The organism is Nostoc edaphicum CCNP1411 (assembly GCF_014023275.1).
GTDB classification, from domain to species: Bacteria; Cyanobacteriota; Cyanobacteriia; order Cyanobacteriales; family Nostocaceae; genus Nostoc; species Nostoc edaphicum_A.
Genome location: NZ_CP054698.1, coordinates 7294193 through 7524878, shown reverse-complemented (window position 1 = coordinate 7524878; position 230686 = coordinate 7294193). Strand labels below are relative to the sequence as shown.

General features: G+C 42.0%; 159 protein-coding genes, 1 tRNA gene, 6 pseudogenes and 1 riboswitch (2 of these 167 cut by a window edge). Of the genes and pseudogenes, 81 read left to right on the top strand and 85 right to left on the bottom strand.

Annotated features, from left to right (window positions below):
* The 3 genes from argZ to HUN01_RS33975 all read right to left on the bottom strand — a co-directional run.
* Nucleotides 1-581, bottom strand: the start of a protein-coding gene (argZ, locus tag HUN01_RS33985; protein ID WP_181929850.1) for a bifunctional arginine dihydrolase/ornithine cyclodeaminase. It extends 1531 nt beyond the left edge of the window; 581 of the gene's 2112 nt are visible here — the first part of the coding sequence; the start codon lies at nucleotides 579-581; its stop codon lies off the left edge, out of view.
* 582 nt (nucleotides 582-1163) lie between these two features.
* On the bottom strand, nucleotides 1164-2711 hold the full coding sequence (locus HUN01_RS33980; protein WP_181929849.1) for a DUF1565 domain-containing protein: 1548 nt from the start codon (nucleotides 2709-2711) through the stop codon (nucleotides 1164-1166).
* 288 nt (nucleotides 2712-2999) lie between these two features.
* Complete coding sequence (locus HUN01_RS33975; RefSeq protein WP_181929848.1) at nucleotides 3000-5381, bottom strand: phosphoketolase family protein; 2382 nt, start codon at nucleotides 5379-5381, stop codon at nucleotides 3000-3002.
* 585 nt (nucleotides 5382-5966) lie between these two features.
* Here HUN01_RS33975 and HUN01_RS33970 point away from each other — a divergent pair.
* Entirely contained in the window at nucleotides 5967-6398 is a 432-nt protein-coding gene (locus tag HUN01_RS33970) for a DoxX family protein (protein ID WP_181929847.1), read from the top strand.
* 28 nt (nucleotides 6399-6426) lie between these two features.
* Entirely contained in the window at nucleotides 6427-6993 is a 567-nt protein-coding gene (locus HUN01_RS33965; RefSeq protein ID WP_181929846.1) for a DUF2808 domain-containing protein, read from the top strand.
* 142 nt (nucleotides 6994-7135) lie between these two features.
* Here HUN01_RS33965 and HUN01_RS33960 read toward each other — a convergent pair whose 3' ends face one another.
* From HUN01_RS33960 to HUN01_RS33945, 4 genes are all read right to left on the bottom strand, one after another.
* Complete coding sequence (locus HUN01_RS33960) at nucleotides 7136-7579, bottom strand: type II toxin-antitoxin system VapC family toxin (protein ID WP_181929845.1); 444 nt, start codon at nucleotides 7577-7579, stop codon at nucleotides 7136-7138.
* A 2-nt stretch (nucleotides 7580-7581) separates the two neighbouring features.
* Entirely contained in the window at nucleotides 7582-7854 is a 273-nt protein-coding gene (locus HUN01_RS33955; protein WP_181929844.1) for a DUF2281 domain-containing protein, read from the bottom strand.
* Nucleotides 7855-8060: 206 nt separating this feature from the next.
* Entirely contained in the window at nucleotides 8061-9416 is a 1356-nt protein-coding gene (locus HUN01_RS33950) for a serine/threonine-protein kinase (protein WP_203219517.1), read from the bottom strand.
* 556 nt (nucleotides 9417-9972) lie between these two features.
* Nucleotides 9973-11019: a protein kinase domain-containing protein gene (locus tag HUN01_RS33945; protein WP_181929843.1), complete on the bottom strand. Its 1047-nt coding sequence runs from the start codon at nucleotides 11017-11019 to the stop codon at nucleotides 9973-9975.
* 322 nt (nucleotides 11020-11341) lie between these two features.
* Between HUN01_RS33945 and HUN01_RS33940 the strand changes: the two genes are divergently transcribed.
* A complete protein-coding gene (locus tag HUN01_RS33940) occupies nucleotides 11342-12661 on the top strand; it encodes an acetyl ornithine aminotransferase family protein (RefSeq protein ID WP_181929842.1) in 1320 nt (439 codons plus the stop codon).
* A 101-nt stretch (nucleotides 12662-12762) separates the two neighbouring features.
* Nucleotides 12763-13671: a DUF1338 domain-containing protein gene (locus HUN01_RS33935; protein ID WP_181929841.1), complete on the top strand. Its 909-nt coding sequence runs from the start codon at nucleotides 12763-12765 to the stop codon at nucleotides 13669-13671.
* A gap of 302 nt (nucleotides 13672-13973) precedes the next feature.
* Here HUN01_RS33935 and HUN01_RS33930 read toward each other — a convergent pair whose 3' ends face one another.
* On the bottom strand, nucleotides 13974-14237 hold the full coding sequence (locus HUN01_RS33930; protein WP_181929840.1) for a hypothetical protein: 264 nt from the start codon (nucleotides 14235-14237) through the stop codon (nucleotides 13974-13976).
* A gap of 24 nt (nucleotides 14238-14261) precedes the next feature.
* Here HUN01_RS33930 and HUN01_RS33925 point away from each other — a divergent pair, with 24 nt between their 5' ends.
* The 3 genes from HUN01_RS33925 (at nucleotide 14262) to HUN01_RS33915 (ending at nucleotide 15257) form a co-directional block, all read left to right on the top strand.
* Nucleotides 14262-14561 carry a hypothetical protein gene (locus HUN01_RS33925; protein ID WP_181929839.1) on the top strand — a complete coding sequence of 100 codons (300 nt, stop codon included), beginning with the start codon at nucleotides 14262-14264 and terminating at the stop codon, nucleotides 14559-14561.
* Nucleotides 14561-15049: a DUF1499 domain-containing protein gene (locus tag HUN01_RS33920; protein ID WP_181932937.1), complete on the top strand. Its 489-nt coding sequence runs from the start codon at nucleotides 14561-14563 to the stop codon at nucleotides 15047-15049. Before HUN01_RS33925 ends, HUN01_RS33920 begins: the two co-directional genes overlap by 1 nt.
* A gap of 136 nt (nucleotides 15050-15185) precedes the next feature.
* Nucleotides 15186-15257: transfer RNA gene (locus HUN01_RS33915), tRNA-Val, on the top strand.
* 159 nt (nucleotides 15258-15416) lie between these two features.
* On the opposite strand, the gene HUN01_RS33910 is transcribed toward HUN01_RS33915, so the two are convergent.
* From HUN01_RS33910 to HUN01_RS33865, 10 genes are all read right to left on the bottom strand, one after another.
* Nucleotides 15417-16811 (bottom strand): TniQ family protein, encoded by a 1395-nt coding sequence (locus HUN01_RS33910; protein ID WP_181929838.1) that lies wholly within the window; start codon nucleotides 16809-16811, stop codon nucleotides 15417-15419.
* A 301-nt stretch (nucleotides 16812-17112) separates the two neighbouring features.
* A complete protein-coding gene (locus HUN01_RS33905) occupies nucleotides 17113-18684 on the bottom strand; it encodes a TniQ family protein (RefSeq protein ID WP_181929837.1) in 1572 nt (523 codons plus the stop codon).
* Between the two features lies 1 nt (nucleotide 18685).
* Complete coding sequence (locus tag HUN01_RS33900) at nucleotides 18686-19792, bottom strand: ATP-binding protein (protein ID WP_238845899.1); 1107 nt, start codon at nucleotides 19790-19792, stop codon at nucleotides 18686-18688.
* Nucleotides 19792-22467 carry a DDE-type integrase/transposase/recombinase gene (locus HUN01_RS33895; protein ID WP_181929835.1) on the bottom strand — a complete coding sequence of 892 codons (2676 nt, stop codon included), beginning with the start codon at nucleotides 22465-22467 and terminating at the stop codon, nucleotides 19792-19794. Before HUN01_RS33895 ends, HUN01_RS33900 begins: the two co-directional genes overlap by 1 nt.
* A gap of 21 nt (nucleotides 22468-22488) precedes the next feature.
* A complete protein-coding gene (locus HUN01_RS33890) occupies nucleotides 22489-22671 on the bottom strand; it encodes a hypothetical protein (protein ID WP_181929834.1) in 183 nt (60 codons plus the stop codon).
* A gap of 23 nt (nucleotides 22672-22694) precedes the next feature.
* Nucleotides 22695-23354 carry a hypothetical protein gene (locus tag HUN01_RS33885; RefSeq protein ID WP_181929833.1) on the bottom strand — a complete coding sequence of 220 codons (660 nt, stop codon included), beginning with the start codon at nucleotides 23352-23354 and terminating at the stop codon, nucleotides 22695-22697.
* A 907-nt stretch (nucleotides 23355-24261) separates the two neighbouring features.
* On the bottom strand, nucleotides 24262-25563 hold the full coding sequence (locus tag HUN01_RS33880; protein WP_181929832.1) for a hypothetical protein: 1302 nt from the start codon (nucleotides 25561-25563) through the stop codon (nucleotides 24262-24264).
* A gap of 105 nt (nucleotides 25564-25668) precedes the next feature.
* The gene (locus HUN01_RS33875; protein ID WP_181929831.1) at nucleotides 25669-25953 is read right to left on the bottom strand and encodes a helix-turn-helix domain-containing protein; all 285 of its coding nucleotides are present in this window, start codon (nucleotides 25951-25953) and stop codon (nucleotides 25669-25671) included.
* Nucleotides 25946-26257: a hypothetical protein gene (locus HUN01_RS33870; RefSeq protein ID WP_181929830.1), complete on the bottom strand. Its 312-nt coding sequence runs from the start codon at nucleotides 26255-26257 to the stop codon at nucleotides 25946-25948. The genes HUN01_RS33875 and HUN01_RS33870 overlap by 8 nt, the downstream gene beginning before the upstream one ends.
* A 119-nt stretch (nucleotides 26258-26376) precedes the next feature.
* Nucleotides 26377-26709, bottom strand: coding sequence for a hypothetical protein (locus HUN01_RS33865; RefSeq protein WP_203219516.1), 333 nt, complete (start codon nucleotides 26707-26709; stop codon nucleotides 26377-26379).
* A gap of 232 nt (nucleotides 26710-26941) precedes the next feature.
* Between HUN01_RS33865 and HUN01_RS33860 the strand changes: the two genes are divergently transcribed.
* The 8 genes from HUN01_RS33860 to HUN01_RS33825 all read left to right on the top strand — a co-directional run bounded on the left by HUN01_RS33860 (nucleotide 26942) and on the right by HUN01_RS33825 (nucleotide 38609).
* Entirely contained in the window at nucleotides 26942-29980 is a 3039-nt protein-coding gene (locus tag HUN01_RS33860) for a DEAD/DEAH box helicase (RefSeq protein ID WP_181929829.1), read from the top strand.
* 111 nt (nucleotides 29981-30091) lie between these two features.
* On the top strand, nucleotides 30092-30556 hold the full coding sequence (locus tag HUN01_RS33855; protein ID WP_181929828.1) for a protein NO VEIN domain-containing protein: 465 nt from the start codon (nucleotides 30092-30094) through the stop codon (nucleotides 30554-30556).
* 72 nt (nucleotides 30557-30628) lie between these two features.
* Nucleotides 30629-30835: a DUF1156 domain-containing protein gene (locus tag HUN01_RS33850; RefSeq protein WP_181929827.1), complete on the top strand. Its 207-nt coding sequence runs from the start codon at nucleotides 30629-30631 to the stop codon at nucleotides 30833-30835.
* Between the two features lie 24 nt (nucleotides 30836-30859).
* Nucleotides 30860-33493, top strand: a complete 2634-nt coding sequence (locus HUN01_RS33845) for a DUF1156 domain-containing protein (protein ID WP_181929826.1) — start codon at nucleotides 30860-30862, stop codon at nucleotides 33491-33493.
* Between the two features lie 80 nt (nucleotides 33494-33573).
* Nucleotides 33574-36474: an ATP-binding protein gene (locus tag HUN01_RS33840; protein WP_181929825.1), complete on the top strand. Its 2901-nt coding sequence runs from the start codon at nucleotides 33574-33576 to the stop codon at nucleotides 36472-36474.
* Between the two features lie 598 nt (nucleotides 36475-37072).
* A complete protein-coding gene (locus HUN01_RS33835; protein WP_181929824.1) occupies nucleotides 37073-37660 on the top strand; it encodes a TetR/AcrR family transcriptional regulator in 588 nt (195 codons plus the stop codon).
* Between the two features lie 4 nt (nucleotides 37661-37664).
* The gene (locus tag HUN01_RS33830; RefSeq protein ID WP_181929823.1) at nucleotides 37665-38054 is read left to right on the top strand and encodes a tautomerase family protein; all 390 of its coding nucleotides are present in this window, start codon (nucleotides 37665-37667) and stop codon (nucleotides 38052-38054) included.
* A gap of 111 nt (nucleotides 38055-38165) precedes the next feature.
* Nucleotides 38166-38609 carry an acyl-CoA thioesterase gene (locus HUN01_RS33825; protein WP_181929822.1) on the top strand — a complete coding sequence of 148 codons (444 nt, stop codon included), beginning with the start codon at nucleotides 38166-38168 and terminating at the stop codon, nucleotides 38607-38609.
* A gap of 398 nt (nucleotides 38610-39007) precedes the next feature.
* Here HUN01_RS33825 and HUN01_RS33820 read toward each other — a convergent pair whose 3' ends face one another.
* Nucleotides 39008-39787 carry a DsbA family protein gene (locus HUN01_RS33820; RefSeq protein ID WP_238845897.1) on the bottom strand — a complete coding sequence of 260 codons (780 nt, stop codon included), beginning with the start codon at nucleotides 39785-39787 and terminating at the stop codon, nucleotides 39008-39010.
* A gap of 35 nt (nucleotides 39788-39822) precedes the next feature.
* Nucleotides 39823-40704: a 4-hydroxybenzoate solanesyltransferase gene (locus HUN01_RS33815; RefSeq protein WP_181932934.1), complete on the bottom strand. Its 882-nt coding sequence runs from the start codon at nucleotides 40702-40704 to the stop codon at nucleotides 39823-39825.
* Between the two features lie 409 nt (nucleotides 40705-41113).
* On the opposite strand from HUN01_RS33815, the gene HUN01_RS33810 reads away from it, so the two are divergent.
* Nucleotides 41114-42766, top strand: a complete 1653-nt coding sequence (locus tag HUN01_RS33810; protein WP_181929821.1) for a Ppx/GppA phosphatase family protein — start codon at nucleotides 41114-41116, stop codon at nucleotides 42764-42766.
* A gap of 650 nt (nucleotides 42767-43416) precedes the next feature.
* Here the strand turns inward: HUN01_RS33810 and HUN01_RS33805 are convergent.
* From HUN01_RS33805 to HUN01_RS33785, 5 genes are all read right to left on the bottom strand, one after another.
* Nucleotides 43417-44925 (bottom strand): TrkH family potassium uptake protein, encoded by a 1509-nt coding sequence (locus HUN01_RS33805; RefSeq protein WP_238845894.1) that lies wholly within the window; start codon nucleotides 44923-44925, stop codon nucleotides 43417-43419.
* 41 nt (nucleotides 44926-44966) lie between these two features.
* A complete protein-coding gene (locus HUN01_RS33800; RefSeq protein ID WP_181929820.1) occupies nucleotides 44967-46334 on the bottom strand; it encodes a glycoside hydrolase 100 family protein in 1368 nt (455 codons plus the stop codon).
* An 86-nt stretch (nucleotides 46335-46420) separates the two neighbouring features.
* Complete coding sequence (locus HUN01_RS33795) at nucleotides 46421-47008, bottom strand: DUF2459 domain-containing protein (RefSeq protein WP_181929819.1); 588 nt, start codon at nucleotides 47006-47008, stop codon at nucleotides 46421-46423.
* Nucleotides 47009-47153: 145 nt separating this feature from the next.
* Nucleotides 47154-47966 (bottom strand): superoxide dismutase, encoded by an 813-nt coding sequence (locus HUN01_RS33790; protein WP_181929818.1) that lies wholly within the window; start codon nucleotides 47964-47966, stop codon nucleotides 47154-47156.
* 617 nt (nucleotides 47967-48583) lie between these two features.
* Nucleotides 48584-49792, bottom strand: coding sequence for a PQQ-dependent sugar dehydrogenase (locus HUN01_RS33785; protein ID WP_181929817.1), 1209 nt, complete (start codon nucleotides 49790-49792; stop codon nucleotides 48584-48586).
* 331 nt (nucleotides 49793-50123) lie between these two features.
* Here HUN01_RS33785 and HUN01_RS33780 point away from each other — a divergent pair, with 331 nt between their 5' ends.
* A complete protein-coding gene (locus HUN01_RS33780; protein WP_181929816.1) occupies nucleotides 50124-51599 on the top strand; it encodes an iron uptake porin in 1476 nt (491 codons plus the stop codon).
* 124 nt (nucleotides 51600-51723) lie between these two features.
* Here HUN01_RS33780 and HUN01_RS33775 read toward each other — a convergent pair whose 3' ends face one another.
* Nucleotides 51724-52875: a baeRF7 domain-containing protein gene (locus HUN01_RS33775; RefSeq protein ID WP_181929815.1), complete on the bottom strand. Its 1152-nt coding sequence runs from the start codon at nucleotides 52873-52875 to the stop codon at nucleotides 51724-51726.
* Between the two features lie 248 nt (nucleotides 52876-53123).
* Here HUN01_RS33775 and HUN01_RS33770 point away from each other — a divergent pair, with 248 nt between their 5' ends.
* Complete coding sequence (locus tag HUN01_RS33770) at nucleotides 53124-54185, top strand: DMT family transporter (protein WP_181929814.1); 1062 nt, start codon at nucleotides 53124-53126, stop codon at nucleotides 54183-54185.
* Between the two features lie 226 nt (nucleotides 54186-54411).
* Nucleotides 54412-55569, top strand: a complete 1158-nt coding sequence (locus HUN01_RS33765; RefSeq protein ID WP_181929813.1) for a peptidoglycan-binding protein — start codon at nucleotides 54412-54414, stop codon at nucleotides 55567-55569.
* A gap of 102 nt (nucleotides 55570-55671) precedes the next feature.
* Here the strand turns inward: HUN01_RS33765 and HUN01_RS33760 are convergent, their stop codons facing one another.
* From HUN01_RS33760 to HUN01_RS33745, 4 genes are all read right to left on the bottom strand, one after another.
* The gene (locus HUN01_RS33760; protein WP_435026664.1) at nucleotides 55672-56103 is read right to left on the bottom strand and encodes a DUF2141 domain-containing protein; all 432 of its coding nucleotides are present in this window, start codon (nucleotides 56101-56103) and stop codon (nucleotides 55672-55674) included.
* Between the two features lie 454 nt (nucleotides 56104-56557).
* Complete coding sequence (locus HUN01_RS33755; protein ID WP_181929811.1) at nucleotides 56558-58114, bottom strand: ammonium transporter; 1557 nt, start codon at nucleotides 58112-58114, stop codon at nucleotides 56558-56560.
* Nucleotides 58115-58562: 448 nt separating this feature from the next.
* Nucleotides 58563-60035 carry an ammonium transporter gene (locus tag HUN01_RS33750; RefSeq protein ID WP_181929810.1) on the bottom strand — a complete coding sequence of 491 codons (1473 nt, stop codon included), beginning with the start codon at nucleotides 60033-60035 and terminating at the stop codon, nucleotides 58563-58565.
* Between the two features lie 495 nt (nucleotides 60036-60530).
* On the bottom strand, nucleotides 60531-60704 hold the full coding sequence (locus tag HUN01_RS33745; RefSeq protein WP_181929809.1) for a hypothetical protein: 174 nt from the start codon (nucleotides 60702-60704) through the stop codon (nucleotides 60531-60533).
* Nucleotides 60705-60888: 184 nt separating this feature from the next.
* Between HUN01_RS33745 and HUN01_RS33740 the strand changes: the two genes are divergently transcribed.
* From HUN01_RS33740 to HUN01_RS33715, 6 genes are all read left to right on the top strand, one after another.
* Nucleotides 60889-61374, top strand: a complete 486-nt coding sequence (locus HUN01_RS33740; protein WP_181929808.1) for a glutathione peroxidase — start codon at nucleotides 60889-60891, stop codon at nucleotides 61372-61374.
* Between the two features lie 146 nt (nucleotides 61375-61520).
* Nucleotides 61521-62345: an SDR family oxidoreductase gene (locus tag HUN01_RS33735; RefSeq protein ID WP_181929807.1), complete on the top strand. Its 825-nt coding sequence runs from the start codon at nucleotides 61521-61523 to the stop codon at nucleotides 62343-62345.
* Between the two features lie 22 nt (nucleotides 62346-62367).
* Nucleotides 62368-63297, top strand: coding sequence for an alpha/beta fold hydrolase (locus HUN01_RS33730; protein ID WP_181929806.1), 930 nt, complete (start codon nucleotides 62368-62370; stop codon nucleotides 63295-63297).
* A 77-nt stretch (nucleotides 63298-63374) separates the two neighbouring features.
* Complete coding sequence (locus tag HUN01_RS33725) at nucleotides 63375-64109, top strand: glutathione peroxidase (protein WP_181929805.1); 735 nt, start codon at nucleotides 63375-63377, stop codon at nucleotides 64107-64109.
* A gap of 243 nt (nucleotides 64110-64352) precedes the next feature.
* A complete protein-coding gene (locus tag HUN01_RS33720) occupies nucleotides 64353-65594 on the top strand; it encodes a hypothetical protein (RefSeq protein WP_181929804.1) in 1242 nt (413 codons plus the stop codon).
* A gap of 35 nt (nucleotides 65595-65629) precedes the next feature.
* Entirely contained in the window at nucleotides 65630-66397 is a 768-nt protein-coding gene (locus HUN01_RS33715; RefSeq protein ID WP_181929803.1) for a phosphatase PAP2 family protein, read from the top strand.
* A 28-nt stretch (nucleotides 66398-66425) separates the two neighbouring features.
* Here HUN01_RS33715 and HUN01_RS33710 read toward each other — a convergent pair whose 3' ends face one another.
* Nucleotides 66426-66632 carry an IS1096 element passenger TnpR family protein gene (locus tag HUN01_RS33710; RefSeq protein ID WP_181929802.1) on the bottom strand — a complete coding sequence of 69 codons (207 nt, stop codon included), beginning with the start codon at nucleotides 66630-66632 and terminating at the stop codon, nucleotides 66426-66428.
* Between the two features lie 103 nt (nucleotides 66633-66735).
* Here HUN01_RS33710 and HUN01_RS35845 point away from each other — a divergent pair, with 103 nt between their 5' ends.
* From HUN01_RS35845 to HUN01_RS33675, 8 genes and pseudogenes are all read left to right on the top strand, one after another.
* A complete protein-coding gene (locus HUN01_RS35845; RefSeq protein ID WP_338044557.1) occupies nucleotides 66736-66945 on the top strand; it encodes a universal stress protein in 210 nt (69 codons plus the stop codon).
* A gap of 353 nt (nucleotides 66946-67298) precedes the next feature.
* Nucleotides 67299-67430: a hypothetical protein gene (locus tag HUN01_RS36310; RefSeq protein ID WP_257798097.1), complete on the top strand. Its 132-nt coding sequence runs from the start codon at nucleotides 67299-67301 to the stop codon at nucleotides 67428-67430.
* Between the two features lie 495 nt (nucleotides 67431-67925).
* Nucleotides 67926-68952 (top strand): annotated as a pseudogene (locus tag HUN01_RS33700) (IS4 family transposase).
* 294 nt (nucleotides 68953-69246) lie between these two features.
* A complete protein-coding gene (locus tag HUN01_RS33695; protein ID WP_181929801.1) occupies nucleotides 69247-69957 on the top strand; it encodes an acyltransferase in 711 nt (236 codons plus the stop codon).
* A 641-nt stretch (nucleotides 69958-70598) separates the two neighbouring features.
* Nucleotides 70599-71171 carry a hypothetical protein gene (locus HUN01_RS33690; RefSeq protein WP_181929800.1) on the top strand — a complete coding sequence of 191 codons (573 nt, stop codon included), beginning with the start codon at nucleotides 70599-70601 and terminating at the stop codon, nucleotides 71169-71171.
* 134 nt (nucleotides 71172-71305) lie between these two features.
* Nucleotides 71306-72617, top strand: a pseudogene (locus HUN01_RS33685) (IS701 family transposase).
* Nucleotides 72618-72687: 70 nt separating this feature from the next.
* On the top strand, nucleotides 72688-73500 hold the full coding sequence (locus tag HUN01_RS33680) for a hypothetical protein (RefSeq protein ID WP_181929799.1): 813 nt from the start codon (nucleotides 72688-72690) through the stop codon (nucleotides 73498-73500).
* 125 nt (nucleotides 73501-73625) lie between these two features.
* On the top strand, nucleotides 73626-75023 hold the full coding sequence (locus HUN01_RS33675; RefSeq protein ID WP_181929798.1) for an alpha/beta fold hydrolase: 1398 nt from the start codon (nucleotides 73626-73628) through the stop codon (nucleotides 75021-75023).
* A 257-nt stretch (nucleotides 75024-75280) separates the two neighbouring features.
* On the opposite strand, the gene HUN01_RS33670 is transcribed toward HUN01_RS33675, so the two are convergent.
* Both HUN01_RS33670 and HUN01_RS33665 read right to left on the bottom strand, forming a co-directional pair.
* Nucleotides 75281-76603, bottom strand: coding sequence for a HEAT repeat domain-containing protein (locus HUN01_RS33670; protein WP_181929797.1), 1323 nt, complete (start codon nucleotides 76601-76603; stop codon nucleotides 75281-75283).
* Between the two features lie 151 nt (nucleotides 76604-76754).
* The gene (locus HUN01_RS33665; RefSeq protein WP_181929796.1) at nucleotides 76755-77165 is read right to left on the bottom strand and encodes a QcrA and Rieske domain-containing protein; all 411 of its coding nucleotides are present in this window, start codon (nucleotides 77163-77165) and stop codon (nucleotides 76755-76757) included.
* 462 nt (nucleotides 77166-77627) lie between these two features.
* On the opposite strand from HUN01_RS33665, the gene HUN01_RS33660 reads away from it, so the two are divergent.
* The 9 genes from HUN01_RS33660 (at nucleotide 77628) to HUN01_RS33620 (ending at nucleotide 90281) form a co-directional block, all read left to right on the top strand.
* Nucleotides 77628-79232 carry a ferredoxin--nitrite reductase gene (locus HUN01_RS33660; RefSeq protein WP_181929795.1) on the top strand — a complete coding sequence of 535 codons (1605 nt, stop codon included), beginning with the start codon at nucleotides 77628-77630 and terminating at the stop codon, nucleotides 79230-79232.
* Nucleotides 79233-79388: 156 nt separating this feature from the next.
* Nucleotides 79389-80711 (top strand): CmpA/NrtA family ABC transporter substrate-binding protein, encoded by a 1323-nt coding sequence (locus HUN01_RS33655; protein WP_181929794.1) that lies wholly within the window; start codon nucleotides 79389-79391, stop codon nucleotides 80709-80711.
* A gap of 153 nt (nucleotides 80712-80864) precedes the next feature.
* On the top strand, nucleotides 80865-81698 hold the full coding sequence (ntrB, locus tag HUN01_RS33650) for a nitrate ABC transporter permease (RefSeq protein ID WP_181929793.1): 834 nt from the start codon (nucleotides 80865-80867) through the stop codon (nucleotides 81696-81698).
* Between the two features lie 57 nt (nucleotides 81699-81755).
* Nucleotides 81756-83744: an ABC transporter ATP-binding/substrate-binding protein gene (locus tag HUN01_RS33645; RefSeq protein WP_181929792.1), complete on the top strand. Its 1989-nt coding sequence runs from the start codon at nucleotides 81756-81758 to the stop codon at nucleotides 83742-83744.
* A gap of 213 nt (nucleotides 83745-83957) precedes the next feature.
* Nucleotides 83958-84797, top strand: coding sequence for a nitrate ABC transporter ATP-binding protein (locus HUN01_RS33640; RefSeq protein WP_181929791.1), 840 nt, complete (start codon nucleotides 83958-83960; stop codon nucleotides 84795-84797).
* 226 nt (nucleotides 84798-85023) lie between these two features.
* The gene (locus tag HUN01_RS33635; RefSeq protein WP_181929790.1) at nucleotides 85024-86526 is read left to right on the top strand and encodes a NarK family nitrate/nitrite MFS transporter; all 1503 of its coding nucleotides are present in this window, start codon (nucleotides 85024-85026) and stop codon (nucleotides 86524-86526) included.
* Between the two features lie 249 nt (nucleotides 86527-86775).
* Nucleotides 86776-88989 carry a molybdopterin oxidoreductase family protein gene (locus HUN01_RS33630; RefSeq protein WP_181929789.1) on the top strand — a complete coding sequence of 738 codons (2214 nt, stop codon included), beginning with the start codon at nucleotides 86776-86778 and terminating at the stop codon, nucleotides 88987-88989.
* Nucleotides 88990-89287: 298 nt separating this feature from the next.
* Nucleotides 89288-89746 (top strand): phosphate-starvation-inducible PsiE family protein, encoded by a 459-nt coding sequence (locus HUN01_RS33625; RefSeq protein WP_181929788.1) that lies wholly within the window; start codon nucleotides 89288-89290, stop codon nucleotides 89744-89746.
* A gap of 82 nt (nucleotides 89747-89828) precedes the next feature.
* On the top strand, nucleotides 89829-90281 hold the full coding sequence (locus HUN01_RS33620) for a nitrate reductase associated protein (protein WP_181929787.1): 453 nt from the start codon (nucleotides 89829-89831) through the stop codon (nucleotides 90279-90281).
* 76 nt (nucleotides 90282-90357) lie between these two features.
* Here HUN01_RS33620 and pgmB read toward each other — a convergent pair whose 3' ends face one another.
* Nucleotides 90358-93363: a beta-phosphoglucomutase gene (gene pgmB, locus HUN01_RS33615; protein WP_181929786.1), complete on the bottom strand. Its 3006-nt coding sequence runs from the start codon at nucleotides 93361-93363 to the stop codon at nucleotides 90358-90360.
* 51 nt (nucleotides 93364-93414) lie between these two features.
* Here pgmB and HUN01_RS33610 point away from each other — a divergent pair, with 51 nt between their 5' ends.
* Entirely contained in the window at nucleotides 93415-93663 is a 249-nt protein-coding gene (locus tag HUN01_RS33610; protein WP_181929785.1) for a hypothetical protein, read from the top strand.
* Here the strand turns inward: HUN01_RS33610 and HUN01_RS33605 are convergent.
* A complete protein-coding gene (locus tag HUN01_RS33605) occupies nucleotides 93615-96026 on the bottom strand; it encodes a sucrose synthase (RefSeq protein WP_181929784.1) in 2412 nt (803 codons plus the stop codon). The genes HUN01_RS33610 and HUN01_RS33605 overlap by 49 nt on opposite strands.
* 890 nt (nucleotides 96027-96916) lie before the next feature.
* Here HUN01_RS33605 and HUN01_RS33600 point away from each other — a divergent pair.
* Nucleotides 96917-97117 (top strand): annotated as a pseudogene (locus HUN01_RS33600) (HetP family heterocyst commitment protein); the annotation flags it as partial.
* A gap of 287 nt (nucleotides 97118-97404) precedes the next feature.
* Here the strand turns inward: HUN01_RS33600 and HUN01_RS33595 are convergent.
* Entirely contained in the window at nucleotides 97405-97788 is a 384-nt protein-coding gene (locus HUN01_RS33595) for a protein tyrosine phosphatase family protein (protein ID WP_181932932.1), read from the bottom strand.
* Nucleotides 97789-97990: 202 nt separating this feature from the next.
* A complete protein-coding gene (locus HUN01_RS33590; RefSeq protein WP_181929783.1) occupies nucleotides 97991-102283 on the bottom strand; it encodes a PAS domain S-box protein in 4293 nt (1430 codons plus the stop codon).
* 556 nt (nucleotides 102284-102839) lie between these two features.
* Between HUN01_RS33590 and HUN01_RS33585 the strand changes: the two genes are divergently transcribed.
* The gene (locus HUN01_RS33585; RefSeq protein ID WP_181932963.1) at nucleotides 102840-103091 is read left to right on the top strand and encodes a hypothetical protein; all 252 of its coding nucleotides are present in this window, start codon (nucleotides 102840-102842) and stop codon (nucleotides 103089-103091) included.
* 607 nt (nucleotides 103092-103698) lie between these two features.
* On the opposite strand, the gene HUN01_RS33580 is transcribed toward HUN01_RS33585, so the two are convergent.
* The gene (locus HUN01_RS33580) at nucleotides 103699-104556 is read right to left on the bottom strand and encodes an SDR family NAD(P)-dependent oxidoreductase (RefSeq protein WP_181929782.1); all 858 of its coding nucleotides are present in this window, start codon (nucleotides 104554-104556) and stop codon (nucleotides 103699-103701) included.
* Nucleotides 104557-104590: 34 nt separating this feature from the next.
* Nucleotides 104591-104821 carry a hypothetical protein gene (locus tag HUN01_RS33575; RefSeq protein ID WP_181929781.1) on the bottom strand — a complete coding sequence of 77 codons (231 nt, stop codon included), beginning with the start codon at nucleotides 104819-104821 and terminating at the stop codon, nucleotides 104591-104593.
* Nucleotides 104822-105522: 701 nt separating this feature from the next.
* Here HUN01_RS33575 and tatC point away from each other — a divergent pair.
* Nucleotides 105523-106317 carry a twin-arginine translocase subunit TatC gene (tatC, locus tag HUN01_RS33570; RefSeq protein WP_181929780.1) on the top strand — a complete coding sequence of 265 codons (795 nt, stop codon included), beginning with the start codon at nucleotides 105523-105525 and terminating at the stop codon, nucleotides 106315-106317.
* Between the two features lie 73 nt (nucleotides 106318-106390).
* On the top strand, nucleotides 106391-106723 hold the full coding sequence (locus HUN01_RS33565; protein ID WP_181929779.1) for a tRNA-binding protein: 333 nt from the start codon (nucleotides 106391-106393) through the stop codon (nucleotides 106721-106723).
* Between the two features lie 72 nt (nucleotides 106724-106795).
* On the opposite strand, the gene HUN01_RS33560 is transcribed toward HUN01_RS33565, so the two are convergent.
* Nucleotides 106796-107104 (bottom strand): DUF3067 family protein, encoded by a 309-nt coding sequence (locus HUN01_RS33560; RefSeq protein ID WP_181929778.1) that lies wholly within the window; start codon nucleotides 107102-107104, stop codon nucleotides 106796-106798.
* A gap of 230 nt (nucleotides 107105-107334) precedes the next feature.
* On the opposite strand from HUN01_RS33560, the gene petC reads away from it, so the two are divergent.
* The 5 genes from petC (at nucleotide 107335) to HUN01_RS33540 (ending at nucleotide 110799) form a co-directional block, all read left to right on the top strand.
* Nucleotides 107335-107874 carry a cytochrome b6-f complex iron-sulfur subunit gene (petC, locus tag HUN01_RS33555; protein ID WP_181929777.1) on the top strand — a complete coding sequence of 180 codons (540 nt, stop codon included), beginning with the start codon at nucleotides 107335-107337 and terminating at the stop codon, nucleotides 107872-107874.
* Nucleotides 107875-108055: 181 nt separating this feature from the next.
* A complete protein-coding gene (gene petA / locus HUN01_RS33550; RefSeq protein ID WP_181932931.1) occupies nucleotides 108056-109057 on the top strand; it encodes a cytochrome f in 1002 nt (333 codons plus the stop codon).
* Between the two features lie 135 nt (nucleotides 109058-109192).
* Nucleotides 109193-109315 (top strand): hypothetical protein, encoded by a 123-nt coding sequence (locus HUN01_RS36305; protein ID WP_257798096.1) that lies wholly within the window; start codon nucleotides 109193-109195, stop codon nucleotides 109313-109315.
* Nucleotides 109316-109394: 79 nt separating this feature from the next.
* Nucleotides 109395-109997: a hypothetical protein gene (locus tag HUN01_RS33545; protein WP_181929776.1), complete on the top strand. Its 603-nt coding sequence runs from the start codon at nucleotides 109395-109397 to the stop codon at nucleotides 109995-109997.
* A 94-nt stretch (nucleotides 109998-110091) separates the two neighbouring features.
* Nucleotides 110092-110799, top strand: a complete 708-nt coding sequence (locus HUN01_RS33540) for a Uma2 family endonuclease (RefSeq protein ID WP_181929775.1) — start codon at nucleotides 110092-110094, stop codon at nucleotides 110797-110799.
* Nucleotides 110800-110855: 56 nt separating this feature from the next.
* On the opposite strand, the gene HUN01_RS33535 is transcribed toward HUN01_RS33540, so the two are convergent.
* From HUN01_RS33535 to grpE, 7 genes and pseudogenes are all read right to left on the bottom strand, one after another.
* On the bottom strand, nucleotides 110856-112445 hold the full coding sequence (locus HUN01_RS33535) for a glycoside hydrolase family 57 protein (RefSeq protein WP_181929774.1): 1590 nt from the start codon (nucleotides 112443-112445) through the stop codon (nucleotides 110856-110858).
* 602 nt (nucleotides 112446-113047) lie between these two features.
* A pseudogene (locus tag HUN01_RS35840) lies at nucleotides 113048-113245 on the bottom strand (Uma2 family endonuclease); the annotation flags it as partial.
* 37 nt (nucleotides 113246-113282) lie between these two features.
* Entirely contained in the window at nucleotides 113283-114422 is a 1140-nt protein-coding gene (gene rsgA / locus HUN01_RS33530) for a small ribosomal subunit biogenesis GTPase RsgA (RefSeq protein WP_181929773.1), read from the bottom strand.
* Nucleotides 114419-114676, bottom strand: a complete 258-nt coding sequence (locus HUN01_RS33525) for a sulfurtransferase TusA family protein (RefSeq protein ID WP_069070283.1) — start codon at nucleotides 114674-114676, stop codon at nucleotides 114419-114421. Before HUN01_RS33525 ends, rsgA begins: the two co-directional genes overlap by 4 nt.
* Nucleotides 114676-115806, bottom strand: coding sequence for a molecular chaperone DnaJ (gene dnaJ / locus HUN01_RS33520; protein ID WP_069070215.1), 1131 nt, complete (start codon nucleotides 115804-115806; stop codon nucleotides 114676-114678). The genes HUN01_RS33525 and dnaJ overlap by 1 nt, the downstream gene beginning before the upstream one ends.
* Nucleotides 115807-116763: 957 nt before the next feature.
* On the bottom strand, nucleotides 116764-118722 hold the full coding sequence (gene dnaK / locus HUN01_RS33515) for a molecular chaperone DnaK (protein WP_181929772.1): 1959 nt from the start codon (nucleotides 118720-118722) through the stop codon (nucleotides 116764-116766).
* 227 nt (nucleotides 118723-118949) lie between these two features.
* Nucleotides 118950-119696, bottom strand: a complete 747-nt coding sequence (gene grpE / locus HUN01_RS33510) for a nucleotide exchange factor GrpE (protein WP_181929771.1) — start codon at nucleotides 119694-119696, stop codon at nucleotides 118950-118952.
* Between the two features lie 358 nt (nucleotides 119697-120054).
* Here grpE and HUN01_RS33505 point away from each other — a divergent pair, with 358 nt between their 5' ends.
* The 8 genes from HUN01_RS33505 to HUN01_RS33470 all read left to right on the top strand — a co-directional run bounded on the left by HUN01_RS33505 (nucleotide 120055) and on the right by HUN01_RS33470 (nucleotide 132004).
* Nucleotides 120055-122058 carry a GspE/PulE family protein gene (locus HUN01_RS33505; protein ID WP_181929770.1) on the top strand — a complete coding sequence of 668 codons (2004 nt, stop codon included), beginning with the start codon at nucleotides 120055-120057 and terminating at the stop codon, nucleotides 122056-122058.
* A gap of 145 nt (nucleotides 122059-122203) precedes the next feature.
* Nucleotides 122204-123334: a type IV pilus twitching motility protein PilT gene (locus tag HUN01_RS33500; RefSeq protein WP_181929769.1), complete on the top strand. Its 1131-nt coding sequence runs from the start codon at nucleotides 122204-122206 to the stop codon at nucleotides 123332-123334.
* Nucleotides 123335-123430: 96 nt separating this feature from the next.
* Nucleotides 123431-124654, top strand: a complete 1224-nt coding sequence (locus HUN01_RS33495; RefSeq protein WP_181929768.1) for a type II secretion system F family protein — start codon at nucleotides 123431-123433, stop codon at nucleotides 124652-124654.
* Nucleotides 124655-124795: 141 nt separating this feature from the next.
* A complete protein-coding gene (locus tag HUN01_RS33490) occupies nucleotides 124796-125356 on the top strand; it encodes a hypothetical protein (RefSeq protein WP_181929767.1) in 561 nt (186 codons plus the stop codon).
* 636 nt (nucleotides 125357-125992) lie between these two features.
* On the top strand, nucleotides 125993-127057 hold the full coding sequence (locus HUN01_RS33485; protein WP_181929766.1) for a serine/threonine-protein kinase: 1065 nt from the start codon (nucleotides 125993-125995) through the stop codon (nucleotides 127055-127057).
* Between the two features lie 437 nt (nucleotides 127058-127494).
* Complete coding sequence (locus HUN01_RS33480) at nucleotides 127495-129531, top strand: serine/threonine-protein kinase (protein ID WP_181929765.1); 2037 nt, start codon at nucleotides 127495-127497, stop codon at nucleotides 129529-129531.
* A 222-nt stretch (nucleotides 129532-129753) separates the two neighbouring features.
* Nucleotides 129754-131358 (top strand): sensor histidine kinase, encoded by a 1605-nt coding sequence (locus tag HUN01_RS33475; protein ID WP_181932930.1) that lies wholly within the window; start codon nucleotides 129754-129756, stop codon nucleotides 131356-131358.
* Nucleotides 131336-132004 carry a response regulator transcription factor gene (locus tag HUN01_RS33470; RefSeq protein WP_181929764.1) on the top strand — a complete coding sequence of 223 codons (669 nt, stop codon included), beginning with the start codon at nucleotides 131336-131338 and terminating at the stop codon, nucleotides 132002-132004. The genes HUN01_RS33475 and HUN01_RS33470 overlap by 23 nt, the downstream gene beginning before the upstream one ends.
* Nucleotides 132005-132546: 542 nt before the next feature.
* On the opposite strand, the gene dnaA is transcribed toward HUN01_RS33470, so the two are convergent.
* Nucleotides 132547-133938 (bottom strand): chromosomal replication initiator protein DnaA, encoded by a 1392-nt coding sequence (gene dnaA / locus HUN01_RS33465; RefSeq protein ID WP_181929763.1) that lies wholly within the window; start codon nucleotides 133936-133938, stop codon nucleotides 132547-132549.
* Between the two features lie 311 nt (nucleotides 133939-134249).
* Between dnaA and HUN01_RS33460 the strand changes: the two genes are divergently transcribed.
* From HUN01_RS33460 to HUN01_RS33445, 4 genes are all read left to right on the top strand, one after another.
* A complete protein-coding gene (locus HUN01_RS33460) occupies nucleotides 134250-135497 on the top strand; it encodes an HhoA/HhoB/HtrA family serine endopeptidase (RefSeq protein WP_181929762.1) in 1248 nt (415 codons plus the stop codon).
* A 129-nt stretch (nucleotides 135498-135626) separates the two neighbouring features.
* Nucleotides 135627-136154 (top strand): peptide deformylase, encoded by a 528-nt coding sequence (def, locus tag HUN01_RS33455; RefSeq protein ID WP_181929761.1) that lies wholly within the window; start codon nucleotides 135627-135629, stop codon nucleotides 136152-136154.
* Nucleotides 136155-136295: 141 nt separating this feature from the next.
* Nucleotides 136296-137396, top strand: a complete 1101-nt coding sequence (locus HUN01_RS33450) for a D-alanine--D-alanine ligase family protein (protein WP_181929760.1) — start codon at nucleotides 136296-136298, stop codon at nucleotides 137394-137396.
* Between the two features lie 358 nt (nucleotides 137397-137754).
* A complete protein-coding gene (locus HUN01_RS33445; protein WP_181929759.1) occupies nucleotides 137755-138249 on the top strand; it encodes a hypothetical protein in 495 nt (164 codons plus the stop codon).
* Nucleotides 138250-139338: 1089 nt separating this feature from the next.
* Here the strand turns inward: HUN01_RS33445 and HUN01_RS33440 are convergent.
* The 3 genes from HUN01_RS33440 to HUN01_RS33430 all read right to left on the bottom strand — a co-directional run bounded on the left by HUN01_RS33440 (nucleotide 139339) and on the right by HUN01_RS33430 (nucleotide 141929).
* Nucleotides 139339-140271: an alpha/beta fold hydrolase gene (locus HUN01_RS33440; RefSeq protein ID WP_181929758.1), complete on the bottom strand. Its 933-nt coding sequence runs from the start codon at nucleotides 140269-140271 to the stop codon at nucleotides 139339-139341.
* Between the two features lie 164 nt (nucleotides 140272-140435).
* On the bottom strand, nucleotides 140436-140942 hold the full coding sequence (locus HUN01_RS33435; protein WP_181929757.1) for a DUF4112 domain-containing protein: 507 nt from the start codon (nucleotides 140940-140942) through the stop codon (nucleotides 140436-140438).
* A gap of 87 nt (nucleotides 140943-141029) precedes the next feature.
* The gene (locus HUN01_RS33430) at nucleotides 141030-141929 is read right to left on the bottom strand and encodes a YihY/virulence factor BrkB family protein (RefSeq protein WP_181929756.1); all 900 of its coding nucleotides are present in this window, start codon (nucleotides 141927-141929) and stop codon (nucleotides 141030-141032) included.
* A 203-nt stretch (nucleotides 141930-142132) separates the two neighbouring features.
* On the opposite strand from HUN01_RS33430, the gene HUN01_RS33425 reads away from it, so the two are divergent.
* Complete coding sequence (locus tag HUN01_RS33425) at nucleotides 142133-142612, top strand: hypothetical protein (protein ID WP_181932929.1); 480 nt, start codon at nucleotides 142133-142135, stop codon at nucleotides 142610-142612.
* 24 nt (nucleotides 142613-142636) lie between these two features.
* Here HUN01_RS33425 and HUN01_RS33420 read toward each other — a convergent pair whose 3' ends face one another.
* The gene (locus HUN01_RS33420) at nucleotides 142637-143503 is read right to left on the bottom strand and encodes an SDR family NAD(P)-dependent oxidoreductase (protein WP_181929755.1); all 867 of its coding nucleotides are present in this window, start codon (nucleotides 143501-143503) and stop codon (nucleotides 142637-142639) included.
* 374 nt (nucleotides 143504-143877) lie between these two features.
* Nucleotides 143878-144969: a threonine synthase gene (gene thrC, locus HUN01_RS33415; protein ID WP_069070234.1), complete on the bottom strand. Its 1092-nt coding sequence runs from the start codon at nucleotides 144967-144969 to the stop codon at nucleotides 143878-143880.
* Nucleotides 144970-145719: 750 nt separating this feature from the next.
* Here thrC (HUN01_RS33415) and HUN01_RS33410 point away from each other — a divergent pair.
* Entirely contained in the window at nucleotides 145720-145911 is a 192-nt protein-coding gene (locus tag HUN01_RS33410) for a hypothetical protein (RefSeq protein ID WP_181929754.1), read from the top strand.
* A 102-nt stretch (nucleotides 145912-146013) separates the two neighbouring features.
* Here HUN01_RS33410 and HUN01_RS33405 read toward each other — a convergent pair whose 3' ends face one another.
* Complete coding sequence (locus HUN01_RS33405) at nucleotides 146014-148392, bottom strand: hypothetical protein (protein ID WP_181929753.1); 2379 nt, start codon at nucleotides 148390-148392, stop codon at nucleotides 146014-146016.
* A gap of 341 nt (nucleotides 148393-148733) precedes the next feature.
* On the opposite strand from HUN01_RS33405, the gene HUN01_RS33400 reads away from it, so the two are divergent.
* On the top strand, nucleotides 148734-150395 hold the full coding sequence (locus HUN01_RS33400; RefSeq protein ID WP_181929752.1) for an iron uptake porin: 1662 nt from the start codon (nucleotides 148734-148736) through the stop codon (nucleotides 150393-150395).
* Nucleotides 150396-151516: 1121 nt separating this feature from the next.
* On the opposite strand, the gene HUN01_RS33395 is transcribed toward HUN01_RS33400, so the two are convergent.
* Nucleotides 151517-151657, bottom strand: a complete 141-nt coding sequence (locus tag HUN01_RS33395) for a hypothetical protein (RefSeq protein WP_181929751.1) — start codon at nucleotides 151655-151657, stop codon at nucleotides 151517-151519.
* Between the two features lie 128 nt (nucleotides 151658-151785).
* Between HUN01_RS33395 and HUN01_RS33390 the strand changes: the two genes are divergently transcribed.
* The 3 genes from HUN01_RS33390 to HUN01_RS36760 are packed head-to-tail and all read left to right on the top strand — an operon-like array spanning nucleotide 151786 to nucleotide 155383.
* Nucleotides 151786-152280 carry a leucine-rich repeat domain-containing protein gene (locus HUN01_RS33390; protein WP_181929750.1) on the top strand — a complete coding sequence of 165 codons (495 nt, stop codon included), beginning with the start codon at nucleotides 151786-151788 and terminating at the stop codon, nucleotides 152278-152280.
* A gap of 16 nt (nucleotides 152281-152296) precedes the next feature.
* Nucleotides 152297-153973 carry a leucine-rich repeat domain-containing protein gene (locus HUN01_RS36765; RefSeq protein ID WP_203219515.1) on the top strand — a complete coding sequence of 559 codons (1677 nt, stop codon included), beginning with the start codon at nucleotides 152297-152299 and terminating at the stop codon, nucleotides 153971-153973.
* Between the two features lie 39 nt (nucleotides 153974-154012).
* Nucleotides 154013-155383: a COR domain-containing protein gene (locus tag HUN01_RS36760; RefSeq protein ID WP_203219514.1), complete on the top strand. Its 1371-nt coding sequence runs from the start codon at nucleotides 154013-154015 to the stop codon at nucleotides 155381-155383.
* A gap of 181 nt (nucleotides 155384-155564) precedes the next feature.
* On the opposite strand, the gene HUN01_RS33380 is transcribed toward HUN01_RS36760, so the two are convergent.
* Complete coding sequence (locus HUN01_RS33380; RefSeq protein ID WP_181929749.1) at nucleotides 155565-158372, bottom strand: bifunctional acetate--CoA ligase family protein/GNAT family N-acetyltransferase; 2808 nt, start codon at nucleotides 158370-158372, stop codon at nucleotides 155565-155567.
* A 31-nt stretch (nucleotides 158373-158403) separates the two neighbouring features.
* Nucleotides 158404-158877, bottom strand: a complete 474-nt coding sequence (locus tag HUN01_RS33375) for a hydrogenase maturation protease (protein ID WP_238845891.1) — start codon at nucleotides 158875-158877, stop codon at nucleotides 158404-158406.
* 256 nt (nucleotides 158878-159133) lie between these two features.
* On the opposite strand from HUN01_RS33375, the gene HUN01_RS33370 reads away from it, so the two are divergent.
* Entirely contained in the window at nucleotides 159134-160204 is a 1071-nt protein-coding gene (locus tag HUN01_RS33370) for a photosynthetic reaction center family protein (RefSeq protein WP_181929748.1), read from the top strand.
* A gap of 82 nt (nucleotides 160205-160286) precedes the next feature.
* On the opposite strand, the gene HUN01_RS33365 is transcribed toward HUN01_RS33370, so the two are convergent.
* From HUN01_RS33365 to hoxE, 9 genes are all read right to left on the bottom strand, one after another.
* A complete protein-coding gene (locus HUN01_RS33365) occupies nucleotides 160287-161141 on the bottom strand; it encodes a sulfurtransferase (protein WP_181929747.1) in 855 nt (284 codons plus the stop codon).
* A 147-nt stretch (nucleotides 161142-161288) separates the two neighbouring features.
* A complete protein-coding gene (locus HUN01_RS33360) occupies nucleotides 161289-162737 on the bottom strand; it encodes a Ni/Fe hydrogenase subunit alpha (protein ID WP_181929746.1) in 1449 nt (482 codons plus the stop codon).
* A gap of 128 nt (nucleotides 162738-162865) precedes the next feature.
* Nucleotides 162866-163486: a CP12 domain-containing protein gene (locus tag HUN01_RS33355; RefSeq protein WP_181929745.1), complete on the bottom strand. Its 621-nt coding sequence runs from the start codon at nucleotides 163484-163486 to the stop codon at nucleotides 162866-162868.
* 122 nt (nucleotides 163487-163608) lie between these two features.
* Entirely contained in the window at nucleotides 163609-164061 is a 453-nt protein-coding gene (locus HUN01_RS33350) for a hypothetical protein (protein WP_181929744.1), read from the bottom strand.
* Nucleotides 164062-164137: 76 nt separating this feature from the next.
* Nucleotides 164138-164683 carry an NADH-quinone oxidoreductase subunit B family protein gene (locus HUN01_RS33345; protein WP_181929743.1) on the bottom strand — a complete coding sequence of 182 codons (546 nt, stop codon included), beginning with the start codon at nucleotides 164681-164683 and terminating at the stop codon, nucleotides 164138-164140.
* Between the two features lie 49 nt (nucleotides 164684-164732).
* Nucleotides 164733-165257 (bottom strand): DUF3122 domain-containing protein, encoded by a 525-nt coding sequence (locus HUN01_RS33340; protein ID WP_181929742.1) that lies wholly within the window; start codon nucleotides 165255-165257, stop codon nucleotides 164733-164735.
* A 36-nt stretch (nucleotides 165258-165293) separates the two neighbouring features.
* On the bottom strand, nucleotides 165294-166010 hold the full coding sequence (gene hoxU, locus HUN01_RS33335) for a bidirectional hydrogenase complex protein HoxU (protein ID WP_181929741.1): 717 nt from the start codon (nucleotides 166008-166010) through the stop codon (nucleotides 165294-165296).
* A 57-nt stretch (nucleotides 166011-166067) separates the two neighbouring features.
* Nucleotides 166068-167729: a NuoF family protein gene (locus tag HUN01_RS33330; RefSeq protein ID WP_181929740.1), complete on the bottom strand. Its 1662-nt coding sequence runs from the start codon at nucleotides 167727-167729 to the stop codon at nucleotides 166068-166070.
* Entirely contained in the window at nucleotides 167716-168249 is a 534-nt protein-coding gene (hoxE, locus tag HUN01_RS33325; RefSeq protein ID WP_181929739.1) for a bidirectional hydrogenase complex protein HoxE, read from the bottom strand. Before hoxE ends, HUN01_RS33330 begins: the two co-directional genes overlap by 14 nt.
* A gap of 436 nt (nucleotides 168250-168685) precedes the next feature.
* On the opposite strand from hoxE, the pseudogene HUN01_RS33320 reads away from it, so the two are divergent.
* Both HUN01_RS33320 and HUN01_RS33315 read left to right on the top strand, forming a co-directional pair.
* Nucleotides 168686-169384 (top strand): annotated as a pseudogene (locus tag HUN01_RS33320) (ATP-dependent 6-phosphofructokinase); the annotation flags it as partial.
* Nucleotides 169382-169948: pseudogene (locus HUN01_RS33315) on the top strand (putative PEP-binding protein); the annotation flags it as partial. The pseudogenes HUN01_RS33320 and HUN01_RS33315, both read left to right, overlap by 3 nt.
* 140 nt (nucleotides 169949-170088) lie before the next feature.
* Here the strand turns inward: HUN01_RS33315 and HUN01_RS33310 are convergent.
* On the bottom strand, nucleotides 170089-170364 hold the full coding sequence (locus tag HUN01_RS33310; protein WP_181929738.1) for a ubiquitin-like small modifier protein 1: 276 nt from the start codon (nucleotides 170362-170364) through the stop codon (nucleotides 170089-170091).
* Nucleotides 170365-170465: 101 nt separating this feature from the next.
* Nucleotides 170466-171782 (bottom strand): threonine synthase, encoded by a 1317-nt coding sequence (gene thrC / locus HUN01_RS33305; protein ID WP_181929737.1) that lies wholly within the window; start codon nucleotides 171780-171782, stop codon nucleotides 170466-170468.
* A gap of 831 nt (nucleotides 171783-172613) precedes the next feature.
* Here thrC (HUN01_RS33305) and HUN01_RS33300 point away from each other — a divergent pair.
* The 4 genes from HUN01_RS33300 (at nucleotide 172614) to HUN01_RS33285 (ending at nucleotide 181419) form a co-directional block, all read left to right on the top strand.
* Nucleotides 172614-175172, top strand: a complete 2559-nt coding sequence (locus tag HUN01_RS33300; protein WP_181929736.1) for a beta strand repeat-containing protein — start codon at nucleotides 172614-172616, stop codon at nucleotides 175170-175172.
* A gap of 121 nt (nucleotides 175173-175293) precedes the next feature.
* Nucleotides 175294-175845: a DUF11 domain-containing protein gene (locus tag HUN01_RS33295; protein ID WP_181929735.1), complete on the top strand. Its 552-nt coding sequence runs from the start codon at nucleotides 175294-175296 to the stop codon at nucleotides 175843-175845.
* A gap of 151 nt (nucleotides 175846-175996) precedes the next feature.
* Nucleotides 175997-177538 carry a hypothetical protein gene (locus HUN01_RS33290; RefSeq protein WP_238845889.1) on the top strand — a complete coding sequence of 514 codons (1542 nt, stop codon included), beginning with the start codon at nucleotides 175997-175999 and terminating at the stop codon, nucleotides 177536-177538.
* Entirely contained in the window at nucleotides 177535-181419 is a 3885-nt protein-coding gene (locus tag HUN01_RS33285) for a TonB-dependent receptor (RefSeq protein ID WP_181929734.1), read from the top strand. Before HUN01_RS33290 ends, HUN01_RS33285 begins: the two co-directional genes overlap by 4 nt.
* 269 nt (nucleotides 181420-181688) lie before the next feature.
* Here HUN01_RS33285 and HUN01_RS33280 read toward each other — a convergent pair whose 3' ends face one another.
* Entirely contained in the window at nucleotides 181689-181886 is a 198-nt protein-coding gene (locus HUN01_RS33280; protein ID WP_069070258.1) for a hypothetical protein, read from the bottom strand.
* A gap of 101 nt (nucleotides 181887-181987) precedes the next feature.
* Entirely contained in the window at nucleotides 181988-183259 is a 1272-nt protein-coding gene (locus HUN01_RS33275) for a glycosyltransferase (RefSeq protein WP_181929733.1), read from the bottom strand.
* A 160-nt stretch (nucleotides 183260-183419) separates the two neighbouring features.
* Nucleotides 183420-183661: riboswitch (cyclic di-AMP (ydaO/yuaA leader) on the bottom strand.
* 464 nt (nucleotides 183662-184125) lie between these two features.
* Here HUN01_RS33275 and HUN01_RS33270 point away from each other — a divergent pair.
* Both HUN01_RS33270 and HUN01_RS33265 read left to right on the top strand, forming a co-directional pair.
* Entirely contained in the window at nucleotides 184126-185112 is a 987-nt protein-coding gene (locus tag HUN01_RS33270) for a DUF1350 family protein (protein WP_181929732.1), read from the top strand.
* Between the two features lie 11 nt (nucleotides 185113-185123).
* Entirely contained in the window at nucleotides 185124-185267 is a 144-nt protein-coding gene (locus HUN01_RS33265; protein WP_181929731.1) for a hypothetical protein, read from the top strand.
* A 77-nt stretch (nucleotides 185268-185344) separates the two neighbouring features.
* Here the strand turns inward: HUN01_RS33265 and argC are convergent, their stop codons facing one another.
* A complete protein-coding gene (gene argC, locus HUN01_RS33260) occupies nucleotides 185345-186334 on the bottom strand; it encodes an N-acetyl-gamma-glutamyl-phosphate reductase (protein ID WP_181932926.1) in 990 nt (329 codons plus the stop codon).
* Between the two features lie 339 nt (nucleotides 186335-186673).
* On the opposite strand from argC, the gene HUN01_RS33255 reads away from it, so the two are divergent.
* On the top strand, nucleotides 186674-187579 hold the full coding sequence (locus HUN01_RS33255; RefSeq protein WP_181929730.1) for an amino acid ABC transporter substrate-binding protein: 906 nt from the start codon (nucleotides 186674-186676) through the stop codon (nucleotides 187577-187579).
* On the opposite strand, the gene HUN01_RS33250 is transcribed toward HUN01_RS33255, so the two are convergent.
* Entirely contained in the window at nucleotides 187563-188018 is a 456-nt protein-coding gene (locus HUN01_RS33250) for a DUF3102 domain-containing protein (RefSeq protein WP_238845887.1), read from the bottom strand. The two genes, HUN01_RS33255 and HUN01_RS33250, sit on opposite strands and share 17 nt — an antisense overlap.
* A 1124-nt stretch (nucleotides 188019-189142) precedes the next feature.
* Between HUN01_RS33250 and HUN01_RS33245 the strand changes: the two genes are divergently transcribed.
* Complete coding sequence (locus HUN01_RS33245; RefSeq protein WP_181929729.1) at nucleotides 189143-189862, top strand: VOC family protein; 720 nt, start codon at nucleotides 189143-189145, stop codon at nucleotides 189860-189862.
* An 80-nt stretch (nucleotides 189863-189942) separates the two neighbouring features.
* On the opposite strand, the gene HUN01_RS33240 is transcribed toward HUN01_RS33245, so the two are convergent.
* The 13 genes from HUN01_RS33240 to HUN01_RS33170 all read right to left on the bottom strand — a co-directional run.
* A complete protein-coding gene (locus tag HUN01_RS33240) occupies nucleotides 189943-194766 on the bottom strand; it encodes a type I polyketide synthase (RefSeq protein WP_181929728.1) in 4824 nt (1607 codons plus the stop codon).
* Between the two features lie 54 nt (nucleotides 194767-194820).
* On the bottom strand, nucleotides 194821-195480 hold the full coding sequence (locus HUN01_RS33235; RefSeq protein ID WP_238845885.1) for a siderophore biosynthesis protein: 660 nt from the start codon (nucleotides 195478-195480) through the stop codon (nucleotides 194821-194823).
* A 2-nt stretch (nucleotides 195481-195482) separates the two neighbouring features.
* On the bottom strand, nucleotides 195483-195941 hold the full coding sequence (locus tag HUN01_RS33230) for a hypothetical protein (protein ID WP_181929727.1): 459 nt from the start codon (nucleotides 195939-195941) through the stop codon (nucleotides 195483-195485).
* Between the two features lie 330 nt (nucleotides 195942-196271).
* On the bottom strand, nucleotides 196272-196496 hold the full coding sequence (locus tag HUN01_RS33225; protein ID WP_181929726.1) for an MbtH family protein: 225 nt from the start codon (nucleotides 196494-196496) through the stop codon (nucleotides 196272-196274).
* Nucleotides 196497-196555: 59 nt separating this feature from the next.
* Nucleotides 196556-196834: a hypothetical protein gene (locus HUN01_RS33220; RefSeq protein ID WP_181929725.1), complete on the bottom strand. Its 279-nt coding sequence runs from the start codon at nucleotides 196832-196834 to the stop codon at nucleotides 196556-196558.
* A gap of 206 nt (nucleotides 196835-197040) precedes the next feature.
* Nucleotides 197041-198534, bottom strand: a complete 1494-nt coding sequence (locus HUN01_RS33215; protein ID WP_181929724.1) for an aspartate aminotransferase family protein — start codon at nucleotides 198532-198534, stop codon at nucleotides 197041-197043.
* 47 nt (nucleotides 198535-198581) lie between these two features.
* Nucleotides 198582-199466: a class I SAM-dependent methyltransferase gene (locus HUN01_RS33210; protein ID WP_238845883.1), complete on the bottom strand. Its 885-nt coding sequence runs from the start codon at nucleotides 199464-199466 to the stop codon at nucleotides 198582-198584.
* Between the two features lie 93 nt (nucleotides 199467-199559).
* The gene (locus tag HUN01_RS33205) at nucleotides 199560-202691 is read right to left on the bottom strand and encodes a thioester reductase domain-containing protein (RefSeq protein WP_181929723.1); all 3132 of its coding nucleotides are present in this window, start codon (nucleotides 202689-202691) and stop codon (nucleotides 199560-199562) included.
* A gap of 1 nt (nucleotide 202692) precedes the next feature.
* A complete protein-coding gene (locus tag HUN01_RS33200) occupies nucleotides 202693-206376 on the bottom strand; it encodes a non-ribosomal peptide synthetase (protein ID WP_238845881.1) in 3684 nt (1227 codons plus the stop codon).
* Nucleotides 206373-209825, bottom strand: a complete 3453-nt coding sequence (locus HUN01_RS33190; RefSeq protein ID WP_181929722.1) for an AMP-binding protein — start codon at nucleotides 209823-209825, stop codon at nucleotides 206373-206375. The genes HUN01_RS33200 and HUN01_RS33190 overlap by 4 nt, the downstream gene beginning before the upstream one ends.
* A 131-nt stretch (nucleotides 209826-209956) precedes the next feature.
* A complete protein-coding gene (locus HUN01_RS33185) occupies nucleotides 209957-217906 on the bottom strand; it encodes a non-ribosomal peptide synthetase (RefSeq protein WP_181929721.1) in 7950 nt (2649 codons plus the stop codon).
* Nucleotides 217907-218499: 593 nt separating this feature from the next.
* On the bottom strand, nucleotides 218500-226188 hold the full coding sequence (locus HUN01_RS33175) for a non-ribosomal peptide synthetase (RefSeq protein ID WP_238845879.1): 7689 nt from the start codon (nucleotides 226186-226188) through the stop codon (nucleotides 218500-218502).
* A gap of 146 nt (nucleotides 226189-226334) precedes the next feature.
* A protein-coding gene (locus tag HUN01_RS33170) for a type I polyketide synthase (RefSeq protein WP_181929720.1) crosses the window boundary here: on the bottom strand, nucleotides 226335-230686 show its 3' portion. The gene runs 334 nt beyond the window's last position; only the last 4352 of its 4686 coding nucleotides appear in the window; the start codon falls outside the window, past its right edge; the stop codon is at nucleotides 226335-226337.

Sequence of the window (230686 nt, the reverse complement as noted above, 5' to 3'; positions counted from 1 at the left end):
CGGTTGGAGTAAGAATCAAAAGCGCCTGGATAGTACAGCAAATAGCCATTTGCTAAGGGACAAAAACAGGTATCCAGATGATAGAAACGTTCGTCGATGAGTCGCAGGGAGAGCACCTCAATATCCAGCCATTTAGCTAGATAAGGGTGAGAATCTAATTCCGAGCGGAAACCGTATCCTGCCCATAACCAGCGTCCTTCCCGATCTAGCAGTGCATCTCCTGCTCCCTCAAAGGGCAAATCTTTAGGAAGTTCATTAACTGTATAACCATTATCCTCAAACCATTGTTTGAAGAAAGGCTCCTCTCCCTGACGTTCTTTATGTAAAAAGCGACTGAGGACGACAGTATCCCCTAGTACTAAGCCAGCGTTGGCGGTAAAAACCAAATCAGGCCAACCTTTTTCAGGTGGTACTAAGTCTACAATGGCGTGTTCTTTAAGAATCTGGTGTAGTCCCTGCCACTGTTCCACGGCGCGATCGCGCGATGATTTGTGAATATTCCCTTCCATCCAAGGATTAATCACATAGTCCACATCGTAGTGGTCAGGAGGACACATTAAAAAGCGAATCCGGGAAGTCATAAAAATCTTACAAGCGTTTTATATGCTACAAGCTTACTTTGAATACAGATTTTTGTTTTTCTACACTTGGTAAAATCTGCTACTAAAGCTTCTACCTTCTGATAGTCGAAGGCTTTACAAAGGCTTCGTTACTAATTCTATTACTCGAAGATGGTAATAAGTACAGAAGGTGGCAAAATGCCAATAATGTCAAAACTGCTCGGTTAAGGGGCAAGAAAAAACACCATGATAAGCAGCAAATAGCAAATATTGGTTGCGATCGCTCTCTTTCTCTATCTACTTTGCAACAAAATACGGGCGTCCGAAGTCATAGAAAATTTTTTCGCTTAACTTCGGGCCAGGTATGTACCAAAAAACTCGACCAATGACCAATGACCGAATGGCACTAAGAAAAGCCAAAAGACTTATTGTATCCTCGTTCCCAGCCTCCAGGCTCGGCCTCTTGTCAAGAAAGAGGAGGCGGAGCCTCCGAGAATGATTTCCCAGCCTGGAGGCTGGGAACCAGTTGGGGCAAGGGCTGTATCTTAACTTAGTGCCATTTGACAAATGACCAATGACAAATGACAAATGACAAATGACCAATCAAGCAGTCACTATATAAGGCGAGTTGATTGCTGCTACACTACCAGCATCTACCAAAGCTTGATACACGATCGCCGCTACTTCACCGCGTGTAGCATCGCGGGTAGGATTGAGTTGTTTCAGGTTCGGGTAATTGACGATAATTTCCTTGTCTATAGCTTTTATTACCTCATCTTTGGCATATTCAGGAATCTTGGCTTGGTCATCAAAAACTTTGATGTTTGCTGTACCATCAGCAGATAACTTAAGTCCATTCACCAGAGAGACAATGACTTGCACACGCTGAATATTTTTGTTAGGGCCAAAGGTATTGTCGGGAAAACCAGAGAGAAATGAACCTTGATATGCCTGCTCAATAACTTTAGATGCCCAGAAGTCTGCTGGTACATCTTTGAATTTGATCACTGCGCGGTTGGGCGATGGGTTGAAAGCTTTTACCAGTAATGCGGCGTATTGTGCCCGTGTCATGGTTGCATCGGGTTTAAATGTGCGATCGGGGAAACCATTAATTATTCCCAATTTGACTAATTCCCGAATAAACCCACCTGCCCAATGATTCGCAATATCGGTTAATTCGATAGTAGGAGTTGGAGTTGGAGTTGGAGTTGGCGTTGGCGTTGGAGTTGGAGTTGGCGTTGGCGTTGGAGTTGGAGTTGGCGTGGGTGTTGGAGTTGGAACCGAACTATCTGCAAACTCTACATTTCCAGTGACTTTAGACGCATCTATTTTATTTCCTAGAGAAATCAGCTTATTGGAAGTGGCATTTTGCAAATCAAATTTACCGTTATTGCGTAGAGTATTGCCTCCTGGATTATTAGTACTGCCGATATCTGGTAGGGCAGTTCCAATTACTGTGATGCCATCGTCAGTATTATTTTCACAGACATTATTACGTAATAGGGGACGAGAACTACCAGAGATGACAATTCCAGAACGGTTTTCGTAAATTCTGTTATCTCGAAGGATGGGTGATGCAGTATCACTAATAGCGATGCCAAAACCTGTTTTGAAGAAGGTATTATTTTCAATTTGGCCTTTGGAATTTTTTGCGATCGCAATTCCATTGGCTGCATTCTCACTGAACACATTACCTAGAATAACTGGATTAGCCTCGCCTGTAGCAAATACACCCTCCCGCTTACAGTTTTTGAAGGTGCTATTGGCAACAGTAGGGGCAGTTGATTCAATCCAGACACCACTACCACGACTAGCCAGATTTGTTACAGTCACTCCTCGTAGTTCAGCTTTATCCAGAAGCACAAATGTTACATTCTGACCAGCAAAAGTACGGCTTAGATAATTACCACTCCCTTCAATCAAAATGCGATCGCCTTTGTTGGTTTCATTACCCACCACTGTCACCCCAGATGCGATCGTTAACGGAAAGACTTCACCGCTAGCAGCATTGTAATTACCATCTGCTAGTTGAATCTTGGTATCAACAGTAGCTACCTTGAGGGCTTGGGTAATAGTTTTGAAGGGGGCTTGTTGGCTACCTGGGTTGGTATCGCTGCCTGATACTGAATTTACGTAAAAAGTTTGAGCCATATTTATACTTCAATAAAATACATAGCTATCCTAGCGCTAACCATGAAAGTAGGTAGCGGTTGATGCATTAAGTAACTTAAAGTATTTTTCACTGGAAATAAAAAATGACGCAAATGCTTTTCGGTTTCACTACTAATCTGTCCCATTAATTTTGAGGAGAGAATAAGTTTGTAGTCAGGACTTTAGTCCTGGATTTTTAAGCACTAAAGTGATTACTACGAACATCAACTAAAAAAGGGAGAAGCAGGGAGAAGAGTTTCCCCTCTGCCTCTCTATCGTTATCCCCTCTTAATAAGGCCACTTCCAATCGCGAATTTCCGGCATATCGTCGCCGTACTTCTCAATGTAGTGCTTGTGTTCGATCAGTCGATCTTGCATTTGCTGTTTGACATAAGCTGCTTTAGATCCTAACTTGGGTACGCGATTAATTACATCAATGACTAAATGGAAGCGATCTAGATCGTTAAGCACAACCATATCAAACGGAGTGGTGGTAGTTCCCTCTTCCTTGTAGCCACGCACATGGAGGTTTTTGTGATTAGTTTGGCGATAAGTTAGGCGATGAATCAGCCAAGGATAGCCATGAAAGGCAAAAAGAATCGGTTTATCGGTGGTGAAAATTGTGTCAAAGTCTTTTTCACTTAAACCGTGGGGATGTTCGCTTTTTGGCTGTAGTGTCATCAAATCCACTACATTCACTACCCGCACCTTTAAGTCGGGGAAGTGCTGGCGCAGAATGTCTACAGCCGCCAAGGTTTCTAAGGTGGGAATATCCCCAGCACAACCCAGCACTACATCTGGTTCGCCGCCTTTGTCGTTGCTTGCCCATTCCCAAATACCGATACCTTTGGTGCAGTGCTTGATAGCAGCATCCATGTTGAGATATTGCAATGCGGGTTGCTTACCAGCAACAATGACGTTGACATAGTTGCGGCTTCTCAAGCAGTGGTCAGTTACCGATAGCAAAGTGTTGGCATCGGGGGGCAAATAAACGCGGACGATCTCTGCTTTCTTATTGATTACATGGTCAATAAAACCAGGGTCTTGGTGGGAAAAGCCGTTATGGTCTTGTCGCCAAACATGGGATGTGAGTAAGTAATTGAGAGAAGCAATTGGTCTACGCCAGGGAATATCTCTGGTTGTTTTCAGCCATTTGGCGTGCTGATTGAACATTGAGTCAATGATGTGGATGAACGCCTCATAGCAAGAGAAAAATCCGTGGCGTCCTGTGAGGAGGTAGCCTTCTAACCATCCTTGACAATTAGTTTCGCTGAGAATTTCCATCACCCGACCATCGGGGGAAAGATGGTCATCTTCTGGGAGTTTCTCAGCTACCCAAGTCCGGTCTGTGACTTCTAACACACCACCTAAGCGATTCGATGCTGTTTCGTCGGGGCCGACGATGCGGAAGTTGCGGCTTTCTTGGTTAAGTCGCATGATATCCCGCAAGAATTTTCCGGCAACTTGGGTAGCTTCAGCGATCGCTTTCCCTGGTTCAGAAACATCTACAGCATAGTCTTGAAAATCGGGCATTTTCAGGTCATGCAGCAAAATACCGCCGTTAGCGTGGGGATTGTCACCCATGCGTCGATGCCCTTTGGGGGCTAATTCTGCTAGTTCTGGAATCAGTGTGCCGTTAGCGTCGAAGAGTTCTTCTGGTTGGTAACTCTTCATCCAATCTTCTAGGAGTCTTAGATGGTCTGGCTGTTTGGCGATATTGCCAAAGGGAACTTGGTGCGATCGCCAAGAACCTTCAGTTTTTTTACCATCTACTTCCTTTGGCCCTGTCCAACCTTTGGGGGTTCTCATGACAATCATCGGCCACTGAGGACGTTCGGTGAAACCATGTACGCGGGCTTCTCTTTGGATACTTTGAATTTCTGCGATCGCTATATCTAGAGTCGCCGCCATCTGCTGGTGGACATCTGCGGGATCGTCACCTTCGACAAAGTAGGGCTTGTAGCCGTAGCCTACAAATAAGCTTTCTAATTCCTCATGGCTGATGCGTGCCAATACTGTTGGGTTCGCAATTTTATACCCATTCAAGTGAAGGATCGGCAGTACAGCCCCATCATGCACAGGGTTAAGAAACTTGTTGGAATGCCAGCTAGTTGCTAAAGCACCTGTTTCAGCTTCGCCGTCACCCACAACAGCAGCAACGATCAAGTCAGGGTTATCAAAGGCAGCACCAAAAGCGTGGACGAGGGCATAACCTAGTTCCCCGCCTTCGTGAATGGAACCAGGGGTTTCCGGTGCAACGTGGCTGGGAATACCACCAGGGAAAGAAAATTGTTTGAAGAGTTTCTGGATTCCTTCTGCATCTTGGGAGATGTTGTGATAGTACTCGGTGTAAGTGCCTTCTAGATAGGTGTTGGCTACCAGTCCAGGGCCTCCATGACCAGGCCCAGCAATATAGATGGTGTTGAGGTCATATTTTTTGATGACCCGATTCAGGTGAACATAGATCAAGTTCAGCCCTGGTGTTGTTCCCCAATGCCCCAAGAGTCTGGGTTTGACGTGTTCCAGCTTTAGCGGTTCTCTCAGCAGCGGATTGTCAAGTAGATATATTTGCCCAACAGAAAGATAGTTAGCTGCACGCCAGTAGGCGTTTATCTTCCGTAATTCTTCATCTGTTAAAGGCTTTGTTTGTGGAGTCGTTGCTAATGTCATTTCGACACTCCATTCCAAAAGGTTTTTGATGGGTTCATCAGTAAGCAATTATACTTGTTTTCCAAATGATGGCCATCTACCCATGATGATTTTTCAGCCTTTGTGGCTAAATTGCTTGGTTTTGGGCACAGGATGGAAAGCGATGCCTACGAAGGGCTATGCCTACTAGTACCGCAAGGCGGAATTAAAAATTAAAAATTAAAAATGAAGACAGGGTAAGGGTTTTGTTGATTGGGAATGGGTGGTTTATTTCCGCCGTGCTGTACTAGTCTGTCAAATTCATTTTGACGGTTAGAGAGACGGCGATTTATCGCCGTCTCTACAAGGATCAATCTTTCGTCTTGAGGGCGATTTATCGCGTCTTTGGATCTAGAATTTTCATCAAAAACCTTAACCGAACCCTATTGTATTAATACCAATACGTTTCGGTTAAGGGTTATTGGTGTAGGTAATTGGTCTTTGAAGACGCGATTAATCGCGTCTCTAGATGACTGTAACAAGCGATTGGGCGTGTTAAGGGTTCCCTCTCTACACAATTAAGTTCTCCGAATCAAACCAGATTCCTAATACAATGAGGCAAAAGCTATGAAGAAGTATAAAGAAATCTTACGTGTTGTCCTTGCCATATCCATCATTGTGGTTGGAGTCACACATTTTGTGATTCCAGAACCATACGTCAAAATTATGCCACCGCAACTTCCTTATCCTTTAGGATTAGTTTATCTCAGTGGCTTTTATGAAATTTTGGGTGGTATTGGGTTATTAGTTCCGCCTGTAAGTCAAGCTGCTGCTTGGGGACTTATTGCTCTTTTTATTGCGGTTTTCCCAGCCAATATCAACATGGCGGTTAATCACATTCAGCTAGAACATATACCAAACTCACCTTGGGTACACGTAGTTAGACTTCCTTTTCAAGCCGTTTTAATTGCTTGGGCTTGGTGGTACACAAAACCTTCGTTTGGGGAAAAACAAGCTTCTATCATTCCTAAGTCACTGATTCCCAAGGAACTAGAATGAGAATAAGTGCGTTTTTTATATCTGAATCATGCGCCTTACAACTTTGTTTGGAATAACACTCTCGTTAGCAATTGGCATTGGAGGAGTTACGCTTTCGGTGACTGAAGCTGTGCAGCTTAGAGATGGCCTAGTCTATTTCGTCCAACCGCCAACACTTGTTAACGCGACAACTACTTACAAAGATGTGAATGTTTGGGGTGCAACTTACTATTTCACTATCAATGTGCCGGAAAATGCTGGAGAATCCCTTCAGAAAGTTACGATCGCACAAAAAGAGGGATCAGAAAATATCCGCTACAATCTTAATGATACCCGTGCATTTTTCGGCACACGCGATCGCAAAGAAACCCAACTGAAACTAGGCCCAGTCACAAACGAGCGCAAGACACGCACGGTTATTGTAAACTTTGACCCGCCTGTGATTCCGGGACAGACAATTACAATCGCCCTCCGCCCTGTGAATAATCCGAGCTTTTCTGGTGTCTACTTATTGGGTGTCACAGCATTTCCTGTAGGTGAAAAATCTCATGGTCAATTTCTTGGCTTTGGACGGTTTCAGTTCTACAACAATAGGAGAAACTGGTGGTTCCGATAGAGGGAATAGGAGTGGGGAATGGGGAATATTTTCTACAAGTACGGCGTTGGGAATGGGTGTGGAAATATTTGTGAGATGTGTGGAGAAGTTTTTGCATTAATTGAGTAGGTGTAAATTAGCTGTTTTTTTTACCCTGTTTAATTTACACCCAACTTTCCCAAGAAATTTCTCTTACTTGTCGCATTCGCTCAAAGTCGCTATCAGATGAAACAAGAGTCAATGAATGACGTAAAACTGTAGCAGCTATCCAGAGGTCATTTTCACTAATGCCTATGGTATTTAGTTTGGTTGTTTTACGTTTATTTTTTTCTTTTGGGCCGAATTGTTTGATAATTTCTGATTTAAAATCACTGTAGATTTCTGTTGTTTCTTTGTCGATCCCGTATAGGTTAATTCGTTTGAGAAATACATTAATCTTTATTAAATTAGCAGCTTTTTGATGTGAGTTTTGTGCCATAAAGTGTAACTCACCAGCAACAATAACACTGGTTGCTAATTGTACCTGACCAAGCGATCGCAAGTGATTTACAACGCTAGGCACACCTTCCATCAAGAAAGAACAGTGATTAGTATCCAGTGGATACATAATTAAAATTCTAGAGGTATCCGACTGTCATGAACTAGTTGCAGGCATTCTCTAATATCTGAACCTTCCCAACTGCCGACAAATTCTAATAAATCTTCAGCAGTAGAACCTGTTAAGGTATGCTCTGTTGTAAGCATCTGAGCAGATTGGCTATCTGAAGATATGCTGTTTGTTTGATGTTTGGCTTGCAAAAATTGCACAAAATCTAAAATTTCCTGTAATAAGGGTTCAGGTAATTTTTCTAGTTCTTGATTAATTTGTTCCTTAGTAGTCATTATTGTCCCTGTGTTTACAAGGTTTAAAAACTGGGTATTGATTTATATATTATCTAATATTGATTGTAGCTTTTTGTATTTGCGAAGCGTGCGCTTTAGTGTCTCGCCTATTTAAAAAGTGCAGGTATCTAAAAGCTAGAATCTGTAAGGCTTCGTGGAATATATTTTGTTTACAAACTTTTACAAATTTCTAAACCCTGTATAGATTAAAAGTTACAACTCTGCACGCGAGAGAAGAAGAGTGAAATATTCAACCAAATTAGGGAGTGGTGATTTTTTGTGGTGGGGAGATGTCCGTTAAGGGCATCAAGTGAATATTTGTATTCATCTTTCTCTAGCCACCTGCCTTTATTGCGCCAGCCAACGCGATCGCCCAAACAACACTCCGTTTCATAATCTACTTTACCGCCGCACTCTAGCCAAATACGTTTTTGTACGCTAAAGCCAAAATGACAATTGCTGTATTTGACCCACAATTGGTCAATTATGCATAAATCTGTGCAGGGAAAATTTTCAATGGATTCATAATCAAGCCAGCCACCCTGTTCTCTTTTGGCTACTTTCAGCATGACTCTGGTGGTTTCCTCATCTGCTGCTTTCCATTTTTCTGCTTTGAGTAAATTCTCTAGATATTGGTAATCTACTCCCACATCAGAAGCTAATATCAATTCTGTTAGATTAACTTGCGAGAAAGAGAGTAAATTCAACCATTCTTCCATTGTCTGGGGTCGGTCTTTTGCCTCTAATGCCATTCCTTTCAGAATTGCTTGATTTACCGTATAGCTAAGACTGGAGACAAGTTGCTTTGGTGGTACTAATTTCTCTTGTTCATACTTGCGGTCAAAGGAATTGGTGGGGCGTTGTCCAGTGATAGCATAGTACAAAGATCCAGCCAAGCAGTAGATATCAACTGTTGGGTGACGAATTCCTTTCCGTGTTAACTCATAAGGTGCGAATGCTTTGTTCCCAAAAGACCTAGACAGGGTACTCGGTGGGGACATATCGCCTGCAATACCAAAGTCTATCAACACGGCTTTGCCTGAGTTAGGAATCCCTGAATTAAAATTGAGCATAATATTGGGAGGAGTGACATCAAGATGAAAAACTCCTTTTTTATGTAGATCTACCAAAGCTAAACCCATTTGGTGGATGTATTTTACAGCTTCAGTTTCAGGTAATTTCCCTTGGCGTTGCACGTATTCCCATAAACTCTCACCTGCTATATATTGCATTTCTAAGCAGTAGCGACCATCTTCTTCAACAAAAAAGTCGAATACTTGCACAATATGCGGATGTGAGTCTCTACAACACATTGCTAGCATCTGTGCTTCTTTTTTGAAGCGTTCAACATACTTGGGATAGTCTGGATCTCGTTGAACGCTGATGTTAGGGGTTTTGATCACGACTCGGCGGTTTAGCTTGGTATGCATTGCTTGGTAGGTAAGTGCAAAACCACCACCACCCAAGTATTTTTCTATTTTGTATTTGCCGTTGTATATTAGCTGTCCGTCTTGCCAGAACATACGCCCAGATTTATTAATGGCTAATGTTGATTGTGACACGCTTTTTCTGAGTTCTCGTGGTTGGCGTTGCTGAATAAGCTCACGCAGAGTCGCAGAGAGGCTGACTTTTCACGGCATCCGGAAAACCTCTCTCTAAATCTCTCTCCTAAAAGGAGAGAGACTTTGAATTTCCCGCTTCCCGCATCGGGAAGGGGGTTGGGTTTTTCGTGGACTTTTCCACATAACGTGAAAAATCAGGCAGAGAGGAAAGTTGAGGTCTTCTGGTTACTGCTGAACTAGCTTTTGGAGTCGCAAAAGCTACTAATGTGACTTGAAAACTAGCTTTTGGAGTCACAAAAGCAGCTAATGTGACTTGAAAACTAACTATTGGAGTCGCAAAAGCAACTAATGTGACTCTAAAACTAACTTTTGCGTAAGTCTAGCCTAAACCTCTTCTACCTTGAGAACCGTAGTTTTGTAGGTTGGGTGCAGCGATCGCGTAACCCAACATAAAATTTGGTGGTAATGTTGGGTTGGGTTGCGTTTCACTCCACCCAACCTACATAAATATATCTATCTTTTAAAAAATTTTAGGTTTCAACATAGATGAGGTTTATTATCTATTTTGTGGTTTAGCAGAAGATGATGGCGCTTGTTGTGTTGGGGGATTGGTAGGTGCTGATTTGTCTGGGAACCAATCTTTGAATAAATCTGTGCCGTCTTTGACTCCTGAGATCAAGGCTGCAAATAATGCTAATACACCCATAATCTCTAATATCCACGCCCACAAGGGTTGTGTCCAAGGAAGTTTGGGAAGAGAAAAACCTGCTGTTTTGAAACCCAATTCCGTTAACCAGTCTTCTACTGTTTCGGGACGGTTATCTGGTTGTAGTTGCATTGCGTAGAGAATGGCATTATTGACACGATCGCTAATCTTATCATTCAATTCGTTAGGTGGAATTAAACGCTTATTGTTATCTTGGCGCTCAATAGCACTTTCTGGCTGTTTTCCTGTTAATAAAAAATATAAAGTTGCCGCAAGAGAATAAATATCAGTCCAAGGTTTACGCCGCGCCTGTTGTCTAGGAGAGTTGGAATACAGTTCAATTGGTGTAAATTTGTCAACCAAGTTACCGCGACTTGATACTGGGTTATCAACGAATCTTCGTGCTAAGTCGAAGTTTATCAAAACAACCTGATGCGTACCTGCCCGCAAAATGATATTTTCTGGTTTCACATCTCGATGTAAAAATCCTTGTTCATGCACTACTATGAGTGCTTTCCCAATTTGTTGAATATAATCTACAGCCTCTTTTGCTGGGAGAAATCCTCGCGGTTGGACAATCTTGGCTAAATTATCTCCTTGAATATACTCCATGACCATGCATTTTAAATCACCTTCCTCGAAGGTATCAATGACTTGGACAATATTCGGATGTTTGCATATTGCTAGTTTACGGGATTCATCTGCAAAACCTGATTTTAAGCGATCGCGGTCTTCGTTACTTAATTGATTGAGCAAATTGGAATCTAATGTTTTAATTACAACATTCTTGCCATCCCGATCCTCAGCAAGATAAGTAATAGCGAAGTTCCCCTGTCCTAACTGTTGCTTAATTTCATACCGATCGCGGTGTAACTTTTGTCCAGATGCCCAAGTCATTAGTTGATTATCTCAGAGACTTGTATTAATTTTTGCATATAGCAATTCTCCTGTGGATGTAATACAGCTTCTCTCAACAAATGTTCTGTAGCTTGCACCCTGATATCTAATAGTCAAGCTGTTATGCTTCAAAAAATATAATATGACGCGATCGCAAAAATTGTGTTATAAAAACGGGCAAAGTCTTACAAAATACGAAAATCTTTACTATGAAGCTTTTTCGGTAAATGCGTAATTTCTACATCAATGGCATCAAATGCTACTGTAACTAATCGAGCTTTAGCGTTTAATCATCAGTAATCTTTAAAAAATTGAAAAAATAATGTTAAGTATACCTATTAACTTAAATTTACCTCGTATACCCCATTTAATAACTTCTTTACCTGGGCCTCGCGCTCAAGCAATTGTACAACGCGATCGCGCCGTAACTTCTCCTTCTTATACCCGCGATTACCCGTTAGTTGTATCTCGCGGTCAGGGCTGTATGGTAGAAGATGTGGATGGCAATGTATTTCTGGATATGACCGCAGGTATTGCCGTTACCGCCACCGGACACGCCCACCCGGAAGTTGTCAAAGCAATTCAAGAACAATCCGAACGTCTACTGCACATGTCAGGGACAGATTTTTATTATGAGCCGATGGTGGAACTAGCGGAACAATTAGCAATTCGCGCTCCCTTTCCCCACCCACACAGTGATACTGGGTTTCCCGCAAGAATATTTTTCACCAATTCCGGGGCAGAATCCAACGAGGGAGCAATCAAATTAGCTCGATATTACACCAAGCGATCGCTAATTGTGGCATTCTTAGGCGCATTTCACGGACGCACTTATGGGGCAATGTCTCTGACTGGTTCTAAAGCAGTGCAGCGAGCGAATTTTGGGCTTTTAGTTCCTGGGGTAACTCATATTCCCTATGGCACTCACACCAGCTTAGATTACCTGGAACAACAGCTATTCACGACTATTTTACCACCGCAAGAAGTCGCGGCGATCGTAGTCGAACCGATTCAAGGAGAGGGTGGATATATCGTCCCCGAAGATGGTTTTTTGCAGCGAATTCGGGAGATTTGCGATCGCCACAGTATTCTGATGGTAGTAGATGAAGTGCAAGCAGGGATGGGGCGGACTGGTCGTCTATTTGCGATCGAGCATTGGGGTGTGATGCCTGATATCATTACCACTGCTAAAGGCATCGCCAGTGGTATGCCTTTAGGAGCGATACTTGCCAGACCAGAGTTAATGACTTGGCCTCCCGGTTCTCACGCCACCACATTTGGCGGTAATCCCGTAGCTTGTGCTGCTGGTATTGCCACACTGCGATTGCTAGAAAGTGGTTTGATGACTAACGCTACCCAGATGGGAGAATTATTACAAGCTAGTCTTACCGAGTTGCATCAAAAATTTCCCAGAGTATCGCCGCCACGAGGTAAAGGTTTGATGGTAGCGGTAGATTTATTGGATGAACAGGGTAATCTCGATCATAAATTGCGCGATCGCATTATCCAAGAAGCTTTTTTACGAGGTTTATTATTACTAGGCTGCGGTAAAGCAGCAATTCGTTTCTGTCCACCTCTAGTTATCGACAGCGACCAAATTAAAATCGCCCTTCAGATTATCAGCGAGATTTTAAGTTCTTAAAATATTAGGGAGAACAACGGAGAAATAACCAGTGCTTAATGACAAATGACAAATGACAAATGACAAATGACAAATGACAAATGACAAATGACAAATGACAAATGACAAATAAAATAGCCCTTCATTTATGGAAATTACTTTGGCAAGAATACAGCGCCAGAGTAAATCATGCCCGTACCTACCAGCAAATGATTACTGCTGCGGGTGGGACTGTCGCCAATGACCACATCGCCTTTCGGTCTTTGCGTTTACTAGTAGATAGTTCACAAGATCAAGTTAACTTGGGAATTGACTACCTTGGGCAACTTGCAGAAGCCTTGGGTTACGTGGTGGCTGGAGAATATACTTTTGCTCAAACCCATCTGTACGCCCGTCATTATCGTCATCCGCAGCAAGAGGAATTTAACTTGCCCAAACTGTTTATCAGCGAGTTGATTGTCGATGAATTACCTACTAATATTGCCCAACTCATCTCTAAAACAGTATCTTCAATCCCAAACGAATTCACCTCACCCCTTAATCTTCTCAAAAAAGATGGGAACATTGAAACTATCGCCAAACAACTTCAGGAAGTTTTCATCCGTCCTTGGCAACCTCCCCAACGTTCTGTTGTCGAAGAGGTGAATCAAGTTACTCAGTATGGGGCTTGGGTATTGCTGCACGGATATGCTGTCAACCACTTTACAGGCTACGTCAACGGACAGAATACTCCAGAATATCCAGACATAGATACTACTGCCAGTGCTTTAGCTAATCTGGGTGTACCAATGAAAGCAGAAATAGAGGGAAATGTTACTTGTGGTTTGAGGCAAACTGCAACTCAAGCAGTAAGGTCAATGGTGACAGTGTTAGATGATGATAGTGGTGCAGAAATTCAGATTCCTTGGACTTACGCCTATTATGAAATTGCCCAACGCTATTTAGTAGAAGTGGAATCTGGAAAGCAGGTACTTTTTGATGCTTTTTTAGGAAGTAATGCCCAGCAATTGTTTGAAATGACTCGTCTATAATTGTTCAAAACCTAACTAAAACTATCCAACCTGAGAGCCTATTTATAAAGTAAATATTAAGTAGGGTGTGTTACGGCTGTGTAGGGATTTGAGGGTTTGAGAAAGTCTAATTTCGCCGTAACGCACCATATTGCCAGGTGTCGTATTCTCATAACGCACCTGAAAATTTAAGGTTTACTTTTACCCATAACTGCCCATACAAATCGACTCAACATTTGAGGCAGGGACTATAGGCTTACTTTCAAGCATTAATACAAAAGGACTACAAAATTTACTCAAGGCAAACAATCTCCCTGGTTAACCTAAGATACTTTTGGTTGCTGCCATAGGATGAGTTTCAATTCAGAGCAGTAGCAAGTCTCATCACTGATTTGCTGTTCGTGGTCAGCTATCCAATCATAAATTTGTGTAGCTTTTGCTAATGCCACTTTTTCTGATCGATAAAGCTGAGGAGTAGGGCAGTAGGCTTGGCCATTGATGTGTATAGCTGCAATCTGCCAATAATCGCTCTCTGGTACAACTTCTAAAAACCCGTTACTGTAAGGCTGAATTATTCCTATGTTCATCTACAACCATCAAACTTTCTAACATTGGCCACAACGAAGCCGATACCAGCCAATTCTTCTGAGTCAAAGCTGGAATCACCAGGGAATGCAGTAGCAAGCCCTCCTAATGATTTTGGGTTCGTAGTCAATGGAAATCTGAATTATTGGTCACTTTTTAGCTTTATTCCTTTATTGGCAGCAATAATGGCAAAAGGGACTGTTCGGCGCGGGTGCATTCGGATTGCCCAAACTCAGAGTGTAACGGGATGGATGATAATGTGTAGAGCGAACCCGCAACTAGCAGCGCTCACCCGAAATGACCGAACAAAAGGAGTAAATTTATGATGTCCCGTCTGCTAACAGCTTTCCGGCAACGATTCTTGCGGAGTATCGCTTTTGCAATACTCTTAACTTTGATTAGTAGTTTAATACTTCCTGGGGCTACTTGGGCTTCTTCTAGCTTGGGAGTTGATAATGGTCATCTTAGTTCTTGTCCGGCTTCAGACAATTGTGTTGTCAGTCAAAACGCAGATTCTAAACACGCCATCGACCCGATTCCCTATCATGTAGACCGCAGTGCAGCCAGAGAAATCTTACTAAAAGTTATCGGCGTTGTTCCCCGTACAGAAATTGTAGAACAAACAGATAATTACATCCACGCTCTTTCTAAAAGCCGCATCTTCAAATTTGTTGATGATGTAGAGTTTTATTTACCTCCCCATGAGTCAGTAATTCATCTGCGCTCGGCATCTCGCGTGGGAGAGTCGGATCTCGGTGTCAACCGCAGACGATGCGAGCAAATTCGTCTGGCTCTACGTGATTTAAATATTTGATTTTTGTAAGCCGCACACTCGTGACTTCCAGTCATGAGTTAGGCACTCCATATTCTGTCTGAAACACTTTATTTAATTTGCATAATATTGAAAAATAACGGAAATGATAGTAATTTATGATAGTATAAGGAGTCTTGGGCGATTAGCACAGGGGTAGCGCACATCCTTCACACGGATGGGGTCACTGGTTCAAATCCAGTATCGCCCACTCATACACAGTAAAGCTTTCAGCTAAATTAATGTGACTTCAACCATAAGTTTGCCGCAACGGCAACATTATGCTTGAAAACTCCTGCGGCAAACTTATGGTTGAAAAAGTGGATATTGAATTAAACCATGTTTTCACCAGATTGAGTTCTAAATCTGACTATCTAGGAAAATTACCTTGTGCTTGCTGCAATGTAGCACGGACTTCTTTGTATCTTAAGTATCCAGGCTTAGTCATGGACTTAGATACAAGGTTTTCTGTAGGATATACTCCCTTGTCACACAGTATAACTGCAATATCTTGAACTTCCCTGCAAGACAGTTCTATATTTGTCAGACGTAATTCTTTGCTGTAATTAAGGTATTTGGCGGAAATATCGCGGCATAATTCCGGAAAATGTTGAAAAATGGTTCTTCTATCGTATCCAAGACGTTGAGCAGCTTCTTTCATTGTTAATGGTGGGATCTCGTCATTTGCAAGCACGGTTACTAAAGCATCTTGCACTTGCTCGTAGTCAAATGATTTCGGGGATATTCTTGTCCTACGCGATCGCTGTTGAGACTGGTTTAAGATTGTCTTAACCAAATTACCAATATCTTCTGATGTTAGAAAATCTAATAAGCTTACTCCGAGAAAGTGGCAGATTTTTAGAAGGAGATCAACTCGCGGTAAAGCTTTCCCTCTTTGCCACATCCATACTGTATTTTTTGGTAGTTCAACTAGGCTAGCAAAAGCAGCTATATTACCATCCGTTACTATCTCTATAGCTCTACCAAGAGATTTGGCAATGTTTTCTTTTGGTGGTGCAGATGCCAAATATGGAGTACTAGCAATTAATTCTCCAATGACCTGTGCTACCCAAGTTTCCCACTGCAACTCCTTTTTAGACAAATATTTGCTGTCATGAGATTCAATATATGAAGTGGTAGATGAATTTTTACCCAACCATCCACCACAATTTGAGCAGTACCCTGGTTGAGTTTTCCAAGTCAGGAGTGATATTTTTTGGTGACAGTTAGGACACCGCTCACAAAGGAATTTATTATGCTGAGGACAAAATTTAACTATACTTATTGTCCAAAGCAAAGGGTCATAAATTTCTTTTTGTGATAAATTCCATTCTTGATAACAAACTGGACACCAGCTTTTATTATCTCTAAACAACTCTTTTGGTAGAATAACATCTGCCCAAAAAAGCAAGGTAAGAAACTGTAAGTTTTTTTGCAAAGTTAGTTTTTCAAGTGCTTGCACAAAATCCTTAGCCATAATTCCTGTGCCGTTTAAAGCTGTAGCACGGTTAAACAAAGCACGTAAACCCATGCCAGCGCTGGTTTTGACATATACTTTTTCTATTAACGGCGCAAGTTCTCTGGAAATTAACACCCCCAGAAATACATTGTGAGATTTTGCCAGACGAGCAACATAGCTTGTTAAACTTTCCACCAATGGAGACCCAACACCTACTGGATTTAGATGATGAAGGCAACTACGTTCTGGAATTATTGGTTTCTCTAAATCCCACAATTCATGAATACTTGAGGAATCACTTAACATAGTTGATGCTCTTAATGGGACTTAAACAAAAAATATCCAAAAAATATTCTCAATCTTTGTACAAAAGGACTTTGACATCATTTTGCTTAGTTTATTGATATATCTAGGTTTCAGTTAGTTTTTAAGACTCGTGTATTATCCTTGTCCTGTATGGGTTTTAGCCTTGTTTATCCTTCAGAAACATTTAAGTTTCGTTAAACAAATTCTTATTTTGCATAAGCTAAATTTTACAGACAAAACAAATTATTTATAAATAATAACTGCTATTGTTGATTTTGTTTTATTAATCAACGTTACTATCTTACTCATATCCCAGTTCGCATCGTACTTCATGTAATGCAGCAATAGCATTTTTATCCCGCATTAATCCTGGCTTACTTAAAAGTTCGCTAACATATCTGGAATGAGGTTTTATCCCTTTATTGTGAAGTTTCAATACGGCTTGGCGCACCTCCTGTTTAATTTTTTCAATTCGTTCAAGCTGACGCAATTTAATATAACAAGAGTATTGCTCCGAAATTTTTTCACACAAATCTGGAAATTCCTTGTATAAAGTCTTGCTCCTAATTCCTATTCGTTTAGCAATAACTGCTACAGATGGCGGTGGATATTCACCATTATTCACTACGGATAAAAGTACTGGTCGTATTTTTTGGTGATTAGGTTTTCGAGAAGCGGCGTATCGCTCTGATATCTGGCAGCATAAATTAGGGAAATACCTGCTAATAGAACTGCGTGTTATATTTTTTAAATCTTTAACTACTTTGTATAGCGAGCGTGGTGGAGATTCTTCAAGGGCTGCAAGTAATACTTTTTCTACCTCTTCCAACAAAGAAGGATTACTGCGAAAGGTCTGTGTACTACGTTTTACAGGAGTTTGAGGCTGTATTGGTATGTCATTACTTGCAGCACTGACTTTAGTTGCCATGAGAAAGTCAACTAATGGCGTTTGTAAATAAAAGCATATCTCCAATAGTTTATTTAGTCCGGGTATTGCCTTTCCTCGATACCATTTATTTAAAGAATGTGGAGAAAGACCAAGTAATTTAGCGAATTCTGATAAATCTCCTTTAGTTAACTGATTTATATAAACAGAAATAACATTTTTGATATTATTTGAGGGTGGATAAAATAATATATCTGGCGCAATAGCAAGTAATTCTCCAACGTTGTCTAATACCTTTAATTGCAACTCAAGTTCTTCTTCTGAAAGAAACTGACTATTCTTAAATGTTTCAGGTTCTGGGAAAAGCCCTAGCCAACTTTGGCATTTTGAGCAGTAACCTGAACGATAATTGCCTGGCAATAAAGGAAGTTTCTTGTAACAATGAGGACATTGAGTGTGCAAACGACAATGGTGACGTGGACAAATCTGTACTACATGTAATGCCCAAATAAGTGGTTCGTATACTACCTGTTTTGCTTCAAACCACTCCTGGTAACAAAAGGGACACCAAGCCTTTTGAGGATGAAGCAAATACTTTTCAGAAATAACATCAGCCCATGAGAGCATTGTCAGAAAGTGTAGATCATTACGTTGTGTTAGCTTTTCAAGAACCTGAACTATAACAGCAGCTGTTGAACATTTTCCATTCAGCGATTTAGTAAATATAGAGTTGTATACTTTACTCATATCACTGTTTTTAGGATTGAAAACGTACCCTTCTTTTAGGCTAGGAGCAATTTCAGCACAAACTAAACGTCCTACCGTGATGCAGTGAGCTTGAGCAAGCCTAGCGATATAACTAGTTAAACTCTCAACGTTAGCTGTTCCCATACCAATTGGTTTCAAGTGAAATAAATGGCTACGTTCTGGAACAGAGGGCGGTTCCAAATCCCACAATTCATCAGTATTATTCTTATCAAGAACCATACTAATTTCCCCCTACTAAATCTCGCTTTGACTTTCGATTCCCTACACCTTGACTTTGTGATTTTGGATTAGTATTCTGCTGTTTTTGCAAGCTAGTAGGAGAATCTGACTCATCATCTTGTAAACGCTTTTCGCCTGCTTCTGCTTCCTGAAGGATTTGTTTTCGTCGTGAAGCAGAGAATTCAGCCTTTTTAAGATGCTTTAATGTCAGAGTTGTAGCATTTTCCTCAAGAGAAATACGTAAGGCACGAACTAACCAACTTTTAAGCATTCCCACACAGCCAATAGAGTACTGAAGAAGATACTCGCAGTGCGTTTCAAGCTGTGGCTCTTCTAGCAATGGTAAGTGACGCTGCAAAGTCTGTATTACCGTGCTATATTCGATAACGTCTTCCTGAAGAAGTTGGTGGTAACGAGCAATATGGATGTCCTGACTACGCCTGCCTATCTGTCCACTTATAGTAGAACAGTTTAGTAGTTCATAAGTGCCAACCAAAATGTGTATCGTTTTTGTAAAGTTAGCAATCGATTTAATCCAATTCATTTGATTAAGTAACTGGTGTCCGCCTGCCGTTGCAAATAAGTGTTGAGCTTCATCTACTATAAAAACTCTCAACTTGCGGTTGATAAATACCTTTTCCATAGCACGGCGTAAAGTAGAAGTGTTCTTAATTACAGCTGGAACAAGCGATTTTGAACCATCACTTTCAGTCTCAGAAATACCATAGTCAACTTTGTAGTTAATCAATACCTCATTTAGTGCTTCTAAAACTTGTATATAGTAATCTAAGTGGTTAAATTTCCCTTGTGATGATGAACTTGCCTCTACACGTGCAACACCAATTTGACCAGGATTGGATAGTAAATCTTCTAATAAATTCTCCAATAGTATTTTTTGAAGCCGCTTTATTAGAGTAGACTTACCAATACCTGTTACGCCAAACACAAAAAATATTGATGTGTCAGCAGGTTCAAGGATATTTGCCTTAAGTTCGTTCAAGACTTCCTTGAGGTTTCTATGAGGAACAGTTATACCTTTGAAGTATGCTAATTTTTCTAATGATGGTTTTTTTAAAAGTTCCAAATCAAAAAAACGTTGTTCTAGCATTACCATAAATCCTCATTAGCGTAAGGGGTAATCTTGTTTAATTCAACATCATTATTCAGGGATATTTCTGTATTATTAGAGCCTTCATCGAGTAAATTAGCTGGAATTTCTAATTTAGTTTTTTCAGGGGAAAAAGTTTGAGTACTTGACTTATTTTCAATTAGGTTACGAACATCTTTCGCTGCTAAATCTCGCTGGCTTTGAAGCTTTAGTTCCTCGTATTGGTCTGCATTTTTTAGAAGTTGGGCAATTTCTCCAGGTTTAGATGTAGCTTTTTGTTTAAAAAGGTGTTTTTTTTGTCTTAATATTTCAGTAGCAACCATTATTTCACGCTGTGAGTGACCCTGAAATTTATTGTAGTGGTTAGAAATACAGCGAACCCAATGCCCATGAACATAGGCATAGGCTGTCCCATAGTCAAATGGATCGTAGCGTACAGGTACTTGTTGACCCTCAATATCGGGTCTTAGAAATGAATCATCTATAGACCAGTAGTCTTGCTGATTAATTCTTACCCCTGTACTTGGTTGGACTTTTGCTGTCCCTTTAAGCGTTGAAGGTAGAGTTAAAATTCGGAACTGATCATCATAAATTATTTTTTGATGAGCGCGAGAGCCACTATGTGCAAGTCCAGCATGAAAGCTATCATACGGAGAAAAACCTTCTAATGCTGGATGTTCTTTTCGGTCGTAAGCACCATAACAATAGCCATTAATAAAATAGTCATATAACTCATCAAGAGTCCAAACAGCTAGGTTTTTAGGATTATTAGCTTTATTAACTAGACGGACATGCTTTGTAACTTGGGTATTACCTCTTAACTCGTTGATAAATTGTTTATTGCTAGAACCAAACCAACGCTCAACAATAGAACTAAACTTAGGCATATTTGGTGGTCGATGTTTTTTGGTACATTCAAACCTAGCCAAAAGGGTATCAAAATAAACGCTCTTAAATTCTTTGCCGTTATCAACTACAATGGTTTCCGGGAACCGTCCGAAGCGTTGAACACAAATTCGCAGCACCATCATACAAGAACGATAACTGGGGTGATCAAAAGTAAGGTAGGCTGCTAGAGTGCGTCGAGAGTAAGCATCTAACATCGCTGTTATCCAAGGTCTACCAAGATTAATACCTGTGTATAAACACACTGCTTCTATATCAAGTAGAGTGTGGTCAATATGCACAATTTCTAAGGGACGATCACCGTGACGCGGTGTAGAAGAATATAATAATAATGGAGCTAACTTCTGGTTAGCAGCACGAGAACCAAGCCGTTTCTTGGTTCGGTAGTAGCCTGATCCCTGTTTTACTCTTTCGTAAAAAGTTGTGTGGCTAGGAAGAGGTTCAATTATTCCCTTTTCTTTCCACTGATCTTTCAACTGCTCGTAAACCGCCCAGACGTTTTTCTGTTTGAAAGTTTCGTAGTTGTCTTCAATAATTTTGTCAATAAATTCCCATATCTGATCTGAGTATCTTGGAGTGCTGTTTCCCTTCCTTTGGTCAATAAGCCCAATCAAACCGCATCCATATTTATCCTTAGCTTTTTTAAAGTTAGCCTTCCAATATCGAATGGTTCGTTCAGATTTAGTTGCTTCTTCTGGATCTTCTCCATATAAGTGAGGCACTATTAGCTGGTAGCGTTCGTTAGCCTTTTCCAAAGCTGTAGGACTTGCTTTTAAAAAGTGTTGCCAACCTTCTGACGAAATACTAGGTTCTGGCAATGAAGGTAGTCCTTTAATTTCCTGTGCCTCAACTAGCTTGTGAAATTCAGTATGAGTTAGCCAAAGTAGACCATTTTCCCCCCTTAACCAAATTTTTGCTTCTCCAACTTCATGAATAGTGTAACTGTTACCATCCCAAATAATTGATATGCCTACTTGGAAATCAATTATCTGTAAGCTATCTGTAACTTTGTTAGAACGCGAACTAATTGCTATAGCATAAGATTCAGCCGTTACTTTATCTCTAAATATATAGACTCGCTCTTGCTCCATTAAAGGAGAAGAAGAAAGGTCTATATATATATTTTGTGTTGCAATTAATGCATTAATATCATCAATAGTTGCATTACTTGCTTTTTGACGTAGTTGAACAAAAGTTATGCCTGGATTTGAGGCGACAATTGTAATTACTGTATCAGCGATTTCTTGGTTAACTACATAGTTTTTATTCAGATAGCCTTTTAAATACTGAATGTTTCGGTATTTAATATTATCAATCTCGATATCTGAACGAAGCCGATAATACAAACCAAGTTTTTGTGCATATTCTTCAGCTGGCGGACTATGCCACTGTCCATTTTCTCCTCGGCAGTATCGATTGGGCTGTTTAACTACGAGTTTTTCTAAAGTTTTTTCTGGCTTCCACTCTTCAAAGCTAACTGAGTTTTGACGTATAACTAGAAAATCTGGAATATGTCTATAAGTGCCATTCTTCCCATTAGCAGATGCAAACTTTAAAGTAAATTGAAAAGCTTGATCCCAGTATTCTATAACATCGTCGTCATACTCGTAGAACAATTCAATAGCCCTAAGCTCAACAGTATGCGACTCGAATTGAATTGTCCTATAGGAATCATATTTGATTTCTGAAAATATTTGAGTAGGGTGTGTTATGCCGTAGGCTAACGCACCATCCGAAGATTTTGGTGCGTTACGGAAGCCGTAACACACCCTACATATACTTAGATTTTTTCATAAATCAAATACTAGTCCTATACCCATTTTTATGCTAGAGTAGTTTCCACTAACATTTCTTCCTCCACCACCGACTCTTCGTAAAGGCTCTGAAGTGCGAATCTGCTCTATTACTGTTTTAGTACTCTCTTCAAGTTTTAGACTTATAAACCACTGTTTAAGCTCATCTTCAGTAAACATTTTTCCTATCTATACAAATTGTGTCAGATTTCTAATTTATCTTTTTGAATGATTTGAGGAGCAGATTTTAAACCTGTTTGCCACTTGTCTTGCCGTGTTATGCCTGACAAAGAATTATTTATTTCCTGATTGTAGTTATCAACGATATAACGTACTAACAATTTTTCAACCATATCAAGGTTAAGGCAATTTCTATGTGCTTTATTTCCAATTGAATTAAAGTAGTCTTTTATAAAAACTAAAAAACTATTTTGATTTATCTCATACAAATTTAGTTGCCAAGAAGTAGGTTGATAGTGAATTAAAAAAATTTCTAACTTATGAATTTTTTCCTGAAAATAATACTGCATCATAATATTGCTGCGATCAGTATATAAAGCTTGAGGGATACCGTAAGTTATCCAATCATGAGATAAATTATATTGAAAATCATAATATTTCGGTAAGATTGCATGATGTAATGCTTGAAGTACTGTTCGAGCCTTTGGCGGCTTTAAACTTAAATGGAAGCCCATGTAGCATTCAGAGTAGATATCTATAACTGAAATTAAATAGGGACGGCCAATAAGTAAACCATTTGTATCAGTAAGCATTATATCTAGTAAATAACAATGGACAAGCCAACAAGAATTGCTATACTCTACAACTGGCAAATAATTTCTTTCATCAGTTTGAGAAAACATACCCACTTCCTTAAAATATATTTTGTCAGTTTTGATTAATAGTTAGAAGGTTTTAACTAGCCGATGGTAGGCTTAAAGGTCTTGACTCATTGTTATCAAGGCTGAAATTATGTAAATAAAATACACATTAGCTTGCTTCTTCTTTAGCCAATTTTTATTTTTCAAGTGGTTTTAAACTAATACGACACGACATAATACGGCGACAAACAGGATTTATCGCTACTGTGAGCCAAGGACGTACAAAATTACCATTATTATCAACTATACAAATATCCATACAACATCTGTCTACTATGTAAGAGTTTGTTTGAAAATATTTAGGCATCAAGATATTCCTCTATTTATTTAGATTAATAACAAATTAGAACAGCTATCCTTTATTTAAAATTAGAAATATTACTGAATTTAATTAAATTTTTTGGTAAAAATAATTCTATTCTACGGGTATCATTTGAGCGTGAAATAATACACCCAGTTTGTAATATACTTTCAATTAATACAATCAACACAATAGCCTATATTAGTTAATAGTTGACAAAGCTGTAACCATTGCTAGATAAGCTTTGCATAACTTATATTTATATAATTCATTATATTTTGATATCATTATTGATAATAATATAACATCATGAAGCATCCGAATGAAATTTTCTAAATTGTGCATTCTTCAACATTGAAAATATTTACCTCAATAAAATAATTTTTCTACCAAATATTAAATATAGAACGATTGACAAAAAACAATAGTTATGTGTTGCAAAAGGTAATAAATAATTTAAATTCACACTACTGACATCAGATACTTATTCAATAAGCATTTGAGCAATCTCAATTTGATGTACTATCAGAAAAGTTGCATTATTTTCCTGTCTTAAGTATTAGGATTGTTACAGTCTATTAACTTAGATTAATTTAATTTTATACTCAGTGTTTGTTCAATTGATTTTAATGCTGATTGTATATCTGCGTTCAAAGCATCTGCCTCAGTCTGAATAGTACTTACACTCTTACTGACTTCTGCTAGGGATTTTTTAATAGTTCTGATACGTCTCAAAGCTGTGCGAATCTGCTGAATCTGTTGTTCAACAGCAGTTACATCCAGTTGTGATTCAAAAGTACGCAATTTATTTAACCTTTGCTGGATCACCAAAAAGCGAATAGCAATGATTAAAAATGGATGAGTTGTGGCGATCCAATAACCTGACTCAGAAACTCCCTCTGCCCAATCGCCGATTTCCTGTGCTAATCCCTCACGCGAATAACTTAAAAATATTGCCGAATTTGCAGAACGCCGCACCATTGCTGACTGTAAATGTTGAGTGATTGCTTGGCGACCAAAAGGTTTTGAGGGCCGTTTTCTAGCTTCAATCACTATTGACAGTTCAATTACAGCTAACGATTTACTGGTGAACTTTAGGAGAATATCGCCAGTGTCTCCATCACGACCTATATGCTCCACCTCTACTCCACTCAACTTTGACCAATTTCGTAGTTCGACAACTACTAACTCTTCATAGTTGATGCCTTTTGCAGTTGTCTGTTCAAGTACTTGTTGTGTCACCTGTTGATCTCGAATTTCCCTGGTCAGTTTTTCCACTTGTTCGGTTAATGGTTTCACAGACTCAGAAACCACATCTTTAACTGCCGCAGCCAGAGTACCATTTTCCTTAGTGGCATTTATTAATGCTGCTTTAAATGCGCCTTGAATGGAATCAGAGCGTTTAGCATCTAATAGTTGACGTAATGAAGAGAGAAAGCGGCCAACAACAGAAGTTTCTCTGGCGGGGTCAATTTCTTGTGCGAGCAAAGTGCTGACGCTATTGAGTTTTTCAGTGAGAATGGCTGAAGTCAGATTAATTTGAGTTTGGAGTGGAGCTAATAATTGACCATTATCTGTCCCTACTTGATTAATTAATTCCTGCTGGAAAGACTCTGCAATTACCTTGACTGCCTGCTGAAACTCCACCAACAAGGATTCCATCTGCTGCTTAATTAATTCGTTGCCATGACGAGTTTGAGCAGTTTGCAAGCAAAGAAATCCTAACTCAAAAGCATCCCGGCAAATATCCTCGTATTCTGACTGGGGAAATTGCTGTAAGTAGCTGATGGCATTTTTGAGAGGGATTGCCATGCGATGAATCAGGACATGGCTTTGTGTCAATTCAATACTGGAGGGCAAGTAATAGGAATCATTGGTGGAGCGGTTCATGGAACAGTGGGTAGGCTGGTGACGATAAATTGCACCCTACTACCTATTTTTTATGTCAGTCAAGGTGATGAAGAAAAGTTTTGTCAATTTGCAAAAACTGAAGAATTAATTCGGGTGTTGAGGATTATGCCACTGCTCCAACAGAGGATTAATTACTTCGGCGTTGGTGAAAAGAAAATCAGCCACAGCCATAATTCTCTGATAAGGTAATCCAGCTTCTCGGCGGCTGGCTTGTCCACCCAACCAGTGATAAGCCGTAGATTTAGAGATGGCACAGATTTTTGCTAATTCTTCGTAACCCAATCCCCAACGATAGCTAAAATCTTGGGGGGACATGAACATTTGGTTGTGCAATTCTAGCAATTGCTGATGTTGTTGAGCTTTAGACATGATTGCCCTGAAGCCCTTCCAAGGATGCATTATCTAAAGGTTCGATATCATCCTCGAAAGCGAAGTCGCAGGTGCAAATTTTACGAGAGGGGCTGCGCTCATCTAAAAGAACCAAGTAATGTAAGCCAGTGGCAATGCAACTGGCTTGTTGGGTGTATATGACTCCGATAACGCGACCATAGTCACCGTTGGGTACTTGAAACCATCGCACCCATTCACCGAGATGAAATCTCTGCTGAGGCAATTCGCTGGGAATAACCTCTGGCATCGTTACTGGTGGAATTTGGGAAAACAGATCAGGCATAGTAATCTTTTTGGGTGCAAGTTGACCAACAACGGTAAAAATTAAGAAGAATTCTGATAAATAATATTAAAGTTTTCCCTTGCCACTGTGGCAATAAAAACTTGCCATTTGGCAAGTACCTATTTAGCAGGATTTCTGCGTCGCTTTTGGTAATACACATCCCGGAGCTTTTGTAAGTACTCTGGTTCAGTTTGGATTGCTGTCCAGATGTGGTGTGCCAATGCTAGGCGCTGTTTATGTTTCTCGCTTGGTATTCTCTGGTCAACACCTTGGGAAAACCAATGATTAACGGTTGTTAACGAACAGTCACAGATAAAAGCCAGTTCTTCTCGTGACACATCCCAATGTCTCAGAAACTCGTCGAGTTCCATTGGATAATCTTTTAAGGGTTGTAGATATGAATTCAATACATCCCAGTGTCTCTGAGTTGGAATTTTTGAAGCAATACCCATAGCCTTCCTAATTGCCAAATGGCAAGTGAATGAGGCAATCATATCTTGGCAAATGTTGGCTTTGTTTGAAAAATAAATCACAAACAGAACAGCATCTTATTTGTTTTGTCTTTCTAAGGTATAAAAATATAGTTGCTGCTTTGTGATAATAATCACTCTCTCTTAGCAAAATTGGCAGATAGTAGATCCAAGCAATAATGCCAAGAAAATCTACACTGGATGGAGATAGCTAATGGTAGAGCAACTGATTGGAAAACGGATTCAAATTCCAGGACAGTTTACTGGTGCTGTAACTGTCGAGCGGTTTGATGTTGTTGACGACACATTGTTGTTGACGGTTCGTACTCAGGAAGGGGAATTGCGTGAAGCTATTTTGAGTAATTTTGAGATTGAGGAAATACTCACCTCACAAGAGCAGAAATCAGTTGCCACCGTTGACGCTAATGCATTTTTTCTTTTTATTGAGTCAGTACGAATAAAAACCGCATTCGCTTACGATCCACACTTTGCTGTGAGTCTTAGCGGTGTCCGTCCTCTCCCCCATCAGCTAGAAGCAGTTTACGAACGTATTTTGCCCCAGGTAAGGTTACGGTTTCTCCTCGCTGATGATCCAGGAGCAGGTAAAACAATTATGGCGGGGTTGTTGTTAAAAGAACTCAAACTGCGAAATGCCATTGAGCGCATTTTAATTCTTGCACCAGCACCATTAACAATTCAATGGCAGGATGAATTACGCAGTAAATTTTCTGAAATTTTTGAGGTTATTAATTCGACACTGGCCAAAAATCAGTTAGCAGGTAATCCTTGGGAAAGATTTCGGCAGTGTATTGCTTCTATTGACTTTGCGAAACGCGATGATGTTGCCCCTGGTATATTGCAAGTAGATTGGGATTTAGTAATTATTGATGAGGCACATAAATGTTCTGCTCGTACCCAAGGCGATGATTTACGCCGGACTGGACGCTATAAATTAGCAGAAGAGTTATCCAAAATTACTGAAAGAATATTACTATTAACGGCTACTCCTCACCAAGGCGATGTTAGTCATTTTCATAACTTCTTACGTTTACTTGACCCAGAACAATTTATTTCTGATGAACTTAATCCGCAGTTACTAAGTTTAAATGATAGTCCTTGGTTTTTACGTCGCATTAAAGAAGAGTTGAAGGATTTTCAGGGGCGAAAATTATTTAAGGAGCGATTCGCAATTACAGTACCATTTACTTTATCTACTGCTGAACATCATCTGTATGAGGAAATCACAAAATATATTAACAAATATTTAGGTAAGACTAAAGGCAGAAAACAGGCCGCAGTAGCATTAGCTAGGACAGTCTTGCAGAGACGTTTGGCTAGTAGTTTAAATGCCATTTATAGTTCTTTGGACAGACGTAAGCGCCGCTTTGCAGATTTAGTAGAAGAATTAAATAAACTACCACATCAAGAGCAAAAACAGCGATTAATTAATTTAGGTAAAATAGTTGATCCAGAGTTGGAAAGTGATGATTGCGAAGAAGACCACTTAGAAGAACTAGCCATTGAGTCTACAGTAGCAGAGCAAGTAGACCAACTCCAAGAAGAGTTACGGGAGTTAGAAAGGTTAGTCAAGCTTACCCAGCAGGTGATTGATGTTGGTACTGAGACTAAGTTAAATCGTCTTAAGGAAAGTCTGGAAGAAGCAAGATTTAATGAAATCAAAGATGGTAGTGGTAGATTGTTAATCTTTACGGAACACAGGGATACGCTGGAATATCTGAAAAAGAATTTAACTGCATGGGGATATAGTACCTGTGAAATTCATGGGGGAATGAATATTTTAGCCAGAAAAGCTGCTCAAAGAGATTTTCAATTAAGTAAACAAATTTGTCTAGCAACAGAAGCCGCAGGTGAAGGAATAAATTTACAGTTCTGTCGATTAATGATTAATTATGATCTTCCCTGGAACCCCAATCGCTTAGAGCAACGCATGGGCAGAATTCACCGGATTGGTCAAACGCATGATGTTTATGTTTTTAACTTCGTGGCGGAAAATACGGTAGAAGGTAGAGTATTAGAAAAGTTGCTGGCTAAGTTAGAAGAAATCCGCAAGGCAATGGGGGACAGGGTTTTTGATGTTATTGGTCAATTACTGCAATTAAATGATATCCGGTTTGAGGAATTGGTTAGAGAAGCAACTTATACGAAAGCCAGTGAAGATGAAGTTTTAGAGCAAATTGAACGTCTCGACCCGAAAAAATTAGAATCTCTTGAACAAGCTACAGGTGTGGCTTTAGCAACTTCTCATGTAGATTTATCCCAAATTCGTCGCACCCAAACGCAAGATTACGTTTCTGAAGAACAGCGTTTAATGCCCCGCTATGTAGAGGAATTCTTTAAACGTGCCTGTGACTTTATGCGCGTGAATTTAGATAATCGGGCTGATGGTTTATGGCGAGTAAGTTATGTCAAAGAGGAATTTCGTTCTAATAATTTGGAGTCAGTACGCAAATATGGGATTGCAGATAAAGAATATCTCAAACTGACTTTTTATAAAGAGCATTTGGCACAACCAGTACATCAAGATGCAGATTTATTATCACCAGGACATTCTTTATTCGCTGCTATTGTTGAACGCTTAGATTCCCAATTATGGGAAAGAGTATCCCAACAGTCTGCCATATTTCTTGATGCTGATGCTCAACAACCCTACCGCATTCACTTTTTTGAAGTGCAGGTGGCGGGTATGGGACGAAAAGGTAAAGATACAGTTCTCAAAGCTCGGTTATGTGCTGTTGCTGAAAAATCTACAGGAGAACTGGTACTAATTTCACCAGACTGCCTCCATGATTTAGCTCCTACCCAGTTATCTCCAGATTTGGTGATTTATCCCCCCACCCCCCAGGAACAACAAAAGGTGGAAAGCTGGTTAAAAGTAAAAGTGCAGCGTTCTTTAATGGATTTAGAAAGGGCGCAACGTCAACGGGAGTTAGAAATCCGCCAAGATTATTTACAGAAAGCGATGGAAAGCACCATCGCAGAGGCTCAACGCACTCAAATGAAATTAGCAGCGAAGGTTGCAGGAGGGGATGAAACCTACCGCGTGACAAGGGATAATGCTCAGAATAAGGTACGAAATTTGCAAGAACGTTATAAGAATAAACAAGGTGAACTGGACTATTTAAAAATTATTCGTCCTGGACGTGTGGCATATTTGGGAAGCGCCTTAGTATATCCCTCTTCTGTCACTCTCCGAAAACATTTGCCTTTTCTAAAATCTAGAGCTTTTGTATAACAAGCGATTGCGCGATTATTTTCTAATAACAAATACAAGTCCTATTTTTTTCTAATAGTATAGCTTGTATTGATTGCCTCATGAGGCTTCTAGCGATCACTTTCCCGGAAAGTGACAGAAGAGGGATATCCTGCAACTGTGGAGGTGTCCAAATATCCGGGGATGCGGAATGACCCAGAAGTGGAAGCTTTTGCGATGCAGTATGTGATGGACTATGAACGACAACGCGGATGGGAACCAGAGGATGTAAGTCAAAAACATGATGGTAGTGGTTTTGATATTCGCAGTGTGGGGCCAGTTGATGAAGTGACGGGAATTGCATCTGTGCAGCGCATTGAGGTGAAGGGCAGGGCGCAGCACAATCAAGAAGTTGCGTTGACTGTGAATGAATGGCGGAAGGCACAGCAGTTAGGTGATTCGTATTGGCTGTATGTAGTCTGGGGATGTACAAGTGAAAATCCGCAATTGTTAACGATACAAAATCCGGCTAAGGTGTTCGCTGGTGATGCCAAGGAAATTAAGCAAGTAACCCGGTATGTCGTGGGGGCTGAGGCATTATACAGCAAAATTGTTTAACTTAATATTTAATTGTTGACATTAATCAACATCTGAGCCAAGGTATAAATCGCAATAAGCGATTATACATAAATGAACTCAGTCAAAATAATATCTCTAGATCGTCGCCTGATTGAAGACTTCATTCCCATCAAGGAAATATCTGTTGAATCTGCACGAGAAAAATCTATTAGAAAGGGTCATATTTCTACACTACATTTATGGTGGGCAAGAAGGCCATTGGTAGCAGCTAGGGCGGCGGTTTTTGCTTCGTTAATTGCTGCACCAGAAACTCCCTAAAAGCGCACAGCTTTAAGGAAGTCCATGATTGAATTGTGCAAATGGGAAGCTGGAGAAGCAACTATTGCTAAAGCTAAAAGGCAGATATTAGAAGCACAACGAGAACGGTTAAATTTACCAGCAGACACACCATTAAATCAAGTACCGCCACCAAAAGTTTTAGATATGTTTTCTGGTGGAGGGGCAATTCCTTTAGAAGCATTACGTTTGGGTTGTGAAACCTACGCTGTTGAACTTAATCCAGTGGCTCATATTATTGAGCTTTGTACGCTAGTTTATCCCCAGAAATACGGGAAACAATTAGCAGATGAAGTAGAGAAATGGGGAAATTGGGTAATTGAAAAAGTGCGGGAAGAAATTGGTGACTTATATCCTGCTATTAAAGTCGGAGAAGTTCTGCAAGAAGAACCTCAGCAATTAGAGTTACTGCAACATCCAAAAGTAAAGCAACTAAGTCTTGCACAAACTTTAACTCCAGTTGCATATTTATGGACGCGCACTGTGAAATGTCCTAATCCTGCTTGTGGTGCGGAGGTTCCTTTAGTGCGTCAGACTTGGTTGTGTAAGAAGGCGAAAAAGTATGTGGCGCTCAAAGTGATTCCAAATTATGAGACAAAGCGGGTTGAGTTTGAAGTGGTGGAAGCTGCGACGGAAAAAGGGTTAGGTTTTGACCCTGCGGCTGGTAGTTCTCGTGGTAATTCTACTTGTCGTCATTGTGGAACTACTATTCCAACTAAACCATATATTCAAGAGCAGGGGAAAGCAGGAAAGATCGGTCATCAATTAATGGCTATTGTTTGCACTACTTTAGGAGAGCAAGGTAAAACATATCTAAGCGGTACAGCTTATGAGAAGTATATTCCTGATGAAATAGTTATTAAAAATCGTCTACAAACATTAGTGGAAGAAATAGGAGTTAGCACCCCAGATGAACCTGTAAAAGTTTGGTCTGGTGTTTTTAATGCTCCATTATACGGTTTAGATAAATTTGAAAAATTATTTACGTTTCGTCAATTACTATCAATGATGACGTTTGTAAAGTGGGTGAAGTTAGCGCATTATGAGATTTTGCAGCAAGGTAATGAAGAAGAGTTAGCAAAAGCGATAAGCACTTATTTAAGCGTAATGTGTGATAGGTTAGCTGATTATAATAGTTCAATTACTCATTGGCATAATACTGGAGAGAAAATGAGTAATACATTTTCACGTCAAGCCTTACCAATGGTCTGGGATTTTGCAGAAATAAATCCATTAGGTAATGCTTCAGGCAATGCTAAAGGTGCGCTAGATTGGATTTTGCAATTTATCAGACGGGAATCACAAGAATATAGTAAACCTGGAATTTTGCAACGCAGTTCTGCAACATCAATCTCTGTTGAATCAGAATCATTAGACGCAGTAATTACCGACCCTCCATATTTTGATTCTGTCCCATACGCTGATTTATCTGACTTCTTTTATGTCTGGCTTAAACGTTCAATTGGACATCTTTATCCAGAACATTTTTCTAGTCAACTCACTCCCAAGAAAAACGAAGCTATTATGGAACCTTCTAGACATGGAGGGGATAAGAAAAAAGCAGCACAATTCTATGAAGAAATGATGCACAAAGCATTTTGTGAAGCAAATAGAGTGCTGAAACCAAACGGCATGATGGTTGTAGTTTATGCCCATAAAACTACATCAGGTTGGTCAACATTGATTGATTCTCTCAGACGGGCAAGATTTACTATTACAGAAGCATGGCCACTTGACACAGAAATGTCATCAAGATTACGTGGTCAAAATTCCGCAGCATTAGCATCTAGCATCTTCCTAGTTTCTCGCAAACGCACAGATACCAAAATTGGCGACTATGCAATGGATGTCCGTCCAGAATTATCAAAAATTGTCCAAAGCCGTGTAAAAACCCTGATGGCAGAAGGTGTTTCTGGTGCTGATTTAGTAATTGCTTGCATCGGTGCGGGACTACGCGCCTACACCCAATATGACCGGGTAGAACTGCCCAATGGCGACGAATTAGACGCTAATTCATTCCTAAACGAAGTACAAAAAGAAGTATTAGAAGAAATTCTCACCGAAGTCCTGAAGTGTGATAAAAAAGGAATTTCCGCCGTCGATAAACCCACCCAATATTACATACTGGGACGCTACGAATATGGGGAATCTATAGTGGAATTTGACGAAGCTAACACCTTAGCACGAGGAGTAGGTGTAGAACTTGACGGTGCTGCTGGGTTAACAGATGGCAAACTTTATCTGGTGAAGAAGACTAAAAATCAAGTGCAATTACGAGACTATACAGAACGTGGTGCAGATGCAGATTTAGGAATCCAAAAAACCGAAAAACAACAAGAATTTAATGTTAAACCCCAAGCTATTGGCATAGCACCAACATTAATTGATATTCTGCATCGTCTCCTGTGGTTGCAAGAAAATAAACCCCAAGAAATTAATAACTTTATAACTTTAGCCCAACCGGATGCTACCCAACTGCGACTCGTCGCCCAAGCTTTAGGAGGACGTGCGTTAACACCAGAAGCAGGTGCTACACAGTTTGTCAATGGACACCGGACAAAAGAACAACAGCAAATAGATACTTTATTGGCTTCTTGGAAACGAGTAGTTGAAGAGAATTTATTTACTCAAGCTAAGTAGATTTGTTGAGGGTTCAATAGGTGTACAAAGTTAGAATCAGAACAAGCTAATACTGACACGCCATCTAGTCACTAAAATTTATGAGCAGTGCTTACCAACTCAAACCTTGGACACAAGTTGTCACTCCCCACTCCGATATTCTCAGTGGGAACTTAGATAATGCTACTTATGCAGCTAGTTTGAGTTTGGTAGTACGCCAAGATCCTAATTGTCCCCCAGTCTACCGAAATGCTCGTGATTTTTTCAATGCTACTTACTTGACTACAGCCCTGAAAAAACTCCTAACAGATGTCCTTAAAAGTCTAAGGGGAGATGCAGGTGATAGAGTATTACAACTTCGCACACCTTTTGGTGGTGGTAAAACTCACTCCCTTATCAGTCTTTATCACATCACTAAAAATCGCAGCGACTTACAAAGTATCACCCAATTAGATGAATTACCAAATCCTGGTGATGTCCGTGTAGCCCATTTTATTGGCTTTGAAGCGGGTGCTATCAAAGGAATAGAAATTGATGATAGTCCACCTATTTTTACCCCTTGGGGATATTTGGCATGGCAATTAGGTGGACATCAGGCTTACTCTTTATTAGCCACAGAAGACCAACAAAAGGTTGCTCCCGGTAATGAGGTTTGGAGAAAGATACTTGGCGATACACCTAACCTCATCCTTATAGATGAATTACTGGTGTTTGTAGAAAGTGCAATGGCGGTACAAGTAGGAGATTCTAACTTTGGTCGCCAAGTTCTCATTTTTATCCAAAAACTCACTGAAATTGTGAGAGAATTACCCAAAACTGTTTTAGTATATTCTCTGCAAGCTAGTGTCGCTGAATCTTTTGGTAATGAAGGGTTACTCAGTGCCTTAGATAAATTGGTTAGTCGCATTGATGCTAAAAAAGAACCTGTCTCTGGCGATGAAGTGATGCAGGTAATCCAGAGACGGTTATTTAGCAATATTGGCGATACGGCAATTATTCAAGAAGTAGCTAGACAACAAGCAGAATTATTCCGCAGGTTGCGTGAAAGTTATGCTGATACTAATCGTGAAAAACAAGAAATTCAACAACAAGCTGATTTATTAGCAGACAGAATTTTAGTTAGTTATCCTTTCCATCCTGATTTAATTGATTTAATGTATTATCGCTGGGGAACTCTGCCCAGTTATCAACGGACTCGCGGTGCATTACAATTTCTTGCTGCCGCCACTTATGCTTTGTGGGAAGCAAAAGATAATTCTTGGCTAATTACTCCAGGAAGTATTCCGTTTGATAATGACATTGTGAAAAATGCTTTCTTTTCGCAAGTTGGGGCAAGAGATGCTTACAGTTCTGTATTAATTTCTGATTTAACTGGACGGAAGGCTAAGGTTAAAACAGTAGATAATCGCATTGCTGCTGATGCTCCGGCATTGTCCCATTTAAAGGTAGGTACTCGTCTATCTTCTGCCATTTTAATGTATTCGTTTGGTACAAGAGGAGGAGATAAAGGGGTTTTAGAACAAGAAATTACCTCTGCCTGCCTTGCACCAGGATTAGACAGGACGACAATTACTGCTGCTTTAAGTGATTTGCGGGAAGAATTACTTCATCTACACTATGTTGGTCAACGGTATCGCTTTGAAACCAAAGCAAATTTGAATAAGTTAATTGCTGATGAAGAAGGCAAGGTGAGTAGCGATGAAGTATTGCAGAAAATTCAGGAGGAACTAAATAAAACTTTGCCTAACATCCGAGGTAAAGTTGTCTGGCCTAAAGATGCTGCCGCTATTCCAGATAAAGTTAAGCAGTTTAGTATTGTTTACCTAGAGCCAAGTTGGGCAGATAAGAGTAAGGATTTAGTTTTGGTAGATGCCTTAAATTGGTTAGAGAATCGCGGTAATGATAAACGGGAATTTAAAAATGCACTTGCTTTTGTAGTTCCCAATAAAGCACAAATGGATAAGGCACGGGAAGGCGCAAGAACTGCTTTAGCGATATCTGAACTAATTGAAAAAAAGAATAAGAAAAAGGGTTCTTCGGAAGAATTAGAAGAATTGAATGAACTTACTAGCAAAGCTAAGGATGCTACAAGTGAGATTGTCGCTGCCGTGCGTCGTCTGTATGAATATATTTTACTGCCTCTCCCAGATACTAGCGGTGAAAAACCTGTGAGGTTGGAAAGTGTTGATTTACAATCTCAACTCAATACCAGTCAGAATTTGCAAGAACGGGTATTAGATGCTTTAAAGAATTATGTTTTTGAAACTACTACTGCTAGTAAGTTAGTTAGCTTATCTGGGTTAGAAAATCCAGATAAGGAATATATAGCTGGGGAGGAATTAGTGAGTTATTTTTTCCGCTTCCCTACTTTACCCAAAATGTTAGGGGTAGAAGGAATTAAAAAATCTATTCTCAAAGCCATTGAACAAGGTTTAATTGGTTATGTACCATCAATGACTATTAGTGGTGAAATCCCTGTAGTAGATAATTCCAATTTAATCAGTTTTGAGAAAGTCATACCCGCCGATGAGTTAGACCTAGCCGGTTATCTTTTATCCCCCAGCTTGGTTAATAAGTTGCGTACTGTGAAATCTCCAGAAATAGTGGAGACGATAATAAAGGATGCGGAAGAAGATAATACTGTTAAACTAATTTATGGTTCGGGTGACTCTGGTAGCACTACAAAGAGAAGAGTTGCTGAAGAAAAACAAACTGTAGAGTATAAATCAGACGCGAGTAGTATTGAGCGAACTGTGTTGCTTGATATTGTTAATGGGAAAAAACCTGCACGTTATTACAAGCTGACATCTTCTACTGATAAGGCAAAGATATTTCAATTGTTTGAAGTGTTACAAGCTTTATCTGATAAAGCTGAGGGGATGACTATCACAATTGAGGTACAAGCTCACACGCAGGATAGTTTTGACCTCAATTGGATACGTAATGCCATTGAGGAGCCATTAGATGAAATGGATATTCGAGCGTCTACACGTTTGGAGTAGGGTATTTAACGATCGCAGCTTTTTAACAATCCTGTCTTTTGGAGTCTTCCACTTGAATTTTTGAGCCATTTATATTATTTCCAGGGTGGCAAGTCCAACTTAGGTAGTATTCTTACTACTGCTATTTAGCTTGGTATAAATCAAATCAGAGCGTAATGTTAATTACAGGTTGCTTAATTACGTGAAGTGAGTTTTCAAAATACCTACTGGATTAATGATAAATTAGGAAATTACGGCAAGCTAAAACTTTAAAAATATAATTACGGCAAAGTTATGCTTTAAAAGTGGAATTTTATGTATGAACACGGTTACGCAAGAATCAGTGTTCTAATCATAGCCGTGGCAAAGTTATGCTTGAAACGGCGGCAAACTTATGGTTGAAGTCACAATTAATTAACATATCCTTCAGTAAAGTATGCCATTTTATGCCATCTTCTGAAAGGAGATTTTAGAATAATGCCTAGTTCATCACTCAGGGCAAAAAAAGATTGACTTACAAGCAAATATTATGCTAGTTTCAATCAGTCCATTCGGTCGGTAATATTTTATTTATAGCAATTTTCAATTAAATAAATTCTCCCCTCCAAAAATTGCTCTAATGTCCAAAGGCGAAGAAACAAAAAGCAGAATTCTCCACCAAGCAGCTGAATTGTTTAACCAACAGGGTTATGCAGGCTCATCGATGTCAGACATCATGCGTGTTACTGGATTGCAAAAAGGAGGAATTTACAATCACTTCCAAAGCAAAGATGATCTGGCACTACAGGCTTTTGATTTTGCGATCGCTCGCATCAAACAGCATACTAGATTTGCATTACGAAGCAAACGCCACGCAGTAGAACGCCTGCAAGCAATCATTGGGATATTTAGTAGCTTCGCAGAAAATCCACCTATCAAGGGAGGGTGTCCACTGCTGAATACTGCTGTGGAGAGTGATGATGCTTATCCAGCGTTGCGAGAACGTGCTCAACAAGCGATGAACTCTTGGCTGCATCTGATTCGTCGAATTATTGAAACTGGAATTGAAAAGGGTGAAATTCGCCCGCAAGTCAGTGCTGATGAAATCGCTACGATCATAATTGCAACACTAGAAGGAGCCATAATGATGAGCAAGCTTTATGGAGATTCTATTCACATGCACAGGGTAATTAATCACCTGAATCAGTACTTGGAAACTCACCTTTAAATTTATGGTACAAATCAAGGTATATGGTTTAGCAGATAAATTAAATCTTGTTAAAAGTGAACTATCAAATATAATCCATACCTCTATCATTGAAGTTTTACAGCTTACCCCTGAAAAAAGATTTCACCGTTTTTTTCCACTGGATAAATCAGATTTTTACTATCCATCTGATAGATCAGATAATTATCTGATTATCGAAATTAGCATGTTTGACGGGCGCTCGATGGAAACAAAAAAACAGTTGATTCGCCTGCTGATTAAAAATATTAATGAAAAGTTGAATATTCCTGTGTACGATATTGAAATCACAATTTTTGAAACGCCCAAACATAACTGGGGAATTAGAGGTTTACCCGGTGACGAGTTAAATTTAAACTACAAAATAGAAGTTTGAAACTATTATGGTCAATGGGTTATTAGATAATTAATATTTACCAACGCTTAAAGGATAGAATTATTTTACGCTTTTACAGACCGATCGGGCTTAAAAAAATTGGGAGAAATAATGCTAGTAAATAACAACTTACACAGACCATTAGAAGTAGTATTAGCAATTCCTGTAAAAACATACGACATTGATTTTATGGGAATCGTCAGTAATATTGTGTATATCAGATGGCTAGAGGATTTACGTTTAAAGTTTTTAGATGAACATTGGCAAATCAATCAACAAATTGAGCAAGGATATACACCGATTCTAGCTGGAACTGAAATTGAATATAAACGTCCGATAAAGATTATGGATCAAGTGATTGGACGTTTATGGCTGAGTAATTTAGGACGCTTGAAGTGGACTGTGCAAGCTGAAATTTTATCTAACAATGAGTTAGCAGCAGTGGCTAGTCAGAAGGGTGGTTTTGTCAGTTTGCAAAATAATCGTCTGATTCCTATTCCAGAAGAATTACAGAATAAATATTTACAGTGTAAACAAGGGTTTCAGAAAATTTAACAATTAGAAATACCTTTGATATTTTTTTGAGTTATTACAGACTGTTCGGTTTTTTTGTGGGTAAATGCTTTAATTTTCTTTTGAATAAAAATCAAAGAAAAAGAGTTTGTCGAGCGTCTTGCAAAAGTTGCCGAAAGCTATCTTTAAGAACATGAGGAGTAAGAAAAATTTCTCTTCGTTACTCCTCATATAGCTACTCCTTACACTTGCTTCAAGTACAACAGTTTACTGATGCACTAAACCTCTAACTAAAGATGCACATTATTGTTAAATAAGGAGGTATCTATCTAAACAGTTCTTATGGAGATACAATAGTCACACATTATAGGTTTATCAAGCTTATTGCTGGGTACTAGCTATCATCAAAGCAACGTAAATCCGTTTTTAGATACATCACCTTACTTAGCATCAGCCAATATATTTTTGATGTCTGCTAGCTGCACCACTCCTGAAAAAGTTGGACTATTAATTACAAAGAAAGGTGTGCCAGAAACAGCCAATTTTTCAGCTAGCTGGATATCTTTATCAATTGCGGGAGTGGCAAGAGTCAAGTCACGTTTAAATTTACCCAAATCCAGATTTAGGTTTTTAGCAATATCTAAATATAACGCTTCACCCAGTTGTTTTTGATTAGTAAATAGGGCATCATAATATTCCCAAAACTTACCCTGTTGATGTGCAGCCCAAGCCGCTGTCGCAGCGGGCAATGCTTCAGCATGAATTGAAGTCAGCGGTAAATTCTTGTAAACTAATCTTAGATTATCTGGATACTTTGCTAACAAATTTTTCAAGGTTTTATGCGCCTCTGCACAATAGGGACATTGAAAATCTGAAAATTCTATCAGCACAGTTTTTGATTGAGTTGAACCTGTGGTGGGAGACTCACCAATTACTATTTTGGGATTCGTTTTGAAATCCTGTACAAATGCTTGCCTTACTTGTTTGATTTTCTGTTGTTGTTGCTGCTGATAGGCTTGAACAGATTCAATTATTACCTCTGGATGTTCTCGAATAATTTGTAACACTTGCTGTTCTAACTTTGAATCAACGGTGCTGGTAGCTTGTGCAGGAAATGACCAGGTGATAAGCAAACAGAATAAACCTATTGCTGCCCAAGTACGTAGATACTGAAGTAATGGACTAAAGCAATCAAAGAATCTACCCATACAAAAACTCATAAATACTTCTTTAAGGGGATTCTATACATTACTTGTTAAAAATATCCAGCAATCATCCCAGCAAGTAAAATAAAACCAATCCACACATTTTGCCGGAACATCTCACCATAAACACGGTTAGGTAAATCTTGCTTTGTTAATCGTAGAGACTGCCAAACCCATCCGATAGTAGCAACTGCAAGGCTAATCCAGAAGGCTAAGTGCAGATTTATGACTATGCCTAACCAAGCCAATAACAAGATTGTGCCAGCAAAGAAAATTCCAATAGCAACAGGGGCATAATTTCCAAAAAATAGAGCGCTAGAATTAACACCAATGCGGCGATCGTCTTCCTTGTCGCTCATGGCGTAAACTGTATCAAATCCCAATGTCCACAGTACAGTCGCGCCCCAAAGTAACCAAGTTGGTTGGGAGATGGTTTGTGTGACTGCACTCCAGCTAATCAACACGCCAAAACCCCAAGCAATGGAAAGTACCAGTTGCGGCACAGGAAACACCCGCTTTGCGCCTGGATAAAGCAGAATTACTGGCACTGCTGCCACACATAACCAGAAACTCAAGGGATTAAGATAAAAAGCCAGGACTGCTGCACATGCTAGCGAGACGATCGCAACTACAATCCCAACTTTTACAGACAAGGCGCGAGAAGCGAGGGGGCGATCGCGTGTTCTCTCCACTTCTGGATCAATATCTCGATCCCACAAATCATTGACTACGCACCCAGTCGCACTCGTGGCCAGAGTACCCAATATAATCACACCAACCAGAGGTAAAGGCGGTTTCCCCGCAGCTGCCAAAAATACAGCCCAAAGGGCAGGAATCATTAAAATTAACCGTCCTTCTGGTTTATGCCATCGCAAAAGCCGGATAATTGTAAGCCAAACTGGTTCCTGGGGGCGTTCTGGTGTCGTTAGCATAGAATTGGATACTGGGGATTGGGTACTGGGTACTGGGTACTGGGCATTGGGCATTGGGCATTAGTTATTTCTCACCTTGCTCCTATTTCCCATTCTCCATGCCCGATTTCCCATGCCCTATTCTTTAATTCACACATCTTTACATCTATAGAATAACGTTATTTGTTATTTGTAAAAACATAACCTCAAGTGGCAACTTTAAATATCTTTAAATAGTCACTAGGTTAGAAGCAGTAGGGTGAATATACTTAGCTCAGTTACCCTCAACCAAAAATGAAGATTGCTGGGTATTGTTAGTTTACTCAAAACTCAGTATTCAGCTTGAGCTAGTGTGTTGCAATAAATATCAGTGCCAGCTACCCCGACATACCACCGTTTGCCATCATTTCTTATAAAGAGAGAAAACTAGATGCTGAATTTAGTTTCGGCTAGCTGGGAGAGTGCTACAACTCAACCACCTAAGCAAGACCGGATTATTGCTGCCATTGACCTGGGAACAAATTCTTTACACATGGTAGTAGTGAAGATTGACCCCACACTACCAGCTTTCAGCATTATTGCTAGAGAAAAAGAAACCGTGAGACTTGGCGATCGCGATCTGAGGACAGGGGAACTCAAACCGGAGATCATTAAAAAGGCGATCGCAGCTTTAGGACGTTTCCAAGAAGTTGCCAAAACTATCAACGTTGAAACAATCATCGCTGTGGCAACTAGTGCTGTGCGGGAAGCCCCCAATGGTAAAGATTTTTTGCACAAAATAGAAACGGAGTTGGGTTTAAGCGTTGACTTGATTTCTGGTCAAGAAGAAGCGCGGCGAATCTATCTTGGCGTGCTGTCGGGGATGGAATTTCATAACCAGCCCCACATGATTGTTGATATTGGCGGTGGTTCCACAGAGTTAGTTTTGGGTGATAGTCACCAAGCACGCACTCTCACCAGTACCAAGGTCGGTGCAGTGCGACTCACTAGCGAGTTAATCACTACCGATCCCATCAGCAACACTGAGTTTCAATATTTGCAAGCTTATGCACGCGGGATGTTAGAACGTTCCGTGGATGAGATACTAGCAAACCTAGAGTTTGGTGAGTCTCCACGTTTGGTAGGTACATCTGGCACAATTGAAACCCTGGCGATGATTCATGCGCGAGAAAAGTCAGGTGTCATTCCTTCCACACTCAATGGCTATCAGTTCAGTCTTAAAGACTTGCGAGAGTTGGTAAATCGCTTGCGGAAACTCAGTAATTCAGAAAAGGCTGCTATTCCTGGGATGCCAGATAAACGATCTGAAGTTATACTTGCTGGCGCAGTAATATTACAGGAAGCGATGACCCTTTTGGGTAGTGAATCGATCACAGTTTGTGAACGTTCTCTGAGGGAAGGCGTAATCGTAGACTGGATGCTAACCCACGGTTTAATTGAAGATAAGCTGCGCTACCAAAGTTCAGTTCGGGAACGGAATGTTCTCAAACTTGCTAATAAATACCATGTCAATTTAGAATATAGCGATCGCGTTGCAAAATTTGCCGAGAGTTTATTTGACCAAACTCAAGGTATTCTGCACCACTGGGGATCTGATGAACGACAACTGTTGTGGGCGGCTGCAATATTACACAATTGCGGTCATTATGTCAGCCATTCGTCTCACCACAAGCACTCTTACTATCTAATTCGCAATGGTGAATTGCTTGGTTATACAGAAACCGAGATTGAAATCATTGCCAATTTAGCGCGTTATCATCGCAAATCGCCGCCTAAGAAAAAACATGAAAATTACCAGAGTTTGCTGACTAAACACCAGCGACAAATGGTCAGTCAATTGAGTGCAATTCTCAGATTGGCGGTGGCATTAGATAGACGACAAATTGGTGCGATCGCTCAAGTCCAATGTGAGTATTATTCACAGTTTCGGCAGGTAAATTTGCTAATTTTCCCTTCTCAAACTGATGATGACTGTGCTTTAGAACTTTGGAGCTTAGATTATAAAAAAGGAGTGTTTGAGGAAGAATTTGGAGTGAAATTAGTAGCGAGTTTAGAAAAGTCTAGCGTTACTAGCTTGTCTTAGAAACTAGGGTGCGTTACACTGCGTTAACGCCCCTGCACATAGCTTGCATTAGATTCTTGTAATAATTCCTCAGCTTGAAAAGTTAGGCTCAATATCAAAGTTTGAGGTGAAAATCTATGTATGTGTATGTATTTATTGAAGTGCATTAATAAAATACTTAATATCATAACACAAAAAATTTTATCTTACTATAGTTTCAAAATTTAAGTAAAAAAAATAAACCTCCTTTCTAATTTTGTCATCTTACTTAAGTACCAATTTATAAACTGCCCCAAGAAGCATTTAAAAGCACAAATTGGCAATTATAATATAGTCAACAATCTATTTATATAGGTTATGTTGCTATTGGATATCTAAGCCGGGAAAACTTAGGTATCCTTATATAATATTTCAATATTTCAATCAAACAGGATTAAACACTGTTTTATCGGGAAATGCAGAGAGTAGTTTTCCTAGAACAGTTGTTATAGCTAAGTGCTGAGTTATGAGTGCTGAGTGGGGAATCTCGCTTTTTTACTCAGAACGGGCTAAACACCCCGCTATCGCTAATGGAACTGTTTTGCCCCATTCCCCATACCCTTGTGGGTGGAGTTTTTCATTTCATAAACTCTATCCACAGACCTGCTTAAAAAACCATTATTTACCGCCCCTTATCTTTTTGACGCACCTAATGGTAAAACAAAGAGCAGCAACACAGGAACGATTTCTAATCGTCCTACCCACATCAACAAGATAAGAGTAAATTTCCCTCCCCAAGGCAAATTTGGGTCTGTAATTCCTGTGGATAATCCGACGTTACCTAATGCAGAAGCCGCTTCTAAAATAATATCGCTGAGTGTATATTTGGGTGGAGCAAAATGTAGCAGTGCAAAAATGCCGATCGCAAGTGAAACTATCCACAGTGCTGCTAAAGTTGCAGCCGCGTAAAACTGACGATAAGCTTTAGCAGCGGTTAGCACTTCATTGGTGAGTTTGTATTTTATCAATTTGCGAGGTTGTAAAAACAATTGTTGAAAGTGCCACAATATACCCCGATATATTGTCACAACTCGCTTTAGCTTCAGTCCACCCGCTGTAGAACCCGCAGCACCACCAAAAATCATTGCTACACTTAACAGAAATTTAGCACCAGAACCCCAAGGTTGCAGTTCTGTTGTCTCGAAACCACAGGTTGTTAAGGCGGAAACCCATTGAAACAATGAATCTATCCAAACAAATGTTCCGCTAAACCAAAAGTTTTCTCCAACAAGAACTAAAGCGCCTATTCCCAAAACCAGCCACAATGTTCGATGTTGAGCATCTGTCCACAAAATAGACCAATGTCGCTGCGTCAATAGTTGGTGGTGAATGGGAAAGCTAATCGCTCCAGTAATCATAATCAAAACTACAGCAAGCTGAATAACTGGATTGTAAGTGCCGATACTCTCATCTTGGATACTAAAACCCCCTGTAGCAATTCCGGTTAAAGCGTGGTTGATAGAATCCCACAAAGGCATTCCTAAGACAACCAACAGCACTATACTTAACACCGTGTAAAGCGCATAAATCCAGAGAATTTTCTGTACAGTATCAGTCACAGTTGGGGCAATTTTCTTTTCCCGTCCCTCCGCAGAATAGAGATGGTAAGCATCCATCCCTGGCTCTAGTACAGCTAGAACAAGCACTGTTATGCCAACGCCATCAATCCATTCTGTAAAAGAGCGCCACCACTGTAAGCTACGTGGTAGTTCGCTAGCATTTATTGCTACAGATAACCCAGTACTAGTAAAACCAGAAAAGGCTTCAAAAATAGCATTCCAGGGATTTTGAAATTCCAGCATCGTCTGAGGTGTGTTTGGTGATACTGGTAGTAAGATCGCAATTCCCCAAAATGGAATCGCTCCGAACAGGGAAATCATCCCCCAACCAATAGCAGCAACTAGCATGGCATGACGCAAGCGTGATTCACCTGTTTCAGGAAAAAGATGATACAGCAATTGACCTAGTATTATGGCAGCAGCAGCCATTGTAAGAAAAGGTGCGATCGCATAATATTCACCAAACCACAAACTGACTGGCACAGAACACAGTGCCATCACTCCGGGGACGTGTAAAAATATTCCTAAATCATGTAGGATGAGGCGGACAGGAAGACTAAAGGAGCGACGCTTAAACTTCACGGTCGTTTGATCTGAGTGGGCAAATTAGAATATTGTAAGTTTTAGTTAATATCAAAACTCATTAATTCTAAATGCTTAGGATCAGAAATTAACTCCTTTGCGACTAAGAATCCCGCGAAAGTCCAGGTTTGATATTTTCTAGCTTCTTTGCCAATTAATCGACCATTTTTTCCATCATAGTATTCTGGCCATTTGTCTTCAAATAATCGATTTTCCACAACATCAATGGCTTTGTGGGCAATGTCTATGCGATTTGTTTTTTGTGCTGCTGCTATTAGTAACCAGAGTAAAACTGGCCAATTACCACCATTATGATATGACCAGGGGGTATTTTTGCGATCGCATCCTGTAACAGTTTGCCATTCTAAACCTTCTAGGGCCGGAAAACAGATTTTCATCGGCATATATCCAACTAAATCATTCCAGCGTTGCTCAATTAAATTCAGAATACTTTGAGATTCTTGCTCACTGGCTAAAGAGGTGATAATAGCCATTAAGTTTCCTAAAGTAAAGAAACGAAAATCCATGCGCCCAGAACCGAGATTACCTAATAAATAACCGCCATTCTCTGGTATCCATTCCATCAACCAAGCAGGGATTGATTCAGCGTAAATATTGAATCTGTTCGCTACTTCCTTGCCAAATTCCTCACCTTGATAGCGATAAATTTCATTTAAGCGATTTAGATCGATCCAGTAATATTCTCGTAGATGATAAGTCAGGGGTGCTAGACGTTTATTTACACTATAAATACAGGAAGCGTTATCATCGTTTGGCAAAAGAAGTTCAAGGGCTGCGCGTAAAGTGGCATAAAACAGCACTTGAATTTCTAAAGGATGTTCGTAGACACCCATGCGACGATCAATCATAAAAGCGCCATCAGGAACCAACATCGTTGGATACATAGCAAACCGATGGACAAGGCACATTTCTAAAATTAGCTTGATTCCTTGTTGAAATTCGGTTTTATGAGCAAGTGAAATATCACCTGTAGATTTGACATAAGCCCGGAGTAAGAGAACCCACCATAAACAAGAATCAATAGGTGGAACTTTAGCGATCGCGTGTTCTCCAAAATCAGCACTCAAATACTCTTCGCCATCTTTTAATACTACTTTGAAACTGGCTGGCATTAGTCCTGGCCCAGGCTGGAAACAGTCCATTTGAGGTTCATGACTCTGTAATTTCAGAGTTTCTATCAAAAAATTGCGGACAATCTCTGGTTTACCATTAATTAAAAAAGCCAGTGCCGATAACACAAAATCACGAACAAAACATTGGTCATAATTTACTGCTTCCGTCCCTGGTTCTAAGGCTGCTACCGTCCCAATTGGACGACCATGATAATAAATAATTGATTTTTCTAGTAGTGTCCAAGCTTCTGCAATTAAATTATTGTTTGTTTTCATTATTTAGATAAATCCTTGATAATTTGACTTCTACAGAAAATTATGTGCTGTGTATTTGTTTATCGTGTAACTGGAAAGCATTAATATTATGATTGCTTTATCTGAAAGTTTGCCCAGATGACAAAGCCATGAATTTGGCAGTTCAAATATTCTAGCCACGATACTACTTCATGATTGCTATTGTGTAATAACGTATATTTCTGATCATCTTGGACTAAAATTAAACCTGTTTGTCCATTTTCGATGCTCGTTGAAATATTGCGATTAAAACGTTCATCTAATAATTTCAGTAGTTGTGTTACTTTGGCTTGGGCTACTTCTAAACTTAATAGTGTGTAGTTTCCCTGTTGAATTATCTGCTGAAGTTCGACGATATTGCTAAATTTTCGCCGACCGAGAGTGCCTTGAGTTGGTAGTAATAGTGCTGCCGCCCCATTTCCCAAGTCCTGCTGATTTAGGGCAAAATAATTCCAAGCACCGTAAGCATATTGAATTAATTCGCCATTACCAGTAGGTAAAATCAGTCTAGAATGCCAAATGTAATCTGTGATATAGATTGTAACTGCCTCAACAGGGTCAGCAGGAGGTACGATAATTGCGGGAGACAACATCCACATCAATAAGATAGAAACAATTACTACAGAAGCAAATTTGGTAATGCGGCATAAACGCATAATGCCATAAGGGACAAATCTATAAATTTTGTAATTCGTAATTAATACATACAGTTCAAGGCTTGATACAGGCTGTTTATAGCACTTTATCTTTTGCCTTGAACAATACTATTTATCCCCATTCAGTTTCATTGCGATATACCTTCTAACTTTGTTGTGATTTGACTTGCGCTCTTGTGTTAATTTCCGACCAGTTCACAACATTCCACCAGTTATTGAGATACTCAGCGCGTCGGTTCTGATATCTGAGGTAATATGCGTGTTCCCATATATCGTTACCCATGATTGGGTACAAACCCTCCGTGATGGGGTTATCTTGATTTGGTGTAGTAACAATCTGGAGTTGATTTTGGGCGTTACGCACTAACCAAACCCATCCACTACCAAACCTGCCTTCACCTGCTTCATTAAACTGTTTTCTAAAGGCATCAAAACTACCAAAAGTTTGATTTATTTGTTGGGCTATTTCTCCAGTTGGTTGTCCGCCACCGTTAGGACTCATAAGTTGCCAGAAAATTGTGTGGTTAAGATGACCACCTCCGTTGTTACGTACTGTTTCACGAATATCCTCTGGTATGCTGTTTAAATCGCGCAGCATTGCTTCTACGCTTCTATTTTTTAGTTCAGAATGCTTTTGCAATGCTTCGTTAAGATTTTCAACGTATGTAGCATGGTGTCTGTCATGATGCAGTTTCATCGTTTCTGCATCAATAGCTTTTTGTAAAGCATCATAAGCGTAAAGTAATTTTGGTAGCTGTGCGGGAGAAGCACTTAGCTCTCTGTCAGGATATGCTACGGGGGGAAATTGGGTAGCAACAACAGTGTCTTGTGCTGCGGGTGTTGCTGGAGGAGTTGGTGACTCTGCTATTGGTTCTCCTTGACAAGCGTATAGCAAAGACACTAGAAAAGCTCCAGTTATAAACAAAACAACTTGTTGGCGCAGAAATTTGATGATCATAAAATTTTGCCTCAAAATCAAAAATTGATGCTTCGGATTGATTAGTTATTCCAAATGGAATGCTTGCTTTTCTATCAAAATAGAATTCAGGAGTCAGGAGTCAGAATTGAATTCTGTATGACTGGCGGATAGCGCAGCGTTAGCGAGTCTGCGATAGCGAGTATTCGAGCGTCGCGTCTGAATAATCGGGTTTAAGACCCCCACCAATTTGAAAATTTGGTGGTGCAACAATTCAGTCGGGGATTCAGACCCGCGACTGATTTATTCTGACTCCTGAATTCTGACTTCTGAATTCTTCTTCAACAGGTAAGCGATGCCAAAATGACAAAAGCTGCGGCGGTAATTAACGCTTTAGTAAAATTGTCTATTTCTACTCCTATTGGTAGTCGAAAAATAATCAAAAAGCTGATAATTGCTACTAACTAAGTAATAATCAATCCAACCATAAGAAATACTCCTTATCAGTAACATTTCGATTTCGGTCGATTAGGTCTATATTTTCAGTATTTGCGATAAATGTGATGAGAAAGTGACAGTGTTACCACACCGTCACCAAGTTTATTGCGAATTGCGTTAGCGGAGCGGGGCGTTAGCAAGAGTGCGAATTGGGAATGGTTTCATTTAGCAGTGTGGGAAACACGATAAATCACTCCATTGGTATCATCGGTAAACAACATTGAACCATTTGGTGCGATCGCTAAACCAACCGGTCTACCAAACTGTGCAGTTCTGTCTTTGGTCAAAAACCCAGTCACAAAATCTTCAAATTTCACAGGTTTGCCATTTTCATAACGAATCCGCACAACCTTGTACCCCACGGGTGGGTTGCGGTTCCAAGAACCCCGCATAGTTGCAAAAGCATCACCTTGATACTCTTGGGGAAATTGTTTTGCAGTATAAAACGCCATTGCTAAAGGCGCACTGTGGGCTGTGTAAGTTAGCACTGGCGGTTGAGTTTTGGCACAGTACTCTTTTTTAGTTGCTCCTTCAGGTTCAGCAGGTAGATATACATCAGGACGCCTATCACCCCAACAAAAAGGCCAACCATAGTTCCCACCTTTTACAATCCGGTTCAACTCTTCCGGTGGTTGGTCATTTCCTCGCCAATCGGAACCGTGATCTAACCCCCAAAGTTCGCGTGTTTGGGGATGCCAAGCAAAACCAATAGTATTTCGCAAACCTTTTGCATAGATGGAGCGATTACTACCGTTTGGTTGCGCCTGTAAGAGTGTGGCGTGTTCTGGATTTGGTTCATCACAAGCGTTACAGGTACTACCTACGGAAATGTAAAGCATCCCATCAGGCCCAAAGGCAATGGTACGGTTCGGGTGTTGTCCAGCATCGGGTAAATCAGAAATTAGAGTTTCCAGCTTGCCTTCTGTACCGTCCGATCGCAAGTCTGTAACGTACAGGTGCGTATCGGTGACAAAGTAAAGCCTATTTTGATGAATTGTGATGCCGTTAACAAATTTTAAACCCTTAGCTACGGTACGTATTTCGTTAGCCCGTCCATCTTGGTTGGTATCTAAAAGCGCAATGACATCACCCTGTTCACGACGAGTAACGTAGACAGTACCATTAGGAGCGATCGCTAAGTTACGAGGATTACCTAAGTCTTTCGCAAATACACTAATTTCAAATCCAGGAGGTAATTGCAACTGCTGCAAAAGAGATTCCTGAAATTCAATTTTTTGCGGTGTTGCTAAATAACCCTCCACTCGCTCAACTTTTTGCTTTTCTGGCTGTTGTGAATGGGCAGTTTGGATAATACTTAATACCAAAGCACACCCGATTAAAAAGTACCTTGATTGTTTGATTAATTTCATGAAGCCTCATGTAAGGAGTGATAATGTTGCTTTTATTCAAAGCTGCCCGAATCAAACAGATTTAAGTAACCTCAATGGAATTAATCTGCTAAAAAAGGGCTTTTAGTGAGTCAGACTATATAAATATCAAAAAAAATGCATCTAACAAACGAGGTATTAAATTTAGTAAATCATGCGTAAAAAGTTATGCTTTTTGATAGAGGTAACAAATTATCTAACCTGAGAAAATCCTGGCGAAAACAAAAAATAATTTAGTTGTGAGTAAGTGTTAAAAAGCTTTTTGGCTGCTAATTCCTTAATTTTAAGTGTTACACTTGCGGTTTTTCAGCCAGTGAAAGCATTTGAAGCTTTGCAAGAAACTGTGATGATTACGCCCGTTTCCCAATTCTCTGATGTGCAATTTACAGATTGGGCTTTTGTAGCCCTGCAATCATTAGTTGAAAAATATAGTTGTATCACTGGATACCCCGACAAGACTTTTAAAGGAAATCAGATTTTGACTCGCTATGAGTTTGCAGCGGGGTTGAGTACTTGCATCAGTACAATTAATCAGCAGTTTGGCAGCCAGCTTTCAAAAACTGCGCCAGAAGATGTCACAACTATTAAAAAACTACAATATGAGTTTGCTACAGAGTTAGCTGCCCTTGAAAATAGGGTAGAAAATTTAGAGGTGAATAGTGCTGTATTGCGATCGCAACAGTTTTCTACTACAACTAGATTAAGCGGTTCCTTCGTCGCTGTTGCTAGCGGTATAACTGGAGACAGTGCTGATGGCGACCGCGAAACCAATATCAATTCAAATTTAGCTTTAAATTATCGCGCTCGTTTAAACTTAATTACTAGTTTTACAGGTCAAGATAGATTGCTTGTACGTCTTCAATCTGCAAATAGAGTACCTAACTTCAACGGTGCTTCTGCTACTAATATGACGCGCCAATCATTTGAAGTCGGTAACAGTGACAGCAGTATGAATTTAAATTTACTAGAATATCGCTTTCCTGTTGCTGAAAACCTCAACTTCTATATTTACGGAAATGCTGCATCCCACCATTACTATGCAACAGTTGTTAACCCTGATTTTGCCAGTTTTGGCGGTGCAAAAGGTTCTCCTTCTCGCTTTTCGGAACGTAACCCTATTTATCGGATTGGATTCATTAGTCCAGCGGGTGTAGCAGCAGTTTACAACAACAAAACTATTCGTTTGGATGTGGGTTATTTAGCAGAAAACGCCGAAACTGGAAATGAAGGACTGTTTGGTGGAAACTATAGTGCCTTAGCGCAACTTTCTTTCAAACCTTCACCAAATACAGAATTTGGATTGGCTTATGTTCGCAGCTATGTTCCTGATGGTAATTTACTACATCGCACAGGTAGTAATTTTGCAAACATTCCTTTTGGTACAGGCGTGCCATTAATAGTAAATGCCTACGGTGTACAAGCACTCTGGAGAATAACCCCCAAGATTGCTGTAAGTAGTTGGGTTGGCTATATGAACGCAGAACGAGTTGACGGTGTGAATGGTAATGCAAATATTATTAACTATGCGGTAAATCTGGCTTTTCCTGATTTATTTACAGAAAAAGCTGTAGGTGGAATTGGATTTGGAATGCCGCCTAAAGTCATGACAAATACAATTAATAACCGTGAAGATAAGGTAACAGGTTTACACTTTGAGGCTTTCTATCAATATCCTCTAACAGAAAATATCACAGTCATTCCTGGTATTATCTATCTCACTCAGCCCAACCACAATGACGTCAACGGAGACATTCTTTTTGGCAGTATCAGAACGGTATTTAGCTTTTAACCTAGTTCAGGGGTTATTCACTCACGTGGCGGTCAACTTCCCACTGTTGCGAACCAAATAAGGTTAAATTACTTACACTAGCAGCAATTATCCAAGTAGCAATAAAAGACATGATGTATCATGTTTAATAACGCAAAACTGCTGCAAGAGAAGCATCTCCAGGTACTTGTTCTGGTGCTACTGCGTAGACTGTACCACCATTCAAAAGGGTATGTAGCGCAGCAAAATCCATCAAATCTTCATCGCCTGATTTCTGTTCTGAATGCACCTGTACACTGCTTGTATCAGGATCGAACATTCCCCATTTTTGTTGTCCAACTGGTACAAATAAAGATTCAACTCGTCGATAATAGGCTGCGCGAACAACTTCTTGGATACTACTAGCTGTTTTCCCAGTTCCTAAATTAGCTTGATAATAAGCAATAGCTTCATTTTGTTCTCCTTCAAAGTAGGGTTGCACAATTTGCCAAGCCTGTGTTTGTAATTCTTCAGCTTTCAATTGGTCAGGATTTCCGGTAATACCTTCATCAATTAAATAAGAATAGGAATTTGCTTGCCTATAGATAGGTAAAAGATAGTCAACCCCCGCAAGAATCAAAGGCGACTTCTGATTTTGTAGCAACTCCTGTAATCCATTATTGACTTGACGGAAATAGCGAAGAATGTTTTCTTTTTCATCATCATTGCCAGCCCCATGTCCGTGAAAGATTGCAGCCCTGTTACCACTTCCACTTTGGGGTGTACCCGTGTGAAACTGGAGGCTTTTTTCTGGGTCATCGTACTTTAATGCCTCAGCAATGCTAGTGGGTACGCTTTCTAATTCAATTTCGTTGATACTAAAGCGACTAGCTTGGAAAAAGCGCACTAAATTTTGACTAAGTGCTAATATATAAAACTGTCCATCACCTGTAAGTAAAGACATTAAAGGTTTGAGATGAAACCGATCACTAACTACTACTAATTCTGGTAAATCAACAGGTACAGTGTAGTAACTAAAGAAATTATTTGAGATAAAAATTGCTAGTCCATCACTTTGGTGCTGCCAAAAATCGTATTCATCTAACTCTTGGGCTGATAATAATAAATCTCTGGCTTCCTGAGTGCGAAGCCCATTCTCTATTAACTTTTCCTCAGCTTCTCGCATTAAATTTTTAAACCGAATCGGATTTTGTAAGGTTTCCGTACTCATTTTATAAGTCGGCATATAAATCGAAACGCAATTTGTGTTTGTTTCTGTGGTTAAGATTGCTAATTCCTCAATTGAAAATAACTTCATAGATACCTCACGCTCATTTTCTCTTCAGCTTTGCAAACAAATGTGATTCAAAAGTGATCCAGGGGAAAGGTTTTGATATTATTCTTAAATGTATCCGTCTCATTACAACCTTGATCTGTTGTAACTTTAGCTACATCTGAGTATTAATTCCTTCTCTCCCAGACGCTACACGAACACAAAACTACATAATTCGGTAAAATTGGGTAAAGCAATTTTTGCGCTTGTTAAACAAAGGCATCAGCAAACCCATGCAACTGAAACTCAGTGCATCTCGACTTCCCTTCGCCCCCCTGTTGTTAATTGCCCCCTTTTTCCTATGGGGGACGGCAATGGTAGCCATGAAAGGAGTGATACCCCATACCACACCGCTATTCATGGCGGGAGTACGTTTGATACCAGCAGGGATGTTAATTCTGATTGCAGCAGCATTTATGGGTAAACCCCAGCCTAGGGGTTGGGCTGCATGGCTGTGGATTGCCTTATTTGCCCTTGTAGATGGGACGCTATTTCAAGGCTTTTTGGCAGAGGGATTAGTCAGAACCACTGCGGGGTTAGGGTCTGTGATGATTGACTCGCAACCCTTGGCTGTTGCCTTACTATCGTTGTGGCTATTCCAAGAACACATTGGTTTTTGGGGATGGCTAGGATTAGGCTTGGGAGTCACAGGCATTAGTTTAATTGGCTTACCTGATGAGTTGATTTTACATTTTCTCGACTCAGGGGTGAATGTCACAATTGGCAACTGGCAAGATTTGTTTGCTAGTGGCGAGTGGTTGATGCTGTTAGCTGCGCTATCAATGGCAGTGGGAACAGTGTTGATTCGGTTTGTGTGCCGATATGCTGACCCAGTAAGTGCTACAGGATGGCACATGATTTTGGGTGGATTGCCACTATGGGGAGTTTCATCAGTTGTCGAATCACAGCAGTGGGAGAATCTCGGAGGATATGATTTAGTGGCTTTGGGTTATGCTACCGTATTTGGCAGTGCGATCGCTTATGGATTATTTTTCTACTTTGCCTCTAGTGGCAGTCTCACCAGTCTTAGTTCCCTCACCTTTCTCACGCCCGTTTTTGCCCTACTATTTGGCAATCTCTTCCTCTCAGAAGTCCTCAGTCCGTTGCAGTGGATAGGAGTATTTCTCACTTTAATTAGTATTTATCTCATTAATCAACGTGATACTTTAGGAGCGCAGAACGACACAGTTACTGTCGGCGAAATAGCAAATATACAGCAACCAGTTTTAGAAGCATCTACTAAAAAATTAAATTCCATAACCCTAACAGTCAGAGAATCTGAATCAGAAATTTGACCCTAACTCGTTCAAAAGAAGTGGGGAGTAGGAGTGCTGAGTGGTAAATCTCACTTCTTGACTCGGAACTGGCTCAATGCCCCGCTACCACTAACTGAACTGTTTTGCCCAATGACAAATGACAAATGACAAATAACAAATAACAAATGACAATTAACATTTGGTCATCTAGAAGCTATTGTGGTATCGAAGACTTCAAAAGCACGTTTAGGCTGAAACTTGCAATATGAGGCTATGCCGTTCCTCAATTCTTATATTTACCTGTTTTTCTTGTGTGGGTTTTTATCCAATTCGCTCAAGCACAGCTGCACCTAACCTAGCACCTAAAATTTTAGAACTTGCACAAGCTAGTTCGAGAGTTACTGCTAGTCCAGATGTTTTGAGATATGGTAGTCGAAAATCAGATGTGCAGATATTACAAACCCAATTAAAGCAGTTGGGATACTACAGTGGCGCTGTAGATGGACAGTACAACGCCAGTACGGAAACCGCTGTAGCTAAATTCCAGAAAGCAAAGGGTTTACAAATAGATGGCCTTGCTGGTCTGACGACCAGAGAGAGACTGCAAGCAGATTTGGTAGCTAAAAATCAGATTGTCACTTCTCCAATAATCACCTCTCCAATTGTCGCCCCTTCTGCTCCAACCTCCCCAACAACTACAACACCCAAGCCAACTGAGAGAGGTTTTGTCTGGTGGTTAATATTTGCCATTGGAGTCCTGGGATGTATGGGGGCACTTTTTTACCTGCTAAGGTGGTTTCGTCAGGTTAAACAAGTTCAAAAGTCCGAAATATTAGATGATGAAAGTCTGACTAAAGTGAATATAGAACCGATTAGACTACACTTACCAGAGATAGCAAATAATCCACAAACAGCTACACCACCACTGTCTACAAAATTGCTACTACCAGAAAAAACTTCCCGGCTTGCTAAACTCAATATCGTTGATGAATTAATTCAAGACTTACGCAGTTCTGACCCAACGAAGCGGCGCAAGGCTATTTGGGATTTGGGTCAGCAGGGAGATTCGCGGGCAATTCAGCCGATGGTTGACCTGATGATTGATGCTGATTCTCAAGAAAGCAGTTTAATTTTGGCAGCTTTGTCAGAAATTGGCATCCGCACACTCAAACCAATGAACCGTGGTTTAGCAATTTCACTGCAAGATGAAAGTCCACAAGTGCGGCAAAATGCGATTCGTGACCTGACGCGCGTTTATGACATGATGGGTCAAATGAGTCAGATGTTGCGCCATGCCCTGGAAGACCCAGATGCCGAAGTGCAAGCAACAGCACGATATGCTTTAACTCAGATGAATAGAATGCGTGGCTTATCGGAACAACAAAGTTTAACGGAAGATTCACACAACGATTCACAACAATAGAGCAAGAGCTATTCAATTTTAGATTTTAGATTTTAGATTTTTGTTTTAATCCAAAATCCAAAATCTCATTTGTGCTGGAAGTGCACCAAGTTTAAATCTGCTCTAAAAATATTTCAACTGGATTTGGATATTAGTATCCGGGCCTGCCACTAAAAATGCTGCTTCGCTAAATTTGGGCGCTCTTGCCAGAATTTCTGGGTTGCTGGAAAATCCAAAGCCTTCGCTTGGGACACCAAAAAGATTGCTATTGAGAGTGCGGTCATTATTTTGATCGTGGAAGACAGCAACGGCGTACCTACCTGCTTTCAAGTTATCAAAGGTAATGGGGAAGGGAGTGTCAGTAATTTTGGTACACTGCTTTTGTAAGACTCGATCGCGATCGCCAGGAAATCCTTCACTGCTAGCAAATATACTGGCACAGATTTGTCCTTCTTTATTCTTAAAGCCATCAATTTCCACGGTGAGTTTGCCGTTAAAATTTGCTTTGGCATCAAATGACCATACCAGATTTCCCAGAACTGCCAATAGTAGCATCCTACCTCTCAATCCTCTCACCATAAAATTTCTACAATGTAAAATAAGTTTTCACTTTGATTCAGATCACGCAGGCTCATCGTGAGATTACATTATTCGGTCAATAATCGCAAGCATCCTGGCATATTTTTTCTATAGATGGCTGCGATCGTTAAATTATCAAATAGAATTCAGAAGTCAGAATGGGCTAAACCTTAGCTATCCGCTAAAAGGATTCAGCAATCTTGACGCGACTCGAAAATACTCGTTATTGATGCGAAGCAGCACTTTTTCGGTCAGAATACCCAACTGAATTCTGGCTCCTGACTCCTGAATTTTGCTTGATAAAAAATTAGAAAAGTAGGAGGTATAAAACCCCCTACTTTTTTCCGCTTGGATAGAGAATGTTGCGGAATCAGTTCAATCTACTAATAGTGTGTTGGTAGCTCACATGGGAAACCAAAAAATATTTACCCTACAATCTCCCAATTGAGCCTTGTCCTTCAGAAAATCCAGTTGGATCACCTTCTTTGAGAAATCCACTGTAGGCTTCCATACCGTGTTCACCGATATCCAAACCTTCTAATTCCTCTTCTTTAGATACTCTAATACCTAAAGTAGCTTTCAGTGCCAACCAAAAAATACTACTGAGTAAAACAGTGAAGCCACCTACTGAGACAACGCCTAGCAACTGAACACCAAACTGTCCAAAGCCACCACCTGCAAATAAACCTTTTTCTGGGCCAAGTGCATACCAGGAATAAACGCCAGGGCCGACAGACCATAGACCCACTGCTAGAGTTCCCCAGATACCACAAACTAGGTGAACTGAGGTAGCTCCCACTGGGTCATCAATGCCAAGTTTGTCAAAGAAGGTTACAGAGAAAACTACCAGTACTCCAGCAATGAAGCCAATTAATAAAGAACTAGGGATATTTACGTAAGCACAAGGCGCTGTAATACCAACCAAACCAGCCAAAATACCGTTGATAATCATTGACAGGTCTGGTTTACCTAAGTACAACCAAGCTGTAATGGTAGCGGCAATTCCACCGGCCGCAGCAGCCATGTTAGTGGTTAGAGCAATGTGACTGATCGCACCAGGATCGGCAGCCATTACAGAACCGGGGTTGAAACCAAACCAGCCCAACCACAGGATCAAACAACCCAAGGTAGCAATACTCATGTTGTGACCGGGCAGTGCTACAACTTGCTTGTCTTGATATTTACCAAGACGGGGCCCAAGAAATGCTGCTCCCATCAAAGCTGCCCAGCCACCTACGGAGTGAACCACCGTAGAACCGGCAAAATCCCAAAAGCCTCTGTCTGCTAGCCAACCACCACCCCAAATCCAATGTCCGGTAATGGGATAGGCAATACCTACAAGTAAGAGGCTGAAAATTAGGAAGTCAGCAAACTTAATCCGTTCGGCTACTGCACCAGAAACGATTGTTGCTGCTGTTCCAGCAAACACTAGCTGGAATAAAAACTTGGCTGCTAAAGGTACACCAGCCCAATTAAGAGCACCAAAGACACCTTTATAAGCGTCTCCTGTGGCGGGACTGTTATCTGCTCCTCCTAAGAAAAACCCATTCAATCCAATGAAGTCGTTGCCATCACCGAACATTAAGGCAAAACCGATGGCCCAAAAGGCAACGGTGGACAGAGCAAATACAATCAAGTTTTTGGAAAGAACGTTGACAGCATTTTTCTGACGACAGAAGCCCGTCTCTAACATACAAAAACCAGCGTTCATGAAGAACACTAAAAAGGCTGCGATCGCAACCCACAGGGTATCAAGAGCAACTTTGAGTTCTGCTGTCGTTGGCCCGGCGGCTGGAGCTTGGGCAACTGCGGCATAACCCCAACCCAACACAATTAGACAAGCTATGGGTAAACAAGCTTGCCAACTGGGAGAAAGCCGCTTCATCACTCGATTAAATAGCTTGACTTTAGTGTTGGATTGTGAATCAATAGCGTAATTTCTTGCAGACGAATACCTATTTTTTGTTTTCGATTTTTGTTTGTACATGAATTTGAGCATCATCCTCTAAACCATCCTTAAAAAAGGGAAAAGACAGGTTAAGCAGAAAAAACTAGCGTCCGAAGTTAGATCCAGTGGTTTTTGATATTTTTCCTTTAGACTACTTGTTTAAAAACCAGAAACTCAAATAACCTTAATAGGAGTTTAAGAAACTATTGGCACATCTGTAAATATTTTTCGTAGTTCTTCGTAAGAAATTTATGATGTAATTTCTAAAATAGTCAAGTCTTCTTCACTTAATCTTGAATATTTTGAAGAAGAATTCAGATGCCAAGATTGCTGTTTTGTTAAAAAGCATTTTTGGCGAGGAAATTGCCGAAAATTGTCTTGATAATGTAAATCAAAATTCCGGTAGTGAGTGGAAATAAATCTGTGAAAAATGCATGATCAATACCCTACAATAGCTGTTTTTCAGCTAAAAAGATGATTGTTCGCTCTATTCACTATCAAGAGCGCCGAATCCAGGAGTCTGAGTACTATTTTTGTCTTCTTCTTCAATAAATTGCTCGATCGCATAAACATCAGGCCATACAGACGCGCCATGTTCATAGAAATCAATCCCAATGCGATCGCCTTCAGGATGGACACGTAGGTGTCCCAGTGCTTTTAGACCACCGAACATCAAAAAGCTAAAGCCAATGGTGAAAACTGCGATCGCTACTACGCCCAAAAGTTGTATACCTAATAAATCAAAGCCACCACCTAAAAATAACCCTGCTTTTTTGTTGAGGGTGAGTTCTCCTTGACCTAAAAAGCCAACGGATAGAGTACCCATCATGCCATTAATCCCATGTACAGCAAATGCCCCCACCGGGTCATCAATGTGAAGTGACTCAATCAAATCCACTCCCAAAGTAACCAAAATGCCACCCGTTAAACCAATCAAAACCGAAGCCCAAGGTAAAACATAGGCGCAAGGAGCTGTAATTGCCACTAATCCTGCTAGCGAACCATTAAGAGAATAAACCAAATGCCACTTACCTGTGCGGGTATATTGAAAAATTAGCGCTGATAATGCTCCGGCTCCAGCGGAAAGTGTGGTGTTAACTGTGACCAAACCAATCAATCCTGGATTCCCAGTGCTGAGGGTTGAACCAGGGTTAAACCCATACCAGCCAAACCATAGAATCATTGTTCCGAGAGTTGCTAACCCTAAATTGTGTGCTGGTGGTAATCTTCCCCAACCAGGACGACCAGGACGGGAGCCAAGCAAATAAGCACCTACTAGTGCTGTCCAGCCACCAACGGTGTGAACAACAGAACTACCAGCAAAGTCGTGATAGCTCAATTTGGCTAACCAACCGCCGGAGTTCCAAACCCAGTGAACGATGATTGGGTAGCTAATCGCCCCCATAATGCCGCTGTAAATTAAGTCGCCAATAAAGTCGGTTCTTCCAGCCATTGAACCAGTAGTGATTGTACTGGCGGTAGCAGCAAAGGCAAATTGGAAGAAGAACAAGGTATAAGTATTGATGGCGGCTGTAGAACCTGGCGCACCCAATGTATAGCTACCATCAGCACCAGGTAGCTGACTAAGGAAAAAGTTATCTATGCCAACTAACCCGCCAGCACTTGTACCAAAGGCAATCCCAAAGCCGATTCCCCACCACACTAAGATAGTTACAGCGGCATCAATGAAGTTTTCTAGTAAAACGTTAACTACACCTTTTTGCCGGATTAAACCGGCTTCTAACATAGCAAAGCCGGTTTGCATGAAAAATACTAAAAACCCAGTGATTAGTACCCAGATAGTATCAATGGAAATTTGCAGTTTCGTTGTAGTTTCAGATAAAGACTGAACAGTGGGAGGATCTACCGCCTGTACAGTTGTAGGGGCAAAAACTGCGAACACCATTGAAGCGATCGCTAGCGCCAGTAGGCGATACCAGGGTCGAATATGCTTACTCATTGCTACTTTTTCCTGCTGGAAAAGCGGTAATTGATGTTGGTAATAGACTTAGCAAAATCAATTAACTTAATTAGATTGACCAAGTAAGATTTTAGCAAACACCTTTGGTCAATAATTATCTCATTGTATGTGTCAGTTATTTTTCTAGTAACCAACTTTTTCTAATATCAAAAACTCTGATAAAAAAACATAAACATTCATTCACAGAAACTATGAGACTACTTCTTGTTTCACTTTGGTAAATTTATGCCTAAACGGATAAATTTGATTGATTGTCTATTTACTTAAACCAAAAAACTGTATCGCAGAATACATTTTTTTTAATTCTCTGATCAAGGATAGCTGCTGATAGAACAAAACAAGCGACTATATCCTTTATGGCTAAGTATTTTCCGATATCAGCATCGGACAATGATACATACAATTAACTTTTTATACAAAAAGTTAATTACTTGTTACTTTAAAGATACGTTGAAAACCAATAATTCTCCTAATTCATCTCTGCGAGAAAAGGTTTGTATTAAAAGCAACGCAGATTTCTAAAACATATCCTGAGAGATCATTAGTCGAGGTATTTATAGAAGAGTCATCACAGGCGATCGCTATTTTAATTGTTCGGGTGTACCTGTTGAGTAGAGGCACTCCGCCTCCTGGCTGATTCTTAGACATCGCCTAATCGAGTAGCAATCAGTAAGGGAACCATCTATCGAAACTCCCATACAACCTTGTAGCCTGAGTTAAACAGAATCGTATGGGTAACAAGCCTAACAAACCTAAATTCCTTAAACAAACCGGGTTTAGAGTACCTGTAATATGGGAGACTTGGCAATATTCCCTATAAATCAGATTCAAGATGAGCAACACAATTTCAGACATTGCAGTTAAGACCATCAATGGTGAGGACAAGCAATTAAACGACTACACTGGGAAGGTACTCTTAATTGTGAATGTGGCTTCCTACTGCGGTTATACTTCTCAATATGAGGGGTTAGAAAAGTTGAACCAGAAGTATGGGGAAACAGGATTACGTATTTTAGGATTCCCTTGTAACGATTTTGGAGCGCAGGAACCAGGAAGCAATGAAGAAATTGTGCAATTCTGCACAAGTAAATATGGCGTTAGCTTTGAACTATTCGATAAAGTTCATGCCAAAGGCTCACAGCAGCATCCACTTTATGAACGACTTACCAAAGCAGTTGAGCCAACGGGAACTGTTGCTTGGAACTTTGAAAAATTTTTAGTTAATAAACAAGGTGAAGTAGTAGCTCGATTTAATAGTAGCGTCCAGCCAAATTCACCAGAGATAATTGCCGCAATTGAGAAAGAATTAGCAAAATAGTCATTAGTCATTAGTCATTAGGTAAAAATTTTTGTACTATTAACTATTGACTGTTAGTTCTGGACTGTTAAATTGATTGACGTCCAGTTCTTTAATTGAGAATATTGTCTCAATGAGTAGTTTAATTTATTTGTGTTTAATTTGTCATGAACGTTGCAATCATTGGTTGTGGTTATGTTGGTTATAAAGTTGCTCAATACTGGCATCAAAATATGAATTTTGTTGTTAGTGTAACCACAACTTCCCCTGAGCGTGTCCCTACATTACAATCAGTATCCCAAAGAGTTGTAGTTACCTATGGGAATAACTTAGATAGTCTAAAATCAGTTTTGCACAATCAAGATGTTGTCCTTTTGAGTGTTGGTGCAAAAGGTGGAGAAGTTTATGAAGAAACTTATCTACAAACTGCCCAGACTTTAGTTTCATCCTTGCAGCAAATTCAAAGTGTAAAACAATTAATATACACAGGGAGTTATGCTGTGTATGGTGACAGAAATGGTGTATGGGTAGATGAAGAAACGCCACTTGCACCGGCTAACTTAAATGCACAAATCCTCCGGAAAACAGAGGATGTTTTGCTATCAGCATCTAACGAAAATCTCCGTGTTTGTATCTTCCGCTTAGGAGGAATTTATGGGACTGGTAGAGAACTAGTGAAAATATTTAGTAGATATTCTGATACAGTCCGTCCTGGCAATGGCGAAGATACCACAAATTGGATTCATCTAGATGATATTGTTGGTGCAATAGAATTTGCCCGTCAACGTCGGTTACAAGGGATTTATAATCTAGTAGATGATGCACATCTCACTAGCCGAGAATTGTTAGATAGCTTATTTGAAAAACATAATTTACCCAAAGTAAAATGGGATACTTCTGTCAAGAGTACCCGCCCATATAATGCTTGGGTATCGAATGAAAAGCTCAAAGAGGCTGGATACCAGTTCATTCATCCACAGATAATTTTTTAGGAAGTATTAACCACTAGGAATTATGCAACCATCTGCTGTAGCGAACACAACAAATTTGACAGCATCTCCTAGCCAGTTTTACAGTTGGCAGAATTATCGTTGCGCCTACGAAGTTCATCAACCAATTAATACAACATCTGAAGGCGTTCCTTTACTGTTAATTCATCCAATTGGCGTCGGATTGTCGCGGCAATTTTGGCAGCGATTTTGTCGCGAATGGTATGATAAAGGTCAGCGTAATTCAATTTACAATCCTGATTTACTAGGATGTGGTGAAAGTGATATGCCTCATGTAGCTTACACTCCTAGTGATTGGGCAGAACAGTTGCAGTACTTTTTACAAACAGTAGTGCAAAGACCTGTCATTGTAGTAGTACAAGGTGCTTTATTACCAGTTGCTATCCAATTAGTCCAAAAGGAATCAAATTTAATTGCCGGACTGGTACTTTCTGGGCCGCCAGCGTGGGATTTGATGACAAATAAACCACCAGAATGGCAGGAAAAATTCCTTTGGAATGTGTTAGATTCGCCTTTTGGGAGTGCTTTTTATCGCTATGCACGCACCCAAACATTTTTGCGTTCTTTTTCAACTCGTCAACTCTTTGCTTCTGAGAATGCTGTGGATGCAGAATGGTTGAATACATTGATTGCAGGTGCAGAAAATCTTGCTAGTCGCCATGCAGTATTTTCTTTTTTAGCAGGATTTTGGCGAGATGATTATACTAGTTCTATCGCCTCTATTGGGCAACCAACATTAGCGGTTATGGGAGAAACTGCATCGAGTATTAGCCAAGACAATAAAAAAGAAACGCCAGATGAACGCTTGGCCCATTACCTCGCTTGTTTGCCTCAAGGTCGAGGTATAAAAATAAATGGGCGGAATGTTTTACCCTATGAATCAACTGCGGAATTTGTAGCTGCGATCGCGACCTTTATTAATGAAGTTTCTTAGCTAATTGATAGTTAGATCATACCAGTTCTCCCGTGATAGGTTATGACTGGAATTGATTACTAAAGGCAAGCAAAATTATGTTCCCCAATCGCCGAGGACAAAGAGTTCCCAATGTCACTTTTCATACTCGTCTGGACAACCAGTGGGTAGATGTGACAACCGATGAATTGTTTGCTGATAAGACAGTGGTTGTCTTCTCTTTACCAGGTGCTTATACTCCGACTTGTTCATCAACTCATCTCCCTGGCTATAACGAGTTGGCTGGAGTTTTCAAAGAAAATGGTGTCGATGACATTATCTGTATTTCTGTCAATGATGCCTTTGTGATGAACGAGTGGGCAAAGGATCAAGAAGCAGAAAATATCACACTAATCCCTGATGGTAATGGTGAATTTACTGAAGGGATGGGTATGCTGGTAGATAAATCAGACTTGGGGTTTGGGAAGCGATCGTGGCGCTACTCAATGCTGGTGAAAGATGGTGTCATTAACCAAATGTTTATTGAGCCAGATGAGCCAGGAGATCCCTTTAAGGTGTCCGATGCTGAAACAATGCTCAGATATCTCAACCCCCAAGCAGTGAAGCCGGAAATAGTTTCCCTGTTTGCGAAAGTAGGTTGTCCCTTCTGTGCTAGTGCGAAGGCAATGCTCAAGGAACATGGCATTAACTACGAAGAAATTACCTTGGGTAAGGATATCACCACAAGGTCTTTACGAGCAGTTACAGGTGCGACAACAGTTCCCCAAGTCTTTATCGATGGTAAATTAATTGGTGGTTCTGAGGCATTAGAAGCCTACTTTGCTGCCAAATAGGTTTCAGTGGGCGCACACAGATGTCACCTATATCAACTTCAGATGAAGTCATGCTATTTTGACCGCAGCCTGATTTGTAAGAATTGAAATAAAATCCCCGACTTCTCAAATAAGTCGGGGATTTTATTTCTCAAAAGTCAGTAATTAATAAATCTTCAGATGAATAGATGTATTTTTACCTGGCTATTCACTACCGATCATATAAAATTAATTCGGATTACACTTCAATTTATTCAAAAAAATATGTTTGCTAGAATTCGGCGTCTTTTGAGTCAGTTTTTCAGTAAATCAAGGAAAATTAACAACGAACCACTAAATAAGGTGAGTTTGATAGTCGTTATTATAATTGATATTTTTATCTTAATTAATGTTTTTACTGGACTCGATGATATTAGCAGATGGCATATCAGCCCAACTGAGGCTTATCCATGTTATTCAGAGTGGCAAAATTACCGAGCAAAAACCACTCAAGATAAAGACTATGAAATTGTTAAACTTTCATTGCCATATAACATAAACAATCAACAGAGTTTTCAGCAAAACTATCAACAAGCTGAAGCAGGTCATCTGGGTAAGGTTTCTACAACGTGCTTGCAATATGCAGACTACAAAGATAAAATTAACAATCCTGAAAAGCAGCAAATCATCAAAACTATTGATCAGAGACAAGCTAAAATCAGTACCCTTGAACAAGCCAATAGCACTATTAAATCCCAATATGACTCAACGCTTTTAGAAAAAATTGCAGGTCAGGGTCGTGAACAATCAATTAATCAAGTCAGTGCTGAAAAAGCTAAACAGAGATTAGAACAAAATAATCGCCAAATTTCTACCCTTAAACAAGAAATTTCTACTCTTAAAAATGAACTTCTTGCCAAACCGGAAAGTATTAGTTTTATAGCTTTTCTTAAAAATGACAATCAATTCCGAGAAATTGACAAAGGCTATCAGCAAGCGTCATTTTGGTATCCAAGTATCCAGCTTGCTTTTCAGTCTCTCTTTCTTCTACCGCTGATTATCATTGCCTTATCAGTTCACAAATTTGCCCAAGGAAGAGGATATGGACTTATCTCTCTAATTAGCTGGCATTTGCTAGTTATATTTTTTATCCCACTAATCGTTAAAATATTTGAATTTCTTCAAATAGGTGCAATATTTAAATTTTTCTTTGATATAATTAGTGCCCTTTTTGGTGGGTTACTTTTTCTAATCAATTATATTTACATCTTGCTGATTCCAATTATTGGTTTTGGAATTATTCAGTTTTTTCAAAAATTTGTATTTAATCCTAAAGTCCAAGCAGCTAGCAGAGTTCAAAAGTCACGCTGTGTCAATTGTGCCAAGAAAATTCGACATCTTGATACTTACTGTCCGCACTGTGGTTATTATCAGGACATTGAATGCCAAAACTGTCATAATCTTACTTATAAACATTTGTCATACTGTAAACATTGTGGAACTTTTCAAGATTCCAGTAATTTGTAATCAGTGAAGTCGTTGTTCAGTCTTTTAATTTAGATATGGAAAAAGGGAAAATAGCGAATAAAGAGAGTCAGTCGCCGCTTTCTTTTCTCAAAAATCTGTTGATTGCTCGTTGGCGATCGCTCTTACTCCTCTTAATCGGAGTATATTTACCTTTGCAGGTCTTTGAAATCCTGACAGCGAAGATATGGGAGAATGAAGCAGGCTTTCCGTGGGATGTGCCTATTTTGTTAGCAGTTCATTCTACAGCCAACCCACAGCTTGATTTTTTAGCCGTGACGCTAGCTACAATTGGATTGCCTTGGACAGCGATACCGATTTTAGGTGCGATCGCAATAATACTACTACGTCAAAAACGCTGGCGATCGCTAACTTATTTACTCACCGCCTCATTGGGAAGTGTGATCATCAACCGCACAGCAAAGGAATTAATGCATCGAGTGCGTCCACAATTGTGGCATTCCATTGCACCTGAGTATAGTTTTTCATTTCCCAGTGCTCATGCCATGACGAGTATAACTTTGGTAGCAATTTTGCTATTCTTCACTTGGGCTAGTTCCTGGCGCTTGCTGGTTCTCCTATTGGGTAGCTTATACATCATAGCTATTGCGTGGTGTCGTATCTATCTGGGCGTTCATTTTCCCAGTGACATTCTCGCAGGTTGGATGGTTGCATTAGGTTGGACAATTGGCGTCAGTCTAATTATCAAACCCTATAGAACTCAAGCTAAATCCCTCGATAGCGATCGCCTTAAAGATGAAACTACCTTACTCCCTGAAGAAAGAAAGTTGATAACTGAGGATTAATATTGCAGGATGTTTGAAAAGTGGTTGGCTATAATTTTAGGCAGTTGTTGATCCCCACCAAGATTATGAAACGATGTAAGTGGGAATCTGCCCATCCGATTGCTATCTGGATGATGTAGTGTAAATCAGCGATTGTGCTGTCGCTGCGGATTTTGACTCTACGCCAAATCATGGGGCTGATGCCCAAGATAAAAATATGAAGCTGGTAGATGACAAGTTGCTCATATTTGGACATTTGGTCATCTTACCGGATGGCCAGCCCCATCTCCCCCGAAAAAAATTGCTCTCCAAAGAAACAGGAAGATGAAGCAGCGATGTCTCACCTGTAAACTGCTGAAATAGAAGCACGTACATCTGGCTTTGCACTAATTTGTCAGATAATACATGGCGAACCAAAAAAGTTTATAGCCAACTACGCAGAAAACCAAGATATCAATTTACTGATTATGGGAACCTACAGGCACAGCCGCATTCGGCACTTAGTCATTGGGAGTAATACAGCCCAAATGCTACGCAGCAGCCACATTCCTGTCTTACTGTTTAGGTAGATTTTTATCAAACACTAGTAAAAAGGTTACTGGCACTACTCCACATCATGAATTAACAGTCTAATAAAGCACCAAAAATAGAATATTTGTCCACTTTTTTATATCTGTATTTACTCTGATTTTGAGGGGTTATATATTTAATTAATAGAGACTTATAGATAGTATCATTAATATCTTAAATCAGGAAATTACTGATTATAAAAATACGCTTATTTCTAAAACTTTATATTTTTCATTTAAACTTTACGGTTTCTTGATGATACTTTTGTAAGTCTCTTCTACGATGGTGAAAGCACACTAATTTTGTCACTATAAAGGCGCTTTAGTGAATATGTAAATTCTCTGTGTACGTAATGATGACAACAGCAGCAGACTCTAAAAACTGGCTGCAAGTAAGCCGTTATAGTAATCGGGGAAGTATTTATTTGTTTGCTCCAATGGTTAACTTCAATGTGATGGCTGAAGTTGGAGATACTCCCCCTTAATTTAACGCGCTTGTACTTGCTTGGAAATTTTACGAGGAATTCGACACTTACATCTTGATGGCAGAGAGGAAATTTGATTCCGGCTTTGAGACAGCATAAAAAGATGTATTTGAATTGAAATAACTATTTTGATATTTGATGACTGAATATCTGAATTATAGTAGCTTGTCAAATTGCTAACTAATACACATTTATAGTTAGGTGTTTGATGTTGTGGTAAAGCATTAAGCTTCAGTATTCATCAGTTCCGAATATTAAAAAGTATTGCCTCTAATTTTCAAGTAGTATACGTACTAAATAATACAGCAGAAATTTAGACACTTGCGAACTGCTGTCATTACAGAATTTGCGTGTAAACAGATACAGCATTTCAGAGCTATGTCTAACAATTAAATAACACCTGTATCAGAAGTGTTGAACGGTAAGAAAAATCCGATAAAAATAGCCCAAAATATGGTATTTTTGGGCGAAGGCTTAAACTATATTAGTTTGATTGTGATTATAAATTCATTTCCCAAAATTGTCAAAGATATCTTGAAAAGCCTGCCAAAAAATGATTATCCAGTATTGAATAGTCGTCTATTCTTTGAGTGCTGGCTATCCTATGCTCTGGATAATAGCTTAACAAGTATGCGAGATTTATTTAAGAGATTAAACAATACAGGATTTGAGGTAGATATTTCTACTTTTTCTAAAGCAAATTTACATCGAAGCCAAAAAACAATTTCAAGGAATTTACCAAAAATTAAATGAATTAGTACAGAAGAAAATTCACAAAAAAATTACACGATAAATATGCTATTTGTCCTATTGATTCAACAATTATTACCCTGACAAGTAAATTGTTATGGGTTTTGGGTCATCATCAAGTCAAACTTTTTAGTTCTTTGAATTTAGCTACAGGTAGCCCAGAAGATAACTTGATCAATTTTGGACATGATCATGATTATAAATTTGGTTCCAAGATGATGTCTAGTCTCCCAACTAATGCTGTAGGGGTAATGGATAGAGGCTTTGCGGGATTAAAATTCATTCAAGAATTGGTACAAGAAAACAAATATTTTGTTTTGCGGATTAAAAAACAATTTCGTTACTAGAATTTGAGGATGCAACTGGATTAGTCAAAGTAGGTGCATCTGATGAGGCTATTGCCTATAGAGTCATTAATTTTTGTGATTTAGAAACGAAAACTGAGTTCCGCTTAGTGACTAATTTACCAAAGTCGGGAGATGCAGCTGTTAATGATGATGAAATTAGGGATATTTATCGATTACGTTGGGGAGTTGAACTCTTGTGGAAGTTTTTAAAGATGCACTTAAAACTTGACAAATTAATTACCAAAAACGTCAACGGTATCACCATACAAATTTACGTTAGTTTAATAGCTTATCTGATTTTACAGCTTTTATCTATTCCCGCACAATGGGGACATACACTATTAGATAAATTCCGCTATTTGCAATCTTGTATGTGTCAGAAAATCAGCTATGTTCATTGGTTTGAGGAGATGATGTTATGTTGACTAATTTAGCCTTTTTAGAGTTAGTGTAACTATCTATGTAAAGTTTTGTATCAGCATTCAACATTTCTGCACCTGTATCTAATAGCTTGTAGATTTAGAGCTTGCCTTGGGTTTTTCAAATGGTTGAAAAACTTTATCTTAGCCATCTTATTTGTTATATATCTGCAAGTTAAAAATGCATATATCTAAATATAGATGGTACATAGCAAGACTCAAATACAGGATGTCTTCATTTAGGTATTTCACGATTCCATAAATCGTCAATAACACAATTTAGCTGGAAATAATATAGCCATGCATAACTTGAAAGACTTTTCAAAATTGAAGCGGTTTCAACAACTTGTATTAACTACTTTTTTAGGCGAGATCCCAACACTCTTTGGTGGCGTAAAGTTACGTACTTTACTATATCGCACTATTTTTTCTAGGATAGGTAGCTCAGTTTATATTCAAGACGGTGTTGAATTTATTAGTACTGATGCTATTGAAATTGGGAATGGAGTTTATATTTTCAAAGGTGTTCGTATAGATGGAAAAGGACACGAAAACAATAGAATTCATCTAGAAAATGGAGTTATTCTTGAGCGTAACGTTTTAATAGGGGCACTAAACAACACTTCTATTCACATTGGTCAAGATACTTTTATTGGCCCTAGTGTTTGTATTGCTGGCCCTGGAGATATCAAAATTGGCAAACACTGTTTAATTGCAGCCCACACTGCAATATATGGCAATAATCACAATTTTGCAGATCCAACAGAACCAATTAAATACCAAGGTATTACTTGCAAAGGGATCGTGATTGAGGATGACTGTTGGCTAGGACATGGGGTGAAAGTATTAGATGGTGTCACCATTGGTAAAGGCAGTGTTATTGGTGCTGGCGCTGTTGTTACTAAAGATATTCCCCCATTTTCGGTAGCTGTGGGTGTACCTGCACGAGTAATCAAAAAGCGTGACGGTAAAGAATTTGCCCAGTCTACAGAATTGCCTACGTCATCTTAAAACTAATGGCAACAAAACAGACAATCTGAGTATTATTAAACACCTTAACCAGAGGTAAATCTATCTGTCAGCAAAACCATAGTAGGAAATAAAGTCAATGACTAAAATAAGTGATGATTGGTTATATCAATGCGTTGGCAGTATTAATTTTTCTGGCACAGTTACCTCAATTAACAAATGTGCCGCCAACTGTATAAATTGGCAATTAATCAAAACTCCTAGCATTTTTACCTTTAAATCACTTTATTTTCAGGGTCTGTAGTAGTAGGGGAAACGCACCTTATTTCCTAATAAAAACAAATGAGCATCTCAAAATTATCTAAATAATCTTGAACCAAAATAGCAAAAAGATATTAACTTCCTTAACTTCGGTTGTTAAAAGAAGCAATTGTTGGGGTAGTAGCTAAGGTTGTTGTTACATATTTTTGATAGTTAATTGACAACCAACTTACGTCTTTTCACCATCAATTTTGCATAAATATAACCAAATAATCTTAACTTCGTTAACTTCGGTTGTTCAAGTAGATATTTTATAGTTGAATAAATCTATTATGTCTCGCAAGCTTTATACAACGAGTTGGTGGGAACCTACTCATAAAGTTTGTGAATAAATTTCAAGATTTGCTTAACGGGGAAAAATAATGAATCGATTCAGATATTCCAAGAATATTCTTGGAGCTATTACCGTTTTACTTGTCATTTGTGCAACTTTCTTTTCTGGAATAGCGATCGCAGCTCCGGCCACTGCTCCTATAAGTTCAGCCTGCACCGTCGAGGAAAAAGAGCCGCAGGTGATAGTAGAACCAAGTGGTGAGGTCGATATTATACCTCCGAATGTCATCTTTAACAAAGTCGGTGAATGTGCCTTCACCACACTTAAGCCGATTAAGTTACGAGAACTTCTGCCAAATATTCCGGAGGTTAGAGCTATTAGGATTGATAGAGCTATTGTACAGTTGCCTCCGGGAGAGACTGTGGTTGTTAAGAATCTTCAGATTAACCAAATCGATGATGAAGGCGGTAAAACAGTCATTTATGGCTGTTCAAATTTAAAAGTTAACAATGGTACGGATTTGAATGTATCCTGCGGGGGAGCATCGTACTTACCACTGGACAAATCTTTGCAATATAGTGCAAGTATTGCAGACTTTAAGCCAGGTACTAGCTTTGCTATTAAGCTGGTAGCATCAAAGTCTACTCGACCAGATTTGTAGTAATTATGCGCCAGTTACATCAAAAACGTATTTGGTGTAACTGGTAAAGCTGTCGCTCATATATTATCTAACCCTGTTTTGTCACTCTGGCAGTAGTATAATAAGGTACAAACGCTAGAACCAAGACACAGAGTATGGTACAGCCTCGTCCAGCCGCACCAACAGTAAAATTCGTGGACGAATATTGCCAATGGTATAAAAGCCTGTTTCCAGATGTTAGGAGCTTCGAGGCTTTTAAATACCTTCATGTAGGGTGTATTTCTGAACTAAAACGGAAAACCCTACCAGAAATAGCAAAAATTGTAGGATTGGACAATCAGCAGGGTTTGCACCATTTTTTAACTACATCACCTTGGGATATAGAGAAGTTAAGAGCCTTGCGATTAGAGCTAATTTTACAAGTTCTAAAAGGTAGACCAATCATTCTAATTATTGATGAGACAGGAGATAAAAAGAAAGGGAATAAGACAGATTATGTGAAACGACAGTACATAGGTAATTTGGGTAAAGTAGAAAATGGAATTGTAGCAGTCACGGCGTATGGTGTATTCTGTGGGATGACTTTTCCATTACTGTTTGAAGTATACAAGCCACGCGAAAGATTAAAGCCAGGGGATAAATATCTTACGAAGCCTCAAATAGCAGCAATAATGATGAAAAAGCTAGAGTTGATGGGTTTTAAATTCAACCTAGTACTAGCAGATAGCTTATATGGTGAGAGTAGTGCTAATTTCATATCTATATTAGACGATCTGGGGTTAAATTATCTAGTGGCGATTCGCTCAAACCATTCTGTAGAGCTACTTCCTAGACAACATACTCAATATTTAAAGTGGCATAAGTTTAAAAGAGTATTCTCTAACTTGAGTAGTGAGAATCGGTTTATTAGGGAAATAATTCATGGTAAACGACAAGAAAAAAAGGTATTGGCAGATTACTACTGACATTGAGAAATTACCCGGTAACACTACTTGGTATGTGATGAGTAAATACGCAGACCTTACACCAAGAGATGTTGGTAACTTTTATGGGTTAAGAACTTGGGTTGAATATGGCTTGAAGCAAAGTAAGAATGAATTAGGTTGGGCAGATTATCGGCTGACTCATTATGCGGATATTGAACGCTGGTGGGAGATTGTTTGTAGTAGCTACTTAATGGTGAGTCTACACTCTGAACAAATGCAGTCTTCTCCACCAAAGTCTCCATCAAAATTGGCTGCTCATCCTTGGTGGGATGATGGGAAGGGTTGGAAGAACATTCTTAACAATCTCCGTTTAATAATTCAACCTTTTACTTTATTTAACCTAATATATCCCTGGTTGACAGTTTTTCCTATTCCCCAATTGTCTTTGGGTTTTTCGAAACTTCAATCTATTATTTATAACCTCACCAGTTCAATATTTATTTTCCTGTCTCACCCTGATTTCTACTTTTCCTCTGCCTAGAGTGACAAAACAGGGCTAAGTCAGCTCAATAAAACCTTGAAAATTTAGTTACATAAAAGAGCAATTAATCTTGAAACCATCGTTTTATCCAATCCCTGGATGGTTGTGGCAGTATCCTAAACCCAAGCCGAGTACGAGTAACGCTAACTCTGCAATGTTGTTGATTGTGGAACTATTTCACTACTTGACATACTTAACTCAACTAGGTGTTGCGTATAGCTTTTATTACTACCGCGATTTCTATCAGCCTTCGTGTGGAGCATTTTTCTTTGTCGTGATGGCTCCAATTTTTCAGCAAATTGCAGGAAGCTTCCCTATGCTGATGCATGAATATGAAGGGTGGCAAATTGCTGAATGCAAGGATTCGGGTTGTGAACCTGAGAAATACAACAACGATCAGTTACGCTATGTCACGTATAAGCTTCTATTTCTGTTTCAAGCGATCGCAGCAGGAATGTACACTATTGGTGTCTTGGGCTTCGACAAATGGCAGTTGGTTTTTCTCGAAATTGATAAACCGTGGACAGTGATACTAATCATTACCATCCTTCTGTGGCTTTACATTTTGCCCAGAGACACAAAGCCGTTTCCTAAAAAGTTAAACGGTCAGGATATCTTTCCTGTTCCATTTTTGACTTTTCTTTCCTTCATCCCCCTGACCCTATCTTTCACAGCATCCTTAATTTATCTAATGGGAGGATGGTCAGCTCTATTTCCGGGCTTGCTAGTATCTGCCCTCTACCTGGGCGGAGGACTCTCGGAAGGTTTGGGTGCGGAAAGCACTTTTAACCAATGGTGGCACCTGCTGGCAGTTGTTCTATTGAACGCTGGCGGAGGAATGTTGATTCTTTTTATTACTCGTCATGCAATAGGTCTTTTGTGAGATTGATATAGAACTAGATTAGTGAACAATTTAATCGAAATCGTGTCTGCAACTAGTTTGTTGATTATTTCAATCTTTTACCCTTGAAGCTTCAATTTATTACTTGAATAGTAGAGGATATACTTGTGGAAAATTGTACAAATGTTAATCTGCCTAAGTGGTCTTATAAGCAGAAAGATGGCTATAAAATATATCAGTGTGGTAGCCATATCAAAGGTAATTTTATCCAAGTCTTCGTTCCTGATTCTCCTTGCCATGACGAACAGGGAAAACTGAAGTTAATTACTTATCTGCATGGTTTCGCTTTGTGTCTGCCAAAATTCTACGAAGCTCACTTAGAAGTATTAGCTAAAAAAGGTTATTATGTATTCTTTCCTGATTTCCAAAACAGTGACTATCCCGATGAGATAGATCAAAACCAATTGATTCCCAGTAAAAACAAACGTCATCTATATTTTTGGTATCAAATGGTGATCGATACAATCACTCAAAGGAAAACACCATCAACCGAAAAATTTGTTAAACAGACAAGAAAAGCTGAGGAATTTCATCGAATTCGAGAAGCTCCCGATGAACCTAGCCCCCTGAAGTGCTTGATTATTGCTTTCGCTTTAGTGGTTATTATCTTAATTGTTAGATTTATCTACTTATTTAGTCCTAAATATAGCAAGAATCTCGTCAAATTGATTTCTACGGTTGGGTTAAGTCTTCTGTATAGCCCTTCAGTCTGGATAGAGAGGGCGATTGGCCTGACTTCTGACTCTTGGCGAAAGCTATGCCAAGATAATCCCAAATTTGACGAGTTAGACTTCGATTTCTATGTTTTCGGGCATTCTCTAGGAGGATTGTTAGCTCTAAGCTGGCCTGCTTATGTTACCGAAACCAAGTTTTTCCCAAAACAAATTATCACAGCCGATCCCGCTCCGAGTACCGAGATGGGCATTCCCCAGATAGCTGTATTCATTTTGAAACTGTTTCGCTCTCCCTTTACCTTAGAACCAATCACAATTCGCAAAACAGGCGTAAAATTAGATGTTCCCGTTGGTATCTTGCACGGAGCAGATGACAATATTGTTAAGCCCCAATCTTGGGTAAAAACATCATTCTGGCAACGAAAATCTAACTTTGACTGTATTGCTAGCCAACAGAAAAAAATTTATTTTTCACTCTCCAATCAACAGGTTCAGCCTCCTTTAACCGCCTTTCATAATCAAGCAGTAACAGACACAACTTATTATGACGATGCTTTATTTAAGAATTTTGGCGGTGTCAAAAAAGAACCAAATGACTATAATAAGCAATATATCTGGCCTGGTCTGAATTTGGTTGTGCAAGACAAAGTAAGAGTTGATCAGCTACTTGGGAAATTTCCTCTAGAAACCGTGCATATAACACATACTTTGCCGGATAAAGGATGGGAATTAAAATCGATTGTGATCTTTATATTTGCTGTACTAGTTGCATTAAGTTTAGGCACCTGGTTTTGTCACAATTTAGGAACTTATTTCAGTATCAAAAGCTAACTTATCTATAAAATTTATGACATCCCATTCTTTTTAATTAAGTATTCAGTATGACTTTGATGTTTTTGTTCTAGTGATGCTGCCATCAAATAACTGTTGAATAGACATCTCCGAAAATGAATGTAGAGATGTAGCAATGCTACGTCTCTACAAGGGTTCTGGATATCGCATATTTAATTTCTGGAGATGTCTAATGTGATATAGCTAAAAGAAAGTAATGCAGCATTATTCTTGCTCCCTATCATCTTCAAGATAAATTACCACTCAGCTAAAGCGATCGCTATTCCTTGTTTTAAATCTGGTGTGATTGCGTCATTATTTGCTAACTGCTGCAATTGTTGATATACGGCTTCTCCATCCAGATTTTTTAGTGCCGCGATCGCATGTAGTCTCACCGATGCATTAGAATCAGCTAGCAGTGAAATCAATGGTTCAATAGCTTGCATTTGGCCTAACTGCCCTAGAGACAAGGCGATCGCACTTTTGATGTTTACAATCTCTATGTCTGGATGTTGAGTTAGCGTTCCGCAGGAAAGGCATCGCAGTATTTGCAGTAAAATTTCTGTGGCTGGTGTAGTTAACTGCGGTTTTTGCACTCGTCCTAAAACTGTGACAATTTCTTGCCACACTGTTTCTGATGTACTTTGATTCAGTGCTGTTTGCAAATATTCCAAACTGGATGGTGTCCCCACCCAACTTAAAGCGCGGATGGTTTCTAATTGCAGCTTTATCGGTGTGTGAGGTGAAATCAGCAAATCAAATAAATGTTTTGCAGCCTCATCACAACCCATGCGAGACAGCGAAACTGCGGCTGCACAACAAACATCAAGATTAAAGTCGTAAAGCTTGGGTTGCAGTCTCGTCACCAAATCTAAGGCTTGGCGTAAGTCGGGGCGAAAACCTAAGCCAAGCACTGCTGCACGCCTAACTGTGGCGGCCATATCATCCAAAGCGTTTAACAATACTGGTGGTACACGTTCGTCATGAAAGCTGCTGAGGGCTTCAATTGCGGCGGCGCGGATTGCGGGTTGTGGATCTTGAACCACACTCAACAGTGGTGTGATGGTTTCTATTTGCGGAATACAAGAAAGCGATCGCACTGCAAAAAGCCTTGTATCTTCATCTGATAAAAGTTCAGAGAGTCCAGCAATCGCAACAGTACCCATTTGCCCTAATGCTGTAGCTGCGATCGCCTTGAGTTCTTCATCATCATCACTTTTCAACAATTCAAGCAAAGGTGCGATCGCTTCTGGGTGCTGAAATTCGCCTAAAGTTCGTGCTGCATACCAGCGTAATTCTTCCTCTGCTTCTTCATCTTCTAATATCTCAATGAGTGGTGGGATGGCAATATTTCCCAAATGAGTCAACACTTTGGTAATTTCCCAGCGCTGTTGAAAATCCCCCATCTCTAACATGGAAAGTGCTAATTTCAAAAGATATTCTCGGTTTTTAACTATCTCTGGATGTTCCGAGTTTGCCCCTAAAATTAATTGTTGTAAATATTGAATTAGCAATGACCAATCAGCTGCATCGTATGCTGTCTGAGCTTGCACCAAAAGCTGATTTATATTACTCACCATACCCTGCTGTAATTATCAATCTTCTGCCTCCTACTTTGAAAGTGCTGAGTGCTGTACATGGATAGCGGGGCGTTTTGCCCGTGCTGAGTGCTGAGTAAATTTACTAGTCTCCAATTGCCTCCTGCCTCCTGCCTCTTGCCTTCTGCCTCCACTAGGTTGGCTTGACTACAACTGAATTGCCTTCAATCTTGGCGGCGTAAGTTTTAAGCGCTTCTGTTGCTGGGCCTCTTTGCACTTTACCGTCAATCCCAAATTCCGAACCATGACAGGGACAGGCGAATTTTTTTGCCTCAGCTTGCCATCCCACAGTACAACCTGAATGAGGACAGGTAGGGTTGACAGCTGTCAGATTTGCAGCAGATGTGCCGACTACCAACACAGGCCCAGCAGGTGAATTTTTCGCCAGCAATTGGCCAGTCTTGTTTAATTCTGCCGAAGTACCTACTGTTTGCCAATCTCCAGATGTTGAAGTTGTTTGAGAAGAACAGGCTGCGATCGCAACAGGTAGAGAACTCCCAATCAAGCCTAAACCTACCCAATTAATAAAATCACGACGTTTCATAGTTGCTGAAATAATATCTAAGTTTTAGTCAATTTTGGATTATCGCTTCGGTCATTTCAAATACCCTTCACTAAGCACTTTGCCTTACTTGTTGGTGATTTTGATGCAAAAAAGGCATATTATTTATCCGGTTTCAGCAATTTTACTAAAAAATCGTAACAATTTATACGATTTTAACAGAAATCTCACCTTAAGTTATGAGTATCGAAATTGTTACATGAACATTATCTAAACCTGCTTGACAAATTTCCCAGATGTAAACAACGACAAGTTTTCTTTAACTAACCACGGATTTGAAGTTTCACGTTGGAATACTTTTGAGCAACCATAATCAGCCGTAACAAATATTAAGTTTTTATTCCCTAACCCTTGTAGATACAGCATCTGATGTAGCTACAGATTGATATTGGGCAATTACCACTACAGATCCTCTATTAGTAATTTGTAACGAGAGTCAGCGTCATGACAGACACAGCAACTACCACTACCAGCCTCAATAAGTTCGAGAAATTAAAAGCAGAAAAAGATGGACTCGCTATCAAGAGCGAGATAGAGAAATTTGCCGCCCTCGGCTGGGAAGCAATGAACGAAATAGATCGCGATCATCGGCTCAAGTGGGTGGGTGTGTTTTTTCGCCCAGTTACCCCAGGCAAATTTATGATGCGGTTACGGATGCCTAACGGTATCCTTTCCAGCAGTCAAATGCGTGTTTTGGCTGAAGTGGTGCAGCGTTACGGAGATGATGGCTGCGCCGATATTACTACGAGACAGAACATTCAATTACGGGGGATCAGGATTGAAGATTTACCAGATATATTTAATAGATTTCACGCAGTTGATTTAACCACTATCCAATCAGGGATGGATAACGTCCGCAATATCACAGGCGATCCGGTGGCGGGGTTGGATGCAGATGAGTTGTACGACACACGAGAGTTGGTACAGCAAATTCAAGATATGCTCACCAACAAAGGTGAAGGGAATCCAGAGTTTAGCAACTTACCACGGAAGTTTAATATTGCGATCGCAGGTGGAAGAGACAATTCAGTTCACGCTGAAATCAATGATTTGGCTTTCGTACCAGCATTTAAGGAGGGGATAGGGGACAGGGGACAGGGGATAGGGCAAGAATTTTACCAATCACCAATATTTGGCTTCAACATCCTCGTGGGTGGCTTTTTCTCAGCTAAACGTTGTGAGGCGGCGATTCCTCTGAATGCTTGGGTACTTCCAGAAGATGTGGTAGCTGTATGTAGAGCCGTTTTGGAAGTATTTCGTGATCATGGCCCGCGTGCTAATCGGCAAAAATCGCGCTTGATGTGGCTAATTGATGAATGGGGTTTAGAAAAGTTTCGAGCAGAAGTAGAAAGCCGTTTGGGTAAATCATTATTACCCGCAGCCGCAAAAGACGAAATCGACTGGGAAAAACGCGACCACATTGGGGTACATAAACAAAAACAAGCAGGGTTAAATTATGTAGGCTTGCACATTCCTGTCGGTCGGTTGTATGCCGAAGATATGTTTGAAATTGCGCGTCTAGCAGAAGTTTACGGTACTGGCGAAATCCGTTTCACAGTTGAGCAAAACATTGTTATCCCCAATATTGCTGACTCGCGTTTAGAAATATTTTCAACAGAACCCTTGCTGGAAAGGTTTTCTATTGATCCTGGTTTACTGGCGCGATCGCTAGTATCTTGCACAGGCGCACAATTTTGCAACTTTGCCCTCATCGAAACCAAAAACCGCGCCCTGGAAATGATTAAAGCCTTAGAAGAAGACTTAACCTTCACCAAACCAGTGCGAATTCATTGGACAGGATGCCCCAACTCTTGCGGACAGCCCCAAGTTGCAGATATCGGCTTAATGGGAACTAAAACTCGCAAAAATGGCAAAACCTTGGAAGGCGTTGACATATATATGGGCGGCAAAGTTGGCAAAGACGCTCATTTAGGAACTTGCGTTATCAAAGGCATACCATGCGAAGATTTGCAGCCAGTATTGCAAGAATTACTAATCAAAAACTTTGAGGCAAAACTCAAGCAAGAAGCTTTAGTAATTAACAGTTAGTGAGTAGGTAGGAATTATTAAAAATGAAATAAAATCCTAGTTCGTAGTGGGTGAGCAAGGATTATTAGGACTAAAGTCCTCACTACAAACTTGAATTTATTTACGCCTTGCTACTTAATTGCTAGTGCTTAAAAAATGACAAAAAATCAAGGAAAAATGAAAAATATTTCGCGCAGAAAATTTATTTTAACCACCACTACTGCGGCGGCGGCTTCTATCCTGGCTCATGGTTGTTCTTCCGGTAGCAATACAGCCTCAACAGGTGGTAATGCACCCTCTGCGGCTCCGGCTGCCAATGTCTCTACAGTAGCTAATGCACCAAAAGTAGAAACAACCAAAGCCAAATTAGGATTCATCGCTCTAACTGATGCTGCTCCCCTAATTATTGCTAAAGAAAAGGGTTTCTTTGCTAAATACGGCATGACTGATGTTGAGGTCATCAAACAAAAATCTTGGACTGTCACCCGTGATAACTTAAAAATTGGCTCATCTGGCGGTGGTATTGATGGTGCACACATCCTCAGCCCCATGCCTTATTTGATGACCATTAACGATAAAGTGCCAATGTATATTTTGGCAAGATTAAATACTAATGGTCAGGCTATTTCTGTTGCAAATAAATTTAAAAATCTGAATGTAAAATTAGAAAGTAAGGCGCTTAAAGAAGCTGCGAGTCTTGCCAAAGCCGAGCAAAAAGCCTTGAAATTTGGTATGACTTTTCCTGGCGGCACTCATGATTTATGGATGCGCTATTGGTTAGCAGCTGGTGGTATCAATCCAGATCAAGATGTGGTTTTATCACCTGTACCACCACCGCAAATGGTGGCAAATATGAAAGTCAGCACCATCGATTCTTTCTGTGTGGGAGAGCCTTGGAATGCTCAATTGGTGAACCAAAAATTAGGTTATTCGGCTTTAGTTACAGGCGAGTTGTGGAAAGATCACCCAGAAAAAGCCTTTGCGATGCGGAAAGATTGGGTTGATCAAAATCCTAATGCTGCACAAGCATTGTTGATGGCAGTTTTGGAAGCTCAACAATGGTGCGATCGCGCCGAGAATAAAGAGGAAATGTGCAAAATCTGTTCTGACCGGAAATACTTTAACGTTGCCGTTGCAGATATTTTAGAAAGGTCTAAAGGCAATATTGACTTTGGCGATGGACGGACTGAGCAAAATTTTTCACATCCGATGAAATTCTGGGTAGATAATGCCTCCTATCCTTACAAAAGCCATGATATTTGGTTTTTAACAGAAGAAATTCGCTGGGGCTATTTACCAAAAGATACTAAGGTTCAAGAAATAGTTAATCAAGTGAATAAAGAGGACTTGTGGAAACAAGCAGCTAAAGCTATTGGTGTTGCTGATGCTGAAATTCCTAAGAGTAGTTCTCGTGGAATTGAGACTTTCTTCGATGGTGTGAAGTTTGACCCTGACAAACCAGAAGAATATTTGCAGAGTTTGAAAATTAAGAAGGTTTAATGAAGCTTTTAGGGATAATGAAACATCCAACATAATCTTAGTGTTTAACGAGAAGAATCTCGCTAATGGCAAGATTTTTTAGGACTGAAGTCCTTACTACAAACTTTAATTTTTTTCGCTTGGCTACATAAAGGGAACTGGAGAAAAAAGGTAATGGCAGCTATTCTTGGAAGTCGCAATTTCAGAAAAAATAACCGCAAAAATCTCAATAAATTAGTTTCGCAAAAAATTGTGCCGCCACTGGTAGCCTTAGCTATTTTTTTAGTGATTTGGCAACTAGTTTGTTTAACTCCTAACTTTGGTTTACCTGGCCCAATAGAAACATTTTCAGAAACTTGGAACCCTTTTATCATCGATCCATTTTTCGATAATGGTGAAAGTGATAAAGGTTTGGGCTGGCAGATACTTAGTAGTTTGGGAAGAGTTGCTTTAGGCTTTTCGCTAGCAGCAATTGTTGGCGTTGCATTGGGGATTTTTGTTGGTGCTAATAAGTTACTTTATAATGCCGTAGATCCTATTTTTCAAGTGTTACGGACAGTACCGCCTCTAGCATGGCTACCAATTTCCCTGGCAGCATTTCAACAAGCGAATCCTTCAGCTATTTTCGTGATTTTCATTACATCCATTTGGCCGATTGTGATCAACACTACGGTGGGCGTGCAACAAATTCCTCAAGACTATGTAAACGTAGCTAGAGTTTTACGTTTGAAAGGATTAAAATATTTCCTAAAAGTTGTGTTTCCTGCAACTGTTCCTTATATATTCACAGGGTTACGCATTGGCATTGGTTTATCTTGGCTAGCAATCGTTGCAGCAGAAATGTTAGTCGGCGGCGTGGGAATTGGCTCATTTATTTGGGATGCTTACAACACAACCACAGAAACTAACTTAAGTGAAATTATCCTCGCACTAATTTATGTTGGTTTAGTCGGATTAATTCTAGATAGAATGGTTGGCTTTATAGCCAGCAAAGTTGTCCCCGAATAATAAAAGTAGTCACTAAGAACAAATGACCAAGGACAAATGACAAAGGACTAATTACCAATGACTACTTTTGTTGAAGTTGACCATATTGACCGTGTATTTGAACTTCCGAATGGCGGCAAATATATTGCTCTAAAAAACATTGAGTTGAAAATCCAGCAAGGGGAATTTGTTTCTCTAATTGGACATTCGGGTTGTGGTAAATCTACTTTGCTCAACATCATTGCAGGTTTAGATAGAGCAAGTGTTGGAGGTGTGACTTTAGAAGGGCGAGAAGTTAGAGAACCCAGCCCAGATCGGATGGTTGTGTTTCAAAACTACTCTTTACTACCTTGGTTAACAGTACGGGAAAATATCGCCTTAGCTGTAGATGAAGTGTACAAGGATAAGCCCAAAGGCGATCGCAGAAGCATTATCGAAGAACATATCGATATGGTGGGGCTGCGTCTAGCGGCGAATAAACGCCCTAGTGAGTTATCTGGGGGAATGAAACAACGAGTAGCGATCGCTCGCGCCTTAGCAACTCGTCCCAAGTTGTTACTGCTAGACGAACCCTTTGGAGCCTTGGATGCCCTAACGCGGGGTAGTTTGCAAGAACAACTGATGAAAATTTGCAACGAACACAACGTTACTTGTGTGATGGTGACACATGACGTAGATGAAGCGCTGTTATTGAGCGATCGCGTTGTCATGCTCACCAATGGCCCAGAAGCTCACATCGGGCAAATCCTCGAAGTGCCAATCCCTCGCCCGCGTCAACGCTTGGAAGTCGTCAAACATCCCAGCTACTACAGTCTGCGGAATGAAATGATTTACTTCCTCAACCAACAAAAACTGGTTAAGAAACGCAAAGCACAGCAGACTTCAGCACCAGTAGCCATATCCCGCAACGGCTTAGAAAAAGTCAATTTAGAAATTGGCTTTATGCCTCTGACTGATGCTGCACCTTTAATCGTTGCTCAAGAAAAAGGCTTCTTTGCTCAGTACGGTTTAGAAAATATCACCCTCACTCGTGCAAATAGCTGGAAGGAAATAGCTCAAGGGGTTGTTACTGGCAAATTAGATGCAGCCCAAATGCTGGCGGGAATGCCCTTAGCCCTAACTTTGGGTGCTGGTGGTAAAAAACCAATTCCTATAATCAATGCCCTAAATATCTCTCGCAATGCGAACGCCATCACCTTAAGCAAAAGATTGTATAGCCAAGGTGTCAGAAATCTAGCTGATTTAAAAGTAGCGATTAACGCCGCTCCCGACCAAATTCTGACTTTGGGTGTAGTTCATCCAACGTCTATGCTGAACCTAATTCTGCGTTATTGGCTAGCGGCTGGTGATATAGATCCCGATCGAGATGTCAGCTTAACGGTGATTCCACCAATGGAAATGGTTTCTCAACTCAAAGCTGGAAATATTGACGGTTACTGTGCTGGAGAACCCTGGAACTATCTTGCTGTTCATCAAGACTTAGGCTTTGTTGCCGCCACAGCTTTAGAAATTTGGTCAGGACAGCCGAAAAAAGTGTTGGGAGTGCGGGAAGATTGGGCGCAGAAATATCCAGAAACTTATCTTGCTCTGCTTAAAGCCCTGTTAGAAGCTTGTAAATACTGTGACGATTTCCGCAACCGCGAAGAAATTTTAGAAATACTCTGCCGTCCTGAATACTTAGACATAGATCCTGTATATGTTCGTCCTGGTTTCGTTGATCGCTACGATCGCGGCGACGGTACAGAACCACAAGAATTTAAAGCATACAACCAGTTTTATCTCAATCAAACCAACTATCCCAACCGCACTGAAATTTTATGGATGGCCACTCAGATGGCACGTTGGGGTTTAACACCCTTCCCGAAAAACTGGGTGGAGGTAATTGAAAGAGTCTGTCGCACAGATATATTTGGTGCTGCTGCCCGCGAACTCGGCTTACTCGATATCGGAGAAGATGACCCTGTTCACTTATTTGATGGGAAAGTTTTTAACCCATCAGAGCCGATAGAGTATCTCAAAAGCTTGGAAATTAAACGACAAATACGTATTGAAGAAGTATTTCTTTAGTTATTAACGCCATGCCATGTGCGACTTTATCTCAAACCTAACCCCCAACCCCTTCCCTACAAGGGAAGGGGAGCAAAAATCAAAGCCTCTCTCCTTTTAGGAGAGAGGTTTGGAGAGAGGTCAAAATATTAAGTTGCACATCGCGTTCATTAGTCATTGGTCATTTGTGACTGACAAAGAACAAATAACAAACTACTCATAGATAAACTTACGATGCAAATAGTAAACAGCAAAACCCAAATCAATCAACAGCAAACGAAAAAAGCAGAAAATTTTTTGGTGATTGAAGGTGTAAGCAAAATTTATCCAACTTCTGAAGGCCCCTACACCGTACTGGATGGAGTTGATCTGAAAGTGCGCGAGGGTGAATTTGTTTGCATAATCGGTCACTCTGGCTGCGGCAAATCAACTCTGCTTAACATGGTTTCTGGGTTTAATACTCCCACCGATGGTATTGTCCTGCTGCAAGACAAACCCATCACCGAACCAGGCCCAGACCGGATGATGGTATTCCAAAATTATTGTCTACTGCCTTGGCTGAGTGTCTTTGATAACGTTTATCTCGCTGTTGATTCGGTGTTTCCGAAAAAACCCCAGGCAGAAAAGCGGGCGATCGTCAGAGAACATTTGGCAATGGTGGGACTCACAGAAGCAGCTGACAAAAAACCCAATCAACTTTCTGGTGGGATGAAACAGAGAGTTGCGATCGCTCGTGCCCTTTCCATCCGTCCGCAAGTTTTGATTCTCGATGAACCCTTTGGGGCATTAGATGCCATCACAAAAGAAGAATTACAAGAAGAACTCCTGGAAATCTGGCGTGAACATCAAGTCACCGTACTAATGATTACTCATGACATCGATGAAGCGCTTTTCCTCGCAGACAGAGTTGTGATGATGACTAACGGCCCATCTGCTCACATTGGTGAAATCCTGAATATTCCCTTCTCCCGTCCCCGCAATCGTCGCCGCATCATGGAAGACCCGGAATACTATAACCTGCGAAATTACGCTCTAGACTTCCTCTTCCGCCGATTTGCTCACGCTGACGAGTAATTACCGCTTTGCGGAGTCATTTGTCATTTGTCATTGGTCATTTGTCAAGAGTACAGACGCGATTAATTGCGTCTCTACAAGAGTCAAGGGTCATTAATTATTTTCTTCCCTTACCTCCCCTACCTCCCCCTGCCTCCCCCTGCTCCCCCCCTGCTCCCCCCTGCTCCCCCCTGCTCCCTCATCTCCCCCTGCTCCCCTACCGTCCTCTTCAATTAGAAAGATTGCAATGCTTAAAGGATTATTTTCATTCAGCGATCGCTACCGCATCTTACATCAAACTTGGTTTGCCTTCTTTCTCACCTTTGTCTGTTGGTTTAATTTTGCTCCCTTCGCTACAACGATTGGCAAAGAATTAAGTTTAGCGCCTGAGCAAATCAAAACTTTGGGCATCTGTAACCTGGCCCTTACAATCCCTGCACGGCTCATTATTGGGATGCTTCTGGATCGTTTCGGCCCCAGAATCACCTATTCAATGCTGTTAATGTTTGCGGTGGTTCCTTGTTTGGCGACGGCGCTAGCGCAAGATTTTAATCAATTAGTCATCAGTCGTTTGCTGATGGGAATTGTCGGCTCTGGGTTTGTTGTGGGTATCCGCATGGTGGCGGAATGGTTTCAGCCGAAGGAGATGGGAATTGCTCAAGGCATTTATGGCGGTTGGGGCAACTTTGGGGCTTTTGGTGCAGAGTTTGCTTTGCCGATACTTGCAGTTTCTACTAGTTTTTTCGCTGGTGGTGCTTCTAACTGGCGGTTTGCGATCGCACTTACAGGGATAATTACTGCTATTTACGGCGTAATTTATTACAACAGCGTTCAAGATACGCCCACTGGTAAAGTTTACAAAAAACCTAAGAAAAATGGTTCTCTAGAAGTGACGAGCGTTAAAAGCTTCTGGGCGCTAATTATCTCTAATTTTGGTTTGATTTTCGCTCTAGGTTTATTAGCTTGGCGCTTGGAACAAAAGAATATTCACTTCCTAACTTTGGGCCAAATGTATCTGGCTTGGTTACTATTAGCAGGATTGTTTGCTTACCAAAGTTACCAAGCTTGGCAGGTAAATCGAGAACTTCTAAGTGGTAAAAAAACTTACGCTCCATCTGAACGCTTTCAATTTGGTCAAGTAGCTTTACTGGAATTCACTTACATCACTAACTTTGGTAGCGAATTGGCAGTTGTTTCCATGCTCCCGGCATTCTTTGAAAAAACCTTTGCTTTAGAGCATGTTGTCGCTGGAATGATTGCCGCTACCTATCCTTTCTTAAATTTGATTTCTCGTCCCAGTGGTGGCTTAATTTCTGATAAATTTAGCTCCCGTAAATGGACAATGACAATTATCAGTATCGGCATTGGTTTTAGTTATTTGACCGCACATTTTATTAATAGTAGCTGGCCAATTCCGCTAGCGATCGCAGTTACAATGTTTGCCGCTTACTTTGCCCAAGCTGGCTGCGGTGCAACCTACAGCATCGTACCCATGATTAAGAAGGAAGCCACTGGACAAATTGCCGGCAATGTGGGAGCTTACGGGAATTTTGGCGGCGTAGTTTACCTAACAATTTTTAGCTTAACCGACGCTCCAACGCTATTTACCACGATGGGTATAGCTGCTTTAATCTGTGCTTTTATGTGTGCCTTCTTCCTCAAAGAACCAAAAGGTTCCTTTGCTGCTGCTTATGAAGGCGAAGCACCAGAAACCGCAACTAAAAATCCTAACTTTTTAGCAGAAGAATAGACCTGTCATAAATTCTTATAGTTCGTAGCGAATAGACTCAAACAAACTTTGCGCTCCTCTGCGCTCTACTTTGCGCGACGGCAGTCGCTACAACGGGGGGAACCCCCGCAACGCGCTGCCTCCCCTCTGCGTTTAAATTTCACCCCTCAATTCACCACGATTTTACGCAAAGCTGTATTAACTTGCGCTTTTCAAACAGTCGCTACATCTGAGGTTGCACAATCAAAACAAAAAAATAATACAACCGCCATGAGTGAATTTACCAAAACCCTTTGTCCTTACTGTGGTGTTGGCTGTGGTTTAGAAGTTTCACCTCCAGCCCAACAGAACAAAGCAACTAATCGAGATAGCCAAGGTAATCCAATTTGGCGAGTGCGGGGTGATAAAGCCCATCCATCCAGTCAAGGAATGGTTTGCGTCAAAGGTGCAACGATCGCAGAATCTTTAGATAAAAATAGATTACATTACCCAATGGTGCGAGACTCCTTAGATCAAGAGTTTCGCCGCGTTAGTTGGGATGAAGCTTTTAATCTCATCACGCAGCGCATTCAAACAGTACGCTTCACCCAAGGGCCAGAAGCCTTATGTATGTATGGTTCTGGTCAGTTTCAAACTGAAGATTATTACATAGCCCAGAAACTCATGAAAGGCTGTCTGAGTACTAATAATTTTGATGCCAACTCCCGTTTGTGTATGTCTAGTGCTGTGTCTGGCTACATTCAAAGCTTTGGCTCAGATGGCCCGCCTTGCTGTTACGAAGATTTAGAGTTAACCGACTGTGCATTTTTAATTGGCACTAATACAGCCGAATGTCATCCCATCGTTTTTAACCGACTGGAGAAGTATCACAAAAAGAACCGTAAAGTCAAAATGATTGTGGTTGATCCCCGTCGCACGCCAACCGCAGAAGCCGCTGACTTGCATTTAGCCATTCGTCCCGGTACAGATATCGACCTGTTGAACGGCATCGCTCATTTGTTGATGCGCTGGAACTACGTTGATACGATGTTCATGGATGATTGCACCAGTAACTTTCCGGCTTATGCGGAAGTGATTTGCCACTATCCCCCAGAAATAGTAGCTCATCGATGTGGAATCAGCATTGAAGATTTAGAAACAGCAGCTCGCTATTGGGGTGAATCGCAGCGGGTACTGTCTTTATGGTCAATGGGTGTGAATCAATCCTCGGAAGGAACAGCCAAGGTAAGAACGATCATTAATCTGCACCTGATGACTGGACAGATTGGCAAACCTGGCGCTGGCCCTTTTTCCCTCACTGGTCAGCCAAACGCAATGGGAGGAAGAGAAGCCGGAGGTTTAGCGCATTTATTACCAGGTTATCGGGTGGTGAAAAATCCCCAGCACCGCGCAGAAGTTGAGGAGTTTTGGGGACTCAAGCCAGGACAGATTTCGCCCAATCCCGGTTTGACTGCTTGGGATATGATTACTGGGTTGGAAAATGATGCTGTAGGGTTACTGTGGATTGCGGCTACTAATCCAGCTGTGAGTATGCCAGATTTGGAGCGAACGAAAAAGGCGTTATTGCGATCGCCTTTCACCATCTACCAAGATGCCTATTATCCTACAGAAACCTCTGCCTACGCTCACGTTTTGCTACCAGCAGCCCAGTGGGGTGAAAAAACTGGCGTGATGACAAACTCCGAACGAGTGGTAACTCTGTGTTCAGCATTTCGCCAACCGCCAAGAGAAGCGAAAGCCGATTGGGAAATTTTCGCTGAAGTTGGACGGAGATTAGGTTTTGAAAAAGAATTTGCCTTTGCTAACTCTGCTGAAGTTTACGCTGAGTTTGTCAAACTAACTAAAACTCGCCCCTGCGAGATGACGGGTATCAGTCACGCGCAATTACAATTAGAAGGGCCGATTCAATGGCCTCACCCAGAAGAGAGCAGGGGAAGCAGAGGAGCAGGGGAAGCAGGGGGAGAAACTTCAGGAAAGCGATTATATACTGATTTGCGCTTTCACACCTCTGACGGACGCGCTCGATTTGGGGCATATTATTCAAAGGGATTGGCAGAACCACCAGACCCAGATTATCCATTTGTGCTAACTAATGGACGACTTTACGGACATTGGCATACCCAGACACGCACCGGGCGAATTGAAAAAATTTGCAAAATGCATCCCCAACCGTTTATCGAAATTCATCCCCGTGATGCTGCTAAGTTAGGTATTGTAGATAATCAAAGTGTAGAAGTGCGATCGCGTCGGGGTAAAGCGAAGTTTCCTGCTAAAGTCACAAAAGCGATCGCGCCTGGTACAGTTTTTGTCCCCATGCACTGGGGTTCGCTGTGGGCAGACAATGCCGAAGCTAACGCCCTCACCCATCCAGAATCTTGCCCCGATTCGCTGCAACCAGAATTAAAAGCCTGTGCGGTACAGTTGATACCAATTTCTGTGGAAGTTACAATCAAAAATCATCAACTCCAATCCTCACAATGGTAAGCTGCTAAGTGTACCTCTAAAGTGATAATTTATAATCAGAAATAAGCTATTTTGTCAATGATCAATAATCAATAGTTATTATTATTTTTTATGACTCTCTAATTTTGACTGTTACCAATTAACATATTCAAAGAGGTAAAATATTTAGTAAGAAAGGTTTGACTTGCTTCGATTTTAGCTATGGATAAAGAATAAAAACAGATAGAAAATTTACAAAGTATTAGCAAGTCATCTTTTTTAATCCTTTAGATTAATCTATGGGATTTTATTTTATTTTAGAATTGGGTGCAGCATTACTATGAAAAAGTTACTGAGGCGAATTTTAGGAGCTACTAAAGATGAGAACTTCATGCACATGATCGAAAACATAGAAGTGCTGGTTTCTAAAGCTCTATCTATTTTCATGGTAATTGTAATTTTGGTAGCGATCGCAGATTTAGGATTCTTTATTTTTAAAGAGTTATTTACAGCGCCTTATGGTAAGTTTAACACAACATTATATAAAATTTTCGGTTTATTTTTAAATATTTTAATTGCTTTAGAAATCTTAGAAAATATTACGGCATATTTGCGAAAACACGTTTTTCAGGTTGAATTAGTTATTGTTACTTCTTTAATAGCAGTTGCCAGAAAAATTATTATTCTTGACTTAGAAAAAGTTGGAGGTATTGATATAATTGGTTTAGGGATAGCTATTCTTGCCTTATCAATTAGTTATTTAATAATTCGTCTCAGTAATTCCAAAGATGCAAGTTAATTGAAGGAGGCAGGAGGCAGGAGGCAGAAGTTATAAAAATTCCCCATTCCCAATTCTCCATCAACTTTAGGTTTGCCGAACAATGACAGATTTCTTTCAATTTGAAGCAGACTTTGTTGATTCCCTGCGTTGCATTCCTATGCAGGTGCGTTGCAAATTAGATACTTGTGGCATCAAGCTAAAATTGCCTGATTGGAATCAAATGACTACAGCCGAGCGTCAAGCTTTAGCCGAATTACCTTGCACTACAGAAACGGAAATCCAGTCTTACCGCGAACATATTCAGCAGTTAATTTTACAACGCACGGGTATACCAGCGAAAAAATTGCCCATCGAGCCTCATCCCGCATGGCTTGACTCTGCTAATGTACCACCTAGCGTTCAAGAAAAAGCTCAAGAAATAGGTGTAACCCTGACACAGCAAAAGTGGTCAGCTTTAACGCCCTTACAGCGTTTTGCCTTGATTAAACTCAGCCAGCCAGGACATGAAAATAAAAACTTTCCCAGAGCGATCGCAGAATTTCATCTGCTTTAATCAACTTTGGGGGTTTAAATCCCCGTCACAAAACGTAATTGCGGTAGCGAGTCCGCGAGCGTCATTGCGAATTGCTTTAACGTTTTTGTCTGGAAACGTGACTCAATTGCTCTCGTAAATCTGCCCATGTAATGCCTTCTAGGCTGGGTAAGACAACATGAGCGGCTCCAACTCGTTCAACGGGGCCAAGTCCTACTGCCCACATCCCAGCGGCGAGAGCTGCCTCAACGCCCGCAGCGGCATCTTCTACAACCACAGATTGCTCTGGTTCAATTCCTAGCTGCTTGGCTGCGTATAGAAATAGGTCGGGTGCTGGCTTTGGTTCCTGCACACTATAACCATCAGCGATCGCATCTATTTTGTCAGCAATGCCCAATCGCTCGATCACAGTCTGGGCATTTTTACTAGCTGAACCGATACCGATCTTAATCCCAGCTTGCCGCAGTTCATCCAAGAGGGCGATCGCACCTGGCAACAAATCCTGGGGTGTCATATTTTGGATCAATTCCACATAGTAGCGATTCTTCCGCTCCATCATCTCCTGGATTTGTGCTTCCGCATACGGTCTATCTCCAAGAATTAGCATGAGGGAAGCACGACGGGATACACCGCGCAGCGCTTCGTTAGCCTCCCGATCAAACGGTATACCCTCTTCATCTGCTAGCTTTTTCCAACCTAGATAGTGAAGTTCTGCTGTATCTGTTAGTACACCATCTAGATCGAAAATAAATCCTTGGATGTTGGAAGATTGGGAATTGGGGATTGGGAATTGGGCATTGGTTATCTCCGTTGTATCCTTCTCCCCATGCCCCATGCCCAATTCCCCATGCCCCATGCCCAATTCCCCATGCCCCATACCCAATGCCCCATGCCCAATGCCCAATCCCTGATGCAAATCAAAATCGTGCCATTTCCCCCGCCAGTGCAGTTTAAACTTCAGGCGCGTCCAACCTGGAGGCAGATGGGGGTTGGCTACAGGCCCGTTTTCGGTTAGTTGAATGCCGCCGAACCCAAAAATTACAGCTTGCCAAATTCCACCAGCACTAGCGCCGTGAATTCCATCACTGGTGTTACCTCGGTTATCTTCAAGATCCACCATTAACGCCCGTATAAACAGTTCGTAAGCTTCGATTGATTTGCTCAAATCTGAAGCTAAGATGGCATGAACTGCCGGGCCAAGGGACGAACCATAGGTAATATCCGTGCGGGGTGCGTAGTAGTCCCAGTTGGTCTGCAACGCTTTTTCGCTGTAAGGAAAATCTGCTGATTCCCGCATTAAATAAAGCAGCATCAAGATATCTGGCTGCTTGATTACTTGATATTTGTTGATTCTATCAACACCCAAGATAGCTTGCATGGAGCGATCGCGTGGTTCATAATCTGCTAAATCGATATCTTCCGATTGAAAAAATCCCTCGAACTGCTCAATTAGTTCTGTTGATGGATCATAGAGAAACAATATTTTGGCGACGATATCTTGCCAGTGCGATCGCTCTTGGGAGGTTAGTTTTAGTTTCTGTTCTAGTTCAGTCGCTCGTTCGGGAAATTTGTCAGTCAACCAATCATAAACTGCGATCGCTTTCTCTAGATGCCATTGCGCCATCCGGTTTGTAAAGGCGTTGTTGTGGACTAATTCATGGTATTCATCCGCTCCAATCACTCCCCGAATTTCGTATCGTTCGCGCTCAGGATTGAATTCGACTCGGCTACCCCAAAAGATAGCGGCATCCAAAATCACCTCTGCGCCAACCTTTTGCATCCAGTCATCATCACCAGTGGCTTGCCAGTAGTTCCAAATGGCGTAAGGGATATCTGCATTGATATGAATTTCGCGATCGCGGCACCAAATCCGCACGTCTTCACCATAAAAATTACTTTCGAGTGCCCAACGTGGTGTCACTTCATCTCCGGTAACAGCACTTTCCCAGGCAAACATTGCCCCTTTATATCCGTAATGGGCTGCCTTGCGTTGCGCTCCTGGTAAGGTGTGCCAGCGGTAACTGAGTAAATTACAAGCGATCGCTGGTTGGGTAAACAGAAACATAGGCAGCATAAAAATTTCTGTATCCCAAAATATATGACCGCGATAGCCAAACCCCGAAAGAGTTTTCGCCGGAATACTCACCCGATCATCATGGCGTGGAGCCGCAATCAGCAGTTGAAATAGATTGTAGCGAACAGCAAAAGTAGCTGTGCTATCCCCCTCAATGAGGATGTCACTTTGCTGCCAAACCTCATCCCACGCCTGCTCATTAGCTTTTAATAAGGTTGCGTAGTCTGGCAGGTGCGCGAGTTTTTCTTGAGCGGCTAAGACTGGTGTTTCCACCTCCCGCGAGGTAAAAACTGTCACGAGTTTTTCTACAGTTACAGTCTGTTGCGCTTTACCTAAGAAGGTAGTGCTTAAAGTGGGATAACCAGGTGCGGTACTGACTTGTAAAGATGCTTCAGTACCCGATATTGTCACCTTAGCTGCCACACAAAGTTCAATTCGGGAACTGCGAGTGCGGCGTTGCAACCAGATTCCTTGGTCGGTTTTGCCTTGATCTAGTCCTTCCCAGTGATTGAAACCCTGGTTTTCTGGATAGCCATTGATACTAGCTTGAACTTCAATTAACCCATCAAAATCTACTGGCGTTAGATGGCAGCGTAGCGCCAACACATGGGGATCTGCAAGACTAGCAAAGCGTTCAAAGCCGATGTCTATAGTGTTTCCACTAGGAGAACGCCAACGCAAAGAACGGCCCAGAAGTCCCTGACGTAAATCAAGCTGGCGATCGTAGCGCAATATCTCACCTTGATCGAGACGGAAGCGATCGCCATTCACAATCACTATCAAAGGTAGCCAGTCAGGGCAATTTACCAGTTCAGTGTACACCACTGGCACATCGTCGTAGACACCGTGGATAAAAGTAGCTGGCAATGCATGAGGATAACCTTCCTCAAAACAGCCCCTTGTTCCCAGATATCCATTGCCAATTGTAAAAACGGTTTCTTTCGAGTGTAATTGCTCAGGGTCAAACTGGGTTTCGATTAATATCCAATCTGTGTAGATAAAATGGCGAGAACGACCTTTTGTATACATAAGTTGGGGATTGGGGAATGGGGATTGGGGAATGGGGAATGAGTCTTTGAGGTGGATGAACGAGTCTTTGAGGTGGATGAACGAGTCTTTGAGGTGGATGAACGAGTATCTGAGGTGGATGAACGAGTATCTGAGGTGGATGAACGAGTCTTTGAGGTGGATGAACGAGTATCTGAGGTGGATGAATCCAGTCCCCATTCCCCATTACCCATTACCCATTACCCATTCCCCATTCCCCAGTCCCCAGTCCCTCACCCACCCATATGTTTTTCCAAAATCTTTTCGACTCTTGGCTTATAAATCAGATGAAATAAGGTTTCCATATACCGATCTCTGGCTTCGTTATTTTCGGGGGCAACAAAGTTCCAAAAACTAAACATTTTAGCAAGTAGTAATAATTGATTGCTATGTAAATGCCAATTATATTTGTGATGAATTCGCTGACTCATCCATTCTGAAACTTCTTGCCAGTGTTCAGCATGAGTATCACATTTATCAAGGAAATCTAAAATTTTCTTGGCTGTTCCTTCTAAGTCCGTCGGATTAATATGAAATCCGTCTTCTTGGTTCTCGATAATTTCTAAAGAACCGCCAAATTGAGTAGTGAAAGTTGGCAAGCCGGAAATCATCGCTTCCAAAATACTTCGTCCGAAGGATTCAAAGCGGGCAAAATGAACATAAATTCCCTGAGAATCTGCAACTACTCGGTAGGTTTCACCGAGTTCACTGCTAGGGATACGCATCCCCACCCAGCGAATCTTGCCATAAAGATTACATTTATCGATAATGTCGTAGAGTTTTTGAATTTCTTCTGCTTCTTCTGAGTTTATCGCTTCATTTGGATGTAGTTTACTACTTAAGATAATCAGGTTACAACGCTCTTGCAACGCCTGACTTTTACCAAAGCATTCAACTAAACCAGTGAGATTGTTGATTGAAGTGATGGTATCAACGGCAAAGATTGGTCGCTTGTTAGGTTGATCTAAATGACCAAAGATTTGGGTGTCTTCGCGGCTAAATAGTAGTTCATGGACTTGGGTACGAAGGTGAGAATCTCGGTCTTCTTTTTGACTGTAGCGAAAGAAAATAGTTTCATTTACTCCCGGCGGCACTAAATTGAATTTAGGACTAAACAAATCAATGCCATCAACTACATGATACAACTGCGGCATCGTAAAGCATTTATACGACTCGTATTGACCTACAGTATCAGGTGTGCCGACAATTTCTTGATAGGATGATGTGATGATAAAGTCGGCAGCATTCATGCTAATCAAATCGGCGGTGAATTGTACCGAGAAGTGGTATTGATCTTCTAAATCTTGCCAATATAAATTGCTAAATAGATATTTAGGTTTTTCTAAGGAATGGGCAATGTTGCACTGGGTAACTTTCATCCGGCGAGATAGGAGAAAAGCTACTAAGTTCCCGTCGCTGTAGTTACCAATAATAAGATTAGGTTTGACTTTAAATTGAGCTAGTAATTCTTTTTCTGCATCTAGAGCAAATTGTTCTAAATAAGGCCAAATCTCAAATTTAGAAATCCAATTATTCGTGATTTCTGGATTGAATTCACCAAAAGGAACGCGCAATATCCAAGCATTTTCAGTATCTTCAACTTTTTCTAAGTGCAGGTTACAAAATGTTCCTTCACAGTTAGGAATTAATCGGGTGAGAATAATTACATGGGGTTTAATGCCTAGCTGGTCGAGTCCAGCGAGTTTAATTTGTTCACACAGTTCATTTTCTAAGCTGCGGGCTTGTTCGAGGACGTAGATAACTTGACCAAGTGTTTCATCCCTTCCTAAAACATCTTGCTGTCCAACCCAGCCGTGGATGGAAACGAGGACGACGCGAAAGACGGCGGGGACGCGGGCTACAAATGTTTCTAAAATGCCGGGTTCTGGGGAGTAAATAAGCCGGTCAAGAAGTTCTAAGGTTTCAGAGACTCGCGCCGCAGTGTTACCCCAACCTGGCTCAAAGCCTAGTTCTTTAAGGTCAAAGCGGAAGTTTTCATAAGGTTCATCAGGCGATCGCTCACTCAGCAATTTGAGGGCTGGCTTAATTTGTTTGGCTAACTGAATACCAGAGGAAATGCGATCGCTCAACAATAGGCGAATACCATCGTATTGCAGCCCATGTAACGCTTGAAATAACATTTCTACCCAATATTGGGGGTCAGTCAACAATTGACTGCACAGGTAACGGTTGAGGAATGCTAAACCTTGACCTATATTTCTGGGGTCGTCGATTCTTGGGGAACCTTCATAGAAGGGGTGGAGGTCGATTTCGAGGATATGGGGTTGGTAGCGGTTGACTGAGCGATCTCTCACATCTAACAGCGCTTGAGGCGTCATTTGCTCAAACCGACTCAAATCTGCTGTCAATTTCCAAACTTCTTGGTTAGCAATTGTGGGTCGAATCACAAACCAAGTACTTTCCTCTTCGAGAATTATTTCGTGGGTGTACTGTATCAGTTTGCCAACAGAAGAAGAGTAGTAAAAATAGGCTGGCTTTTGGGATTGATGACAGTAATCAGCAAAAGATTGCAAAATCTCATTTCTCAGGAAGTAACGCTTACCTGAAACACTCAACGCATAAATTAACTGATGTAGAGCAGTTTTTTCATCACCGTTGAAGACAGCTTGAACTAGTTCATACATGATGACGAATTCCAGAAATTTAGCTAGGTCACGACCTCATTTTTTTTTCAGTCTCCGCTTTTCTGAGGTACATTTCCCCCATAATGATAAATAACTGTAAGAATCTTTACGTCTAGCTCTGGGATGAAACTCTGTAAGTCTATGGTATTAGAGGATGTTTGAAAAGTTCTCTTGTCAGTATCAAAAATTTTAGATCCCCCTAAATCCCCCTTCAAAAGGGGGACTTTGATTCTGGTTCCCCCTTTTTAAGGGGGGTTAGGGGGGATCTAAAAGTGCCTAAAGTCACAGCGAAACACTTTTCAAACATACTCTTAGAGGATTGGAGATTGGGCATAGAGTATTGCACTAAAAAGGCAGTTATTGAGCAGGGAGGAAGTTTTAGCAAGTCTTTCCCCAATGCCCAAACTTAAAAAACTGCCAATTTGGCTGGAGTGGCAGCAAAGACAGATTATTCTATGTATATAAGTTAGTTCTCAATCAGGCATAAAACACTATTCCCGATTAAGCAATACAGCAAAATTTGAGCGATACCTTCTCTACGAGACGCTACGCGAACGGTGGGCTACGCCAACGCCAGTAGAACATCATCCTATAAATATAGGAATTACGCAAAACTATATGCTGTAGGAGCAATTCATGAATTGCCCCTACCTGAAAATCATTCTTTTCGGCTATTGTTTGCGTAAGCCCTGAAATCAATTAAATCCAGCAAGTTTTAGCATAAACAAACCAAATGTAAGCAGATTAAAGGCTAATCAATATAGTCACTGCCAAAATTATCATCCGTCGTCGTTGTATTGCAGATATATTGCTCAAGCCAATTCAGAAAACAGAATATGGTGGAATAAACTGATACACCTCGATTTAGATAACTTACATCAGGGTTAGCTATGAACTACCACATTTCTTCTTCTCAGAAAAATTTTCACAAAGCCATTAGTCCAGAACAATTAGAACAGGTTATGGAAGCCATTACTGATGGACGATATTCCTGGGCTTGTGTACTGATTTTGCGTTTCGTTGGCTACAATCCACTCCACTTTATTCCCCAACGAACTTACAGCCGTTTAATGAAAGACAATAGCCAGTTATGATGTCTTGCTGGATGCAATTGTCATCACCTATTCACAATCAATCCCCACCTTGTTATACCCATTCAATTAATGATTGCAAGACATCCTTGGGTAAAGACGCGATGAATCGCGTCTCTACAGATGGTCTATTTGTTGTATTTTTTTCAAATTGGTATTAGTACATTGTTCGCGTTAGCATCTTGCAGAGAAGGTGGGGATTTTCGCAATCCTGGAAACTCAAAAATTACGAATTACGTTAGCACAGCGTTAGTGACGTAGAAACGTCATTACAAATTACGAATTACTTATATTAAACCTAAGTTAATAATTTTTTCTAGTGCTTTCTCAAATGTTATGCCTTGTTTGATGGCGATATACAACAATACTATTGCGGCTGAACGAATTGAATTATCACAATGTATCAGAATTGGTTTGGGTAATTCAATTATCGTCTGATATATCTGGAACGTACCTTGATTATTAATATCTTCAGATTTAGTTGGGAGATTAACGTAGTACAATCCCAAAAGCTCAGTCTTCTGCTGTTCATCAACCAGTAAGCCTGTTTCGTCGGGCAAGCGTAGATTAAGTACAGATTTATAACCCTCATCAGCTATTTGTTTTAGCTGATATAGTGTAACTTGCCCTGCGATCGCTAACTCATCATTAATTTTCCTAACAATATTCATCAGCCGGATTAACCCCATTCTCCCGACGTTGCCCACATTTTAATCTTAGGAAAACAATTTGAGGAACTTGTGAGGGATTTGTCATTTTTCATTGGGCATTGGGCATTGGGCATTGGGAATTGGGCATTGGGCATTGGGTAAAACAGTTCCGAGTAAAGAAGTGAGATTTCCCACTCAGCACTCAACACTCAGCACTCAGCACTCAACACGACCCTCTGAATAGATTGTGTAAACTGCTCAATAATTCTCTGGCGGTATAGGGTTTTGATAAAACTGCTTGCACATTAGCATCAGTGGCTTGGGCAAACACCTCCATTGAGTTCAGTCCGCTACAAGCAATAATTTGAACCTGGCTATTCATTTTTTTCAAGGTGCGAATAGCGGTAATTCCGTCCATCTCCGGCATCATTATATCCATCAATACAGCATTGATTTGATGCTTATGTTGGGCATAAAGTGCGATCGCCTCTATGCCATTACTGGCAGCCAGTATCTTATAGTTATGGTTTTCTAAGATGATTGTGGCAATCTCCCGAATTTGCGCTTCATCATCTACAACTAAAATCAATTCTCCCTGTCCTGGGAGCAGTTCCATCTCTTCTATCTTGGACTCTTGGATTGCTTCCACAGCTGGTAAGAACAGGTTAAATTTGCTGCCTTTACCAACATTGCTAGACACTTTGATAAAACCATCGTGGCTTCTAATAATACCCAGCACTGTTGAAAGGCCGAGTCCCGTACCTGCATTGACTTCTTTTGTGGTGAAAAATGGCTCAAAAATTCTATCTAATATTTCTGGTGGTATACCAATTCCGTTATCGGCAACGGTAATCACGATGTAATGCCCGACTTTGGCATCGAGATTCATTCTGGCATAAGCTTCATCAATAAACTTATTTTCCGCAGAAATTTTGATGTTACCGCCATCTGGTAAAGCATCGCGGGCATTTACTACCAGATTCATCAGTACTTGATGCAGTTGTGTGTTGTCCCCAGCGATCGCCCGAATGTCTTCTGAAATAACTGTGGAAAATTCAATCGATTTGGGAAATGTCTGTTGAGCAATTTGGATAATTTCTGAAATTAGGTACTCGATTTGGATAATTGCCCGCTCTCCTTTATATCCTCGTGCAAAAGACAAGACTTGCTTTACTAAAGCTGCTCCGCGTCTGGCATTGCTTTCTACAAGTGCCAGCAGTTGCCCAGAACGCTCCTCGTCTTGGAAAAATTTTCCCTGTACCAATTGAGCCGCTGCCAAAATTGGTGTCAATACATTGTTCAAGTCGTGGGCAATACCACCTGCAAGGGTACCAAGGCTTTCCAATCGCTGGGTACGAAAAAACTGTTCTTCGAGTTGTTTCTTTTGGGTGATATCAGTATCAACAGTCAGGATAGATTTGGGTTCTCCCGCAGCATCGCGCATCAATGTCCAGCGGCTTTCCACAATAATTTTTTGACCGGATTTTGTAATTTTATGTAACTCACCTTGCCACGAGCCACTCTCAATTATGCTTTTGAGCGGTTCTTCTAGTTGCTGCTGAGTTCCTGCTGGATATAAAATCTCCCGGATATTTTTTCCTATAACCTCAGTAGAAAGCCAACCGTACATCCGCTCTGCACCTTGATTCCAGAATAAGATTTGAGACTGGAAATCTCGAACCAAGATGGCATCGGTGGCGATATCAAGTAGAGCGGCTTGTTCAAAGATTTTTTGTTCCGCTAGCTTGCGCTCTGTGACATCCCGATTTGTGCCGATCATCCGAATCGGCTGACCGAGTTCGTTATAGTAGACTTGACCTTTGCAATTTAACCAGTGCAAACTGCCGTCGGGCCAGATAACTCGATATTCTGTAGATCCCTTTCCTTGCTCAATCATGCGAGCGATGCTCGCAGCCACAGATTCGCGGTCTTCTGGATGGATGAAATTGAAATAGTCTTTAAAGGTTGGACATAAGGTGTTGCTCGGTAGACCATAAAGTGGCCCCATATTGGCAGACCAAATACAAGTATTAGCGATCAGGTTCCGATCCCAGATGCCCATTTGGGCTGCTTCGGTAGCTAAACTCAATCGCGCTTCACTTTCTCGTAGTGACTCTTCGGACAGTTTGCGCTCAGTGATATCTTCGGCGATGCCACCATAATACTGAACTTTTCCTTGGTGATCAGAGATAGCAAAGCCTCGATCCCAGATCCAGCGCATCGATCCATCAGGTCGCAAAATTCGATATTCTATTGAAACCGACTCATTAATAAGCTGTTGCTTTGCTGCAATGGTTAAGCGATCGCGATCGTCTGGATGAATGGTGTCTATCCATAACTCAGGTTGCTCCAATAGACTTTGGCAAGAGCGACCCCAAATCTTCTCATAGGCAGGACTAACATATAAGGTTCGGAATGAATCTGTGCTGGCGATCCAGATAACTGCGTGGGTATTTTCGGCAAAAGTGCGAAATTTCTCCTCGCTCTGGCGCAGTGACTCTTCTGCCAGTTTGCGCTCTGTGATATCTTCGGCAATGCCACCATAATAGTTAATTTTTCCTTGGTCATCATAGACAGCAAAGCCCCGATTCCAAATCCAGCGCACTGATCCATCTGGTCGCAAAATCCGATATTCTGCTGAAATAGATTGACTACCACTAAGCAGTTGCTCGATTGATTGGGTGGCGCGATCGCGATCGTCTGGATGAACGTTGTCTATCCAGGAGTCTGGCTGCTCAAAGAGATGCTGGGAAGAACGACCCCAAATCTTCTCATAAGCAGGACTAATGTACAAAGGATGAAATGAATCTGGGCTACCAATCCAGATCATTGCGTGGGTGTTTTCGGCAAAAGTGCGAAATTTCTCCTCGCTTTGGCGCAGTGCTGCTTCGGCAAGTTGGCGTTCGTGTAGCGCGGCTTGCTGTTCAGTAATATCTCTACCTACCCCTTGGATTTCAACAACTTCTCCTTTGTCATTATGAATTGCGATCGCATTCCATTGAAACCAGCGGATACCATTGACTGTCAATGCACGTCGCTCAAGATTAGTCAAGGGATGGAATGAAGACCCTAAAATTGCCATATCTTCCATCGCTTGAGGCAAGTCATCTGGATAAATGAACTGGAAAAATGACTGGCCACAAAACTCATCTTCTTTCCAGCCAAAGGTTTGACAAGCAGCCACATTGGCAAAGGTAATTTGCCCTTGCAAATCAAGGCGGATAATTATGTCAGTTTGGCTTTCCACGAGTTGGCGATAGAGATTTTCGCTGTGTCGTAATGCAACTTCTACGCGTTGGCGTTCGGTAATTTCTTGTTGCAACAGAACGTTGGACATGACAAGTTCTGCTGTCCGTTCCGCCACTCGTTTTTCTAATTCCTCGTAAGCTTGGCGCAGTGATTCCTTTGCCTGTTGGCGTAAGCGAAGCTCGTCGTAGACATCGCTAATATCGCAGATTAACCAGCGCCAACCAACAAGATCCCCCTCTGAATCATACATGGCAGCAGCTCTAATGCTAGCCGGGAAAATTCTACCTCCCCGTGGTTTGAGGTAGACTTCCCACTCCTGTATCTGCTGCCAATTATTCAGTCGGGTGGTAAAAGTCTGGTGATCTTGGCGAGTAATAAATAAAATTAATGGTTTGTTGACTAAATATTTTTGGCGGACAGCCAGCAATTTTGCTGCTGCTTGGTTAGCCTCTTGGATAATACCTGCGGCATCAGTTACCAAGTAACCATCTGGAGCAAACTCAAACAAATCCTGGTAACGCTGGCGTTCCAATTCTATTTGCTCACGGGCAACGGCCAACTCTTCGTTTTGTTCGCGCAGTTCTTCTTCTATTACATGGAGTTCTTCAAGAGCTTGCTGAAGTTCCTGATTAACTTCCATGATTTCAGCCGATTGTGCCTCAACCCATAGTTTTAAGTTATTTTGAGTTTGACAGCGGACTTGCTCTATCTCAATTGGCTGATTAACCGGCTGGAATTCATCTGTGGGTTTTTGTAAAAATTGCTGTAAACCTTCAACCACCCCAACAATTTTGATCAGGTCAAAGGCTTGTAGCAAGCTAGTCTGGGTAATAATTCCCAGCACTTGCCCGCGATCGTCCAAAACGGGCAAATAGTGAGTTTGATGCTGACGCAATAACGATAAAGCGGTGAAAATATCTTGAGAATCTGATTGTATAAGGGTAGCTACTGGCTGTGTCATCACTTCAGCCATTGTCATCGTGGATAAGTTTATTCCCGAAGCTATAAGACTAATTACATCTTTGTCAGTAAAAACACCTAATAATTTCCCACTCTCCAGAACCAAGACACAACCAGTTAAGACTTGATTTCTGGGGTTTAAATCCAACGAAAAATTGAAGCTTGTAGGTGCATAATTACTACATCTTTCCTGACTCATCAAGACAATCGCTTCAATTACAAAACTATCAGGGCTAATCGTTAATGGAGAACGATTAATAACATGATTTAAGCGAGGTAAGTTAATCAGTTGATCGTTGAATCGCATGGTTAATTTGTCAATTCTAATGATCTTTTTGATATCAGGACAGACTAGTAGAAGCTAGCATTCGCTAGAGGAAGTAAATTGTTGAAAATAGGGAACTCTTCGGTTTTAATAGGGAAAACATCACTTATATTGATAAATCTGCCCTGTAAATCTGATAAGACTAAATACAGGGTATATAGAACAAGTTAGTAACTAAACCAGGAAGTAGATAGAATTTTAGAGTCGCCAAACTCATTCTATTGTCAAATTAGAGATAGATGATCTGTTATCTCAAGAGATTACCTTAATTCCTAGTCTTGTTAGGATGAAATCTTTGAAATTAATCGATGATACGAAAAATAATTTAAGGATCTTGTGAAGAGATAGATCAAAAGCATTACTTAAGAAGTGTGTATAACTTTTATAGAATTATTAAGTATTTTAACTTTCCTCACAAGTTCCTCATATTCAAAGACTATAGTCAAAATATAGACAGATTGTTTTAAATATCTACGGGCTTCTCAACTGGCTGCCCTAATTTGCAATAACACTTTTATTCACAGGATTTGAGAAAAATATGAATTACTGTCCTTGCTGTTCAAGTGTACTTTTAGAACATATACGCGGTGCAGAAACTTACTGGTTTTGTCGCCACTGCTGGCAAGAGATGCCTATTTATAACTGGAATGAATCTAGCTCGTTTGCCGATGCTGTCATGGGAATACTACCTAAAAAAGCTCAAAAAGAAAAAGGTAGAAACACCACTGTTTACGTAAGGCAATGGCAATCTATCACTGAATGGATAGGGCTAGAAGAGTTGTCTACATAATACCAATTAGCTGGAATAGGTTAGTATAATTATTGTTTCTTGATTTCAGTAATAAATTGCCATAGAATGCGAGGCTGTAACCTACTAATTAAGTATTAACTGACACAAATATCAGTCGAAAAGAATGATTATAGACTTACGCACTGTACAAATTAATCATGGTATGTATTTACGAAAATAGGTCGTTTCATGCCTTTATTAATTGTTCTTTGATGATCGGTAAACCCGCGCTGTAGGGGCACAGCATTGCTCATTGGTGTCAACTTAAGCCAAAAATAGCGTACTGATTGGGTGTTGTTCACCCACCAGCCAGGGATTGTAAATCCCTGACTAATTGCTCAAGTCTACTGAAGTAGACTGAAAATTTTTGCGCTATGAAGTCCTCTTCAGAGGACTTTAGCTATGAGACAGGGATTTACAATCCCTGGCGGACGTGCTGGCGGACGTGCGGTTTAGCGTTAAGTTGACACCTATGAGCATTGCTGTGCCGCTAGACAGATATGGTTTTTCAAGCCCTGTATGCTTTCTATTTGGCGTCAATGCGTAAGTCCTAAGATGGTAGTTGTATTTACGCCGTGCTGTACTTGTAAACTGACAAACAAGTAATTTACAAACCCATTGAGTATAAAATTATCCGGTCATGCAGATGATCGGGTAAAATTTGCTTCAGCACAGCTCCAAGTTTGGCATCTTGTCCAACGAGATAGCGTGTCTTGGGTTGTTTTGCAGTGAGCGCATGAACAACAGCCTGAGCGACAATATCCGCAGAAATTCCTTTAGATGCGAGAATCTGCATTTTCTTACGTACAATATTCATCGCCTGACCATAAAGATTTTGTGCCGATTGTGGTAGATCCTGCTGTGCTATTGCAGATTGACTTAGGGACTTTTCCCAGATTGGAGTAGCGATCGCACCAGGTTCGATAATAGAAACTGAGATTCCCCAAGGTCGTAATTCCATCCGCATCACATCAGTGAGTGCAACGAGCGCAAATTTTGACGCATTATAAGCTCCCATGAACGGCGCAGGACTTCTACCAGCGATGGAACCCATATTGACAATTCGACCCCGACTTTGGCGTAATAGACCAAGAAATGCTTGTGTCACTGCTAATTGTCCGGTGACATTCACGAGCATTTGTTGTTGAAATTCTGCGATCGCTAATAATTCTAAGGGGCCAGGGACGGCAATTCCGGCATTATTCACTAAACCTAAAATCCCCGCACCACCGACTGCATTTGTTACCGTATCAACCGCAGCTGCGATCGATTCAGCGTCGGTAACATCTAAAAAAATCGGAATGAGCCTTTGTGATCCCTTCTGTTTCAGTGTTTGAGCATCAATCTCTTGACGTACACCAGCAAAAACAGAGAAGCCCAACTGGTCTAAAAGCAAAGCACACGCCTGACCAATTCCTGTCGAGGCTCCTGTAACCACTACTGTACGTTGATTTTTTACAACCATTAATTTTCTTTGATAATGGGACTGCCTTCTTTTATCAATCCTTGCAAATGCCAGCACGAAGGCAATCTTCGGTTTGGTCATCTCTAGCCGATATTTGCCACGGCAAGATATATGACTGAGCATTTGTACTGTAATCAATTAGAGCAGTTATTATGGGAAACTGGTTTTTGACAATTGGCACGTCACTACTACTTGTAGTACTTAGCTCAACATTGTATAAATAAACAGGCAATGCCAGCAGGGCAATGCAAATTGTCCGGTTCATACCCAACCTCAGCTAAAAATTTCCGATTGCGCTATGTATAGATGAGATGCCACCTTGATGAACCGGATTTTCAAAACTGAGTATTATATGTTGATGTTGTGTAAATTTACCCAGCGCTACTAGTTGTCTGTTTTATTAGTTGTGGTGGGTGAATAAGTTCGTAGTCAGGACTTTAGTCCTGGATTTTTAAGCACTAAAGTGCTTACTACAAACCATCAAAACTAGTTGGACAGACTACTAGCCGCAGAGACGTGATTTTTAAATTATCGGTTCCACCCTTTTTTAGGTTAGGCATTGCCTACAAGATGGCTTCCTACTAACTTATGCAGATGCAAGCCCAAAAAACAGGACAAAAAACCCACAGCACCCAAAAACATATCTTGGGTAGCTGCATTCCCCAGATAAAATAATGAAGAGTGCTGAGTTAAAATACTGCTCACAAAAAACAATTACAAAGAAGGCAGGAGGCAGAGGGCAGGAGGCAGGAGGAAAGAAGTATGAATAAAAACTAAAATTGCTGGGTCATTGCCCAGTTTAAAAGAAGAATTGTATCGAGATGCATAGCACGACTTGCATTGCGTCCAAGATTCAATGCCACGTTTTAAAACGTGGGTTCCTCCTGCCTCCTGCCTCCTATCTCCTGCCTCCTGAATCCTTACTCAGCAATCACTCAATTATAAATGTTGCCTACTAGCTGACTCATGACGCCTTCACAAGACGTAGATACTGTAAACGTTCCCAATCTCGATTCAGAAGGATATGGCAACTCAGACAATGATCCTCTTGATGAGTTGCCAGGTGAAATCGAAATGTCCCTTTTCGACCACCTAGAAGAGTTGCGACTGCGGATTTTCTATTCGCTGATTGCTGTAGCAGTGGGCATTATCGGCTGTTTCTTTGCCGTTAAGCCAATTGTCCAGCTACTTGAGGTTCCAGCACAAGGAGTAAAGTTTCTCCAACTTGCACCTGGAGAATATTTCTTTGTCTCCCTCAAAGTTGCAGCCTACACTGGCTTGATACTTTCTAGTCCTTTCATTCTTTACCAGATTATCCAGTTTGTAGTTCCAGGACTAACTCGCCGCGAACGCCGTTTACTGGGGCCTGTGGTTTTGGGTTCGAGTGTGCTATTTGGAGCGGGGTTAATTTTTGCCTATTTACTTCTTATCCCCGCAGCTTTGAACTTTTTCATCAGCTACGGAGCAGATGTAGTCGAACAACTTTGGTCAATTGATAAATATTTTGAATTTGTTCTGCTACTGTTATTCAGCACTGGTTTAGCATTTCAAATTCCCATCATCCAACTTTTGCTCGGTAATTTGAACATTGTCTCGTCTGAACGCATGATTTCTGGTTGGCGTTACGTAATTATGGGAGCAGTTGTTTTAGGAGCCGTTCTGACACCTTCTACTGACCCCCTGACTCAAAGTCTTTTAGCTGGAGCAGTTTTAGGGCTTTATTTCGGTGGTGTTGGACTGGTGAAGCTCACAGGTAAATAACAGATGGAATAGGTTACAGGTTACAGGTTACAGGAAATAGCTAAAAAGATGTTCTTGCTGAGTTTTTGACCAAATGTTTAGTAGCTATAGTGACTTTGAAAAAATTGAGATTCATGTTGGCAAAGTCATCAAAGTTGAAGAGTTTCCTAAAGCGAAAAAACCAGCTTATAAATTGTGGATAGATTTTGGTAATTTGGGCATTAAAAAATCTAGTGCCCAAATTACTAAACTTTATGAGCAAGAAGAATTAATCAACAGATTAATATTAGCTGTTACTAACTTTCCACCCCGTCAAATTGCCGATTTTATTTCGGAAGTTTTAGTCTTGGGAGTAGTGCTAGACGATGGAGAAGTTGTATTAATTCAGCCAGATAGAGATGTAGCAGTGGGCAAAAGAATTCTCTAGCATACTATGGTATTTTTGTAATTAAAATACTGTAAATATTAAGAAATTTATTAACATTAATGCAATAGCAGGTCATAATATCCATTCCGAAGTGCGTTCACCCAAATCTAGAGGAATGCTAACAGCCTTACCGAGCCGGGGGCGATCGCGTGTTTGGGCAATAAAAGTTTGTACCTGTGTTGACCCACCCAAGGCATGAAGATAATTGGCAATGCTATCGAGATGTTCTTGGTACTCCACCTCGCTCAAGGGAAAAGAAGCTTGCTCTAGATATTTCCACATTACTTGCAAAAATATCTTCCCCTGTGCCCGCCGGAACTGGACATCGTAAGAATATCCCCACTTATCAAGCAACATCTGGCGTAATTCCTGTCCTGTCATAGCTTTTCTCAATCAGATTTTACATTTAGTTATGATGTTAAGTTCCGTGACTCCAGTATGATAAGGATATAAAGAAATGTAATGCTAACAGAAAAGATGCTTTTTATATCTTGCAACAAAGAAGTATGGCATCGTTGTGAGCGCTAGCATTTCGACTTAGACAAGAGTTCCTCAAGTTACTAGTACTTTTGTCAAAATGCTTAACAAAATACACAAAGAGCGCGTAGATTATGGCTCAATTTTCTGAATCAGCAGACGTGCCCGATATGGGGCGTCGTCAGTTCATGAATCTGCTCACTTTTGGGACTGTCACTGGAGTAGCTCTGGGTGCATTGTATCCCGTTGTCAACTACTTTATTCCACCCGCCACTGGTGGCGCTGGTGGCGGAGTAACGGCAAAAGACGAGCTAGGTAACGATGTTAGCGTCGCTAAATTTCTAGAAAACCGGAATGCAGGCGATCGCAACCTAGTCCAAGGACTAAAGGGAGATCCTACCTATATTGTGGTAGACAGCAAAGAGGCGATCAAAGATTATGGCATTAACGCCATCTGCACCCACTTAGGTTGTGTCGTCCCTTGGAACGTTGCTGAGAACAAATTCAAGTGTCCTTGTCATGGTTCCCAGTATGACGAAACTGGTAAAGTTGTCCGGGGCCCAGCACCTCTGTCTCTGGCTTTAGCCCATACCAGCGTCAACGACGACAAAATCGTTTTAACCCCTTGGACTGAAACCGACTTCCGCACAGGTGATGCACCTTGGTGGGGTTAATCAGTGCTGAGTGCAAAGTGCTGAGTGCTGAGTAAGGGAGTGAAGAAGCAGAGGGGCAGAGGGGCAGAGGAGATAATAGTAACTCCTAACTCCTAACTCCTAACTCCTAACTCAGCACTCAGCACTCAGCACTCCTAATGACCAATGACTAATGACTAATTCAATTGTCGCCCTTATAGAGATGAGAAATGTTTTCCTAACAGCGAGGTTAACTCGCAGTGCTAGAGCGATTGTAAAAACATTGCTCATAGCGATCGCTACTGTGACATTTTACTTCACCAGCGATCTAGCACTTCCCCAGTCAGCTGCCGCCTATCCCTTTTGGGCACAGCAAACCTATCCCGAAACCCCCCGCGAACCAACAGGGCGAATTGTTTGTGCCAACTGTCACCTAGCCGCCAAGGTTACAGAAGTAGAAGTTCCCCAATCGGTGCTACCTGACACTGTATTCAAAGCTGTGGTGAAAATCCCCTACGATCTGTCCGCCCAGCAAGTTGGTGCTGATGGTTCTAAGGTTGGCTTGAACGTCGGTGCTGTACTGATGCTACCCGAAGGCTTTAAGATTGCTCCTGAAGACCGTCTTTCCGAAGAACTTAAAGAAGAAGTTGGCGACACTTTCTACCAACCCTACAGCGAAGGCAAAGATAACGTCGTCATCGTCGGCCCTTTACCCGGAGAACAGTATCAGGAAATCGTCTTCCCAGTTCTTTCTCCCAACCCCGCAACCGACAAAAACATCCACTTTGGTAAATATTCAGTTCACGTAGGTGGTAATAGGGGACGCGGACAAGTTTATCCTACTGGCGAAAAGAGCAATAACGCTGTTTACAACGCTTCCGCTACTGGCACAATTACCAAGATTGCCAAAGAGGAAGATGGAGACGGTAACGTTAAATATCTAGTTAACATCCAACCTGAATCGGGTGATGTTGTCGTTGATACGATTCCTTTAGGCCCAGACCTACTTGTTTCCGAAGGTCAAGCAGTTAAGACTGGTGATGCTTTGACTAGTAACCCGAACGTCGGTGGATTCGGTCAAATAGATGCAGAAATCGTACTGCAAGACGCTTCTAGAGTCAAATGGATGATTGCGTTCATCGCTCTTGTAATGTTGGCTCAAGTTATGCTTGTGCTGAAGAAGAAGCAGGTTGAAAAAGTTCAAGCTGCTGAGATGAATTTCTAAATTCTTTGCTAAATCATTATTTGTAGGACAGGCATCTTGCCTGTCTTTTTTATATGTTATGCTTCCAAGTCTATTTCTTAGTTAGATTAGAAACTGATAATGAATGTTAATCTTGATGAAGATGAGGGCATTATAATGAGACTTTTCCTTGACTTTTTGATGAATGATGTTATGCAGAAACCTTATAAACTAATTCCTTATACTCAAGAAATGAGCGATGAAATGGATGAGTTACTAGCTGATGTAATTATAGATTAATGGCTTTTTTATCAATTAATTAGATTAGTTAATTTACCAAATGCTAAATGATTAGTAGCTGTATTTGAAAGTTATAAATATGGGGATAGATATAACTCTTTACGCAGAGGCTCATAGAAATGGAAAGTGGGAACCGATTCCCGAACCTGTAAAAAAAGAATGGTCTAAAGGAAAAACTGTACCTGTAGAATCTACTGAAATTGGACGACCCTATAAATTATTTGCGGCACTTGCTGGCGTTTGTCAAGATAATCTACGCCGGACAATGTACGCTGTCGTAGAGCCGATTTCAGAACCACGAGGTTTTCCTGAAGATATGAATGATTTCTACAAAAAATATTTTTCAGAAAACCAATGTGGTTTGGACTTTGGACATTCTTGGTTATTGCTTCAAGAAATTATAGATTATGATTGGGACAATCAGTATGTAACTCAATGGGCATACGTAAAACATCAGTATGCACACTTATTTCAGGATGGTGCTTCGTTTCCGGCTGAGTTTCCAGCAGGAGAAAAGCTCTATTTTGTGCTGCCAAACTGGAAACAAGAACCTGAAACAACTGAAGTATCTTGGGTGACAAGTTATAAAGAATATGTAGGTTGTTCTGAACAGTTTATTGAAGAACTTCTCGAATTAGGATCTCCTCATGAGATTAGAATAATTTTCTGGTTTTATGCATAAGTTCAACTCTGATAATTAAATTGATGTGCAGGTACCTACAACTTAAAACAAGGTTAAATTAAATCTAGCCCTAGTTGAATTGAGGTATTAACCCATGACAGCCTCAGTAGAGTATATCCCCGTTACCCCAATTGAGTACCCAGATGAGGATGGTAAGCCGATGGCTGAAGGAGATATCCAGTTCAGTTACTTGGCTTATGCAATAAATGCGCTACGGATTTATTTTCAAAATCATCCAGATGTATACGTCGCTGGTAATCTATTTATTTACTACGAAAAAAATTATCCAGAATCAGTTGTAGCTCCAGATGTATTTGTAGTGTTTAGAGTGGAAAACCGTGACAGACGCTCTTACAAAACCTGGGAAGAAAATAATCAAACCCCAGCTTTTGTTCTAGAGATTACCTCAAAAACCACCCGCAGCAAAGACCAAGGTGCAAAGAAAGGAATTTACGCCTTTCTGGGAGTGCGTGAATATTTTCAATATGACCCCACAGGCGATTATCTCAATCCCCAACTTCAGGGTTTACAGTTGGTCGATGGAAATTATTTCCCAGTGGCAACCAATATCTTGCCAGGTGGTACAGTATCCCTATCCAGTGAAGTTTTGGGGCTAGAATTGCGTTTAGAGGCGGGAAAACTGCGCTTTTACAATCCAGCTACGGGTCAAATACTCCTAACTCATGAAGAGGAAGCAGCTGCACGACAAGCCGCAGAAGAGGCTCGACAGCAAACGGAGCAAAAAGCGCAAAGATTAGCTGCTAAACTCCGAGAATTAAATATTGATCCAGATAGCCTTTAGCTAATAATTAGGGTGAGCAATGCCCACCCTACTGCCGTTAATTATTTTTTGTAAGACTACAACGGACGGTAGACGCGATAGTTGATTTCGGGGAAGATATTATCCATTAACTCGACTTTTTCCAGCCAACCACTGTCAATTTTGCCGACTTTAACATCTTCATAGAGCTTATTGAACCGCATTAGGTGCGATCGCGTCCGTCTAACTGCATAGGGTACCATCGTTCCCGTCCGCATAATAAAAGCCCAGTCAGAAGATTGTGCTAATAACAATTCCCGCGCCGCTTGGTTCAATGCTTTTTCCCCCAACTCATCCTCTGGTTCTAGGTGCGAAATTTCAATCATCCGTTCAGCAGCTTTGTGCAAATGCGGATAAATCCACGCATTCGTTTCATTCAACCAATACTCATGGAAACCCTTGAAACCCCAGCTTGACTGCGAAGGACGACAGACTTGTTGCGTTGGCTGTTCTCGCAAATAGTCTGCTAAATGGGTCATTTGATATGTTCCTTGGTCATGCCACGACTTGCGGAATAGGTAATCGATAAACCAAGGGCCTTCATACCACCAATGTCCAAACAACTCTGCGTCATAAGGCGAAACGATAATTGGCGGACGCTGCATTATCCCATAGAGATGCTCAGATTGCTGCTCTCGATTATACATAAAATTAGCAGCGTGTTCTGCGGCCTTTTCCCTAGCCCAATACGGATCGTAAAGTGCCTTATCTGACAGCCCTAAGCCACGCCCAGTAATTTTATGATACTTAATACCCGTATTTTTCCGCTGACCATTGGGCATAATATAGGGCTTAATATACTCATATTCTGCTTCCCAGCCCAAATCTTTGTAAAATTCCCGATATTCCGCCGCCCCAGGATAGCCCACCTCAGAAGACCATACCTGTTGGGAAGATTCATGATCTCGACCAAATACAGCAACACCAGTTTCTGTATAAATGGGGGCATAAGTGCCAAAGCGGGGACGAGGACGGGCATAAAGGATTCCATGCCCATCAGTGAGGAAGTAGCGTAACCCAGCATCAGCTAGCATCCGGTCTAAACCTTCGTAGTAGGCACATTCAGGCAACCAAATGCCTCTGGGTGCTTGTCCAAAGGTTTGCTCATAATGTTCGCAGGCTACCTGAATTTGCGCCCACACTGCTTGTGGATACATTTTCATCAACGGTAAATATCCGTGGGTAGCACCGCAAGTAATAATTTCCAGGTTATTACTGTCTTGGAACTTCTTAAAAGCTGTCACCAAGTCCCCGCCGTAGCGTTCCCATAGCTGACGCGCTTCGCTGAACTCAGTCGCGTAATGTTCGGCTAAATAACGAAGATGTCCGTTGTTGACATTATGTTCTGCTTCTAGTGCTATAAGTTCTTCTAGTTGAGCTAAGTGTGCTTCGTAGCGTTCTTGAAGCAAAGGATCGCGAAGCATTGACACTAAAGGGGGTGTCATACTCATCGTGATTTTAAAGTCGATACCGTCTCGCTTTAAGCCTTCAAATACTTTCAATAAGGGGATGTAGGTTTCTGTGATGGCTTCATAGAGCCATTCTTCCTCCAGCACGTAGTCACTTTCCGGGTGACGAACGAAGGGTAGATGTGCGTGGAGTACAAGTGCGACGTAGCCGATAGCCATAGTGATTTTGGGGTGATACTTGTAAGTTGAAGGTCGAGAGGTTTGGCTGAAATTAACAATATTTTAAGACTTTATGGGGATCGTAAGAATAGTTTTCAATTGAGTTAATTACAGTGCTTGTGAGGGTACAACATTTGTTATGCCTCCACCGCCTTTTGTTGTTAACTAGTTGTAAGATCTGCCTATTTGTTTATTGTATAATTCTGCACTGAAAATATTTACTCTGGTTCAAGACCTTTGGCTCGTAAGCGTTCTGTCAATTTTTCACCTAACTCGCCTCAACAATTCAAGGTGCATTAGCCTACGGCGTAACACACCCTACTTCAAGTTTATATTTCTTCACATACATTGAATTTTGATCGCCGACTTACTCAATTGCGGGTTTGCTTCTTCTCTCGGCAATATTCTGGCTTAACGTGTGCTTCTATAGGAGACTCACGTTGGTTAAAAAAAAACGTCATTTATAACTGAGTCTTCTGAAAAATTTGGCAGTATTTTTTACTTTCTAACTTTGGTTTGTACTGACTCTGACCTTTGCCTAGCTAGTTGGTGCTGCTGAGTTTAATGAGCGATGCTTACTGCTGGCTACGCCTACACCAGAATTATATAAAAAAACGCTGAACTCGAACGCCGAAACCTGGTAACAGCGGTGATGTGATTTCGTCATCAGCCAGCAAGGTTGCGATCAGTTTTAATTGAGCAGCTTCTCGGCGATAAACTTCTAGCCGCTGTAATTGCTAATTTGCAATCCAATATTCTTGGACTCCTGTAGATGAGTATAGTTTTAGCTTGGCTTCTCGTGCTACACCGAACAGCCCATCGTAGAAATTGCACTCCTTATTCTTCATCCCGATATAAATCCTGCAAGTCTTGTAACTGAGTCTTTCGGGAAATCCGGCGATATTTTTTACTTTCTAGTTTGGGTTCGTATTGACTCTGCCCTTTGCCTTTACTTTTGCTTTTTAACTTCATGGTGGATTCTGGATCGGCTTGTTGATGTAGCTGTGTTTGATGAGCGATCGCAGTATCCAAAAATTCTAAATAATGTTCATATCGTTCCCAGTTTCCCCGCACCACACATTCAGGCTCGTCTCGATGCAGACAATCACTAAACCGACAGCTAGCAACTGCTAACCGCTTTCTGGCTTCTGGGAAATAGTGGATTAATTCTTCTGGGATACAATCCATATCCGGCTGATTAAAACCGGGAGTGTCTGCCAGCAAACCACCGCTAGGCAACTCAAATAATTCTATATGGCGAGTGGTATGACGACCACGAGCTAATTTTCCAGAAACTTCTCCAACTCGCAGCTTGGCAGAGTCAATTAGCGTATTAATCAGGCTGGATTTGCCAACGCCGGAAGGCCCAGCGATTACAGTAATTTTATTGCTCAGGTATTTGGCTGCTTGGTCAGTATTAATACCATCTTTAACACTGATAAATATTGGTTCATAGCCCCAACCGAGCAGGCGATCGCTAACTTGTTGCTGTTCCTGCAATGAAACTAAATCACTTTTATTCAAACATAAAAGGACATCTAAACCAGTAGACTCAGCTTTAATAAGAAACCGACTCAGTTGATAAGGTTCCAAAGGTGGATCAGCAACAGCAAATACTAATAGAATTTGGTTTACATTGGCGATCGCCGGACGATCTAATTCGCTTTGACGGGCTAGAACATCAGCGATCGCACCCCTTCCCCCAGCCCAATCTGGTTCTTCTACCACAACGCGATCGCCTACCATCACCTGTTGTCCGATTTTTTTCAGACGTGTTCGCCGAGTACAGAGAAGCAGGGGAGGCAAGGGGGCAGAGGGGCAGAGGGGCAGAGGGGCATTTAAATTCAGTTTCTCCTCTGCTCCCCTACTCTTCTGCTCCCCATCCTCTTGATCCAGCTGTACTCGGTAAAAATTAGCCTGTACAGCGACCACCGTACCCAATAACTGTCCAGTTACGGCAAAATTTTCCCCTGTCATTGGCCAGCAAGTGGACGGCGCACTAACAGAGAAAAATAACCAGCACAATCTGTAATTTGTTCCACCTGATAACCTGCCATTGTCAGACTATCGGGAACCTGCTCAATCGGCTCACCAGGGTCAAGCCAGACTTCTAGCAAACCTCCCAATGGCATTTTTTCCAGACGTAATTTTGTCCGCACAAAATTAATTGGGCAAGGGGTGCCGCGTAAATCAAGTTGAGCATCGGGAGTTGAAACAGAAGAGGGCTTCATCACTTAAATAAATTTCCCAAGAATCCTTCTAGACCGCCTTTACCAGTGCGATCCCCCTTAATTTTAGCCAGCTTCTCCAACAGTTCCCTCTCCTCTGGGGTGACTTTATTGGGAATATCAATTAATACGTTCAGCATGTGATCCCCACGACTGACGGGATTACCCAAGCGGGGTACGCCACGATTTTCCAGCTTCATCACCGTATTCGGCTGAGTTCCCGCTGGAATGATCAGTTCCACTGGGCCATCTACCGTATCTACCTCTAACCGACAACCTAAAATTGCTTGCAGGTAGCTAACTTTGATTTCCGAGAGAATATTAATCCCATCCCGTTGGAATTCTTCGTCCTCATTGACGAACAAGTACACATACAAATCCCCAGGAGGGCCGCCGCGCTGACCGGAATCTCCTTCACTAGAAATCCGTAAGCGTGTGCCATTATCCACCCCAGCCGGAATGGTAATTTTGAGTTTCTTTGTGACTTGATTTGCGCCCTTACCATCACAGGCATCACACTTATCTTCAATGACCATCCCAGTGCCATTACAGGTGGGACAAGTCGAGACTTGGGTGAAACTGCCAAAGGGTGTTCTCGTGACACGGCGGACTTGACCAGAACCGCTACAAGTTGAACAAGTCCGAGGGCGGGTTCCAGGTTTAGCACCAGAACCGCTACAGACTTCACAATTTTCTAAATGTGAAATGCGAATTTCTTTTTCGCCACCAAATACCGCTTCCCGAAAGTCTAACTTCAGGTCTAGCCGCAGGTCATCGCCCCTCGCAGGCCCACTGCGCCGTCTTTGTTGCGTGGGATTACCCATACCGCCAGCAAAGCCACTAAAAATGCTTTCAAAGATATCGGCAAAACCACCCATATCGCCGACATCTTGAAAGCCCGAGCCAGCAGCACCCGACACACCCTCTGGACCAAAGCGATCGTAACGAGCGCGGGTTTCGGGTTCCGAGAGTACCTCATAAGCGCGGTTAATTTCTTTAAAGCGATCCTCCGCCCCCGGTTCTTTGTTCACATCTGGGTGATACTTCCGGGCTAAACGGCGATAGGCTTGTTTGATTTCTTCTTTGTCGGTGTCACGAGAGACACCCAGGATTTCATAATAGTCGCGGGCCATATAGCAAAGGTAAAAGTTAGAAGGAAGAAAGCAGAAGTCAGTAGAACGTCACTCACGGTCGCTTGCTACTTTACGGGAAGGCGTTTTGCTTTACAAAATATGTAAGAGCAACACAATATCCTTTAAAGGGAAGCTTGCCGGAGTTTAGGCAGAAGATAAAATTAATTTTTGTTAATAACTGATTTTACCCTTTACCTTTTACAAAAATCACCGACAAATCTTGAGCAACAGGTGCTTTCCTCGTGGGAGACGACAAAAGCTATAGAAGTTAGGAACAGGGGAAGCCTCTGCTCAGACTTCTCACTGCCGAGTCGGCTGTCTCTTTTACAATTGTGCTACTTAGGAGAGGAAAACCCCGCCCATCAACCAGAGGGGCTAGCCGCACCATTAGGTGTGGAAAACCACCCTTATGCATTTGAACTGGCACACTGCCTAGCTCAAAGTAATTTGCTTCTACAATCTAGCAAACCGCTGGGGTCTTGTGAAACTTCGCTAAATATTTAGATATAGCTAAGTGCTGAGTGCTGAGTGCTGTACATGGATAGCGGGGCGTTGAGCCAGTGCTGAGTGCTGAGTAAAAACCTAGTTGTTTCAAGACTTTGAACAATCTACACTGTCCTAATCTGTGTGACTACGGCTATATCCCTCTTCTGTCACTCTCCGAAAACATTTGCCTTTTCTAAAATCTAGAGCTTTTGTATAACAAGCGATTGCGCGATTATTTTCTAATAACAAATACAAGTCCTATTTTTTTCTAATAGTATAGCTTGTATTGATTGCCTCATGAGGCTTCTAGCGATCACTTTCCCGGAAAGTGACAGAAGAGGGATATATTAAAATGTCTTAATGAAAATTTGCAACCTAGGGGATTGGGGAAGAAGCAGGGAGGAAGGGAGAAGAATTTTCCCCTCTCCACCAATGCCCAATGCCCAATGCCCCATGCCCAATTCCCAACCCTTAATCTATCGCCTCATAATCAGCTTGTGCAGTACTTTCTTCGTCAAAATCAAAATTGAATTGTGGTATTAGTGTCCCATTCATTGGTGAGTCTACTTCTGGGGTAAAGTGACCAGATGAACCCCCCTCAATCTCATCAGTTTGGCTGTTAGCTCGATTGTAAACATCAGCACCAATTGCAAATAGGGTTTGTTGGAAGTCGTCTAAGCGCTGCTTAAATTCCACTGTGGAAATGCTGGAGTCAATCATTGCAGCTTGGAGTTGTGAAACTTTTTCACTAGCCAAGGTTTTCATCTGGTCGCCGATAAAGTTGCTATTATCCTTGATGGTGGATTCATAGCTGAACAACAGATTATCTGCTTGGTTTTTGAGTTCAACCAGTTCTTTACGTCTTCTATCTTCTTCGGAAAACAGTTCGGCTTCTTGGCGCATCCGTTCGACTTCGTTGGTACTCAAGCCACCTGTATTGGTAATCCTAATACTCTGTTCTCTACCAGTACCTTTGTCTTGGGCAGAAACCTTCAGGATGCCATTAACATCGATTTCAAAGGATACTTCAATTTGCGGTACACCACGCGGCGATGGGGGAATTCCTGCTAGCAGAAATTTGCCGAGACTCTTGTTATCTCGTGACATTGCCCGTTCACCTTGGAGGATATGAATTTCTACAGAGGTTTGCCCATCAACCGCTGTGGAAAAAACTTGTGATCTACTCGTAGGAATTGTGGTGTTGCGCTCAATAATTTTGGTGAATACTTCACCCAAGGTTTCAATTCCCAAAGATAGAGGGGTGACATCCAATAGTAAGAGATTATCGACTTCGCCACCCAATACACCTGCTTGGATAGCCGCTCCTAATGCTACAGCTTCGTCAGGGTTGATGGAGCGATCAGGAGCTTTGCCGTTGAAAAACTTAATCAGGGCATTTTGGACTGCGGGAATACGCGTAGAACCACCTACCAAAATAATCCGATCTATGGCTGATGGTTTAAGATCCGCATCTTTGAGCGCTTGGATCATCGGTTCGATGGTCGCTTCAATCAATTTCCCTGCGAGTTCTTCAAATTTAGAGCGGCTGAGTTCCATCTCCAGATGCTTTGGCCCGCCGTCATCAGCTGTGATAAATGGCAAGTTGATAGAAGTACTTACCATACTGGAGAGTTCAATTTTTGCCTTTTCCGCTGCTTCCCGCAGACGTTGCAATGCCATCTTGTCTTTGGAAAGGTCGATTTTCTCTTGTTCCTGAAAGCGTTCCATCATCCAAAGGACGATCGCATTATCAAAGTCGTCTCCACCCAAGTGGTTGTTACCACAAGTCGCTTTAACTTCAAAAACGCCATCCCCAAGTTGCAGGATCGATACGTCGAAGGTACCGCCTCCCAAGTCAAATACTAAAATTAGCTGCTCTTGGTCTTGCTTTTCTAATCCGAAAGCTAAAGCCGCAGCTGTTGGTTCATTGATGATTCGCAGGACTTCTAAACCTGCAATCGTGCCAGCATCTTTAGTTGCTTGTCTTTGAGCATCTGTAAAATATGCTGGTACGGTGATCACTGCCTGAGTGACTTCCTCACCCAAGAAATTTTCTGCATCCTGCTTCAGCTTTTGCAGGATCATGGCAGATAGTTCTTGTGGCGTGTAGTTTTTTGAGCGAATTTGGACATCAACGGTATCATCTCGACCTTTGACACAGTTGTAGGGGACGCGATCGCGTTCTATTTCAGTGTCTTCCCAACGTCGCCCGATAAATCGTTTAATACTGTAAATTGTGTTTTCAGCATTGGTTACGGCTTGGCGCTTTGCCAATTGACCAACCAAGCGATCGCCACTCTTCCCAAATCCCACAATACTTGGAGTAGTTCGTCCACCTTCAGAATTGGAGATCACAAGTGGTTGACCACCCTCCAAAACTGCGACGCAACTGTTAGTAGTGCCTAAGTCGATCCCAATAACTTTTCCCATATTTGACAGTATTTTTACTGAGTCTTTCTGCTGTAATGTGTCGCGGACTAACTTTTTTTGCTCCAAACAAAGGCTAGCGGATAACGTCTGTGCAATCCCTGTTGCTGGTAGCAAGAGAGAAGGTGAAACACAGAGAGTTATCCAAAGCCTTGTCCTTGTATAGGTACGCGATGCTCGTCCTTGCTAGAACCCAGGCACTTGAGGTCAGCGAGGCGAGCGATTACAGCTTAACTGTTGGCTGAACTCGACTGATCTTCTGATGCCGCAGGGCTATCTTCCTTGGGAGCAGCTACCTTGACCATTGCATGGCGTAGCACGCGATCGCCTAAGAAGTATCCGCGCACTAACTCTTCTAACACTGTTCCTTCAGGATGTTCATCCGTAGGTTCCCGCATTACTGCTTCATGCAAGTTAGGATCAAATTCTTGACCTTCAGGACGCATTGGTGATACACCCAAGCGCTTCAGGCTATCTACTAATTGTTTGTAAACGCCTTGGTAACTTTTGTGCATGGTCATTTCGCCATCAGATTGAGGTTTCAGGTGCGATCGCGCCCGCTCAAAATTATCGACTATTGGCAGCAATTCCAAAATCGTGTTCCGCTTCACCTGCAACTCTAGGTCTTCTTTTTCTTTGCTAGTGCGTTTCCGGTAATTCTCAAAATCAGCGGCAATCCGCATATATTGAGTACTACGCTCCTCTAGTTGCGTTTTGACGGACTCGATTTGTTGAGTTAGTTCTGCCAAAGCTGCTGTTTCCACTTCAGTTTTCTCAGTTGCAGCGACGCTATTTTCGGAATTGACAGCAGTATCGCCTGATATATTTGTTTGGGCTGCCACTTGCTCTGTCACCTCGCTTCCAGATTCATTGAAATTAATTTGGGCTGGGGAGTCACTCTTCATTGCTTGCTTTACCTCTGTTGGTTCACCCAATTGCTGGCTTGTATTGTTTATCTGTTTATTTTCATCCATCATTATCTACTCATTCCAGATCCTATTTATGGCAGTGTATCTCCACAGCTTGCAACCGTCGTCATCCACGACGTGCCGCTGAGGCTGATTTTGTTGCCGACAAGTTCCTGGAACTGATATAACCGTCATCTTATTGTGACAAATGGTGAACACGTTAGCCCAGACGCCACTAAGGCGGGAACCCGAACGAGTACCTTTAAAAGCAAGTTTTCGAGACGCGATAAATCGCCGTCTCTACAAGTGTTTTGGTCTTATCTGAACTGTATTGAGTTATGACTCAGGACTTTTTTGGCAAATGAGAATTCTGTCTCACAGCCTGGGAATACTTTAAGCAGAGGTTTCCCTACTCATTCGCTCATTTATGAACTCGTCACCACAACGGCGCAGTACCGCTCTAACTACCAGAACAGAGTTTTCGCCCTTTGGCAACAAGCTAGTGCAATCTGGCTATGTCAATACCGAACAGATGAGGCAGGCATTAATTGAAAGCCGCAAATCTGGCAGACCCTTAACGGAAGTCTTAGAGTCAATCACTGGGCAACAACTATCGCCTGAGTTGCTTAGGCAATACAAAAAACAACAGCTATTTGAACTGAAAATACTATACGGAGTTGAATTCCTTGATCCGGAAGTCAACTCCGTTGGCAACACGATGATGGGGAACCTGATTGAAACCCTCATCCCAGTGGATATCTGTCGTCGTCATCGTTTAGTACCACTCTCGAAACACGAAGACCAAACCCCACCCTCAGTTTTAGTGGCGATGGTCGCTCCAGATAATCTAGAGGCTTCCGATGACCTGAACCGCATTTTGCGCCCCCAAGGCTTGGCGTTGCAGCGCATGGTGATTACCCAGGAAGACTATCAACAGCTAATCAACCAATATCTGGATGAAATGGCTGTTAAGCAGAAGCACCTGGAACAAGAAAAGTTTACAGATATTAATCAGGATTTAGAAAACCTCGGAAATCTCGATCTTGCAGATGCTCCTGAAGAAATGGAGGCTGATCTAGGGGCAGCGATGAAGGGTGCAGAGGATGCCCCAGTCATCAACTTAGTTAACAGAATCCTGGCTAAAGCTTTGCATGAGGGCGTTTCTGATATTCATATAGAACCGCAAGAAGAAAACTTACGCATTCGCTTTCGCAAGGATGGCGTATTGCGTGAAGCTTTTGATCCCCTACCGAAAAAAATCATCCCAGCGGTGACAGCCCGATTTAAGATCATCTCCAATCTAGACATTGCTGAACGCCGTCTACCCCAGGATGGACGCATCCGGCGGATGTTTGAGGGACGCAAAGTGGATTTCCGGGTGAATACCTTACCCAGTCGCTACGGGGAAAAGGTGGTACTGCGGATTTTGGATAACTCCTCCACCCAACTAGGATTAGACAAGTTAATTACCGATCCAGAGACTTTACATATTGTTCAGGATATGGTTAGCCGTCCCTTTGGGCTAATTTTAGTAACTGGGCCAACTGGTTCTGGGAAAACGACCTCGCTATATTCTGCACTCTCAGAAAAGAATGATCCTGGAATTAATATCAGTACTGTGGAAGACCCAATTGAGTACAGCCTTCCAGGGATTACTCAAGTACAGGTGATTCGGGAAAAAGGGCTAGATTTTGCGACTGCGTTGCGGGCTTTCTTGCGACAAGATCCAGATGTGCTACTGGTGGGTGAAACGCGGGATAAAGAAACGGCAAAAACAGCAATTGAGGCTGCCTTGACCGGTCACTTAGTATTAACTACCTTACATACCAATGATGCCCCAGGTGCGATCGCTCGTTTGGGAGAAATGGGGATTGAGCCTTTTATGGTTTCTAGTTCCCTAATTGGCGTTCTCGCTCAACGTCTGGTGCGGCGTGTATGTTCTGAATGTCGCATTCCTTACACTCCTACAACCGAGGAACTAGCTCGTTATGGTCTATCAGCTTCCTCTGATGTGGGAGTCACCTTCTACAAAGCTAACACCTTGACATTAGATGCGATCGCAGATGCCAAAGCCAAAAATCAACTTTGCTCAAAATGTAATGGTATCGGCTACAAAGGGCGTTGTGGTGTTTATGAAGTTATGCGAGTCACCGAAAACCTGCAAACTCTCATCAACGAAGATGCACCCACGGAACGCATCAAGGAAGTGGCAATAGAAGAGGGCATGAAAACCTTACTGGCTTACAGTTTGGACTTAGTGCGTGAAGGTTCCACAACTCTAGAAGAAGTAGAACGGGTGACGTTTACCGATACTGGTTTGGAAGCTGAGTTAAAAGCCAAACGCAAGACTGGTCTTACCTGTCGGAGTTGCGATGCCACATTGAAACAAGAATGGCTGGATTGTCCTTACTGTATGACACCTCGGTTTTAAGACTAATAGTCATTAGTCATTGGTCATTAGTCATTGGTCATTAAGTCGATGCTTAGTAAATTTAAACAAATGACAAAGGACAACTGACAACTGACAAAGGACAAAGACAAATAACAAATAACAAACATTAAGAGGAAGCATAACTATGGAAATGATGATTGAAGACTTGATGGAGCAGCTGATTGAATTGGGTGGCTCGGATATGCATTTATCCGCAGGTTTGCCTCCCTATTTCCGGATCAGTGGCAAACTCACTCCCATAGGTGAGGATGTATTGACAGCCGATCAATGTCAAAGGCTGATTTTTAGTATGCTCAATAACACCCAGCGTAAAACTCTAGAGCAAAACTGGGAGTTGGATTGTTCTTATGGTGTTAAGGGTTTAGCTCGCTTCCGGGTCAATGTCTATAAAGAACGTGGTTCTTATGCTGCTTGCTTACGGGCATTAAGTTCTAAGATTCCTAACTTTGAAAAATTAGGTTTGCCAGATATCGTGCGGGAAATGACAGATAAGCCCAGAGGGCTAATTCTGGTAACAGGCCCTACAGGTTCAGGTAAGACAACTACCCTAGCGGCAATGATTGACTTGATTAACCGCACCAAGGCAGAGCATATTTTGACGGTGGAAGACCCAATTGAATTTGTCTACGAACCAATAAAAAGCTTGGTTCACCAGCGGCAACTGGGGGAAGATACTAAGAGCTTTGCTAATGCTTTGAAAGCAGCTTTGCGGGAAGACCCAGACATCGTTCTGGTGGGAGAAATGCGCGATTTGGAAACGATTTCTTTGGCAATTTCTGCTGCGGAAACAGGACACTTGGTATTTGGGACGCTACACACCAGTTCTGCTGCACAGACAGTTGACCGGATTATTGACGTTTTCCCTCATGAAAGACAAACCCAAGTGCGGGTGCAGTTGTCTAACTCCTTAGTGGCGGTATTTAGCCAAACCTTGGTGTCTAAGAAAAACCCTAAACCCAATGAATATGGCCGGGTGATGGCTCAAGAAATTCTGATTGTTACTCCTGCTATTTCTAACTTGATTCGAGAAGGCAAAACATCTCAAATTTACTCAGCTATTCAAACTGGCGGCAAATTGGGAATGCAAACTCTGGAGAAGGTTTTAGCCGATTTTTACAAAGCAGGAACGATTTCTTTTGAAGCGGCGATGTCTAAAACTTCTAAGCCAGATGAAATTCAACGTCTCATTGGTAATTCTACACCGCAAGGAGCTGCCGCAGGTGCGAAACCCGGTGCGACTGCCAAAGCGCATTAATGAGGGAGAGCAGGGGAGAAGTTGCAGTAAGTTTTTCCCCTCTGCCTCTTATGCCCCATGCCCAATAAATAACAACTATTTTGAAAAAATTAATTTATGCCAAACTACGTTGCCCGTGTTCGGGATTCTCAAGGAAAATCCCGAACAGAAAAAATTGTTGCAGAATCCTTGACGCAAGCTCGTACTAATCTCAGAGATCAAGGTTTTGTAATCCAAGAGCTCAAGCAATCTCAAGGATTTCAGCCAGATGTTGCCTTCAAAAAATTCCAGAATTCCTTAGTGAAGGTTTCTGTGAAAGACAAAGCCGTTTTTTCGCGTCAATTTGCCGTTTTGATGAATGCGGGAGTTGCGATCGTTAGAAGTCTAGGGGTGCTTTCTGAACAGTGTAGTAATACTAAATTGAAACAAGCCCTTGTAGAAATTAGTACCGATGTTCAAAGCGGAATGAATCTTTCAGAGGCAATGCGGAAGCATCCTGACTGTTTTGATGGATTATATGTGAGCATGATTCAAGCTGGCGAAGTTGGTGGTGTTCTAGACGAAGTATTAAATCGTTTAGCCAAGTTGTTAGAAGATGTTGCCCGTTTACAAAATCAAATTAAATCAGCACTGTCTTATCCAACGGTCGTAGGTTTTATCGCAGTTGCTATCTTTCTCGGTATGACCATTTTTCTTATTCCAATTTTTGCCACAATTTTTACACAACTTGGAATAACATTACCACCTCTAACGCAATTCTTGATGGATGCGAGTAAGTTTTTGAGAAGTCCGGGTGCTATCGTCCTGCTTGCTGCTCTTATAGGACTGAAATTTGCCTTTACACAATACGGTAAAACTCCTGTTGGCCGCATCACAATTGATCGTTTTTCCCTCAAGATGCCATTATTTGGTGACTTAATTCAAAAATCTTCAGTTGCCCGCTTTAGCCGGACTTTTGGTTCTTTGACTCGTTCAGGTGTACCAATTTTAACTTGTTTGGAAATTGTCCGAGATACATCAGGAAACCAAGTAATTGCCAATGCCATAGATGCAGCCCGCATGGAGATTCAACAAGGAGGAATGATTAGCCTTGCTTTACAAAAAGATGCTGTTTTTCCGGCTATGGCAATTCAGATGATTAGTATCGGAGAAGAAACTGGAGAATTAGATGCCATGTTGATGAAAGTTGCTGATTTTTATGAAGATGAAGTTGAGCAAGCCGTAAAAGCAATGACTAGTATTTTAGAACCAGTGATGATTGTAGTTTTAGGGGGAATGGTTGGAACCATTTTGTTAGCGATGTATCTACCGATGTTTGCGGTATTTGAAAAGCTGGGATAAAAGATTAATAGTTAGGAGTTATAAGTCCTGAGTTAGGAATTAAATTTTTCATTCCTAACTTTTAACTCTTAACTGATTAATTTTATTCTTAACTCTTAACTCCAAACTCCAAACTCCTCACTCCGAACTATTTAATAAACTATGACTGTGCAAAAATCTCAGTACGAAGCGAGTTTGGCAGAGTACAGCAATCATCTAGCTGCGATCGCCTTACTAAAGCAATATCGGCCATACTTGGAGATGATTCCCAGTCTGCGCCGTCCTGATGAAAGTGTCATCACTATCCCCTTGCCAATTGTTCGGCTTCGCAACACTGCTACAACAGCCCCACAAACGATTTGCTTACCCTGTGATGTAGCAATTTTGATGTGCGATCCTGAGTGGAAAATCAAAACTGGAGCCGAAATTTTAGTTTTTATTCATCGTGCTCACGAAGACTTTTCTGATTTGTTGGGACGTTGGCGACAAACCCAAGTTTTCCTCGATAATGATTATGAGTGGCTGATGCCTCTCCGGCACAGTCATATTTTGAGTGAGGGAGCGAATACCATATATCCTTTGTTTGTCGTTTTTAGTGAGACTTTAGAACGCATCCAAAGGGGCCTTGTGGGAGCCGAACTCCCATTTATTATCCAAACACCAGATTTGCTACTTGAGGAAAATTTCACAGATATTTTCTCTCCAGAAATTCCACCAGCTTAGAAAAAGTTAGGAATTATATAGGAATTCGCTTTGATTTCTGAACTAATTTGCTAGGTAGGCAATAGGCAATAGGCAACAGTCAAGAAGGCTTCTTAGTTGTACTGGGTTTTTTCAGGAATCAAATATGAGTCTTATACCAATTTTGTATTAAAAGACATATTAGTACTTAAGTACAAAATTGAACTTTGGACACAAGTATTGAATCTGCACTCTAGCAGTACAGTGGCAGACTTAAAGACAGCGACATAAAAGAGTCACAAATACCTTGAATTCAAGGTTTGTAGTGATGGCTGAAGCCATCACTACAAGCAAATATTAATATTTTTATTTATAGCAATAGGATTTTATATTTGAAAAAATTTAAGTATACATAGGGTGCGTTAGAACAAAGTCCTAACGCACCAAAGCTTTGGACGGTGTGTTACGCAACTCTTTCACACCCTACGTGTATTTCAATAAAATAACATAGTTTGATTTATCCTTGCCGACTTACTTAGTTATACAAAAATTTATTTTTACTTTTTGAATTTTTAATAGGAGAGTAATGAGGATTTGGCAAAGTTTCAGTAATCTTACTGTTGCCAACAAATAATTGTCGTAGAATTAGAGACATTTCAGAGCAGATATTTTATACTAATGAATCGTTTTTCTCAGAAAATAACGAATTCTCAAGAGAGCATTTCACAACAAACTCAGTTGGGTCAGATGTGTGGTTCTAAACGTCTATTTCGCGATCGCTATGAAATACTGCAAATTTTGGGTAGAGGTGGTTTTGGCATCACGTTTTTAGCCAAAAATGCCGTATTACCAGGGAATCCCCTGTGTGTCATTAAACAACTTTCTCCAAAAGTGACTAGTCCCCAAAGTTGGCAAAGAGCGTGTACACGCTTTGAAAAAGAAGCAAGAACTTTGGGCCAACTCGGTAGTCATTCGCAAATTCCCATGCTACTAGACTACTTTCAGGCAAATGGGGAGTTTTTTTTAATTCAAGAATATGTGCCGGGTTTGACTTTGGCACGAGAAGTGCGGCAAAATGGGCCTAAAAGCGAAGCCTCTGTCAAACAGTTTTTGCAAGAATTATTACCTGTATTACAGTATCTTCATAAACATCATGTGATTCATCGCGATATTAAGCCCCAGAATTTATTGCGGTGTGAGTATGACGGGCGGGTAGTGCTAATTGATTTTGGTGCAGTGAAACAGCAATTAGTTAATGCTTGTGAAAACTCTATCAATCAAGCTGCAAACACCAACTTTATCGGGACTAGAGGATTTGCGCCACCAGAACAGTTTTCTCTACGTCCAGTTTATGCCAGTGATATTTATGCACTGGGTGTAACTTGTATTTATATGTTGACTGCTAAAAGTCCTTTAGAATTTGACTACGATCCCAATACTGGTGAGATATGCTGGCAAAAACAGCTAAATATTAGCGACAGTTTCGCCCAGATTTTAGCAAAAATGGTGAAAATTACGTTAGATGAACGGTTTAAGAGCGCTGAAGAAGTGATGAAAGCCTTAAGTTATGAAAGTTATTTGCCGAGTTTGGCGAACTGTCTAACTACCCAAAAATTAAATAATAAAAGTATTACCCAACACGAAATTACACCATACGAAAATTATGATGTATACGTGCCACCTGTAGCCAGAACTGCGAGTGCAATTCGGAAATGGAGATCAAGGCTTAAGGAAACAAGGTAGCATAGTTCCGTTGAAGCTTTTTTACCTAAAGTATCAAATGAATAATTAATCATGGGCAATTTAAAATAGCCAAAACAAATTTAGTAAGCATTTTAACTAGATTGGCTCGTCAGTGATGATTAATTAATCAGGGTTTATCTTTAATACTTAGTAAGTTATCGCTTGCCAATATACAAGCAAAATTACTAGGTTTAATAGTTCAGAAAAATATTTCTATTCAGATTAATATATAATCGATAGAATAATTAATCTTATGGCTCTCGTAGTTTTCCACAGATGAGGAAGACTGACTACTATTTACAAACGCTAGCTATATAAGTAATTCCCCAATCCCCAAAACAGGGTTTTCTACCACAAGTAAGCGAGAGTCAATATTCTTAAGGGAAATTTCGGGGCAAACTTAGCCTAAGTTGTCATGCAGTCGCGCCTGTCAGATCATGATCTGCTGCTTAAATCCCGATTGCCCAAATCCCCTGAATCCCAATGGAAAGAAGTTTTGTCAAAGTTGTAGCACCCCGTTGGTGTCACTTTTAAGAAATCGCTTCCGTGTCATCCGAGTCCTTTCAGATGAGGGGGGATTTGGGAGAACCTATCTATCAGAAGATGTCGATAAACTCAATGAACGCTGTGTTATCAAGCAATTAGCTCCAAAATTTCAAGGAACTTGGTCGCAAAAAAAGGCGATGGAGTTGTTTGCTGAAGAAGCGCAGCGACTACAAGACCTTGGGGAACATCCCCAAATTCCGACTTTGCTAGCTTACTTTGAACAAGATGGCTGCCTATATTTAGTGCAGCAGTTTGTCAATGGAGAAAATTTGTTAAAGGAGTTGCAACAACGCAAGGCATATAATGCTAGAGAAATTCAATCTATTTTGCTAGATTTACTGCCCATCCTGAAATTTATCCACGATCGCAAAATCATTCATCGCGATATCAAGCCAGAAAATATTATCCGCAATAAAAGTGATGGGCGATTAAACCTGATTGATTTTGGCTCCTCAAAGCAATTTACCGCCAAAGTCCAGCAGAAATCGGGCACATCCATTGGTTCACATGGTTATTCCCCCCTAGAACAGATTAGAGATGGTAAAGCTTTCCCCGCCAGTGATTTGTTCGGTTTGGGAGCTACATGCTTTCATCTGCTAACAGGAAATTCCCCCTTTCAATTGTGGATGGAATCTGGGTACGCCTGGGTGAGTAATTGGCGGGAATATTTAAGGAGTCCATTAAATCCTGAGTTAGATTTTGTCATCGACAAGCTTTTGAAAAAAGATGTCCATGAACGTTACCAGTCAGTCGATGAAGTTCTCAGAGACTTGACTCCAAAACAACTCCTCGCACTACCACCAGCGGGTAAGTCCTCTGGGAAAATACCACCAACGAAAGCTCCATATTTACCAAAAAGTTATCCCTTACTGAAAACTTTCATCTTGGTAAGTGCTTTCATTCTGTTGTTCGGATTTCAAGAATCTTGGTATAAACATTTTCGCCGCATCCAAACCAGTTTAGTCTCTAGGCTGAGTCAGCATAATAGTTCTACCAAAGATGAAGCGTTTTTAGGTCAGTCACTAAATATTACTTTGGGAAAGGCTTCCTTAGCTAATACCCTTCAAGGACATGAAAATTCGGTTTTATCCGTCGCCATCAGCCCCGATGGCAAAACCATAGCCAGCAGTGGCGACGATCGCAAAATCAAACTTTGGAATCTCGCAACCGGCAGCCCAATCTCTTCATTTAACACCTATTCTCAGCAGGTAAATGCCGTAGTAATTAGCCCAGATGGCAAAACTCTGGTCAGCGGTAATGATGATAACACCATCAAAATTTGGAATTTGGGCACAGGAAAACAAATTCGTACTCTAACAGGGCACTCTGACTCAGTTCATGCCCTAGCCATCAGCGCTGATAGCCAGACCCTACTTAGTGGTAGTGATGATAACACCATTAAAATTTGGGATTTAGCAACAGGAGAGCAAATTCGGACACTCGTAGGGCATACATTCTGGGTGCGATCAGTGGCCATGAGCCAGGATAACGTGATTCTTGCCAGTGGCAGTTTTGACAAGACGATCAAAATCTGGAATCTCATAAAAGGGTACTCAATCCGGACACTAGAAGGAAATTCTCAAACAGTAACAACAGTAGCTATAAGTCCAGATGGTAAAACTTTAGCCAGTGGTAGCCGCGATCGCACCATTAAACTTTGGAATCTAGCTACCGGAAAAGAAATTCGCACACTGGTGGGACATGTAAACACTGTCACAACCGTAGCCTTCAGTGCCGATGGTAAAATGATTGCTAGTGGTAGCCGCGATCGCACCATCAAACTTTGGAATCCAGCCACAGGAGAGGAAATTCTCACATTGGCGGGGCACACTAACACAGTGACATCCGTTACCTTCAGTCCTGATGACAAAACCCTTATCAGTGGTTGTGAGGATAATACTATTAAGATTTGGCGTTTATCTCAGTGAGTGGGGATTGGGGATTGGGGATTGGGGACTGGGGACTGGGGGATTGGGGATTGGGGATTGGGGATTGGGGACTGGGGACTGGGGATTGGGGATTGGGGAGAAATGACAAATGACAAATGACAAATGACAAATGACCAATGACAAATGACCAATGACCAATGACAAATGACAAATGACAAATCCCCAATTGCGATAGACTGTCTCAAGTGGGGAGGGGTAAAAATGAGCAGCATCACCAGCCATCGCCGCGATCGCAGGTTTGGGATTACAATACCGAAACTGTTTTTAGGTTGGCAGCAAGTATTTGGAGAAGCACGCACCCGGATTTTATTCTGGTACTTGCTGATTTTGGGGATAACATTTCTCATCGCTATTCCCGCCTTTCGCTATAAGCTCGACCAGCGCATTGATGAGCGAGTTCGTCAGGATATGGTAGAAGACATGGCGGCTTTCAATGCGTTAATTAAAGGTGAAACCTTTGCTCCAGATGATGCACTCACTGAGGACGATCCAGAAGAAATAGTGATTGGGCCAGAGCAATTGAAATGGTTGCTGGCTGGCAAAAAACAAATCGCTCCTCCAGCTTCCAAAGAAGATTTGATCAGACTTTTCAGAGCTTATCTGTTATATCGACTACCAGAGGATGACTCTTATTTCATCACATTTGTTGATGGTGAATTTTATAAATCTAGCCCTAGAGCGCGTCCGAAACCACTTGCCAAGGACTCACCACTCATGGAACGGTGGGCAAAACAAACTCAACCAGAACAGGGAGAAAAAGAATTTTCTGACCCTGCCCTTAGTAAGATCCTTTACATGGTGGAACCGATTAAAATTAATGGACAAACTCAGGGAGTCTTCGTTGTTGCCCATAGTGCGGTTGGTGAACGCGCAGAAGCTCTAGAAGCAGTTTCGGTAATTATTGAGGTTTCCAGTTTAGTGTTTGTGGTGTCCTTCATTCTGGCGTGGTTGGCGGCGGGACGGGTGCTAGCTCCCCTACGAATGATTACCACCACTGCCCATGCAATTAGTGAGTCAGATTTAACCCAACGCTTACCTGCGCGAGGTAAGGGAGAACTGGCAGAATTGGCAAAGACATTCAACGAAATGATGGACAGATTAGAGGCAGCTTTTACTACCCAGCAGGAATTTGTCAACGATGCTGGGCATGAATTGCGGACTCCTATTACCATCGTTCGCGGACATCTGGAACTGATGGGAGATGACCCCCAAGAGCAACAGGAAACTTTGGCGCTGGTAATGGGAGAACTAGACCGGATGAGCCGTCTGGTGGATGACATGATTTTGTTGGCGAAGGCAGAACGCTTAGATTTTTTGCAGTTGGCGACGGTGAATGTAGCAGACTTAACCCAAGAGTTATTTGTCAAAGCCCAGGCACTAGCAGAGCGGGACTGGCAAATAGATGCGATCGCAAGGGGTCAGATTATAGTTGACCGCCAAAGAATTACTGAGGCTGTGATTAATCTGGCGCAGAATGCGACTCAGCATACAGCAAAGAGTGATACTATCTCCATAGGTTGTGCGATCGCTAAGGGAAAGGTGCGTTTCTGGGTACGCGATACAGGCGAAGGCATTCCCCTTGTTGATCAAAAACGGATTTTTGAACGTTTTGCTCGAACTTCTAACAGTCGTCGTCGCTCTGAGGGTGCGGGATTGGGACTGTCAATTGTCCGAGCGATCGCCGAAGCCCACGGTGGACAAGTGTTACTCCGGAGTCAACTAGGAAAAGGTTCGATGTTTACCATCGTTTTACCCCTCGATCCCCCGCAGGAAATGAGTGCTTATGGCCAACATTCTCATCGCTGAAGATGAACCCCGCATTGCCTCATTTATTGAGAAAGGATTGCGATCGCAAGGTTTTACAACAACAACTGTTACCGATGGGTTGTATGTGCTAGACATAGCACAGAGTGGAAGCTTTGACTTACTAATTTTGGATTTGGGATTACCTGGAAAAGATGGATTTCAGGTACTCGAAGAACTGCGGGGACAGGGAGAAGATTTACCTGTAATTATCCTATCGGCTCGGAGTGATATTCACGATAAAGTTGCTGGATTAGAAGGGGGCGCAGATGATTATGTCACCAAACCCTTCCGATTTGAAGAACTTCTAGCGCGGGTAAAGTTGCGTTTGCGAAGTGCTAGACCTGTGAGAAATGACCAAGAATTTCTCCTCCAAGCGGGTAATGTGGTGCTTGATTTACGAACTCGACAGGTAAAAGTAGGCGATCGCTTTGTAGAATTACCTGCTCGTGAATTTACAATGGCGGAAATGTTTTGTCGTCATCCCGGACAAGTGATAAGTCGAGAACAACTGCTAGATTACGTTTGGGGCTACGACTATAATCCAGGTTCTAATATTGTCGATGTATATGTCGGTTATCTCCGCAAGAAACTAGGCAGTAACCTCATTGAAACCGTTAGAGGGATGGGTTATCGCTTACGAACCTGAAAACTTTCTGGATGATGCGCTGGCAAAGCTAACCGCTGGTTTCGTCTCGCATCTCCAAAGAGGATGTTTTAAAAGTCCTCTGGTCGGTAGCAAAACGTTTTAGATCCCCCTAAATCCCCCTTAAAAAGGGGGACTTTTAGAGATTTTGCCCCCCTTTTTAAGGGGGGTTGGGGGGATCAACAAGTGCCTAAAATTACAGCCAACCACTTTTAAAACATCCTCTAAGTTGACTTGTTGTAATTCTTCGAGTCATTACTATTAAATTACAAAGAAAGGCAGGAGATAGGAGACAGGAGGAAAAAATTATTAACAGAAACTACTTTATATCTGTGGAAAACCTGTGGAAAAACTATGGCACTTTTCCACAAGGTAATTATACTTAATTAAGTTTTAATAGCAAGATATCAAGTTTTCCACAGTTTTTTCCACAATCTAAGTTAAATTTAATCAATTTTTATACGTTACTTAATATTCTTGACTAATTATTCAGCCATCAAGGCTAATGTTCATGGTGCTGGTTGTGGAAAACTTCAAATAAATCTTCACGATGGTTTTTGGGAACGGCTAGTCATATTGATGCGATCGCTCAGTTGGCGTAGAGTTTGTGCTAAAGTGCGATCGCTCTCCTGGAGTTGAGTAATTTTATCGCAACTGTAAATCACCGTTGTATGGTCTTTACCACCAAACTCCTCCCCAATTCTCGGCAAACTCAAAGCCGTGTGTTGGCGCATGAGATACATTCCCAATTGACGCGCCCAGCTAATCTCTCTTCGCCGCGAGTTACTTTTGAGATCGTCTATTGAAACATCAAAATTATCCGCTATAACCTTTAAAATTGCTTCTGGGGTAGCTGCCATTTTTTCATTAGGCGGTTCTAAAACTGGTGTGATATTTTCCACCGTCATCGGTAAACCCCAAATAGAAATATAAGCTACAGCCCGAATTAAAGCTCCTTCTAATTCTCTAATATTAGAAGTATAGTTAGAAGCAATATACTCAATTACATCGCGGGGAAGCCGAATATTTTCATCCTCAGCTTTTTTCTGTAGAATTGCCATTCTAGTTTCTAAATCAGGCTTTTGGATATCGGCAATTAACCCCATAGAAAATCGAGAACAAAGACGTTCTTGTAAACTAGGAATCTGGTTAGGAGGACGGTCAGAAGCAATGACTACTTGTTTGCCAGCTTCATGTAAAGTATTAAAAGTATAAAAGAATTCTTCTTGGGTATATTCCTTTCCTTCAAGGAACTGAATATCATCAACTAATAAAACATCAGCGGCTCGGTAATGCTCTCGAAAACTTTGCATACTATCCTTACGGATTGCTGTAATTAAATCATTAGTGAACTGCTCAGTAGAGACATAAAATATTTTACAATCAGGACAAATTTTCCAGCGATAGTGACCAATAGCTTGCATCAGATGAGTTTTCCCCAAGCCTACACCACCGCATAAGAATAAAGGATTAAACTCTTTACCTGGAGATTCTGCAACCGCCAAAGAAGCAGCGTGAGCCATCCGATTGTTGGCACCAACTACAAATCGCGAAAAGACATATTTAGAGTTTAATTCAGTAGTTTTATGATTGTGATTAGGAACAGCTTCAGAAATACTGCTAGGATTTGGTGATTCCCAAGAAACCTCTCGTTCACTAAAATTAGAAACTTCATCACCTTGAGCAACGGTAATATAAATTCCCACGGGATGACCGAGAATATCTTGTACTACATGAGCAATGGTATTGATGTAATACTTCTGTAACCAATTACGAGCAAATGGGTTAGGAGTGCGGATAACCAAGCAATTATTTTCTAATCGTTCCGCACTAGCAGTTTTGATCCAAGTTTCAAAGGTCGGTCGGGATAGTTCAAGCTGTAGGCGCTCTAGTACCTGACTCCACAGACTTTCTATGGGAATTTCGGGAATTTCCATTATCCACCACCTTTGCTGCTAATTGTCACAATAGAAGAGAAAGCACCAATTTAGCATTGAGACACGCTAGACCTAGAATAAGCTTTTAAGTTGTAATCATTTTGGGACATACCCAGTAGGCAAGATCCTAACACCCACCGACCAAACTGAATGCTGAGTGCTGAGTAAAGTAAAAATTTCTCAGAGCTTTCGTACCCAGTATATGCCTCATCCCTTATGGGCGGTTTTAACTCAGCACTCAGCACGGGCTAAACGCCCCGCTACCGCTAACAGCACTCAGCACTCTTATTTACACGGAGAAGCAACAACACATGAAGACAACAAACCATCACTCAGCACCCAAAAATATTGATGGCAGGCGTTTGCCCCACAGGTTATGGATGCTCTTATATGGGGTAGGAGTGGTGTTCCTGGGTAGCTGCTCTCTTCTACCTGCTAAGACTTTTGAGACTCGGCAAAACCAGACTCAAGCCCAAAATACAGCAGAACCTAATCCGGTAATTGTCCCCCCGCCAATTTTCTCTTCGTCTGGAGATCCTAATTTTGTGGTGAAAGTAGTGCAAAATGTGGGGCCTGCGGTAGTTCGCATTGATTCTTCCCGAATAATCACTTCTCGCCCTCGCGTACCAGACGAATTTAACGATCCATTTTTCCGGCGATTTTTTGGAGGCGCAGCGCCACAGCCTAGACAACGAGTAGAGCGGGGTAGCGGCTCTGGATTTATCATTAATTCTTCAGGTCAAATTTTGACCAATTCCCATGTGGTAGATGGTGCTGATAGAGTGACTGTCACACTCAAAGATGGCCGGACTTTTGACGGGAAAGTACTAGGTGAAGATGCAGTAACGGATGTAGCTGTGATCAAAATTGATGCGAATAATCTGCCAACCCTAGCTGTGGGAAATTCCGATACCTTGCAACCAGGAGAAGCAGTAGTTGCCATCGGTAATCCATTGGGCTTGAATAATACCGTCACTTCTGGGATTATTAGTGCTACAGGTCGTTCTGGTAGCGATATCGGTGCTAGTGACAAGCGGGTTGATTACATTCAAACAGATGCAGCGATTAACCCTGGGAACTCCGGTGGCCCATTGCTAAATGCTCGTGGCCAGGTAATTGCGATGAACACAGCGATTATTCAAGGCGCTCAAGGTTTGGGATTTGCTATCCCCATTAACACTGTGCAAAGAATTTCCCAGCAATTAATTGCTACAGGTAAGGTAGATCATCCTTATTTGGGTGTTCAGATGGTGACACTGACACCAGATATTAAAGAAAGAATCAAAAGTAGAGCAGGCGATCGCTTAAATCTTACAGCAGATGAGGGCGTTTTGCTGGTTGAGATTGTGCCGCGATCGCCTGCTTCTGAGGCTGGACTACGAGTTGGTGATGTGATTAAAAGCATTAGTAACCAGCCTGTGACTAAAATTGACCAAGTACAAAAGCTAGTAGAAAATAGCAAAATCGGTACTACCTTACCAATAGAAGTAGAACGCAATGGGCAAATTGTTCAAGTAAGAGTTCAACCTGCTCCTTTGCCAGTAAGACGTGAAGGATGATGTCTGTCATTTGTCATTTGTCATTTGTCATTGGTCATTTGCCCAATACCCCATTCCCTATTCCCTATTCCCTATTCCCCATTCCCCATTCCCTATTCCCCATTTCCCATTACTTAATGGAGTTTTATCATGAGTGAGTTAGCGCCAATAATTCAATTAGGCAATCCAACATTACGCCAAAAAGCTGCTTGGGTTGAGAATATTCAAGATGAGCATATCCAAAAATTAATTGAAGACTTAATCGCCACTGTTGCCAAAGCTAACGGTGTGGGAATTGCTGCACCTCAAGTAGCGCAATCCTATCGTTTATTTATTGTGGCTTCCCGTCCTAATGCCAGGTATCCCAATGCCCCGGAAATGGAACCTACGGCAATGATTAATCCCAAAATCATTGCTCACTCAACTGAAGTTGTCAAAGATTGGGAAGGTTGTTTAAGTGTTCCAGGAATTCGGGGGTTAGTTCCTCGGTATAAATCTATTGAAGTAGAATACACTGACTCTCAAGGAAACTTACAAAAGCAAGAATTAACCGATTTTATCGCTCGGATTTTTCAACATGAGTATGATCATCTCGACGGTATCGTATTTGTTGATCGCCTAGAGAACACTCTCGATATGATTACTGAGCAGGAATATCAACAAAGAGTAGTTAAATAAATGGGAATGGGGAATGGGGAATGGGGAATGGGGAATTTTTATAACTTCTGCCTTCTGCCTTCCTTGATAATATAGAAAAATTATGGCAACTTTTGTAGATTGTGATAGGCTATCTGCTTTAGGAGTGTCGAGGAGCCGAAAATGACTAAGCTGCGCGTGGGGTTACTGTTTGGCGGTCGTTCGGGAGAACATGAAGTTTCGATCAAATCAGCACGGGCGATTGCTAAAGCTTTGAGTGCAGAGCAAAATGCTAATAAGTACGAAATACTACCTTTTTACATCCAAAAAGATGGACGCTGGCTGGCGGGAGAAGCACCCCAAAAGGTTTTAGGAACCGGCAGTCCACTACTGGAATCGGAACAGTCAACATCTGTTGGACATCTGATATCCAACCCTCAAGCCCAAACCCTGAGCAAGTGGCAATCTCCCTCTCAAGTTGCGGAAGTAGATGTTTGGTTTCCCATTCTCCACGGCCCCAACGGTGAAGACGGGACAATTCAAGGGTTACTCACATTGATGCAAGTCCCCTTTGTTGGTTCTGGGGTGTTAGGTTCGGCAGTGGGGATGGATAAAATTGCCATGAAAATGGCCTTCGAGCAAGCAGGACTAGCACAGGTAAAATACAAGGCCGTAACTAGAGCGCAGGTTTGGTCTAATCCTTGTGTGTTTCCAAAATTGTGTGATGACATTGAGGCAGCGTTAGGTTATCCTGCTTTTGTCAAGCCTGCTAATTTGGGTTCATCGGTGGGTATTGCCAAAGTGCGATCGCGCCAAGAATTAGAAGCCGCCTTAGATAGTGCTGCCAGTTATGACCGTCGGCTAGTTGTAGAAGCTGGTGTTGTAGCGAGAGAAGTCGAGTGTGCCGTTTTGGGTAATGATCAACCCCAAGCCTCTGTCATTGGAGAGATTACTTATGACAGCGATTTTTATGATTATGAAACTAAATATACTGAGGGTCGCGCAGATTTACTGATACCTGCACCGCTTCCAGATGCGATCGCAAGTCAAATTCAGGACATGGCTTTGCAAGCTTTTGCAGCTGTTGACGCTGCGGGTTTGGCAAGGGTAGATTTTTTCTATGTGGAAGCGACACAAGAAGTTTTGATTAACGAAATCAATACCTTACCAGGCTTTACTGCAACGAGTATGTATCCCCAACTCTGGGCCCATAGTGGAGTCTCTTTTCCAGAATTAGTTGATCGGTTAATTCAACTTGCTCTTGAAAGACATTCTCCTAGCTAAGGGAGAAAATAGACTAACAGACTTTTAGATAATCACAGCAAAAAGTCACAATAAATACAGAATTTTGGCAAAAGTTAGCCAGATTTTGTAGCCTATATTTTACAAAAAAGCTACTAAAATCTGAACTTTTGTTACGGATACCTGATGATTAACTCCTCCAGTACAATTTATTGACTAGAGGGGTACAAATCTGAAAGTAATCATGGAAAAAAGTCAGAGTGTACAGCGCGAGCGAACCCAACTAAGAAGGGCTACTCCAGAGCTGACAAACAGGAAATCGAGATTAAAACAAAGCTCGAATGTTCTGATATATCTGGTCACACATCATCCTTGGCTATTGTTAACTGGGTGTTTAGCCATGTTTCTAGGAGGTGGTGCTTTTGCCCTGTATAGCTTAGGTAATGCTGGCCAGGTAACACAAGAAGAACCAGAAAAAATCCCAGTTATAGTTGAAGAACCAATCAACGTGCCCTCTGAGAATAGTAATCCTACACCTTTATGGATGGTAGCTGCGATCGTCCTCAGCTGTGGTAGTGGTTGCTTACTCATTTTCCGAATGCTTAACCGGACAACGCAACCGCAAAAAGTCCAAAAACAGGTTAACCGCCATCAGGCACGCTTGGCACAGAATCATTACCAAAGATTGGAACCACGTCTTCCCAAGAACCAACCAATTTTTGTGCCACAGCCACAACTGATGCCCCTTATGCAGATGCAACCTAAAACAAAGCATCTGGTAACGGTTCTACCAGCAGAACACAAGCACCACCTGGATACGCGCACAGAACCTTTAGCAGACCTGATGGATCTTCGTAAAAATAGTTCATTGTCTGCAATTTTACGCCAGTATTAATACTACCGTAAGTAAAACCCGGTTAAATTAACACTTTTTGCCAATTAGCTTGGCTCAGATTCCCGACTTCTCTAAGAAGTTGGGAATCTTGTTATATAGCGCTTCTCAGTTGAGTGGAATACAGACCTAACCCCCAACTCCTTCCCTACTAGCGTTGGGGAGTAAGATTCAAAGCCTCTCTCCTTTTAGGCTACGGTGTACACACATCTTGGTAATGAAGCCCAAACCCTTGATTTACCCCCCTTAATCCCCCCTTGCAAAGGGGGGAAAAAGAAATCTAGTTCCCTCCCCTTTGCAAGGGGAGGGTTAGGGTGGGGTAAAACCTTGGTTAATCAGCTATTTCAGACTTGTGTATACACGGTAGCCTTTTAGGAGAGAGGTTTGGAGAGAGGTCAAAATGTATTGCATACAAATGAGAACCGCTATATATGAATGATTGATCAGAGAAGACAGGAGGGTGTTCGCCGAAAATCCTCCTGAATGCCACATAGCTGATTAACTGCTTTTAAAAAGTTAGATATGAGCAATTAGGAAATTTAAAAACATGCCAAAATGGCAACCAGCTTTTGATTAACCAAGTTAAATTGTATGAAGATAAACGACTTCAAGGGTTTTGTTGTCAGGGACTACCACGTAAGCAAATTCCTTTTGTAAAACACTATTTACTAAGTGATTTACAAAAATAAAAAACTATCTCTACCAATTATTTACAGAGTATTTTTCTCAGTAAATAAATATCAATAATCAAGTTTGGCATTTGCTGCGACAGGAATATTAAATGCGTATGGACGTTGTTGTTGAAATACGCATTAGCCCCCAAATTACGGGCAACGTCTGTATACATTCCTGTTCACTTCAGCAGCAAATGGCAGAGTGGGAGTTTGAAGCTAACGGATATGCTTCCTCTCACTCTCTTTTTATCGGAACAGAATTTAGGAGTCAGGAGTCAGGAGTCAGAATTCAGAATTCAGAATGTGCTAAACGCCCCGCTAACGCTAACAGAATTGAAGTTAGTGAACAAGAAAGTAGTAGGTTTGAATTCCCTACTAAAAAATTACTGAATTCAAAATTCTGCCTCTGAATTCTTCTTTAGAAGTTAGTCTCTCGTAAAAACTTAAGAATCGCTGCATTTAGTACCTCAAAAGCACCAGTTGAGGCATCATGACAGCAGTTAGACAAAATCTGTAATTTGGAATTGGGGATATGCCGATGCAATTTTTCACCATGACTAGCAGGAAACCAACTATCTTGTTCACCCCATAAAACTAGTGTAGGACACTCAATTGCACTCAGCTTATTTTGAATTTTGGTGAGCATATTTGGCTTATTTGCTTGCCAATTCTCAATTTCTAGCGCTGCTATTTGTAACTCTTCGGCAACTTTTGCGATCGTACCAGGTAATTCAATGAACGGGTAAGTTATCCAATAGACATCTTCCTGTGTCAAGATTGAGGGATCAAATAATACCCCACGTCTTTCTATTGCCATGATTTCTCTAAATAGAGGAGCAAACAAATATGCCAGACGTAAAGAGTCAACTGTTTGCATTACTTCCAAAGGCGTTTGGGCAAGTAACCACATAGCCCAATGGGGTAGTTGTTCTGCAAAAACAGGTACATTTACTACTACAAGCCGCCCGATTAACTCTGGGTTTTCTTGAGCAAGGGCAAGGGCAACTAATCCCCCCAGAGATTCAGCCACAATTACCGCTGGTTCATCACATAATGCCTGAATAATTCTTTGAAACTCAATAACTTGATGACCATTGTGTTCTCTACGAAATGATGGTTTTTCAGAAAAACCAAAACCTTTGGCATCAAAACAAATTACCCTGTAATGTTTAGATAATGGTGCTATGCTGTGGCGCCAATTATAGCTCCAACTACCCATGCCATGTAATAAAATTAGCGGTTTACCTTTACCTTTTTCGCCATAAGCAATTTGTACAGGATAGCCTTTAGCATCGGTAATAGTTAGACTTTGCCGCCCTTTAGGAAAAGTAGCTTGCCACCAATCTTTCATTCCGTTATCAATAAATGATTTAAGCAATTATGGGTTTTAAGTTGCATAGCAACTAACAAGACGTTCACCGAACGCTAATTACGAATTACGTTAGCGTAGCGGTAGCGAGTATTCGTTCGCTTTTAGCGTCTCGTAGAGAGCGTCATTACGAATTACGAATTATTTTAACCGCCTGTTAAGGCGTTCCACAGGATTCTAATTAGTATCACGGGCAACGCTACTAAAACAATAGAGATTAGCAACAATCCAGCCAAAACAGCAAGGATAAACCACTTGTCTGCACTCTTTTGCTCGCTGGGAAACTTTAAGTACTCTTCTAATAGCTTGATATTATTAGTGTTAGCTCTCCAAGCAAAATCAAAAAAGTCTCCCAAAACTGGGACAGTACCTACCAAGCCATCAATGATCACGTTCACAACCATCTTACCTAAAGTGGCTCTAGATACACCTAGTCGCGCTGCTTCTAGGATGATGTAGCAAGAAAACATCACTCCCAAAAAATCACCACCAATCGGTATGAGTCCTAAAATTGGATCTAGACCAAAACCAATCTTTGTGCCAGGAATGGTAATAACATTATCCAGTAACCGACTTAACTGACGCAGGCGCTTTAAGGTGGGTGCTTTGGCATCAGGTTCAATCATCGAAAATCGAGGCGGAGAATCAGGCATGAAGGCGATCGCTAGCTTTGTATTGAATCGTTAGACATTTTACTCCCCTAGTGAGCTTTTGCAAAAATTTTCTCAGGGATTTACTAATTAATATTTTTCGTGAGATTGCGACTGCGCTTTTAAGCGGATATCATCGCCCACAGTCACATTCAACTGATCGCCGATTAGCATAACAGCAGCGCTCATCGACAGCCAGAGCATTAAAACTATCACAGCCCCTACAGCACCATACACTTTATTATAATTGCCAAAATTCGCCACATATAGCCGAAATATGGCAGACAACATCGCCCAAAAAACAGCTGCTAAAATTGCTCCAGGCATCATTGGCGTGCCTGGGTTCCACTCACTTGGACCATAGCGATAGACAAAGCCAAAAGCGACAGCAACAATACCTAAAGCTAAAGGCCAGCGTAACAGTTGCCAAAGATGCAACAAAAACATCAAAGAACCATTTCCGCTTACTACCATTCCCAACAACCAATCGCTGGTAAACACTGACAAAGAAGCCAATACTAAAAGCAACATAGTACCGACTGTTAATCCCAGAGAAACTAGCTTGGCTTTCCAAAAGGGGCGGATCTTTTCTGGAGGAATATGATGGATTTGGTCGAGGGCTGTCATCGCAGTACTCACCGCCCCAGAAGCAGTCCAAATTGCTAATATAAAGCTCAGAGAAAACAAACCACTATTTCTAGAATTGGTAATTTCTGTAGTTGCAAAATCACGAATCAGAACCAAGGCTTCTTCAGGTAGGACTTGACTTAGTAAAATCGCCAGTTGTTTAAAGGTGTTTTGTAAAGATTCTGCCAATAAGCCAATAGCTGTGATGATCGCAAGAATTGCTGGAAACAGCGATAGCATGGCATTGAAGGCGATTTCCGATGCGAGTCCCAAAAGTCGTCTTTCCATTGTCCGGGAAAAAGTTTTTTTGAGCGTGCGCCAATTGAGATGGCGAAAAAAGCGGAAAAAACGAGGCTTTGGCATGATTTAGAGTTAAAACTGATGAGGTTTCTTAACTACTTTGCCAAATTTTGCGTAGCGATCGCATCTATCTTTTTACCGCAATAATACCGAGTGGGGAATGGGAGAGAGTTCCTAACTCTTGTACAGACGCGATTAATCGCGTCTCTCTTGACTAATGACCATTGACTAATGACCATTGACTAATGACCATTGACTATTTATTTATGAATCAAGATTTAACACAACAGTGGTTGACAGAAATCCAAGCAATCAAAGAGCAGATGGCAGAGTTGCAACACGAGCGCGATGCAGCTTGGGAAAGTGCCCAAAAATGGCGTCAGCTTTATAACACAGAAGCAGAACAACGCCGCACAGATGCCCAATTATCCCAACAGGTGATCGCATCTCTCAAGGCAGATTTGCATAAACTTAAGGGTATTGAAGCAGAGACACTGGCTGCTGGGACATCAGTTACAGCTATCCAAGAAGAAATAGAACAGCTAAAATCTGTGGAGGACTTGCAAGCTAAACTCATCGCGGTAATCAAAGAACGCGATCGCTTTTTCCAAGCCTTGAAAACTGAGCAAGATAACCACGCCCAAACCCGCAATAGCCTTACTACTGCCTTGGGCGATGCTATTGATAGCTTGACACGCGAGCGATCGCTAGGAGTAGGAGATAAAGAAACAGTAGGGGATGGGTAGTATTACAAAAAAATAGAACCCCTTCTATTTCCTAGGTATTTCTGCATAACCCAGATTTATTCCAATATCCAAATTTTCTCTACGCCTTGAATTCACTTTTTCTATACCAATCAACCGATAAATTGTATTTACAAATGGGGGATAAATTTGTCCAATTGCAAGCAATAATTTAGTCATACTTTCGTTAAGCAGACCGCCATTGACTATTACCTCTGCCTGGTTTTGCTTAATAGCTTTGATGACTGCATTTGCCACATCAGTCGGTATGGAAATACCTGCAAACTTAGGAATTGTTAAATCACTATCAACAGTCATTCCGGCTCTACTGACATATCCCGGACAGATCGTTGAGAGATTTACACCAGTACCAGCTAATTCTTCTCGCACAGCATCACTCCACATAATCAAACCAGCTTTACTCGCAGAATAAATGCTGTTGTAAGCAACTCCCTTTTTGCCGCCCAGAGAAGCAATATTAACAATATGTCCTGTTCCGCGTTCTAACATACTTGGCAGTAACAAACGCGTCAATTCCATAGGAGCAAGTAAATTAGTCGTAACTACTGACTGGATTTCTTCGAGAGAATAATCTACAAAAGTTCGAGAAATGATTATTGCAGCATTATTAATTAAAATATCAACTGGGCCTACCAATTTATTAATCTGATGCACTAGAGTAGAAAATTCTGTCACGTTTGTGATGTCAAAGGGAATACTTATTCCTTTACCGCCAACTATTTTGATTTCATCAGATGTTTGATCTAACCCTGATTTTGAACGAGAAACGCTGACTACAGTTGCTTTTTCTTTTGCCAAAGTACGAGCAATATATACTCCTAATCCACGCGAAGCACCAGTCAAAAGTACTGTTTTACCTTTAAGACTTGTCATGATAAATTCCTGGTATTTTAATGCTGGTAAAATTTGCAGATTGCAAACAACCAATAATTTATAAAGTCAGAAAATTAGGAGTAGCGATCAGCAAAATATATGATCAATAATTAATTCGTACAAAATCCAGATAATACTTGCGAAACCTGCTCTTTATCCAGTAGTACTGACCTTACAAGTGCCTGACTTTTCAAACCAATATTATGTCGGTGAGATACTTAATTGCAACTGATATGCAACACCATAAGTCTCTTTTGGTCTGGATAAAGTTTAAAGGGCAAAGGGTAAAGGTAAATTCAAACCCTTTCCCTTTGCCCTTTCTCCCTTAACCAAAAAGTATTGGAGTTACCTAACACTAACGCTTTACGTTAATCTTAAAATCCCATTGCCTCAGCTACTGCACCCAATTCTGCTGCAATACCCTGTTTAAATTGACTGTGATTGTGTTTAATGGCTGTATCTGGGTCTTTAAGACCATTGCCTGTGAGGACACAAACCACTGTCGCCCCTGTGGGAATTTGGTCTTTCACCTGCAATAAACCTGCTACAGAAGCGGCGCTAGCGGGTTCACAGAAGATACCTTCTGATGCTGCCAAAAGTCGATAAGCGTCGAGAATTTCTGCATCAGTGACGGCGTGGAAATTTCCCTGACTTGCGGTTTGGGCTGCGATCGCTAAATCCCAACTAGCGGGGTTGCCAATGCGAATTGCTGTCGCTAGGGTTTCGGGATGCGCCACTGGCTGTCCATGTACCAAGGGAGCTGCACCTGCGGCTTGGAATCCCATCATTCGGGGTAAGCGATCGCACTTTTTGGCTTGATGATATTGACAAAATCCCATCCAATATGCTGTGATATTTCCGGCATTGCCCACCGGGATACACAGCCAGTCTGGGGCATCACCCAGCGCATCGACGATTTCAAAGGCTGCTGTTTTCTGCCCTTCTAGGCGGTAGGGATTGACCGAATTTACCAAAGTGATTGGATAGGTTTCGGCCATCTCGCGGACAATTTCTAGCGCTTGGTCAAAATTGCCTTTAATTGCCAATACTTCTGCCCCGTACAGCAACGCTTGAGCTAATTTGCCCAGTGCCACATAGCCGTCGGGAATCAGTACAAAGGCATTCATGCCCCCACGCCTCGCATAAGCGGCGGCGGCGGCTGAGGTGTTGCCGGTGCTGGCACAAATTACCGCTTTTGCCCCTGCTTCTTTGGCCTTGGAAATTGCCATAGTCATCCCCCGGTCTTTGAAGCTGCCGGTAGGATTTAGACCATCGTATTTTACAAAAACCCGAACTTGTCTGCCAATACGTTCTGCGATCGCTGGCACTGGTATTAGCGGTGTATTTCCCTCTAATAGAGTGACAACCGGTGTTTTTTCGCTGACAGGCAAATATTCGCGATAGGCTTCTATCAGTCCGGGCCAGGGTTGGCGATAAGATGTAGCAACAGACAGGCTCAAAGTCACGGGATTTAAAATTTCTTAATGTAAGGATTGGATATTTTAGAGAGGGTGGGATCAGGAAGTGCAGAATAGGGAAGAGGAAGAAAGTGAATTTTTCTTTGCTAGTTCCCAGTTAAGAGTCCCTTAATTCCATTAAGAATATTATTTTTTGTGGTGCAGGCGTTTCACTTGCTATTTTTTATTTTATTTAGAACGTCAGTTTATCATAACCGCCACGGTGACATTAGGTTCAACAAATTAGCTTGAGGATGCTCACAGGATGAAGATGATCGGTAAATATCTGGTAGTTACGTAATTACTCATAAAACTTTTATTTTTAACCTACGGAAAGTTAAAAGGGCGGGGTGCGGGGAGCAGAGGGGAAAACTCTTCTCTTTTTCTCCCTTGCCCCATGCCCTATTCCCCATTCCCCATGCCCAAAAACTCCACCGATGGAGTTTTTCATAATTTGGCGTAATTCTTGATAGAGTCTACATATAATTTCTTGCGTGAATTCACCAAAAACAGCGATAATAATTCGTACAAGCATAATTGACAGGCTATCAATTAAGTACCATCTCACTGGATGGAAGCTTTACACACTTGGGGCGATGTTTTATTTGGAACACAGCCATTATGATCACCGTCTCTTATGATTGAACCTAAAATCCATTAGAGTAATTGATTGAAAATATACAATAATATAATAAAGCTGAAAAGAGCATTATTATATTATTTCTAATGGTGTGAGTTAAATTGTGGATTTAATTAGCGATGCCTACTTGTTTATCTAATGTTTCCGATCGCGAGTCCCAGGCTAACTGGGTCAGTAAGTTAACCAAGTCTTACTATCAAGACGATCAGCAAGCTAAATTGATGCATTTACAGGCAGAGGTAGACTCTCTGTTGCAGCAGTTGGAAAACCTGAAGCACCAACGTCTAGCCGAAACTAACCAAAAAGAATAAGTTAGTCTTCTAGATAGCGATGTCTACGACGGGCTATTCGGCGTCGCTTTTCCCCTCTCTAATTTAAATTTGAGTAAGGGGTAAGTTTTACTAAGGCGGGTGCTATTCAAAGCGCTGATTTTTCTCTGACCAGCGCTTCAAACTGTAGTTATGAGCATTTTCTACCAACAAAGCTAAGGATTGCACCCCTGAAAGCTTGGCGATCGCAGAGAGTCTTTGTAAGTAATTTCCTGTAAAATCAGTGTAAATGACTTTATTCCCATCAGATAAAATTATAGTCCGGTCACGGCGTTGCTCTGTGTTCTCCCCCTGAATTGCAGGTGTAGACTCATTCAAGGATGTTATTGCTTCTGGTGAGATAGTCAGTATTATTTCTGGTTGAGCGTTATTTGTTAAATCAATCACTTGAACAGGCCAGTCACCCAATTTTTCCTGCATCTGTTCAAAGCTAGGAATAGCACCAGCCGGAACTTCACCAGATTGCTGTAAAGATTGCCACAAACTCGATAGCATTACCTTCACCCCTTGGGGATTTTGTTGATACAGTTCCCGTAGAGTAATGGGAGATGGTTGCACCCATTCTAGTGCTGCATTAGTCAGGGCTAAAGGTTTTGGTTGAAGAACATTGTTTTGATTATCTGGAATTTTTGGGCCAGCGGCTAATAGGCGCAAAACTTTACCCCGTAGTTGCACCGCTTTGATAGCGGCTATAGTAATTTGTTGTTCTCCATTTGGTAACCAGACCACAATCTGGATTTCAGGGTCAGAAGTGATTCCCAAAGTTTTCCTCAAAAATTTAGCGGCCTCAGTTTTGGGTAAGTTGAAATTCTCAAAAGGGAAATTTAGCCAGCGTTTTCCGTCATTAAATGCACTCACCTCCACCTGATACCAAACTTGGTTATCTGTGAGTTTCAAATCTGCTGAGGAATTTGTTTGCAGCCAGTCGGTGTTAGTAACTTGAGTGATTGGTTGGACTGTACCAACAATCTGACTAGGGTGAGTAGAGGATATTTGCGACTTTGTACCCTCAGCATTGAGTCTTGCTAACAGACTTTGAATATAAGCAAGATTATCTTTTGTAATTTTTGGTTGCGCCTTTAACCAAGAATTAGCATGTCCTTCTCCTCGCTGAACTGCTAAAATCAAAGCGAACCAAGCTTGCACCTCTCGTCTATTTGGGTTCACCCGCAACGCCGCTGCTGTGCGATTCCACAACCGTTTTTCATCAGCTTTCAGTAGGGTGGCAATTTCTTGGGCATTATGTGGTGACGCTTCAAACACCTGTAAAGCTTTCTCCCAGCGACCATCAATCAAATCTGCTAGTGCTTCTTGACTAGGACTTGCCCAATTTTTTTGGGCTTGGATTTTAGTAAGTTGGGAATGCAAACGAATCAAATCCATTTGCGCTTGCGCCGCCTCTGGTAAAACTCCCTTGCGCTGTTTTTTGATTGACTTCAACCATTCAAAGGCTGGTGTCCACAGTCCACTACGGGCAATTGACAGGGCATTTTGGTATGCAGAATCCTTGATAGCTGGTGATTTGAGGGTAATTTCCTCCAATTGAATTGGTTTGAGGAATAACTTCAGAGGCTTGACTTGATAAACCTGTAAGTGGGGTTCTAAACCTATAGTTTGATCAACAACTAACTCTTTTGTACCATCACCAGTTACCTGCTGCCATTTGGGAAATTGTCCATTAGGACTAGTCCAAGACAACATTTGTAATAAATTCGTGCGTTCTGGATTGTAGTATACGACGTGACCGTATGCGATCGCACCAGTTCCTTGTTGGCGTTGACCCCGCAAATCAAACCAAACCCCTGGTGATGGTGTCCCACCTTCAAAACGTTGTACTTTATTTAAAGGTAGAGGAATATTAATATCTTGAGGTTCTAATGTTCCATCAAGTAAGGGAGAAATCACAAAGGATTCATCTGGGCCAGTTATAGGTAATTGAGTCGCTAGATAGTAGTAATTTTCTGACTGAGATTTAAACTCTAACTCTTCTGAGCGCTCGTAAACCCTGAGTTCCACCAGTTCTTCACAATCAGATTGACAATTAGCACGCTGCTGAAAAACTGGCAGTAAAAATGATTTTTTCACATCTTGATGTAAAGGCAGAGTTTCCCCAAATATTTGATTTTTTTTACTCAAATCGAGTTGAATTTGTTCGAGAGTTTGGGGGCGTTCGTGATTACCAAGGGGGATTTGTGCCCATGCAGGTAAAATTTTATTTAGCCAGCTTACCTGGTCTGGATTGAAAATGAAGAGAACGCTAATCCAGGCAAAAGCCATAATTAGACTAGCACTACTTAACAGAATTGCGTAGCTTGCCACCGTAGGTATCGCTACTGTTGACGACAACCAATTTCCCCGTTTTAGTTTTTTCTGGGGTTTTTTAACAACGCGTTTCATCGCACCTGCATGAGGTTTATTTTGTTTAGAGGCTTTTGGTGTCAGCTTGCGTGAACGATTTGCCATAGATTAGGGGCAATGGGGATTAGGGATAGGGAATTAGGGATTGGGAATTAGGGATTAGGGATTAGGGATTAGGGATTGAGAAAACTCTTTCTTACTCCCCATTCCCCAGTCTCCAATCCCCAGTATCCAGTCCCCAATCCCCAGTCCCCAATACCCAATACCCTGTTATACTCGTCCTTTCAGAAGTTGCCCAGAAGCATTAAGTCTAATTTGGGACAAAATCCGTAAATGTCCCCATGTGAACCCTAGATGATCGCGAATACACTCTTCACTTAAGTATGTGAGCAGAGTGTAAAAAATTGAAAGGTAGACTTATTAGCCGGAGTCATCGCAAAACCTGGATGCTCGCATGGTTACTAATTGCGGGAGTAAATGGAGTTGCACAAAAAGCACTAGCACAAGAGTACATAGATACAATAACTACTCAGGAGTCAGGAGTTAAGAGCGATAATATTATTCCCTCATCTCCCTCCCCAGAAGAACCGATGGCGCAAGTTACATCGGTTTCTCAACTCAAGGATGTACAACCAAACGATTGGGCATTCCAAGCATTACAGTCTTTAGTAGAACGCTATGGTTGTATAGCTGGCTATCCAGATAGTAGCTATCGCGGTAATCGCGCCTTAACTAGGTATGAATTTGCCGCTGGTGTGAATGCTTGTTTAGATAGAGTCAACGAATTAATCACTACAGCCACCAACGATTTAGTGACTCGCGAAGATTTAGCAATATTACAAAAATTGCAGTCAGAATTTTCCCCTGAATTAGCAACTTTGCGGGGTCGTGTCGATAGTTTAGAAGCCAGAACAGCCGAAATCAAAGCCAACCAATTCTCAGCAACAACCAAACTCAACGGACTACTAATAGTTGGCATTCAAGGACGGACTAGCAATCGTGGTGATGTAAATCCTAGAGATGGACAAAAAGATACAGATGATGCGGGGACAAACACTAATGTTATCTCCCTCGCGCAACTATATTTAACTAGCCAAATCACTTCCAATAGTTACTTGTTTACAGGTCTTATAGATGGTAAAGGAAGAACTACGCCTAGATTTACCAATAGTGTTTCCCGAAATGACGTTTTACTTGGCTACGAATTTCCTACAGATAGCTTGATTGTAAGTGACCTCAATTTGCATTGGCTAGTGACAGATAAATTAGCAGTAATGGTGGGAACAGAAGGCGTAAGTATGCCAGCTGCTTTCCGAGGCCCCAATCGGGTAGAAAGTGCTGCAACAGGGCCGCTGTCTTATTTTGCCCAAAGAAACCCAATTTTAAATATGGGATACGGTCACGGCGGTATAGCTATTGATTGGCAATTTACTAAACGCGCTAGTTTGCAGGCAATTTATACTAGTTATCAACCAGGAAATTCTGGGACAGCTAGTGGTTTATTTGATGGAACCACCACTACAGGTGTGCAATTACTGCTGACACCAACTGATACTCTCGATTTAAGTTTGTATTACGTTAACAATTACTCTTCTGATGGTTGTTTACTAACCTTTGTTGGCGATGAATGCTTAACTACAGTTAATACCACTACCGGAAAATCAGCACCGCTGCAAACTAACGCCGTGGGTGCGACTGTAACTTGGCAAATTTCTCCCCGCATTAGCGCAGGTGCATGGGGTGGTTATACTAAATCTTATATTCCTGGGCAATCAGGAAATGTAGAAACTACGAATTATATGGTGTTTATGAATTTCCCTGATTTATTTGCTAAAGGGAATTTGGGGGGAATTTATGTTGGTCAACCTCCTAAAATTACCAGTAGTAACTTACCGGTAGGGAATAATGTCCCTGATTTTGTAAATACTGGTTTAGGACGTGCAGGTGGACAACCAGGGACGACCACTCAAATCGAGGCATTTTATCGTTTTCAGTTAACAAATAATATCAGCATTACACCAGGAATAATTCATATCTTAGAACCTGGTCATACACCAGATAGTGACTCAGTTACCATTGGTATTCTGCGAAGTACTTTTAGTTTTTAATTTTTCGTAGATAAATATTATAGAACTGACAGCAGAATTCAGGAGTCAGAATTGGCTACACCCCACTGGGCTAACAGGAGTAAAACAGCCTTGACCTTTTTTTAATTTTTAATTAAAAATTAAGAATAATAATTTTTAATTAATTTGGGGTACAAGCCCCCACTGATTGTAATTTTTAATTAATAATTTTTAATTTTTAATTGGAGCAAAGCGACTTGACCTATACCTGATTTTCAATAGATATAAAAAAGGTTTGGCGGTGAGCCAAACCTATATATAAATCCAGTGCATAACAACATCCCGAATTAATTTACTCATTATTCTATTCATAGGGCATCTTCCTATAGGATGTGTGCAAATATCCTGAAACCTGATAAGACATTACCCCAGTATTCCTGAATACCTAAAATATAAAATTAATCTGCCATAGGTTAGAGGCTATGGCAGATTAATTTAGATGTTAAAGTTAGCAAAAAAACTAGAAGTATTTTTATATCCAGAACTTACATTAAAGCGATTTTTCCAACTAGCAAGCAAAATAAAAGACGGGATGATTTATCCCGTCTAAATAGCTTGAAAGTGGAAATACACCTTGAACTGTGGAAAAATAGCACAAATAAAACTCAATAGATTGTAAGGCTAGCAAATAATCTTAACAAAAAATGTTGCTTGAGTTTACTTTTAATGTTTTAATTATTTGCATTTTAGCAAATATATCATATTTTGATTTGAATGTAATGCCAAAATGCCAAATAATCAGCAATAAAAAAGACGGGCTTTAGCCCGTCCTATGTATAATAAGTAAAAACATCTTGGTAATTTCTGCAATATATCAAAATACTCTAATTACAATGTGCCAAATTGCCAAATACTTACCAATAGAAGATGAATATTAATTTATCTGTAATTGGATATTTTTATCAGCTATAAATTTTACTATCAACACAAATGAATAGTTACCTAGATTGCCTTTTATTTGGTGTAAACCATCACAGCAAGGTAAGTAAATCTCTTGCAACAGTGCTTTTTGTACTATTGTGGAAAAAGGATAAGAAGAAGAGCAAATTGTGAAGACTTGAGAGGTTTGTCATTTTAAGGGGCTGGGTGTTTGCTCATCTCAACTAATTTGCAGCAGCGATCGCAGTAGCTCGGTTTTTATACCTTGATTCCTTAACGCCATTGTTGTTGCGGTGCAGATCGCAGGTTTTATAGAGTAGAAGCGATGGAAACCCCTGTATAAGATTTGTTTGCTCTATTTTCACCCTTGGCGTTGCTTGCTGTTTATTAGAGTGTTAGGCTGAGATTTTCTGGCTAAACACCTGTATAAGCTGTTACCCAGAAAAAGTCTGGCTATTACTCCGATTTTGGTAGTGAGAGAAAGGATTTGGTCATGGCAAGAGATGAGGCTTATCGTGAAGCAGAGCAGCGTATTGAAAAGGCACGGCGAGAGGGAGCAGTAGAACTAAATCTCAGCAATATGAAACTTACTGAGATACCAGAGGCGATCGCATCTTTGACTCAGTTGCAAGAGATGAACCTCAGCAACAACCAACTGACCGAACTGCCAGAAGCGATCGCATCCCTGACTCAGTTGCAAAATCTTGACCTCTCCGACAACCAATTGACCCAACTGCCAGAAGCGATCGCATCCCTGACTCAGTTGCAACAGCTTTACCTCCACAATAACCAACTGAGCGAACTGCCAGAAGCGATCGCATGCCTAACTCAGTTGCAAACGCTTTACCTTTCTGACAACCAATTGATAGAACTGCCAGAGGCGATCGCATCCTTGACTGGGTTGCAAGTGCTTCACCTTTGCAGCAACCAATTGACCCAACTGCCAGAAGCGATCGCATCCCTGACTCAGTTGCAAGTTTGCTTTTGATTGGTTTATACAGTTCGTGTGCCAGCTGCCAGAAGCGATCGCATCCCTGACTCAGTTGCAAGTGCTTCACCTCCGCAGCAACCAACTGACCGAACTGCCAGAAGCGATCGCATCCCTGACTCAGTTGCAACAGCTTAACCTCGACAACAACCAATTGACCACACTGCCAGAAGCGATCGCATCCCTAACTCAGTTGCAACAGCTTTACCTCAACAAGAACAAACTGACCGAACTGCCAGAAGCGATCGCATCCCTCACCCAGTTGCAAGAACTTGACCTTTCTGGAAACCAATTGACGGTAATCCCAGAAAGCCTAAGACAACTTTCAAAACTTTTTAGACTAAATATATTCAACAACAAACTCCAATTTCTTCCTCATTGGATTGGCAATTTGCATTCACTCAATCAACTCGCGATTGGAGAGAACAGGTTTATAAACTTGCCAGACTCGTTAAATTCTCTAGAAGGCTGTGAAAATCTCACGTGGCTAGATTTAGGAGACTCTGGAGGAACAGGAATTCCACTTAAAAAACTTCCAGATTGTATCCGTAGACTTAAAAAATTAACAGAACTCATTGCTGGTTTTTGTGAATTGGAGTCAATCCCCAACTGGATTGGGGAGTTGACTAATTTAGAAAGACTTGAGTTATACAACAATCAAATCATCGACTTACCAGTATCCTTAGAAAAGTGTCTTCACTTAAACGAACTCGATCTCAAAGACAATCCCCTCAACCCTGACATTGCTGCGGCATACGAACAGGGACTTGATGCTGTCCTGCAATACCTACGGGCAAAGGCAGAAGAACAAATAACACTAAATGAAGCCAAACTAATCCTAATAGGTGAGGGCGAGGTGGGTAAAAGTTGCCTGCTGGGTGCATTGCGGGGAGATGAATGGGAGGATGGTCGCCCCACGACTCACGGGATTGAAATTAAACCTGTAATCGTCACCGATCCCGACAGTGGCACGAAGATATCACTCAATGGTTGGGATTTTGGCGGTCAACGGGTTTATCGACCGACGCACCAGTTGTTTTTCAGTGCGCCAGCCGTGTATCTCGTTATCTGGAAACCACGGGAAGGCCCCCAGCAGGGCTTTGTCAAAGAGTGGATTACGCTGATCAAAAATCGAGAACCAGATGCAAAGGTGTTAGTCGTCGCAACCCACGGCGGCCCAGGACAGCGACAACCGGATATTGACAGACAAGAAATTCTCGATCAATTCGGCAAAGATACGGTAATCGATTTCTTCCATGTAGACAGCAAACCCAACCAGGATACGACGGATTGCGCTGGTCTTGCAGAATTAAAAGATACTATTGCTCGTGTCGCTGCATCTCTTCCCGAAATGGGGCGTTCCGTTCCCGCAAAGTGGCAACGGGTGCGGGAAACCTTACAGGTAAGCGACAAAGCCTATCTCCCCTACGATGATGTCATTGCCATCTGCGCTAAAGAGGGAATCGATGAGGAGCAAGCAGAACTGTTCCTTCGCATCTCCCATATATTAGGGCATTTCATCCATTATCATTACGACCCAACACTACGCGATATCGTCATCCTCAAACCCGACTGGCTGGCAAAGGCGATCAGCTTCGTGCTAGATGATGAAACGACACGCAAACGCAACGGTTTGGTGGAGTTTGAGCATCTTAGCCAGTTGTGGAGCCATCCGCCATTTGCAGGTGAATAAGGCTACCCCTCAAAACTGCATCCAATTTTTCTGCGGCTGATGGAACGCTTTGATTTATCCTACAAAGTGGTTTTCGATCCGTCAGAAACTAGCAATACCAGCCTTATTGCTCAACTCGTTCCCGACACACGCCCGGAGTCATTGCCCAATTGGGGAGAACAACCGGAAGCCGGAGACAGACAACAAATACAAATCTGCCGCATTGTGGACAGTCGCGGACAGTTTGCAGTAGCAGAAGGGTTATTTTACCAGTTGATTGTCCGGTTGCACAAATACTCACTGGGACGGGCGAATTACGAAGACAGCATCCACTGGCAACGGGGCTTAATGCTTGACAATGATTACAACGGTCGGGCATTGCTGGAGTATGTTGGCACTGATGTAAAAATCACAGTACGGGCAGCTTATCCTGAAAGGTTTCTGTCCTATCTTACAGAAGAGATTAAATGGCTAGTCGAGAATTTCTGGGAAGGGTTGCGTTGTAATGTGATGGTTCCCTGCATTGCACCTTGCAGCATGAATGCGCCTGGAAACGGACTGTTTGAAGTACAAAAACTAATTGAAAGCAAAAAGAAAAATCGCCATGAGTTCCCATGTCCCATTTCCGGGTGTGGCGAATGGCAAAACATAGATCGACTGCTGAATAACGCGCCGACTGCTCAACCCCCATTGCAAGAAATTGGCATTGAGAAGTTCCAAGACATTATGCAAGAGGGGTTAAACGTCATCCGCCAAGATTTGATTAAGTACGATCATCTAGATCACGCACGCTTTCAGGTATTATCTAACGAGCAACGCACCATTTTAAGCAAGGTCGATCAGCAGTTTGCAGAAATGATGCAGATGCTCACCGATGAAGCGAAAGATGGCCCGCGCCTGTTCAGCTTTAAGCCTATTGAACCAGGATTTTTCGATCGCCCCAAATGGATTAGTGCCAAGTTTCAACTCACCCTTTGGTGCGAACACGCACGTCAGCCACTTCCAGCCTTAAATCCCAACGACAAGAAAAAGGGAGTCTATGAATTAGACTTGCCGCGTGAGTGGTTCACCAAGGCAGTCCCCTATCTCAGAATTTTGACCGGAACCCTAAGCCTAGTCTTACCTGTGGCAGGTTCGGCAACTAAATTTATACTGGATGATACCACCTACAAAGCCATTGAAGAACAACTCGATTTAGGACAGAAAAGCATCGAGTCTACTTTAAAGGGAAGTGATATGGCTTTGGCTGGAAAGTCCAAGAGCGATGCTTCCTTCTTGGAAGGCGATGCAATCCGCGCTCAAGGCTCGATTTTGCGAGAATTACACGCCCTTCTGAAACAAAAAGATCCTAGTTTTGGTGGTCTAGTGCGGGTGCAGAACAAACGCCGTGAATTTCTGTGGGTTCATCCTCAATTTGTCGATGAGTATTAATTTTATGTGAGTTCGACAAGTCTTATTTGACCTCTCCCCCAACCCCTCTCCGACACGGAGAGGGGAGCCAAAAGCTGAATTTTTCGTTGCTCCTCCCTTTCCGTTTCCCAGAGGGAGGCTGGGAGGGAGAGGTTCATCGAACTCACGTTAATTTTATGTGAGTCTCCAACGGAGGCGCACGTTAATTTTCGGGGTGAAATGTTTTGATATCGATTTCGGCTTTGACTACAGTTGGATCATCTGTGCGTTCGATATGAAAACCAAGTTTTTCACAAACTTTTTGCATGGCATAATTATCAACCAAGATATCAGCAGTGATAGTGCTGAGTTGCTCATCTCGACTAACTTGCAGTAAACGTTGCAGTAACTCGGTTCCTATACCCTGACACTGAGAGCGATCGCAAACCACAATAGCAAATTCTGCTTCATTCGTACCATGTATTTTACTTAACCGACCGACTGCCAAGATTTCCCGTGTCTGCGTTTCGGGATTTTGATATTCGACAACTAGGGCTATTTCGCGATCGTAATCAATAAAGCAGATACGTGTTAAGCGTTCATGGGCTACTCTCGACTGGAGCTTAATTAAGTGGAAATAACGAAAATAAACACTTTGCTCTGAGAGTGTCTTGTGAAATTGCACCATCAACGGTTCATCTTCTGGACGGATGGGACGAATGGTAACAGGAGTGCCATCTTTCATCGTCCATTTGCTGACATATTTTGTAGGATAAGGTCGAATCGCTAACTTTGGTAGTTGGTCTTCTTCAACATCTGGTTCATGGAGGATAATCCGTGCATCGAGGGCAATTAATTGTTCAGATGAAGCCAACAACGGGTTAATATCGATTTCCTTAATCCAACGTTGTTCTACAACTAATTGACTAAATACCACCATTAATTGTTCAAGGGCATCCATATCAACACTTTTGCGTCCCCGGACTCCTTTCAACGCTTTGTAAATCTGCGTTTGCTCCATTATGCGCCGCGCTAAAGTGGTATTGAGGGGTGGAAGTGCGATCGCGCGATCGTGAAAAATCTCAACTAGTTGTCCCCCTGTACCAAACAGCAACACCGGGCCAAACTGTGCATCCAGACTACTGCCAATAATCAGTTCATAACCGGCCATTTTTACCATAGGCTGCACAGTTACACCTAAGAAGAGTGCTGAGTGCTGAGTGCTGAGTAATGAGTAATGAGGGTCGTGTTGTAGTTTATCGTGTAAGGATAATTTAATAGCGTTGTAAGCATGTCGTACAGCTTCAGCATCTTTTAGATTTAACTGCACACCGCCAACATCAGTTTTATGAGTGATTATCTCGGAAAAGAGCTTTAAAGCAACTGGATAGCCAATTGTTTCAGCACATTGAACTGCTTCATCCTCACTTTTAGAAACGCAAGTTGCAACCACCGGAATACCATAAGCAGCTAAAATCTGCTTCGATTCAAACTCTGTAAGAATAGTTCGCCCAGCCTGACGGGCTATTTGGATAATTTTTTCCACACAATTACGGTCTGGTATCCCTGAAGCGGAATCAAATACAGGCATTACAGGAGTTTCGTAGATACCGCGCAGATTATAACTAGACTGCCACATATAACTAAATATCCGAGCAGCAGTATCAGGGTAAGGATATGTGGGGATATGGTTACGATTGAGAATCATCTCACCTGCTGCAATATCTGCTCCTCCCATCCAACTAGCAAGGATAGGTTTACCAGCTATCTGTGCATAAGGTTTCAATTGCTCGGCTGTTTGGGTGGGGTCTGTCATTGCTTGAGGAGTGAGAATCACCAATAAACCATCACTATTGGGATCTTTCACAGCAATTTCCAACGCTTTGGTATATCTCTGTGGGTCAGCGTCTCCTAGAATATCAATCGGGTTGCCATGACTCCAATGTGCTGGTAATAGTTGATTCAGGGATGCGCTAGTTTCCTCAGAAATTGGTGCAACTTCTCCACCTGCTGCAATCAAAGCATCAGTAGCAAGTACCCCAGGCCCACCTGCATTAGTTAAAATTGTCAGCCGTGGCCCTTTCGGACGGGGTTGTTTTGCCAGTACCTCTGCCATATCGAACAGGTCAGAGATGCTATTAACGCGCAACACCCCACAACGCCGGAAAGCTGCATCCAGAACTTCATCACTTCCTGTAAGTGCGCCAGTATGGGAAGCTGCTGCTTTGGCTGCGGCTTCAGTCCGACCTGCTTTTATGACAATAATCGGTTTAGTGAGAGCAACTTCTCGCGCTGCTGACAAAAACGATCGCGCATTCCCAATTGATTCCATGTAAATGACAATACTTTTGGTATGCGGGTCATCACCCAGATAGTAAATCAAATCTCCCCAACCCACATCCAGCATTGAGCCAAGAGAAACAAAGGCGCTAAAACCAACGTTTTCCCGAAAACTCCAATCAAGGATAGCAGTGCAAAGCGCTCCACTTTGACTAATGAAGCCGACATTCCCAGGACGCGCCATTGTACTGGCAAAAGTTGCATTTAAACCTGTGCGTGGACTCATTACACCCAAGCAATTAGGGCCAATAATCCGCATTTTGCCACGATGTGCTTGCTCAAGTATTTGCTGTTCTAAAGCGATACCCTCTGCACCAGCTTCTTTAAAACCAGCACTGAGGATAATTGCACCTTTGATACCTGTATCCACACACTCAGCAATAATACCTGGGACTGTTGGTGCGGGGGTGGCAATAACTGCTAAATCCACTAGTTCTGGGACATCAAAGATAGTCGGGTATGCTTTGATTCCCAAGATGCTGTGCCGCTTGGGATTGACAGGGAAAACAGTTCCACCAAAAGGATTGCTAATCAAGTTCCATAGTAGAGTGCGTCCAACACTACCAGCTTTTTCGCTAGCACCAATTACAGCCACACTTTTTGGTGCAAAGATCGCATCAAGGGGATTTGCTTTCTCAGTTCGCAAAATATCATAGGCGCGTTCGCCAGATGACTGGATAGGCTTTTGCATGAGTTGCTGTTACCTGTGGTGGAAATATATTTTAAAGAAGTAAGCTGAAATTTTCGTCTATAATCTGGGTAATTTTTTGTAAAGCGATCGCAACTCCAACTTCAGCAAATGGTGATAAGTAGCAACCTAATTCAAAGTTTACGCCTGGTACTTTTATCCACCAAGCTGGTGGACAACGATTATAAAGGGCTTGAGTGAGAGCTAAGAGCGATCGCGGATCAGCTGTATGTCCAGCAATCATTTTGAAAGATTCAGGTGAAAGCAATTGTACCTGTACCTGAGAACTTTCAGAGGTGAAACAAGCATCGATAAAGATTGCCAAATTAGCATGGGCTAAAGCTTCAGCCAGTTCGGGGGTGAGTTGATGGACAGCCAAAGATTTCACTTTTGATAGATGCAACGCCTTAGCTACTCGTTGCCCAATGCCATCATCACTACGCAATTCATTACCGTAACCAATGGCGATCGCTTCCGCCGGAGCGTAGCCCATCGCATTAAAATTCATACTTTTTAGCTGTCCAACACTATTCTGAAATTAGAGACAAAACTTGAGGAACTTGTGAGGAGATAGAGAAGCTTGGCAGAAATGCTCACAAGTTCCTCAAATTCTTTTTCTAATTTCAAGATAAAGATGCCCAACTATTGCATTAATTAGCTTGAAAATTTGTGAAGCAACAAATACAGGTTAAGCAAAAGAGATAGGCATCTGCCAAAAGTAGTGAAAATTTTTTGAACTTGGAATTGCTTAGGAGCTACACACCATGAGTACCATTGTTCAACCTCAAAGAGAATTTAATTTTTTTGATTTCTGGGATAGTTTTTGTCGCTGGATTACTAGTACAGAAAATCGGATTTACATCGGCTGGTTTGGTGTATTGACGATTCCCACCTTGTTGGCTGCCACCATCTGTTTTATTTTGGCTTTTATTGCCGCTCCCAGCGTAGATATGGATGGCATCCGTGAGCCAATCATGGGTTCACTGATGGATGGTAATAATTTAATTACAGCCGCAGTTGTACCGACCTCTGCTGCCATTGGTTTGCACTTTTATCCCATCTGGGACGCAGCATCAATGGATGAATGGCTCTACAATGGTGGGCCATATCAATTGATTGTGCTGCATTTTCTCATTGGTATTTGGTGCTATCTAGGGCGATTTTGGGAACTCAGCTATCGTTTGGGAATGCGCCCCTGGATAGCAATTGCCTATTCTGCACCCGTCATTGCCGCTACTTCCGTGTTGTTAGTTTATCCCATTGGCCAAGGTAGTTTTTCTGATGGTTTACCTTTGGGAATCACTGGAACTTTCCACTTTATGTTGGCTTTCCAAGGTGATCACAATATTCTTATGCACCCGTTTCACATGTTGGGTGTAGCAGGTATATTCAGTGGCGCACTATTTAGTTCTTTACATGGTTCTTTGGTGACTTCAACACTCATTCGTAAGACCGATGAAAATGAATCAATTAATGCCGGATATAAGTTGGGTCAACAGAAAGTCACCTACAAGTACTTAGCAGGACACTCTAGCTTTTTGGGACGGTTGTTGATTCCTATCTTTGCTAGTAAAAATCATCGTGCTTTCCATTTATTATTAGCAGCATTCCCAACGATAGGTATTTGGTTTGCAGCGATGGGTGTATGTTCGATGGCGTTTAATATCAATGGGTTGAACTTTAATCATTCCATCTTAGATAGTCGGGGTGAAGTAATTAGAACCAACGCTGATATACTGAACCGTGCCAATCTGGGTATAAATGCAATGCACGCTCCTAATGTCCATAATTTTCCTTTAGTTTTGTCTAGTGGTCAACCTATTCCAGTTAGTTAAAGATTGCATTCATCCATTTTTATAGTGGTTTTAAGCCTGCCTGTAATTCTGACATTAGTCAATATGATGGGCAGGCTTTTCATTAGATTACTCTACTATCAATGGGTAGTGATAAGTCACGCGACCATTCATTCCAAGAGCCAAAATAATTTCTGGCAGAAATTCCTGCCTCTTCAAGGGCTATTAATGTATTAGCAGCCCTTGAACCCTTAAAGCAGTAAATATACACAATGGACTCTGAAGTAATACCTACTGAGTTACAAATTTCTCGGATTTCATCTGGCGATCGGAACGTGGGGATTTCCGATTCAGAATCCATTAGACGATGCCATTCTAACCATACAGCGTTAGGGATTCTGCCTTTGCGAGGACAAAAATCAGGATGGTAGGGAGAAGAACTCAACCCAAGCCATTCGTTGCGATCGCGCACGTCTAATTTAATAATTGCTGGATTGTCAATTGCTTCCAACATCTCTGCGGTAGTCACCATCATATCAGCATTGGGATGCAATCTAAATATGCTGCTTTCACGTAATGGTACTTCATCGGTAGTAGGTAATCCTGCGTTGAGCCATGCTCTATATCCTCCATGTAAAATAGATACCTGAGCGCAACCCAAATACTTCAGTAAAAAAGCTGCTCGGCAAGATTGACCATAACCTCTATTTAAGGCATCTTCGTACACAATTAACCGTTCTGCACCCGATATTCCCAGCTTGCTCATAATTTCTGCAAAATACTCTTGTAATTCCTTTAATCCTGCTGGGGAGGAATCCTCTAAGAGATAGGTGAAAAAATCTCTAATATTTAGGGATTGAGGAATATGAGAAATAGCATAATCTTCGGGGCTTCGCGTATCGATAATGGCAGCCTGTGACGACTTTTCTGCTGACAGTGACGTGAGTTCTTGAGGAGAAATGAGGAGTTTTGTATTCACGCTTTCATGCTTATGTTATCCTACTATTAGGCATTATCGCGCCCGATAGATTTGCATTTTGGAATGGAAATCACAGAAGAAGAAATGTTAAATGTTACGAGAGAACTTTTGAGGCTGTGTTGTTTTCAAGCAAGAATTCTGAATAGATTAATCTCGCCAAACTTCATTTACAATATTCCCATCTTTCCCAACTAATTGAATATGCAAAGGCATTTGTCCGGCTGCATGCGTTGAACAACTCAAACAAGGGTCAAAAGCTCTGATTCCCGCTTCAACACGGTTTAACATCCCTTCAGCAATTTCTGAACCGTGAATAAAATGTCGGGCAATTTGCGCGACTGTACGATTCATTGCTAGATTATTCTGACCTGTGGCAATTACTAAATTTACTTTTTGAAGTAAGCCATTCTCATCAACTTGATAATGGTGAAATAATGTCCCACGTGGTGCTTCACTTACACCCACTCCTTCTAATTGATTAATGCCAGCATCAGCACGCAATTTTTTAGACATTAAATCTGGATCATCTATCATAATTTCTATGCGTTCAATGCAAGCCAGAATTTCAATTAACCGGGCATAGTGATAGAAAAATGATGAAGTGACAGTGCCTTTACCTCTACCTCTAAATTCTCTCAATTCCTTATCAGCTAAAGGTGTACCAATATGACTGCAAATATTCAGACGTGCTAGCGGCCCCACCCGATAAATACCACTATCTAAACGACAATGGTCGCTCTGGTCAGGATAACCTAAAGGACGATAATAAGGAGATTTTAAATAAGAATCTGGTTGAACTGCTTCACCAATAAATTCTTGATAATCAGTTGCATCGAGTTTATCAGCAATAATATTTCCAGCGCTATCTACAAAACGAATATGTCCGTCGTAGTTCTCCCACAAACCATCAGGAGTAACTAAACCCATAAATAAGCTAGGAAAATTCCCGAAGGTTTGCACTTCTTTTTGATAATCATTGAGTAAGCCTTTAAATCTACCCAGTGCATCTAATATTGTGGTGCGTGCTTCCGGGATGCGGTTCTGAATATGGATGCGTCCTTCTTGGGATAAGGGTTCACGGACACCACCAGGAACCGCCCATGATGGATGTATTTTTCGCCCACCTAATTGTTCAATAATTTCTTGTCCAAATTGACGTAAGCGGATTCCGCCACGCGCTAGTTCTGGTTCAGCTGCAATTAATCCAAATACATTGCGTTTTTGGGGGTCGCTATCCATCCCTAATAATAAATCTGGGGCGCTGAGGTGGAAGAAACTCAGGGCGTGGGATTGGATAATTTGTCCCAAGTTCATCAAACGGCGCAATTTTTCCGCAGCTTTGGGAATTGTAACAGCAAGGATGCGATCGCCTGCCTTTGCTGATGCTAACAAATGACTCACCGGACAAATCCCACAAATACGCGCCGTAATTCCTGGCATTTCCCAGAGGGGACGACCTTCACAAAACTTTTCAAAACCACGAAATTCTGTGACATGAAAGCGAGCATCGCTTACTTGTCCTGTATCATCCAGATAAATACTGATTTTGGCGTGTCCTTCAATTCGTGTAACCGGATCGATGATGACTTTTTTCATAACTATCTCAATTTGGGATTTTAGATTTTAGATTAACCCCGTTAATTCATTCATGGACTTGTACCATTCTTAAATTTTGGATTTTCAATCTTCAATCCAAAACCCAAAATTTCAAATCTAAAATTCGGTCAACCGCTACACGAAGTGTCATAGATTCCTTTAGCTTCTGGATATTCATCGCAATATTCTTCAAGGGCTGTTTTCACGACTTTCTCTGCTCGTTGATGTGCTATCTCGGCTTGTAATTCCTCAATGGCATCCCAAGCAACAGCACATTCTTCTGAATGGATGCCTTTATGATCGCAAATGTCACGAGCTTTTTTAATTTCTTCCTGAAGTTGTTGTTCTAGTAAAATAGTGTGGGGTTGCTGAAGAAAGTTACTATTAGCTAGAATGTCAACGAGGGAAATGATACCCAGTAGTTCGCCCTGAATAACAGGTGCTCTTTGCAAATTATGGTCAGCAAATAATCGCGCTATGTATTCTAAGCCAAGGTCAGGATTGACGACGATACAAGGCTTGGTCATCACTTCATGAACACGCACGCTACAAGGATCTTTACCATAAGCAATCACTTTATAGACAATATCCTTTTCAGTAATCATGCCGTAGGCGTCTTGTTCATGGCGACGATCTACAACCAGCGCTTTCCAGTCCCTTGTTCTTAAGAGTTTGACTGCTTCCGCCACTGTTGCGGAACTACGAATAGTGGCAACATCTTTAGTCATAATGTCAGATGCTTTCAACATAATGCTCTCCAAATTTATAATAAAGCTAATGCTATACGGGTTTATTGAAGAATAATTCAGAAATTAGTATCAATCAGTTGTACAGAATAACTTCTGACTACTGAATTCTGTTTCGATAAAGGCTAAAAATGTGATCTTTCTAGCTGTTGTTGCGATTTATTAGCCCTATTTTGCAACCGCATCCATTTAAAAGCAGTAATGTTTAATAATAAACCCACAAAAAATAACAAGACCATCAAGGCTATCTGATACCAGAGAAGTGGCTGGACAAATAAATCTAAAATCACGTGTAGTAAGTTCATAATGCTGTAAAAGACAGTTAAGCCAAAATGCATGATTCGATAACGCTTTGAATCCGTAAAAGCAGTGGCAATAATTGCCAGCATTGGGAGCACAAAAAAGCCCAACATCAACCACATAATTTCAGAAATATCATTGATAGTTGTAGCTTTTTGAGATTCGACAACAGGTAATCCGTGAAAAAGCGGTATTAAATTTAGTTGTGTATGGAACAATGTTCCTAGTAGAAATACTGTCCAAATAGCAATGATTCTTTCCCGATAATTAACTGCCATAACTATGATTGCGTCTAAAATTGTTTTGTAATTCAATACCTTCAACTTAGATAAAGAATTTGAGTAACTTGTGAAGTTAACCAAACTTGATAAATTCACGTCCTTCTAGTTGTGGTTTTTCTCCCCTTAAAAGTGGCTCTAACACTGCTTTAATCCGAGTTGCATCAGGTGGACAACCTGGTAAATAAATATCAACTGGCACTATTGTATGCACTGGTATCACCCGATCTAGTAGGGTTGGTACAATACCAGGCTCATGAGGAATTGTGGCGTGAATATTTGCGGCTTCGATGTAACAACGCTGAAGAACAGGTTCGGCACTACCTAAAGGGTTGCGTAAAGCAGTAACATTACCAGTGACAGCACAATCGCCAAAAGAGACAAGGATGTGCGATCGCTCTCTCACCTTCCGAATGGTTTCCAAGTGCTCCTCATTGGCTACTGCACCTTCAACTAACACCACATCCACTCCTTGAGGATATTCTTTGGTATCAGCGAAGGGACTATAAACTAAATCTACCTGTCCTGCTAAATCAATTAGCCATTCATCCAAATCCAGAAAAGACATGTGACAACCAGAACAGCCGCCTAGCCAAACCGTTGCTAATTTTAAACGAGCCATTTTCTTTTTTTTTTTTGAGGGTGATAGGGATGAACTTTGACCTTATAACTCAAGACTTTAGTGCAACTTCTTGCCATTCCTGCACGATATATTGAGGTATTGAAAGATTAATGAAGTGTTGTCTATCTACAGGTATACCAATCAACAAATCTTCAGTTGGTAATTGAGGCAAAACATTCTTGAAGTCATACTGACCGATGGTTGGTGCTGGTGCTTCATCTAGGAAAATATCGGGAGCAGTCAATACTTTACCTGTATCACTAGTAATCTTTAGAGGTAAAGGATGGGCTAGTTCCTGAGAACCAGGAAATCCCACCAACCGGAGACTTATTGAAGATATTTTATTGCTATTAGAATGAACTCGCTTAAACAAGACAACCTGCCAATAATTTCCTAATTCATCATTTAATTTTTGCTGTGAGCGATAAACGATTTCTCCTGGCGCATCTTCTAATTGAATAACAGTAGCAATCACCTGTTGAGATGTGAACGTTGCTAAACCCAGATATATATATATTGTTAATATTGCTAGCAATAAGAGCCACCAAAAGATTTTTAAGATGCGGCGTAACATGAGGTTTACCTCGTTGTGCTAATTCATGAACAGTAGCTAAACAAGCCATTGTTGTTTTTCCCGTGCTGTGACTAGGAAATCAAGTTTGGCGCGATTGTGTTTCATTTCTCCGACGCTTGATCCTTTGTCAAAAAGCGCACCTGTAGGGCAAGCATTAATGCATTTCCCACAGGAAGTACAAGTATCTGAGGTTCCCCAAGGCTGATTCAAATCAGTGATTACATGAGAATTTGTCCCCCTACCAGCCATATCCCAAGTGTGCGCTCCTTCAATTTCGCCACAAACACGCACGCAACGAGTGCAAAGAACACAACGGTTATGGTCAACGCCAAAGCGATGGTGAGAAATATCGACTTTGCGATCGGGGAAATGGTAATCCAATCGCACATGATCCATACCCATCTCAATGGCCAAGTCTTGCAATTCGCAATTATCATTAGCTACGCAAACTGAGCAAATGTGATTGCCTTCAGCAAATAGCATTTCTATGATTGTGCGACGATATTTTTGCAAGCGATCGCTATTTGTCTCAACTTCCATACCCTCAGTAACTTTGGTCACACAAGCAGGTTGAAGTTTATTACTACCAGCAATTTCTACTAAACAAAGCCGACAAGCCCCTACATCTCCAACTCCTTCTAGGTGACACAAAGTCGGAATGTGAATCCCTGCATCCTGTGCCGCTTGGAGAATAGTTTCTTCCTCACGAGCGCTGATTAATTGCTCATTGATTGTTAAAGTTTTTACGACCATTTTTTACTCGTCTTTGTTAATAAACAACAACCAACTTTGCATCCCTCTGCGTTTTAATTAACTAATCAAAGCCAAATACTCATCACGGAAGTAATGTAAGGTACTAAATACCGGATTAGGTGCAGACTGACCAAGACCGCACAAGCTAGTATGTTTCACCATGTCACATAGTTCTTCCAGCAATTCCAAATCAGCAAAAGATGCCTTACCTTCACTAATCTTTGTCAACAATTTATACAACTGCACCGTCCCTACCCGACAGGGAATGCACTTACCACACGATTCGTCCATGCAAAACTCCATGAAGAAGCGGGCGACATCCACCATGTTGGTAGTTTCATCCATGACAATCATCCCACCGGAACCCATCATCGAACCCAGTTGAGTGAGTGATTCATAATCTACCGGACTATCAAAAGCTGCTGCTGGAATACATCCTCCAGAAGGGCCACCAGTTTGGACTGCTTTTACCACACCGCCATCTGGTACACCACCGCCCATTGCTTCCACAATTTGCCGCAGTGAAGTTCCCATCGGTACTTCTATTAAACCTGTGTTACGGATTTTGCCAGCTAGAGCGAAAACCTTTGTGCCTTTGCTCTTTTGAGTGCCGATATTAGCAAACCATTCAGCCCCTTTGCGAATAATGGGTGCAACATTCGCGTAAGTTTCAACGTTATTAATTAAGGTTGGATAGCCCCATAAACCAGACTCAGCAGGATAAGGCGGACGGGGATGAGGAGTACCGCGTTTACCTTCAATAGAAGCCATTAAAGCGGTTTCTTCACCACAGACATAAGCACCAGCACCGATACGAATATCAATTTTAAAATCAAAGTGAGAGTCGAAAATTTGTGTGCCTAGAATGCCAAGGCGTTGTGCTTGACGAATGGCAATTTGCAGACGATTGATGGCAATGGGATATTCTGCCCGAATGTAAATGTAGCCTTGGTTTGCGCCGATAGAGTATCCTGCGATCGCCATTCCTTCCAAAACGCGATGAGGATCACTTTCTAGTACACTGCGATCCATAAACGCCCCTGGATCTCCCTCATCAGCATTGCAGATTACAAATTTGCGATCGCTCCGGTCATTATAGGCATCACTTTTTGCTTTAGCAACTGTTGCCCATTTTAAACCTGTAGGATAACCAGCACCACCACGTCCCCGTAAACCGCTGCGGCTAATAGCATCTACTACTTCGCTAGGAGTCATCTCCCGTAAAACATGGTAAAGCGCTTGATAACCGTTGGCAGCAATATAAGATTGAATGCGTTCTGGATCGACTTTGCCACTGTTTTCTAAAACAATTGGCATCTGGGATGTAAAAAATGGATGTGTTAAATCACCCTGTTGGACTGTTGTCTCTCCTCCATTGATAGCGGTGATAATTGATGGTGCATCATCAGGTGTAACTTTCTCATACAATTTGCTATGTGGAGATTGCTTAGAGTCCTCCCCAGTCCCCATTGCCCAATCCCCAGTTCCCAGTTTTTCCACCTGTACTAATGGCCCTTGACAGCATAAACGCATACAGCCAACGCCACGAACTTCTACTTTTTCTGTCAAATTATCTGCTGTTACAGCCTCTTCTAGACGCTGTTTGACAACTTGTGAATTCGCAGACAGACAACCAGCAGCAACACAACAGCGAATTTGCACAAGTTTCTCTGAAGCACGTTCTTTTTGGGCAATTTCAATTAATTCAGGTAGATCCATCTTGCAACCATCCTTTGATGCGATCAAGGACTGATTCAGCAGTTTGATTGCCTAAAACAGTGCCATCAAATACTACAGCAGGCGCAATTCCACAAGCACCCAAACATCTTGCTGTTAGCAGTGAAATTTGACCATCTGCTGAAGTTTCACCAGCGTGAATGTGGACAGACTTTTCTAAATTTGCCAGGATAGCTGGAGCGCCTTTGACGTAACAAGCTGTACCTGTACACACCACACAGGTATGTACACCACTAGGAGCAAGTGAAAACAAATGGTAGAACGTGGCAACGCCATAAACTCGACTAGGTGGCAGCTTGAGATTGTGAGCAACGTAAATTAATACATCGTTTTCTAAATAGCCAAAAATCTCTTGCGCTTTATGCAATATCTCAATGAGTGCATCCTGTTGATACTGATAGCGTTTTATAGTTGCATCCAGCATCTTAAAGCGCTGATCACCGCGAGTTGCTGAGGGTGCTTTTGGCATATTGTTAATTTTAACAGCAGATGCTGAATTCATCGTTTGAGCCTCTTGTCTCTTCAGGATGTTGCGAGTCTCACAGTTAAGATGATAAAAAAACAATTTGAGAAACTTGTGAGGACAGTTAAGTAAATTTTCGGCGTTGCTGGATGAAGGTACAATTAATCACACTCCAGACACAGAGGGAAAATTATTAAGAAAGGCAGAGGGCAGGAGGCAGGAGGGAATGCTGCCTCCTGCCTTCTTCAAATTTCGGGACTAATATCTAAATTTCACTCTAGTTATCAATAGTAATAGCTGATAACTAACGATGCATAATACCAAAGTTAGATCCTCACAACTTCCTCAGTTTTTTGAATTAACCTCAACATATAGCCGAAACAGGGTTAGAAAGTGAGGCAGAGGACAGTATTGTATTATTTATACTTTCTGCCCTCTGCCTCCTTCCTTTGTTTCTTGTTGAGGAGTTATGACGATGCAAAAACGACTTGGCATTCTTACCAGTGGTGGCGACTGTCCTGGACTCAATGCTGTAATTCGGGCAGTTGTAAACCACGCTACTCTTACATATAACTGGCAGGTAGTGGGTATTCCTTATGCGACTAGAGGGCTTTTAGAGAAAAAGGCAATTCCTCTGAGCATACATGGTCTAGACCTACGTGGTATTGATCCCTTGTTAAATATGGGAGGCACAATTCTGGGTAGCATTAACAAAGGAGATACTCTGGCTCATGTTGACGAGATTGTTGCAGGCTATCATGCTTTAGAACTAGCTGCCTTGATTGGTATTGGTGGAGATGGCAGTTTAGCAATTCTCAACGAACTGCAAAGCAAAGGAAACTGGCAGTTCATCGCCATTCCGAAAACAATTGATAATGATGTAGGCAAGACAGAAAGAGTAGTTGGGTTTGATACTGCGGTCAACACAATTGTTGATGCCCTAAATCGTTTGACATTTACAGCGGCTAGTCACGATCGCGTGATGATTGTCGAAGTCATGGGACGGAAAGCAGGTCACTTAGCACTGCACTCTGGCATTGCAGGCGGTGCGGATGTGATTTTGATTCCCGAAATTCCCTACACAATAAAAGGTGTGTGCGAGCATTTGGCAGAATTACGCGATCGCTGGGGACGCAGATTTGCAATTGTAGTCGTGGCGGAAGGCGCTCAAATGCTGGGGTGGCGTGGTGCTTCTCGCTACTACGATGAACGCTACCGTGAAGGCTTCGCTTTGGAATGTCTAGCGATGAAAAATGTGCGCGATCGCATGGGTTTAACTAATGTAATTTTAATGGTGCCATTTTGTCGTACTCCCGAAGAAGGTCGGCGCGTGCTATCCGAGATGGCGAAGCATGATTTGGTGCGGGGAGAAAACAGTTTGCAAGTCTATGTGATGTGTGAGTTACCAAGTAATGTGCAATTGGCAGATGAGTTTTGTGAAATCTTTGATGGGTTCTCAATTGGCTCGAATGACTTGACACAATTGATATTAGGAGTAGATAAAGATTCTGAATTAGTCGCGCATTTATTTGATGAGCGTAATGAAGCTGTGAAGCGGATGATTGCCAAAGCCATAGCCACAGTTAAAAAGCACGGACGCAAAATAGGGATTTGTGGACAAGCACCCAGTGACTATCCAGAATTTGCTCAATTTTTGGTTGAGCAAGGTATTGATTCTATCAGTCTTAACCCTGACTCTGTACTGAAAACTCTTTTAGAAATAGCAAGTACGGAAAGTCAAGAAGGCAGAAGGAAAATCTCAGCAACAATTCAACGGACATCATATTTGTCGCGAGTAAGGTTAGCGGAGCCTCTTAATAAACATTCCCAGCCGGAGACTGGGAACGAATGCTTCTACTTTATTGGGTGTTCTCTGTATTAACCACCTGCAACAGCTGGGACAATACTTACTTCATCGCCATCTTTAAGAGTTGTGTTGATACCATCTAAATGGCGGATATCTTCGCTATCGACGTAAAAATTTACAAACCGACGTAATTTACCTTGTTCATCGCATAAGCGCGATTTAATCCCAGGAAAGCTTTTTTCTAAGGATTCCAACAATTCCGCAATTGTGCTACCACTGGATTCTAGAGTAGCTTGATTATTGGTAAAACTTTGAAGAGTCGTAGGAACTAAAACTTTTACAGCCATAGAAGTAAAAAGTGAAGAATCAAGAATGAGGATTCAGGAGCTAGGAATAAGTTAAGAGTAAAGAGTTATGAATAAAAAAACTCATAACTCATAACTCCTAACTAAACGAGGACTTGTTGCCATTCCAAGCGATCGAGAGTACGCGATCGCTCTAGCGCACGTTCAAAACTATCGAGTTTGGCGTCAATAGTCAAGGGTTCACCAACGTAGCCTTGGATTGCTTCTTGGGTTTTCAGACCATTGCCAGTGATGTAAATCACGGTAGTTTCATCTGGATCAATCTTGCCAGCTTCTACCAGTTTTTTCAGCACGGCCACAGTTGTTCCACCAGCCGTTTCTGTGAAGATACCTTCGGTTTCTGCCAGCAGCTTGATGCCATCAATAATTTCGGCATCATTGACTGATTCAATATTACCACCAGTCTTCTGAGCTAACTCCACAGCATAAATGCCATCTGCTGGGTTGCCGATCGCCAGCGATTTAGCAATTGTATTCGGTTTAACTGGCTTAATAAAGTCGCGTCCTTCTTTGAAGGCTTGGGCGATGGGTGAACAACCTTCAGCTTGAGCGCCGCTAAAACGAACACTCTTGTTTTCTACCAAACCAACTTCTATAAATTCTTGGAAACCCTTATAAATTTTGGTAAATAATGAACCAGATGCCAAAGGAGCAACAACATGATCCGGTAGTTCCCAGCCTAGTTGTTCCGCAACTTCAAAACCTAACGTCTTAGACCCTTCAGAGTAGTAAGGACGCAGATTGATATTGACAAAACCCCAGCCATGTGTATTAGCAACTTCTGAACAGAGGCGATTTACTTGATCGTAGTTGCCCTTGACAGCCATGAGGGTGGGACTGTAGATTAGGCTACCTAGAATTTTACCGGCTTCTAAATCTGCGGGGATGAACACACAGCAATCTAAACCGGCGTGAGCTGCGATCGCAGCTGTAGAATTTGCCAAGTTACCAGTGCTAGCGCAAGAAACAGTAGTGAAACCCAATTCTCGCGCTCTCGATAGAGCAACTGATACCACCCGATCCTTAAAGCTCAGGGTGGGCATATTCACGGCATCATTTTTTATATAAAGCTTATTTAGACCCAGGCGACGGGCAAGACGATGGGAACGAACCAAGGGAGTCATACCCGTTCCCACATCTATAACATTGTCAGTTGCGACAGGCAAAAAGGGACGGTAGCGCCAAATGGAGTTGGGCCCAGCTTGAATTGTTTCACGAGTGACAGTCAGACGTAGGGCGTTGTAGTCGTACTTGACTTCTAACGGGCCAAAACATAACTCACAAACATTACTGGCTTTGAGTTCGTATTCCGCACCACATTCTTTACACTTTAAGGCTTGAAAGTAGGCAGTGCTGCTTTGGGTTTGGGTTTGGGTTTGGGTTTTGATTGCCTGAGTCATAAACTAGCTTTCCCTGTTTGTCTGTCGACTGTCGCCTGATAGTAACACGAGTAAAAATACCAGTCAAACATACCCGACAATTTTTGTCGGGTATGTTTGGTATTGAAAGGAATGATTATTGTAAAACTTTAACATCAGTAATCCCTACATTTAGTATTTACACTTATGCATCTAATGTTATAAAAAAAGAAAATAGCTTCAACTACTCAGCATTAACACGGCTAAATAATATGATTAAATTGCATTTTAGTCATGCCTAATTTGCATTTATTTAAATTACTATCTCATTTAAGTAATCTAGATCACCTAGTTAACTTTCAATTTTTTTATCTAAACGACTCTATTGAGCAGTATGTCTTTCTGATGGAAAAGACGTAAAAGTATTTTCAGATATAAGTTTTAGTGTTTTTAGCGCCTGAGTTAAACCACTAAAATTTTTATGTGTGTTGCCAAAATAAAGTTACTTTTTCAACTTTGATGCACTCATTCATAGCTAGATAAGTTACTTATTTATACGGAAGATTTTTTTTGCTGTAAAAGCTACATTGCTATTTACATCAACAACCTAGCAAAATACAGTAATAAATTACACATATTTGCGATTGCCAGCCTTGAGTCTCAAGGGTAAGCGTAAAACAAGTAGACAAATTATTTCTGGTTATTGCCTCAATATAATTTTCAAGGAGTGTCAATAATTTCACTCCTTAAATATACATTCCCGAAATGTTGAAGTTTTGGGCAGCTATAGTCGGTAATTCTTTAAGGAATTGCCGAACTTTATCCTGTCTCAAAATCCAAGATCCAAGTTCAGCAAACAAACAAACTACTTTTATGGTAAACCGAAATAAATCTGTCAACAAGCAGCGTAAACTTTACCAATCTCTAGTAGCAACAGCATTATTAACTGGTAGCTTTTTCCAATTCATCGCACCTGTATTAGCTGACGGAACTACTGCGGGTACATCTATCAGTAACACCGCAACAGCAACCTACGAAGATCCCAACAGTCCAGGGACAACAATTAATTCCACTTCTAACACTGTCATTGTCACCGTAGCAGAGGTAGCTGGTATTACCGTCACTGCGTCTGGTGTCACAGATGCCACTTCTAGCCCTACCAATACAACAGTTCAGGTTGGCGACTTACTCATTTACACCTACACCTTAACCAACGTAGGTAATGATCCAACCAGATTCCACATTCCTAACCAAGCTACAACAACTGGGCCGGGTACAGTTTCTGGCACATTACCAGATGGTGGTACAGTTAATAACCTGCAATATAGTACCGACGGGGGTCAAACTTGGATAAATATTCCCCAAGGTGGTGTAGATACACCCTCAGTTCCGGTTGGTGGTACTGTGTTGGTGCGCGTACCAGTTACCGTCCAGAATGGCGCTCAAACCAACGACGTAATTACTGTTACTCTTGGTAACACTCCTGGTGATGCCCAAAACCAACTGCGGAGTCCTGATGGTGGTGACGTGTTCACCGTAGATAACGACAATGGTGGTGCTGTTGGTGAGGTAGATGGCGTACCAGTTAACGGTACACGGGAGGCTAGCGCCACCGAGCAAATTCAGGTTGGTTTAACGGTGAAGACCTACACCTTAGCCACCATTCTTAAGATTCGCAGTGGCTATAACAATGCTGGTACCACTGCAATTACAGATGACAAGTTGACTTACGATTTGAGTTTGCGAGTTGAGTCCAACGATCCCACAGGACAGGGAATTATACCAGCAGCTTTGACCGGCACAAGCATCAATGTTAATGGTGCTGCTAGCACCCATATCTTGGTTTCTGATGCGATTCCTGCGGGTACAGATTTGGCAATAGCACCAACTGCGCCTCCTGGTTGGCAAACTGTCTATACCACCACTCCAATTGGAACTAATGCGAATACAGCGAGTTGGACTACGACAGCACCACCCTTGGCCTCAGTCACCCGCGTTGGTTTTATCAATAATTCAGCAATCATTACTTCCATCGCTCCTGGTACAACGGTGAATGGCTTCTCGATTCAGCTAGCCATTGAATCAACTGCAACTTCACCCTTAACCGTCGCTAACATTGCCCAATTATTTGGTCAAACACCCAGCAGCAATCTCCCAGTCTACGACGAATCTGGCGACCAAAATCCTAGCAACTACAGTGGTCCACCAGGGAATATGACACCTCCTGGGGTTACAGATACCACCGGGGATGGTATTCCCGATACTCTATTGGCTGGCGACGTTGATGATGGCTATATTGGTACTCCAACAGCTCCGGAAACTGGAACTGACACAGGTAACAACAACACTGGTGATGGTACACCAGGAGGTGAGGCCAACGTCTTCACACTGCAAGCACCTGTTGCTTCAGCAATATTCAACGGCCCGCAGAATGCGCCGGATGCCACTGGGCCATCGGGTGGAACCGACGATGACTTCACCAACAAATCTTCTCTGGTTCCTGCTGGTACCGCACCTGGTAGTTTACTCGATCCTCAATCAGTTGGCTTCACTAACACAGTTAAAAACAGTGGTACTGACCCAGGCGTTTTGAAGCTAGAGCCAACACCACCAACAGTTCCAGGAGATTTACCAAATGGTACGAAGGTGACTATTACCTATAATAGTCAGTCTGCTGTTTATACCTACAATAATGGAGCGTTTACAGGACCAGTTACACCAATAACCATTCCCAACTTTGCTCCTAATGCAACTCTCAATTATGGTGTAGAAGTTGATTTACCTCCAGATACGCAGTTATCGACTGATATTAATAGAGGCTTCCCAGTACCCATAATTGCTTCTATTGACAACTACACGACGGATAGTAACGCTGATGGAATTAAGGATACTGGCAACGATACTATCTTTGATTCATCCAACATCACCATCGATCGCGTGTACACTGGCTTTTTGAAACTGCTGAAAGTGTCACGAGTCTTACAAGGAACAGGGCCTGTAGTTCAAGGTAATGATGGCACATTCAGTACCGATGCGAAGAAGCCTGCACCAGGAAACATTATTGAGTACCAAATTCAGTACAGCAATATTTCCGAATCTCAATCTGGAACTGGGAATGTGATTTTGAATGCTGACAAAGTTGTGATTATTGAAGATGGTACCCTCAGTACAGCCCTGAATGATGGTAAGAACAACTGGGCGCTGGACAATGATAACAACACTCAAATTGATACTAGCAACATTGTTGGTTCAGCTAAGGATTCTGGGGCTGCAACCATCCAATTCTTCAGCGGTAATCCAGCTAATAGCTCTGGCATCGACCAAACTGGAACTACGGTAAATACTGACGTGACTAAGTATGTCAATACTGTAACTGGCGTGATCGCACCGGGTATTCAAAGAACATTTACCTTCCAACGCAAGGTGAATTAATTCGTTTGACCTCATTCCTACCCTCTCTTTGCTTGCAAAGAGGGGAGTGACTATTTTTGAGTACAAGCAGGGAAAGATAAGTCAATAATCAACATTCTGGAAGTTTTTTGAGGTTATTTATATGAGGCGTGTTTCTCTTGCAGGTTTAGGAGCGATCGCACTGATTGCTACAGTTCCATTTCTCAGCCAAATTCCGGGGTGGCATTCAGGAAGTGCTGTTGCTCAGAATATCAAAACTCAAGGGCAAATTCAATTGCGCTTAGAAGCAGAAAAGCAAGTGGTGGCGCAGGATCAGCAGGGTAAGCAAAGCCAAAAATGGGAACCTTTAAAAGGTCAAGCTGTGGTACGACCGGGAGATGTGTTGCGATATACCTTGAGTAGCGAAAATAAGAGCGATCGCTTAGTGAAGAATTTGACTCTGAATCAACCTATTCCCAAGGGAATGGCATACGTACTGAAATCTGCAAATGTGGCTAATAATGGAAAAATTACTTACAGCATTGATGGTGGGCGCAGCTTTGGAGAAAATCCCACTGTTAAAGTTATTCTTCCTGACGGCAAAGTGGAAACTAAACCAGCACCGGCCATTGCTTACACCCACATCCGTTTACAGGTTCCGTCAGTTCCAGCAAAAACGACAGTCAAGGCGACTTATCAAACCCAAGTGCGTTGATTGAAATTGGGGTCTTCCTTGGTTTTTTCTACTAAGGACAACCCTGACGCGACATTTAACAAATCAAATCGGATTAATAATTTCGGATTTTTACAAATAAATAAGTGTTTTTCTTAACAAGAAACTTGGTATCCCAGAGGAGATATGTTCAGTGAGCCGTCCTCAAAACCAAAAGCAAATTACTTCTAGCAGTAGATGGTGGCGACGGTTAACAGCTACTCTTCTTCTGGGAAGTTTTTTGCATACTACTATACCTATACCAGCGATCGCGCAACAGACTAACAATCTGGTTGCGTCTTTGCCATTAATAAACCAAGCTACTTATACTTATACAGATTCCAGCAGTAATTATCAATATCAAGGTAGTTCTAGTCAGATCAATGTTAGTCCTAGCCCATTAGTTGACCCATTAGGGCGGATTTTAGGTTGTGCTGGTACAATTTTACCTGACTATACAGGTTTTTCAGTTGGGGTATACGAACCTAACTCTATTGATCCAACGGGGACAGAATTGGGCAGTTTGGTTTCTTTGACTAGAACAGAGTTACCAGATATTTCTAATAACGATGTACCTGGTGGTAAATCGCCAAATACCGAGAATAGTAACCCTTACTTCGTTACGAATAACCCTGCGGGTGTCTACAATTTTTTACTCGATCCGAATAAGGGTCAAACTGATCCAGGTAGAACCTACATTTTTGTAGTTAATCCACCACCAAATTCTATCTACAAACAGCGGCGGGTCAAGATTGAAATCCTTGGTAGTAGCGGTACACAAGGTAATGGTGTCGTGCGATATGTCGCTACTTCTCTAGATGGTCAACCAATTAGTCTCACAGGCGAAACCAGGGTAGAGCAAACAGTTGTTTTAGTTCCCAATGCAGAAACAGTGGGACTGGATTTATTAGCCTTTGAATTCACCACAAATTTGTGTCAAGCCAATCAGTTACAGATTATCAAAACAGGCGATCGCGCTGCTGCTGAACCTGGGGATACGGTAATCTACCGCCTGTCAGTGAAAAATCTCGCTGATGCTGGTTTAAATAATATATTTATCACCGACAACCTACCTTTAGGATTCAATTTCTTGCCTAAATCTGTGCGGGGAGAATTGGACGGTCAACCAGTCACTATCACCTCAGAACGCAATGGAAACACAGTGACATTCCGCACAGACGTAACGATTCCTACAGAGAAAGTTCTGAATATTGCCTACGCTGCTCAACTCACAGCCGATTCACTGCGTGGGAATGGTCGTAATAGTGCGATCGTTAATGCCCAACGAGCTGATAACAGTTTTAGCACCAAGGATGGTCCCGCAACCCACCAGTTGAAAATTCGTCCAGGAATCGTTTCTGATTGTGGCACGATTATCGGTCGGGTGTTTGTTGATAAAAACTTTGATGGTGAACAACAGCGTGGTGAGCCAGGAGTACCAAATGCGGTGATTTTTCTGGAGGACGGGAACCGCATCACTACAGATCCGAATGGTTTGTTCTCCTTAGCTAATGCTTTACCTGGATACCACACAGGTGTTCTAGACCTCAGCAGTGTACCCGGTTACGCCCTAGCTCGTAACGAAAAATTCCGCGAACGCAATAGCCAATCTCGCTTGGTGCATTTAGAACCTGGTGGCTTGGTACGTATGAACTTCGCTGTCACCCCCACATTTCAGGAGTCAGTGAAGAAATGAAACTCAGACTGCACTGTACAACTACATTTAACCTGAGATTGATCGGGGCGATGCCAGTAATGGCTCTCAGCCTTGTTTTATATCCTGCGATCGCTAAAGCTGAAATCACTAGCGAAAATCTACTGTTCCCCGATTCTCCTTCGCAGGTAGACAAGGGTGTAGAAGATCCTGACTTTTCAAGTTCTAAAAGGGGAGAGGCTTTGAATTCTCCCCATCTTTTGGGAAGTTCTGACAAGCAATTTTCACCCCTCGAACTTCCCTCAACTTCTTCAGCACCAGTTACTCATACTTCAATTCCAGATATCCAGCCAAGTGAAACGGAAATACAACCATTTCAACCAGCAACTTCTGTTGATTTGCCCAGAGGCTTACGTAAAATAGCAGCACGCAAAGACACTGAGACACAGCTTGAAGCTTCTCCAACAGAAATACAACCATTTCAACCAGCAACTTCTGTTGATTTGCCTAGAGGCTTACGCAAAATAGCAGGAGTAGAGGACACGGAAACAACAGAAGGGGTGAATGAAAATCTTCCCGTGTCCCCCACTATCCCTATCTCTACAGCAATCAAAATTTTGACTCCGACGGCTGACAGTGTTGTAGATGTACAAGCTAGCACGGTAATTGTACAGTTTCCCACTGGTAGTCAAGTACAATTGCGGGTAAATGGGGCGTTGGTAGACTCTTCTTTAGTGGGACGGACGGAAACTGATGCCACTACTAACTTGGTAACGCAGACATGGTATGGTGTCTCGTTAAAAGAAGGTGCAAACACGATCTCTGCACAAGTTGTCGGCGGAACAGAACCCCCTGTAACAGTGCAAGTCGCAGTCCGGGGAGCGCCACAAAAACTAACTGTAGAAACAGTTGAGTCCCGTATCCCAGCAGATGGACGTTCTACGGCGACAATCCGGGGTCAACTCATCGATGCAAGTGGTAATCGTTCTAACCGTGATGCCGTTGTCACTTTGATCCCTACTGCTGGTGAGTTGGTTGGGAAAGACTTCAAACCCGATGAACCGGGATTTCAAGTGGAGGCGAAAGCTGGGCAATTTATAGCGATTTTGCGATCGCAACTCAAAGCCGAAACTGTGACAATTCGCGCGATCGCTAATGATTTAGAAGCCTTTACTCAACTGCAATTTGAAACGTCACTACGTCCGAGTTTGGTGACAGGGGTCATAGATTTACGTTTAGGCGCTAGAGGTACAAATTATTACGGCAGTTTCCGTGATTTTCTCCCACCTGATAAAGACAACAGAACGCAATTAGATTTCAATTCCGCGATATTTGCCACTGGTGCGATCGGGGAATGGTTATTTACAGGTGCATACAACAGTTCTCGTAGCTTGAATGAAGATTGTAACTGCGATAATCGCCTGTTTAGAACTTACCAATTCAGTGAGCAAAACTATCCTGTTTACGGCGATAGCTCAAAAGTTGATGTAGTTGCGCCTTCTATTGACAGTGTATTTCTGCGTTTTGAACGTTCATCTCGTATTCCCGGCTCTAATCCAGATTATGGCATGTGGGGTGACTACAACACAGAAGAATTTGCGCGGCGATCGCAGCAATTTACTGCTATTACCCGTCAACTTCATGGTTTTAAAGCTAACTACAACTTAGGAAACCTACAAATTACAGGTTTCTATGGCAACAACTTAGAAGGGTTTCAAAGAGATACCATTGCTCCCGATGGTACTAGTGGTTATTACTTCCTCTCTCGCAGACTACTACAACCAGGTAGCGAAAATGTCTTTATCGAGTTAGAAGAACTCAATCGTCCTGGAACTGTCTTAGAACGCAAACAGCTTAACCGAGGCCCAGACTATGAAATCGACTACGATCGCGGTACATTAATATTCCGCGAACCGATTCTTCGCACCGATATTGATCAAACTGGACAAGTGTTGGTACGTCGGATTATTGTTAGCTACCAATATGACGATCAAAACTCTGACGGTAATATCTATGCTGGTCGTTTGCAATATAACCTTTCCCGCAAACTTAACCAGGAAAGTTGGATAGGAGCAACTTATGTTCAAGAAAATCACGGAGTACGTGACTTTCAACTCTACGGTGCAGATGCGCTGATTGCTTTGGGTGACAAAGGGAAGTTAATCGCAGAATATGCCCATTCCACTAATGATTCTGATGTTGTGGGAAAAGTTAGTGGTGACGCCTACCGCTTGGAAGCTGAGGGACAAATTGCCAATGGGATTCAAGGTCGTGCCTATTATCGCTTTGCTGATACGGGTTTTGCCAATAATGCCACTATCAGCTTTGTACCGGGACAAACCCGTTATGGAGCGCAGGTTACAGCTAAAGTCACCTCAAGTACTAACGTCAGGGTGCAATACGACCACGAAGACAATTTTGGGATTGCTCCCCAACCCCTAGACACCTTTGAAGAACTGTTTGCACCCCGTTATGAGTCCATACCTGGGAGCAAAGTTGATAATTCACTGACGACGATTTCCGCGGGGATTCAACAACGTTTAGGTAAAGCTATTCTAGATGTGGATTGGATTCATCGTAATCGGGAAGACCGCATCCCCGACAGCGCTCTGAATAGTAATTCTAATCAATTGCGATCGCGTTTTACAGTTCCCATTGCGAAAAACCTGACTTTCCAAGCCCAAAATGAACTCAGCTTATCTTCTCAAAAAGATACTGTTTACCCAGACCGTACTATTTTAGGGTTGAATTGGGCAGCACTTCCTGGTGTCAGTGTCAGTTTGGCTCAACAGTTTTACACTGGCGGTCAATTTTCGGGTAATTCTATCACCAGCTTAAGTGTCAATGGTGAACACAAACTCGGTACTGATACCACCTTGACTGGTCGTTACTCAATTTTGGGTGGTGCAAATGAACTGACTACCCAAGGTGCAATTGGTCTAAATAACCGTTGGACTATTGCTTCGGGATTGCGGCTGAATTTAGCTTACGAACACGTATTTGGCAACTTCTTCGGACGAACTGCGGCGGGTCAACAATATGCCCAACCCTACGCCTTTGGCCAAGCAGCATCTGCGATCGGATTTGAGGGTGGCGATAGTTACAGTATTGGGTTGGAGTACAGTGATAATCCCCAGTTTCAAGCCAGCGCTCGTTACGAACATCGTTCCTCTTCTGGTGGTAGTAATACAGTAATTACCGCAGGTGCCACAGGTAAAATTTCTCCGGCTCTGACGGCTCTAGTACGTTATCAACAAGCAAACTCTTCCAATCAAAAGCTTTCAGGATTGGGAGATACCGCTAATTTGAAGCTGGGTTTAGCCTACCGCGACCCCAATAGCGATAAATTTAATGCTTTGTTGCGTTATGAATATCGCCAAAATCCGACAATTATTCCTGAAACTATTCTCTTAGGTAGTGGTACGGGTTCCCAAGACCATACCTTTGCTTTAGAAGCTATTTATGCCCCTAACTGGCAATGGGAATTCTACGGTAAGTATGCTTTGCGTAACAGCACTTCTTATTTAGCCGACGATTTAGTTGGTACAAGTATGGTGAATCTGGGACAATTGCGAGCTACTTATCGTTTGGGATATAGCTGGGATTTAGTGGGTGAGGCTCGTTGGATTGGTCAATCTAACTATAGTGAGACGGGCTTTGTTCTGGAAACAGGCTACTACCTCACTCCTAATCTGCGCCTTTCTGCTGGATATGTTTTTGGTAAAGTCGATGACCGAGATTTTTCTGGGACACGTTCCGCAGGTGGGGCGTATTTGGGCTTCACGGTCAAGCTTGACGAATTGTTTGATGGTTTTGGACAGCAAAAACCTGTAGCACGTCAGCAACCAGAATCTACGGTGCAAACTCTGGTAAAGAAATTAAAAAATAGAATTCAGGAGTCAGGAGCCAGAATTCAGAATTGAATTCTATGTGACTGGCGGATAGCGTAGCAGTAACAAGTCCGCGTACTCCTGCAAACAAGCAAGCTATGCATAGTGTAGAGAGCTTTCTGAATAAAGGGGTTCCTGAGAGGCTCCGCCTCTAGTGGCTTGACCAGAGGCAGAGCCTCTAGGAATTCGTTCCCAGCCTAGGGGCTGGGAACGAGGAACACAGGACTTTGGGCTTATCTTAGTGCCATTTAGGTCTGAATCCCCTTCCAAGTTTTCCCAGTCCCCAGTCCCCAGTCCCTTTTTCAAGCTTCCTTTGTCAGCATCCAAGCAGAGTAAGCATCCTCAAAAAATCTGCTTTGACGACGAGTTCCCTTATGCTTGCTGACTCTTACTTTCAGGGTAGTTGTGTAAACTCCATCCATTACCTGATGTCCATAACCACAAACTTGACCAACTTGCCCTGTTCTTTGATGCAAAGCATAATCTCCAATATTCAGCATAATTCTGATTCCCTAATTAACTAGGCTGAGTAGTTTGTTTTTGACTGTTTGGGCGCGATAAAATCACTTTGAGGATATTACCGCGCTCAAAACTGTAAAAATTAAGCTGCAATCCGGGGTCGGTTATTGGGTGCAGTTGGAGCCAGCAAACGACTGTATAGCTGAGTCAGTCGGAATGCCACACTATACCAACTAAAAGCAATTTCTGTCCGTTGCCTTGCTGCTTCACCTAACTGGTCTCGCCAAGCTGGGTTGATCAGAATGCGGTCTATGGCAGCAGCAAAAGCCACTTCATCTTTGGCGGGCGCTAGTAAACCTGTGACCTCTGGTACTACAGTAAACTGCAACCCACCGACATTACTAGCTACGACTGGAGTTTTACTCGCCATCGCCTCAATGGCAACTAAACCAAAAGGTTCATAGTGACTGGGCACTACGCAGACATCAGCAGCAGCGTAGTAGAAGGGGAGGACGGTTTCATCTAGGCGACCGGTAAAGGTTGTACAATCTTCTAATCCGAGTTCAGTGACAATGCTGGCGATGCGATCGCGTTCAATTCCATCACTCTGACCTGGACGACTACCACCCCCAATCACTAGTTGGAGGTTAGCCTCACCCCTTAAACTCGACTTGCCAATGGCTCGTACTAAAGTTTCAATACCTTTGCGTCGGTCAAACCGACCAACATAGAGAACCATCTTGGCATCTGGTGCAATTCCCAACTTTTCCCTTGCAGCAGACCGCAGAATTTCCCCAAATTTATCAGTATCAGTACCACAGGGAATCATTTCAATGTTCCCTTTGCTGGAAACGAGTATCCGCATGTGTTTCTGTTCTTGTGGACTGGTCGCAACCACGCAGTCTACAGTTTCTAGACAGGCTTTTTCTATAGCTAGTCGCTGGGCTGCAATTACGGGAACATCACCAATACTTCTGTATTTAACCGCTCCTAAAGAGTGGTAAGTATGCACCTGAATCAGCGGTTGTTGCTTTTTCAATTCCATGCCAACCCAAGAAGACAACCAGTAATTGGTATGAATTAGGGAGTAATGGAACCCTTGGCGTTGCTGAAATCGCTGGAATTCTTCGATAAATTCAGGTAAATGGTTAAACAAGTTATCTCGCCCAATAAACTCAGCTGGGCCAGCTTTTAACCGAATAGTACGACAATTCAGACTATGTTGAGCGATCGCAGCTTGGTCAGGACTACTCCGACGAGTGAACATATCCACTTGCCAACCTTGCTGTGCTAGGGCATAACCTACTTGGCGCACATAGACATTTTGACCCCCAGCTTCTTCTTGACCGATTTCAACAGCCGGGTCACCATCGACAGAAATTAGAGCAATGCGATGTTTATTATTCTGGAACATAGCTGATTTTCACCTCAAGGCAAATAATCCTACCTCAGACGCCAGAAATCAAGATATTGTTATCCTCTCTCAAGGCCGAGGGCAGGCACAACGAACCACAAAGTTACCAGCCAAAGGACACTGACGAGAACAAGGCATTACTTGTAAGAATGCTTCTCGTTCAGTCTCTTCTCAATGCCGACGAAGTTAGCTGACGGGCTAGGACTGAGAGATGTCCTTCTTGAAAAAGTTATAAGTTGTGAGTTATGAATTATCTATTTAATAACTTTTAACTCCTCACTCTTAAATCCTCACTCTTAACTCTAACTTTCTTCAAAATACGCCCCAAACTTGGTTCCTCCGCTCCGGTTTACCCTTACTCACAAAACTTTTCAGGGAATATAGTGGATTAGGCAGACTGATTTATTTTTCTTCACAGTTTATAACGTGTCATCATCAACTATGTCAACAGTATGAACAAAAAAAGTGTGTTGGTAATCACTTTAAAGCTTGTTGTGCCTAGCGTTGGAGAATCAGGGTATAGGGGAAAATTTTAGTTTTTAAGATGCTCTCAACAATAAACTTACTGATATTCACTGTTATATTTTCTTGAATTTTTAGGAATGAAATAGACTTGAGAGTTTTAGTGCAAAAAAATCTGGTTAGAGAATATTTGGAAAGTCAACAAATATACTCGAAACCTCTTTCTTTGCAGGAAAGAGGTTTGGCAACCCCCATTTCCTCATAAGAAAGGAGAACAGGGAGGTTTTGAGAAATTTGATGAACGATACTTTTTAAACATCCTCTTAAAGAATCCGAAAAGCAGCAACTTCAGTTTGGAGATTAAGTATACACCTACCAAAATGAGATGTACTCATTGCTAAATCATGGTAAATACAAATTTGAAACTGAGATTTAAACCTGTTTCTTACAGTTGGGTTGCTCTACATCCACAACCTAAAGGAGTAATTCAATTTATTGCAGGGGCTTTCTTTGGTACTTTTGTCCCCATGCTTTTCTATCGCTATCTGCTTCAATGTTTATTCGAGCAGGGATATACAATTATCCTTCTGCCTTTTAATTTTACTTTTAATCATTATGTAGAAGCTGGTTTTCTCATGAGAGAGCAGTATGAAATTCTGCCAGAGCTTGTGAAAATGGCAAGTGTTGCAGGATATGATTATGAAGCCTATCTAGATGATAAGAACTTTTCTTGGATTGGACATAGCCTTGGTTGTAAATATATCTCTTTGTTAGAAGGATTTACTGCTCTACCGCCAAATCCTCAAGATAGAGAACAGTTTATTCGTAATCTGCTGTCTTATACTTCCGATGAGTCACAGTTAAAAAGTGTCGTTGCAGACATTAACATTCTCTTTGAGGAACTAACGCGAAAAACTGCTGAAGTTAAAAAATTAATTTATAGCTATGTGCATAAGGATATCAACTTTAACAGTGTCTTTATTAAAGGGCAGGTTTCTATCCTATTAGCACCTGCTATTGCTGACACAGGGAGTGCAATTCGTCCTCAATTTTTAGCTGATATCATCGATAATCTTGGTTGGGGTGTGAAACCAACTGTTGAAGAAACCCAGAACTTAATCAAGGATAGTGGGCTATTTAATATCATGGGTTTAGTCTGTTTCAAATCAGACAATATTGCTAAATCGACCTGTGAATGGTTTACTAATATTCTGCAAAAGCCGCCTCAAGATTTTCGGGAAAAATTTGCAGGTGGACATTTAAGACCTCTAGGTATTCAATTAGGTAACTATGTCATTAATCTTTTTAATAAACCGTTGATTGAATCAGTTCAAGAGCGAAATAGAGGATTTGAGCATAGTGTTATTCAGTTGCTTGAGAAACTGAAATAAAAATCAACATAATGGGCATTGGGCATTGGGCATTGGGTATTGGGCATGGGGCATGGGGCATTGGGTATGGGGCATTGGGTATTGGGCATGGGGCATGGGGCATGGGGCATGGGGCATTGGGTATGGGGCATGGGGAAAACAGTTCCGAGTTATGAGTAAAAAAGTAAGATTTCACACTCAGCACTCAGAACTCAGCACTCAGCACTCCCTCTCCTCACTCCCTATGCCTTTTTCATAATCCCAACTCTTCTGGAAAACCGAGCATGATATTTAGGTTTTGGACGGCGGCTCCTGATGCGCCCTTACCCAGGTTGTCAAGACGAGCAACTAGCAACACTTCTTTGGTAGTGTCATTGGCGAATACAAAAACCTGAACAATATTGGTGTTTTTGATTGCGTAGGCGTAGCCCGTCGTAGACATAGCATCCAAAAATATTCCGTCTCGCAACAGAGTAGAATCTTGGTATGGAGCAACCTGCACAAATTTTTCACTTTGGTAGTAGTTAGCGATCGCTTCATGAATAACTTCACCTGATGGTGGATTATCCAAAGTCCCCAGGGGCAAAGGCACTTGTACCAGCATCCCCTGCTCAAAATCCCCTACTGCCGGTACGAACAGCGGCGGCGATGCTAACCCTGAGTAATAATGCATTTCTTTGACGTGCTTATGCCCAAACCGCAACCCGTAGATCCCATAGGGATAGAGTGATTCTGCTCCGGCTTGTTGCTCGTGGAAGGTATGGTACTGTTTGATCAGATTCTTCCCACCGCCAGAGTAACCTGACACTGCATTAACGGTGATAGGAAAGTTGCTGTTCAGGAGTCCCTTGGCAATCAACGGACGGATACAAGCCAAGAATCCTGTAGGATAACAGCCAGGATTGCTCACAAACTGGGCGCTGGCGATTTTCTCTCGCTGTCCTGGATTTAGTTCAGGGAAACCATATACCCAGTTCTTAGCTGTGCGATGGGCAGTACTAGCATCAAGGATCTTAACCGTAGTACTACTTACCAAGCTAACAGCTTCAAGGGCTGCATCATCAGGTAGGCAGAGAATAACAACATCGACGGCATTGATTAGTTTAGCTCGCTCAAATGCATCCTTACGTTTAGATTCCTCAATGCTAACTAACTCAATATCATCCCGTTGATTGAGACGTGAGTAAATTTGTAAGCCTGTGGTTCCTGATTCGCCATCAATGAAAATCTTGGGTTTAGTAATCATGCCTTCAGCACCCTTAGATGTAAGTAGTATTTTAAAACAGCTATAGCAATCCGATTATCTTTTTGGAAAAATCAACGAGAAGAAGGCAGGGGGCAGGAAAAGAAACTCTCCTATGTTCGCATAGTGGCTACTCTTACGAGAATGCTTTCAGCGAACTCGCAGGGTATTGCCTCTACCTCATGTAGTTTTGCGTAAGTCCTACAGAGTAATGAAAAAGCACTAATGTAAAGAATAGTTACTAGATAACCTTACTATGTACTCGATAGTGATACCTTCTCGATGCTTGATATCTAGATCAGATTTGATTTTTGAAAAAACGACCTATTCTTAAAGCTTATGTATGAAAAAATTGCTATCCCTATTTTAAGTCTCATATTTGCGACGCTCATACCTAATATGGTAGCTGCTGAGACTGTGATGGAAAAAGTAGCCAGAACAGGGGTATTAACAGCTGGTACTAGTAGAGATGCGCTACCTTTTGCCTATGTGGATAGTCAAGGAAAGTTAAATGGCTATTCTGTAGATATGCTGACTCTGATTAAAGAGCAATTAGAAAAAGACCTAGATAAAAAAATTAAACTGCAATTAGTTGGTCTTAGCCCTTCTGAGCGGATTACTAAAATAGTTAATCAACAAGTTGATATTGTGTGTGATGCTAGTAGTTTTACCTGGAAGCGAGATAAAAAAGTAGACTTTTCTGTTAGCTACGGTGTGACTGGAACCCAATTATTAGTTAAGAAAGGAAGTAATCTAGGTTCCCCTGAATCCCTTATTGGTAAGCAAATTGGTGTGCTGGCGGGAACCACAAATGAGCAGGCGATCGCTCGTGTACAACCTAGAGTTAAGCGGGTGTATTTTAAAACTAGGGCAGAGGGATACACAGCTTTGCAAGAAGGTACTATTGATGGTTTCTCGTCCGATAGCATTCTTTTAGAGGGATGGCTACAACAGCAAAAAAATCCAGATGCTTTTGCGATCGTACCCCCTCGCCCCTATTCACAAGAAGGTATCGCTTGCATGGTGCCAGAAAATAACTCGAAATTCTTGGATACAGTCAACTATTCTCTGGTCAAGTTCATGCAAGGATTTGTCAATGGTAATCAGCAATATGTCACTATTTTTGACCGTTGGTTTGGGTCTCAAGGCGCTGTAGCGCTTAATCGGGATTTACGTGATTTGGTAGTGGAAACTATGCAATTGGTCATAGAATTTCGTGAGGAAATTCCTAAAAGCGACCTGTGATATCAAGTCCGGTTAAAGACTTATCATTAAGGCAGCAGAGGGGTATAGGGGAAGGGTTTTTGGGTTTCTGGATATCCCGCAGTTTTTGAGGTGTGGAGGGTGCAGCAAGTAGATACAAAGCGGAGGTAGCAATGTCAATCTGTGCAAGATTTGCACGGTTGTCAAAGGTTTCATACACATTAATAAAGTTGTATGCTGTTCGTCGGCTCCAACCAAATTCTGCTTTCAACCAAGTATCAAACTGCCCATGCTTCAGTTTAGAACGCACTTCTGCCAATCGTTGCCCAATCTCCCAAATGTCTTGAGCAGTCTGCCGTAACTGCTCTCGGATTTCTGTTGTGCACTGTTCAACTAATGTCCGCTGCTCTGGAGTGAGAAGTTCGTAATCAAAACGAGTAATAATTGTATCTTTTGTATCCTTGTGATTTGATTTTACCATTGTGAATTTCCACATCCATTGGCGAAGAACTCAGCTATTTTGGATTACAGATAGAACATACACAAAATCGTGAGCATAATCTCACTCAGTTGTAGCTAGACTTCCTGCACTAAGTACACTATCTTAGGGACTTCCAAGAAATAAATTATCCATTTTGTGGAGTGGGCAACATGAGCGCCCTAAATCTGGGACGGGTGGGGACACCCATCCCACAAGAAAATTTGGGATGTTATTTTATTTGGAAATCCCTTATTCATTTTATTTTAAAAGCAGGAAAATCTGGAAATTAGACTTATATCGTGTCTGGCTAAAGACTTTTCATTTAGAACGCAGTTCTTGCTGGGGGCTGGGAGCAGCGAGAAAGAGGCGTTTCCGATTTTTGCACAGATGCGTAATCATAAGTGATTAACCGGACTTGATATCACAACAAAAGCTGAGTGTTTGGTAGCTGGTAAGATTTAACCTGCAAAAGGGAGGGAATCTGAGCAAGATACCTATGCTGACAACTAACAACTAAAGACTTGACAAAAAATCCCATTTACTTGTTAACTGAGAATAATTACTAATTATTTCAATATTTAGTTAAAAACGCTGGCATGGTTTTTGCATTATCAGGAGGCTTGTCTGAATCAATAAAAATTACCATTCTTATTGATTCAGACACAAATTTAAGTTGGCACATTGGACTGATTTCCGGTAGCAACGATTACTAAAGACATCTGCCGTTTAGCCAGTTTCTACAGCAAAGTCAGATTTAGGTGTATCAGAAAAATCATCACATTGAAGAAGGCAGGAGGCAGATAGCGCAGCGTAAAGCCTTCTCTACGAGAGGCTCCGCCAACGGCATGGCTTCTCTACGAGACGCTGCGCGAACGCTTAGAGCGAGTCTGCGAGCGTCGGGCAGCTATGCTGAAGGAACTTTTTCGTCGAGGATTCAGACCCCGCCAATTGTAAGCGCTTTTGTTTTCGGCGGGGTTTTAGACCCTTGTTCCCTTCGGTCACAGCCTATTGACAGGAAGTAGCATTCCCTTCTGCCCTCTGCCTTTCTTGATAACTTGTGTAGACAGAGTTTGAACTGAATTATTGAATTTGCGTGTTTTTATATCAAGGGTGCGAATTTTTACATGAAGACTCAGTTACTAATTTCGACAAATAATTCCTTGCTAGAAGTTGACCACATTTTTATTTGTGTTGAGGATGCACCTAAAGTTGAATTCTTTGAGCAAGCGGGATTGATGTTTGCCAGTCCTGCTGTGCAGCAGATAGAACGAGGTACAGCCTCACAGATTCTCTTTTTTGAGAACTTTTATCTAGAGTTAATTTGGGTTGAGGATGAAGTCGCTGCTGAAATCTATGCTGTCCGCACAGGTATAGACTTTTTAGGGCGATCGCATTGGCGACAAACGCAAATCTCTCCATTTGGGATTGCTCTGCACCAGCAGTCTCGCGCCACATCCTCGTTCGAGGAGGAATTTCGGCGATCGCAACCCCAAAAAACAGAACTATTATTAAGTTTTTCCAGTGATAATTTAGTCACCCAAACTGAACCTTTATGCTTTGTCATTCCTGATGCGATCGCCTTACCAACTTTATTAAAAAATTTTCCTAACTTCCAAAAACAGTTTGTGTCTCATCCACTAGGGCTAAGAAAAATGACAGGAATAGAGGTAACTGTTACTCATACTTACTCTGTAACTCAACCTCTGGCACTGTTAGTAGAGAATGGAGCAGTGCAAGTTGAGCAAGGAACTTCCCCATGTCTACAGTTGACCTTTGACAATTATATGCAGAGGAAGATATTAGATGCACGAGCGATCGGTATTCCTCTAGTTTTCAAATTTTAGCAATCGCTGCTTTTTTAGTTAAGAAAGGTGCATTTGTTGAATTTTTAATTGTTTACTAGAATGTGTTTCTTGAAAGAGGTTTAACGAGAAAAATCAGTTTGTTCTACTTGATCTAATAATTTTGCGATCGCTTCTGGATCATCTAGTGTTGGTATTTGGTTTTCGATGATAATTTTGGCTATACCTGCAACGGTTGGTGATTCAAATAAAAATTGTCGCATCGGCAATTCTACTTGAAATTCTTCCCGTAGCTGAGAAACCGCCTGAATTGCTAGCAATGAATGTCCACCCAACTCAAAAAAGTTATCGTGAATGCCGATGGGAGCAATACCCAATAAGTTTTCCATTAATTGGGCAACTCTGGTTTCAATGTAGCCACTAGGGGCAACGTAAGTGGTAGGAATGTTAGGGCGTGCGTGGTTATTATCAGTGCGTGTAGTATCATGAATTACTTCAGGCTGTATGAAACGAGACTGGAGGTTTACAGGCGAAACAGTAACTAGTGCAGCGACAGGTTGGGCTAGAATGCGCTCAGTCACTTGCCAAACTTCCTGGGGAGTCATAGCCAAATCTACAAGAGCAGCACCTGTGAGTATGGCAGTTTCATCAAAACGCACTGCATCCCAGTTGATACTAATCCAAGGTGTATCACTGTTTTGACTACGTTGCTGTGCGAAAGCATCCATAAACAAGTTTGCCCCGGCATAAGCAGCAAAGCCAATTCCACCGACAACCGCAGACAGAGAAGATTGCAAAAGGAAAAAGTCTAAGGGTTGATTGTGGAGAGCTTTTTCTAATGCTAATAAACCATGTATTTTTGTATGGAATTGTCGGCTACATTCCTGAGTATCGAGGTTACGAATCAAACAACTGGCGCGATCGCCCATAGCCGCAGCATGAATGACTCCATTAATTGCCCCAAATTGGCTTGTAGCTTCGGTAATAGCAGTTTGCACTTGCATGATATCCGCTAAGTCAACGCTATAAAATAGGAATTCACATCCTGTAGTTTGTAAAGCTTGCAACTGTTGAATACAGTGGCTAATGGGATTTTGGCGACCGTGGGAAGCCAACCAAGTTTCCCATTGGGCAGGTTGTGGCAAATCTGACCGTCCCAAAAGTATTAATTTCGCGTTCACTGTTTGCGCCAGAAACCGGGCATAAATTAACCCCAAACCTTCCACCAAGTCTCCAGCGATCGCATACACGCCACCTTCAATTAGGGGTATTTGGGAAGACTCAGGGGCAGGTAAAGGAATCGGCTGGAATTCTTGTATCCAGCGAGTTTTACCCCGGTAAGCAATGAAATAGTTACCTCTCCCTAGCGCTCCTACCCCCCTCTGTCCCGATGAAAGGGGGGTGTCTTCGGAGTTAAATACACCCCTCCCCAGCCCTCCCCTTGGCAAGGGGAGGGTGTTTGATGGGGTGTTATTTATCGTTAATTCCGCTATCAGTTGCTCAAAATTGGCGATCGGAAGTGATAAATCAATATTTTGGCAAATCAAATTCGGGTATTCTTGGGGAATTACTTTGCAAAGACCGAGAATTGTTGCGTCTGCGGGATTGAGGGTTTCAGTTAAGAGAACATTTTGCACCTGCTGAGTCAGTACATAGATTCTTAGAGGCTGCGGTGATGAAGATAATGCCTGAGTCAGCCAGAGTAAACTGTAAAAACCGAGGGTTTGCCTTTGCTCAAAGCGATCATTTGCTACCGAATCGGTGAGAGTCCATAAATGTGCGATCGCATCAGGTAAAGTTCCGGCTGTTTGTAATTGCTGCCATAGTGTTTCATAATCTTTTGGGTTATCAAGCGCAATGGTGTAAGCGTCGCCCTTTGAAGTAAATTCCGCTCCTGGTGTCACGGTAATTACTTGCTGTCCGGCTTTCTGGAGACGCTGCACCAGTTGTTCACCGATACTGTCAGGATGACAAAAGACCAAATATCGTTGTTTTGTTGGTATCTGAGAAGGACGCAGAAGCGGCGATCGCACCCAAGAGGGCAAATAAAACCAATTTGATATATCCTCTTGCTTCTGGGGCTTTTCTGGCAGGATGGGAGCAACTTCTGACGATGGATGTCGGTCTATCCAGTAGCGCTGCCGCTCAAAGGGATAGGTTGGCAAGGGCAGTTTTTGCGGTTGTTGTAAAGCATAGAATTTAGACCAGTTGACGGCTACGCCCGAAAGCCAAAGCTGTCCCAAGGTTTGGCAAATCAAGCCGACATCCGATTTGGTATCTTGGGGATGTCGCCCAGATGCGAAAGTAGGCGGTGCATCGGTAAATTGTCGAATAATGGTACTCAAGGTTTGACCAAATCCAACTTCCAGAAAAACCTGATGGGATGTTTGTTGCAGTTGCCTAATTCCGTCGCTAAACTGCACTGGCTGACGCAGATGGGTTGCCCAATAGTTGGGATCACAAGCTTGTGCCGCAGTCATCCAAGTACCTGTGACGTTAGAAATCAAAGGAATTTGCGGTGGATGGAGTTGAATCTTGTGTAAGATTTCTGTAAAAGGTGCGATCGCCTTTGACATCATCGGTGAGTGAAAAGCATGGTTTGTATGCAATCGCCGATAGGTAATATTTTCACTAGCTAAACGTTGTTCTAAAAGTGCGATCGCTTTTTCTTCTCCTGACACCACGCATAATCTAGGCGCATTGTCAACAGCAATTACTAAATCATCTGTAAGTAACGGTTGCAGTTTCTCTGCGGCGAGGGAAACAGAAAGCATCACTCCTGGGGGACACTGTTGCATCAGTTGTCCGCGTTGCACAACTAGCATCAAGGCATCAGCTAAGTTGAACACACCAGCTAATGTGGCGGCGACATATTCACCAATACTATGACCAATCATCGCCCGTGGCTGGATTCCCCATGATATCCAGAGTTTGGCTAGGGCATATTCGACTACAAATAAAGCGGGTTGGGCGTAGGCGGTTTGGGATAAATCTGGAGAGTGGGGAGTGGGGAAGGGTTCTAATTGCTCCCTCCCCTTAGCAAGGGGAGCCACTGCGTTGGGCGGCTCTGCCGACTTGAAGCAAGTGGCGTGAGGGTTGGGGAGGGGTGTATTTAATTCAGGATAGAGAAGATTTCGCAAATCCAAGCCTAAATGTGGTACGAGTAATTCACAACAACGATCAATTTCTTCTCGAAAAATTGCCTCGGTTGTGTATAACTCCCATCCCATATTCACATATTGGCTTCCTTGTCCTGGGAACAGAAAAGCTACGGTAGTTTGAGCCGCACCGGGTGATTGACTTAAAAGTTGTGGAGAATCAGATGTAGTTAATATTTCCACTGCTTCCGACGCAGTTTGACAAACCAAACAGCGACGATGTTCAAAAGCGCGTCGTCCCGTTTGCAATGTATATGCCACATCAGCAATATCTGTATCGGGAAACTGTTGCAAATATGTAGCGAGATTTCCTGTTGCTACCTCCAAAGCTGATGGAGTTTTTGCACTCAGAATTAGAAGATGAGGACGTTCAATTCCATCTTTATTTTGAATTTCTGTAGGTGCTTGTTCTAAAATTGCATGGGCATTTGTACCACCCATGCCAAAAGAACTAACTCCCGCCCTTCTCGGTACGCCATTATTTACCCAGGATGTCAACTTGGTATTCACAAAAAATGGACTATTGGCGAAGTCAATTTGGGGATTCGGGCTGGTAAAATTCAGACTGGGGGGAATTTGTTCGTGCTTAAGAGCCAATGCGACTTTGATTAATCCTGTCACACCCGCAGCTGCATCTAGATGACCAATATTTGTTTTTACTGAGCCAATGGCACAGAATTGTTTTTTGTTGGTATGTTGGGAAAATACCTTAGTCAAGGCAGCAATTTCAATGGGATCACCTAAAGCTGTTCCTGTACCGTGGGTTTCAATATATTGAATTGTTTCTGGTTCAACTTTGGCTTTAGATATTGCAGTGGCGATCGCCTGTGCTTGTCCTGTTACACTAGGTGCAGTCAAACCCACCTTTTGGGAACCATCATTATTAATTGCAGTGCCTTTGATGATCGCATAAATATGATCGCGATCGCTAATTGCATCCCGTAAACGTTTGAGGACGACAATTCCCAACCCATTCCCAAAAACTGTTCCCTTGGCGTTGACATCAAAGGCGCGACAATATCCATCTGGTGAAAGTACGCCATCGTCTTTGTAAAGATACCCTGTTTTTTCCCCAGAACCAAGGGATACACCACCCGCCAACGCCATATCGCATTCTCGATGCAGCAAACTTTGGCAGGCCAAATGGACACTTACTAAAGATGTGGAACAACCCGTTTGGACTCCACAACTAGGCCCAGTGAGATTTAATTTGTAAGATACACGGGTAGGCATTAAACCCATAACATTACTAATAACCACCTGCACCGGATCGATGGTATTGTAGTTGGGATTGCTGTATAAGTTGACAAGATAACTATTTAATGCTGTACCTGCATAAACTGCGATCGCACCTGGATATTGTTCTGAATCGTAGCCTGCATTTTCTAATGCTTCCCAAGCACATTCTAAAAATAGGCGATGCTGGGGATCGAGAATTTCTGCTTCTCTAGGTGAATATCCAAAAAAGGCTGCATCAAACTCATCAATTCCAGAAAAGCTGGCGTATGCACGAACATAATTAGGGTTTTGTAATTCTTCTGGCTTGACTCCGGCTGTCAGTAATTCGTCATTTGTGAGTAACTCAATGGACTCGATACCATTTTTGATATTGTGCCAAAACTCATCTACACTACGAGCGCCGGGAAAGCGCCCAGCTATACCAATAATAGCGATTTGCTCTTGTTTTTCGAGTTCAACTGCTTCTAATTTAGTCCGAGCATCTTTGAGAGCAGCCAAAATGCGTTGAGATGAAGTTAAGTTGTTAATATTATCTATGGAAGAATTCATAATAATTTTGTGTCGCACAAAAAAGAACGTTAAGTGAATTGAAGATACCCCACCCTAACCCTCCCCTTGCAAAGGGGAGGGAACTAGATTTCCGGTTTCCCCCCGATGCATTGGGGAGGGAACTAGAATCTCTTTTTTCCCCCCTTTGCAAGGGGGGATTAAGGGGGGTAATTCGACTTGGGGATGCAAGAATTGATAGCGACTGCGGGTAAATACATCTAGAGTATCCACAGCGCAGCCACGCTCAAATCGTAAGCTACCAGCTTCTTCACCACCAAACTTTTGACAAACCGCGCGGTGGGAATGAGCAAGATAGAGATAAGCATCAACAAAGTTTTGATGTTGTGGTTGTAGTTCTATTGGTAGGTTGGAAAAGTGAGGGCGCAACTGTTTCCAAACTTTGATTAAAACTGCGTGTTCCCAAGACATTAAACCGCTAAAATCATGAGATTTTACTTCAGGTGGTGTCATGGAAGGGCGAATTTCGGCTGCGTAAAGTTCGGGATTTATACTACCTGCTAACTGCATTGCTGCACCGGATGCTAGCATTAATTTTGTGGCAGATTGTAGCTCTAAAAGGGCTTGTTGGATATTTCCTTTTATCAGTTCTACTTCAAAGCGACGCAAACAAATTATCAAACCTTGAATATTAATAAAAAATGACCAGTGAAATCCTTTCCAGATTTCCTGTGGTTGGATTTGACTGCTGTTCATGGCTACAAAGTTAGGTGAAAAACTCGTCCAAAAAGATAAGCATTAGCTCTAAATCCTTCTCGCTGGAAATTGAGTTGATTGATATCGAGAACATCTTTTATACTCAAGTGTAAAAAGGCTTGACAAGCAACCATCAATCCATGCACTAGGCAAATTTCTGGTTCAGTAGTTTGCACATGACGAACACGAAAATAGTTATCAAAATCTTCAATTTCCCAGTACTTCAACGTTGTATTTGTAGATGTAACCTCTGCGGTAAATGTATCGTAAATTTCTAATTCTGCTATTGCATTTTCTAGTATCACGATACCTTGCTTCACATCAGATTCAGCTAATGCCGTCAGTAGTTCCGTGAGTGCTTTCGTCAACTTCATTTGATTGGATTTACTCAACTCACGTTCAAGTGGCAATTCCCACGGGACTATGAGTTCTAACTGTTGTAAAGGTGCATCGTGATACATGGGAAATACTAATTCGTAATTCGTAATGCAGAAAGTAATACCGTTTCTTTGTGAAGTTGCATATATTTACCCCCCTCTTAGCAAGCTACTGTGTATACATAAGTCTGAAATATCTGATTAACCAAGGTTTTACCCCACCCTAACCCTCCCCTTTGCAAGGGGAGGGAACTGGATTTCTTTTTTCCCCCCTTTGCAAGGGGGGATTAAGGGGGGTAATTTAACTTGTGTATGCACCGTAGCCTCTAGCAAAGGGGATCTATTATGTGCATCTTCATACAGAATTGGTATAAGGTGTTTGTAGCTTTCTTTTAGAGAATTGAATTGGTGAAACTATGTTGATTGTACGGTTTGTTCCATCCCTTTGCGAAGGCTTAAAGGACGCATATCAGTCCACACTTGTTTGATATATTCTAGGCATTCCTGTTTTAAACCACTTTTGCCAACTCCTCGCCAACCATAAGGGATTTTTCTGTATTCTGGCCAAATAGAATATTGTTCTTCTTCGTTGATGACAACTTGATAAATTGTGGTGTCTTCTTGTTCGTTTTGACTCATGATTTTCTCCTAGTAAACAATTCAAAGTTTTCGGCAACTCCCCTTAGGAATGGGAGGGGTTAAGCAGTTTCGTATACGGGAAGTTCAAATTTTAAGGTTTGATGGCAAAAGTCTTGCCATTCGGGTGTAATGTCATTAAAAATGATGTTCTCGTCTTGAAAAATTCCATCTGTGACGATGTAATTTTCTTGGAGGTAAAGAATGTCTTCGTCGGTGAGTTTTCGATTATCTACTACCTCCTTTTGAGGGCGGATATTTTCTGTTTGTTCTCGCCATTGGGGATATTGGCGAAATTGTTTGACTAGGTATGCTTTGCAGTATTTTCCGATTGTTGCCATAGTTCTATTTTTGATGGAGTAATATTTGAACGAACCGCAGAGGCGCAGAGAACACAGAGAATAAAGAGGGTTTTTAGAAGTTGTATTATGTGCATTACGTGTTACCCCACCCTAACCCTCCCCTTGCAAAGGGGAGGGAACTAGATTTCTTTTTTCCCCCCTTTGCAAGGGGCGGGTGGGGTAGTTTTATTTAGGCGGACATGATATTAATCAGTCATGAAGCCTCCTATTTTTAGTTCGTTAATACTTTCAATCCATGCTTGTTTGATAGTATGGATATCTGTATCTGTGTGTGCTGTAGAAAGAAATCCGCCTTTATCTCCTTGGCGGAGATGGATACCTTTTGCTAATAGGTGATAGGAGAGTAAATTCATCGCTATCGGTGGAATTGCGCTTTGGGAAGCTGCGATCGCAAAGAAGGAACCAAAGGAGGTAAACTTAATTACTATTCCCTGGTTTTTCATCTCTGTGTTTAAATCGCTCACAAGTTGGCTGGTACGTTGATTAAGTTGTTCATGCAATCCGATTCCCTGAGTTTTGAGATGCTGTAAAGTTGCACGGGCTGCGGCTAGGGCTAGGGGATGTTTACAAAATGTACCTGCAAAAAAGGTGGTTGGTATTTGAGGTGAGGAATCATCGCCAAAGCGCCATTGTCCACCGTCGATGTAGTCCATGTAACTTGCTTTGCCAGCAATTACCGCAAGGGGTAAGCCACCACCGACAATTTTGCTGTAGGTGGCGATGTCTGCTTGCACGCCAAACCAAGCTTGTGCGCCTCCTGGATGAATGCGGAAGCCTGTTACCATTTCGTCAAAAATTAGAACTATGCCGAGTTGCTGGGTAATTTCGCGTAATTGGTGGAGAAATTCGCGGGGCTGGAGTTCTGGATGACGGCTTTGCACTGGTTCCACTAAAACGGCGGCGAGTTCATGGCGATGTTTGCGAATGATGTCTAGCGATCGCTCGTTACCATACTCTAAAATTAAGACATCACAAGCAGCACTATCAGGAATTCCTGTAGCGGCTGGTACAGCTTTGGGATTGAGATTTGCTGCTAAATTCGCTTGAATTGGTTGTGCTAATTTTCCGAAAAAACTACCAGATTCAGCTTTGTGAGCAATAATTCGACGGATGCCTTTTTTGACATATTCTGTTCTAGTAGCCCGTACCAATACAGCATCAAAGTGTCCGTGGTAAGAGTTGGTGAAAATGGCGATTTTTGGGCGTTTTGTCGCTGCACGGGCGATTCTGACGGCAGTCATTACCGCTTCTGTGCCTGTGTTACTAAAAGTAACTCGTTCCATGCCCGTTAAATCGCTGATTAGTTGTGCTACTTCACCCGCTAAGGCATTTTGCACCCCGATATGCATTCCTCGTTGTAATTGTTCTGCGATCGCATTTTGCACAAATAATGGATTATGACCACATAGATTTATTCCCAATCCCATGAGAATATCGATGTATTCATTGCCATCAACGTCCCATAGTCGAGAACCAGAAGAACGTTCCACGGCGATAGGATAGCATAATTCTTTAATTTCTGGAGAAAAGTTGAACCCAATGGAAGTTTTATCAGCCAGCACTGGACGATATTGCTGTGCTAGATTTTTAGAAGTTTGTGTGCGCTGAGTATATCTTTGGATAAATGTTTGCAAATACTCTTGCTGCGAATTTTTTTGTTCTTGTTGAATAGCAGTCACGTCGCTTAACTCCGAATTAAAAATTAAAAATTAAAAATTAATTTCTTCTATTTCCCTAGCTTCCGACAAAGGAAATAAGCTGAATGTTTGTTATCTATCGTCGTGCTACCTTCAAGGGTACGGATATCAATATCGATAAAACCAACTTCTTGGAGTGCAGCTTTAATTTTTTCTGGATAATATCCCCGCACAGGATAACGAACATCCATGCGTTTCCAGTGTTTTTCTTGAGCTTGAAATGCTGATAGAAGTTTCAACCGCCAGCGATACAAAAATCGTAAATTTAAAATCGGAGATAACCCGCGCCAAGTTGTCCGCAGTAGTGATGATGAAGGTTTTGCAGGAGCTTGAAACATGGTAACTTGAAAATAGCCTGTGCTATCACTTGAATTATAATTTGGTGTCAACATCCAAGCATATTTTTTCTCAATTTCTCCTTCAGCAATTTCACCGTTCCACCAGCGTTGCATTTGTTCATGATGGTTAATATCAAATAGAAACCAACCACCATCTTTAAGAGCAGTATACACCCTTTGAAAAACTTGCTGTAGTTCCTGAATTGTCATTATATGGTTGAGAGAAGCGCTTGTAGAAAAGACGGCATCAAAAACAGACGGTAATTCAAAATAACGAGCATCTCCCAGCAAAAAATTTGCATTTGGGGAATTTTGACGAGCATAATTTAACATTTGTTCGGAACCATCAACACCCGTTACTTGATAGCCTCGTTCAATTAAACGCTGTACCAAATTCCCCGTACCACAACATAAATCTAGAAGTTGCGCGTTCTGAGGTAGTCGAGGTAAGAGCATTTTCTCTAAAGGTTGTAGTTGATTTTGAGAATACTCTGGCCCCATTGTTTCGTTATACAGCCATGCCCAAGCATCGTATTCGGTATAGCGTTCATTTGAAAAAGTAGTTTCAGGTGACATATTTAGTAAAACAGGTTTTAGATTTTGGGTGTTGTAAAAAACTTATTTGAAACAAAGTTAAATCTTCTTTGCGATCTCTGTATTGAGATTTTTCTAACTTTTAACTTCAATCATTGCAGGTGCTTTTATCCAACCAGCATTGATCAAATAATTTAGGTAAATTTGAATTAAATTCCCATCAATTATAGGAGATGATATCATTCCATTTAATGCTTTTTGGGTATTGCGATCGCTAATTTGTAATCTTACTTTATTTGTGCCGTTATTATTAGTTTTATTGCGAGGAAACAACGAGACGAGAGGATATAAAATATGTTCTGGTGAATGGTTGGCAATTTCTAGGAGTTGATTGTGCCATTGTTCATAAGGTACTTTCTTAATTGAGTAGCCCATCTTTTCTAATTGCTCAAAGATAATATCTGAAGAAACAGGTTGAGACTGAACTAAGTGGAAAGTTTGACCAAAAGATGGTATTGATGATAATTCAACAATGGCACGACTAACATAATCTACGGGTAAAATTTCTAAAGGCATAGCTCCATCTGGCATACTGCCCATCTGCACATAACCCAGAAGTGATTTGTAAAGAAAATCGTTCTGATTAAATACTCCTGTTTGGCTATGTCCAGAAATTGCACCTAAACGGTAAATATTGATAGGAATACCGCGTTTACTAGCCTCAATTACTAGTTTCTCAGCAACCCATTTACTTTGAGCATAGCCACCAACAGGCATGAGATAATCATCTAAACTATCTTGTTCCTCTACTTGCAGCTTTTTCGTATTGCTATTGGCGGCAAAAATACTGATTGTAGAAATGAAATGTACAGGTTTTAATTTTGTGCAACTCGCCAGTCGCAAAACTTCTTGAGTCCCTAAAACATTTGCTTCTTTGAGGCGAGTATAAGGTTCTGTATGATTCACCCGCGCCCCATTGTGATAAATCACATCTATTTGACTAGCTAAATCTTGAAACTGGAATGGCGAAAGTCCTAAATTAGGTTGAGCAAGATTCCCAACTACAGGAACAATGCGCGTCGCTAAGGATGCATCCCAAAGTTTGTAAGATTGCAATGCTGTTTTAATTCTTTGCTGTGCAGCTTCAGTTGTTTCTGCTTGCACTAAACAATAAATTGATGCTGAAGTTTTGCATAGCAATTCATGGAGAAGAAACGCTCCCACAAACCCCGTAGCACCGGTTAATAGAACATGATTTTTGGGATTGTCGGAACCCCACCCTAACCCTCCCCTTGCTAAGGGGAGGGAATCGGAATCTTTCTCCCCCCTTTGCAAGGGGGGATTAAGGGGGGTGGGGGGAACAATCGCCGAGTCAAGAATCGCCTCCCGTCCCCAATCGAACTCTACTTTTTTCCCTCCAGGATTTTGCAGAAACTCGATAATTTCTGCCTTGTGCGCCTGCAATTGCTCTTTGAGTGCATCTGTCAGCACACCTTTAGGAGCATTACACCGCAGTTTCGGGGTGTCGTTGACATTATCAAGCCAAATGCGAATATCTAGACGCTGTAATTGAGTCAGAAATTCCTGGATTGGCGATATTAAACTTTCATAGACGGGTTGTAAGGCTACTTCTGATTCGCTCAAAATACTCCCTAAGATAGATGTATTTGTTGAACAAGTTGTTAATAAAATCTCTTCACAACCAAACAGGCGTTTACTGACAATTTCTTGACTCTGACAATACGCCACCAATTGGTTAGACTCGACAATCGGCTTTGACTCTGGGGTGTAGAGAATGGAAGTAATAAATGTTAGCCAGGGTTCCTGACCCATAGCATAAACATACACCTGTTGGGGATGGAATTGATTAACTAGTGCGATCGCTCTTTGAGCATTTGAGCCATCTAATCGTCTGGTTTTGGCAATTTTCCGAGGTACTTTCTGAGTTAATAATGACCCGTATGCCCAGTTATAAGCTGCGCCATCACATTCCATCCCAATGAACAGCACATCAATATCACCAAAAATTTGATGCAGATGTGTATATAGTTGAGGGTCAATATTGTTAGAATCGGCGGCACATAAAATTGAGCGTCCTTTCAGGTTGACGAGGTAAGCCGCTTTTGCACCAATATTTAAGTCTCCGTGTTCTCCGAAAAATGGCAAACCAGCAATATAACCATCGGCGATGTTAATGATTTCTAATTCATCAATTTCTTGGACATTCTCAAACCCAATTTGTTGCAGCATCAACTTCAAAGAGGGGTCGATGAGGGTTCCCTTATTGCTTTTTGGCACAACCACGGTTTTAATTTTGTGGCGTAACTGCAAGAGGGTTTCTAGCATTACATGGTCTTGATGATTGTGGGTAATCAAAACGTAGTCAATTACCTGGGGAAGTTCGGCAAAAGTGTAGCGCTTAATGCCCGATGTATGGGGGTAGCTAATTAGAGGGTCACATAAAATACTTACAGATTGGGTTTCAATTAAAACACAGGCGTGGCCAAAGTAACGGATTCTGACCGCCTCCCCATCGTAATCAGGTTCTTGTGTGGGAGGTGTAGTAGTGAAGAACTGAGAAAATAGGGCATCTTGTTGGCCGCTAATTTTCAGAATGTCTCGAATTTCGTTGTCGGGAAGCGGGTTGTGACGCAAGCTGAATAGTTGATCTAAGCGGTGATCGCAAAAGGGAATTTGCAGGTGTAAACTATCTTCAGCAGGTAAGCGGGGTGTACTGAGGACAAAGCCACGAGTATCTCCATCACCCAAGTATAAATTAACTGATTGATTAGCCGGATTATAGTAATAACTACGGTATAGTAACCCTTCAATGAAGCGAATCGAGGGGTGATTGTTAGCGTCCTGCACAAGTTCCACATATCCCCGCAACGGTGCAGGAATTCTTTCATACAAAGGTTCTAGGGAAGCACCAACGGGATTTTCTGCTAACAGCTTATCTAAGTCTGGAATTGCTTGAGCTAGCGCCAGCATTTGAGCTTGTTGCTTTTGGGTTTTTTCCAGTAATAGCCGAATTTCTTCCACCCGACTAGCATCGTAGTTGATGAAGGGGCTACCAATCATTGCCGGATTTTTCAAAGCATCCCGATGTACTTGGGGTGCTGCAATGAAGGATTGCATAATTGGCAGATGGGAATTAGCGATATACATCGCCGCCGTTGCTGGAGAAATTAAATGTGACCAAGCATACCACTGGTTAACTAGTGGCTCGACGATGACATTGGGTTTAAGATACATCGGTTGGTTCATATTAAATTTCGATTTCCTCCCGTTCCTCGTCTGTAGCGTCAGGCATACTGAGTTGCTGTTGCAAAATTCGTTCTGCTAAACCTGCTACTGTTGGCGCATCAAACAAATCAATCACGGTGAGTTCTACCTGAAAGACTTGTAATGATTGGGCAATCAATTGGGTTGCTAACAAGGAATGTCCACCCAAATCAAAAAAGTCATCATGGATACTCACTTGTTTTAAGTTGAGTACCTGGGCGTAGATACTAGCTAGTTGCGCCTCAATATCTGTACGCGGAGCAATAAATTTTGTTGTTGAATGTACTTGTTCGGGTATGGGCAGAGAATGGGTATCTACTTTCCCGTTGGCAGTTAGGGGTAAAACATCCAGCAGTACAAACGCCGTCGGCACTAAGTATTCTGGTAACTTCTCCCGCATAAAGCGACGGAGTTCGGTAGGGGTGATGGCGGAGTCAGAAATAATATATGCGACTAAACGCTTTTCCCCTGGTTGGTCTTCACGGACAAGGACTACCCCTGCACGCACGTCGGGATGTTGGCACAAAACCGTTTCGACTTCTTGGGGTTCAATCCGAAAACCACGAATCTTTACTTGATGGTCAATTCGTCCTAAAAGTTTGATTCGACCATCTGGTAAGTAGCTAGCGAGGTCGCCGGTTTTGTAGAGGGCATGGGGCATGGGGCATGGGGCATGGGGCATGGGGGATAAGTCTTTGATACTCGTCGGCGACGAGTCTTTGCTCTCCACTCCCCTGCTCCCCTGCTTAAGAGCTTCCCAGTCTCCAATGCCCGATGCCCAATGCCCAATGCCCGATGCCCAATGCCCAATAAACGGATTCGGCACAAATCTCTCGGCGGTCAAATCTGGGCGATTCAAGTAGCCTCGTGCTACACCGACACCGCCAATGTAGAGTTCGCCAATCACGCCGATGGGGACTGGTTGCAAATAACTATCTAATATATATAGTTGCTTGTTGGCACTGGGGCGGATGGTGGGAAGCAAGGGATGTCCATTGCCGCAAAGTACCATGCTGGCGTTGACTGTGACTTCAGTGGGGCCGTAGGCGTTGATAAAGCGTCGTCCTTTCGACCATTTCACAATCAATTCCGGGGAAGGGGCTTCTCCACCTACTAATATCATCCGTAGTTTGGGCAGGTCTTCTGTAGGGAGGAGGGAAAGGGCGGACGGTGTAATTGTTATATGAGTAACGGCGTTATCGCGGAGCAATTGCAGCAGTCCGGCACCGGGAAGTAAGGATTCTGATTTGGCAAGGTAGAGTTTAGCACCACAACCCAGCCCCATAATGATTTCAGGAATAGAAGCATCAAAGCTGAGGGAGAAAAATTGCAATACGCAGTCTCCAGGATGCACATCACAGATATTGATTTTGTGTTCTGTGAGGTTTGTTAAGCCGCTATGGGGTATGAGAACTCCTTTAGGTGTGCCGGTGGAACCGGAGGTGTAAATCAAATACGCCAAATTAGCTGGTGTAGCTTGACATTCTGGATTATCTGTGCTGCCTTGGCTCATTACCTCCCAGTCTGTATCGAGACAGATCACCTCGTAGTTGAGGGATGAGGGGGATGAGGAGGACAATGAAGAATCTTTCCCTGCTCCCTCATCTCCCTCATCTCCCCCAAGACTCGATTGGGTGAGCAAAATCGGTACTTGAGAATCTGCCAGCATATAAGCTAGGCGTTCTGGGGGATAATTCGGATCGAGGGGTAAATAAGCTCCCCCGGCTTTGAGGATGCCGAGTAAGCCAATTATCATCTGTGGCGATCGCTCCACACACAATCCCACAATTACTTCTGGTTTCACGCCGCGTTGTTTTAAGTAATGGGCGACTTGATTACTTTGTTGATTGAGTTCTCGATATGTGAGGCTGTGATTTTCAAATATCAAGGCGATCGCATCTGGGGTTTTTTCTACCTGTGCTTCAAATAGTTGGTGAAAGGTGCGATTACTTTGATATTCCACACAAGTTTGATTCCAGTCCACTAACATTTGTTGTCTTTCTGACTCAGTTAGCAACGGTAACTCAGAAATTCTTTGCTCTGGATTACTCACAATCCCTGTTAGTAGTGTCTGGAAATGCTCAACCATCCGAGCAATTGTCTGAGGTGCAAATAAACCCTGGTTGTATTCAAACGCACCCACTAAACCCTCGGATGTTTCGTACATATCTAAACTCAAGTCGAGTTTGGCACTGGCTTCGGTTCTCTGTATGGGTGTAAGGGTTAATCCTGGTAATTGTAATTTTTCAGTGGGAGCATTTTCTAACCGGAATTTCACCTGAAACAAGGGATTAAAGCTCAAATCTCGTTCTGGTTGCAGGACTTCTACCAATTTCTCAAAGGGAATATCTTGGTGATCATAAGCTTGCCAAGTTGTTTCCCGCACCTGCTGTAATAGTTCTTGGAAGGTAGGATTACCAGTAAGGTTTGTCCGTAAAACTAATGTGTTGACAAAAAAGCCAATTAATTCTTCTGTTTCCCGGCGATGGCGATTGGCTACGGGAGTACCAACGAGTAAATCTGTCTGTCCAGTGTAACGATGCAGCAGGATTTTATAAGCTGTTAATAAAATAATAAATGGTGTGACACCTGCGCTGCTAGCTAAGGATGCGATCGCAGTACTCAATTTTGGTGATAATGAAAACGACTCAATTGCACCAAGGAATGTTTGTACCCGGCTACGAGGGTAATCTGTGGGCAATTGTAAAACTGGGAGTATACCGCCTAATTGTTGCCGCCAATAGGCAATTTGAGTTTCTAAAACTTCTCCCTGTAACCACTGTCTTTGCCAAACAGCAAAATCAACATATTGAATTGCCAACTCTGGTAAGGGAGACGGCTGATTAGCTGCAAAAGCAGAGTATAAACTTGCCAATTCCCGCACTAAAATGTCCATTGACCAACCATCAAAGACGATGTGGTGCATGGTAAATAAAACTACATATTCATCGACATCTAAATGCAGCAACTTCACCCGTAATAGGACATCGGTAGCTAAATCAAAGGGTTGGCGTGCTTCCTGAATGAATAGGGCTTGCACTTCATCATCTTGTTCCAGAGGATTTAGTGCTTGTAAATCCACAATAGTAACTAGTAGTTTATCAAGGCAACTTTGCTGAGTAAACCAAGTTTTAGAATCTTTCTCTCCTTCTCTGTGTTCTCTGTGCCTCTGCGGTTCGTTATTTAAAACAGCAAACTTTGATTGGTGGACTACTAGCACCTCTACACTTGGCTGGATGGTGAGTAAAGGATTTCCATCTACAGTGGGGAACTGGGTACGTAAAACCTCATGACGACGGACAATTTCGTTAAGCGATCGCGCCAATACTGTAATATTTAACGAACCCGTCAACCTAACTGCTGTCGGAATATTGTAAGTAGCACTACCAGGTTGTAACTGTTCTAAAAACCACAGTCTTTGTTGAGCAAACGAAAGGGGGAGATTAGCATGGCGATCGGCTGGCTGAATAGAATGAGCATAAGCGTTAGAAGCAATTTGAGCCTGCTGCAAAAATTTGACAATCTCCATTTTGCGCGATCGCAATTCGGCATTGAGCGTATCTGTTAACACATCATCTGGAATACTACAACGCACGCGTTCGCCTTCTATCCAAAGTTTGACATCTAGGCTGTACAGGTGTGATAAAAACTCTTCAATAGTCTTCATAGTTCAATCTCCTTACGGCCTAGTGCGGCGGTTGGGGTTGTTTGCATCTGCTCGACGCTCTTTTGCAGAATTTCGATGCGTTCTGCAAGTCCAGCAATAGTTGGTTTTTCAAACAGACTCCCCAAGGGCAAATCTAACTGAAAGGCTTCTCGTAACCGCGCTGTCGCCCGAATCGCCAACAGGGAATTTCCCCCTAATTCAAAGAAGTTGTCATAAACTCCCACTTTTTCTAGTCGCAACACATCCGCCCAGACATTGGCAATAATTGCTTCTGTGGGATAGCGCGGTAGTATAATCTGACTAGCATCCCGTATATCTTCTGGTGCTGGTAACGCTTGGCGATTCACTTTCCCGTTGGGTAACAGAGGCAATTCCTCAAGTATTACAAACACCGACGGCAGCATATAATCAGGCAAAAGTTTTGCTAAAAATTCCCGCAGTTCTAACTCCCTCCCCTTGTAAAGGGGAGGGTTGGGGTGGGGTAGACAAACAACATAAGCAACCAACCGCAGATTGTCAGTTTGGTCTGGGTGAAGTGTAACAATCGCTTGTTGTACAGCCGGATGTTGATTAAGTACCGCCTCAATCTCACCTAACTCAATCCGCAATCCCCGAATTTTTACTTGATTATCCAACCTTCCCAGATACTCGATATTACCATCTGGGAGATAACGGGCGCGATCGCCAGTTTTGTACAATTTGGAATTTTCAAACGGATTCGGTACAAACCGTTCTGCGGTTAAATCTGGTCGTTTCCAATAACCCCGTGCTACTCCGACACCACCAATGTAGAGTTCGCCCGGAACACCCACGGGAACTAGTTGCAGATGCTCATCAAGTAGATAAATTTGTGTATTGGCAATGGGGCGGCCGATAGGAACTGTTTGTAAATCATCATCAGGTTGACATTGATAGTAAGTTACATCAATTGCCGCCTCCGTTGGCCCATAAAGGTTGTGCAATTGTGCATCCAAACGCTGAAAAAACCGATTTTGCATTTCCAGCGATAAAGCTTCGCCGCTACAAATCACCCGTTTCAAACTTTGACAACGGGGAGGTTGGGAAAGAACCCCACCCGCGCTAACGGGCACCCTCCCAATGCCTTGGGGAGGGTGTACACCCAAATCGGAGTTACTTTGAGATCCGGGTTTTACCCCCCTTAATCCCCCCTTGCCAAGGGGGGAAACCGGAAAATCTTGTTCCCTCCCCTTTGCAAGGGGAGGGTTAGGGTGGGGTAATTCGAGGACTGTTACTGATTCGATAACCGTGTACACCGTAGCCTTAGCAAGGGGAGGGTTGGGGAGGGGTTCTAATGCTTCTAAAAATACCCCCAACATAGCAGGTACAAAATGTAAAGTTGTAATTTTTTCTCGGTCAATTAGTTCAACTAAATACGTTGGATCTCGATGTCCGCCCGGTTTTGCCATTACTAAACACGCGCCGTTGAGTAATGTCCAGAAAAATTCCCAGACGGAGACATCAAAGCTAAAGGGCGTTTTTTGCAGAACACGTTCGCTTGTTTGTAAACCATACTGCTGCTGCATCCAAAACAACCGATTGCTAACGCCACGATGAGTATTAATTACGCCTTTGGGCTTTCCTGTGGAACCAGAGGTATAAATTACATATATTGCATTTTCCGGGTTGACAAAAGTACTTATATTATGATTTTTATGCTGGGTAATTTCCTGCCAATCCCGATCTAAATATACGGCTTTACTGCTGTGGCAAGGTAAATTTTCTAACAAAGATGCTTGGGTAAAAATTACTGGCACCTCTGTTTCACTAAGAATGTATCCTAACCGTTGTGTAGGATAATCAGGATCAAGGGGAACGTAGGCGGCTCCGGCTTTGAGGATAGCTAAGATGCCAATGACCATTAAGAGGGATCGCTCTAAATATATCCCAACTAATGTTTCTGGCTGGACTCCCAATTTTTGTAAATAATGCGCTAACTGGTTCGCACGCTGATTTAATTCTCTATAAGTAAGTTTCTCTTCTTGGAAAACAACGGCAATATTATCTGGTGTGCGTGCTACCTGTGCTTCAAATTGGTGATGAATACATTCTTGAGGATAATCTGTTTGGGTTTGATTCCATTGAATAATCTGCTGACGTTCTTGGTGTGTGAGTAGGGAAATTGTTCCCAAATTTTGCTCTGACTGAACTATCATCCTTTCCAGTAGGAGACAAAAATGCTCTAATAGTTGAGTCATTGCCACAGGTGCAAACCGATTGCGATCGTACTTCAGTTTTACAGATAACTTATTTCCCACAGACACCAGCAGCGTCAAAGGAAAATTTGTCCACTCGATTGATTGAATGTTAACAATACGTAAATCTTGGTTTCCCTGCACTCCCGATGTATCAACGGGATAGTTTTCAAATACTAAAATACTTTCAAATAACGAAGTACCCCGTGGCAGTTCGCTCCATTCCTGGATTTCTAACAGCGATGTATATTCATACTGCCATGATTCTGCTTGTTGTGCTTGTAATTTTTGCAACCACTCAACCAAGTTTGCTTGGGGTGAAACCTGCACTCGCACGGGTAATGTGTTGATAAATAGCCCCACCATCGATTGTACACCGGGTAAAGTTGCTGGTCGTCCCGATGATGTGGCACCAAATACCACATCTGTGGTGTTAGAGTAGCGACTCAAGAGTAGGGCAAAAGCTCCTTGTAACAGTGTATTTAGGGTTAATTGATGCTGTTTTACCCAGGTTTGCAGAGTGGCAGTTTGGTCAGGATTGAGCGATCGCATCTCTTCCTGTAAACTGGGTTGAGTGGTGCGTAAATTCTGAGAAATCGGCAGCGATGTTGGGGTAATAAAACCTTGGAGTTGTTTTTGCCAAAAAGTTTTAGCAGCCGCTTGATCCTGTTGCTGCAACCAAGCGATATATTCACCGTAGGGACGCGGGTTAGAGTATCGTGACGGTGAATGATAATAGTGTTGAAAGACTTGTTGAATAACCAGCGCCGATGACCAACCATCGAGAATTAGATGATGTTGTGTCCAGATGAGAGTGTGGTGAGATTCGGCAAGTTGAATCAGGGCAAAACGCATAAGGGGCGGTTGTTTCAGGTCAAATCCGTCATAGCGATCGCCCTCTAAAAACTCCTCTAATCGTGCTTTTTGTTCTTCGGATGATACTTCTCGCCAATCTAAAAATGTCCACGGAAATTCAACTTGACGAAAGACGACTTGGAAAGGTTTATCACGCTGTTCCCAATAAAATGCCGATCGCAAAACGGCATGATTTTTGATAACCTCATGCCAAGCGGCTTGCATAGCATTGACATCTAGTTTACCTTCTAAATTCAAGCAAACCTGTGGCACATACACGCCCGCCTGTGGTGTCAGCAAGGTATGGAATAGCATTCCCTGCTGCATTGGCGAGAGAGGATAGATGTTTTCGATATTTTGACGTTTATCCACGGCGGGCATGATTTTTGGTTGATACTAGAATTTTTGTGAAGATTAGTCTTACGCTATCTAAAATCTGGCAACAGATTTAAATTTACAAACCCTAATTCAATCTGACTTTTTTAATTACGAATTACGAATTACGAATTAATTTATATGTCTGCTAATAATTTATCGAGTTCTGCTTGAGTAAGTTCCATCTGGGGAAAGTCAGAGGGAGTGAACCCGTTAGCGTTGGGGGAGAGACAATGCTGAATTAGCGATCGCAATTTTGTTTGATAATTTTCGGCTAGGGTGGCTATTGTTTGCTCTTTATGTAGAGTTCGACTATAGAACCAATCAAATCGCAGTTGTCCTCCTGTAACGATACTATTAATTTCGATCAGGGTGTTGCGTGTTCCTCGCTGGCTGCGGCTATGACCGACAGACTCACGCGCCGGGATGAAAAGAGATGATTGGGAAAAGATTTGGTCAGATTGTCCGAGATAATTAAATCGTACCTGTGGTGAGGGAACTGCCTGCAATTTTGCTTGAATTGTTGGGGAAGCTAAGTAGCGTAATAATCCATAACTAATACCACGATCTGGTACTTGACGGAGTTGCTCTTTAATTGTTTTTAGGGAATCTCCCAGTTCAGATGATGCTTCTATATTTAAGAATAACGGGAAGAGACTGGTAAACCAACCCACTGTGCGAGATAAATTCATACTTGGAAACAAATCTTCTCGCCCGTGTCCTTCTAATTCTACTAAAAGATGGCGATCGCCACTCCAAGAGTGGAATGCTAATACTAAGGCTGTCAAGAGAACATCATTAATTTGTGTGTGGTAGGCTGCGGGAACTTGTTGGAGTAAGGCTTGAGTGTCTTGATAACTTAGAGAAACAGAGTAGGTATCTACATCTGCCATTGTGTTGCAACCTTGGGGATCATCTATTGGTAGAGAAGTAATTTGTTGCCAAGAAGGGGATGTCCAATAATCTAATGCTGGTTGCAAATTAGCAGTTTGGGCATAATCTCTGAGTTGGATTGCCCATTGTTGAAAGGATGTAGTTTTTGGTGGTAGTTGAATCTCCTGTTTTTGACTAAGTTGCTGGTAGGCTGATTGCAAGTCTTCTAGAAGAATCCGCCAGGAAATGCCATCAACAATTAAGTGATGAATGATGATTAACAGGCGATGGTTTTGCTGTTCGCCCAAGTCAAAATAGGCCACACGCAGCAATGGCGGATTATTTAGGTCAAAACTAGCTTGTAAATCATTGGCATGGGTGGCGATCGCTTTTTGCACTTTCTCCGGTGCTACAACCGCTAATTCCGATAAATCAATATATACACCCCCCTTAATCCCCCCTTGGAAAGGGGAGAGATCAGAAATCTTTTTCTCTCCCCTTTCCAAGGGGAGGGCTGGGGTGGGGTAATACGATCGCAATCCATCATGATGAATAATTATCTTATCTAACGCTTGCCGCAACCAAGTAAAATTAAGAGGCTGCTGCACTTCCAAAATAATTGCTTGGTTCCAATGGTGCGAATCAACTGGATTTTCCTCAAAAAACCAGTGTTGAATTGGAGTCAGGGGAATATCTCCCGTTACTACCTCCTGGGGTATGGATATTTCCCCATTGGTATCCACAATAGCTGCTAATTCTGCCACTGTTTGATATTGAAACATTTGCCGAGGCAGTAATGCCAACCCTTGCTGATTCGCCTTCGCAACCACCTGAATTGCTAGGATAGAATCACCACCCAAACTAAAGAAATTATCGTGAATACCAATTGATTCTACACCTAAAACCTGACTCCAAATAGTAACTAATTGTTGCTCTAAAGGTGTACGGGAGACAGTGAAAGAGGTATTTACTGGCCCCAATTCGGGAATCGGCAAGGCACGACGATCAACTTTACCATTAGCAGTTAATGGCAGAGTTTCCAGAATTACCAAGGCTGACGGCACCATGTAGCCAGGTAACTTTGCCGCTAGAAATTGGCGTAACTCTGTCTCTTGTAGCTTTGACTTGGGAACCACATAGGCAACCAAACGCGCATGATCTAGCGTATCTTGTCGCGCGATCGCTACTGCTTGTAATACCCCCGGATGCTGATGTAACACTGCTTCAATTTCCCCTAACTCAATGCGGAAACCGCGCAACTTTACCTGATGATCCCAGCGCCCCAAGTATTCAATATTACCATCATCAAGATAACGGGCGCGATCGCCAGTTTTATACAATTTTGAATTGTCAAACGGATTTGCCACAAACCTTTCTGCTGTTAAATCTGGTTGTTGCCAATAACCACGGGCAATTCCTGCGCCACCGAGGTAAATTTCACCGGGTACGCCAATGGGTAATGGTTGCAGGTTTTTATCTAAAATATAAACTTGAGTATTGGCAATCGGATGACCAATAGTTGGGGCTTGATTGCTGTCTTTGGGAATAAGGGTAAATGTGGAGTAAGTTGTATCTTCTGAAGGCCCATAGAGGTTGAATACTTGGTCAATGGTGGATTGTTGGTAAAGTTGTTGTACCAAGGATTTCGGTAGGGGTTCTCCTGCTAAATTCACAGTCCGCACTGATGCAGGAATGGCGTTGAGACGCAGCAATTCTCTGGCGGCTGAAGGAACGGTGTTGAGCAGAGTTACTTGCCCTGCGGCTGGTAATTCTGGTAACTGAAGGGCGTTATCTGCCAAAATCACGCTTCCTCCGCAACTCAGAGTTACGAAGATTTCAAACACCGATAAATCAAAACAAATGGATGTGGAGCCAAGGACACCTGCTAATTGTGCTGCTGAATAAACTTCTTTTGCCCAATATATTAAGGTAACAGGACTGCGATGGGAAATTGCAACACCTTTAGGAATACCTGTGGTTCCAGAGGTGTAGATGATGTACGCCAGATTGTCTGGGGTGAGGCTACTGCTGGGATTCGCGGTATTTTGTAAAGAAATTGCTTCTGCATCTGTATCTAGGCAAATTACGGGAATATCTAAGCTGGGCAATTTGGGCAATTGCTGCTGCTGGCTAATCAAAACCTGAATCTGAGCATTTTGAATAATTAATCCCAGTCTTTCTTGAGGATAACTGGGATCAAGGGGAACGTAAGCGCCTCCAGCTTTCAGAATACCCAACAAACCGATAATCATATCCAGGGAACGATTTACACAAATCCCCACGGGAACCTCTGGCTGCACGCCTAAACTTTGTAGGTAGTGAGCCAGCTGATTAGCTTTGGTGTTTAATTCCTGATAACTTAAACTTTCTCTACCCCAAATAACGGCGGTGTGTTTAGGAATTTGGCTGACTTGGGCAGTAAATAATTCATGTAAACATTGCCCATCAGGATATTCCCGTTGAGTTTGGTTCCATTGTACCAATTGCTGTTTTTCACCAGCACTCAACAAAGGTAGTTCGGCAATCGATTGTTGAGGATTAGCAACAACGGCTTCTAATAGTGTTTCCAGATGTCCAGCCAAACGCGCAATAGTTGACGCTGAAAATAAATCGGTGTTGTACTCCAGCTTACAACTCAGTCCCTCTAGAGTTTCGCTAACTATCCAAGTCAGGTCAAATTTTGCCGTTCCACTATCTGCGTCAAGAATTTGACATTGTATCCCTGCCATATCTAATTCTGGCAGAGGGAGATTTTGCAATATCAGCATAACTTGAAAAATTGGCGTATGACTGAGCGATCGCACCGGCTGAAGAACTTCCACTAATTGCTCAAAAGGTAAATCTTGATGAGCATAAGCACCGAGAGCGGTTGCTCGGACTCGTTGCAGTAACGTTTTAAAGGTGGGATAGCCGCTTAAATCGCTACGCAGTGCTAAAGTATTGGCAAAACAGCCAATTAATGATTCTGTCTCTACACGATTTCGATTAGCGATCGCACTACCAACAACAATATCATCACTGCCCGTATAACGATGTAACAGCACATTCAAAGTAGCCAGCAAAGTCATGAATAAAGTACTCTGATGACGCTGACTTAACTGTTTTAAGGCTTCAGTTAACCCCGAAGACAAACTAAAGCGATGCACAGCCCCCCGAAAAGATTGTACAGCCGGACGAGAATAATCCGTCGGTAACTCCAGCATTGCAGGCGCATCAGCTAACTGCTGTCGCCAATATTCCAAATGCCCCTCTAAAACCTCACCCTGCAACCATTGTCGCTGCCAGTAAGCAAAATCCACATATTGAATATCTGTAAATTTCTCCTCCTTTGTGCGCCTGGATGCCTCTGCGTGATATAACCCCACCACATTCCTAACCAATAACCCCATAGACCAAGCATCAGCAATGATATGATGCAACGTCAACAGCAAAACATGACGTGTATCACCCAAACGCAACAACTGCACCCGCAGTAGTGGCCCATCCTCCAAATTAAACGGTTGTTGTGAGAGCAGCAACACCAAATCTTTAATTTCCTGTTGCTGTTCATTAGCCGCCAGAGCTTGCAAATCAATTGCTAATATATTGATCTGACAAAAATCAGCAATCCTCAAAACAGGTTGTCCATCAACACTTTGAAAAGTTGTCCTGAGAATTTCCTGTTGTTGCACCATCTCATCAAAACTACGCTGCAAAATCCCCAAGTCAATATTTCCCTGAATTTCCACCGCCAAGGGAATATTGTAAAATGGGCTATCTGGCTCTAACTGCGACAAAATCCAAAAGCGTTGCTGGGCAAAAGACAGAGGTAAATTACCACTGCGCTGAATTGGCAATATCGCCGGGGCTACATTTAAAGCTTGGCTTTGCTCAATTACCTCTGCCAAATTAGCGAGTACTGGCGTTTCAAATAGATGACGCAAGGGAAATTCTACATTAAACACCTGCCGAATTTGAGAAACTACCCGCGTTGCTAACAGCGAATGTCCTCCTAAATTGAAGAAATTATCATAAATTTCGACTAACTCTATACCCAACACCGATGCCCAAATGCCTGTCAACAGTTCTTGTGTAGGTGTATAAGAAGCCGTGGCTGTAGTCGCCACCGAATTTACATCAGGATTTGGTAACGCTTGACGATCAACTTTACCATTAGGTGTAAGAGGTAATTTTTCCAGTACTACAATCGCTGCCGGGATCATGTAGGCTGGTAGTTTTGTCGCTAAGAAAGAACGGATAGTAACCCCACCCGCGCTAACGCGCACCCTCCCCTTAGCAAGGGGAGGGCTGGGGTGGGGTGTATTGTGGACAACATACGCAACTAAACGACGCTCTCCCGGTTCATCCTCCCTCACAGTAACTACAGCCTGAGCCACTTCGGGATGTTGATTGAGTACCGCTTCAATTTCACCCAATTCAATGCGATAACCCCGAATTTTCACTTGGTTATCTAAACGACCCAAGTATTCTAAATTACCATCGGGGAGATAACGAACGCGATCGCCTGTTTTGTAGAGATTGGGGATGGGGCATGGGGCATTGAAAAGAGGCAGAGAGGCAGGGTGCGAGGGGAAGAGGGGAAAACTCTTCTCCCTTTCCCCCAGTCCCCAGTCCCCAGTCCCCAGTCCCCAGTCCCTATTCCCCAGTCCCCATTCCCCAACAAATGGATTTGCCACAAACCTCTCTGCTGTTAAATCTGGACGTTGCCAATAACCCCGTGCTACTCCCGCACCACCAATGTAGAGTTCTCCTGGTACACCCACGGGAACAGGTTGCAAATGGTCATCAAGGACGTAAAATTGAGTATTGGCGATGGGACGACCAATGGTAACAGACTCACACGGACTGAGTTTTTGAGCAGCTGACCAAATTGTAGTTTCTGTTGGCCCGTAAAGGTTCCAAACTTCTCCACTGCATGATATTAACTCCTGGGCGAGGGAATTATCTAAAACTTCTCCACCGCAGAGAATTTTTAAATCTTTTTTCCCACGCCAACCACTAGCTAGGAGTAAGCGCCAGGTGGCTGGAGTAGCTTGCATAACAGAGATTTGATGTTCTTCTATGGCGGCTGCTAGTTGGACTCCATCTAGTGTTACCTCCCGTGGTACAAGCACCAGACTAGCACCAACAATTAACGGCAAGAAAATCTCTAAGGCGGCGATGTCAAATGCTAAGGTTGTCACGGCGAGGAGGGTATCTTTTGCCGTTAATCCCGGCATTTTCGCCATTGTATTCAAAAAGTTGGTCAGTCCTCTGTGCAAAATTTGCACACCTTTCGGTGTACCTGTAGAGCCAGAGGTGTAAATTAGATAGGCTAGCTGATTGGGGTAAACTTTAACTAAGGGATTCTCACTCTCTGAATTATCAATATGCTTATCTATACAAAGAATTTCCGCAGTATTTTCCGGTAATAAATTTAATAATTTATTTTGAGTAAGTAATATTGATATTTGAGCATCTTGGAGGATAAACGCCAAACGCTCTTGAGGATAAGCAGGATCGAGGGGAATATATGCGGCTCCAGCTTTGAGAACTGCCAAAAGTGCGATCGCCATTTCCAAGGAGCGATCGCAGCAAATCCCCACCCGTGTTTCTGTTTGAACACCCAACTTTTGCAAAGAATGGGCGAGTTGATTCGCTTTCGTGTTAAGTTCTCTGTAAGTTAGGGATTTATTCTCAAAAATAACTGCTATTTTATCTGGTGTTCTTGCGGCTTGTTGAGCAAATAATTCATGAACGCATAAATCAGGAATTTCTACAACAGTATCATTCCATTGCACAAGTAGCTGTTGTTGCTCATTCTCTGTGAGTAAAGGCAACTCAGCAATAGATTGTTCGGGATTTTCCCCAATTCCATGCAGCAGTGTTTGGAAATTCTGAATCAGGCGATCGATGGTTGCTGCTTGGAATAAATCGGTACTATACTCCAATGTCCCCGTTAATCCCCTTGGTGTTTCGTACATATCCAAGCTCAAATCAAAGCGGGTGGTAGAATGTTCAGTCTCCAAAGGTTCAATTGTCAATCCAGCTAAATCAGTGCTTTGGCTCTTGGTATTGTGGAGAATAAACATTACCTGAAACAGAGGATTTTGACTTAAATTCCGTTCCGGTTGCAGTTGTTCTACCAAGTCTTCAAAGGGCAATTCTTGATGAGATAACGCCCCCAAGACTGTTTCACGGACTTGATTCAGTAAGTCACAAAAACTAGGATTACCAGATAAATTGGTACGAAAAACCAGATTATTTACAAATAACCCAATTAGATTAGCAATTTCTGGGCGATCGCGGCTAGTAACCGTGGAGCCTACCAGAATATCTTTTTGTCCACTGTAGCGATAGAGCAAGACATTAAATGCTGTCAGCATGGTCATAAATAATGTAGCACCTTGCTGTTGACTCACTTGCCCCAGCCTGTCAGATAATGCTAGTGACAGTGTAAAAAACTGCCGCGCTCCTTTGAAAGTCTGTCTTGCTGGACGAGGATAATCTATTGGTAGGGATAATTCACGGGGACAATTTTGGAGTTGTTTTTTCCAATAAGTTAGTTGATTGGTGCGTGCTTCGCTTTGCAGCCATTTCTGTTGCCAAGTAGCAAAATCTACATACTGAATTGATAAATCAGGTAAAAGTAATGGTTTACCTTCACTATATCCTTGATATAGCAATGCCAATTCTCTCACCAAGACACGCATTGACCAATAATCAGCAATAATGTGCTGCATGACAAACAGCAGCACATATTCCGTAGTACTTAGTTGCAGAAGTGCCACACGCAACAACGGAGCCTGAGTCAGATGGAAAGGACGCACAGTTAAAAGCTTTGCCTGTTGCATGACTTGCGCTGCTTGATGTTCTGGTGATAATCCGCGCAAATCAACTAAAGGCAGTGTGAGTGAAAATTTTGCAGCAATATTTTGTACAGGTTCGTCATTAACTACAGAAAAACTGGTGTGAAGGATTTCGTGACGACGGACGATTGACTGTAAACTTTGCCCCAAGGCGTTAATATTCAGCTTTCCCTTCAAACGTAAGGCGCTGGGAAGATTGTAAACAGATAATCCTGGTTGTAGCTGTTCGAGAAACCATAGCCGCTTTTGGGCAAAGGATAGGGGAAAATTTTGTTGCTTGGCTGCTTGCTGTTGCAAGAGTTTTGCTAAAAGTTGTCGTTTGTGTAACGCCTGTAGTTCAGAGGTGTTGGGCTGTGAATGACTCATATTAAGAAATTATTCGCAGGAATCACAGATTTTACCCCACCCTAACCCTCCCCTTGCAAAGGGGAGGGAACTGGATTTCCGGCTTCCCCCTTTGTAAGGTGAATTTCTAATGTTGAATAACCAGAGAATTTACTTGCAAAGGGGAGGGAACTGAATTTCCGGCTTCCCCCCTTTGCAAGGGGGGATTGAGGGGGGTAATTGGAGGGGATTAAGGGAGAGGGTGCGCGATAGCACGGGTGGGGTATTTCCGTACCTCACGAAATTGAAATGTCTTATTAGGAAATAATTTTGCTAAGTCAAGTTAGTATTGCTATTATTTCACACTATATGACAATAATTATCAGTTAGTTGTAAAAACATCTCCAACTTTGTGCAGCAAGGCATTTATCAAACAGAATTCAGGAGTCAGGAGCCAGAATTCAGAATTGAATTCTGTGCGACACTTCGACCACGCTCAGTGCATCGCTGGTGGATGAATAAACGGGTTTAAAACCCCATCGTCTGCACGGTGTCTACTTTTTCGTTGGCGTCTGAATCCCCATCCAATTGATTCTGACTCCTGAATTCTGACTTCTGAATTCTTCTTCAAACAGTTAACCACCCTCTTGTACCTGCATTTGGTTGAGTAGTTTCTCTACTTCTTCTTCAGAAAGTTGGTCTAAGTTAGTTAATAACTGTTGTGCTTCACCCCTTTCGACGCGCTCAATTTGCGGTGTCTTTGCTGGTTGTGGCTTTTGATGCCATTGCAGTTTTAGCAAATCAGCCTGGGAAGCTAAGGTAGGATTGAAGAAAAACTCCCGAATTGGTAAATTAAGTTGGAGAGAGGAACGCATCTGAGCAAGTACTTGGGTTGCTGATAAAGAATTACCGCCCAACTCGAAAAAGTTATCGTGAATGCTTTGCACCTCGACTTGGAGAACAGATTGCCAAAGGTTTGCGATCGCCACTTCCAAATCTGTGATTGGAGGTGTAAAATATAACTCAGTTTTAGGGGATTGAAACTCTGGTAAAGGTAAGGCACGGCGATCCACCTTACCATTAGGTGTTAATGGTAATGCTTCCAAAGGTATATAAAGTGTAGGTATCATATATTCTGGCAATCGTTGCTGTAGAAATTGCCGTAACTTCTGTGTCATCAATTCTGTTTTTGTTAACTGCGTTTGCGGATTTTCTGGCGACAGCCAACGAGTTTTCCAGGTTGGGTCGATACAACCGCCGACAAAACTATGCAACAATATATGTTCCTCGTGCAAAGCAAAATTCTCGCGGATAGTATCAAATTCTAAAGCCCCTATCGGACATAAGCCTAAGTCATAATCGGGAGCCGTTTCCATTAATAGCTGACTGATATAACCCGCTTCCAGCATACAGAAATCCCTAGATTTATCGCCGTAAATTGGTGCGATCGCCTGCAAATCACCAATTAAAAACAAGGCAAACGCCCCTTGCTCAAAAATCTCCTGATTAATGCCATAAATCCCACTGTCAACTTTAGCTGAATTGCTCAAGTGAATCAGTTGATGCTGTTGGGGATGATAGTAGTAAATCCCAGCCGTTAAACTTTGAACTTGATTTGGCTTAATGTAAATGTATGTCTGGACTGGATACAAACTACCAGCAGAAGCATAACGGTACTTAGGCAATGGTGAATTTGATAGTTGCTGCGATCGCAAACATTCTAAAAATTCACCCAAGCTATTGAGAGATACAGATTCCTCTAAAAATTGGCGATAACTTTGTCTTTGCAGCTTGACATCAAAAGACTCAGCCCCAGGTAAAGCAACCGAAATACTAGAATCAAATCTTCTAACACCCCGTTGTTGGAGTTTAAAATCTGTGGGAGAAACCCCACCCGCCCCGGCTACCCTCTCCTTTGCAAGGCTACCGTCTACACATAAATCGGAGTTACTTTGAGATCCGGGTTTTACCCCCCTTAATCCCCCCTTGCAAAGGGGGGAAACAAGATTTTCTAGTTCCCTCCCCTTTGCAAGGGGAGGGTTAGGGTGGGGTAATTCGAGAACTTGCGTATACACCGTAGCCTTTGCAAGGGGAGGGTTGGGGAGGGGTGTTATTTCTGGCTGCAACACAATATAGGCAAGCAATTGCTGTTGAGACGATAAGCCCAAAGTTGTGACAACTGCTTGAGCGATCGCTGGATGCTGTTTTAGAGCCGCTTCAATTTCACCCAACTCAATCCGGTAGCCATTGATTTTAACTTGAAAATCCTCTCGTCCTAAAAATTCTATTGTCCCGTCTGGGAGATAGCGCCCTAAGTCACCGGTTTTGTAGAGAGTATAGGGCATTGGTATTCTCCCCTGCTCCCCTGCTTCCCAGTTCCCAATAAACGGATTGGGAATAAACCTTTCTGCCGTTAATTCTGGATTTTGCCAGTAGCCTTTGGCGATACCCAAACCGCCAATGTAGAGTTCACCAATTGCCCAATTCGGGCAGGGTTGGAGGGATTGATTGAGTACGTAAACCCGTTGATTGGTCAGAGAAGATCCGTAGGGAATACTTTTCCAATTGGAATCGATTTTGCTAATAGGGTAAAAAATAGACCAGATAGAGGCTTCTGTAGCACCCCCTAAACTGATAATTTGGGGATGATTAAATTGACTGCAAATGCGCTCAGGGAGTGTGAGGGGAATCCAGTCACCACTAAGGAGAATTAAACGGAGGGATTGGGGATTGGGGATTGGTATTCTCCCCTGCCCCCCTGCTTCTTCCCCACTCCCCAATTCAACCAAAAGTTGCATTAAGGCGGGAACAGAATTCCAAATTGTTACCTGATGCTGGTTAATTAGGTGCATCCAGTGAGATGGATCATTGAGGCGCTTGCAATCGGGAATGACAATTGCTCCGCCGGCGGCGAGGATGCCAAATATGTCATATACAGATAAATCAAAACTCAGGGAAGACAGGGCTAAAATGCGATCGCTAGCTGTCACGTCAAAGCGTTGATTAATATCTAAAATCGTGTTCACGGCTCCCTGATGATCGATCATCACACCTTTAGGCTTGCCAGTAGAACCGGAAGTGTAAATGACGTATGCTAAATCTGTAGGTTGCTGTATCGCTGCGGGTATGGCTGTATAAGTTGGAGCATCGAGAGTATCAACACATATACGACTGCAATCATCTGTCCATTCTAAAGCCACATCCAGCCAGGATTGAGTGAGGATAATTTGTGCTTGGGTTTCCTCCAACAAGTGTAGGCGGCGTTGTGTCGGTAATTGGGGATCGATAGGTACATAAGCAGCCCCGGCTGTCAAAATTGCTAAGGCGGCAATTGCTTGCTCCCAACCTTTATCCATAACAATTGCCACCAATTGATTTGGGATTACGCCTAATTGCTGTAATAGTTGGGCAAGGTGACAAACGCGATCGCTCACCTCTTGATATGTCAGAGATTTTTGGGTAGTAAAAATTGCAGGCTGCTTGGGTTGCTTTGTTACCTGCTCAAAAAATAGGGTGTGAAGTAGGGGAATTGGGAATGGGGAATGGGGAATAGGGAATAGGGAATGGGGCATTGGATAAAAGTCCATCTCTCCCATCTTCCCTGCAACTGAAGTTGCTAAATGTTCCAATAATTCACAGTAGGTGTGGAACATTTCATCTAACATCCCTGGTGGGAAGAGATCATCAATGGTATCCCAGTTAAAAACTAATGCCCCAGCAACTTCTGCTACTTGATGGTCAAAATACACCTGGGAAGTCTGGCTGAGGCTGTATACTAAGTCACTGCGCCAGCTACGCTCTGTTGTTTGTTCTCGATTGTCTTGGGTGAGTGTGCTGGTAAAGACTACGGGCATGATTGCGCCTGTCACCCGTTGTTGATTGCGGGCAAGGTGGCGTAGCACTTCCACACCACTGACATAACGATGATCTAAATCTTCCCATAGCTGTGCTTGGATGTGCCGAGCAAGTTCCAGAAAATTTTTACGCCCCTTGTTCTCAATTGCCAACAGCAAAGACGCGGTGAAGTCTCCCACAATTAGATTGACATCGGGATGCAAGGGTAGACGATTAAAAAGGGTCAAATTTAGGGTAAAACACGGCTCCTTACTCCACCGAGAGAGAATTTCCGCAAATGCAGCTAATAGCAAACCTGATGGTGTAATTCCGACTTGGCTGGCTTGCTGTTTTAGCCGTTGCCATTTCTCTGGAGCTAAATTGCCACTACGCCGAACAAAATGGGGTTGAGTGATTGTACTGAGAGGCTGAGTCAAAGGTAAATCTGGTGCGGCTGGTAGGTTGGCAAGTCTGGCTTGCCAGTAGGCTTGCGATCGCGCATAAATTGCCGATTTCCGTAATTCCTGTTCTCCCAACACATAATCACGAAAAGATAATCTGCTTGTCGGCAATTGAATATCAGGATTGTGCAATATTTGCACTATTTCTGTCCCTAGTAGTTTAAAACTCCAAGCGTCCCCAATTAATACATCAAAGCTAATGCAAAAGCGAATTTTTTCCTCATCCAATAAAACTGCTTGAATTTCAAATAATGGATAGCGATCGGTAGCAAATATTTGGTGAGAAAGGCGATCGCGCAACTCCATCAACTCTACCCCACCCGCCCTATCGAGTATCTTCTCCTTATCAAAGAGAGGGTTAAATTGCTCCCTCCCCTTTGCAAGGGGAGGGTTGGGGAGGGGTAATTCTCCACGCAAATCAGTCACAGCAATTTTATAAGGTGGCACCTCTTTTAAAACGCGCTGTTGTCCATCGGGTTGCACAATTACCCGCAACATATCATGATGCTCAATTAGCCTTTGTAATGCCCATTCCATTTGTTCTACAGACAATCCCACCGTTTCAATTTCTTGGTAGCCGTGGGTAGCAACATTACCCAACTCAAAAGCGGCGTTACGTCCGATGAGATATGCTTGTTGAATGTCCGTTAGGGGAAAAGGTTGATAGCGTTCCTGGGGACGTGGTTGAATTTGGGGTAATCTCGACTGAGTGATATCGCCCTGTAATTGCTCAATTTGTGCTGACAAACCTGCGATCGTGGGATGCTGAAATAAGCTCTTGAGAGGTACTTCTACATTGAGAGATTCATTGATTTTCGCCACTAACTGAATACCCAGCAGCGAATGTCCCCCCAATGCAAAAAAGTTATCATTAATTCCAATTTGTTCAACTTGAAGTGTTTCTTCCCAGATGATGGCGAGAGTTTGTTCTGTGGGTGTACGTGCTTCCACATAGGCATTCTCTAATTCTGGACGTGTTTTGTCTACCGTGGGTAATGCCTGACGATCAATTTTGCCATTGGGAGTATGCGGCAGTGCTTCCAGAGTAATAAAGTTTGCAGGAATCATATAACCCGGTAAACGTTCCGCCAAAAATTGCCGCAAATCTGAGGATTTTGCACTTAGAGAAGCAATATAAGCAACTAAACGTTTCTCACCGGTTACTTCTTCAGGAGCCATTACAGCACACTCTTGCACATCTGAATGTTGGCTTAGTACCGCTTCAATCTCACCCAATTCAATGCGATAGCCCCGAATTTTCACTTGGTTATCCAATCTTCCCAAGTATTCCAAATTACCATCTGGGAGATAACGGACGCGATCGCCTGTTTTGTAAAGATTGGGCATGGGGCATTGGGCATGGGGCATTGGGTATGGGGCATTGGTTATTCTTTCTCTCCCTGCTTCTCCTGGTTCCCAGTCCCTAACAAACGGATTTGGTATAAACCTTTCTGCTGTTAAATCTGGACGCTGCCAATAACCCCGTGCTACTCCTGCACCACCAATGTAGAGTTCCCCAGGTACACCCACTGGTACTGGTTGCAAATGGTCATCTAAGACGTACACTTGACTATTAGCAATAGGTTGACCAATTGTCGGCGATGGAGTTACGGCGTTAACACCTTTAAGTTGGACGTAGGTGGAATAGGTAGTATCCTCTGAAGGACCGTAGAGGTTGAATATTTGCTGAATGTAGGGTAATTGTTCAAGTTGTTGCACCAGTCGCCAACTCAGCGGTTCACCTGCCAAATTCACAGTTTGGACAGAGTTGGGAATAGCATTGAGTTGCAGTAATTGTGCGATCGCACTGGGTACAGTATTAATCAGCGTCACCTGATTTTTCGCTGGCAAATTCGGCAGCGCCAAGGCATTTTCTGCGAGGATGACTTTACCGCCCCAACTCAGAGGTACAAATAACTCAAATATTGATAAATCAAAGCAAATTGAAGTTGAGGCTAATACACCAGCGATCGCATCTGCATTAAATACTTCCCGCGCCCAATATAATAAACAAACTGGATTACGATGTTCAATCATCACCCCCTTCGGTTTCCCTGTAGAACCAGAAGTATAAATCAAATACGCTAGATTTTCCGGTGTCACCAAGGTTACAGGATTACTAACAGAATTTTCAGCTATAGCTTCCCAATCTTCGTCCAGATAAACAATTTTTGTATTGCTATTTACTTGGTAAGTGGCGGGGTAGGGTTTTGATGATGTCTGAGTCAACAGAATCGGAACTCGCACATCTTCCAGAATCCACCTCAACCGAGTTTCAGGATAAGCCGGATCTAAAGGTACATACACTCCACCCGCTTTCAGAATCCCCAAAACCCCAATCACCATCTCAACAGAACGTTGCAGACAAATTCCCACAGGTGTTTCTACTTCCACACCCAAATGTTGTAAATGATGTGCTAATTGATTAGCTTTACTATTAAGTTCTCTATAAGTAAAAGATTGCTCACCAAAAATCAACGCGATTTCATCCGGTGTCTGTTCCACTTGCGCTTCAAATAGTTGATGAAGGCACTGATGATTAGGATATTCTTGTGTAGTTTGGTTCCAAATTTTAAATTGCTGCTGTTCGTTGACCGTTAAAAAAGATATTTCTGACAGCTTTTGCTCAGTATTTACAACTATACTCTCTAGCAAAGCAATCCAATGTTCTACCATGCGAGCAATTGTAGCAACATCAAATAAATCTGTACTGTATTCAAACTGTCCAGTAATTCCCTGTTCGGTGTCTTGTAAATTCAGACGTAATTCGTATTTTGCCGTCTCTTCATCAAAAGGCAATCGTTCCAGAGTTAACCCTGGCAATTGTGGCGATCGCACCGATGCTAATTGTAAATCAAACTTAACTTGGAATAACGGCATCATCTGACTGAGATTCCGTTCAGGATTTAACACTTCCACCAATTTTTCAAAAGGTAAATACTGATGGGCAAAGGCTGCAAGCGCCACCTCACGCACTCGCGCCAATAATTCCTGCACCGTAGGATTTCCTGCCAAATTGGTACGCAACACCACTGTATTCACTAACAAACCAATTAAATTCTCAGTCTCTTGCCGATCGCGGTTAACAATATCAGTACCAATAACTAAATCATCTTCTCTCGTGTAGCGATATAGCAATACCTGAAAGCTAGTTAACAGCAGCATAAACAGCGTTACCCCTTGCTTGGCTGCTAAAGCTTTAACTGCTTGGGATAAAGATGGCGATAAAGCTACAGAATAATCTGAACCGCTATATGTAGGTACGGCTGGTTGTGGGCGACTTGACAACTGTAAAATAGGTAATTCACCAGCTAATTGCTGTTGCCAATAACTAATTTGCTCTGTGAGAAATTCACCCTGTAACTGTTGCCTTTGCCACACAGCCCAATCAGCATACTGAATAGGCAACTCTGGTAATGATGAAGTTTCTCCTTGGATAAATGCTGAATATAGTAGCGATAATTCTTTCAGGAAAACACCAATCGACCAGCGATCAGAAATAATATGATGCGTTGTTAGTAGTAAAATATACTCCTGTTCTCCTAAATATAATAGGAGCGATCGCAATAAGGGTTGACTCAAATCAAAGGGGCGTTTTGCCTCTGCTAGAGCTAACCTTTGCACTTCTAATGGAGTGTTAATTTCGCTGATATCAATAATCGTCAGCGCTAGAGGTTCCCAAGGTGTAATAACTTGGATGGGCTGCTTTTGGGCGTTGGTAGTGAAACAAGTGCGTAAGGTTTCGTGTCGTCGCCGTAATTCATTTAGAGATTTTTCTAATGCTGACACCTGCAAGACTCCCCGTAGCCGCAGAACACAGGGGACGTTGTAAACAGAACTAGTAGGTTCGAGTTGCTGAATGAACCAGAGGCGTTGTTGAGCAAAAGATAGGGGAGTATTTTCTGTATCAGGGCGTTTGGGAATGCTGAAAGATTGTCCTAATGTTAATCCTCGCTCTTTTAAGCGGCGTTCAAATAGTAGTCGTTGTTCTGGTGATAATTTAGCTAAGAGTTTTAGATAGTCAGTCATATCAAGTAAAAAATATGTATTTGATGAAAAAGTTCTCTCGAATTACCCCCCTTAATCCCCCCTTGCAAAGGGGGGAGATCGGAATTACTCCCCTTGCAAAGGGGGGAGATCAGAGATCCGGTTCCCTCCCCTTTGCAAGGGGAGGGTTAGGGTGGGGTAACTGTGAGTTGTTGAGCGACTTCTGTGGGTGATAGGCTCTGAATCTCTGTGAGCAAGGCAGTCATTTCTTCGATATCTTGGGGTTGTTGAGCAGCTACAACAACGGCAATGGCAGCTACAGTAGGCGCTTCGTATAGTAGGTTTCGCATGGAGAGTTCTATGCCGAAGCGATCACGCAAACGAGAGATGGCTTGAATTGCCAGTAGGGAATGTCCGCCCAAATCAAAGAAGTTATCATCAATGCCAATAGGTGTAATTCCTAAGAGTTCTTGCCAAACTTGAGCGATCGCTTCTTCGATTTCGTTGCTGGGTGGAATGTATTCGTTGGCTAAATTAGGGCGTGTATGGGCAGTATCAGTGGATGATTCTGTTTTGGTTCCATTTGAAGATTTTGGTGTTACCCATTGCTCTAAACGCTTGTGGAGGCTACTTTTGGAAACTACGACAGCCTCCGGTAAACCTAAGCTAAGAACTCGGCAGGTAGCATCCCAAACCTCTTGAGGGGTAAGTGCTAGTGCGGCTAAATTTGCTCCAAAACCACTATTAATCTCAAAAGCATCATCTCGGCAAGCATCCCAGTTGATGCTAATCCAGGGAAATGTACTGACTTGATTTTGTTGCACAGCAAACATATCTATGACTGCATTGGCGGCGGCGTAAGCTGCCAATCCCAAACCGCCCAAAACACTGGAAAGGGATGATTGCAACAGGCAAAAATCTAGGTGTTTGTTACCGATAACTTCAGCGAGGGCAAATAATCCCTGCACTTTTGTACGGTAATTGTAGTCCCAGTGATTTGGAGTCAATTGGGGCAGCAATGCCATTGAATGCTCATTGCTCATGGGCGTGGAATAGAAAACACCATGTAGTTGTCCAAATTTTTGTTCCGCATGAGCGATCGCTTGCTTTAACTGCTGACAATCAGTAATATCTACATTCGCCGAGATATAATCGACACTAGCATCATCTAAAGTCCGTTTCATGGCTTCGGGAATGACATCACTAAGCAGGATTAACCGCACTGGCATTTGTGCCAGGAAATCGGCGTAAACTGTTCCCAGTCCGGTTGTCAAATCGCCTACAATCAAGTAATTTCCTCCTTCTCGCAGAGGTAAAACCCCACCTGCTCTATCAGGCTCCCTCCCCTTTGCAAGGGGAGGGTTGGGGTGGGGTATTCGCACAGCTTTAAAAATTTGTTCCCAGCGATGACTACCCCGATAGGCAACAATAGCCTCATTTCCAGGGCTGAAACATTCTCTAATTAATTGCTGCACCAATCGCTGACGTGTATCAGTAGACACTAAAATGTCAACACAACGACAACTCACTTGGGGAATCTCTTGAGAAATAACTTTTCCCATCGCTAAAACCATCGCTTTGAGAGGGTTAATTTCTTCGTTACCCAATACTATTTGCCCGTCATTTGTGACTACAGTAATTGGAATTGCTGCCTTAACAGACTGCGAAGAAATCGCCTGCGCCAAATACAATAAATCATAACTCTGGTTTTGATGTTGGTTAGGACTAGTTAAATTCCATAAATGCAGAATGCGATCGGGCATCAATTCACGCAACTGCAAGTCTTCCAGCAAATCAACAAAGTCCTGTTTTTCTTGAGGATTAACTGTAAAGGTGCGGTATGCTGGTTGTTCATATTTTTCGCCAGGAGTAACGATAATTACATCATGTCCAGCGTTTTGCAGAGTGTGAACAATCTCTGTGCCTACGTCGTAATTATCTGCTAGCACCAGCCAACACTGCCGTTGTGCAGTTAAATCTACCAACGGACGTGATAAACTCCGTTCCCAAGTGGGTATATAGAACCAGTCAGAGGGAGAAGCGTCATATTCACCCCTCCCCAGCCCAAAGGGGAGGGAGCTAGATAGGGCGGGTGGATCAATCCAGTAGCGTTGACGTTGGAAGGAATAGGTGGGTAATGGCAATCTGTGGCGCTGTTCGTGAGCATAGAAGCCTAACCAATTAATGGGTACACCAGCCAACCATAATTGCCCCAAAGTTTGGAGCAAAAATGCTATATCTGATTGGTTTTCCTGGGGATGGCGGAGGGAAGATAGTATAGTTTGAGTGTGGGTTTGTTGCTTGGCTAGAGTCGTGAGCGTCTTCCCTGGCCCGACTTCCAGTAAAATTCGGTTGGGTTGTTTGAGGAGTTCTGTAACCCCGTTAGCAAATTGTACAGGTTGGCGTAAGTGAGTTGCCCAGTAATCAGGGTTAGTTGCTTGCTCAGGTGTAATCCAGTCCCCAGTGACGTTAGAAATAAATGGGATTTGGGGCGATCGCAAATTCATCCCTGTAAAAGCATCAATAAATGGCGCGATGATCTCATCCATCAAGGGTGAGTGGAAGGCGTGGGATGTCTGCAAGCGGCGATAGGTAATATTTTGGGTATTTAAATATTGTTCTAACTTGGCAATTTCTACCTCAGTACCAGATACCACAGATAACTGAGGTGCATTATTTGCCGCAATGACTAAGCTACCTGACAATAAAGGTTGTAATCTGTCCGTCGACATGGCCACCGACAGCATCGCCCCTGGCGGACATTGCTGCATCAACTTACCACGCATCGCTACTAACTTTAAGGCTTCCGGTAGCGAAAATACACCTGCTAAGGTTGCAGCAACATACTCACCAATGCTGTTACCAATCATCACCTGGGGTTGAATTCCCCAGGATATCCACAGTTGTGCTAGGGCATATTCGATTACAAATAAAGCGGGTTGAGCATAGCTGGTTTGGGATATGGCGGTATTTAATTCCGAAAACAAAACCCCGTCTACCCTTTCCTCGGAGTTACTTTGAGATCCAGGTTTTACCCCCCTTAATCCCCCCTTAGAAAGGGGGGAAACCGGAAAATCTTGTTCCCTCCCCAATGCAAGGGGAGGGTTAGGGTGGGGTAATTCAATAACTTGTGTAAGGGTGGTATTTAATTCAGGATAAATTAGATTTCGCAAATCTAAGCCTAAGTGGGGCTGGAGTAATTCACAACAATGATCTACTTGTTGGCGAAATACTGACTCTGTGGCGTATAATTCTTTCCCCATGTTGACATATTGGCTTCCTTGTCCTGGAAATAAAAAGGCAATTTCACGCCTTTCTTTAGGAGCAACCTGAGTCAAAATTTGCGTTCCATCATCCAAAATCTGGATTGCTTCTGCTGTCGTTTGACACAATAGCATTTGCCGATGGTCAAAATCCTGTCGTCCTACTTGCAGGGTATAAGCCACATCCGCCAGATTGATTTCTGGATGCTGTTTTAAATGACTAGCGAAATTAGCTGCGATCGCACTCAAAGCAGTGGGGGTTTTCGCTGATAAAATTAACAACTGCCAGGGACGGGAAGCAGTGGATGATATGATTGCAGGTGCTTCCTCAAGAATCAGATGGGCATTTGTCCCACCAATCCCAAAGGAACTTACACCCGCACGGCGGGGAATTTGATCGGTTTGCCAATCAGCTAAATTGGTGTTGACATAAAAAGGAGTCTTGGGAAAATCAATTTGGGGATTGGGCTGTTGGAAGTGCAAACTGGGGGGAAGTTGTTTGTGTTTGAGCGCCAACACAGTTTTGATGAAACTGGCGATCCCGGCGGCAGCATCTAAGTGTCCAATATTGCTTTTTACAGAGGCGATCGCACAGTATCCTGTTTTGTCGGTTTGAGAGCGAAAGGCTTGAGTTAGAGCCGCAATTTCAATCGGATCGCCCAATGCTGTACCCGTACCGTGAGTTTCAATATAAGTAATGGTTTCCGGGTTTACCTCCGCCACAGCTTGCGCCGAGCGAATAACGGCTGCTTGGGTATCAATTCGAGGGGCTGTATAGCTGACTTTCAAAGCACCATCATTATTGAGTGCCGATCCTTTAATTAAAGCATGGATATAATCGCCATCCCGGAGAGCATCTTCAAGGCGCTTGAGAACAATAACACCTAAACCACTACCTGCGATCGTACCTTGAGCATCAGCATCAAAGGCTCGACAATGCCCATCTTGAGAGTAAATTCCCCCTTCTTGGTACAAATAACCAGTTGGGCTGGATAAGGATACACCCCCCGCTAATGCCATGTCACACTCTCCACTCAACAAGCTCTGACACGCCAAATGCACGGCTACTAAGGAGGTGGAACAAGCTGTTTGAATATCCACACTAGGGCCGCGCAAATTTAGTTTGTAGGAAACTCGTGTGGTGAGAAAATCCTTATCGTTGGATAAAAACAATTGATAGCGATTGACGTTGGCTTGAATTGTCGGGTGAGAAATCAAATTCAATAGATAGCTGTTCATTGCCGAACCAGCATATACTGCGATCGCTCCGGCATAAC

What these genes read in the sequence shown, in the direction of transcription:
- HUN01_RS33340 (WP_181929742.1), bottom strand. Translation starts at nt 165,257, where the DNA reads ATGTTACGCCGCATCTTAAAAATCTTTTGGTGGCTCTTATTGCTAGCA.
- HUN01_RS33390 (WP_181929750.1), top strand. Translation starts at nt 151,786, where the DNA reads ATGGCAAGAGATGAGGCTTATCGTGAAGCAGAGCAGCGTATTGAAAAG.
- HUN01_RS33640 (WP_181929791.1), top strand. Translation starts at nt 83,958, where the DNA reads ATGCAAATAGTAAACAGCAAAACCCAAATCAATCAACAGCAAACGAAA.
- HUN01_RS33665 (WP_181929796.1), bottom strand. Translation starts at nt 77,165, where the DNA reads ATGAAACGTCGTGATTTTATTAATTGGGTAGGTTTAGGCTTGATTGGG.
- HUN01_RS33900 (WP_238845899.1), bottom strand. Translation starts at nt 19,792, where the DNA reads ATGCTAGAACAACGTTTTTTTGATTTGGAACTTTTAAAAAAACCATCA.
- HUN01_RS33545 (WP_181929776.1), top strand. Translation starts at nt 109,395, where the DNA reads ATGGGGATAGATATAACTCTTTACGCAGAGGCTCATAGAAATGGAAAG.
- HUN01_RS33350 (WP_181929744.1), bottom strand. Translation starts at nt 164,061, where the DNA reads ATGGCAGTTAATTATCGGGAAAGAATCATTGCTATTTGGACAGTATTT.
- HUN01_RS33750 (WP_181929810.1), bottom strand. Translation starts at nt 60,035, where the DNA reads ATGAGTAAGCATATTCGACCCTGGTATCGCCTACTGGCGCTAGCGATC.
- HUN01_RS33595 (WP_181932932.1), bottom strand. Translation starts at nt 97,788, where the DNA reads ATGAATATTGTTAGGAAAATTAATGATGAGTTAGCGATCGCAGGGCAA.
- HUN01_RS33955 (WP_181929844.1), bottom strand. Translation starts at nt 7,854, where the DNA reads ATGACTACTAAGGAACAAATTAATCAAGAACTAGAAAAATTACCTGAA.
- HUN01_RS33645 (WP_181929792.1), top strand. Translation starts at nt 81,756, where the DNA reads ATGACTACTTTTGTTGAAGTTGACCATATTGACCGTGTATTTGAACTT.
- petC (WP_181929777.1), top strand. Translation starts at nt 107,335, where the DNA reads ATGGCTCAATTTTCTGAATCAGCAGACGTGCCCGATATGGGGCGTCGT.
- HUN01_RS33670 (WP_181929797.1), bottom strand. Translation starts at nt 76,603, where the DNA reads ATGGTGAGTAATATAAATCAGCTTTTGGTGCAAGCTCAGACAGCATAC.
- HUN01_RS33770 (WP_181929814.1), top strand. Translation starts at nt 53,124, where the DNA reads ATGCAACTGAAACTCAGTGCATCTCGACTTCCCTTCGCCCCCCTGTTG.
- HUN01_RS33280 (WP_069070258.1), bottom strand. Translation starts at nt 181,886, where the DNA reads ATGCTGAATATTGGAGATTATGCTTTGCATCAAAGAACAGGGCAAGTT.
- HUN01_RS33850 (WP_181929827.1), top strand. Translation starts at nt 30,629, where the DNA reads ATGAACTCAGTCAAAATAATATCTCTAGATCGTCGCCTGATTGAAGAC.
- HUN01_RS33525 (WP_069070283.1), bottom strand. Translation starts at nt 114,676, where the DNA reads ATGAAGCCCTCTTCTGTTTCAACTCCCGATGCTCAACTTGATTTACGC.
- HUN01_RS33745 (WP_181929809.1), bottom strand. Translation starts at nt 60,704, where the DNA reads ATGTCTAAGAATCAGCCAGGAGGCGGAGTGCCTCTACTCAACAGGTAC.
- tatC (WP_181929780.1), top strand. Translation starts at nt 105,523, where the DNA reads ATGACGCCTTCACAAGACGTAGATACTGTAAACGTTCCCAATCTCGAT.
- HUN01_RS33255 (WP_181929730.1), top strand. Translation starts at nt 186,674, where the DNA reads ATGTATGAAAAAATTGCTATCCCTATTTTAAGTCTCATATTTGCGACG.
- HUN01_RS33300 (WP_181929736.1), top strand. Translation starts at nt 172,614, where the DNA reads ATGGTAAACCGAAATAAATCTGTCAACAAGCAGCGTAAACTTTACCAA.
- HUN01_RS33910 (WP_181929838.1), bottom strand. Translation starts at nt 16,811, where the DNA reads ATGTTAAGTGATTCCTCAAGTATTCATGAATTGTGGGATTTAGAGAAA.
- HUN01_RS33500 (WP_181929769.1), top strand. Translation starts at nt 122,204, where the DNA reads ATGGAAATGATGATTGAAGACTTGATGGAGCAGCTGATTGAATTGGGT.
- HUN01_RS33630 (WP_181929789.1), top strand. Translation starts at nt 86,776, where the DNA reads ATGAGTGAATTTACCAAAACCCTTTGTCCTTACTGTGGTGTTGGCTGT.
- pgmB (WP_181929786.1), bottom strand. Translation starts at nt 93,363, where the DNA reads ATGTATACAAAAGGTCGTTCTCGCCATTTTATCTACACAGATTGGATA.
- hoxU (WP_181929741.1), bottom strand. Translation starts at nt 166,010, where the DNA reads ATGGTCGTAAAAACTTTAACAATCAATGAGCAATTAATCAGCGCTCGT.
- HUN01_RS33840 (WP_181929825.1), top strand. Translation starts at nt 33,574, where the DNA reads ATGAGCAGTGCTTACCAACTCAAACCTTGGACACAAGTTGTCACTCCC.
- HUN01_RS33505 (WP_181929770.1), top strand. Translation starts at nt 120,055, where the DNA reads ATGAACTCGTCACCACAACGGCGCAGTACCGCTCTAACTACCAGAACA.
- HUN01_RS33935 (WP_181929841.1), top strand. Translation starts at nt 12,763, where the DNA reads ATGACAAATAAAATAGCCCTTCATTTATGGAAATTACTTTGGCAAGAA.
- HUN01_RS33655 (WP_181929794.1), top strand. Translation starts at nt 79,389, where the DNA reads ATGAAAAATATTTCGCGCAGAAAATTTATTTTAACCACCACTACTGCG.
- HUN01_RS33815 (WP_181932934.1), bottom strand. Translation starts at nt 40,704, where the DNA reads ATGCTAACGACACCAGAACGCCCCCAGGAACCAGTTTGGCTTACAATT.
- HUN01_RS33235 (WP_238845885.1), bottom strand. Translation starts at nt 195,480, where the DNA reads ATGAACAGCAGTCAAATCCAACCACAGGAAATCTGGAAAGGATTTCAC.
- HUN01_RS33430 (WP_181929756.1), bottom strand. Translation starts at nt 141,929, where the DNA reads ATGCCAAAGCCTCGTTTTTTCCGCTTTTTTCGCCATCTCAATTGGCGC.
- HUN01_RS33285 (WP_181929734.1), top strand. Translation starts at nt 177,535, where the DNA reads ATGAAACTCAGACTGCACTGTACAACTACATTTAACCTGAGATTGATC.
- HUN01_RS33635 (WP_181929790.1), top strand. Translation starts at nt 85,024, where the DNA reads ATGCTTAAAGGATTATTTTCATTCAGCGATCGCTACCGCATCTTACAT.
- HUN01_RS33460 (WP_181929762.1), top strand. Translation starts at nt 134,250, where the DNA reads ATGAAGACAACAAACCATCACTCAGCACCCAAAAATATTGATGGCAGG.
- HUN01_RS33740 (WP_181929808.1), top strand. Translation starts at nt 60,889, where the DNA reads ATGAGCAACACAATTTCAGACATTGCAGTTAAGACCATCAATGGTGAG.
- HUN01_RS33590 (WP_181929783.1), bottom strand. Translation starts at nt 102,283, where the DNA reads ATGCGATTCAACGATCAACTGATTAACTTACCTCGCTTAAATCATGTT.
- HUN01_RS33760 (WP_435026664.1), bottom strand. Translation starts at nt 56,103, where the DNA reads ATGCTACTATTGGCAGTTCTGGGAAATCTGGTATGGTCATTTGATGCC.
- HUN01_RS33200 (WP_238845881.1), bottom strand. Translation starts at nt 206,376, where the DNA reads ATGAAGACTATTGAAGAGTTTTTATCACACCTGTACAGCCTAGATGTC.
- HUN01_RS33920 (WP_181932937.1), top strand. Translation starts at nt 14,561, where the DNA reads ATGTCCCGTCTGCTAACAGCTTTCCGGCAACGATTCTTGCGGAGTATC.
- HUN01_RS33380 (WP_181929749.1), bottom strand. Translation starts at nt 158,372, where the DNA reads ATGCAAAAGCCTATCCAGTCATCTGGCGAACGCGCCTATGATATTTTG.
- HUN01_RS33970 (WP_181929847.1), top strand. Translation starts at nt 5,967, where the DNA reads ATGAAGAAGTATAAAGAAATCTTACGTGTTGTCCTTGCCATATCCATC.
- dnaJ (WP_069070215.1), bottom strand. Translation starts at nt 115,806, where the DNA reads ATGGCCCGCGACTATTATGAAATCCTGGGTGTCTCTCGTGACACCGAC.
- HUN01_RS33490 (WP_181929767.1), top strand. Translation starts at nt 124,796, where the DNA reads ATGACTGTGCAAAAATCTCAGTACGAAGCGAGTTTGGCAGAGTACAGC.
- HUN01_RS33450 (WP_181929760.1), top strand. Translation starts at nt 136,296, where the DNA reads ATGACTAAGCTGCGCGTGGGGTTACTGTTTGGCGGTCGTTCGGGAGAA.
- HUN01_RS33795 (WP_181929819.1), bottom strand. Translation starts at nt 47,008, where the DNA reads ATGCGTTTATGCCGCATTACCAAATTTGCTTCTGTAGTAATTGTTTCT.
- HUN01_RS33980 (WP_181929849.1), bottom strand. Translation starts at nt 2,711, where the DNA reads ATGGCTCAAACTTTTTACGTAAATTCAGTATCAGGCAGCGATACCAAC.
- thrC (WP_181929737.1), bottom strand. Translation starts at nt 171,782, where the DNA reads ATGACTCAGGCAATCAAAACCCAAACCCAAACCCAAACCCAAAGCAGC.
- HUN01_RS33965 (WP_181929846.1), top strand. Translation starts at nt 6,427, where the DNA reads ATGCGCCTTACAACTTTGTTTGGAATAACACTCTCGTTAGCAATTGGC.
- HUN01_RS33210 (WP_238845883.1), bottom strand. Translation starts at nt 199,466, where the DNA reads ATGTCACCTGAAACTACTTTTTCAAATGAACGCTATACCGAATACGAT.
- HUN01_RS33535 (WP_181929774.1), bottom strand. Translation starts at nt 112,445, where the DNA reads ATGGCTATCGGCTACGTCGCACTTGTACTCCACGCACATCTACCCTTC.
- HUN01_RS36310 (WP_257798097.1), top strand. Translation starts at nt 67,299, where the DNA reads ATGATGACAACAGCAGCAGACTCTAAAAACTGGCTGCAAGTAAGCCGT.
- HUN01_RS33940 (WP_181929842.1), top strand. Translation starts at nt 11,342, where the DNA reads ATGTTAAGTATACCTATTAACTTAAATTTACCTCGTATACCCCATTTA.
- HUN01_RS33690 (WP_181929800.1), top strand. Translation starts at nt 70,599, where the DNA reads ATGAATCGATTCAGATATTCCAAGAATATTCTTGGAGCTATTACCGTT.
- HUN01_RS33355 (WP_181929745.1), bottom strand. Translation starts at nt 163,486, where the DNA reads ATGTTGAAAGCATCTGACATTATGACTAAAGATGTTGCCACTATTCGT.
- HUN01_RS33560 (WP_181929778.1), bottom strand. Translation starts at nt 107,104, where the DNA reads ATGACAGGACAGGAATTACGCCAGATGTTGCTTGATAAGTGGGGATAT.
- HUN01_RS33190 (WP_181929722.1), bottom strand. Translation starts at nt 209,825, where the DNA reads ATGCCCGCCGTGGATAAACGTCAAAATATCGAAAACATCTATCCTCTC.
- HUN01_RS33845 (WP_181929826.1), top strand. Translation starts at nt 30,860, where the DNA reads ATGATTGAATTGTGCAAATGGGAAGCTGGAGAAGCAACTATTGCTAAA.
- HUN01_RS33945 (WP_181929843.1), bottom strand. Translation starts at nt 11,019, where the DNA reads ATGACTTGGGCATCTGGACAAAAGTTACACCGCGATCGGTATGAAATT.
- HUN01_RS33785 (WP_181929817.1), bottom strand. Translation starts at nt 49,792, where the DNA reads ATGAAATTAATCAAACAATCAAGGTACTTTTTAATCGGGTGTGCTTTG.
- HUN01_RS33810 (WP_181929821.1), top strand. Translation starts at nt 41,114, where the DNA reads ATGCTGAATTTAGTTTCGGCTAGCTGGGAGAGTGCTACAACTCAACCA.
- HUN01_RS33575 (WP_181929781.1), bottom strand. Translation starts at nt 104,821, where the DNA reads ATGAACCGGACAATTTGCATTGCCCTGCTGGCATTGCCTGTTTATTTA.
- HUN01_RS33865 (WP_203219516.1), bottom strand. Translation starts at nt 26,709, where the DNA reads ATGGGTATTGCTTCAAAAATTCCAACTCAGAGACACTGGGATGTATTG.
- HUN01_RS33250 (WP_238845887.1), bottom strand. Translation starts at nt 188,018, where the DNA reads ATGGTAAAATCAAATCACAAGGATACAAAAGATACAATTATTACTCGT.
- HUN01_RS33830 (WP_181929823.1), top strand. Translation starts at nt 37,665, where the DNA reads ATGGTACAAATCAAGGTATATGGTTTAGCAGATAAATTAAATCTTGTT.
- HUN01_RS33330 (WP_181929740.1), bottom strand. Translation starts at nt 167,729, where the DNA reads ATGGATCTACCTGAATTAATTGAAATTGCCCAAAAAGAACGTGCTTCA.
- HUN01_RS33420 (WP_181929755.1), bottom strand. Translation starts at nt 143,503, where the DNA reads ATGACAAGTCTTAAAGGTAAAACAGTACTTTTGACTGGTGCTTCGCGT.
- HUN01_RS33440 (WP_181929758.1), bottom strand. Translation starts at nt 140,271, where the DNA reads ATGAAAGATTGGTGGCAAGCTACTTTTCCTAAAGGGCGGCAAAGTCTA.
- HUN01_RS33620 (WP_181929787.1), top strand. Translation starts at nt 89,829, where the DNA reads ATGACAGATTTCTTTCAATTTGAAGCAGACTTTGTTGATTCCCTGCGT.
- HUN01_RS33825 (WP_181929822.1), top strand. Translation starts at nt 38,166, where the DNA reads ATGCTAGTAAATAACAACTTACACAGACCATTAGAAGTAGTATTAGCA.
- HUN01_RS33205 (WP_181929723.1), bottom strand. Translation starts at nt 202,691, where the DNA reads ATGAACCAACCGATGTATCTTAAACCCAATGTCATCGTCGAGCCACTA.
- HUN01_RS33565 (WP_181929779.1), top strand. Translation starts at nt 106,391, where the DNA reads ATGTTTAGTAGCTATAGTGACTTTGAAAAAATTGAGATTCATGTTGGC.
- dnaK (WP_181929772.1), bottom strand. Translation starts at nt 118,722, where the DNA reads ATGGGAAAAGTTATTGGGATCGACTTAGGCACTACTAACAGTTGCGTC.
- def (WP_181929761.1), top strand. Translation starts at nt 135,627, where the DNA reads ATGAGTGAGTTAGCGCCAATAATTCAATTAGGCAATCCAACATTACGC.
- HUN01_RS33930 (WP_181929840.1), bottom strand. Translation starts at nt 14,237, where the DNA reads ATGAACATAGGAATAATTCAGCCTTACAGTAACGGGTTTTTAGAAGTT.
- HUN01_RS33445 (WP_181929759.1), top strand. Translation starts at nt 137,755, where the DNA reads ATGTTTCTAGGAGGTGGTGCTTTTGCCCTGTATAGCTTAGGTAATGCT.
- HUN01_RS33790 (WP_181929818.1), bottom strand. Translation starts at nt 47,966, where the DNA reads ATGATCATCAAATTTCTGCGCCAACAAGTTGTTTTGTTTATAACTGGA.
- HUN01_RS33275 (WP_181929733.1), bottom strand. Translation starts at nt 183,259, where the DNA reads ATGTTCCAGAATAATAAACATCGCATTGCTCTAATTTCTGTCGATGGT.
- HUN01_RS33820 (WP_238845897.1), bottom strand. Translation starts at nt 39,787, where the DNA reads ATGAGTTTTTGTATGGGTAGATTCTTTGATTGCTTTAGTCCATTACTT.
- HUN01_RS33345 (WP_181929743.1), bottom strand. Translation starts at nt 164,683, where the DNA reads ATGGCTCGTTTAAAATTAGCAACGGTTTGGCTAGGCGGCTGTTCTGGT.
- rsgA (WP_181929773.1), bottom strand. Translation starts at nt 114,422, where the DNA reads ATGACAGGGGAAAATTTTGCCGTAACTGGACAGTTATTGGGTACGGTG.
- HUN01_RS33860 (WP_181929829.1), top strand. Translation starts at nt 26,942, where the DNA reads ATGGTAGAGCAACTGATTGGAAAACGGATTCAAATTCCAGGACAGTTT.
- HUN01_RS33835 (WP_181929824.1), top strand. Translation starts at nt 37,073, where the DNA reads ATGTCCAAAGGCGAAGAAACAAAAAGCAGAATTCTCCACCAAGCAGCT.
- HUN01_RS36760 (WP_203219514.1), top strand. Translation starts at nt 154,013, where the DNA reads ATGGAACGCTTTGATTTATCCTACAAAGTGGTTTTCGATCCGTCAGAA.
- HUN01_RS36305 (WP_257798096.1), top strand. Translation starts at nt 109,193, where the DNA reads ATGAGACTTTTCCTTGACTTTTTGATGAATGATGTTATGCAGAAACCT.
- HUN01_RS33400 (WP_181929752.1), top strand. Translation starts at nt 148,734, where the DNA reads ATGCTCGCATGGTTACTAATTGCGGGAGTAAATGGAGTTGCACAAAAA.
- HUN01_RS33470 (WP_181929764.1), top strand. Translation starts at nt 131,336, where the DNA reads ATGGCCAACATTCTCATCGCTGAAGATGAACCCCGCATTGCCTCATTT.
- HUN01_RS33475 (WP_181932930.1), top strand. Translation starts at nt 129,754, where the DNA reads ATGAGCAGCATCACCAGCCATCGCCGCGATCGCAGGTTTGGGATTACA.
- HUN01_RS33725 (WP_181929805.1), top strand. Translation starts at nt 63,375, where the DNA reads ATGTTCCCCAATCGCCGAGGACAAAGAGTTCCCAATGTCACTTTTCAT.
- HUN01_RS33265 (WP_181929731.1), top strand. Translation starts at nt 185,124, where the DNA reads ATGGGCATTGGGCATTGGGCATTGGGTATTGGGCATGGGGCATGGGGC.
- HUN01_RS33360 (WP_181929746.1), bottom strand. Translation starts at nt 162,737, where the DNA reads ATGAAAAAAGTCATCATCGATCCGGTTACACGAATTGAAGGACACGCC.
- HUN01_RS33890 (WP_181929834.1), bottom strand. Translation starts at nt 22,671, where the DNA reads ATGTTTACTGAAGATGAGCTTAAACAGTGGTTTATAAGTCTAAAACTT.
- HUN01_RS33880 (WP_181929832.1), bottom strand. Translation starts at nt 25,563, where the DNA reads ATGAACCGCTCCACCAATGATTCCTATTACTTGCCCTCCAGTATTGAA.
- HUN01_RS33370 (WP_181929748.1), top strand. Translation starts at nt 159,134, where the DNA reads ATGAGTACCATTGTTCAACCTCAAAGAGAATTTAATTTTTTTGATTTC.
- HUN01_RS33695 (WP_181929801.1), top strand. Translation starts at nt 69,247, where the DNA reads ATGCATAACTTGAAAGACTTTTCAAAATTGAAGCGGTTTCAACAACTT.
- HUN01_RS33225 (WP_181929726.1), bottom strand. Translation starts at nt 196,496, where the DNA reads ATGAGTCAAAACGAACAAGAAGACACCACAATTTATCAAGTTGTCATC.
- hoxE (WP_181929739.1), bottom strand. Translation starts at nt 168,249, where the DNA reads ATGAATTCAGCATCTGCTGTTAAAATTAACAATATGCCAAAAGCACCC.
- HUN01_RS33625 (WP_181929788.1), top strand. Translation starts at nt 89,288, where the DNA reads ATGAAAAAGTTACTGAGGCGAATTTTAGGAGCTACTAAAGATGAGAAC.
- HUN01_RS33295 (WP_181929735.1), top strand. Translation starts at nt 175,294, where the DNA reads ATGAGGCGTGTTTCTCTTGCAGGTTTAGGAGCGATCGCACTGATTGCT.
- HUN01_RS33240 (WP_181929728.1), bottom strand. Translation starts at nt 194,766, where the DNA reads ATGAATTCTTCCATAGATAATATTAACAACTTAACTTCATCTCAACGC.
- HUN01_RS33580 (WP_181929782.1), bottom strand. Translation starts at nt 104,556, where the DNA reads ATGGTTGTAAAAAATCAACGTACAGTAGTGGTTACAGGAGCCTCGACA.
- HUN01_RS33660 (WP_181929795.1), top strand. Translation starts at nt 77,628, where the DNA reads ATGACAGACACAGCAACTACCACTACCAGCCTCAATAAGTTCGAGAAA.
- HUN01_RS33775 (WP_181929815.1), bottom strand. Translation starts at nt 52,875, where the DNA reads ATGAAGTTATTTTCAATTGAGGAATTAGCAATCTTAACCACAGAAACA.
- HUN01_RS33975 (WP_181929848.1), bottom strand. Translation starts at nt 5,381, where the DNA reads ATGACATTAGCAACGACTCCACAAACAAAGCCTTTAACAGATGAAGAA.
- dnaA (WP_181929763.1), bottom strand. Translation starts at nt 133,938, where the DNA reads ATGGAAATTCCCGAAATTCCCATAGAAAGTCTGTGGAGTCAGGTACTA.
- HUN01_RS33175 (WP_238845879.1), bottom strand. Translation starts at nt 226,188, where the DNA reads ATGACTGACTATCTAAAACTCTTAGCTAAATTATCACCAGAACAACGA.
- HUN01_RS33220 (WP_181929725.1), bottom strand. Translation starts at nt 196,834, where the DNA reads ATGGCAACAATCGGAAAATACTGCAAAGCATACCTAGTCAAACAATTT.
- HUN01_RS33730 (WP_181929806.1), top strand. Translation starts at nt 62,368, where the DNA reads ATGCAACCATCTGCTGTAGCGAACACAACAAATTTGACAGCATCTCCT.
- HUN01_RS33715 (WP_181929803.1), top strand. Translation starts at nt 65,630, where the DNA reads ATGGAAAAAGGGAAAATAGCGAATAAAGAGAGTCAGTCGCCGCTTTCT.
- HUN01_RS33425 (WP_181932929.1), top strand. Translation starts at nt 142,133, where the DNA reads ATGAATCAAGATTTAACACAACAGTGGTTGACAGAAATCCAAGCAATC.
- HUN01_RS33495 (WP_181929768.1), top strand. Translation starts at nt 123,431, where the DNA reads ATGCCAAACTACGTTGCCCGTGTTCGGGATTCTCAAGGAAAATCCCGA.
- HUN01_RS33485 (WP_181929766.1), top strand. Translation starts at nt 125,993, where the DNA reads ATGAATCGTTTTTCTCAGAAAATAACGAATTCTCAAGAGAGCATTTCA.
- HUN01_RS33270 (WP_181929732.1), top strand. Translation starts at nt 184,126, where the DNA reads ATGGTAAATACAAATTTGAAACTGAGATTTAAACCTGTTTCTTACAGT.
- HUN01_RS33885 (WP_181929833.1), bottom strand. Translation starts at nt 23,354, where the DNA reads ATGTTTTCTCAAACTGATGAAAGAAATTATTTGCCAGTTGTAGAGTAT.
- ntrB (WP_181929793.1), top strand. Translation starts at nt 80,865, where the DNA reads ATGGCAGCTATTCTTGGAAGTCGCAATTTCAGAAAAAATAACCGCAAA.
- HUN01_RS33605 (WP_181929784.1), bottom strand. Translation starts at nt 96,026, where the DNA reads ATGTATGAACTAGTTCAAGCTGTCTTCAACGGTGATGAAAAAACTGCT.
- HUN01_RS33585 (WP_181932963.1), top strand. Translation starts at nt 102,840, where the DNA reads ATGAATTACTGTCCTTGCTGTTCAAGTGTACTTTTAGAACATATACGC.
- HUN01_RS33185 (WP_181929721.1), bottom strand. Translation starts at nt 217,906, where the DNA reads ATGAGTCATTCACAGCCCAACACCTCTGAACTACAGGCGTTACACAAA.
- HUN01_RS33755 (WP_181929811.1), bottom strand. Translation starts at nt 58,114, where the DNA reads ATGTACAAACAAAAATCGAAAACAAAAAATAGGTATTCGTCTGCAAGA.
- HUN01_RS33735 (WP_181929807.1), top strand. Translation starts at nt 61,521, where the DNA reads ATGAACGTTGCAATCATTGGTTGTGGTTATGTTGGTTATAAAGTTGCT.
- HUN01_RS33405 (WP_181929753.1), bottom strand. Translation starts at nt 148,392, where the DNA reads ATGGCAAATCGTTCACGCAAGCTGACACCAAAAGCCTCTAAACAAAAT.
- HUN01_RS33765 (WP_181929813.1), top strand. Translation starts at nt 54,412, where the DNA reads ATGAGGCTATGCCGTTCCTCAATTCTTATATTTACCTGTTTTTCTTGT.
- HUN01_RS33245 (WP_181929729.1), top strand. Translation starts at nt 189,143, where the DNA reads ATGAAGACTCAGTTACTAATTTCGACAAATAATTCCTTGCTAGAAGTT.
- HUN01_RS33800 (WP_181929820.1), bottom strand. Translation starts at nt 46,334, where the DNA reads ATGAAAACAAACAATAATTTAATTGCAGAAGCTTGGACACTACTAGAA.
- HUN01_RS33230 (WP_181929727.1), bottom strand. Translation starts at nt 195,941, where the DNA reads ATGTATCACGATGCACCTTTACAACAGTTAGAACTCATAGTCCCGTGG.
- HUN01_RS33720 (WP_181929804.1), top strand. Translation starts at nt 64,353, where the DNA reads ATGTTTGCTAGAATTCGGCGTCTTTTGAGTCAGTTTTTCAGTAAATCA.
- HUN01_RS33435 (WP_181929757.1), bottom strand. Translation starts at nt 140,942, where the DNA reads ATGCCTGATTCTCCGCCTCGATTTTCGATGATTGAACCTGATGCCAAA.
- HUN01_RS33310 (WP_181929738.1), bottom strand. Translation starts at nt 170,364, where the DNA reads ATGGCTGTAAAAGTTTTAGTTCCTACGACTCTTCAAAGTTTTACCAAT.
- HUN01_RS33410 (WP_181929754.1), top strand. Translation starts at nt 145,720, where the DNA reads ATGCCTACTTGTTTATCTAATGTTTCCGATCGCGAGTCCCAGGCTAAC.
- HUN01_RS33875 (WP_181929831.1), bottom strand. Translation starts at nt 25,953, where the DNA reads ATGTCTAAAGCTCAACAACATCAGCAATTGCTAGAATTGCACAACCAA.
- HUN01_RS33870 (WP_181929830.1), bottom strand. Translation starts at nt 26,257, where the DNA reads ATGCCTGATCTGTTTTCCCAAATTCCACCAGTAACGATGCCAGAGGTT.
- petA (WP_181932931.1), top strand. Translation starts at nt 108,056, where the DNA reads ATGAGAAATGTTTTCCTAACAGCGAGGTTAACTCGCAGTGCTAGAGCG.
- HUN01_RS33375 (WP_238845891.1), bottom strand. Translation starts at nt 158,877, where the DNA reads ATGAATTTTAATGCGATGGGCTACGCTCCGGCGGAAGCGATCGCCATT.
- HUN01_RS33960 (WP_181929845.1), bottom strand. Translation starts at nt 7,579, where the DNA reads ATGTATCCACTGGATACTAATCACTGTTCTTTCTTGATGGAAGGTGTG.
- HUN01_RS33905 (WP_181929837.1), bottom strand. Translation starts at nt 18,684, where the DNA reads ATGGTTCTTGATAAGAATAATACTGATGAATTGTGGGATTTGGAACCG.
- HUN01_RS33710 (WP_181929802.1), bottom strand. Translation starts at nt 66,632, where the DNA reads ATGTCCAAATATGAGCAACTTGTCATCTACCAGCTTCATATTTTTATC.
- grpE (WP_181929771.1), bottom strand. Translation starts at nt 119,696, where the DNA reads ATGATGGATGAAAATAAACAGATAAACAATACAAGCCAGCAATTGGGT.
- HUN01_RS33480 (WP_181929765.1), top strand. Translation starts at nt 127,495, where the DNA reads ATGATCTGCTGCTTAAATCCCGATTGCCCAAATCCCCTGAATCCCAAT.
- HUN01_RS33540 (WP_181929775.1), top strand. Translation starts at nt 110,092, where the DNA reads ATGACAGCCTCAGTAGAGTATATCCCCGTTACCCCAATTGAGTACCCA.